The organism is Clavibacter phaseoli, assembly GCF_021922925.1.
Taxonomy (GTDB): Bacteria; Actinomycetota; Actinomycetes; order Actinomycetales; family Microbacteriaceae; genus Clavibacter; species Clavibacter phaseoli.
The window spans coordinates 2,487,768-2,709,352 of record NZ_CP040786.1 but is presented as its reverse complement, the minus strand read 5'-3'; the positions used below and the strand labels follow the sequence as shown (position 1 = coordinate 2,709,352).

Annotated in this window: 221 protein-coding genes (2 of these 221 cut by a window edge); 118 read left to right on the top strand and 103 right to left on the bottom strand. The window is 73.5% G+C overall.

The features are described from left to right. Positions 1-741 carry the 3' portion of an iron-siderophore ABC transporter substrate-binding protein gene (locus FGI33_RS12760; protein WP_119435135.1) on the top strand. Its footprint begins 249 nt before the window's first position, so only the last 741 of its 990 coding nucleotides appear in the window; the start codon falls outside the window, past its left edge; it ends in the stop codon at positions 739-741. A gap of 14 nt (positions 742-755) precedes the next feature. Then, positions 756-2,918 carry an iron ABC transporter permease gene (locus FGI33_RS12755; protein WP_237581980.1) on the top strand — a complete coding sequence of 721 codons (2,163 nt, stop codon included), beginning with the start codon at positions 756-758 and terminating at the stop codon, positions 2,916-2,918. 55 nt (positions 2,919-2,973) lie between these two features. Here the strand turns inward: FGI33_RS12755 and FGI33_RS12750 are convergent, their stop codons facing one another. The 4 genes from FGI33_RS12750 to rhaI all read right to left on the bottom strand — a co-directional run bounded on the left by FGI33_RS12750 (position 2,974) and on the right by rhaI (position 9,024). Further along, positions 2,974-4,212, bottom strand: coding sequence for an alpha-hydroxy acid oxidase (locus FGI33_RS12750; protein ID WP_119433884.1), 1,239 nt, complete (start codon positions 4,210-4,212; stop codon positions 2,974-2,976). Positions 4,213-4,263: 51 nt separating this feature from the next. Next, the gene (locus FGI33_RS12745; protein ID WP_119433885.1) at positions 4,264-5,724 is read right to left on the bottom strand and encodes a rhamnulokinase; all 1,461 of its coding nucleotides are present in this window, start codon (positions 5,722-5,724) and stop codon (positions 4,264-4,266) included. Positions 5,725-5,752: 28 nt separating this feature from the next. Beyond that, entirely contained in the window at positions 5,753-7,789 is a 2,037-nt protein-coding gene (locus FGI33_RS12740; protein ID WP_119433886.1) for a bifunctional aldolase/short-chain dehydrogenase, read from the bottom strand. Between the two features lie 65 nt (positions 7,790-7,854). Then, positions 7,855-9,024 carry an L-rhamnose isomerase gene (rhaI, locus tag FGI33_RS12735; protein WP_119433887.1) on the bottom strand — a complete coding sequence of 390 codons (1,170 nt, stop codon included), beginning with the start codon at positions 9,022-9,024 and terminating at the stop codon, positions 7,855-7,857. Positions 9,025-9,240: 216 nt separating this feature from the next. Between rhaI and FGI33_RS12730 the strand changes: the two genes are divergently transcribed. Further along, positions 9,241-10,227, top strand: a complete 987-nt coding sequence (locus FGI33_RS12730) for a LacI family DNA-binding transcriptional regulator (protein WP_119433888.1) — start codon at positions 9,241-9,243, stop codon at positions 10,225-10,227. A gap of 43 nt (positions 10,228-10,270) precedes the next feature. On the opposite strand, the gene FGI33_RS12725 is transcribed toward FGI33_RS12730, so the two are convergent. After that, positions 10,271-11,308, bottom strand: a complete 1,038-nt coding sequence (locus tag FGI33_RS12725) for a LacI family DNA-binding transcriptional regulator (protein ID WP_119433889.1) — start codon at positions 11,306-11,308, stop codon at positions 10,271-10,273. Positions 11,309-11,483: 175 nt separating this feature from the next. Here FGI33_RS12725 and FGI33_RS12720 point away from each other — a divergent pair, with 175 nt between their 5' ends. The 12 genes from FGI33_RS12720 to FGI33_RS12665 all read left to right on the top strand — a co-directional run bounded on the left by FGI33_RS12720 (position 11,484) and on the right by FGI33_RS12665 (position 23,992). Further along, entirely contained in the window at positions 11,484-12,704 is a 1,221-nt protein-coding gene (locus tag FGI33_RS12720) for an ABC transporter substrate-binding protein (RefSeq protein WP_237581979.1), read from the top strand. Positions 12,705-12,776: 72 nt separating this feature from the next. Beyond that, positions 12,777-13,661, top strand: coding sequence for a carbohydrate ABC transporter permease (locus tag FGI33_RS12715; RefSeq protein WP_119433891.1), 885 nt, complete (start codon positions 12,777-12,779; stop codon positions 13,659-13,661). 69 nt (positions 13,662-13,730) lie between these two features. After that, positions 13,731-14,567 (top strand): carbohydrate ABC transporter permease, encoded by an 837-nt coding sequence (locus FGI33_RS12710; RefSeq protein ID WP_237581978.1) that lies wholly within the window; start codon positions 13,731-13,733, stop codon positions 14,565-14,567. Between the two features lie 3 nt (positions 14,568-14,570). Further along, positions 14,571-17,162: a glycoside hydrolase family 78 protein gene (locus FGI33_RS12705; RefSeq protein WP_119433893.1), complete on the top strand. Its 2,592-nt coding sequence runs from the start codon at positions 14,571-14,573 to the stop codon at positions 17,160-17,162. A gap of 125 nt (positions 17,163-17,287) precedes the next feature. Further along, positions 17,288-18,817: a sensor histidine kinase gene (locus FGI33_RS12700; protein ID WP_119433894.1), complete on the top strand. Its 1,530-nt coding sequence runs from the start codon at positions 17,288-17,290 to the stop codon at positions 18,815-18,817. Between the two features lie 26 nt (positions 18,818-18,843). Further along, entirely contained in the window at positions 18,844-19,506 is a 663-nt protein-coding gene (locus FGI33_RS12695) for a response regulator transcription factor (protein WP_119433895.1), read from the top strand. A 199-nt stretch (positions 19,507-19,705) separates the two neighbouring features. Further along, complete coding sequence (locus FGI33_RS12690) at positions 19,706-20,260, top strand: DUF2231 domain-containing protein (RefSeq protein WP_119434850.1); 555 nt, start codon at positions 19,706-19,708, stop codon at positions 20,258-20,260. Further along, complete coding sequence (locus FGI33_RS12685; protein WP_119434849.1) at positions 20,257-20,988, top strand: VIT1/CCC1 transporter family protein; 732 nt, start codon at positions 20,257-20,259, stop codon at positions 20,986-20,988. The genes FGI33_RS12690 and FGI33_RS12685 overlap by 4 nt, the downstream gene beginning before the upstream one ends. Before the next feature lie 29 nt (positions 20,989-21,017). After that, positions 21,018-21,422, top strand: coding sequence for a tautomerase family protein (locus FGI33_RS12680; RefSeq protein WP_119434848.1), 405 nt, complete (start codon positions 21,018-21,020; stop codon positions 21,420-21,422). Positions 21,423-21,464: 42 nt separating this feature from the next. Beyond that, positions 21,465-21,836: an ArsR/SmtB family transcription factor gene (locus FGI33_RS12675; RefSeq protein ID WP_119434847.1), complete on the top strand. Its 372-nt coding sequence runs from the start codon at positions 21,465-21,467 to the stop codon at positions 21,834-21,836. Beyond that, on the top strand, positions 21,817-22,860 hold the full coding sequence (locus tag FGI33_RS12670) for a DMT family transporter (protein ID WP_237581977.1): 1,044 nt from the start codon (positions 21,817-21,819) through the stop codon (positions 22,858-22,860). Before FGI33_RS12675 ends, FGI33_RS12670 begins: the two co-directional genes overlap by 20 nt. Positions 22,861-23,176: 316 nt before the next feature. Beyond that, complete coding sequence (locus tag FGI33_RS12665) at positions 23,177-23,992, top strand: COG4705 family protein (RefSeq protein WP_119434845.1); 816 nt, start codon at positions 23,177-23,179, stop codon at positions 23,990-23,992. Here FGI33_RS12665 and FGI33_RS12660 read toward each other — a convergent pair. Genes FGI33_RS12660 through FGI33_RS12650 form a run of 3 tightly spaced genes read right to left on the bottom strand, consistent with a single transcriptional unit; the run spans position 23,949 to position 26,409 of the window. Continuing rightward, positions 23,949-24,575 (bottom strand): DedA family protein, encoded by a 627-nt coding sequence (locus FGI33_RS12660; RefSeq protein WP_119434844.1) that lies wholly within the window; start codon positions 24,573-24,575, stop codon positions 23,949-23,951. The genes FGI33_RS12665 and FGI33_RS12660 overlap by 44 nt on opposite strands. Then, a complete protein-coding gene (locus FGI33_RS12655; RefSeq protein ID WP_237581976.1) occupies positions 24,572-25,732 on the bottom strand; it encodes a sensor histidine kinase in 1,161 nt (386 codons plus the stop codon). Before FGI33_RS12655 ends, FGI33_RS12660 begins: the two co-directional genes overlap by 4 nt. Continuing rightward, positions 25,729-26,409, bottom strand: coding sequence for a response regulator transcription factor (locus tag FGI33_RS12650; protein WP_119434328.1), 681 nt, complete (start codon positions 26,407-26,409; stop codon positions 25,729-25,731). Before FGI33_RS12650 ends, FGI33_RS12655 begins: the two co-directional genes overlap by 4 nt. 224 nt (positions 26,410-26,633) lie before the next feature. On the opposite strand from FGI33_RS12650, the gene FGI33_RS12645 reads away from it, so the two are divergent. Next, on the top strand, positions 26,634-27,275 hold the full coding sequence (locus FGI33_RS12645) for a uracil-DNA glycosylase (protein WP_119434329.1): 642 nt from the start codon (positions 26,634-26,636) through the stop codon (positions 27,273-27,275). Then, positions 27,272-27,496, top strand: a complete 225-nt coding sequence (locus FGI33_RS12640; RefSeq protein ID WP_119434330.1) for a hypothetical protein — start codon at positions 27,272-27,274, stop codon at positions 27,494-27,496. Before FGI33_RS12645 ends, FGI33_RS12640 begins: the two co-directional genes overlap by 4 nt. A 130-nt stretch (positions 27,497-27,626) precedes the next feature. Here the strand turns inward: FGI33_RS12640 and FGI33_RS12635 are convergent, their stop codons facing one another. Continuing rightward, the gene (locus FGI33_RS12635; RefSeq protein ID WP_119402038.1) at positions 27,627-29,321 is read right to left on the bottom strand and encodes a ribonuclease J; all 1,695 of its coding nucleotides are present in this window, start codon (positions 29,319-29,321) and stop codon (positions 27,627-27,629) included. A 497-nt stretch (positions 29,322-29,818) separates the two neighbouring features. On the opposite strand from FGI33_RS12635, the gene FGI33_RS12630 reads away from it, so the two are divergent. The 3 genes from FGI33_RS12630 (at position 29,819) to FGI33_RS12620 (ending at position 33,228) form a co-directional block, all read left to right on the top strand. Next, the gene (locus tag FGI33_RS12630; protein WP_119434331.1) at positions 29,819-31,354 is read left to right on the top strand and encodes a SulP family inorganic anion transporter; all 1,536 of its coding nucleotides are present in this window, start codon (positions 29,819-29,821) and stop codon (positions 31,352-31,354) included. Positions 31,355-31,432: 78 nt separating this feature from the next. Next, positions 31,433-32,812, top strand: coding sequence for an NAD-dependent succinate-semialdehyde dehydrogenase (locus tag FGI33_RS12625; protein WP_119434332.1), 1,380 nt, complete (start codon positions 31,433-31,435; stop codon positions 32,810-32,812). A 59-nt stretch (positions 32,813-32,871) separates the two neighbouring features. Continuing rightward, the gene (locus FGI33_RS12620; RefSeq protein WP_119434333.1) at positions 32,872-33,228 is read left to right on the top strand and encodes a hypothetical protein; all 357 of its coding nucleotides are present in this window, start codon (positions 32,872-32,874) and stop codon (positions 33,226-33,228) included. On the opposite strand, the gene FGI33_RS12615 is transcribed toward FGI33_RS12620, so the two are convergent. Continuing rightward, entirely contained in the window at positions 33,225-34,580 is a 1,356-nt protein-coding gene (locus tag FGI33_RS12615) for a nucleotide disphospho-sugar-binding domain-containing protein (protein ID WP_237581975.1), read from the bottom strand. The genes FGI33_RS12620 and FGI33_RS12615 overlap by 4 nt on opposite strands. Positions 34,581-35,023: 443 nt before the next feature. On the opposite strand from FGI33_RS12615, the gene FGI33_RS12610 reads away from it, so the two are divergent. The 5 genes from FGI33_RS12610 (at position 35,024) to FGI33_RS12590 (ending at position 40,592) form a co-directional block, all read left to right on the top strand. Further along, positions 35,024-35,353: a DHCW motif cupin fold protein gene (locus FGI33_RS12610; RefSeq protein WP_119435564.1), complete on the top strand. Its 330-nt coding sequence runs from the start codon at positions 35,024-35,026 to the stop codon at positions 35,351-35,353. Between the two features lie 79 nt (positions 35,354-35,432). Beyond that, positions 35,433-36,734 carry a MalY/PatB family protein gene (locus tag FGI33_RS12605; RefSeq protein WP_237581974.1) on the top strand — a complete coding sequence of 434 codons (1,302 nt, stop codon included), beginning with the start codon at positions 35,433-35,435 and terminating at the stop codon, positions 36,732-36,734. Further along, positions 36,731-37,918 carry a cobalamin-independent methionine synthase II family protein gene (locus FGI33_RS12600; protein WP_237581973.1) on the top strand — a complete coding sequence of 396 codons (1,188 nt, stop codon included), beginning with the start codon at positions 36,731-36,733 and terminating at the stop codon, positions 37,916-37,918. The genes FGI33_RS12605 and FGI33_RS12600 overlap by 4 nt, the downstream gene beginning before the upstream one ends. 2 nt (positions 37,919-37,920) lie before the next feature. Further along, complete coding sequence (locus tag FGI33_RS12595; protein WP_119435153.1) at positions 37,921-39,282, top strand: O-acetylhomoserine aminocarboxypropyltransferase/cysteine synthase family protein; 1,362 nt, start codon at positions 37,921-37,923, stop codon at positions 39,280-39,282. A 2-nt stretch (positions 39,283-39,284) separates the two neighbouring features. After that, a complete protein-coding gene (locus FGI33_RS12590) occupies positions 39,285-40,592 on the top strand; it encodes an LLM class flavin-dependent oxidoreductase (RefSeq protein ID WP_119435152.1) in 1,308 nt (435 codons plus the stop codon). A 37-nt stretch (positions 40,593-40,629) separates the two neighbouring features. Here the strand turns inward: FGI33_RS12590 and FGI33_RS12585 are convergent, their stop codons facing one another. Continuing rightward, positions 40,630-41,286: a TetR/AcrR family transcriptional regulator gene (locus FGI33_RS12585; RefSeq protein WP_237581972.1), complete on the bottom strand. Its 657-nt coding sequence runs from the start codon at positions 41,284-41,286 to the stop codon at positions 40,630-40,632. A gap of 143 nt (positions 41,287-41,429) precedes the next feature. Between FGI33_RS12585 and FGI33_RS12580 the strand changes: the two genes are divergently transcribed. The 3 genes from FGI33_RS12580 to FGI33_RS12570 all read left to right on the top strand — a co-directional run bounded on the left by FGI33_RS12580 (position 41,430) and on the right by FGI33_RS12570 (position 44,488). After that, complete coding sequence (locus tag FGI33_RS12580) at positions 41,430-42,971, top strand: DHA2 family efflux MFS transporter permease subunit (RefSeq protein WP_182623288.1); 1,542 nt, start codon at positions 41,430-41,432, stop codon at positions 42,969-42,971. A gap of 91 nt (positions 42,972-43,062) precedes the next feature. Then, entirely contained in the window at positions 43,063-43,917 is an 855-nt protein-coding gene (locus FGI33_RS12575) for an alpha/beta fold hydrolase (protein WP_119434460.1), read from the top strand. Then, positions 43,910-44,488, top strand: a complete 579-nt coding sequence (locus tag FGI33_RS12570) for a TetR/AcrR family transcriptional regulator (RefSeq protein ID WP_119434459.1) — start codon at positions 43,910-43,912, stop codon at positions 44,486-44,488. The genes FGI33_RS12575 and FGI33_RS12570 overlap by 8 nt, the downstream gene beginning before the upstream one ends. 36 nt (positions 44,489-44,524) lie before the next feature. Here the strand turns inward: FGI33_RS12570 and FGI33_RS12565 are convergent, their stop codons facing one another. Beyond that, positions 44,525-45,223 carry a TetR/AcrR family transcriptional regulator gene (locus FGI33_RS12565; protein WP_237581971.1) on the bottom strand — a complete coding sequence of 233 codons (699 nt, stop codon included), beginning with the start codon at positions 45,221-45,223 and terminating at the stop codon, positions 44,525-44,527. A gap of 162 nt (positions 45,224-45,385) precedes the next feature. On the opposite strand from FGI33_RS12565, the gene FGI33_RS12560 reads away from it, so the two are divergent. From FGI33_RS12560 to FGI33_RS12540, 5 genes are read left to right on the top strand one after another with little or no spacing between them, the layout of a single operon-like run. Then, positions 45,386-46,486, top strand: a complete 1,101-nt coding sequence (locus FGI33_RS12560) for a Gfo/Idh/MocA family protein (RefSeq protein ID WP_119434457.1) — start codon at positions 45,386-45,388, stop codon at positions 46,484-46,486. Beyond that, a complete protein-coding gene (locus FGI33_RS12555) occupies positions 46,483-47,295 on the top strand; it encodes a hypothetical protein (protein WP_119434456.1) in 813 nt (270 codons plus the stop codon). The genes FGI33_RS12560 and FGI33_RS12555 overlap by 4 nt, the downstream gene beginning before the upstream one ends. Before the next feature lie 54 nt (positions 47,296-47,349). Beyond that, on the top strand, positions 47,350-48,672 hold the full coding sequence (locus FGI33_RS12550) for an ABC transporter substrate-binding protein (protein ID WP_119401262.1): 1,323 nt from the start codon (positions 47,350-47,352) through the stop codon (positions 48,670-48,672). 42 nt (positions 48,673-48,714) lie between these two features. Then, on the top strand, positions 48,715-49,710 hold the full coding sequence (locus FGI33_RS12545) for a carbohydrate ABC transporter permease (RefSeq protein WP_237581970.1): 996 nt from the start codon (positions 48,715-48,717) through the stop codon (positions 49,708-49,710). Then, on the top strand, positions 49,707-50,588 hold the full coding sequence (locus FGI33_RS12540; RefSeq protein ID WP_119434238.1) for a carbohydrate ABC transporter permease: 882 nt from the start codon (positions 49,707-49,709) through the stop codon (positions 50,586-50,588). The genes FGI33_RS12545 and FGI33_RS12540 overlap by 4 nt, the downstream gene beginning before the upstream one ends. 101 nt (positions 50,589-50,689) lie before the next feature. Here the strand turns inward: FGI33_RS12540 and FGI33_RS12535 are convergent, their stop codons facing one another. From FGI33_RS12535 to FGI33_RS12510, 6 genes are all read right to left on the bottom strand, one after another. Then, a complete protein-coding gene (locus FGI33_RS12535; RefSeq protein WP_119434237.1) occupies positions 50,690-52,537 on the bottom strand; it encodes a glycoside hydrolase family 2 protein in 1,848 nt (615 codons plus the stop codon). A gap of 72 nt (positions 52,538-52,609) precedes the next feature. Continuing rightward, a complete protein-coding gene (locus FGI33_RS12530; RefSeq protein ID WP_119434236.1) occupies positions 52,610-53,431 on the bottom strand; it encodes a ThuA domain-containing protein in 822 nt (273 codons plus the stop codon). After that, positions 53,428-54,606, bottom strand: coding sequence for a Gfo/Idh/MocA family protein (locus FGI33_RS12525; RefSeq protein WP_119434239.1), 1,179 nt, complete (start codon positions 54,604-54,606; stop codon positions 53,428-53,430). The genes FGI33_RS12530 and FGI33_RS12525 overlap by 4 nt, the downstream gene beginning before the upstream one ends. 5 nt (positions 54,607-54,611) lie before the next feature. Beyond that, entirely contained in the window at positions 54,612-55,493 is an 882-nt protein-coding gene (locus tag FGI33_RS12520) for a carbohydrate ABC transporter permease (protein ID WP_119434235.1), read from the bottom strand. A 1-nt stretch (position 55,494) separates the two neighbouring features. Next, complete coding sequence (locus tag FGI33_RS12515; RefSeq protein ID WP_204587721.1) at positions 55,495-56,439, bottom strand: carbohydrate ABC transporter permease; 945 nt, start codon at positions 56,437-56,439, stop codon at positions 55,495-55,497. Next, complete coding sequence (locus tag FGI33_RS12510) at positions 56,436-57,779, bottom strand: ABC transporter substrate-binding protein (protein WP_119401267.1); 1,344 nt, start codon at positions 57,777-57,779, stop codon at positions 56,436-56,438. Before FGI33_RS12510 ends, FGI33_RS12515 begins: the two co-directional genes overlap by 4 nt. Before the next feature lie 229 nt (positions 57,780-58,008). Between FGI33_RS12510 and FGI33_RS12505 the strand changes: the two genes are divergently transcribed. Continuing rightward, positions 58,009-59,220, top strand: coding sequence for an ROK family transcriptional regulator (locus FGI33_RS12505; protein WP_119434234.1), 1,212 nt, complete (start codon positions 58,009-58,011; stop codon positions 59,218-59,220). A gap of 30 nt (positions 59,221-59,250) precedes the next feature. Here the strand turns inward: FGI33_RS12505 and FGI33_RS12500 are convergent, their stop codons facing one another. Then, the gene (locus FGI33_RS12500; protein ID WP_237581969.1) at positions 59,251-61,875 is read right to left on the bottom strand and encodes an MMPL family transporter; all 2,625 of its coding nucleotides are present in this window, start codon (positions 61,873-61,875) and stop codon (positions 59,251-59,253) included. 67 nt (positions 61,876-61,942) lie between these two features. Here FGI33_RS12500 and FGI33_RS12495 point away from each other — a divergent pair, with 67 nt between their 5' ends. Next, entirely contained in the window at positions 61,943-62,521 is a 579-nt protein-coding gene (locus tag FGI33_RS12495; protein ID WP_237581968.1) for a TetR/AcrR family transcriptional regulator, read from the top strand. Here the strand turns inward: FGI33_RS12495 and FGI33_RS12490 are convergent. From FGI33_RS12490 to FGI33_RS12480, 3 genes are all read right to left on the bottom strand, one after another. Continuing rightward, positions 62,518-63,156, bottom strand: coding sequence for a LysE family translocator (locus FGI33_RS12490; protein ID WP_119434375.1), 639 nt, complete (start codon positions 63,154-63,156; stop codon positions 62,518-62,520). The genes FGI33_RS12495 and FGI33_RS12490 overlap by 4 nt on opposite strands. A 96-nt stretch (positions 63,157-63,252) precedes the next feature. After that, positions 63,253-64,110, bottom strand: a complete 858-nt coding sequence (locus tag FGI33_RS12485; protein WP_119434376.1) for a 3-hydroxyacyl-CoA dehydrogenase — start codon at positions 64,108-64,110, stop codon at positions 63,253-63,255. A gap of 152 nt (positions 64,111-64,262) precedes the next feature. Beyond that, entirely contained in the window at positions 64,263-64,874 is a 612-nt protein-coding gene (locus FGI33_RS12480) for a flavodoxin family protein (protein WP_086506752.1), read from the bottom strand. A 161-nt stretch (positions 64,875-65,035) separates the two neighbouring features. Here FGI33_RS12480 and FGI33_RS12475 point away from each other — a divergent pair, with 161 nt between their 5' ends. Next, positions 65,036-65,893: a phosphatase PAP2 family protein gene (locus FGI33_RS12475; RefSeq protein ID WP_119434377.1), complete on the top strand. Its 858-nt coding sequence runs from the start codon at positions 65,036-65,038 to the stop codon at positions 65,891-65,893. A 55-nt stretch (positions 65,894-65,948) separates the two neighbouring features. Then, on the top strand, positions 65,949-66,371 hold the full coding sequence (gene arfB / locus FGI33_RS12470) for an alternative ribosome rescue aminoacyl-tRNA hydrolase ArfB (RefSeq protein ID WP_119434378.1): 423 nt from the start codon (positions 65,949-65,951) through the stop codon (positions 66,369-66,371). Between the two features lie 15 nt (positions 66,372-66,386). Here the strand turns inward: arfB and FGI33_RS12465 are convergent, their stop codons facing one another. Continuing rightward, positions 66,387-67,436 (bottom strand): LLM class flavin-dependent oxidoreductase, encoded by a 1,050-nt coding sequence (locus FGI33_RS12465; RefSeq protein WP_119434379.1) that lies wholly within the window; start codon positions 67,434-67,436, stop codon positions 66,387-66,389. 126 nt (positions 67,437-67,562) lie between these two features. Here FGI33_RS12465 and FGI33_RS12460 point away from each other — a divergent pair, with 126 nt between their 5' ends. Continuing rightward, a complete protein-coding gene (locus tag FGI33_RS12460; RefSeq protein WP_119434380.1) occupies positions 67,563-67,907 on the top strand; it encodes a DUF2200 domain-containing protein in 345 nt (114 codons plus the stop codon). Here the strand turns inward: FGI33_RS12460 and FGI33_RS12455 are convergent. Beyond that, positions 67,904-68,131 (bottom strand): DUF2283 domain-containing protein, encoded by a 228-nt coding sequence (locus FGI33_RS12455; protein WP_119434382.1) that lies wholly within the window; start codon positions 68,129-68,131, stop codon positions 67,904-67,906. The two genes, FGI33_RS12460 and FGI33_RS12455, sit on opposite strands and share 4 nt — an antisense overlap. Continuing rightward, positions 68,131-68,706 (bottom strand): TetR family transcriptional regulator, encoded by a 576-nt coding sequence (locus tag FGI33_RS12450; RefSeq protein ID WP_119434381.1) that lies wholly within the window; start codon positions 68,704-68,706, stop codon positions 68,131-68,133. The genes FGI33_RS12455 and FGI33_RS12450 overlap by 1 nt, the downstream gene beginning before the upstream one ends. A 95-nt stretch (positions 68,707-68,801) precedes the next feature. Here FGI33_RS12450 and FGI33_RS12445 point away from each other — a divergent pair, with 95 nt between their 5' ends. The 3 genes from FGI33_RS12445 to FGI33_RS12435 are packed head-to-tail and all read left to right on the top strand — an operon-like array spanning position 68,802 to position 70,900. Continuing rightward, on the top strand, positions 68,802-69,929 hold the full coding sequence (locus tag FGI33_RS12445) for a zinc-binding alcohol dehydrogenase family protein (protein ID WP_119434383.1): 1,128 nt from the start codon (positions 68,802-68,804) through the stop codon (positions 69,927-69,929). A 46-nt stretch (positions 69,930-69,975) separates the two neighbouring features. Then, positions 69,976-70,275 (top strand): rhodanese-like domain-containing protein, encoded by a 300-nt coding sequence (locus tag FGI33_RS12440; RefSeq protein ID WP_043674394.1) that lies wholly within the window; start codon positions 69,976-69,978, stop codon positions 70,273-70,275. A gap of 40 nt (positions 70,276-70,315) precedes the next feature. Next, the gene (locus tag FGI33_RS12435) at positions 70,316-70,900 is read left to right on the top strand and encodes a YdeI/OmpD-associated family protein (RefSeq protein WP_119435673.1); all 585 of its coding nucleotides are present in this window, start codon (positions 70,316-70,318) and stop codon (positions 70,898-70,900) included. Positions 70,901-70,913: 13 nt separating this feature from the next. Here the strand turns inward: FGI33_RS12435 and FGI33_RS12430 are convergent, their stop codons facing one another. From FGI33_RS12430 to FGI33_RS12420, 3 genes are all read right to left on the bottom strand, one after another. Next, positions 70,914-71,501 carry a GNAT family N-acetyltransferase gene (locus FGI33_RS12430; RefSeq protein WP_119435674.1) on the bottom strand — a complete coding sequence of 196 codons (588 nt, stop codon included), beginning with the start codon at positions 71,499-71,501 and terminating at the stop codon, positions 70,914-70,916. 50 nt (positions 71,502-71,551) lie between these two features. Beyond that, the gene (locus FGI33_RS12425; RefSeq protein WP_237581967.1) at positions 71,552-72,730 is read right to left on the bottom strand and encodes a hypothetical protein; all 1,179 of its coding nucleotides are present in this window, start codon (positions 72,728-72,730) and stop codon (positions 71,552-71,554) included. 69 nt (positions 72,731-72,799) lie between these two features. Continuing rightward, on the bottom strand, positions 72,800-73,429 hold the full coding sequence (locus FGI33_RS12420) for a helix-turn-helix domain-containing protein (protein WP_119402567.1): 630 nt from the start codon (positions 73,427-73,429) through the stop codon (positions 72,800-72,802). A gap of 158 nt (positions 73,430-73,587) precedes the next feature. On the opposite strand from FGI33_RS12420, the gene FGI33_RS12415 reads away from it, so the two are divergent. After that, positions 73,588-75,012, top strand: coding sequence for a uracil-xanthine permease family protein (locus FGI33_RS12415; protein ID WP_119434970.1), 1,425 nt, complete (start codon positions 73,588-73,590; stop codon positions 75,010-75,012). Then, positions 75,009-75,707, top strand: coding sequence for a cysteine hydrolase family protein (locus FGI33_RS12410; protein WP_119434969.1), 699 nt, complete (start codon positions 75,009-75,011; stop codon positions 75,705-75,707). Before FGI33_RS12415 ends, FGI33_RS12410 begins: the two co-directional genes overlap by 4 nt. A 33-nt stretch (positions 75,708-75,740) precedes the next feature. Here FGI33_RS12410 and FGI33_RS12405 read toward each other — a convergent pair whose 3' ends face one another. The 3 genes from FGI33_RS12405 to FGI33_RS12395 form a co-directional block, all read right to left on the bottom strand. Further along, the gene (locus FGI33_RS12405; protein ID WP_119434968.1) at positions 75,741-76,055 is read right to left on the bottom strand and encodes a DMT family transporter; all 315 of its coding nucleotides are present in this window, start codon (positions 76,053-76,055) and stop codon (positions 75,741-75,743) included. Then, a complete protein-coding gene (locus FGI33_RS12400; protein WP_119434967.1) occupies positions 76,055-76,456 on the bottom strand; it encodes a DMT family transporter in 402 nt (133 codons plus the stop codon). The genes FGI33_RS12405 and FGI33_RS12400 overlap by 1 nt, the downstream gene beginning before the upstream one ends. Positions 76,457-76,600: 144 nt before the next feature. After that, entirely contained in the window at positions 76,601-77,260 is a 660-nt protein-coding gene (locus tag FGI33_RS12395) for an HAD-IA family hydrolase (protein ID WP_237581966.1), read from the bottom strand. Between the two features lie 166 nt (positions 77,261-77,426). Between FGI33_RS12395 and FGI33_RS12390 the strand changes: the two genes are divergently transcribed. After that, positions 77,427-77,621, top strand: coding sequence for a hypothetical protein (locus tag FGI33_RS12390; protein ID WP_119435559.1), 195 nt, complete (start codon positions 77,427-77,429; stop codon positions 77,619-77,621). A gap of 113 nt (positions 77,622-77,734) precedes the next feature. After that, positions 77,735-78,877, top strand: coding sequence for an FAD-dependent oxidoreductase (locus tag FGI33_RS12385; protein WP_119435560.1), 1,143 nt, complete (start codon positions 77,735-77,737; stop codon positions 78,875-78,877). 15 nt (positions 78,878-78,892) lie between these two features. Here FGI33_RS12385 and FGI33_RS12380 read toward each other — a convergent pair whose 3' ends face one another. From FGI33_RS12380 to FGI33_RS12335, 10 genes are all read right to left on the bottom strand, one after another. Next, positions 78,893-79,570 (bottom strand): hypothetical protein, encoded by a 678-nt coding sequence (locus tag FGI33_RS12380; RefSeq protein WP_237581965.1) that lies wholly within the window; start codon positions 79,568-79,570, stop codon positions 78,893-78,895. Between the two features lie 122 nt (positions 79,571-79,692). Beyond that, the gene (locus tag FGI33_RS12375) at positions 79,693-80,652 is read right to left on the bottom strand and encodes an acetylxylan esterase (RefSeq protein WP_119435275.1); all 960 of its coding nucleotides are present in this window, start codon (positions 80,650-80,652) and stop codon (positions 79,693-79,695) included. Positions 80,653-80,803: 151 nt separating this feature from the next. Beyond that, positions 80,804-81,463 carry a TetR/AcrR family transcriptional regulator gene (locus FGI33_RS12370; protein WP_237581964.1) on the bottom strand — a complete coding sequence of 220 codons (660 nt, stop codon included), beginning with the start codon at positions 81,461-81,463 and terminating at the stop codon, positions 80,804-80,806. Further along, complete coding sequence (locus tag FGI33_RS12365) at positions 81,460-83,460, bottom strand: CocE/NonD family hydrolase (protein ID WP_237581963.1); 2,001 nt, start codon at positions 83,458-83,460, stop codon at positions 81,460-81,462. Before FGI33_RS12365 ends, FGI33_RS12370 begins: the two co-directional genes overlap by 4 nt. 62 nt (positions 83,461-83,522) lie before the next feature. Beyond that, the gene (locus FGI33_RS12360) at positions 83,523-85,271 is read right to left on the bottom strand and encodes a dipeptide ABC transporter ATP-binding protein (protein ID WP_119434607.1); all 1,749 of its coding nucleotides are present in this window, start codon (positions 85,269-85,271) and stop codon (positions 83,523-83,525) included. After that, complete coding sequence (locus FGI33_RS12355) at positions 85,268-86,149, bottom strand: ABC transporter permease (protein ID WP_119434608.1); 882 nt, start codon at positions 86,147-86,149, stop codon at positions 85,268-85,270. The genes FGI33_RS12360 and FGI33_RS12355 overlap by 4 nt, the downstream gene beginning before the upstream one ends. Further along, complete coding sequence (locus tag FGI33_RS12350) at positions 86,146-87,171, bottom strand: ABC transporter permease (RefSeq protein WP_119434609.1); 1,026 nt, start codon at positions 87,169-87,171, stop codon at positions 86,146-86,148. The genes FGI33_RS12355 and FGI33_RS12350 overlap by 4 nt, the downstream gene beginning before the upstream one ends. Beyond that, positions 87,168-88,823, bottom strand: a complete 1,656-nt coding sequence (locus tag FGI33_RS12345; protein WP_237581962.1) for an ABC transporter substrate-binding protein — start codon at positions 88,821-88,823, stop codon at positions 87,168-87,170. The genes FGI33_RS12350 and FGI33_RS12345 overlap by 4 nt, the downstream gene beginning before the upstream one ends. 107 nt (positions 88,824-88,930) lie before the next feature. Next, positions 88,931-90,919, bottom strand: coding sequence for an APC family permease (locus FGI33_RS12340; RefSeq protein WP_119435502.1), 1,989 nt, complete (start codon positions 90,917-90,919; stop codon positions 88,931-88,933). A gap of 292 nt (positions 90,920-91,211) precedes the next feature. Continuing rightward, positions 91,212-92,447 carry a multidrug effflux MFS transporter gene (locus FGI33_RS12335; protein ID WP_119434190.1) on the bottom strand — a complete coding sequence of 412 codons (1,236 nt, stop codon included), beginning with the start codon at positions 92,445-92,447 and terminating at the stop codon, positions 91,212-91,214. A 95-nt stretch (positions 92,448-92,542) separates the two neighbouring features. Here FGI33_RS12335 and FGI33_RS12330 point away from each other — a divergent pair, with 95 nt between their 5' ends. From FGI33_RS12330 to FGI33_RS12315, 4 genes are all read left to right on the top strand, one after another. Next, positions 92,543-94,003, top strand: coding sequence for a type I restriction-modification system subunit M (locus FGI33_RS12330; protein WP_119434191.1), 1,461 nt, complete (start codon positions 92,543-92,545; stop codon positions 94,001-94,003). Next, positions 94,000-95,142, top strand: coding sequence for a restriction endonuclease subunit S (locus tag FGI33_RS12325; protein WP_147359328.1), 1,143 nt, complete (start codon positions 94,000-94,002; stop codon positions 95,140-95,142). The genes FGI33_RS12330 and FGI33_RS12325 overlap by 4 nt, the downstream gene beginning before the upstream one ends. 116 nt (positions 95,143-95,258) lie before the next feature. After that, positions 95,259-98,519, top strand: coding sequence for a DEAD/DEAH box helicase family protein (locus FGI33_RS12320; protein ID WP_237581961.1), 3,261 nt, complete (start codon positions 95,259-95,261; stop codon positions 98,517-98,519). Positions 98,520-98,718: 199 nt separating this feature from the next. Continuing rightward, a complete protein-coding gene (locus FGI33_RS12315) occupies positions 98,719-99,549 on the top strand; it encodes an oxidoreductase (protein WP_119434194.1) in 831 nt (276 codons plus the stop codon). A 19-nt stretch (positions 99,550-99,568) separates the two neighbouring features. On the opposite strand, the gene FGI33_RS12310 is transcribed toward FGI33_RS12315, so the two are convergent. The 5 genes from FGI33_RS12310 to FGI33_RS12290 all read right to left on the bottom strand — a co-directional run bounded on the left by FGI33_RS12310 (position 99,569) and on the right by FGI33_RS12290 (position 101,783). Further along, positions 99,569-100,012, bottom strand: coding sequence for a VOC family protein (locus tag FGI33_RS12310; RefSeq protein ID WP_119434195.1), 444 nt, complete (start codon positions 100,010-100,012; stop codon positions 99,569-99,571). Between the two features lie 8 nt (positions 100,013-100,020). Further along, positions 100,021-100,278: a hypothetical protein gene (locus FGI33_RS12305; RefSeq protein ID WP_119434196.1), complete on the bottom strand. Its 258-nt coding sequence runs from the start codon at positions 100,276-100,278 to the stop codon at positions 100,021-100,023. A 69-nt stretch (positions 100,279-100,347) separates the two neighbouring features. Next, on the bottom strand, positions 100,348-100,563 hold the full coding sequence (locus tag FGI33_RS12300; RefSeq protein ID WP_119434197.1) for a hypothetical protein: 216 nt from the start codon (positions 100,561-100,563) through the stop codon (positions 100,348-100,350). Between the two features lie 57 nt (positions 100,564-100,620). After that, positions 100,621-101,247 carry a methylated-DNA--[protein]-cysteine S-methyltransferase gene (locus FGI33_RS12295; protein ID WP_119434198.1) on the bottom strand — a complete coding sequence of 209 codons (627 nt, stop codon included), beginning with the start codon at positions 101,245-101,247 and terminating at the stop codon, positions 100,621-100,623. Further along, complete coding sequence (locus tag FGI33_RS12290; RefSeq protein WP_237582475.1) at positions 101,244-101,783, bottom strand: RNA polymerase sigma factor; 540 nt, start codon at positions 101,781-101,783, stop codon at positions 101,244-101,246. The genes FGI33_RS12295 and FGI33_RS12290 overlap by 4 nt, the downstream gene beginning before the upstream one ends. A 314-nt stretch (positions 101,784-102,097) precedes the next feature. On the opposite strand from FGI33_RS12290, the gene FGI33_RS12285 reads away from it, so the two are divergent. Both FGI33_RS12285 and FGI33_RS12280 read left to right on the top strand, forming a co-directional pair. Continuing rightward, a complete protein-coding gene (locus FGI33_RS12285) occupies positions 102,098-102,832 on the top strand; it encodes a response regulator transcription factor (protein WP_204587655.1) in 735 nt (244 codons plus the stop codon). A gap of 268 nt (positions 102,833-103,100) precedes the next feature. Next, positions 103,101-104,369, top strand: coding sequence for an LPXTG cell wall anchor domain-containing protein (locus FGI33_RS12280; protein ID WP_237581960.1), 1,269 nt, complete (start codon positions 103,101-103,103; stop codon positions 104,367-104,369). Between the two features lie 87 nt (positions 104,370-104,456). Here FGI33_RS12280 and FGI33_RS12275 read toward each other — a convergent pair whose 3' ends face one another. Then, on the bottom strand, positions 104,457-105,386 hold the full coding sequence (locus FGI33_RS12275; RefSeq protein WP_119435245.1) for an NADP-dependent oxidoreductase: 930 nt from the start codon (positions 105,384-105,386) through the stop codon (positions 104,457-104,459). A gap of 90 nt (positions 105,387-105,476) precedes the next feature. Between FGI33_RS12275 and FGI33_RS12270 the strand changes: the two genes are divergently transcribed. The 5 genes from FGI33_RS12270 (at position 105,477) to FGI33_RS12250 (ending at position 110,428) form a co-directional block, all read left to right on the top strand. Beyond that, a complete protein-coding gene (locus FGI33_RS12270; protein ID WP_119435243.1) occupies positions 105,477-105,971 on the top strand; it encodes a MarR family winged helix-turn-helix transcriptional regulator in 495 nt (164 codons plus the stop codon). Between the two features lie 105 nt (positions 105,972-106,076). Continuing rightward, on the top strand, positions 106,077-107,291 hold the full coding sequence (locus FGI33_RS12265) for a Gfo/Idh/MocA family protein (protein WP_182623343.1): 1,215 nt from the start codon (positions 106,077-106,079) through the stop codon (positions 107,289-107,291). Between the two features lie 50 nt (positions 107,292-107,341). Then, positions 107,342-108,046 (top strand): hypothetical protein, encoded by a 705-nt coding sequence (locus FGI33_RS12260; RefSeq protein ID WP_237581959.1) that lies wholly within the window; start codon positions 107,342-107,344, stop codon positions 108,044-108,046. Positions 108,047-108,221: 175 nt separating this feature from the next. After that, positions 108,222-108,959 (top strand): YcnI family protein, encoded by a 738-nt coding sequence (locus FGI33_RS12255; RefSeq protein WP_237581958.1) that lies wholly within the window; start codon positions 108,222-108,224, stop codon positions 108,957-108,959. Continuing rightward, positions 108,956-110,428, top strand: coding sequence for a PepSY-associated TM helix domain-containing protein (locus FGI33_RS12250; RefSeq protein WP_237581957.1), 1,473 nt, complete (start codon positions 108,956-108,958; stop codon positions 110,426-110,428). The genes FGI33_RS12255 and FGI33_RS12250 overlap by 4 nt, the downstream gene beginning before the upstream one ends. Positions 110,429-110,455: 27 nt before the next feature. Here FGI33_RS12250 and FGI33_RS12245 read toward each other — a convergent pair whose 3' ends face one another. From FGI33_RS12245 to FGI33_RS12225, 5 genes are all read right to left on the bottom strand, one after another. Beyond that, positions 110,456-111,469 (bottom strand): LacI family DNA-binding transcriptional regulator, encoded by a 1,014-nt coding sequence (locus tag FGI33_RS12245; protein WP_237581956.1) that lies wholly within the window; start codon positions 111,467-111,469, stop codon positions 110,456-110,458. Between the two features lie 61 nt (positions 111,470-111,530). Next, positions 111,531-112,238, bottom strand: coding sequence for a Pr6Pr family membrane protein (locus FGI33_RS12240; RefSeq protein WP_237581955.1), 708 nt, complete (start codon positions 112,236-112,238; stop codon positions 111,531-111,533). Positions 112,239-112,326: 88 nt separating this feature from the next. Further along, complete coding sequence (locus FGI33_RS12235; RefSeq protein WP_119435018.1) at positions 112,327-112,824, bottom strand: VanZ family protein; 498 nt, start codon at positions 112,822-112,824, stop codon at positions 112,327-112,329. 59 nt (positions 112,825-112,883) lie between these two features. After that, on the bottom strand, positions 112,884-113,492 hold the full coding sequence (locus tag FGI33_RS12230) for a YdcF family protein (RefSeq protein WP_182623324.1): 609 nt from the start codon (positions 113,490-113,492) through the stop codon (positions 112,884-112,886). Between the two features lie 60 nt (positions 113,493-113,552). Further along, positions 113,553-113,804 (bottom strand): DUF4287 domain-containing protein, encoded by a 252-nt coding sequence (locus tag FGI33_RS12225; protein ID WP_119435020.1) that lies wholly within the window; start codon positions 113,802-113,804, stop codon positions 113,553-113,555. 188 nt (positions 113,805-113,992) lie between these two features. Here FGI33_RS12225 and FGI33_RS12220 point away from each other — a divergent pair, with 188 nt between their 5' ends. The 4 genes from FGI33_RS12220 to FGI33_RS12205 are packed head-to-tail and all read left to right on the top strand — an operon-like array spanning position 113,993 to position 115,978. Continuing rightward, positions 113,993-114,532 carry a fluoride efflux transporter FluC gene (locus FGI33_RS12220; protein ID WP_119435017.1) on the top strand — a complete coding sequence of 180 codons (540 nt, stop codon included), beginning with the start codon at positions 113,993-113,995 and terminating at the stop codon, positions 114,530-114,532. Then, positions 114,529-114,909 carry a fluoride efflux transporter FluC gene (locus tag FGI33_RS12215; RefSeq protein ID WP_119435016.1) on the top strand — a complete coding sequence of 127 codons (381 nt, stop codon included), beginning with the start codon at positions 114,529-114,531 and terminating at the stop codon, positions 114,907-114,909. Before FGI33_RS12220 ends, FGI33_RS12215 begins: the two co-directional genes overlap by 4 nt. Beyond that, complete coding sequence (locus tag FGI33_RS12210; protein WP_237581954.1) at positions 114,906-115,394, top strand: GNAT family N-acetyltransferase; 489 nt, start codon at positions 114,906-114,908, stop codon at positions 115,392-115,394. The genes FGI33_RS12215 and FGI33_RS12210 overlap by 4 nt, the downstream gene beginning before the upstream one ends. Then, positions 115,391-115,978: an NUDIX hydrolase gene (locus FGI33_RS12205; RefSeq protein ID WP_147359661.1), complete on the top strand. Its 588-nt coding sequence runs from the start codon at positions 115,391-115,393 to the stop codon at positions 115,976-115,978. Before FGI33_RS12210 ends, FGI33_RS12205 begins: the two co-directional genes overlap by 4 nt. A gap of 9 nt (positions 115,979-115,987) precedes the next feature. On the opposite strand, the gene FGI33_RS12200 is transcribed toward FGI33_RS12205, so the two are convergent. Both FGI33_RS12200 and FGI33_RS12195 read right to left on the bottom strand, forming a co-directional pair. Next, positions 115,988-116,995 carry a D-alanine--D-alanine ligase family protein gene (locus tag FGI33_RS12200; protein ID WP_237581953.1) on the bottom strand — a complete coding sequence of 336 codons (1,008 nt, stop codon included), beginning with the start codon at positions 116,993-116,995 and terminating at the stop codon, positions 115,988-115,990. 52 nt (positions 116,996-117,047) lie between these two features. Then, positions 117,048-117,632, bottom strand: coding sequence for a dihydrofolate reductase family protein (locus FGI33_RS12195; RefSeq protein ID WP_119402886.1), 585 nt, complete (start codon positions 117,630-117,632; stop codon positions 117,048-117,050). A 218-nt stretch (positions 117,633-117,850) separates the two neighbouring features. Between FGI33_RS12195 and FGI33_RS12190 the strand changes: the two genes are divergently transcribed. From FGI33_RS12190 to FGI33_RS12135, 12 genes are all read left to right on the top strand, one after another. Next, positions 117,851-119,194: a DUF3100 domain-containing protein gene (locus tag FGI33_RS12190; protein WP_119435293.1), complete on the top strand. Its 1,344-nt coding sequence runs from the start codon at positions 117,851-117,853 to the stop codon at positions 119,192-119,194. Beyond that, a complete protein-coding gene (locus tag FGI33_RS12185) occupies positions 119,191-120,048 on the top strand; it encodes a MurR/RpiR family transcriptional regulator (RefSeq protein WP_119435292.1) in 858 nt (285 codons plus the stop codon). Before FGI33_RS12190 ends, FGI33_RS12185 begins: the two co-directional genes overlap by 4 nt. Before the next feature lie 53 nt (positions 120,049-120,101). Further along, the gene (locus tag FGI33_RS12180) at positions 120,102-121,046 is read left to right on the top strand and encodes an NAD(P)-dependent oxidoreductase (RefSeq protein WP_237581952.1); all 945 of its coding nucleotides are present in this window, start codon (positions 120,102-120,104) and stop codon (positions 121,044-121,046) included. Beyond that, positions 121,043-122,623 (top strand): aldehyde dehydrogenase family protein, encoded by a 1,581-nt coding sequence (locus tag FGI33_RS12175; protein WP_182623293.1) that lies wholly within the window; start codon positions 121,043-121,045, stop codon positions 122,621-122,623. Before FGI33_RS12180 ends, FGI33_RS12175 begins: the two co-directional genes overlap by 4 nt. A 216-nt stretch (positions 122,624-122,839) precedes the next feature. Beyond that, positions 122,840-124,081 (top strand): sugar ABC transporter substrate-binding protein, encoded by a 1,242-nt coding sequence (locus tag FGI33_RS12170; RefSeq protein WP_119434486.1) that lies wholly within the window; start codon positions 122,840-122,842, stop codon positions 124,079-124,081. Continuing rightward, a complete protein-coding gene (locus tag FGI33_RS12165) occupies positions 124,081-125,070 on the top strand; it encodes a carbohydrate ABC transporter permease (RefSeq protein WP_119434487.1) in 990 nt (329 codons plus the stop codon). The genes FGI33_RS12170 and FGI33_RS12165 overlap by 1 nt, the downstream gene beginning before the upstream one ends. Continuing rightward, a complete protein-coding gene (locus FGI33_RS12160) occupies positions 125,063-125,944 on the top strand; it encodes a carbohydrate ABC transporter permease (RefSeq protein ID WP_119434488.1) in 882 nt (293 codons plus the stop codon). Before FGI33_RS12165 ends, FGI33_RS12160 begins: the two co-directional genes overlap by 8 nt. A gap of 82 nt (positions 125,945-126,026) precedes the next feature. Next, positions 126,027-126,797: a ThuA domain-containing protein gene (locus FGI33_RS12155; protein ID WP_119434489.1), complete on the top strand. Its 771-nt coding sequence runs from the start codon at positions 126,027-126,029 to the stop codon at positions 126,795-126,797. Beyond that, positions 126,794-128,014 (top strand): Gfo/Idh/MocA family protein, encoded by a 1,221-nt coding sequence (locus FGI33_RS12150; RefSeq protein WP_237581951.1) that lies wholly within the window; start codon positions 126,794-126,796, stop codon positions 128,012-128,014. The genes FGI33_RS12155 and FGI33_RS12150 overlap by 4 nt, the downstream gene beginning before the upstream one ends. A gap of 20 nt (positions 128,015-128,034) precedes the next feature. Then, positions 128,035-129,444, top strand: coding sequence for an ROK family transcriptional regulator (locus FGI33_RS12145; protein WP_237581950.1), 1,410 nt, complete (start codon positions 128,035-128,037; stop codon positions 129,442-129,444). Further along, a complete protein-coding gene (locus FGI33_RS12140; RefSeq protein ID WP_119435436.1) occupies positions 129,441-130,097 on the top strand; it encodes an HAD family hydrolase in 657 nt (218 codons plus the stop codon). The genes FGI33_RS12145 and FGI33_RS12140 overlap by 4 nt, the downstream gene beginning before the upstream one ends. 103 nt (positions 130,098-130,200) lie before the next feature. After that, positions 130,201-130,593 carry a hypothetical protein gene (locus FGI33_RS12135; protein WP_147359493.1) on the top strand — a complete coding sequence of 131 codons (393 nt, stop codon included), beginning with the start codon at positions 130,201-130,203 and terminating at the stop codon, positions 130,591-130,593. Between the two features lie 78 nt (positions 130,594-130,671). Here FGI33_RS12135 and FGI33_RS12130 read toward each other — a convergent pair whose 3' ends face one another. Next, positions 130,672-131,670 (bottom strand): hypothetical protein, encoded by a 999-nt coding sequence (locus FGI33_RS12130; protein WP_237581949.1) that lies wholly within the window; start codon positions 131,668-131,670, stop codon positions 130,672-130,674. Positions 131,671-131,844: 174 nt separating this feature from the next. Between FGI33_RS12130 and aroQ the strand changes: the two genes are divergently transcribed. After that, the gene (gene aroQ, locus FGI33_RS12125; RefSeq protein WP_204587608.1) at positions 131,845-132,435 is read left to right on the top strand and encodes a gamma subclass chorismate mutase AroQ; all 591 of its coding nucleotides are present in this window, start codon (positions 131,845-131,847) and stop codon (positions 132,433-132,435) included. Between the two features lie 110 nt (positions 132,436-132,545). Here aroQ and FGI33_RS12120 read toward each other — a convergent pair whose 3' ends face one another. The 4 genes from FGI33_RS12120 to FGI33_RS12105 form a co-directional block, all read right to left on the bottom strand. Beyond that, the gene (locus FGI33_RS12120) at positions 132,546-132,884 is read right to left on the bottom strand and encodes a YnfA family protein (protein ID WP_119434896.1); all 339 of its coding nucleotides are present in this window, start codon (positions 132,882-132,884) and stop codon (positions 132,546-132,548) included. 65 nt (positions 132,885-132,949) lie between these two features. Next, complete coding sequence (locus FGI33_RS12115; protein WP_119434895.1) at positions 132,950-133,441, bottom strand: FBP domain-containing protein; 492 nt, start codon at positions 133,439-133,441, stop codon at positions 132,950-132,952. A gap of 236 nt (positions 133,442-133,677) precedes the next feature. After that, entirely contained in the window at positions 133,678-134,127 is a 450-nt protein-coding gene (locus tag FGI33_RS12110) for an MSMEG_6728 family protein (protein ID WP_119434894.1), read from the bottom strand. A gap of 49 nt (positions 134,128-134,176) precedes the next feature. Beyond that, positions 134,177-134,992 (bottom strand): GNAT family protein, encoded by an 816-nt coding sequence (locus FGI33_RS12105; protein WP_119434893.1) that lies wholly within the window; start codon positions 134,990-134,992, stop codon positions 134,177-134,179. 80 nt (positions 134,993-135,072) lie between these two features. Between FGI33_RS12105 and FGI33_RS12100 the strand changes: the two genes are divergently transcribed. Next, positions 135,073-135,663 carry a P-loop NTPase family protein gene (locus tag FGI33_RS12100; RefSeq protein WP_119434892.1) on the top strand — a complete coding sequence of 197 codons (591 nt, stop codon included), beginning with the start codon at positions 135,073-135,075 and terminating at the stop codon, positions 135,661-135,663. On the opposite strand, the gene FGI33_RS12095 is transcribed toward FGI33_RS12100, so the two are convergent. Together FGI33_RS12095 and FGI33_RS12090 are read right to left on the bottom strand one after the other, a co-directional pair. Continuing rightward, a complete protein-coding gene (locus FGI33_RS12095; protein WP_119434891.1) occupies positions 135,630-136,220 on the bottom strand; it encodes a hypothetical protein in 591 nt (196 codons plus the stop codon). The genes FGI33_RS12100 and FGI33_RS12095 overlap by 34 nt on opposite strands. 17 nt (positions 136,221-136,237) lie before the next feature. After that, positions 136,238-137,227, bottom strand: a complete 990-nt coding sequence (locus FGI33_RS12090; RefSeq protein WP_237581948.1) for a DMT family transporter — start codon at positions 137,225-137,227, stop codon at positions 136,238-136,240. A gap of 33 nt (positions 137,228-137,260) precedes the next feature. On the opposite strand from FGI33_RS12090, the gene FGI33_RS12085 reads away from it, so the two are divergent. Beyond that, positions 137,261-137,875 (top strand): TetR/AcrR family transcriptional regulator, encoded by a 615-nt coding sequence (locus tag FGI33_RS12085; RefSeq protein ID WP_119435523.1) that lies wholly within the window; start codon positions 137,261-137,263, stop codon positions 137,873-137,875. A gap of 9 nt (positions 137,876-137,884) precedes the next feature. On the opposite strand, the gene FGI33_RS12080 is transcribed toward FGI33_RS12085, so the two are convergent. After that, complete coding sequence (locus FGI33_RS12080; RefSeq protein WP_237581947.1) at positions 137,885-138,361, bottom strand: hypothetical protein; 477 nt, start codon at positions 138,359-138,361, stop codon at positions 137,885-137,887. Between the two features lie 165 nt (positions 138,362-138,526). On the opposite strand from FGI33_RS12080, the gene FGI33_RS12075 reads away from it, so the two are divergent. Continuing rightward, positions 138,527-139,195, top strand: a complete 669-nt coding sequence (locus FGI33_RS12075) for an SDR family NAD(P)-dependent oxidoreductase (RefSeq protein ID WP_119435461.1) — start codon at positions 138,527-138,529, stop codon at positions 139,193-139,195. A gap of 83 nt (positions 139,196-139,278) precedes the next feature. Here FGI33_RS12075 and FGI33_RS12070 read toward each other — a convergent pair whose 3' ends face one another. After that, positions 139,279-139,971, bottom strand: coding sequence for a YceI family protein (locus tag FGI33_RS12070; protein ID WP_119403018.1), 693 nt, complete (start codon positions 139,969-139,971; stop codon positions 139,279-139,281). Between the two features lie 190 nt (positions 139,972-140,161). On the opposite strand from FGI33_RS12070, the gene FGI33_RS12065 reads away from it, so the two are divergent. The 3 genes from FGI33_RS12065 (at position 140,162) to FGI33_RS12055 (ending at position 142,906) form a co-directional block, all read left to right on the top strand. Next, positions 140,162-140,668 (top strand): sigma-70 family RNA polymerase sigma factor, encoded by a 507-nt coding sequence (locus FGI33_RS12065; protein ID WP_011931510.1) that lies wholly within the window; start codon positions 140,162-140,164, stop codon positions 140,666-140,668. Further along, positions 140,665-141,450: an anti-sigma factor family protein gene (locus tag FGI33_RS12060; protein ID WP_237581946.1), complete on the top strand. Its 786-nt coding sequence runs from the start codon at positions 140,665-140,667 to the stop codon at positions 141,448-141,450. Before FGI33_RS12065 ends, FGI33_RS12060 begins: the two co-directional genes overlap by 4 nt. Before the next feature lie 88 nt (positions 141,451-141,538). Beyond that, positions 141,539-142,906: an MFS transporter gene (locus FGI33_RS12055; protein WP_119435566.1), complete on the top strand. Its 1,368-nt coding sequence runs from the start codon at positions 141,539-141,541 to the stop codon at positions 142,904-142,906. On the opposite strand, the gene FGI33_RS12050 is transcribed toward FGI33_RS12055, so the two are convergent. Further along, positions 142,903-143,406, bottom strand: coding sequence for a tetratricopeptide repeat protein (locus FGI33_RS12050; protein WP_237581945.1), 504 nt, complete (start codon positions 143,404-143,406; stop codon positions 142,903-142,905). The genes FGI33_RS12055 and FGI33_RS12050 overlap by 4 nt on opposite strands. A 25-nt stretch (positions 143,407-143,431) precedes the next feature. Next, complete coding sequence (locus FGI33_RS12045; protein WP_119402054.1) at positions 143,432-144,442, bottom strand: LacI family DNA-binding transcriptional regulator; 1,011 nt, start codon at positions 144,440-144,442, stop codon at positions 143,432-143,434. A 225-nt stretch (positions 144,443-144,667) separates the two neighbouring features. Here FGI33_RS12045 and FGI33_RS12040 point away from each other — a divergent pair, with 225 nt between their 5' ends. The 4 genes from FGI33_RS12040 to FGI33_RS12025 are packed head-to-tail and all read left to right on the top strand — an operon-like array spanning position 144,668 to position 150,252. Next, a complete protein-coding gene (locus FGI33_RS12040; protein WP_119434385.1) occupies positions 144,668-145,957 on the top strand; it encodes an extracellular solute-binding protein in 1,290 nt (429 codons plus the stop codon). A gap of 10 nt (positions 145,958-145,967) precedes the next feature. Then, on the top strand, positions 145,968-146,993 hold the full coding sequence (locus FGI33_RS12035) for a carbohydrate ABC transporter permease (RefSeq protein ID WP_119434386.1): 1,026 nt from the start codon (positions 145,968-145,970) through the stop codon (positions 146,991-146,993). Continuing rightward, positions 146,990-147,895, top strand: a complete 906-nt coding sequence (locus FGI33_RS12030) for a carbohydrate ABC transporter permease (protein ID WP_119434387.1) — start codon at positions 146,990-146,992, stop codon at positions 147,893-147,895. Before FGI33_RS12035 ends, FGI33_RS12030 begins: the two co-directional genes overlap by 4 nt. Continuing rightward, positions 147,892-150,252: a beta-xylosidase/alpha-l-arabinosidase gene (locus FGI33_RS12025; RefSeq protein ID WP_119434388.1), complete on the top strand. Its 2,361-nt coding sequence runs from the start codon at positions 147,892-147,894 to the stop codon at positions 150,250-150,252. Before FGI33_RS12030 ends, FGI33_RS12025 begins: the two co-directional genes overlap by 4 nt. Before the next feature lie 80 nt (positions 150,253-150,332). On the opposite strand, the gene FGI33_RS12020 is transcribed toward FGI33_RS12025, so the two are convergent. Further along, positions 150,333-151,181 carry an SDR family oxidoreductase gene (locus FGI33_RS12020; protein WP_119434389.1) on the bottom strand — a complete coding sequence of 283 codons (849 nt, stop codon included), beginning with the start codon at positions 151,179-151,181 and terminating at the stop codon, positions 150,333-150,335. Between the two features lie 86 nt (positions 151,182-151,267). Here FGI33_RS12020 and FGI33_RS12015 point away from each other — a divergent pair, with 86 nt between their 5' ends. After that, entirely contained in the window at positions 151,268-152,005 is a 738-nt protein-coding gene (locus tag FGI33_RS12015; protein WP_237581944.1) for a TetR/AcrR family transcriptional regulator, read from the top strand. Between the two features lie 24 nt (positions 152,006-152,029). Here FGI33_RS12015 and FGI33_RS12010 read toward each other — a convergent pair whose 3' ends face one another. Beyond that, entirely contained in the window at positions 152,030-152,887 is an 858-nt protein-coding gene (locus tag FGI33_RS12010; RefSeq protein WP_119435582.1) for a helix-turn-helix transcriptional regulator, read from the bottom strand. A gap of 101 nt (positions 152,888-152,988) precedes the next feature. On the opposite strand from FGI33_RS12010, the gene FGI33_RS12005 reads away from it, so the two are divergent. Further along, entirely contained in the window at positions 152,989-153,669 is a 681-nt protein-coding gene (locus FGI33_RS12005; protein WP_119435581.1) for an SDR family NAD(P)-dependent oxidoreductase, read from the top strand. Positions 153,670-153,686: 17 nt separating this feature from the next. On the opposite strand, the gene FGI33_RS12000 is transcribed toward FGI33_RS12005, so the two are convergent. From FGI33_RS12000 to FGI33_RS11990, 3 genes are read right to left on the bottom strand one after another with little or no spacing between them, the layout of a single operon-like run. After that, positions 153,687-155,105 (bottom strand): MSMEG_0567/sll0787 family protein, encoded by a 1,419-nt coding sequence (locus FGI33_RS12000; RefSeq protein WP_237581943.1) that lies wholly within the window; start codon positions 155,103-155,105, stop codon positions 153,687-153,689. 3 nt (positions 155,106-155,108) lie between these two features. Then, a complete protein-coding gene (locus FGI33_RS11995; protein WP_119434998.1) occupies positions 155,109-156,230 on the bottom strand; it encodes an MSMEG_0568 family radical SAM protein in 1,122 nt (373 codons plus the stop codon). 11 nt (positions 156,231-156,241) lie between these two features. Next, a complete protein-coding gene (locus FGI33_RS11990) occupies positions 156,242-156,772 on the bottom strand; it encodes an MSMEG_0572/Sll0783 family nitrogen starvation response protein (protein ID WP_116053568.1) in 531 nt (176 codons plus the stop codon). Between the two features lie 277 nt (positions 156,773-157,049). On the opposite strand from FGI33_RS11990, the gene FGI33_RS11985 reads away from it, so the two are divergent. Genes FGI33_RS11985 through FGI33_RS11960 form a run of 6 tightly spaced genes read left to right on the top strand, consistent with a single transcriptional unit; the run spans position 157,050 to position 163,087 of the window. Beyond that, on the top strand, positions 157,050-157,967 hold the full coding sequence (locus tag FGI33_RS11985) for a carbon-nitrogen hydrolase family protein (protein WP_119434999.1): 918 nt from the start codon (positions 157,050-157,052) through the stop codon (positions 157,965-157,967). Between the two features lies 1 nt (position 157,968). Next, positions 157,969-158,295 (top strand): MSMEG_0570 family nitrogen starvation response protein, encoded by a 327-nt coding sequence (locus tag FGI33_RS11980; RefSeq protein ID WP_237582474.1) that lies wholly within the window; start codon positions 157,969-157,971, stop codon positions 158,293-158,295. After that, positions 158,292-159,584 carry an MSMEG_0569 family flavin-dependent oxidoreductase gene (locus tag FGI33_RS11975; protein WP_119435426.1) on the top strand — a complete coding sequence of 431 codons (1,293 nt, stop codon included), beginning with the start codon at positions 158,292-158,294 and terminating at the stop codon, positions 159,582-159,584. The genes FGI33_RS11980 and FGI33_RS11975 overlap by 4 nt, the downstream gene beginning before the upstream one ends. A 9-nt stretch (positions 159,585-159,593) precedes the next feature. Further along, positions 159,594-160,454: a carbon-nitrogen hydrolase family protein gene (locus FGI33_RS11970; protein WP_119435425.1), complete on the top strand. Its 861-nt coding sequence runs from the start codon at positions 159,594-159,596 to the stop codon at positions 160,452-160,454. 55 nt (positions 160,455-160,509) lie between these two features. After that, positions 160,510-161,676, top strand: a complete 1,167-nt coding sequence (locus FGI33_RS11965; RefSeq protein ID WP_237581942.1) for an MSMEG_0565 family glycosyltransferase — start codon at positions 160,510-160,512, stop codon at positions 161,674-161,676. Beyond that, positions 161,633-163,087: an AMP-binding protein gene (locus tag FGI33_RS11960; protein WP_237581941.1), complete on the top strand. Its 1,455-nt coding sequence runs from the start codon at positions 161,633-161,635 to the stop codon at positions 163,085-163,087. The genes FGI33_RS11965 and FGI33_RS11960 overlap by 44 nt, the downstream gene beginning before the upstream one ends. Positions 163,088-163,096: 9 nt before the next feature. On the opposite strand, the gene FGI33_RS11955 is transcribed toward FGI33_RS11960, so the two are convergent. Next, the gene (locus FGI33_RS11955) at positions 163,097-163,507 is read right to left on the bottom strand and encodes a RidA family protein (protein WP_220453060.1); all 411 of its coding nucleotides are present in this window, start codon (positions 163,505-163,507) and stop codon (positions 163,097-163,099) included. A gap of 92 nt (positions 163,508-163,599) precedes the next feature. Here FGI33_RS11955 and FGI33_RS11950 point away from each other — a divergent pair, with 92 nt between their 5' ends. Beyond that, positions 163,600-164,007 (top strand): winged helix-turn-helix transcriptional regulator, encoded by a 408-nt coding sequence (locus tag FGI33_RS11950; RefSeq protein ID WP_086515024.1) that lies wholly within the window; start codon positions 163,600-163,602, stop codon positions 164,005-164,007. Positions 164,008-164,090: 83 nt separating this feature from the next. After that, positions 164,091-164,489 (top strand): SRPBCC family protein, encoded by a 399-nt coding sequence (locus tag FGI33_RS11945; RefSeq protein WP_119434261.1) that lies wholly within the window; start codon positions 164,091-164,093, stop codon positions 164,487-164,489. A 2-nt stretch (positions 164,490-164,491) separates the two neighbouring features. Here the strand turns inward: FGI33_RS11945 and FGI33_RS11940 are convergent, their stop codons facing one another. Further along, positions 164,492-164,761, bottom strand: a complete 270-nt coding sequence (locus FGI33_RS11940) for a hypothetical protein (protein ID WP_119434260.1) — start codon at positions 164,759-164,761, stop codon at positions 164,492-164,494. An 86-nt stretch (positions 164,762-164,847) separates the two neighbouring features. Here FGI33_RS11940 and FGI33_RS11935 point away from each other — a divergent pair, with 86 nt between their 5' ends. Then, positions 164,848-165,753 (top strand): serine hydrolase domain-containing protein, encoded by a 906-nt coding sequence (locus FGI33_RS11935; protein ID WP_119434259.1) that lies wholly within the window; start codon positions 164,848-164,850, stop codon positions 165,751-165,753. A gap of 9 nt (positions 165,754-165,762) precedes the next feature. On the opposite strand, the gene FGI33_RS11930 is transcribed toward FGI33_RS11935, so the two are convergent. Further along, positions 165,763-166,191, bottom strand: coding sequence for a rhodanese-like domain-containing protein (locus tag FGI33_RS11930; protein ID WP_119434258.1), 429 nt, complete (start codon positions 166,189-166,191; stop codon positions 165,763-165,765). 86 nt (positions 166,192-166,277) lie between these two features. Here FGI33_RS11930 and FGI33_RS11925 point away from each other — a divergent pair, with 86 nt between their 5' ends. Both FGI33_RS11925 and FGI33_RS11920 read left to right on the top strand, forming a co-directional pair. Next, on the top strand, positions 166,278-166,736 hold the full coding sequence (locus FGI33_RS11925) for an Lrp/AsnC family transcriptional regulator (RefSeq protein WP_053773426.1): 459 nt from the start codon (positions 166,278-166,280) through the stop codon (positions 166,734-166,736). 1,548 nt (positions 166,737-168,284) lie between these two features. Then, positions 168,285-169,331 carry a helix-turn-helix transcriptional regulator gene (locus FGI33_RS11920; protein WP_147359334.1) on the top strand — a complete coding sequence of 349 codons (1,047 nt, stop codon included), beginning with the start codon at positions 168,285-168,287 and terminating at the stop codon, positions 169,329-169,331. A 7-nt stretch (positions 169,332-169,338) separates the two neighbouring features. On the opposite strand, the gene FGI33_RS11915 is transcribed toward FGI33_RS11920, so the two are convergent. From FGI33_RS11915 to FGI33_RS11905, 3 genes are all read right to left on the bottom strand, one after another. After that, positions 169,339-169,776, bottom strand: coding sequence for a MarR family winged helix-turn-helix transcriptional regulator (locus FGI33_RS11915; RefSeq protein WP_119434255.1), 438 nt, complete (start codon positions 169,774-169,776; stop codon positions 169,339-169,341). A gap of 101 nt (positions 169,777-169,877) precedes the next feature. Continuing rightward, on the bottom strand, positions 169,878-170,477 hold the full coding sequence (locus tag FGI33_RS11910) for a TetR/AcrR family transcriptional regulator (protein ID WP_119434254.1): 600 nt from the start codon (positions 170,475-170,477) through the stop codon (positions 169,878-169,880). Beyond that, on the bottom strand, positions 170,474-171,067 hold the full coding sequence (locus FGI33_RS11905) for a sugar O-acetyltransferase (RefSeq protein ID WP_119434253.1): 594 nt from the start codon (positions 171,065-171,067) through the stop codon (positions 170,474-170,476). Before FGI33_RS11905 ends, FGI33_RS11910 begins: the two co-directional genes overlap by 4 nt. Before the next feature lie 24 nt (positions 171,068-171,091). Here FGI33_RS11905 and FGI33_RS11900 point away from each other — a divergent pair, with 24 nt between their 5' ends. Further along, the gene (locus tag FGI33_RS11900; protein ID WP_119434252.1) at positions 171,092-171,679 is read left to right on the top strand and encodes a DUF1349 domain-containing protein; all 588 of its coding nucleotides are present in this window, start codon (positions 171,092-171,094) and stop codon (positions 171,677-171,679) included. 146 nt (positions 171,680-171,825) lie between these two features. Here the strand turns inward: FGI33_RS11900 and FGI33_RS11895 are convergent, their stop codons facing one another. Further along, entirely contained in the window at positions 171,826-172,395 is a 570-nt protein-coding gene (locus tag FGI33_RS11895; protein ID WP_119434251.1) for a TetR/AcrR family transcriptional regulator, read from the bottom strand. A gap of 118 nt (positions 172,396-172,513) precedes the next feature. Between FGI33_RS11895 and FGI33_RS11890 the strand changes: the two genes are divergently transcribed. Continuing rightward, positions 172,514-173,179, top strand: coding sequence for an SDR family NAD(P)-dependent oxidoreductase (locus FGI33_RS11890; RefSeq protein WP_119434250.1), 666 nt, complete (start codon positions 172,514-172,516; stop codon positions 173,177-173,179). 87 nt (positions 173,180-173,266) lie between these two features. Here the strand turns inward: FGI33_RS11890 and FGI33_RS11885 are convergent, their stop codons facing one another. After that, positions 173,267-173,911: a TetR/AcrR family transcriptional regulator gene (locus FGI33_RS11885; RefSeq protein WP_237581940.1), complete on the bottom strand. Its 645-nt coding sequence runs from the start codon at positions 173,909-173,911 to the stop codon at positions 173,267-173,269. A 51-nt stretch (positions 173,912-173,962) separates the two neighbouring features. Here FGI33_RS11885 and FGI33_RS11880 point away from each other — a divergent pair, with 51 nt between their 5' ends. Both FGI33_RS11880 and FGI33_RS11875 read left to right on the top strand, forming a co-directional pair. Further along, on the top strand, positions 173,963-175,153 hold the full coding sequence (locus tag FGI33_RS11880; protein ID WP_147359338.1) for an ABC-2 transporter permease: 1,191 nt from the start codon (positions 173,963-173,965) through the stop codon (positions 175,151-175,153). Between the two features lie 108 nt (positions 175,154-175,261). After that, entirely contained in the window at positions 175,262-176,311 is a 1,050-nt protein-coding gene (locus tag FGI33_RS11875; RefSeq protein WP_119434311.1) for an amidohydrolase family protein, read from the top strand. A 238-nt stretch (positions 176,312-176,549) separates the two neighbouring features. Here the strand turns inward: FGI33_RS11875 and FGI33_RS11870 are convergent, their stop codons facing one another. After that, positions 176,550-176,777 carry a hypothetical protein gene (locus tag FGI33_RS11870; RefSeq protein ID WP_119434312.1) on the bottom strand — a complete coding sequence of 76 codons (228 nt, stop codon included), beginning with the start codon at positions 176,775-176,777 and terminating at the stop codon, positions 176,550-176,552. Positions 176,778-177,325: 548 nt separating this feature from the next. Between FGI33_RS11870 and FGI33_RS11865 the strand changes: the two genes are divergently transcribed. After that, positions 177,326-178,357: a DUF4062 domain-containing protein gene (locus tag FGI33_RS11865; RefSeq protein WP_237581939.1), complete on the top strand. Its 1,032-nt coding sequence runs from the start codon at positions 177,326-177,328 to the stop codon at positions 178,355-178,357. A gap of 320 nt (positions 178,358-178,677) precedes the next feature. Continuing rightward, positions 178,678-179,919, top strand: a complete 1,242-nt coding sequence (locus FGI33_RS11860; RefSeq protein ID WP_119434314.1) for an AAA family ATPase — start codon at positions 178,678-178,680, stop codon at positions 179,917-179,919. A 24-nt stretch (positions 179,920-179,943) separates the two neighbouring features. Here FGI33_RS11860 and FGI33_RS11855 read toward each other — a convergent pair whose 3' ends face one another. Both FGI33_RS11855 and FGI33_RS11850 read right to left on the bottom strand, forming a co-directional pair. After that, entirely contained in the window at positions 179,944-180,471 is a 528-nt protein-coding gene (locus FGI33_RS11855; protein WP_119434315.1) for a nucleoside/nucleotide kinase family protein, read from the bottom strand. After that, on the bottom strand, positions 180,471-181,460 hold the full coding sequence (locus FGI33_RS11850; protein WP_237581938.1) for a LacI family DNA-binding transcriptional regulator: 990 nt from the start codon (positions 181,458-181,460) through the stop codon (positions 180,471-180,473). Before FGI33_RS11850 ends, FGI33_RS11855 begins: the two co-directional genes overlap by 1 nt. Positions 181,461-181,657: 197 nt before the next feature. Here FGI33_RS11850 and FGI33_RS11845 point away from each other — a divergent pair, with 197 nt between their 5' ends. From FGI33_RS11845 to arfA, 5 genes are all read left to right on the top strand, one after another. Further along, a complete protein-coding gene (locus tag FGI33_RS11845; protein WP_119434316.1) occupies positions 181,658-182,914 on the top strand; it encodes a sugar ABC transporter substrate-binding protein in 1,257 nt (418 codons plus the stop codon). Positions 182,915-182,919: 5 nt separating this feature from the next. After that, positions 182,920-183,918, top strand: coding sequence for a carbohydrate ABC transporter permease (locus FGI33_RS11840; RefSeq protein ID WP_237581937.1), 999 nt, complete (start codon positions 182,920-182,922; stop codon positions 183,916-183,918). Positions 183,919-184,082: 164 nt separating this feature from the next. After that, positions 184,083-184,844, top strand: coding sequence for a carbohydrate ABC transporter permease (locus FGI33_RS11835; protein WP_228504007.1), 762 nt, complete (start codon positions 184,083-184,085; stop codon positions 184,842-184,844). Between the two features lie 62 nt (positions 184,845-184,906). Continuing rightward, positions 184,907-186,898, top strand: coding sequence for a glycoside hydrolase family 127 protein (locus FGI33_RS11830; protein WP_237581936.1), 1,992 nt, complete (start codon positions 184,907-184,909; stop codon positions 186,896-186,898). 198 nt (positions 186,899-187,096) lie between these two features. After that, positions 187,097-188,620 carry an arabinosylfuranosidase ArfA gene (gene arfA, locus FGI33_RS11825; RefSeq protein WP_119434604.1) on the top strand — a complete coding sequence of 508 codons (1,524 nt, stop codon included), beginning with the start codon at positions 187,097-187,099 and terminating at the stop codon, positions 188,618-188,620. Positions 188,621-188,686: 66 nt separating this feature from the next. Here the strand turns inward: arfA and FGI33_RS11820 are convergent, their stop codons facing one another. Together FGI33_RS11820 and FGI33_RS11815 are read right to left on the bottom strand one after the other, a co-directional pair. Next, positions 188,687-189,277, bottom strand: a complete 591-nt coding sequence (locus tag FGI33_RS11820; RefSeq protein ID WP_119434605.1) for a GNAT family N-acetyltransferase — start codon at positions 189,275-189,277, stop codon at positions 188,687-188,689. Between the two features lie 52 nt (positions 189,278-189,329). Then, the gene (locus FGI33_RS11815; RefSeq protein ID WP_237581935.1) at positions 189,330-189,665 is read right to left on the bottom strand and encodes an Lsr2 dimerization domain-containing protein; all 336 of its coding nucleotides are present in this window, start codon (positions 189,663-189,665) and stop codon (positions 189,330-189,332) included. 249 nt (positions 189,666-189,914) lie between these two features. On the opposite strand from FGI33_RS11815, the gene FGI33_RS11810 reads away from it, so the two are divergent. After that, positions 189,915-190,910, top strand: a complete 996-nt coding sequence (locus FGI33_RS11810; protein ID WP_119434282.1) for an NAD(P)/FAD-dependent oxidoreductase — start codon at positions 189,915-189,917, stop codon at positions 190,908-190,910. A 10-nt stretch (positions 190,911-190,920) separates the two neighbouring features. Here the strand turns inward: FGI33_RS11810 and FGI33_RS11805 are convergent, their stop codons facing one another. Next, positions 190,921-191,529: a TetR/AcrR family transcriptional regulator gene (locus FGI33_RS11805; protein WP_119434281.1), complete on the bottom strand. Its 609-nt coding sequence runs from the start codon at positions 191,527-191,529 to the stop codon at positions 190,921-190,923. A gap of 123 nt (positions 191,530-191,652) precedes the next feature. Here FGI33_RS11805 and FGI33_RS11800 point away from each other — a divergent pair, with 123 nt between their 5' ends. Together FGI33_RS11800 and FGI33_RS11795 are read left to right on the top strand one after the other, a co-directional pair. After that, positions 191,653-192,312 (top strand): NAD(P)-dependent oxidoreductase, encoded by a 660-nt coding sequence (locus tag FGI33_RS11800; RefSeq protein WP_220453061.1) that lies wholly within the window; start codon positions 191,653-191,655, stop codon positions 192,310-192,312. Positions 192,313-192,401: 89 nt separating this feature from the next. Continuing rightward, the gene (locus FGI33_RS11795) at positions 192,402-194,594 is read left to right on the top strand and encodes an ATP-dependent Clp protease ATP-binding subunit (RefSeq protein WP_119434279.1); all 2,193 of its coding nucleotides are present in this window, start codon (positions 192,402-192,404) and stop codon (positions 194,592-194,594) included. A 66-nt stretch (positions 194,595-194,660) separates the two neighbouring features. Here FGI33_RS11795 and FGI33_RS11790 read toward each other — a convergent pair whose 3' ends face one another. Then, positions 194,661-196,844, bottom strand: a complete 2,184-nt coding sequence (locus FGI33_RS11790; RefSeq protein WP_119434278.1) for an alpha-galactosidase — start codon at positions 196,842-196,844, stop codon at positions 194,661-194,663. An 81-nt stretch (positions 196,845-196,925) separates the two neighbouring features. Next, positions 196,926-197,294, bottom strand: a complete 369-nt coding sequence (locus tag FGI33_RS11785; protein WP_119434277.1) for a hypothetical protein — start codon at positions 197,292-197,294, stop codon at positions 196,926-196,928. A gap of 96 nt (positions 197,295-197,390) precedes the next feature. Here FGI33_RS11785 and FGI33_RS11780 point away from each other — a divergent pair, with 96 nt between their 5' ends. The 3 genes from FGI33_RS11780 to FGI33_RS11770 are packed head-to-tail and all read left to right on the top strand — an operon-like array spanning position 197,391 to position 200,441. Continuing rightward, entirely contained in the window at positions 197,391-198,395 is a 1,005-nt protein-coding gene (locus tag FGI33_RS11780) for an aldo/keto reductase (RefSeq protein WP_119434276.1), read from the top strand. A 7-nt stretch (positions 198,396-198,402) separates the two neighbouring features. Continuing rightward, positions 198,403-199,611: a dipeptidase gene (locus FGI33_RS11775; protein ID WP_237581934.1), complete on the top strand. Its 1,209-nt coding sequence runs from the start codon at positions 198,403-198,405 to the stop codon at positions 199,609-199,611. Further along, complete coding sequence (locus FGI33_RS11770) at positions 199,608-200,441, top strand: GNAT family N-acetyltransferase (protein WP_237581933.1); 834 nt, start codon at positions 199,608-199,610, stop codon at positions 200,439-200,441. Before FGI33_RS11775 ends, FGI33_RS11770 begins: the two co-directional genes overlap by 4 nt. A gap of 24 nt (positions 200,442-200,465) precedes the next feature. On the opposite strand, the gene FGI33_RS11765 is transcribed toward FGI33_RS11770, so the two are convergent. From FGI33_RS11765 to FGI33_RS11710, 12 genes are all read right to left on the bottom strand, one after another. Beyond that, positions 200,466-202,295, bottom strand: a complete 1,830-nt coding sequence (locus tag FGI33_RS11765) for a DUF2207 domain-containing protein (protein ID WP_237581932.1) — start codon at positions 202,293-202,295, stop codon at positions 200,466-200,468. Continuing rightward, complete coding sequence (locus FGI33_RS11760; RefSeq protein WP_237581931.1) at positions 202,288-202,665, bottom strand: hypothetical protein; 378 nt, start codon at positions 202,663-202,665, stop codon at positions 202,288-202,290. The genes FGI33_RS11765 and FGI33_RS11760 overlap by 8 nt, the downstream gene beginning before the upstream one ends. A 36-nt stretch (positions 202,666-202,701) precedes the next feature. Beyond that, a complete protein-coding gene (locus FGI33_RS11755; RefSeq protein ID WP_119435339.1) occupies positions 202,702-204,120 on the bottom strand; it encodes a serine hydrolase in 1,419 nt (472 codons plus the stop codon). A gap of 93 nt (positions 204,121-204,213) precedes the next feature. Further along, on the bottom strand, positions 204,214-205,458 hold the full coding sequence (locus FGI33_RS11750; protein WP_119435340.1) for a glycoside hydrolase domain-containing protein: 1,245 nt from the start codon (positions 205,456-205,458) through the stop codon (positions 204,214-204,216). A 223-nt stretch (positions 205,459-205,681) separates the two neighbouring features. Then, positions 205,682-206,143, bottom strand: coding sequence for a phage holin family protein (locus tag FGI33_RS11745; RefSeq protein ID WP_237581930.1), 462 nt, complete (start codon positions 206,141-206,143; stop codon positions 205,682-205,684). A gap of 90 nt (positions 206,144-206,233) precedes the next feature. Continuing rightward, positions 206,234-206,839 (bottom strand): hypothetical protein, encoded by a 606-nt coding sequence (locus tag FGI33_RS11740; protein WP_119434876.1) that lies wholly within the window; start codon positions 206,837-206,839, stop codon positions 206,234-206,236. Further along, positions 206,836-207,414, bottom strand: a complete 579-nt coding sequence (locus FGI33_RS11735) for a hypothetical protein (protein ID WP_119434877.1) — start codon at positions 207,412-207,414, stop codon at positions 206,836-206,838. The genes FGI33_RS11740 and FGI33_RS11735 overlap by 4 nt, the downstream gene beginning before the upstream one ends. Then, positions 207,411-207,785: a hypothetical protein gene (locus tag FGI33_RS11730; protein ID WP_119403052.1), complete on the bottom strand. Its 375-nt coding sequence runs from the start codon at positions 207,783-207,785 to the stop codon at positions 207,411-207,413. The genes FGI33_RS11735 and FGI33_RS11730 overlap by 4 nt, the downstream gene beginning before the upstream one ends. Continuing rightward, complete coding sequence (locus FGI33_RS11725) at positions 207,782-207,970, bottom strand: DUF2273 domain-containing protein (RefSeq protein ID WP_119434878.1); 189 nt, start codon at positions 207,968-207,970, stop codon at positions 207,782-207,784. The genes FGI33_RS11730 and FGI33_RS11725 overlap by 4 nt, the downstream gene beginning before the upstream one ends. Continuing rightward, positions 207,967-208,404, bottom strand: coding sequence for an Asp23/Gls24 family envelope stress response protein (locus FGI33_RS11720; RefSeq protein WP_011931563.1), 438 nt, complete (start codon positions 208,402-208,404; stop codon positions 207,967-207,969). The genes FGI33_RS11725 and FGI33_RS11720 overlap by 4 nt, the downstream gene beginning before the upstream one ends. A 205-nt stretch (positions 208,405-208,609) precedes the next feature. Beyond that, positions 208,610-209,791, bottom strand: a complete 1,182-nt coding sequence (locus tag FGI33_RS11715) for a helix-turn-helix transcriptional regulator (RefSeq protein ID WP_119434879.1) — start codon at positions 209,789-209,791, stop codon at positions 208,610-208,612. 163 nt (positions 209,792-209,954) lie between these two features. Then, positions 209,955-210,896 (bottom strand): ferritin-like domain-containing protein, encoded by a 942-nt coding sequence (locus tag FGI33_RS11710; protein WP_119456758.1) that lies wholly within the window; start codon positions 210,894-210,896, stop codon positions 209,955-209,957. Between the two features lie 205 nt (positions 210,897-211,101). Here FGI33_RS11710 and FGI33_RS11705 point away from each other — a divergent pair, with 205 nt between their 5' ends. Beyond that, entirely contained in the window at positions 211,102-212,196 is a 1,095-nt protein-coding gene (locus FGI33_RS11705) for a spore photoproduct lyase family protein (protein ID WP_182623374.1), read from the top strand. A gap of 18 nt (positions 212,197-212,214) precedes the next feature. Here the strand turns inward: FGI33_RS11705 and FGI33_RS11700 are convergent, their stop codons facing one another. Beyond that, a complete protein-coding gene (locus FGI33_RS11700) occupies positions 212,215-212,769 on the bottom strand; it encodes a TetR/AcrR family transcriptional regulator (protein WP_194674900.1) in 555 nt (184 codons plus the stop codon). 60 nt (positions 212,770-212,829) lie between these two features. On the opposite strand from FGI33_RS11700, the gene FGI33_RS11695 reads away from it, so the two are divergent. Continuing rightward, on the top strand, positions 212,830-213,558 hold the full coding sequence (locus FGI33_RS11695; RefSeq protein ID WP_119435180.1) for an SDR family oxidoreductase: 729 nt from the start codon (positions 212,830-212,832) through the stop codon (positions 213,556-213,558). A 59-nt stretch (positions 213,559-213,617) separates the two neighbouring features. Here FGI33_RS11695 and FGI33_RS11690 read toward each other — a convergent pair whose 3' ends face one another. Beyond that, positions 213,618-214,160: a hypothetical protein gene (locus FGI33_RS11690; protein WP_119435181.1), complete on the bottom strand. Its 543-nt coding sequence runs from the start codon at positions 214,158-214,160 to the stop codon at positions 213,618-213,620. A 249-nt stretch (positions 214,161-214,409) separates the two neighbouring features. On the opposite strand from FGI33_RS11690, the gene FGI33_RS11685 reads away from it, so the two are divergent. Continuing rightward, entirely contained in the window at positions 214,410-214,802 is a 393-nt protein-coding gene (locus tag FGI33_RS11685) for a hypothetical protein (protein ID WP_119435182.1), read from the top strand. 75 nt (positions 214,803-214,877) lie between these two features. Here the strand turns inward: FGI33_RS11685 and FGI33_RS11680 are convergent, their stop codons facing one another. From FGI33_RS11680 to FGI33_RS11670, 3 genes are all read right to left on the bottom strand, one after another. Continuing rightward, positions 214,878-218,078, bottom strand: a complete 3,201-nt coding sequence (locus tag FGI33_RS11680) for an alpha-mannosidase (protein ID WP_237581929.1) — start codon at positions 218,076-218,078, stop codon at positions 214,878-214,880. A gap of 63 nt (positions 218,079-218,141) precedes the next feature. Further along, complete coding sequence (locus tag FGI33_RS11675; protein WP_119434869.1) at positions 218,142-219,485, bottom strand: 6-phospho-beta-glucosidase; 1,344 nt, start codon at positions 219,483-219,485, stop codon at positions 218,142-218,144. Next, positions 219,482-220,228, bottom strand: a complete 747-nt coding sequence (locus tag FGI33_RS11670; RefSeq protein WP_237581928.1) for a DeoR/GlpR family DNA-binding transcription regulator — start codon at positions 220,226-220,228, stop codon at positions 219,482-219,484. Before FGI33_RS11670 ends, FGI33_RS11675 begins: the two co-directional genes overlap by 4 nt. Positions 220,229-220,431: 203 nt before the next feature. On the opposite strand from FGI33_RS11670, the gene FGI33_RS11665 reads away from it, so the two are divergent. After that, the gene (locus FGI33_RS11665; RefSeq protein ID WP_237581927.1) at positions 220,432-221,439 is read left to right on the top strand and encodes a carbohydrate kinase family protein; all 1,008 of its coding nucleotides are present in this window, start codon (positions 220,432-220,434) and stop codon (positions 221,437-221,439) included. 82 nt (positions 221,440-221,521) lie between these two features. Next, a protein-coding gene (locus FGI33_RS11660; protein ID WP_119435173.1) for an extracellular solute-binding protein crosses the window boundary here: on the top strand, positions 221,522-221,585 show its 5' portion. The gene runs 1,223 nt beyond the window's last position; the window shows 64 of its 1,287 coding nt (coding positions 1-64); it begins with the start codon at positions 221,522-221,524; the stop codon falls past the right edge of the window.

Here is a 221,585-nt window from a genome sequence, read left to right as displayed (position 1 = left end):
GCGGACGTCGCGGGCTACGGCGCGTGGTCCGCGGCCGTCCCGCTCGTGAACGAGCCCGCCGACATCGGCACGCGCGGCGAGCCGAGCGTGGAGACCATCGCGTCGCTCGCGCCCGACCTCATCGTCGCGACCACCGACCTGCCCGTGGACGCCATCGAGCAGCTGAAGGCGATCGCGCCCGTGCTGCAGGTCGAGTCGGCCGACGGCAGCAAGCAGATCCAGCAGAGCGAGGACAACCTCGAGCTCATCGCGAAGGCGACGGGCACCGAGGACCAGGCGACGAAGGTCATCGACGCCTACGACCAGGCCGTCACCGACGCGAAGGCGAAGCTCGACGCCGCCGGGCTCGCGGGATCCAAGTTCCTGTTCGCGGACGCGTACGTGGACGCCGGCGCCGTCACCATCCGTCCGTTCGGCACGGGCTCGCTCATCGGCGACGTCACCACCGAGCTCGGCCTCGAGAACGCGTGGACGGGCGAGGTCGACCCCGCCTACGGCCTCGGATCCACCGACGTCGAGGGCCTCACGACGGTCGGCGACGTGCAGTTCCTCTACAACTCCAACGCCACGCAGGGCGACGACCCGTTCGCCTCCACGCTCGCGGGCAATGCCGTCTGGCAGTCGCTCCCGTTCGTGACGGCGGGCGACGTGCACCGCATGCCCGACGGCATCTGGGCGTTCGGCGGCCCGGCGTCGATGACGGCGTACGCGACGGCCGTGTCCGACCTGCTGGCCGGCTGACCCGCACCCCTCCGATGACCGCTCCCGTCCGCACCGCGCCCCCGTCGACCGACGCCTCCCCGGCGTCCGCGTCCGTCGGCCCGGCGTCGATCCCGGATCCCGCCCCCGCGCTCGCCGCCGTCGCGCGCGCCGACGGGGCCGGCCGGATCCCGGTGCGGGCGGTCGCGGTCGTCGCCCTCCTCGCGCTCGTCGTGGCGGTGCTCGCGGTGATCGACGTCACCCAGGGCACCGCCGCGGTCGGCCCACGCGAGGTGTGGGAGGCGCTCACCGGGCGCGCGACCCCGGGCGACGCGTCCGTCGTGGTGGCGTCGCGGCTGCCGCGCATGGCGGCCGGGATCCTCGTCGGCCTCGCCCTCGGCGCGGCCGGCGCGGCCCTCCAGGCCGTGAGCCGCAACGTGCTCGCCTCGCCCGACACCCTCGCCGTGAACGCCGGCGCCTACGCGGCCCTCGCGGTCGCGGCGGTCACCGGGCTCACGCTGCCGGTGCTCGCCGGCGCGGGCGTCGCGTTCGTCGGCGGCCTCGTCGCGGCGGCGGTCGTGCTCGCGGTCTCGGGCCTCGGATCCGGCACGGTGCGCCTCGTGCTCGCGGGCAGCGCGCTCGCGCTCGGCCTCGGATCCGTCACCAGCGCGCTCCTCCTCCTCTTCCCGCAGCAGACCAGTGGCCTCTACCGCTGGGGCCAGGGCGGCATCGGCCAGAACGGGTTCGACGCGGTCGCGCAGATGGCGCCCGTCGTGGTGGTCGCGCTCGGGATCCTGCTCCTCATCACCCGCCGGCTCGACGCGCTCGGGCTCGGCGACGACGCCGCCCGCAGCCTCGGCGTCGACGTGCGCGCGACCCGCGTGATCGCCGTGCTCGCCTCGGTGCTGCTCGCCGCCGCGGCCGTGACGGTCGCCGGCCCCATCGGTTTCGTCGGCCTGTACGCGCCCGCGTTCGTGCGGCCGCTGCGGCGGCTCGTGCCGGGCGTCCGCCGCTCGTGGGTCTTCATCCCCGTCGCCGGGCTCATGGGCGCGGCGGTCGTGCTGCTCGCCGACGTGCTGCTGCGCGCGGTCGTCGGCGCCGAGGCATCGGTCGCGGTGCCGACCGGGCTCGTCACCTCCCTCATCGGCGCGGTCGTGCTCGTGGTGCTGGCCGTGCGCACGCGCGACAGCGCGACGCCCGCGCCCACCGAGCGGCACGGCGTGATCACCCGCCGTCGCGCCGCGCTCGTGGTCGGCGCGCTAGTCGCGGTGCTCGTCGGGCTGCTCGTCGCGTCCGTGCTCCTCGGCGACGCGAAGCTGCTCCTCGGCGACGTCGTCAACGGGATCCGCGGCACGGCCGGTCCCGTCGTCAGCTACGTGCTCGACACCCGCGTGCCGCGCGTGCTCGCCGCCGTGCTCGCGGGCGCGGCGCTCGCGCTGGCGGGCGTGCTCGTGCAGGCCGTGACCCGCAACCCGCTCGCGGATCCCGCGATCCTCGGCGTCTCCGGCGGCGCGGGCCTCGGCGCCGTGCTGTTCGTGACCAGCGCGCCCCTCGCGTCCGGCTGGGGCATCGCGGGCGCGGCCGGACTCGGGGCGCTCGCCGCGGCGGCCGTCGTCTTCGGCCTCGCCGCGCGCGGCGGCTTCCCGCAGAACCGGCTGGTGCTCATCGGCGTCGGCGTCTCGGCGGGCACGGCCGCGGCCATCAGCATGATCATCGTGCTCACCGACCCGTTCAACGGGGCGAAGGCGCTCACCTGGCTCTCCGGATCCACCTACGGCCGCGGCTTCGACGACGCCCTGCCGGTGCTGGTCGCCCTCGTGCTCGCCGTGGCCGTGGCGGCCCCGCGGCACCGGATGCTGGATCTCGTCGCCCTCGACGACGACACCCCGCGCCTCCTCGGCGTCGGGCTCGGCCGCGCGCGCCTGCTCGCGCTCTCCATCGCGGTGGTGCTCACGGCGACGGCGGTCGCCGCGGTCGGCGTGATCGGCTTCGTCGGCCTGGTCGCGCCGCACGCGGCCCGCGCGCTCGTCGGATCGCGCCACGCGCGCGTCGTGCCCGTCGCGATCCTGCTGGGCGCCGCCCTCGTGACCCTCGCCGACCTGCTCGGCCGTACCGTGATCGCCCCGGGCCAGCTCGGCGCCGGCCTCGTGACCGCGCTCGTCGGCACGCCGTACTTCGTGTGGCTGCTGTGGCGCGGGCGGACGGCCCGGGGGCGCTGAACCCGCGGGACGACGGTCGGCGCCGCCCGCGGCGCGGCACCCGCGCCCGCCGGCGTCACGGACGCGCGCGCGGCTGCAGCCTCTCGAGCTGGGTGACGTGCTGCGGGGTCAGCTCCTCGAGCGAATGCGCGCCGAGGAGCTTCATGGTGCGGACGATCTGGTCCGACAGGATCGCGATGGTGCGGTCCACGCCCTGACGCCCGCCGGCCATCAGGCCGTAGAGGTAGGCGCGGCCGATGAGCGTGAACCTCGCCCCGAGGGCGACGGACGCGACGATGTCGGCGCCGTTCATGATGCCCGTGTCGACCATCACCTCACTGTCGGACCCGATCTCGCGCACCACCTCGGGCAGCAGGTGGAAGGGGATCGGGGCGCGGTCGAGCTGGCGGCCGCCGTGGTTGGAGAGCACGATGCCGTCGACGCCCGCTTCGACGAACCTCCTCGCGTCCTCGAGGCTCTGCACGCCCTTCACCACGAGCTTCCCGGGCCACATCCCGCGGATGATCCGCAGGTCGTCGAAGCTGATCGTGGGATCCATGGCGAGGTCGAGGAGGTCTCCCACGGTGCCGCCCGTCGAGCTGAGGGACGCGAACTCGAGCTTCTTCGTGGTGAGGAAGTCGTACCACCACCACGGGCGGGGGAGCGCATCCAGGACAGTGCCGACCGTGAGCTGCGGCGGGATCGAGAAGCCGTTGCGCTTGTCCCGGAGGCGCGCGCCGGCGACAGGCGTGTCGACCGTGAAGAAGAGCGTCTCGAACCCGGCGGCGGCAGCCCGCTCGACGAGCCCGTAGGAGATGTCGCGGTCGCGCATCACGTACAGCTGGAACCAGTTCCGGCCGTCCGGGTTCACCTCCTTCACGTCCTCGATGGAGGTGGTGCCGAGGGTCGACAGGGTGAAGGGGATGCCCGCGGCCGCCGCCGCCCCCGCCCCCGCGGTCTCGCCCTCGGTCTGCATCAACCGGGTGAAGCCGGTCGGCGCGATGCCGAAGGGCAGGGCCGACGGAGCCCCCAGGACCGTCGCCGTGGTGTCGACCGCCGCGACGTCCCGCAGCACCTGCGGGTGGAACTCGACGTCCTCGAACGCCTGGCGGGCGCGGGCGATGGAGATCTCGCCCTCCGCGGATCCGTCGGTGTAGTCGAACGCGGCCTTCGGCGTGCGGCGCTTCGCGATCGTCCGCAGGTCCTCGATGGTGAGCGCCGCGTCGAGCCGGCGCTTCCGGCCGTCGAGCTCGGGCCTCTTGAAGCTCAGGTACTCGAGGAGCTCGACGGGCTTGGGGAACTGACGTTGCACCATGTGCGCGCCGCCCTTTCTGTGGAATCGGATGCGGGGGAGTGGTCGTTACGCTCAGCGGGCGCGGGTCCTTGGTCGGTACCGGACCGGCGGGTACGACTGTAGGACGAGGGAGCGAAGCGACTCCAGGGAGCCGCTCGCAAGACCCTGGGATCGGGCTTGCACGAGGATGTTGCCGATTGCCGTCGCCTCCACCGGTCCTGCGAGCACGGGGAGCCCCGTGCGGTCAGCGGTGAGCTGGCACAGGAGGGCGTTCTGGGATCCGCCGCCGACGACGTGGACCTCCCGGACGGTGCGGCCGGAGATGCGTTCCGCATCCCGGAGGGTCGCCGCGTAGGTCTCGGCGAGCGATTCCAGGATGCTGCGGACGAGCGCAGCACGCGTGGCGGGCACTGGCACGTCGTGTTCTTCGAACCAGGCGGCGATGCGCGTCGGCATGTTGCCGGGCGGGGTGAAGCGCGGGTCCTGGATGTCGAACGTCGGCACGAGTCCCGGGACGCTCGCGGCTTCGTCGAGGAGGGTGGCGAGGTCGCTGCTGCGCTCGGAATCTGTGGATCCCGCGCCGTCCCATGCCCGCATCGACTCGCTGAGGAGCCACAGCCCGGACACGTTGCGGAGGAGGCGCGTGGTGCCGTCGACGCCGCCTTCGTTGGTGAACCCGGCCAGACGGGCGTCCTCAGTGAGCAGCGGGCGGTGGAGCTCGAGACCGACGAGCGACCACGTCCCGCTGGAGATGTACGCGGCGCTGTCTCCGATCATGGGCACGGCGACCACGGCGGATGCGGTGTCGTGCGACCCCACCGCGGTCACGCTGACCGCATCGCCTGCTCCGATGGCGCCTCTGATCGACGGCAGCAGCGACCCCAGCGTCGCTCCGGGCTCGATGAAGGGCGCGAACATATCGCGCGGGATGCTGAGGAGGTCCAGGAGCGTGAGGTCGAGGGTGCCGGTGATAGGCGACACGAGGCCAGTCGTCGACGCGTTGGTGACCTCCGTCGCCTGCACGCCGGTGAGCCACCAGGCAAGCAGGTCCGGCATGAGCAGGGCCCGGTCGGCGAGCGGCAACGTGCCGCTGAGCCGGTCGGCGGTCAATTGGAACACCGTGTTGAAGGGTAGGTGCTGCAATCCGGTGCGGGCGAAGAGGTCCTCAGCGGAGATGCGCCTGTGCGCGGCCGCCACTCCCGCCGCGGTTCGCGCGTCGCGGTAGTGGTAGGGCGTACCGAGCATCCTCCCGCCGCGCAGGAGCGCGTAGTCCACCGCCCACGAGTCCACGCCGATGGAGACCAGCTCATCGGCGTCGCGGACGGCAGCGCCGAGGCCGTCGAGGACGGACCGCCAGAGCCCGGTCGTGTCCCAGTGCAGGCCGGACGCGTCGGGCGCGCTCTCGTGCAGGGGGACGGGGCGGTTGGCGAACCGCGCGATGTGGCGGAGTCGGATGCCGCCGACGTCGACGCTGCCGAGGATCACGCGGCCGCTGCTCGCGCCGAGATCGACGGCCGCTACCTGCTTCACCATCCGCGTGCCCTCGCGGCGCCGACATGCGTCATCGGAGGAACGCGGCCGCGACGCCCGCATCGACGGGCACGTGCAGACCGGTCGTGTGCGAGAAGTCTGAGGTGCAGAGCGCGAACACGGCGTTCGCCACGTTCTCGGGGACGACCTCCCGCTTGAGGATGGTGCGCTTCGCGTAGAACGCGCCCAGGTCCTCCTCCTCGATCCCGTAGGTCTTGGCGCGGTTGGCGCCCCACCCGGAGGCGAAGATCCCGGAGCCGCGGACGACGCCGTCGGGGTTGATGCCGTTCACCTTGATGCCGTGCTCGCCGAGCTCCGCAGCGAGGAGGCGCACCTGGTGGGCCTGGTCGGCCTTCGTGGCGGAGTAGGCGATGTTGTTCGGGCCCGCGAAGACGGAGTTCTTCGAGGAGATGTAGATGATGTCGCCCCCGAGCCCCTGGTCGACGAGCACGCGTGCCGCGGCCTGGGAGACGAGGAACGAGCCCTTGGCCATCACGTCGTGCTGCAGGTCCCAGTCGGCCTCGGTCGTGTCGAACAGCGACTTCGACAGCGAGAGCCCGGCGTTGTTGACGACGAGGTCGAGCCCGCCGAACGCGAGGACCGTCGCGTCGACGGCGGCCTTCACCGCTGCGGCGTCGGACACGTTCGCCGCGACACCGACCGCGACGTCCGCGGGTCCCAGCTCGGCGGCAGCGGCCTGGGCCTTGGCGAGGTCGAGGTCCGCGATGACGACACATGCGCCCTCCGCGGCGAGGCGGGTGGCGATGGCCTTGCCGATGCCCGACGCGGCGCCGGTCACGAGCGCGATGCGGGACGCGAGGGGCTTCGGCTTTGGCATCCGCTGCAGCTTCGCCTCCTCGAGCGCCCAGTACTCGATGCGGAACTTCTCCGCCTCGTCGATGGGCGCGTAGGTCGAGATCGCCTCGGCGCCGCGCATGACGTTGATCGCGTTGACGTAGAACTCGCCCGCCACGCGCGCGGTCTGCTTGTTCGCGCCGTACGAGAACATGCCGACGCCGGGGATCAGGACGATCAGCGGATCGGCCCCGCGGATCGCCGGGCTCTCGGGCGTCGCGTGCGCGTCGTAGTAGGCCTGGTAGTCGGCCCGGTAGGCGTCGTGCAGCGCGGGGAGGCGCTGGAGGATCTCCTCGACGGGCGCCGTCGCCGGCAGATCGACGACGAGGGGCTTCACCTTGGTGCGGAGGAAGTGGTCCGGGCAGGAGGTGCCGAGCGCGGCGAGGCGCGGGTGCTCCGTGCTGGCGAGGAAGTCGAGGACCTCCGCCGAGTCGGTGAAGTGGCCGACCTGGGGGCGGTCCTGGGAAGCGATCGCCCGCAGGTGCGGGGCGAGTGCGGCGGCCTTGGCGCGGCGCTCCTCCTCGGGCAGGGCGGCGTGGCCGTCGAGCGCGGGACCGAACGGCTCCGGGGTGCCGTGCTCCGCGATGTAGGCGGATGCGGTCTCGATGATGCGGAGGGAGTTCGCCTCCGCCTCCTCGCTCGTGTCGCCCCATGCGGTGATCCCGTGGCCGCCGAGGATCGCGCCGATCACGCCGGGGTTCGCCGCCTTGATCGCGGCGATGTCGAGCCCGAGCTGGAATCCGGGTCGACGCCACGGTACCCAGGCGACGGTTCCGCCGAACGCCTCGGCGGTGAGTCGCTCGCCGTCGGCGGCGGTCGCGAAGGCGATGCCGGAGTCAGGGTGCAGGTGGTCGACGTGCGCGGCGTCGACGAGACCGTGCATCGCGGTGTCGATGGACGGCGCGGCACCGCCCTTGCCGTGCAGCGTGTAGTCGAAGGCGGCGACCATCTCGTCCTCGCGCTCGACGCCCGGGTACACGTTCGCCAGCGCGCGGAGGCGGTCGAGCCGCAGGACCGCGAGGCCCGACTCGGTCAGCGTGCCGAGGTCCCCACCCGACCCCTTCACCCAGAGCAGCTCGACAGGCTCCCCGGTGACGGGATCCGTGGCCGTGCCCTTCGCGGAGGTGTTGCCTCCCGCGTAGTTCGTGTTCCTGGGGTCGGCACCCAGGCGGTTCGATCGGGCGATGAGCTCAGCGGCGGTGTCGTTCGTCATGGGGTTCGGAGGTTCCTGTCCTGAGGGGGGAGCGAGAGGTTGGAGGTGAGGGAGGCGGCGACGCGTCAGGCGCCCCAGCCGGCCTGCGTGCCGCCGACCCGCTCCTCGGCGAGCCGCTCCGCGCGTCCGGACGCGGCGTAGGCCTGCATGGGGTCGGCGGGGAGACCCCGGCTCTCCCGCCACGCGGCCAGCGACGGGCGCACGTCGGAGTAGAACGCGTCCATGAGGATCCCGTTCGCGCCCAGCACGTCGCCGGCGAGCTGCGCCTGCTCGAGCGCCGCGCGGTCGACCATGAGCGCGCGCGCCGTCATCTCCTGCACGTTGAGCACGGAGCGGATCTGACCGGGGATCTTGTCCTCGACGTTGTGGCACTGGTCGAGCATGAACGCGACGGGGGAGTCGGGCCCGTAGCCGCCGCCGCGGACGACCTCGTAGAGGATCCGGAACAGCTGGAACGGGTCGGCCGCGCCGACGATGAGGTCGTCGTCGGCGTAGAAGCGCGAGTTGAAGTCGAACGAGCCGAGCTTCCCGAGGCGCAGCAGCTGGGCGACGATGAACTCGATGTTGGTGCCCGGCGCGTGGTGACCGGTATCCAGGCACACGAGCGCCCGGTCCCCGAGGGCGGCCACGTGCGCGTAGCTGGTGCCCCAGTCCGGGACGTCCATGTGGTAGAACGCCGGCTCGAAGAACTTGTACTCGAGCACCATCCGCTGGTCCGTTCCGAGGCGTGCGTAGATCTCCGCGAGGGAGTCGGCGAGGCGGTCCTGGCGGCCGCGGATGTCCTGCTGGCCCGGGTAGTTCGACCCGTCGGCGAGCCAGATCTTGAGGTCGCGGGATCCGGTCGCGTCCATGATGTCGATGCAGGCGAGGTGGTGGTCGATCGCCTTCTGCCGGATGACCGGATCCGAGTGCGTGAGCGACCCGAACTTGTAGTCGTCGTCCTGGAACGTGTTCGAGTTGATCGTGCCGAGCCGCACGCCCTTCGACGCGGCGAAGTCGCCGAGAGCCGCGTAGTCGTCCACCCGGTCCCAGGGGATGTGCAGCGCGACCGTCGGGGAGAGCCCGGTGAGCTCGTGCACCGTCGCGGCGTCGGAGATCTTCTCCTTGATGGTGCGCGGCGTGCCCGGCGTCGTGAAGACCTTGAAGCGCGTGCCGGCGTTGCCGAACGCCCAGGAGGGCAGCTCGATGGCCTGCTGCTCGAGCTGGCGGAGGATGTCGGGGCCGAGGTCGGTCACGGGGGAGTCCTTGTCTGCGACGATGGAGGAAGGCAGCCGATGAATCGTTTCATCAGTTCGTCTGCGACAGTAGTCCGCCGCTCCACAGACTGTCAACGAGGTGGGCGCCGACCGCCCCGCGCTGCCTCGGCCGCGAGACCGCCATGGCATAGCCTCGGGACCCGAGGCCGTGGCATCCCCCGTCCTCCATCCCCGATCCCGTGGCGAGGAGCCGACGTGTCCGTGAGCATCCGCGACGTCGCCGCGCGGGCCGGCGTCTCGGTCGGGACGGTGTCCAACGTCCTCAACCGGCCGGAGCGGGTCAACCCCGACGCCGTGCGGAAGGTGCAGTCCGCCATCGCCGAGCTCGGCTTCGTCCGCAACGACGCCGCACGGCAGCTGCGCGCGGGCCGGAGCCGGAGCATCGGCCTCGTCGTCCTCGACTCCGGGAACCCGTTCTTCGCCGAGCTCGCCCGCGGTGCCCAGGCCCGTGCCGCGGACGCGGGCCTCGCCGTGCTGCTCGGCAGCACCGACGGGGACGCCGGGAGGGAGGACGCCTACATCGACCTGTTCGAGGAGCAGCGGGTCACGGGCGTCCTCATCTCCCCGCAGGGCGAGGGCTCGGCCCGCATCGCGCGGCTCCGCGCGCACGGGATCCCCTGCGTCCTGGTCGACCGCGAGGCCGACGATCCCGAGCACTCGTCAGTCGCCGTCGACGACGCGGCCGGCGGCCGCCTCGCGGTGGGGCACCTCCTGCAGCTCGGCCGCCGTCGCATCGCCGTCCTCGGAGGGCCGACGTCCATCCGACAGGTGTCTGACCGCGTATCGGGGGCGCGCGCCGCGGTCGCCGCCGTCCCCGGAGCCACCCTCGAGGAGATCCCCACCGCGGGGCTCTCGGTCCTGGCCGGACGGGAGGCGGGGCGCGCGATCGCCGACCGCGATCCAGGGGAGCGCCCCGACGCGATCTTCGCCGCGAACGACCTCGTCGCCGTCGGCGTCCTCCAGGCGTTGGCGCTGCTGGGCGACATCCGCGTACCCGAGGACATCGCCCTCATCGGCTACGACGACATCGCCTTCGCGAGTGCGACCGTCGTGCCCCTGTCGAGCATCCGCCAGCCCAGCGCGCTCATCGGCGCCACCGCGGTCGACCTCCTGCTCGGCGACGTGCCGCGGCAGGTGCTCTTCCAGCCCGAGCTCGTCGTCCGGGCTTCCACCGCGGGATGAGGCACCACCGAAGGCCCCTGCGCTCTATGCCGCGTCGTCGGTGTCAGGCGGAGGCGCTGCTGGCGCGGACGATGAGACGCGGCGAGAGCGTCACCGTCTCGTGGACGTGCTCCGTCGGCGCGGTGATCTCCTCGGCCAGCAGGCGCATGGCCCGGTGTCCCATCTCGACGCCCGGCTGCCCCACGGTGGAGAGCGGGAGCAGCGTGCTGTCCGCGAAGTGGTTGTCGTCGTAGCCGACGATCGCCACGTCCTCGGGGACGCGGACGCCCTCGACGACCATGGACTGCACGATCCCGGCGGCCAGGGCGTCCGACGCGGAGACGATCCCGTCGGGGCGCGCGGACGGCGGCCGCGCCGCGAGCTCCCGGCCGATGGCGATCCCCGGCGGCACGGTGAGCTTGGTCGTGGTGATGAGCTCCAGGGTCACGCCGGCGGCTGCGCGGACCGCACGCGACGCCCCCTCGAACCGGTCCCGCACGGCGGTGAGGCTGAAGGGGCCGCCGATGAAGGCCAGCCGGGTCCGGCCCTGGTCGATCAGGTGCTGCGCGGAGAGCTCGCCCCCCAGGACCTCGTCGACGACGACGCCGCAGCTCTCCCCGTCGACGCCGGGCCAGTTGACGAAGACGACCCTGGTCCCCCGGCGCCGCAGCGTGCGGACCTCGTCCAGGGGGCCGTCGAACGGGGCCAGGACGATGCCCGCGGCGCGCGCCTGCTCGAACAGCTCGAGGTGCGCCGTCTGCTTGCCGAGATCCACGTCCGAGTTGGCGAGCAGCACGCGCCGCCCGAGCGCGTCGGCCTCCTGCTCGATGCCGCGGGAGATGTCGAGGAAGTAGGAGTTCCCGAGGTCGACCGCGATGAAGCCGATCGCGGTCCCGCGCCCCACCGCGAGGCTGCGCGCGGTGCTGTTCGGGACGAAGCCGAGGGTCGAGATCGCGTCGAGGACCCTCTCCCGGGTGCTCGCGCGGACGGCCGTCGGGCTGTTCAGCACGTTGGAGACCGTCCCGATGGAGACTCCCGCGAGCTTCGCCACATCCGACATCAGCGGCGCACGGCGCGGGGGAGTCGTCGGGGAAGCCGTCATGGTGCGACCGAGCGTACCGTCCCGTGATCGGATCGCGACTTGACACGACGGTGGCACCGTGGCTTACTTTGAAGCGCTTCAACTTCTGGAGCGTCCAGCCATTCAAGGAGGAATGTTGCTCAAGTCAGCTCGTCGGGCTGCTGCGGTCACCGCAGCGGGCGTGACCATCTTGGCCTTGTCCGCGTGCGCCGGCGGCGGAGGGGGCGCTGCCCCCACGGAGTTCACCGTCCTCGGCAACGTCGAGAACGAGGTCGTACCTAAAACCCTTCAAACGCTCGCCGAGGGTGCGTGCAAGACCGAGCAGGCGGCCATGCCGCTCAAGGTCGACACCGTGCCGCAGACGAACCTCAACCAGCAGGTCCAGCTCCTCGCCGGTCAGGGCGGCCTCCCCGTCATGTACGCCGTCGACACCAGCGAGCTCACCCTGCAGCTGAAGGAAGCCGGCAGCGGCGCCGACTTCAGCACCCTGTTCGACGAGCTCGGCGTCTCCGACAAGATCGAGCCCGCGGCGCGCTCCACCGTCGAGTCGCTCTACGACGGCGACTTCGTGGTCCTCCCCACCGAGTACAACATCGAGGGCGTCTGGTACAACAAGGCGCAGTTCCAGGAGAAGGGCGTCGCGGTCCCGGAGACCTGGGACGACCTGAAGGCAGCCGCGGCCGCCTTCGAGGCCGCCGGCGTCGTGCCGTTCTCGGCCAGCGGCGAACAGGGCTGGCCCCTCACCCGCCTCATCGGCAACTACATCGAGCGCGACCTCGGTCCCGATGCGCTGCAGAAGGTCAAGGACGGCGACGCGAAGCTGACCGACCCCGAGTACGTCGCCGCCGCTCAGGAGGTCGCGGACCTCGGCGCCGCCGGCTACTTCGGCGAGGGAGTCGGATCCATCGACTACGACACCTCGCTCAACCAGTTCCTCAACGGCAGCTCGCCCATGATCTACATGGGCAGCTGGTTGCTGAGCAACATCGCGGATCCGGAGGCCAACAAGATCGGCGAGGACAACGTCGGGTTCATGCCGTTCCCCGACGTCGACGGCGGCTCCGGCGACAGCAGCCAGCTCGTCGCCAACGTGGGTCTGCCCTTCACCATCAACGAGTCCGCGCTGAACGACGACAGCAAGGCCTGGGTGAAGTGCATCACCGAGAACTACGGCACGGTCGCTCTGCAGGACAGCAGCCGCATCTCCGGCTTCACCGTCGAGGGCGACGTCGAGACGTCGCCGCTCACCACCGAGGTGCGCGACCTCATCTCCTCCACGGACACCACCGTCCCGTGGTTCGAGGCGTACTTCTCCGCTCAGGCGACCACCACGTCGCAGCAGAACGCCGCCCAGCTCGTGACGGGTGCCATCACCGCTGAGCAGTTCATGACCCTCGTCCAGGGCGACCTGGACTGATCGACCCGGGCGCGGCTCACGGCACCGCCGTGAGCCGCGCCTCCACGCGCCCATCCGCACAGAAGGCAGCCCATGAACCCCCTCCTCGGAGACCGGCGATCGACCCTGATCCTCGTCGGACCCGCCCTGCTGATCTACAGCGTGGTGATGCTCGTCCCGATCATCGTCTCGATCGGGTACACCTTCACCTCCGGCAACGCCATCATCGGCTTCCAGTTCTCCGGCATCGAGAACTACGCCGAGCTCCTCTCCGACACCCGGGTCAGGGACGCCCTCCTGCTGACCATCCGCTACGCGATCGTGATGACCGTGCTCCAGGTCGGCTTCGGGTACCTCCTCGCGCTCACCTACGTCTTCATCCTCCGCAAGTGGTCGAGCTCGGTGCGCACGCTCGTGTTCTTCCCCGTCGTCCTGCCCACCGTCGCCGTCGCCCTGCTCTTCCAGCAGATGTTCGCCATCGCCCCGCAGAACGGCCTCGTCAACACGTTCCTCGAGGCCATCGGCCTGTCCTCCACCGACTGGTTCGGCGACGGCGGCACCGCGTTCCTCGTCATCATCGTCATGGACGTGTGGCGATCGATGGGCTTCTACGGAGTGCTCCTCTACGCCGGCCTCCTCGACATCCCCGACGAGATCTTCGAGTCCGCGCGCCTCGACGGCGCCTCCGGCTTCGGCCTCGTCCGGCGCATCGTCCTGCCGCTCTCGCTGCCCGTGCTGATCTCCTCGCTGATCTTCTCCATCAACGGGACGCTGAAGGTCTTCGACAGCATCCTCGCGCTGACCAACGGCGGCCCCGGCACCTCGACCAGCCCGCTGACGATCTACATGTTCGACACCGCCTTCCGCTACGGGCAGTACGGCTACGGATCCACGGTCGCCTTCCTCCTCACGATCGTCTCGCTCGCCGTGACGGTCGTCATCTTCCGCGCCAACCGACGCGACGCCACGAAGGGCTGACCGATGACCACCACCGCACAGCCGCGAATCGACGCACCCCGTCGCACCACTCGCCCCACGCGGCGACCCATGTCCCCACGACGACTGGTCGGCCGCATCGTCAGCGGCGCCCTCGTCGCCTTCCTGCTCGTCATCGTCGTCGGACCGCTGATCTGGATGGTCCTCGGCTCCTTCAAGACCCAGACCGAGTTCCTCGAGAACCCCGTCTGGATGCTGCCGCAGCAATGGAACCTCGACAACTACGTCTTCGCCTGGACGACGGGCAACTTCGCGCAGTACGCGTTCAACTCCGTCGTCACCGTGATCCCGTCGCTGTTCCTCGTCCTGCTCCTCGGCTCGATGGCCGGGTTCGCCCTCGAGGTCCTCGTCTGGAAGGGCCGCGGCGCCATCCTGCTCACGTTCCTCGCCGGCATCATGGTCCCCACGCAGATGATCCTGCTGCCGCTGTTCGCGGCGTACTTCCGCACCGGGCTCACGGGCACGCTCTGGCCGCTGATCATCACCTACACGGCGACGAGCCTGCCGCTCACGGTGTTCCTCATGGCGACCTTCTTCCGCGCCGTGCCGCGCGAGGTGTTCGAGGCCGCGACCCTCGACGGCGCCAGCATCATCCGCTCGTTCTTCCTGGTCGGCCTGCCCATGGTGCGGAACGCGCTCTTCACGGTCGGCCTCGTGCAGTTCTTCATGCTCTGGAACGACCTCCTCATCGCCCTCACCTTCACCAACTCCGGCTCCCTGCGCACCCTGCAGGTCGGTCTCCTCAACTTCACCGGCCAGTTCGGCTCGGTGCAGTACGGCCCGCTCTTCGCGGCCATCTGCCTCAACGTGATCGGAATCCTCGTGATCTACCTCTTCCTGAACAAGCAGGTCCAGAAGGGCCTGACGGCCGGCGCGGTCAAGGGCTGAGGCATGGCGCACATCGACGGCCCCATCCGCATCGAGCACCTCCGCGATCCGCTCGGCATCGGCACCGCCGCACCCCGGCTGAGCTGGCGCACCGCCGCGTCCGACGACTGGCGACAGACCGCGTACGAGGTCGAGCTCCGCCGCGGCTCCGACGAGCCCCTCACCGCGCTCGTCCGCTCGGTCGACCAGGTCCTCGTACCCTGGCCCTTCCCGCCGCTCGCCAGCCGTGATCGGGTCGCGCTCCGGATCCGCCTCCACGGCGAGGACGGCACGACGGGGGAGTGGAGCGCGCCGACCGCCCTCGAGACCGGGCTCCTGCAGCCCTCCGACTGGTCCGCCGCTCCCGTCGGCGGCAGCTGGCCCGAGGAGGCCGGCACCGATCGCCGCCCGTCGCGCGTGCGACGGCGCTTCCGCGCCGACGCCCCCATCGCCTCCGCCCGCCTCCACGCGACCGCCCACGGCGTCTTCGAGGCGGAGATCAACGGCGCGCGCGTCGGCGACGACGTCCTCGCGCCCGGCTGGACCTCCTACGCATCACGTCTGCGCTACCGCACCTACGACGTCACCGCCCTCCTGACCGAGGGCGACAACGTCATCGGCGCCTGGCTCGGCGACGGCTGGTACCGAGGACGGCTCGGCTTCAACGGCGGCTACCACGACCTCTACGGCACCGACCTCTCCTTCATCGGACAGCTCGAGATCACCCTCACCGACGGCACCGTCCAGCGCATCGCGACCGACGCCTCCTGGGAGGCCAGCCCGAGCCCCATCACCTTCAGCGGCCTCTACGACGGGGAGCGCTACGACCAGCGCCTCGACGACCCCGCGTGGACGACGCCCGCATCGGATGGCGGGGAGTGGACGCCCGTCGCCGTCGGCGCGCGCGACCCCGGGACGCTCGTCGCCACGGAGCAGCCGCCGGTGCGGCGCACCGAGGAGCTCACCCCCGTCGACATCCGCCGCACCGGATCCGGCGCGCTGCTCCTCGACTTCGGCCAGAACCTCGTCGGGCGCCTCCGCATCACGGTCGACGGCCCCGCCGGGCACGTCGTCACCCTCCGTCACGCGGAGGTCATCCAGGACGGCGAGCTCTACCGACGCACGCTGCGGATCGCCGCCGCCGAGGACACCATCACCCTCGCCGGCACCGGACCGGTCACCTGGGAACCGCGGTTCACGATCCACGGCTTCCGCTACGCGGAGATCACCGGGGCGCCGGACGGGTTCGACGCCTCCACCGTGACCGCGCTCGTCTGCCACACCGACATGGAACGCACCGGCTGGTTCGCGTCCTCCGACGCGGACCTCGACCGGCTGCACGACAACGTCCTCTGGAGCACGCGCGGCAACTTCGTCGACATCCCCACCGACTGCCCCCAGCGCGACGAGCGCCTCGGCTGGACCGGCGACATCCAGGTCTTCGCCCCCACCGCCTCCTTCCTCTACGACTGCTCCGGCATGCTCGGATCCTGGCTGCAGGACCTCGCCATCGAGCAGCTCCCCGATGGCACGGTGCCGTGGTTCATCCCGCGCATCCCCGGCGGCCCGTCCTGGGAGCCCATCGAGCCGGGCGCGGTCTGGGGCGACGCCGCCGTCCTCACCCCGTGGGTCCTCTACGAGCGCTTCGGCGACGCCGGCGTCCTCGCGAAGCAGTACCCATCCGCGAAGGCGTGGGTGGACCTCATCGTCTCCCTCGCCGGCCCCGACCGGCTGTGGGACGAGGGCTTCCAGCTCGGCGACTGGCTGGATCCGGCCGCACCGCCCGAGGACCCCGCCGACGCCTCCACGGACCGGTACCTCGTCGCCACCGCCTACCTCGCCCAGTCGACGCTGCACCTCGCCCGGACCGCCGAGGTCCTCGGGCTCGACGACGACGCGGCGCACTACGCGCGCGTCGCCGGGGAGGTGCGCGAGGCCTTCCGTCGCGCCTACGTCCTGCCCGACGGGGAGATGACGAGCGACGCGCAGACCGCGTACTCGCTCGCCATCGAGTTCGGCCTGGTCACGGGAGATGACGCGGAGCGTGCAGGCGATCGACTCGCCGAGCTCGTCCGCGACGCCGGCAACCGCATCGCCACCGGCTTCGCCGGCACGCCCCTCGTGACCGGCGCCCTCACCTCGACGGGCCACACGGACACCGCGTACGACCTGCTGCTCGAGCGCTCGTGCCCGTCGTGGCTGTACACGGTCGGCATGGGAGGCACCACGATCTGGGAGCGATGGGACAGCATGCTGCCCGACGGCACCGTGAACCCCGGCGAGATGACGAGCTTCAACCACTACGCCCTCGGCGCCGTCGCCGACTGGATGCACGGCACCATCGCCGGGCTCGCCCCGGCCGAACCGGGGTGGCGGCGCGTCCGCTTCGCCCCGCGACCCGGCGGCGGGCTCACCCACGCGAGCGCGCGACACCTCTCGCCCTACGGATCGACGTCGTCCTCCTGGCGGATCGTGGGCACCACCATGCACCTCACCGTGACGCTGCCCGTCGGCACCAGCGGGGACGTGCTGCTGCCCGATGGATCGACGTACGTCGTGGGGCAGGGGGAGCACGCGTTCACCGCGGCCGTGGCGGAGGTGCTCGTCACCGCGTGACACGCGCCGGTGCCGACGGGCGTCCGCGAGGGCGTCCACGGCCGGCCGGGGGTGGGGCTGACCCCACCCCCGATCCGGGAGCGGGCAGGATGGGGCCCGTGCCCGTCGCTCGCGAGGCTGGGATCATGAACGAGACATCGCCCACCACCGAGGCCGAATCGACGCCCGTGCCCCCCGAATCCCATCCCGCCGCACCCGCGGACGCGGACGCCGACGCCCGATCCGACGCGGACGCGGACGCGGACGACGCCACGCCTCCGACCTCGCGCCGCCGCTCCTTCTACGGCGACGCCTGGCGCCACCTCCCGCGCGACATCGGGTACCTCGCGCTCACCGCCCTGCTGCTCGCCACCGTCTACATCGCGCTCCCCTCGGCCGTCTACAGCCTCTTCGACTCTCTCCTGTGGTCCGCGTCCGGCCTGTTCGCGGCCGTCGCGCTCCTCGCCGCGCTGTTCGCGGCGCGCGGCCTCGGCGCCGTCGAGCGGGTGCGGATCGGGTGGGCCGAGCCCCGGCCGTTCCGCCCCGTCGACTGGACGCCGAGGTGGCAGCAGAACCGCGTCACGCGGATCCTCTCGGCCGTCGCGAGCCCGCACTACTGGCTGCACCTGCTGCACGCGGTCGTGGTCTACCCGCTGGTCTCCTTCGTGACGCTCGGCGCGGGCGCCCTGCTGGTCGCCGGGTTCCTCGGCCCGATCGGCGGCGGGATCGCCATCCTCGGCTACGGCTGGCGCTTCGAGCAGGCCCTCGTCGACCACGGCTACGACGCGCCCCGCACCTTCGCCCTCGCCGGCGTCCTCGGCGTGACGGCCATGATCCTGTCGGTCGTGCTGCTCCCGCTCTGGGCGCGCGGCGCCGTGCTCGCCCACTACTGGACCGACCACGCGCTCCTCGGCGGGTTCAAGTCCGACGTCCTCGAGCGCCGCGTGCAGGGCCTCGAGCAGTCCCGCGCCGGCGCCGTCACGGCCGAGGGCCAGACGCTCCGCCAGATCGAGCGCGACCTGCACGACGGACCGCAGCAGCGGCTCGTGCGCCTCCGCATGGACCTCGCGGCCGCCGAGCGCGCGCTGGACGCGGATCCGGAGCGGGCCCGCACGCTCATCGCCGAGGCCTCCGCGCACGCGCACGACACCCTCGAGGAGCTGCGCGCGCTGTCCCGCGGGTTCGCCCCGCCGATCCTCCTCGACCGCGGGCTGGTGGCGGCCCTCGAGGCGCTCGCCTCCCGCGCGACCGTCCCCGTGGCGCTCCACGTCCACCTGCCCGAGTCCCTGGTGCTCCCGACCGAGGTCGAGCGCAACGTCTACTTCACCGTCAGCGAGCTCCTCACCAACGTCGCGAAGCACTCCGGCGCGACCCGGGCGGACGTCACCCTGATGCTGATGCGCGACTTCGACGACACCCGGGTGCTCGCCGCGCGGGTGACGGACGACGGCCAGGGCGGGGCGTCCGTGCAGGAGGGCCACGGCCTCGAGGGGCTCCTCGGACGCATCGGCGCGCTCGACGGCGACGTGAGCATCTCCAGCCCGCTCGGAGGGCCCACGCGGATCACGGCGCGCGTGCCGCTCGTCACGCTCACGGGCGTGCCGACCGACGGATCCGCCGCACGCGGCGCCGACGGCACCGGCCCGGTCGCCGCATCGCCCGACCCCGCCGCGTGAGCATCCCGCTCGCTACGCTCGGGACCATGGACGACGGCCCGGATGCAGCGCGCATCCGGGCCGTCGTGGTCGACGACGCCGTGCTCCTCCGCGAGGGGCTCGCGCGCGTGCTCGTCGAGGCCGGCATCGACGTCGTCGCGCAGCACGCGGACGCGCAGGGCTTCCTCGCCGCGCTGGCCGACGACGCCCCCGACGTCGTCGTGATGGACGTCCGCATGCCGCCGACCTTCTCCGACGAGGGGATCCGCGCCACGGTCGAGGCGCGCCGCCGCGTGCCGGGGATCGGCGTGCTGCTGCTCTCCCAGTACGTCGAGGCCGCCTACGCCGAGGAGGTCTTCCGCAGCGGGACGGCCGGCATCGGCTACCTCCTCAAGGACCGGGTGACCCGGCTCGAGGAGATCGACGACGCCGTGCGCCGCATCGCGTCCGGCGGCACCGTGCTCGACCCGGAGGTGGTGACGCAGCTCATGGCCCGACGCCGCGACCCCCTCAGCGCGCTGACGCCGCGCGAGCGCGAGGTGCTCGCGCTCATGGCCGAGGGCCGCACCAACGCGGCGATCGCGCGGGCCCTCGTGATCGGCACGGGCGCGATCGAGAAGCACGTGACGAGCATCTTCTCCAAGCTCGGCCTGGAGGACACGGGCGAGGACCACCGCCGGGTCCTCGCCGTGCTCGCCTACCTGGGCTGACGCCCGGGCGATCCTGGCCGCCGCGGAGCGCGACCTCGCCCGGCGACCGCTGGGGAACGGCCGGCGCACGCTGTGATTGCTCTCAGCGAGCGCCCGAGCCCGCGGCCCCGGGCCACGATGGGCAGCGACCGGCTCGGGCGCGTCGGGCCGCGCCGCGCGCGCCGCGCCGATCCGGGGATCACGCGAAGGAGACCACCGCATGACATGGCAGATCAACGGGTTGCCGCTGCACCCCCTCATCGTCCACTTCGTGGTCGTCGCGTTCCCCACGGCAGCCCTCCTCATCCTCGTGTCGGCGATCTGGCCCGCCTTCGCGCGACGGCTCGGGATCATCACCCCGCTCGTGGCCCTCGCCTCCCTGATCGCGGTGCCGCTCGCGACCTCGTCGGGCGAGGACCTCGAGGAGAAGGTGCGCGGGAGCGCCGTCCTGGAGGCGCACACCGAGCTCGGCGACACGCTCCTGCCCTGGGCGGTGGCGGTCTTCGTCGTCGCGGTGGCGCAGTGGCTGTGGATCCGCCGCGTCGCCGCCCACGGATCCGGCCGCGCCGGGCGCCACATCCCGCGCTCCCGCCGCGTCGCGATCACGGCCGTGCTGGCCGTCGCCGTGGCCGTGTCCTCGGTCGGCGCCATCATCACGACGGTGCGGATCGGCGAGTCGGGCGCCCGCGCGGTCTGGTCGGACTCCGGCGCCGGCAGCGGCGGCGGCGACACCGGCGGTAGCGGCGACACCGGCGGGGACGGCGACGACGGGTGAGCCCCGACGCGACCCCGCTCCCCACCCACCCCGACGAGCCCCACGTCGGCGGCATCGCCGGCCGCCTGAACTGGCTGCGCGCCGGTGTGCTCGGCGCGAACGACGGCATCGTCTCCGTCGCGGCGATCGTGGTCGGCGTGGCCGGCGCGACGTCGTCGACCGGCGCGATCGCCACCGCGGGCATCGCGGGCCTCGTCGGCGGCGCGATCTCCATGGCGCTCGGCGAGTACGTCTCCGTCAGCAGCCAGAGCGACAGCCAGCGCGCGCTCATCGCGAAGGAGCGCGCCGAGCTGGCCGCGGATCCCGGGGCCGAGCTCGCGGAGCTGGCCGCCCTGTGGCGGGCGCAGGGCCTGTCCGACGCGACCGCGGCGCGCGTGGCCGAGGAGCTGACCGCCCGCGACGCCCTCGCCGCCCACCTCTCCGCCGAGCTGCACATCGACGAGGACGAGGTCGCGAGCCCCTGGCAGGCGGCGCTGTCCTCCGCGGTCGCGTTCCTCGCGGGCGCGATCCTGCCGCTCGTCGCGATCCTCCTGCCGCCCGCCGGGATCCGGGTGCCCGTCACGTTCGCGGTCGTGCTCGTCGCGCTGGCCCTCACAGGTGCGCTGGGCGCCCGGCTCGGCGGCGGCCCGGTCGGCCGCGCGACCGTCCGCGTGGTCGTCGGCGGTGCCGTCGCGCTCGCCGCCACCTTCGCCATCGGCAGCCTCCTCGGCACCGGCGGCATAGCCTGATCACCCTCCCTCGACCGAACGGAACCCCCATGCCCCTCATCCGCATCGACCTCGTCGAAGGCCGACCCGACGAGCAGATCACCGCGATCGGCGACGTCCTCATGCGCACGCTCGTGGACGTCTACGGCCTGCCGGAGCGCGACCGCTTCCAGATCGTCACCGAGCACGCGCCGGGTCGGCTCACGGCCCTCGACGTCGGCCTCGGCATCGACCGCTCGGAGCAGGTCGTGATCATCCAGATCTTCACGCAGGCGGGCCGCAGCACCGAGGAGAAGCAGGAGTTCCTCCGCACCCTCGCCGCCTCCCTCGCCGAGGTCGGCGTCGCCGGCGACGACCTCGTCATCGGCTTCGTGGAGAACACCCCCGCCGACTGGTCCTTCGGCTTCGGCCGAGCCCAGTACGTTACCGGGGAGCTGCAGAAGCCCGGCAGCTGATCCCGCCGGACGCCTGGCGCCCGCATATGAAAGAATCTGCGCATGGATGCGGATAGGAGATGCGGGCGCCACGTCGACAGCCCGTACGTCGAGCTGGCCGTCGAGGTCTTCGCGATGCTCGCGGACGCGACGCGGGTGCGGATCGTGCTGGCGCTCACGGACGGCGAGCTCGCCGTGAACGACCTCGCGGAGCGCGTGGGCAAGTCTCCCGCCGCCGTCTCGCAGCACCTCGCGAAGCTGCGCCTCGCGCGCGTCGTCGCGACCCGGCAGGAGGGCACGCGCGTGTTCTACCGCCTGACGGACGAGCACGCGCGGCAGCTCGTCGCGGACGCGATCTTCCAGGCCGAGCACCAGCTCGCCGGCACCCCTGCCCACCACCACGATGGCGCCAGCCGTGCTGACCGCCCTGCGTGACCGCGGGATCCAGGCGGCGCTCCTCTCCGCGGTCCTGTTCGGCGCCGGCACGCCCGCCGCGAAGCTCCTCCTCGACTCCGTCAGCCCGTGGCTCCTCGCCGGGCTCCTCTACACGGGCTCCGGGATCGGGCTCGGTCTCATCCGGCTGATCCGCCGGTCCCCGCGCGTGCGCCTCGCGAAGGACGAGCGCCTGCCGCTGGCGGGCGCGATCGTGTCCGGCGGGATCCTCGGCCCCCTCCTGCTGCTCGTCGGCCTCGCGGGCATGCCCGCGTCGGGCGCGTCGCTGCTGCTGAACGCGGAGGGCGTCGCGACGGCCCTGCTCGCCTGGTTCGTGTTCCGCGAGGCCTTCGACCGCCGCATCGCGCTCGGCATGGCCGCGATCGTCGCGGGCGCCGTGGTGCTCACCGTCCCGCAGGGGATCGAGCTCGGCAGCGCGTGGCCCGCCCTCGCGATCGTCGGCGCGTGCGCGTGCTGGGGCATCGACAACAACCTCACCCGGAGGGTCGCGCTGAACGACGCGACGTGGCTCGCCGCGATCAAGGGCGGCGTCGCCGGACCGGTGAACCTCGTGCTCGCGTTCCTCCTCGGCGCCGAGCTGCCCGCGCCCGGGAACGTCGCCGCCGCTATGGCGGTCGGGTTCCTCGCCTACGGGGTCAGCCTCGTGCTGTTCATCGTCGCGCTGCGCCACGTCGGCACCGCCCGCGCGGGGGCCTACTACTCGGTCGCCCCGTTCTTCGGCGCGGTGCTCGCCCTCGTGCTCGGGGAGCCGGTCACCTGGCCGCTGGTGGTCGCGGGGATCCTCATGGGCATCGGCGTCTGGCTGCACCTCACCGAGCGCCACGAGCACGAGCACACCCACGAGGCGATCACGCACGACCACTGGCACGTGCACGACGAGCACCACCGGCACGCGCACGACGTCCCCGTGCCGGCGGGTACCCGGCACCGGCACGTGCACACGCACGAGCCGATCACCCACACGCACGAGCACTACCCGGACAGCCACCACCGGCACGAGCACTGAGGCCCGCTGTCCGGCGGGTCAGCTGGCGGGCGCCGCGGAGATCAGCGGCCGGATCCGGTGGAATGGCGGTCACGGTCGTGTCTCTCGTCGGTGGTCCGGTGCGCCGCAGGCATCTCATCGGCGCGGGATCACGGTCGCGGCTGCGTCTTGGAGCCGCCTATGGATGGACGCCCCTCTGGCCGTGATCCGCTGCGTCCCGGCTTCGAGGATCCACAGGTCCGGATGCGGCCGCCCTGACGCGGAGGATGTGCGGACCCTCAACCACCCGCACGTCGGACCCAGCCGCCGACGCGTCGCGCTGCCGGACCATCGGAGGATGACGACCCCCGACCTCGCCCGCACCCCGCGCTCGACCCCCGCGCACCGGTCGCCCCGCCGCTACGCCGCCTCGACCGTGCCCGCGGCCACCGGCCTGTTCTGGATCCTCAAGGTGCTCACGACCGGGATGGGCGAGACCGCGTCGGACTTCCTCGCGACGTCGTTCGACCCGGTGCTCGTGGTCGGCCTCGCGGGGCTCGCGTTCCTCGCCGCCCTCGCGCTGCAGTTCCGCGTGCGCCGCTTCATCCCGGCCGTGTACTGGCTCGCCGTGCTGATGGTGAGCGTCTTCGGGACGATGGTGGCCGACGTGCTGCACGTCGTGGTCGGGGTGCCGTACGTCCTCTCGACGGCGGCGTTCGCGCTCGCCCTGGCCGCGGTCTTCGCCGTCTGGTGGCGGGTGGAGGGCACGCTGTCGATCCACGCGATCACGACGCCCCGGCGCGCCCTCTTCTACTGGCTGGCCGTCTCGGGCACCTTCGCGCTCGGCACGGCGGCGGGCGATCTCACCGCCTCCACTCTCGGGCTCGGCTACCTGCCGTCCGCCGCGCTGTTCGCCGTCCTCATCGCCGTCCCCGCCGTGGCGTTCCGACGCGGGCGGATGGGCGCGGTCGCGGCGTTCTGGGCGGCCTACGTGATCACGCGCCCGCTCGGCGCCTCGATCTGCGACTGGCTCGCCGATCCCGTCGCCGCGCGCGGCCTCGGGCTCGGCACGGGGCCCGTGACGCTGGTCGCGCTGGCGCTGTTCCTCGGCCTGGTGGCGGTCGCCGCGGTCAGGCGTCGCGGGCCGCGCGCCGCCGCTGTCGCCAGTACGTGAGGGCGATGCCGCCCACGCTGATCACCACGATCCCGATGAGCACCACGTCGATGTACTTGCCCACGAAGTCGGCGACGCCCGGGATCCGGCCGAGGAAGAAGCCGAGCAGGATGATCGCCGTCGACCAGACGGCCGCGCCGAGCGCGTTGAACCCGACGAAGTGCGCGTAGCGCATCTTCCCGACGCCCGCGGCGACGGGCGCGAACGTGCGGACGACGGGCACGAACCGGGCGATGGTGACGGCCCAGCCGCCGAACCGGTCGAAGAACCCCTGCGTGCGGGCCACGCTGGCACGGCTGAAGATCCCGCTGTCCTTCCGCTCGAAGATCCGCGGCCCGGTGCTGCGGCCGATGACGAAGCCGAGCTGGTCGCCGAGGAACGCCGAGGCGGCCACGAGGAGGATCACCACCGGAACGGGCAGCCCGATGACGCCGGTGGCGACGAACACGCCCACGAAGAACAGGAGCGTGTCGCCGGGCAGGAAGAAGCCGATGAGCAGGCCGGTCTCCACGAACGCGATGAGGCAGACGAGGGCGACGGCCCAGGGTCCGGCGCCGTCGAGCAGCGCCTGGGGGTCGATCATGGGTGGTCCTCACGGTGTGCGGTCGGGGGCAGGTGGATCTCCGCGGCGAGGCCGTGGGGGCGGACGTCGCGCAGCAGCAGGGTGCCGCCGGCGGCGCGGGTGAGGCCGTCGACGATCGCGAGGCCGAGGCCGGCGCCGCTGCCGCGGCCGCTGCGCGCGGCGTCCGGGCGGGTGAACCGGTCGGTGGCCACCGCGAGGAACGACTCCGGCATGCCCGGTCCGTCGTCGGTGACGGTGACCCGCAGGCCGTCGGGATCCTCCCGGAGCGTCGCGACGATCGCCCCGCCGTCGGGGGTCGCCCGCACGGCGTTGCCGAGGAGGTTGTCGAGGATCCGGCCGAGGTCGGCGGGCGAGACGGCGTAGCGGGCCGGGGTCGCGCCGGGGGCCGGGGGAGAGGCGGATGGGACCTGGAACTCGATGGCGAGGTCGCGCGCCCGCGCGAGCATGCGCGCCCGGTCGACCGCGTCGGCGAGCTCCGCGCGGAGGGCGGCGGCGTCCGCGCTGCCGGTCGACGCGCCCGCGTCGATGCGGGAGAGGAGCAGGAGGCCGTCGGTGAGCTCCTGGAGCCGGTCGACGGAGCGGCGCGCGTCCACGATGTCGGCGTGCAGCGCGTCCGGGTCGCCGCGCACCCGCTCGCTGAGCTCGAGCCGGGTGCGCAGCGCCGCGAGCGGCGTCCGGAGCTCGTGGCTGGCATCCGCGACGAGCTGGCGCTCGCGCTCGGCCGACTCGCGCAGGTCCGCGATGAGGTCGTTGAGCGTGGAGGCGAGCGCGGACAGCTCGTCGCGCGCCGGGCTCACGGGGAGGAGCTCGGCGGTGCGTCCGCGGCGCAGCAGGTCGGCCGTGGCGCGCATCCGCCCGACGGGTCGCAGCGCGAATCCCACGAGGACCCAGGAGGACAGCGCGAAGCCGACGATCAGGACGACCATGGCCACGACGAGCGTCGCGCTGATGCCGTGGACCACCGCCTCCTCCGTGGACCGGCTCTCCTCGATGGCGGCCGTCGACGCCCCGCGGCGGACGAGGTCCAGCGTGGAGGCGTCGAGGACGTGGTCGAGCTGCTCGCGCACCACGACCGCCACGACGGCGAAGAACGCGACCGCGATGGCGAGGCTGCCGAGGGTGATCCGGACGCGGACCCCGAGCCGCCGCCAGCTCACGTCGTCGGCCCCAGCCGGTAGCCCACGCCGCGGCGGGTGACGATCTCCACCGACGCGCCGCTCGCGAGGAGCTTCCGGCGCACGTAGCTCACGTACTGCTCGGCGATGTTGTGCGCGACGAAGTCCGTCGAGCCCCAGACCTCCTCGAGGATCCCGTCCCGCGACACGAACCGGCCGGCGCTCGCCGCGAGCACCCGCAGCACCCCGAACTCCTTCGGGCTGAGCGGCAGCGTCGTCGTGCCGACGGTGGCCGTGCGCGCCGGGACGTCGACCCGCAGGTCGCCCACGAGGATCGGCGCGCGCTGGGCGGCGCGCTCGCGGCGCACCATCGCCCGCAGCCGCGCCGACAGCTCCTCGAAGTGGAACGGCTTCGCGAGGTAGTCGTCGGCCCCGGCGTCGAGGCCGAAGACGCGGTCCTCGAGGGCGTCGCGCGCCGTGAGCATGATCACGGGGAGCGAGAGCCCCGCGGCGCGGAGGTGGCGGCAGAGCTCGAAGCCGCTCATGCCGGGCAGCATGACGTCGAGGATCGCGGCCGAGTGCTTGCGCTCGCGGGACGCGGTCAGCGCGTCGAGGCCGTTCGTGTAGAGGTCGACGTCGTAGCCGTCGCCCGTGAGGCCGCGCACGAGGAGCGCGCCCATCTCGGCGTCGTCCTCGACGACCATCACCGACTCGCGCATGGGACCTCCTCCGCCATGGTGGCACCGGCGTCCGCCCGGGCGGCGATCCGGTGGCGCCGATGTGCGGGATCTCAGCGTCGTGGGATGGATCCGGAGGCCGTGTTCGGGTGCGCGCCCGCCGACGCCCCGCGCGCGGCGGCAGCCGGCAGGTACGCGGCACGGCCGACGGCCCGCACGGACCGACTGCCCTGTGCGCGGGAGCAGCGCTCCCGTACGGTCGACGGATGACCCGACGCATGGCCGACGCCGCCTTCCGCACCGCTCAGGAGGGCGAGGCCGCCACCGCTGTGCACATGGCCCCGATCGCCGCGTTCGTCGCGGGCATCCGCGATCGCGACGGCCGCGGTTGGGCCCCGGGCATCGCCCCACACCACGGTGGCGTCGACGCGCGCGTCCTCAGCGTCCTCCGCGATCCGGGGCCGGCGACGCAGGTCGGCGTCGGGTCCGGCTTCCTCAGCGTCGAGAACGACGATCCGACGGCCGAGCGCCAGGCGGTCCTGTTCGCCGAGCACGGGATCCGTGACCGCGACGTCCTGCCGTTGAACGCCTACCCCTGGTACATCAACGCGGCCCCGAACGCGGAGCAGGGCCGGGCGGGCGCGCAGGTGCTCGTCGAGCTGATCCGCCTGCTCCCGCATCTCGAGGTCGTGCTGCGCCAGGGCCGCGACGCCGAGCGGATCTGGGACCGCGCGCTCGTGCTCGATCCGGCGCTCCCGGGACCTGGCGTCGAGGTCGTGCGCACCATCCACCCCGGGCGCCAGGCGCTCTTCCATCGGGATCCCGCAGTGCGGGCCGAGCGGCAGGCGCACCAGGTCGCCGCCTTCGCGCGCGTCGGCGCGATCCTCGCCGCGCAGCCCACCACGTGACGGACCCCGTCGACCCCGCGCGCGTCCGCACGATCCGCCGGGTCCTCGTCGTCGTCTTCGCCCTCCTCGCGGTCAGTCAGGCGGTGGTCGGCGTCCTGGCCTTCACCGTGACGGACGGCTCCGACTCCACCGGGCCCCTGGGCGTCGTGATGCTCGTCAGCGCGGGCCTCTCCGCGACCCTGTCGATCCTGTTCGCGGTCGTCCTGCGGCGCTCGCGGTAGTCGCGCGCGTCCGCTCAGCCCAGCTCGCGCTCGGCGGCGAGCCGGATCCGGGTGGGCACCGCAGCATCGTACGAGGGGCGCGTGCGGGGCTGAGCCCCGCACGCGCCCCGTCGCGTCTCCGCTGGTGGCGCTAGTCGGCGTCCACCACGATGACCGTGACCACCGGCGTGCGGCGGTGGCGGCGCTGGAGCCAGCGCTGCAGGCCGTCGCTCATGGCGCGCTCGGCGGCGACGCCGTCGAGGTGGCGCTTGGCGGCCGCGTTCTTGAGCGCGGTGCTGATGGCGGCCTCGGCCTCGGGGATCCAGCCGTCGTGCTCCACGAAGCCGCGCGTGATGAGCTCGGCCGGGTGGATGAGCTTCTGCTCCTTCTCGTCGAAGATGCCGAGCACGGTGATCTGCCCCTCGGCGGCGAGCGTGCGGCGCTCCTCGAGGGCCTCCTCGGTCGCGACGCCGATGGTCATGCCGTCGACGAAGACGTAGGGCGCGGGCACGCGGCCGGAGATCGAGGCGCGGCCGTTGACGAGGTCGACGCTCACGCCGTCCTCGATGACGAGCGCGTTCTTGACGCCCGTGCTCTCGGCCAGGGCGGCGTTGGCGACGAGGTGGCGCCACTCGCCGTGCACGGGCAGCACGTTGCGGGGCTTGACGAGGTTGTAGCAGTAGACGAGCTCGCCGGCGCTGGCGTGACCGGAGACGTGCACCTTCGCGTTGCCCTTGTGCACGACGTCGGCGCCCCAGCGGATCAGGCCGTTGATCACGCCGTAGATGGCGTTCTCGTTGCCGGGGATGAGGGAGCTGGCGAGGAGGATCGTGTCGCCCTCGCCCACCTCGATGATGTGCTCACGGCGCGCCATGCGGCTGAGCGCCGCCATCGGCTCGCCCTGCGAACCCGTGCAGATGAGCGTGACCTTGTCGTCCGGCAGCTTGTTCAGCGCCTTGAGGTCGATGACGAGGCCCTTGGGGATGCGCAGGTAGCCGAGGTCGGACGCGATCTTCATGTTGCGGACCATCGAGCGGCCCACGAACGAGACCTTGCGGCCGTACTGCTCGGCGGAGTCGAGCACCTGCTGGATCCGGTGCACGTGGCTCGCGAAGCTGGAGACGACGATGCGCTTGGGCGCCGTGCGGAACACCTTCTCGATGGCGGGCGTGAGGTCCTTCTCCGCGGTCGTGAAGCCGGGGACCTCCGCGTTGGTCGAGTCGGTGAGGAAGAGGTCCACGCCCTCCTCGCCGAGGCGGGCGAACGCGCCGAGGTCGGTGAGGCGGCGGTCCATCGGGAACTGGTCCATCTTGAAGTCGCCCGTGTGCAGGACCATGCCGGCGCCCGTGCGGATCGCGACGGCGAGGCCGTCGGGGATGGAGTGGTTCACGGCGACGAACTCGAGGTCGAACTTGCCGGCGGCGATCCGGTCGCCCTCCTTCACCTGGCGGGTGACGGGCTTGATCTTGTGCTCCTCGAGCTTGGCGCTGATGAACGCGAGCGTGAGGCGGGATCCGATGACGGGGATGTCGGGCCGCTCCTGCAGGAGGTAGGGGACGCCGCCGATGTGGTCCTCGTGGCCGTGCGTGAGGACGATGCCCGTGATCTTGTCGAGGCGCCCGCGCAGGGTGCTGAAGTCGGGGAGGATCACGTTGATGCCGGGCTGGCTCTCCTCGGGGAAGAGCACGCCGCAGTCGACGATGAGCAGCTCGCCCTCGTACTCGAACAGCGTCATGTTGCGGCCGACGTCGCCGAGGCCGCCGAGGGGCGTGACGCGCAGGCCGCCGCGGGGCAGGCGCCCGGGCTTGGCGATGTCGAGGGCGTGGGCGTGGGAGGTGGGAGGCATGGTGCCTTTCTGGTCCGGTCGTGCGGGTGATGCCGAGGTGCGCGGATCGTGCTCGCGCGGTTCGTGCGTGGAGACGGTGCCTCCGGTGATGTCAGGGGGCCGTCCGCGAGGACGGGTGGTGCGGCGCCGGGTCGCGGGCGACGGGGGCGGGAGCGATGCGCGCCGTGCGGATGCCGTCGCGCTCCCGGTCGGATCGGGGACCAGCCGGTGTCGGCGGGGTCCGGTGTCACGGTGGTGAGCGGCGGCGCGCGATGCGCGGTCACCGACGAGTCTCCCATGCCCGCGCCGCGGAGTCCGCCGGGCGCCCCGCGCGCCCGCCAGCCGACCCGACGTGACGGCAACCCTCCCCTTGCGTTAGGGTCGGGTCCAGGAGCCCCGCTCCGATCCCCTTCCCCCTCACGTCCGGCGGCCCACCCGGCCGCCCGTCACCCGCGCACCGACGCGCCCCCGACCTCATCCGAGCGGGCATGACGCCCGCCACAGAACGGAGCCCATCCATGGCCTCATCCGCATCCATCACGACCGCCGTCCCGGCCGCGACCGTGCGCCCGCCCAGCCCGACCGTCCTCCAGGCGCTCAGGAGCCACCGCCTCCTCAGCCGCGAGGTGCTCGCCGGCCTGGTCGTCGCGCTCGCGCTCATCCCCGAGGCGATCTCGTTCTCGATCATCGCCGGGGTCGACCCGCGCGTCGGCCTGTTCTCGTCGTTCGTGATGGCCGTCTCGATCGCGTTCCTCGGCGGCCGGCCCGCCATGATCACCGCGGCCACGGGCGCCATCGCGCTCGTCGTGGCGCCGGTCGTCCGCGACCACGGCCTCGACTACCTCATCGCCACGGTGATCCTCGGCGGCCTGCTGCAGATCGTGCTCGGCCTCCTCGGGGTGGCGAAGCTCATGCGCTTCATCCCGCGCAGCGTCATGGTCGGGTTCGTCAACGCGCTCGCCATCCTCATCTTCTCCGCGCAGATCCCGAACCTCGTCGGCGTGCCGTGGCTCGTCTACCCGCTGGTCGCGGTGGGCATCGCGATCATCGTGGTGATGCCGCGGATCACGAAGGTCATCCCGGCGCCGCTCGTCGCGATCGTCGTGGTCACCGTCGCGGTGGTCGTCACCGCGCTCGCCGTGCCGACCGTGGGCGACCAGGGCGCGCTGCCCGACAGCCTGCCGAGCCTGTTCATCCCGGACGTGCCGCTCACGTTTGACACGCTGCGGATCATCGCGCCGTACGCGCTCGCGCTGGCGCTCGTCGGGATCCTCGAGTCGCTCATGACCGCCAAGCTCGTCGACGACATCACCGACACCCCCTCGCGCAAGACCCGCGAGACGCTCGGCCAGGGCGGCGCCAACATCCTCTCGGGCCTCTTCGGCGGCATGGGCGGCTGCGCGATGATCGGCCAGACGATGATCAACGTGAAGGCCTCCGGCGCCCGCACCCGCATCTCCACGTTCCTCGCCGGCGTCTTCCTGCTGATCCTCGTGGTCGGCCTCGGCGACGTCGTCGCGATCATCCCGATGGCCGCGCTCGTGGCCGTGATGATCATGGTCTCGGTCGGCACGTTCGACTGGCACAGCATCCGGCCGTCGACGCTCAAGCGCATGCCGGTCGGCGAGACGCTCGTCATGGTGCTCACGGTGATCGTCGTGGTGCTCACCGACAACCTCGCGATCGGCGTCATCATCGGCGTGATCGCCGCGATGATCGTGTTCGCCCGCCGCGTCGCGCACTTCGCGACCGTCGAGCGCACCGTGCGGGCGGACGCCGACGGCGTCGAGACCGCGCACTACCGGGTGATCGGCGAGCTGTTCTTCGCCTCCAGCAACGACCTCACCACGCAGTTCGACTACGCGGGCGACCCCGAGCGCGTCGTCATCGACATGACCGGATCCCACGTGTGGGACGCCTCGACCGTCGCAGCCCTCGACGCCATCACGTACAAGTACGAGCGCCACGGCAAGCGGGCCGTCATCAGCGGGATGAACGACTCGTCCGCCGCGATGCACGGCCGTCTCGCGGGGGAGCTCGGCGCCGGGCACTGACCCGGGCCGCCCAGCCGGGCCCGCTCGATATCGTGGGCCCACCCGCGTGACCCGCGCGGCGTTCGAGGAGGAGCCCCCATGAGCAGCTACGCCGTCACCGATCCGACCACCGGCGAGACCGTCGCCGAGCATCCCGAGATCACCGACGCGGAGCTGCAGGCGGCGATCGGCGCGGCCGAGGGCGCGTACCGCGGCTGGTCGCGCCGCACCACGATCGCCGAGCGGGCCGCCCTCGTCGCCCGCGTCGCCGAGCTCCACGTGGAGCGCCGGGACGAGCTGGCGCGGATCATCGTGCGCGAGATGGGCAAGCCGCTCGACCAGGCGCTCGGCGAGGTCGACTTCGCCGCCGACATCCAGGCGTACTACGCCCGGAACGCCGAGGAGTTCCTCGCCGACGAGGCGATCGAGCTGGCCGACGGCACCGGATCCGCGTTCGTGCGCCGCTCGGGCGTCGGCGTGCTGCTCGGGATCATGCCGTGGAACTTCCCCTACTACCAGGTGGCCCGGTTCGCGGCGCCGACCATCGTCACGGGCAACGCGATCCTGCTCAAGCACGCGCCGCAGTGCCCCGAGTCGGCCGCGGCGATCCAGCGCATGTACCGCGACGCGGCCGCCGAGCTCGGCGCCGACCCGGGCGTGTACGTGAGCGTGCTCGCGACGAACGCGCAGATCGAGGGCGTGATCGCCGACCCGCGCGTGCAGGGCGTCTCCGTGACGGGATCCGAGCGGGCGGGCGCCGCGGTCGCGGAGATCGCGGGCCGGCACCTGAAGAAGGTCGTGCTCGAGCTCGGCGGATCCGACCCCTTCCTCCTCCTGTCGACCGACGACCTCGACGCCGCGGTGGCGGACGCGGTGGCCGCCCGCCTCGACAACAACGGCCAGTCCTGCAACGGCGCCAAGCGCTTCCTCGTCATCGACCACCTCTACGACGACTTCGCCGCGCGCTTCACCGCGCAGCTGACGGCCGCGCAGCCCGGGGACCCGATGGCCGATGGCACCCTGCTCGGCCCGCTCTCCTCGCGCGCGGCGACCGAGCGGCTCGCCGAGCAGCTGGCCCGCGCGGTGGAGCAGGGCGCGACCGTGCTCGCGAGCGGCGAGCCGGTCGGCAACATGTTCCCGCCGGCGGTGCTCGCCGACGTGACGCCCGAGATGGACGCCTATCGCGAGGAGTTCTTCGGACCCGTCGCCGCGCTCTACCGCGTGCATTCGGAGGAGGAGGCGGTCGCGCTCGCGAACGACACCCCGTTCGGCCTGGGCTCGTACGTCTACACGACGGATCCGGAGCAGGCCATGCGGGTCGCCGACGGCATCGACGCGGGCATGGTCTGGGTCAACCTCGTGCTCGGCGACGCGGCCGAGCTGCCCTTCGGCGGCGTGAAGCGCTCGGGCTCGGGCCGCGAGCTCGGCCGCCACGCGGTCGACGAGTTCGCGAACCGGAAGCTGATCCGGATCGCGTGAGCGGCGGCGGGGACGGCGGCGCGGCCGTCCCCGAGCCGGCCGTCCCATACCCTCCACCTATGAGGGATCCCCGCGCGTCGACCCTGCGCCCACGCTCGCGCGCCTGGCTGCTGGGCTGGCTGAGCCTCCTCGGCCCGGTGGGCGTGGTCGCCTCCATCGCGCTCGGGCAGCTGCTCCGCGAGCCGCAGCTCTACGTCGGGGCGTTCCTGTCGTCGGTGCTGTCGATCGTGACCTGCATCCTCGGCATCGTCACCGTCCGGCGCGGGATCCGCGACGCCCGGCAGCACCCGGCGGAGCGCCCGCGCCTCATCGGAGGCGGCATCGCGATCGGGCTCATCGGCAGCGTCGCATCCGGCCTGGTGGTCCTCGTGATCGGCTTCTTCCTCCTCGCGCTCTCCCAGTACCGCTGGGCCTAGCGGCCGGACAGGGCCTGCGCTGGCCCGTCCGTCGGAGCCGTGCGCTCCGCCACCGCGGCGGCCAGCCCGGCGGCGATGACGTCGACCGGATCCGGAAGGGCGGAGATCACGGTGGCGAGCTCACGGCTCCGCGCGCGGTAGGACGACGTGCTCAGCACCTCGCGCACGGCACGCCGGATGGCCGACGGCCGTGGCGTCCCCGTGCGCAGGTCGCGGCCGCAGCCCGCCCAGGCGACGCGCGCCGCGACCTCGGGCTTGTCCTCCGTGGATCCGGCGACCACCAGCGGGAGGCCGTGCGCGAGCGCCCGCTGCACGCCGCCGAAGCCGCCGTTGGTGACGACCGCGCCGCAGAGCGGCAGGAGCAGGTCGTAGGGGAGGAACTCGGCCACGCGCGCGTTCGCGGGCAGGGGCGCGCCGAGCGCGCGCTCGACCTCCGCGACCGGGCGGCCGCCCGTGGACGCGACGACGAGCACGTCCTCGTCGGCGAGGGCACGGATCGTCGGGGCGATGAGCCGGCCGGGATCCGCGTTGTCGATGGTGCCCTGCGTGACGTGCACGACCGGGCGGCCGCTCCGCAGATCCGGCCACCAGCCCGGCAGCGTCGCGTCGTCGGCCGGGCAGCCGTGATCCCGCAGCGGGCCGACGAAGCGCACCGTGCCGGGCAGCTCGCGGCGCGGGTACTCGAGGTCGGCGACGCTCAGCTGGAAGAGGCCGTCGAGGCAGCGGTAGGCGAAGTCGAAGGTGTCCGTCCGCGAGGGCGGCGCGCCGATCCCGGCCAGCACGGCGTCCACCTCGCGCCGGAGCGGACGCGTGAGCCCCGGGCGGATCGCCGCCGCCAGCGCCCGGTCCCGGACGCGGCCGAGCGGCCCGCGACCGGGCGGGAGGGCAGCGCCGAACGGGGCGGCGTCGACGGTCGCAAGCGTGACGGGCGTGGTCGCGATGCCGAGGACGGGGAGGCGCTCGGCCCGCGGGAGGGCGACGTACGGCGCGAGGCCGGTGAAGGCCGACTCGCCGAGCACCGCGTCGAACCGGCCCTCCTCCAGGAGCGCGCGCAGGGCGCGGTGCTGCCCGGGGATCACGCGGACGAACACCGCGAGCATGCCCTCGCGGATCGCCGCGACGCCCCGCGCGGCCGACGCCTCGGCGAGGAGGCCCTGGAGGTCGGCGTCGTCGAGGTCGACGTCCGCCGGCAGGGGCGCGAAGCGGAGGCCGGCGCCCGTGACCAGGTCGCGGTGCTTCGTGCCCGTGAGCAGCGTGACCTCGGCCCCGCGCGCGACGAGGCCGCGGCCGACCGTCACGAGCGGCGCGAGGTGGCCGTAGATCGGCGGGGCGCAGAGCAGGTAGGAGGGCATGGCGGGGCTTCCGTTCGTGGTGCGGGCGCGTCTCGGCGACGCGTCGCCGGGCGGGGTCGGGTGCCGGCGGCGGTGGTCGCGGCGGCGGGTGCGGCGGCGGCGGGCGCGGGTGGCGATGCGGGTGCGCCGGGGTGCTCGGAGCCGACCGGATCCGCGTGCAGCAGCCGCTGCACCCCCACGGTGCCCGCCACGAGCGACGCGACGACGGCGAGCCCGGCCGCGCACGCGGATCCCACCACGAGCACGCCGCACAGGAGCGGCAGGCGGGGCGGCAGCGGGCGACGCACGGACGGGACTCCTCGGTCATGAGCGCGGGGAGCCCGCGGCAGGCGGTGCACCGTATCGACCGGCTCCGGGAGGTCGGCTGATCCGTCCACACGGAGCGGAGCCGGGGCGGGGCCGGGGCTGTCCCGCGGCGATGCGCGCGCCCGTGGGCTCCGACGATGGACCTCGTCGCGCACCCCTTCTCGACCATCGACTGGGACGGCGTGCCGTCGACGGTGCACCCAGGCGAGACGGGCGAGGCGGTGTGGCGCACCGTCGAGATCGGCGCGACGCGCCTCCGCCGGGTCGACTACGCCCCCGGCTACCTCGCCGACCACTGGTGCTCCCGCGGCCACGTGCTCCTCGTGCTCGAGGGCGAGCTGCGCACCGAGCTCGACGACGGGCGCGTGTCCGTGCTCACCGCCGGGCAGAGCTACCAGGTGGGATCCGGCATGGAGGCCCACCGGTCGAGCACGACCACGGGCGCGCGGCTCTTCGTCGTCGACTGACGCGCGCGCCGGGGCCGCCCGTGTCGCCGTGTGACGCGCGCGTTCGCGGGGACGGCCCCGCGGGCGGCATCGTGTCCGCATGGTGGAGGTCACGACGGCGCCGATCGAGGAGATCCGCGGCCAGCGCACGAGCATCAAGTGGACGCGGTTCCCCGCGGACGTGCTGCCCCTGTTCGTGGCCGAGATGGACTACGCGATCGCCGAGCCCGTCGTCGAGGAGCTGGCGCGGCGCGTCCGCGCGTCCGACGTCGGCTACCTCGACGGACCCGGCCCGCTCGCGCCCGCGTTCGCCCGGTTCGCGCGCGACCGATGGGGCTGGATCGTCGACGAGCGCCGCGTGCGCATCGCCACCGACGTGAGCGTCGGCATCGTCGAGACGCTGCGGCTCGCGGTGCCGCGCGGCGGACGCGTCGTCGTCACGCCGCCCGTGTACCCGCCGTTCTTCGAGCTGGTGGAGGAGGCCGGCGCGCGCGTCGAGGAGGTGCCGCTCCTGGTGGCCGACGGCCGCGCCTCCCTCGACCTCGCGGGGCTCGAGCGCGCCTTCGCGTCCGGGGTCGACGCGTTCCTCCTCTGCAACCCGCACAACCCGATGGGGCTCGTGCACGACGCCGCGACCCTCGCCGCCGTCGCCCGGCTGGCCGCCCGCCACGACGTGCTCGTGATCAGCGACGAGGTGCACGCGCCGCTCACGCTGCCGGGCGCGACCTTCACGCCGTTCGCGCCGCTGGCCGAGTCGCTCGGCGCCAGCTCCGTGTGCGTCACGTCGGCGAGCAAGGGCTGGAACCTCGCGGGCGCCAAGTGCTCGCTCGTCATCGCGGGGGATCCGCGCACCCACGAGCTCCTCGACGGCTTCGTCGAGGAGGTGGCCTGTCGCACGAGCATCCTCGGGCTGCACGCGAACGTCGTCGCGTTCTCCTGTACCGACTGGCTCGACGATGCCATCGCCCGAATCGTCGCGAACGACCGCCTCCTCGCCTCCCTCCTCGCCGAGCACCTGCCCGGCGTCGTCCACCACCGCCCCGCCGCCGGCTACCTCGCCTGGCTCGACCTCCGCCCGCTCGGCCTCGGCGCCGATCCCGCCGCGGTGCTGCTCGAGCGGGCTCGAGTCGCCCTCAACGCCGGCCACTGCTACGGCACCGGGGGCGCCGGCCACGCCCGCCTCAACCTCGCCTGCGATCCCGACGTGCTGCGGGAGGCCGTGCGGCGGATCGCGGCGGTCGTCGGATCCGGCCGCGCCGCCGATCCCGGCCCCGCGCCTGCTGGCGCCGCGCCGCCTGCCGCTGCCGCGCCCGCGCCGGCCGCCCCGCCCGACCCCCTGTGCGCATCCGCCCCCGCCCGCATCCCCGCCCACGTCGCCACCCACCGAGGAGCCCCCGCATGACCGACCGCATCCTGACCACGCACGCCGGCAGCCTCCCGCGCACGCCCGAGCTGACCCGGCTGCTCGTCGCCCGCGACCAGCGGCGCGCGTTCGACGCGGACGAGCTGGCGGAGGTCACCGCGTCCGCCGTCGCCGACACCGTGCGCCGGCAGCTCGAGACCGGCCTCGACATCGTCAACGACGGCGAGGTGCCGCGCGTCGGCTTCTCGACCTACGTGCTCGAGCGCATCGACGGGTTCGGCGGCGCCGGGCACCGGAAGCCCACGCTCGACTCGATCAAGTTCCCCGAGTACGCCGCGTTCCAGGCGAAGCAGATCGTGGAGGGCGCCGACGTCGCGCGGGTCTGGGATCCGCCGGTCGCCCAGGGGCTGCTCGAGTACGACCCCGCGCTCGCCGGGATCACGGAGGACCTCGACGGCTTCGACCGCGAGCTCGCCGTGCAGGCCGGTCGCAGCCTCGCGCCCGCCGGCACGTTCTTCTCGGCGGCGACCCCGGGGATCGTCTCGACGACCCTGCTGCTCGACGCCGCGAACCCGCACTACGGCGACGACCGCGCCTACGTCTTCGCGCTCGCCGACCAGCTCAAGCTCGAGTACGACGCCATCGTCGCGCGCGGCCACACGCTGCAGCTCGACGCGCCCGACCTCGCGATGGAGCGGGTGATCCAGTTCGGCGACGCCACGCTCGAGGAGTTCCTCGCCGCGGTCGACCTGCACGTCGACGCGCTCAACCACGCGATCCGCGACATCCCGCGCGAGAGGGTGCGCCTGCACGTGTGCTGGGGCAACTGGCAGGGCCCGCACCAGGACGACGTGCCCGTCGACGTGCTGCTCCCGCACCTGTACCGGGCGAACGTCGGCGCGTTCAGCATCCCGCTCGGCAACCCCGCGCACCAGCACGAGGCGCCGTCGTTCCGCGCGCACCCGCTGCCCGAGGGCGCGGTGCTCATCCCGGGCGTCGTGGACGTGACCACCAACTACCTGGAGCACCCGCAGGTGATCGCCAACCGGATCCTCGAGGTCGTCGACGCCGTGGGCGACCCGACCCGCGTGATCGCCGGCACCGACTGCGGCCTCTCGACCTTCGCGAGCTACGAGTTCGTCGCCACCGACGTGGCGTGGGCGAAGCTCGGCGCGCTCGTCGAGGGCGCGGCCATCGCCTCGCGTCGGGCGTTCGGCGCGTGAGCGTGCTCGACGGGATCCGCGCCGCCGCGCCGACCGAGGACGCCGACGCCCCGGCCGCTTCCGCCCCCGCGACCGCCGGCTTCACCACGCGCCAGGTCCACGCCGGGTCCGCGATCGACGGCGACCACGGCGCCCGCGTCTCGCCCGTGCACCTCAGCGCCGGCTTCGTCTTCGACAGCTTCGCCGAGGCGCGCGACCGCTTCGCCGGGGTCGACGAGGGCTACCTCTACACGCGCAACGGCAACCCGACCACCGACGAGGTCGAGAAGCGCCTCGCCGAGCTCGAGGGCGGCACGGAGGCGATCCTCCTCGCGAGCGGCCAGGCGGCGACCACCACGGCGCTGCTCGCGATCCTGCAGGCCGGCGACCGGATCCTCTCCTCGAGCAGCATCTACGAGGGCAACCGCGGCCTCTTCCGCCAGAACCTCGGCCGGCTCGGCATCGGCGTCGACTTCGTGGACGACCACCGCGACCTCGACGAGTGGGCCAGCCGGATCACCCCGGAGACGCGTGTGCTGTTCGGCGAGCCCATCCCGAACCCCAAGAACGACCTGCTCGACCTCGCGGGCATCGCCGACGTCGCGCACCGCCACGGCCTGCCGTTCGTGGTCGACGACACGCTCGCGACCCCGTACCTGCTGCGGCCGATCGAGCACGGCGCCGACGTCGTCGTGCACTCCACGAGCAAGTTCCTCGCGGGCCACGGCTCCGTGCTCGGCGGCGTGGTGGTGGACGGCGGGACCTTCGACTGGGCCGCCCGGCCCGACCTCTTCCCGCACCTCACCCAGCCGGAGCGCTCCTTCGGCGGCGCGAGCTGGGCCGACCGGTTCGGCCGCGGCGCGCTCGTCGCGTACGCCCGCGAGGTCGTGGCCTCCCGCTTCGGCCCGACGCCCGCGCCGTTCAGCTCGTTCCTGCTGCGGCAGGGGATCGAGACGCTGTCGCTGCGCGTCGAGCGACACTCGGCCAACGCGCTCGCGGTGGCGCGCTTCCTCGAGCGGCGGCCCGAGGTGTCGTCGGTCGACTACGCGGGGCTCGAGTCGAGCCCGTCGCACGACCTGGCGCTCAAGTACCTGCCCGACGGCCAGGGATCCGTGTTCTCGTTCACGCTCGCGGGCGGCGAGCCCGCGGCCGAGGCGTTCACCGACGCGGTGCGGCTGTTCAGCCGCATGACCCACCTCGGCGACGTGCGCTCGCTCGTGCTGCACCCGGCGTCCACCACGCACGCGGGCCGCACGTCCGAGGAGCGCGACGCCGCGGGGATCTGGCCGGGGCTGCTGCGCGTGTCCATCGGCATCGAGGACATCGCCGACATCCTCCTGGACCTCGAGCGCGGCCTCGACGCCGCGCGCGCGATCGGATCCTGACGGTGGCCCGCCGCCAGCACCTCGGCTGGTTCCTGTCCCGCGGCTTCGGCCCGCAGGGCTGGGGCCACCCGTACCGCGAGTGGAACCACGACTGGACCCGGCCCGACCTCTACCAGCAGTCCGCGCGCGAGCTGGAGCAGGCCGGGTTCGAGCTCATCGTGATGGAGGACGCCGTCTCCCTCGGCTCGCCCGAGACGCTCGACCTCCGCGTCCGCGGCGCGTACGGCGGCCCCAAGCACGACCCGCTGCTGCTCGCGCCGTGGCTCTTCGCCGCCACCTCCCGGATCGGGCTGGTGCCCACGGTCAACGCCGGGATCACCCCGCCGTACCTCGCGGCCCGGCAGGCGCAGACGCTGCAGCACCTGAGCGCCGGGCGGTTCGGGATCAACCTCGTCACCGACGTCGGCAGCGCCCGGCACGTGGGCCTCGCGCCGCTGTCGCACGACGGCGCGTACGACCGCGCCGACGAGTGGATGGAGGTGGTCCGCCGCCTCTGGCACAGCTGGGACGGCGGCGCGCTCGTCCAGGATCCCGCCACCGACCGCTTCGCCGACGGATCCCTGCTCGACGCGTTCCAGCACCGCGGCGCGCACTTCTCCGTCGACGGGCCGCTCAACGCCGTGCCCTCCGCGTTCGGCGACCCCGTGATCGTGTCGCCCGGTGGATCCCCGCGCGGCCTGTCCTTCGCCGGCACGCAGTCCGACGTGCAGCTCGGCCTCGCGCCGCTCGAGCCCGCGAAGCTGCTGGCGTACCGCGCGAAGGTGCTCGACGCCGCGGCCGCCCACGGCCGCGGACCGGGCGACATCCGGATCCTGTTCGTCGTGAAGCCCGAGATCGTCGCGAGCGAGGAGGAGGCCCGCCGCGTCGTCGACGCGTCGCGGCACCCGACCGACGCGCAGCTGCGGGCGATCGCGCTCGGCTGGTCGAGCGACCTGGAGACCGACCTCACGGGCCTCGACCTCGATCGCCCGGTGGACCGCGGCGTCTTCGGCGAGCACGTCTCGCACGGCACCATCGCGGGCCTCTACGGCGGCACCGAGGAGGCGCCGCTCCGCGAGCTGCTCACCCGCAAGGCGCGCAAGGGCCTCGTGTCCGCCCGCGCCGGGTTCGTCGGCACGGCCGACGCGTTCGCCGACTTCGTCGAGGAGCTGGGCGACGACGCCGACAACGACGGCCTGCTCCTCTCGGGCGACCTGCACCCGGTCACGCTGCACCGCATGCTCGACGACCTCGTGCCCGTGCTCCGCCGCCGCGGGATCCTCCGCGACGAGCTGGCGCCGGGCGGCCTGCGGGCGAACCTGTTCGGCTGAGGCGCGCCCGGGCGCCCGCGCCCCAGGCGCCCGCGCGTCAGGCCGCGCCGGTGCCCGCGATGTCGCGCAGCCGGCGGCGCACCGCGGCATGGGACGCGACGAGCGTGGCGTCGAGGCCGGCCGTGCGCGCATCCGCCCACTCGTCGAAGGCCGCGCGCACCGCGACGCCCGCGAACTCCGTCACGAGCCGGGCCTCCTGCGCGGTGATGCGGCCGCCGAACGCCGTCGTCATCCGCTCGGCCAGCTCCCACGACCGCGTCGCGTCGAGGGAGACCGCCGTCGAGCGCAGCTGCGGCTCGTCGGCCATGAGCCGGCGCACGCGCAGCTGCTGGTGGGCGATGGCGGAGAGGTCGCCGTCGAGGCTCGCGAGCACGCGCTCGTACACGGCCTCGAGCTGGGGGAGGGGCGCGGATCCGCGGTCGACGTCGGCGAGCCACGCGTCGAGCGGCGCGTCGAACACGGGGTGGAGCGTGAGGACCGACTCCTCCTTGCTGGGGAAGTAGCGGAAGCACGTCCGGTCGGAGACGCCCGCGGCCTGCGCGATGTCGTGGATGGTGGTGGCCGCCATGCCGCGCTGCTCGAAGAGCGCGAGCGCTGCCTCGCTGATCTCGGTGGTCGTCGCCATGCGCCGCCGCTCGCGGAGTCCGGTCGCGCCGGTCCCGGCCGCGTCCGCCGGGTCGCTCGCTGCGCTCATGTCGTCCTCCGCCTCTCGCGGATCCGACCTGCCGGATCCACCGTTCGTGTCATAGACTGCCACATGGTCCGAGTCTGACATCCGGATCCCCACGGCCCCGCACCGTCGCGCGCGCCCCGCCTTCCACTCCCCGGAGAACCCCCATGAGCACGCCGCCCTCCGCCGACACCCGGCGCGACGCCACCCCGCCCGCCGAGGCGACCATCCCCACCGCGAGCCGCGCCGCGTCCGACCGCGCCGCCGCCCCCGAGGACGAGCGCCTGCCCCACGGCGCCCCGCTCGTCATCGGCCTGCTGGTCGTCGCGGCGTTCGTCGTCATCCTCAACGAGACGATCATGAGCGTGGCGCTGCCGAGCCTCATGGCCGACCTCGACATCACCACCGCCACCGCGCAGTGGCTCACCACCGGCTTCATGCTGACGATGGCCGTCGTGATCCCCGCGACCGGCTTCATCCTGCAGCGCTTCTCCACGCGCCAGGTGTTCGGCGCCGCCATGACGCTGTTCTCGCTCGGCACGCTCATCGCCGCGATCGCGCCCGGCTTCGGCGTGCTGCTCATCGGCCGCATCGTGCAGGCGAGCGGCACGGCGATCATGATGCCGCTGCTGTTCACGACCGTCCTCAACCTCGTGCCCGCCGCGCGCCGCGGCCGCCTCATGGGCGTCATCTCCATCGTCATCGCGGTCGCCCCGGCGATCGGCCCGACGGTCTCCGGCCTCATCCTCAGCTCGCTGTCGTGGCGCTGGATGTTCTGGATCGTGCTGCCCATCGCGCTCGTCGCGCTCGCGCTCGGCCTCTGGAAGATCACGAACCTCACGACCCCGCGCAAGCTCCCGTTCGACATCCTCTCCGTCGTGCTCTCCACGCTCGCGTTCGGCGGCCTGATCTTCGGCCTCTCGAGCCTGGGCGAGTCCGCCGAGGGCGAGACGCCCGTGCCGCTGTGGATCCCGATCACGGTCGGCGTGCTCGCGCTCGCCGCGTTCATCACCCGCCAGATCGCGCTGCAGCGTCAGGACCGGGCCCTCATGGACCTGCGCACCTTCCGCAGCCGCCCGTTCGTGGTCGCGATCATCATGGTGAGCGTCAGCATGATGGCGCTGTTCGGCAGCCTCATCGTCCTGCCGCTCTACCTGCAGAACGTGCTGGAGCTCGGCACGCTCGAGACCGGCCTGCTGCTGCTCCCCGGCGGCGCGCTCATGGCGATCCTGTCGCCCATCGTCGGCCGCCTGTTCGACCGCGTCGGGCCGCGCCCGCTCGTGATCCCCGGCGCCATCGTCGTGAGCATCGCCCTCTGGGGCATGACCACGATGCTGCACGAGGGCACGTCGATCGGCTGGGTCATCGCGGTGCACCTGGTGCTCAACGCCGGGCTCGCGTTCATGTTCACGCCGCTGCTCACGTCGGCTCTCGGATCCCTGCCGCCGCGCCTCTACTCGCACGGCAGCGCAACGGTCTCCACGATGCAGCAGCTCGCGGGCGCCGCGGGCACCGCGCTGTTCGTCACGGTGCTCACGACCACGACGGTCGCCGGCCTCGCCGACGGGCAGTCGGAGGTCACGGCCACCGCCGCCGGCGTGCAGGCGGCCTTCATGATCGGCGGGTTCATCTCGCTCGCCGCCATCGTCGCGTCGTTCTTCGTGCGTCGCCCGGCGGAGCCGCTGCCCGAGGGCGTCGCGGCGCACTAGGCCGCGTCGCGCCGCTCCGGCCGCGATCTTCCCATGGGCGGCTAATCGTGTTAGCTTTTAGCTACACCGATTAGCTGCCCGGGAGGACACGATGAGCGACACCCTTTCCATCGGCGCGGAGACCCTCGCCTACGACCTCGTCGGCGACGGCCCGCTCGTCGTGCTCGCGCATGGCATGGGCGACAGCCGCCGCTCGTACCGCTTCCTCGTGCCCGGGCTCGTGGCCGCCGGCTACCGGGTGGCGAACGTCGACGTCCGCGGCTGCGGCGAGTCCAGCACCGGCTGGACCGGCTACAGCCGCACCGACATCGCGGGCGACCTCGTCGCGCTCGTGCGGCACCTCGGCGGCCCGGCCGTCGTCGTCGGCCAGTCGATCAGCGGCGGCGCGGCCACCATCGCGGCGGCCGACGCCCCCGACGTCATCACCGGCGTCGTCGAGCTCGCGCCGTTCACCCGCGCGCAGTCGGCGGACATCGGCGGCCTCCTCCGCGCGAAGGCCCACCGGGCGGCGACCGTCCAGCTCGCCCGCGTCCTGCTCGCCGGCAGCCTCGCCGGCTGGATGCGGTACCTCGACCTCGCCTTCCCCACGAAGCCCGCCGACTGGGCCGCCGAGAGCGCCCGCATCCGCACGAGCCTGGGCCGACCGGAGCGCATGGCGGTGCTGCGGGCGATGGCGAAGACGACCCCGGCGGACGCGGGCGCGCGGCTCGCCGACGTGCGGTGCCCGGTGCTCGTGATCGAGGGCGGCGCGGATCCCGACTGGTCCGACCCGCGGGTCGAGGGCGAGCGGATCCTCGCCGACCTCCCCGCCGGCCTCGGCGAGCTCGCGGTCATCGACGGCGCCGGGCACTACCCGCACACCGAGACGCCGGACGAGGTGCGGGCGCTGATGCTGCCGTTCCTCGGTCGCACGCTCCCCGCGACGACCCCGGGGACCCGTGCCTAGGGCCGGGCTCGACGCCGCGACGGTCACCGAGGCGGGCGCCGCGCTCGCCGACGAGATCGGCCTCGCGGGCCTCAGCATGGGCGCGGTCGCCGAGCGGCTCGGCGTCAAGACGCCGTCGCTCTACAAGCACGTCGCGTCGCTCGCCGACCTCCAGCACCGGATCGCCGTGCTCGCCACCACCGAGGCGGGCGACGCGATGCGCGACGCCACGCAGGGCCGCGCGGGCCAGGAGGCGCTGACCGGCGCCGCGCACGCGCTGCGCGACTACGTGACGTCGCATCCGGGCCGCTACGCCGCGACGGTCGGCGCGCGGTCGACGGGCGACGGGGATCCGCTCGACCCGGCGCGCGAGCGCGCCCTCGCGGCCCTCTCCGCCGTGCTGCACGGGTACCGGCTGGGCGAGGCCGACCGGATCCACGCCCTGCGCATGCTGCGGAGCGTGCTGCACGGCTTCGCGACCCTGGAGGTGGCCGACGACTTCCAGATGGCCACCGACATCGACGTGAGCTTCGGCTGGATCGTCGCGTTCCTCGACGGCGGCCTGCGGGCCGCGGCCGGCGGCGGGCACTGACGCGGCGTCGCCAGCCCGGGACGCTCGGCGCCCGCCTCAGTCCCAGCTCGCCGAGCCGGGTGCGAGCGCCGCCCGCGCACCCCCGCGCCAGCGCGCGATCGACTGCTCCACGTACTCGCCCACGAGGGCGGGCAGGTCGAGCGCCGGGTTGTGGATCCACTGGATCTCGAGGCCGTCGAGGATCGCGAGGAAGCACGCGGCCTCGTAGTCGAGGGTCGCGTCGTCCATCGGCGGCACCTGGCCGAGGGCGACAGCCTCGCCGATGCGGCGGCGGATCTGCGCGATCGTGCGCGCGTACCGGCCGCGCATGTACTCGTGGGCCGGATGCGTGGCGTCGCTGGTCTCGGTCGCGAACGTCAGGTACAGCTCGAGGAAGCCGCGGTGCTCCACGTGGTACCGCATCAGGTCGACGAAGGCGCGGATCGCGGGCAGGCCCGGGGCGGCCTCGGAGACGAACGGCTGCTGCCGGTCCCACTGCCGGAGCACCTCCGTCAGCAGCTCCTCCTTGCGGAAGTAGCGGAGCACGGCCGCGGGCGAGACGCCCACCTCGTCGGCGATCTCCTTGATGGTCGCGGCGCCGTAGCCGCGAACGCCGAACACGCGTACAGCTGCCGCGACGATCTCCGCGCGCCGCCGGACGCCCGTCGAGTAGAGGCCGCGGGACGCCGAGCCCGTGGTCGCGCCGGCGTCGGGAGACGCCTCCGGATCCCCGTCGGCACGCGGAAAGTTTGCCACCGAAGCCGCGGATGCGCGTCGCTTCGGGGCCGCGCTCCTCGACTCGGTCACGATGCCGATTCTCCCTCTTGTGCCTCCATGGACCCGGACGTACAGTGACTCAACCGTAAACGAAGCGTCAGTCTTCGTGCCACGGTGATCATTGCTAGGGACGAGGGCGTCGTGGGCGAAGAGGTGTTCGGTGTGGGCCTCGTAGGGGCCGGACCGGTCGGGCAGGCCATCCACCTGCCGACCCTGGCGCGCATGGCGGACCGCTTCCGCGTCGTCCACGTGATGGACGTCGACGCGGAGGTCGCCGAGCGCGTGGCCGCCCGCGCGGGAGCCCGGCACGCGACCGACGCGGACGCGCTCATCGCGGATCCCGACGTCGACGTCGTCGTCATCGGCAGCCCGAACCGCTTCCACGCCGAGCAGGTCATCGCCGCGTGCCGGGCCGGCAAGCGCGCGGTCCTCTGCGAGAAGCCGCTCGCCGTCTCCGCCGAGGAGGGCCGGGCCATCGCCCGCGCGTCCGTCGAGCACAGCGTGCCCGTCATCGTCGGCACGATGCACGCGTTCGACCCCGCGTGGATCGCCGCGATCGACACCTGGGACGCGTCCGGCCGCGCGCCGCACACCGTCCGCATCTCGGCCGTCATCCCGCCGAACCCCGACTCCGAGGACTCCGCGACCGAGATCGTCGGCCGCCCCGCACCCCGCGTCGCGGGCGAGCCGGACGTCGAGGCGCAGGCGCTCGCGGTCACCGGCGGCGTGCTCGGCCTCGCGATCCACGACCTCCCGCTCGCGCGCCGCCTCCTGCCCGACGCCCGCCCGCGCGTGATCAGCGCGCGCGCCCTCCGGCCGTGGGGCTACGAGGTCGTCGCGATGGTGGGCGAGAGCGTCCTCGAGGTGCACGGCATCGGCGGGGCGTCGTGGGATCCCGAGTGGACGCTCGACGCCGTGGCCCGTGACCGCACCCTCCACCTCGACTTCTCGCTCTCCTACGTGCACGCCGGATCCAGCACCGCCACGCTCACGGACGCCCGCGGCACCATGGGCTGGGGTCCGTACGCGGACAACGGCTACGTCGGCGAGTGGGAGCACGTGCACGACGTGATCACGGGCCGGGTCGCCCCGGTGGCCATGGAGGCGCAGCTCGCCGACCTCGACCTCGCGACCGACATCGCCGAGCAGAGCGCGGCGATCGTCCGCGCGGGCGGCGTCGTCCCCGCTGAGGCCGAGACCGGATCCGACGCGGCCGCCGCCCGGACGGAGGTCGCGGCATGAGCGCCCTCACCCTCCGCATCGACCCCGCGGCCTCGACGACCCACGCGCACGCGGCCGTCGCGACCCTCGCCTCCCTGCCCGAGTCCTTCCGCCGCACCGACGACGCGGGCGATGTGGTCGTGGTCGCCGGCGGCGACGGCTGGGCGGCCCGCGCGAGGGACGCCGCGGCATCCGGCGCCCGCGCCCTCCTCGTGCTCGACCCCGGACCCGCCGCCGACGCCGACCTCGCCGCGCTCGCGGACGCCCGCGTCCCCGTGGTGCTCGACGTGCCGTGGCGGCACGACGAGGCCGTCCGCCGGGTCGCCCCGCGGATCCACCGCCTCGCCGCCCCCGGCGCCCTGTTCGAGGCGCGCGCCACCGTCGAGTCGACCGACGACCTCGACGGCGCGGCCCGCGCGCTCGCGCTCACCGCGCAGACGCTCCTCGGCTCGCCGCTGACGGAGCTGTCGCCGCTCGCCCGGACGCCGGACCACCTGATGCTCACGGGCGCGACCGCCTCGGGCGTCCACGTGATCGTGAGCGCGGTCGTCACGGCCCACGCCCACGCGTGCGCCACCTTCCGGCTCGTCGTCGGCGACCGCGCCGCGCACGTCACCCTCCCCGCGCCGGGCACGGCCGCACCCGGACGCGCGAGCGTCACGGACGCCGCCGGCCGCGAGGACCTCCCCGTCGTCTTCGAGTCCGGCCACCGCACCGCGATGCGCCTGGCCCGCGACGCCGCCCACGGCCGATGCGTCCCCGACGACGTCGCCGACCTCCGCTCCCTCCTCGCCGCCGCGCCCGCGCTGGCGGCCGAGGCGCGCCCCTAGACCCAGCCCCTTCCCTTCCACCACACACAGCACCACCGGACAACGGAGTCAGAAATGCCACAGCAGTCATCCAGCGCCTTCGGCAACGGCCTCACCCGACGTTCCCTCCTGAGCGCGGGCGTCGGCGCCGCCGCCGTCGGCCTCCTCGCCGCCTGCAGCGGCGGCGGAGGCGGCGCATCGGGCGCCGCCGCGCCCCTCAAGTTCTGGAACATGCCCTGGGGCGCGCCCGCCTTCCTCACCGAGGACAAGGCGATCTCCGCGGCCTACAAGCCCGCCAGCGGCATGGGCGGCGTGAGCTACCAGCAGGTCCAGTGGGCCAACTTCACGCAGACCTTCTCGACCGCGGTCGCCGCCAACAACGGCCCGGCCGTGAGCTCGGGCGGCGGGACGACGGCGTTCCTCTTCGAGTCGCAGGGCAAGATCGCGTACGCGGACGACCTCATCGAGACGTGGAAGGGCAACGGGATCTACGACGACTTCCTCCCGGGCCTCGTCGACACCCTGAAGACGGCCAACGGCTACGCGGCCGTCCCGTACAACCTCGACATGCGCATGTACTGGTACCGCAAGGACCTCCTCGAGAAGGCCGGCGCCGACGTCCCGACCGACTGGGACTCCTACGAGGCCGCGTGCGCCGCGCTCAAGAAGATCGGCGTCTACGGCTACGGCACCCGCTCGGGCGCCGGCGCCTTCACCGGCTTCCACCAGATCGTCGCCCACATGATCAACAACGGCGGTGGCCTCTTCGACGGCGACCAGAACCCGGACGTGGTCACCGACGCCAACATCCAGGCGGTCGAGTGGGTGCTCGGCATGGTGAAGAACGGCTACGTGGACCCCCGCAGCGCCACCTACACCTCCGACAACGCGTACCAGCAGATGGACGCCGGCACCTTCGGCATGTTCTGGGACGGCGCGGGGGCCACGGCCAACGTGACGCCCGAGACCGCGGCGCAGATGGTGGTGGGCGACCCGCTCGTGGGCCCCGGCGGCGAGAAGGGCGCGCTCTACTTCCCGAACAACATCATGATGTACAAGTCGACGCCCAGCCAGGAGAACAGCGAGGCGTTCCTCACGTACTACTACCAGAACATGAAGTCGCTCTGGACGAAGCAGACCGGCATCGGCCTGCCGCCGCTGAAGTCCATCGCCGACGAGGCGTACGCGGACGACCCGAACACCACGAAGATCCTCAACGACTGGCAGCCCATCTCGAAGACCTGGGGCGCCCCCGGCTCGAACACGGTGTTCCAGAACGTGACCAAGGTCGACGGCACGCAGCCGACGATCTCGTTCGCGCAGGCGGTCCTCGGGGGCACGGTCACGGCCAAGGCCGCCCTCGAGACGCTGCAGAAGGAGCTGGAGGCCGGCGCGTGACCCGCGTCGCACCGGAGGCCCTGACGTGGACGGGGTGATCTGATGGCCGTCGACACCCGCGACACCCGCGTCGCCGACAAGATCGGGCTGGCCCGCCGCGGCGTCGGCGTGGCCGGCCCCGGTCGGCCGCCGAGCGCGCCGCGGAAGGGCCGGGGGAAGACGCCGCTCGGGCGGGCGGGGAAGACGCTGGCGCTGTTCGCGCTGCCGTCCCTCCTGCTGCTCATCCTGCTCAACGTCTACCCCGTCGTGTACTCGTTCCTGCAGTCCCTCCAGCAGGGGACGCCATCGACGCTGCCCTGGCAGACGCCGTTCGTCGGGTTCGAGAACTACGCGAACGTGCTCACCTCCGACTCGTTCCGCAACGCGACCACCTTCACGATCGTGTTCACGGTCGTGGGCGTGTTCGGGTCGTGGCTCGTGGGGCTGGCGCTCGCGCTGCTGCTGCGCACGCGGATCCCGGCCAACGGGCTCTTCAAGGTGCTGCTGCTCCTGCCGTGGATCGTCCCGGTGGTCGTCTCGTCGACCTCGTGGAACTGGCTGGTGGCGACGCCGCAGAGCCCGGTGCCGATCATCCTGGAGAGGCTCGGGTTCCCCGACGCGAACTTCCTCGGCGACCCGGTGCTGGCGCAGGTCGTGGTCTGCGTCTTCAAGGTCTGGATCAGCTTCCCGTTCATGCTGATGATGATGTCCTCGGCGCTCGCGTCGGTGGACACCAACGTCTACGAGGCGGCGAAGATGGACGGCGCGAACGCCTGGCAGGCGTTCCGCGGCGTGACCCTCCCGATCATCTCCCGCACCACGTACATCAGCTGGGTGCTGATGACGATCTTCTGCGTCAACGACTTCCCGACGATCTTCCTGCTCACGCAGGGCGGTCCCGTGAACGCGACGACGTCGCTGATCGTGCTGGCGTACCAGCAGGCGTTCCAGAACCTGCAGACCGGTCCGGCCACGGCCGTGGCGTTCATGATGACGGCCGTGCTCGTCATCGTGTCGACGCTGCTGTACCGGCAGATCAAGAAGGCGGACATCGAATGAGCCAGGCACTCGCCGTCGGCGGCGCCACCTCGGCGACCGTCGGCGACATCAAGCGCACGTCGGCGAAGGAGCGGGAGCAGAAGGGCCAGTGGTGGCGCTTCCTGTTCATCGCGATCATCACGCTCGTGGTGATCACGCCCATCCTCGCGGTGCTGTTCCTCTCCACCCAGCCCGGGCAGAACTCGACGGCGACCGGGTTCACGCTGGAGAACTTCCAGCGCGTGCTCGGCGGCACCGACGTGATGATCTGGCTCGGCAACAGCCTGCTCGTCGCGCTCGTCACCGTCGTGGTCTCGGTCGTCATCGCGGCGCCGGCCGGGTACGTGCTCAGCCGCTCGCGGTCGAAGCTCGTCTCCGGGTACTCGCTCATCCTGTTCGTGGTGCAGGCCCTGCCGGTGGTGACGGCGGCGATCCCGCTGTTCATCACGTTCTCGGCCATGGGTCTCATCAACACGCTCCAGGGCGTGGCGATCATCTACATCGGCTCGACCATGTCGGTCGCGATCTGGATGATGGCGGCGTACATCGACTCCATCCCGATCACGCTCGAGGAGGCGGCCTGGATGGACGGCGCGAGCGTGTTCAGCGGCTTCATCCACGTCGTGATGCGCAACAGCCTGCCGGGCATCCTCTCGACCGCGATCTTCTCGTTCCTGCTGGCCTGGAACGACTACCTCATCGCGCTCCTGTTCCTGCAGGACTTCACGAAGTACACCCTCCCCATCGGCCTCAACACGTTCTTCCAGCAGAACGCGGCGGACTGGGGATCGGTCATGGCGGTCGCGGTCATCATGATGCTGCCGCCCGTGCTGATCTTCGCCTTCCTGAACAAGTACTTCAGCGTCGGCGGGATCGGCGGGTCGCTCGCCGGGAGGTGACGCGGCCGGGGCGCGGGTGAGGCCGCGCCCCGCACGAGAGCCCGCCCCCGTGATCCGGATGGATCGCGGGGGCGGGCTCTCGTCGTGCGGTGAGCGTGCGGCTAGGACGCGTCGTCCCGCGCCTCGTACGCCGCCCGCTGCTCCTGCACCTCGCGGATCCGCGCGATGTCGAACTTGGGCCGGCGGTGGAAGTCGTAGATGCCGTTCTCCTCCTGGAACGTGTCGGTGAGCTGCGTGAAGCAGTAGCCGAACATGAGCGGATCCTCGAGCAGCACCTCGGTGAGGCCGCGGAAGCGCGCGTACCACTCCTCCATCGAGGCGACCCGCTCGCCGTAGCCCCACGAGACGGCGCGCGCCGGGTCGCCGGAGTCGTCCTGCGGGCGGTCGATCTGCTCCGGGTTCCACCAGATGCCGCCGTACTCCGAGAGGAAGAACGGCTGGCCGGCGTACGGCACGGAGATCGCGCGGCCGTCGAGGTCGTTGACGAACGGGCGGCCGTCGGCGAGGCCCGCCTGCTCGCGGCGGAAGGCCTCCGGGTCCTGCTCGTAGGAGTGCGAGTCGTAGACGTCGGAGGAGCGGACGCGGTGCGAGTAGCCGGACGCGTCGAGGACGGGACGGCTCGGATCCGCGGCCTTGGTGGCGAGGTACATGCCGGCGGTCACGTCGTCGAGCTGCGTGATGCGGTCGTGGATCGCCTGGTACGTCTCGTTCAGCGGGCACCAGCCGACGATCGACGGGTGCGAGCGGTCGCGCGTGACCGCCTCGATCCACTGGGTGATGAACGACGCCGTCGGCTTCTGCGCGTCCCTGTCCATGCCGCCGCCCGCGCCCCAGTCGCCGAACTCGCCCCAGACGAGGTAGCCGAGCCGGTCGGCGTGGAAGAGGAAGCGCTCCTCGAACACCTTCTGGTGCAGGCGCGCGCCGTTGAAGCCCGCGGCCATCGACAGCTCGATGTCGCGGACGAGCGCCGCGTCGTCGGGGGAGGTCATGAGGGTGTCCGGCCAGTAGCCCTGGTCGAGCACGAGCCGCTGGAAGACGCGGCGGCCGTTCAGGAGCACGTCGCGGCCGTCGATCGCGATGGAGCGGAGGCCCCCGTAGGAGGCGACCTCGTCGACCACGGCGTCGTCGGCGTCGACGAGGCGCAGCGTGATGTCGTAGAGGTACGGGTCCTCGGGCGACCAGAGCCGCACGCGATCCTCGGGGATGCGCAGCGTGACGCGCGCGCCCAGGTCGCCCGCGCCGATCCGCGACCGCGTGATCTCGCCGTCGGCGTCCGCGAGGACAGCCTCGAACGCCAGGCCGGCCGTGCGGTGCGAGAGCTCGGGCGTCACGGTGAAGGAGGAGTCCGCGCGCTGCGGCTCGATGTGCGCCGAGCGGATGTGGGCCTCGGGCACGGGCTCCAGCCACACCGTCTGCCAGATCCCGGTGGTGCGCGTGTAGAAGCAGGCCGTGTTCTCGAACCAGGTCGCCTGCTTGCCGCGGGCCTGCGGCTCGTCGCGGGTGTCGCGGGCGCGGACCACGATGGTCAGCTCCTCCTCGTCGGCCCGCATGCCGAGGTCGGCCGTGAACGACGTGAAGCCGCCGCGGTGCCGGGCGACCTCCTCGCCGCCCACCCACACGGTCGCGTCGTGGTCGACGGCGCCGAAGTGGAGGAGGACGCGGCGGCCGCTCCAGCCCGCGGGGATCCGCACGGTGCGGCGGTACCAGACCGCCGTGAGGAAGTCGACGTCGCCGATGCCCGACGCGGTGGACTCCGGCGCGAACGGCACGAGGATCTCCTCCGCGAGCTCCCGCTCGAGGAGCCCGCGCTCGAGCCCGCTGTCGCCGCGGTCGCGCTCGAAGCCCCACGGGCCGTTGAGGTTCAGCCAGTCGGGGCGCGTGGACTGCGGACGCGGGTGCTCGGGCTTGGGGATGGAAGGGGTGGGGGTGGTCGAGGTGCTGTCGGTCACGATCGGGGGGCCTCCTGGTCGGGGGTCGGGCGGTCGGTCGGGGTGCGTGGCGCGGGAGTCGTGCGGCGGGGATCAGCCCTCGTCGAGGTGCACGGGCTCGCCCGTGTGGTAGTCGACGAGCGCGCCGGGCCGCCCCAGGACGGGCTGATGGAACCGGCCCGTGAGGTACATCGGCGTGACCAGGTACGACTCGCGCGCCCGCTCCGGCCGCGCCCAGCGCACGCCGTTCGCGATCACGCGCTGCACGTCGGGGTGGTGGTAGACGGGGTAGACCTCGTCGCCGGGGCTGAAGTAGAAGACCCGCCCGTAACCGCGCTTGTACGTGATGCCGCTGCGGAACACCTCGCCGCCGGAGAAGCTGCTGATGAAGACCAGCTCGTCGGGCTCGGGGATGTCGAAGAACTCGCCGTACATCTCCTGCCCCGGGATCTGGATGGGCTGCGACACGCCCTCGGTGATGGGGTGCCGCGGCGCCACCGTCCACACGAGCTCGCTGTCGCCGTCGTTGCGCCAGCGCAGGCTGCAGGTGGTGCCCATCAGCCGGCGGAAGATCTTCGAGTGGTGCCCGGAGTGCAGCACGATGATGCCCATCCCCTCGAGCACGTGGCGCTGGATCCGGTCGACGACCTCGTCCGCCACCTCCTCGTGCGCGGTGTGGCCCCACCAGAGCAGGACGTCGGTCCGGGCGAGGAGCTCCTCTGTCATGCCGTGCTCGGGGTCGTCGAGCACGCGCGTCGTGACGTCGGCGTCGGCGCCGAGGAGGGCGCGGATCCCGTCGGCGATCGTGCTGTGCATGCCGTCCGGGTAGATGCCGGCGACGACGGGGTTGATCCTCTCGTGCCGGTGCTCGCCCCAGACGACGACGCGGATGGGGGTGGTGGTCGTGTCGGTCACGGGGTCCCTCCCGGGGTGGTGGTGGCGGCAGGGGCGGATCCCCAGGCCGGGGTGCGGATGCCGTCGGCCGCGCTCGTCCACGAGCGGAGCAGGTCGGCGACGTCGGCGCTGCGCTCGTCGGCGATCGCCTGGGCGAGCGCGTCCTCGAGCAGGTCGGCGATGACGACGCGCTCGCCGCCCCGCTCGCTGCTGCGGATCGCGCCCTCGACCATCGCGAGGCTGAGCACGTTGTGCCGCACCTCGCTCTGCGGGGTGGTGCCGGCGCGGAGGGATCCGACGAACTCCTCGAGCGACGCGGCGATGCCCTCGGGGTGCTCGGGCACCTGGAACCGGCCGTCCGGGACGTCGAGGCCGACGACGTCGTCACCGTCCCAGTGCGCGGCGCCGCGCTCGCCGTAGGCGCGCCAGTCGGCGTTCCACGACGTGGGCATGCCGGGCGTGCAGCGGCTGCCGACGTACGCGAAGCGCGCGCCGGACGCGAGCTCGAAGTCCGCGGTCGCGGCCGCGTCGCCCGTGAACCAGCTCCACGGCGGGTTCCACGAGCTGCAGCGCACGGCCACGGGCTCCTCGCCGGTCGCGTAGCGCAGCTGGTCGAAGTGGTGGATGGACATGTCGACGAGCAGCGGGTGCGCCATCTGCTCGCGGAAGCCGGGCTCGTGGTCCTCGTGCAGGAACTGCGCGTGCACCACCGCGAGCGGGCCGACCTGCGCGACCGCCTCGCGGAACGCCGTGAGGTGCGTGAAGTAGCGGCGCGACTGGCTGACCATGAGGAGGCCGCCCGTGATGTCCGCGAGCGCGACCTGGCGGAGCGCCTCCGCGACGGTGGGCGCGAGCGGCTTCTCGCACAGCACGGGGAGGCCCGCGCGGAGCGCCTGCTCGTTGACGACGCGGTGCGCCTGCGGCACGGTCACGTTCACCACGGCGCGGGCGCCGGAGCGCGCCGCGACCTCGGCGACGGAGGCCCCGACGGCGACGCCGTCGAGCCCGGCGTCGCGCACGGCGGACTCGGCGAGCGGCACGTCGAGGTCGACCACTCCGACGGGCGCGGCGTGCGGGGAGTCGGCGAGCATGCGGATCCACGCGCCGCCCATGGCGCCTGCCCCCACCACCACGACGGGCAGGCGCGCGTCGTCGGAGCCGGACGGGGAGGCCGGGTCCTCTCGGACATCGGTCATGGTGGTCATCCCTTCAGCGCTCCGCCCAGGCTGGACTTGAGGAGGTGCTTGCGAGCGACGACGTACAGCACGGCGGGCGGGAGGACGTAGACGACCGCGCTCGCGGCCAGGAGCCCCCAGTCGACCACGTTCCGTTCGCTGAAGGCTCGGAACAGGCCGATGGCGAGCGGGTAGAGCTCCTGATCCTGCAGCAGCACGAGCGGCGTGAGGAAGTCGCCCCACGAGCCCATGAACATGAGCATCGCGGCGGCGCCGAGCCCGGGCCCGATGAGGGGCAGCACGATGCGGCGCGCGCCCTGGAGCCGCGTGTTGCCGTCCGTCCACGCGGCCTCCTCGAGCTCGATGGGGACGGCGTCGACCGTCCCCTTCATCAGCCAGAGGGTGACCGGGAGGCCGCTGACGGCCTGCACGATGATCAGGCCGTGCAGCGTGTTGGCCAGGTGCAGGTTCACCATGATCAGGTACAGCGCGACGATGGTCGCGGGCGCCGGGATCACGCGGATGAGCAGGATCGCGAACATGAAGAACCGGCGCCCGGGGAAGGCGAAGCGCGAGAGCGCGTAGCCGCCGGCGATCCCGAGCGCGAGGTTGAGCGCCGTCGACGAGATGGCGATCACGAGGCTGTTCACCAGGAGCATCGGCGTGCCGGGCGCGGTGAAGAACCGGGCGAAGTTGTCGAGCGAGAAGGCGGGGAGCTGCACGGTGGCGCCGGCGTCCGCGTCGAAGGCGCTGAAGGCGACCCACGCGAACGGGACGAGGCAGAACAGCCCCAGCGCGATGATCAGCGCGTAGCCGACGCCGCGCTGGGCGACGGCGCCGGGCGTGAGCGGGCGGCGTCGCGGCCGGCCGGGCAGGGTCGCGGGGGTGCGTTCCGGGAAGGCGGTCATGTCACACCTCCACCTTCGCCAGGCGGATGTAGACCGCGCCGAGCACGAGGACGATCACGAGCAGGATGATCGACGCGGCGCTGCCGATCCCGATCTGCGAGAACTGGAGCGCGCGCTCGTAGATGTAGATGGCGGCGAGGCGCGTCTGCCCGCCGGGGCCTCCCCGGGTGAGGAAGTACACGAGCCCGAACACGCCGACGGTGCTGATGGTCGTGAGCAGGAGGTAGAGGAACACCGGCCCGCGGATCAGCGGCAGGGTGACATGGCGGAAGATCTGCGCGGCCTTCGCGCCATCCATGCGCGCCGCCTCGATCAGCTCGACCGGGACGTCCTCGAGGGCGGCCTGGAACATGATCATCGCGAAGGCCACGCCCCGCCAGATGTTGACCAGGATGATCGCGAGCATCGGCGCCGTCTGCAGCCACGCGGTCGGCTCCTCGCCGAACACCGCGGTCAGCCGGTTGAGCGTGCCCTCCGGGCTGGTCGCGAGCACGCTCGCCCAGGTGAGGGCGGCGACGACCTCGGGGACCACCATCGGCATGAGCACGGCCGCGCCGAAGAAGCCCTTGCCACGGATCCACGGCCGGCTGAGGACGATCGCGGCGACCATGCCGAGCACGGTCTGGCCGATGAGGGCCGAGAACAGCAGGAACGTGCCGGTCTGCCCGAGCGATCCGAGGAAGTCGGCGTTCGTGAGGAGGTAGACGTAGTTGTCGAGGCCGACGAACTTCGGGTCGCGGGCCGCGAAGCCCGTGAGCTGCGTGTTGGTCAGGCTGAGCCAGACGCTGTAGACCGCGGGCAGGACGATGAAGAGCGCGATGAGCAGCGCCGAGGGTCCGAGCAGGAGCGCGACGAGGGGCAGGTTCGAGCGCCGGCGCCTCCGCGCCGGTGCGGGCGGCGTGACCGCCGCCCGCACCGGGATCGCCGCGTCGATGACCGACGTCACTCCTTCACCAGGGTCGGCCCGAGCAGGTCCGTCGCGTTCTTCACGAACGCGTCGTACGCCTCCTGGCCGTCGGCCTTGCCGCTGAGGATCAGCTCCGTCGCGGAGGCGACCGCCTGGCCGATCTGGTCCGTGCCGTCGCCCGTCACCACGAACACGCTGTCGGCGAGGTCCTCGCCGGCCTGCAGCAGGTGCGGCTCCTCGGAGTAGGGCGCCACGTCGTCGAGGTCGTCGCGGGCGGAGGCGGCACCCGAGGCCGTCAGCTGCTCCGCGAGGGGCTCGCCGGTGGAGAGGTACTTGATGAACTCCATCGCGGCGTCCTTGTTCTCGGACTGCTCGGAGATCGCGTAGCCGCCGCCGGTGCTGCTCCACCCGTACGGCTGGTCGCCCGAGCGCAGGCCCGGGAACTGCCAGGTGGTCACCTTCTCGTCGAGCCCGTCGATGGGCGTCGCGCCCTCGGGGCCCCAGTCGAACTTCCAGCCCCACGTGCCCTGCGCGGCGACCTGGATCTCGCCCTCGGGGAACTTCTCGTACTTCGTGGGCTCCCAGGGGTTCGGGTTCTGCAGGTCCTCGACGGGCATGAGGCCCTTGTCGACCAGCTCGGCGTAGAGGTCGAACACCGCGAGCCAGCCGGGGCTCTGGAGGTCCCACGTGTCGGTCTCGGTGTCGTAGTAGCCGGTGTCGGTGCCGCCGAGCAGGGGCTGGAAGCCCTCGCCCCAGGTGCCTCCGCCCCACGCGGTGCCCGCGGGGATGACGATCGGGGTGCCGCCGGTCTTCTCCTTCACCTGCACGAGCCGGTCGATCAGCTCGTCCCAGGTCTCGGGCTGGGTGGTGTCGACGCCGACCTCGGTCAGCACGTCCTGGCGGATGAAGAGGTTGAGGACGCCCGCGCCGGAGGGGAGGCTGTAGACGCTCCCGTCCTGGCGGGTCATCGCCTCCTTCACGGCGGGGTAGTAGTGCGAGTAGCCGTCCCAGTCGGCGAGGTAGTCGTCGAGCGGCGCGAGGTAGCCGGCGGAGGACCACGCGATCGCCATGTTCTCGCCGATGTCCAGCACGTCCGGCGCCTGGCCGGCGATGAGCTGCTGGGTCATCTTGGTCATGAACTGCTCGTCGGTCAGCTGGTCGGCGATGAGGTCGACCTTGACGTCCTTGCCCTGCTCCTTCATCGCGGCCTCGAAGCCGGGGATGACCTTCCCGATGGCGTCGATGTTGGTCTGCTTGGTCTCCATGATGGTGATGGTCACGGGTCCGTCGTCGGCCGATCCGCCGCCGCTGGAGCAGGCGCTGAGCCCGACCGCGACGGTTCCGGTGACGAGGGCCGCGATCACGCGGGAACGCTTCATTGCGATGCCTCTCTCCGCGCCGCATCCGTCGGCCACTTTGCCACTTCGATGGGATAAAGCGCTGGGAGCGATGTTAGGACATGAGGTCATGGGCGTCAACGGGGGCGACCACCGGGATCGCCAGTCCGCTCGCCGCGGCCGCCTCGGCGGAACCCTCCGGCTGCGGTAGCTTCGACGGACGCCGGGGGACGTCCGTCCGCGGGCGCCGGCCGGACCCCGAGGAGGCGACGTGCCCCGAGGCAGCAACCTCCCGCGGCTGGCGGACTACAACCAGGCGGTCGTGCTCGACCTGGTGCGGCGGGATCCGGGGCGCAGCCGGGCCGACCTGCAGCGCGTCTCCGGGCTCGCCTCGCAGACCATCTCGAACATCACCCGGCGGCTCATCGACACGGGCATGATCCGCGAGAGCGCGCCCGCCGACACGAGCCGCGGCCGGCCGAGCATCCCGCTCTCGGTGGATCCCGACGGCGCGTGCGCGGTCGGCGTGCACGTGGACCCGGCCCGCCTCACCGTGCTCCTGCTCGACATCGCGGGCGGGATCCGTGACCGCCGCGAGCTCCGCACCCCGCAGTCGCCCGACCCCGACGACACGACCGCACTCATCGCCGCGAGCGTCGACGAGATGATCCGGGCGTCCGGCGTCGACCGCGCGCGCGTCCTCGGCCTGGGCGTCGCGGTGCCGGGTCCGCTCGACGTCCGGACCGGCGTCATGATCGCGCCGCCCCAGCTCCCGCGCTGGCGGCACGTGCGCCTGCGCGCCGACCTGCACGATGCGACCGGCCTCCCGGTGCTGCTCGACAAGGACGTGACGGCCGCCGCGACCGCGGAACTGCGCGCCTCCGCCGACGCCGACTTCCTGTTCCTGTACCTCGGATCCGGCGTGGGCGCCTCGGTCGTCGCCGAGGGCCGGGTGCTGCGCGGGGTGAGCAACAACATCGGCGAGATCGGCGACATCCTCGTGGATCCCGCCGCGGAGGACCTCGGCTGGGGCGGCCGCCGCGGCGGGCTGGCGGCGGCGTGCGTGCCGGAGGCGCTCGTGATCCAGGCGGTGCAGGCGGGCCTCATGCCGCTGCCCGACCTCGCCGACTACCTCGCGCTCGACGACGCGCTGACGCGCCTGTCGGAGCTGGCGAGTGCCGGCGACCCGGCGGCCGTCGCGCTGCTGGCCCGCGCCGCCCGTCGGGTGGCGTCGGGCATCGCGGTGCTCGTCAACCTCCTCGACGTGCCGCGCGCGGTGCTCGGCGGACCCGCGTGGAACCGGCTCCGTGACGCGTTCCTCCCCGTGCTCGAGGACGCGGTGCGGCGCGAGCTCGTCGTGCCGCGCCCCGACTTCCGGGTGGTGGGCAGCGCGGTGGGCGAGCAGATCGCCGCGCAGGGCGCCGCCGAGCTCGTGCTCGACAGCTTCCTGGCGCCGCATACCGGCGTCCTCGTCATGGGGTGAGGACGCCGGCGCTGCGCGGTGCGCCGCGGGTCAGTCGCGCGGCGCGGCCGCCGTCTCGGCCTGAATCGTGGACGTCGTGGGCGCGGCCGCGTGGGCGCCGTGCCCGCCGTCCGCCGGGAGGCCCGCGGGGAGGTCGACGGCCGGAGCCGACGCGTGCGGGTGCGTGCGCTCGAGCGCGGCGCCCTCGATGTCGACGTCCGGCAGGATCCGGTCGAGCCACCGCGGCAGCCACCAGGCCGAGCGGCCCAGCAGGTGCATGAGCGCGGGCATCAGCAGCATCCGCACCACGAACGCGTCGAGGAGCACGCCGAACGCGAGGCCGAAGCCGATGGACCGGATGATGGTCGACTCGGAGAAGATGAACCCGCCGAACACCGACACCATGATGAGGGCCGCCGCCGTGACGACCGCGCGCCCGGCCCGGAAGCCCTGCACCACCGCGAGCCGCGCCTCGGCGCCGTGCACGTACGCCTCCCGCATGCCGCTCGCGAGGAACAGCTGGTAGTCCATCGCGAGCCCGAACAGGATCCCGACGAGGATCACCGGCAGGAAGCTCAGGATCGGCCCCGGGCTCTCCAGCCCGATGAGCCCCGCGCCCCAGCCGAACTGGAACACCGCGACGATGAGGCCGTAGGTCGCGAAGAGCGACAGCACGAACCCGCCGGTCGCGATCAGGGGCAGCAGGATCGAGCGGAACACGACGATCAGGATCAGCAGCGACAAGCCGACCACCACGAGCAGGTAGAGCGGCAGCACCGCGGCCAGCGCCTCGGAGATGTCGATGTTGGTGGCGGCCTGCCCGGCGACGCCGAGCGTGATCCCGCCGTCGAGCTCGGGCAGCGCGCGGATGTCCTGCACGAGCTCCTCGGTCGACGCGCTGTTGGGGCCCTCCTCGGGGAGCACCTGGAACGCGAGGACCGTGTTGTCGTCGGTGTTCGCGACGGGGGCGACCGCCACCACGTCGTCGAGGTCGTGCAGCGCCTGCGCGACCTCGACCTGCGTGGCGAGGAGGTCGTCGTCGGCGAGGCCGGCGGGCACGTCGGCGACCACGAGCAGCGGGCCGTTGGCGCCCTCGCCGAACTCGTCGGCGACCGTCGTGAAGGCGCGCTCGCTGGTGGATCCGGCCGGCTCGCTGGATCCGTCGGGCAGGCCGAGCCGCATCGACAGGCTCGGGATCGCGATCACGAGCAGGGCGACCACCGTGCCGAGCACCGTCAGCACGGCGCGCGCGTTCGACATGGGCTTCAGGGTCTTCGAAGCCTCCTGCGGGTGGGCCGCGGATCCGGCCTCGGCCGCCGCCGCGCGGTCGCGCTTCCGCAGCACGCGCGTCCCGGCGAGGCCGAGCACCGCGGGCGTGAGCGTGATGGCGACGAGCACCGCGACGAGCACGCAGACGGCGCCGACCGTGCCCATCAGGCCGAGGAACGGTACGCCCGTAATGTTGAGGGCGAGGAGGGCGACGATCACCGTGGATCCCGCGAACACGACCGCCGTGCCCGACGTGCCGTTCGCCAGCCCGATCGACTCGCGCACGCCGGTGCCCGCGAGCATCTGCTTCCGGTGCCGGTTGACGATGAAGAGGGAGTAGTCGATGCCGACCGCGAGGCCGAGCATCACGCCCAGCACCGGGGTCACCGACGCCATGTCGACGACGCCGGAGAACGCGAGCGAGGCGGTGACGCCGACGCCCACGCCGACCACCGCGGTGACGATGGGGAGCGACGCGGCGATGAGCGTGCCGAGCATCACGATGAGCACGATGGCCGCGAACACGAGGCCGACGACCTCGCCGATGCCGAAGATCTCGGGGACGCCCTGCGCGAGGTCGGTCGCGAAGTCGACGCTCGTGCCGGCGACGGGGGAGTCCTGGAAGTGCGCGATGGCCTCCTCCTTGGTCTCCTCGGAGAGCTCGAGGCGCGGATCCGTGAAGGAGACGTTGACGATGGCCGTCGAGCCGTCCTCCGAGACCACGCCGATGCCGTCCGTGAGGCCGAGGAGCGTGCGGCCGAGCTCGGCCTGCTCGGCGCCGGACTCGAGCTGCGCGCGCGAGGAGTCGACGGTCGCCTGCTGCTGCTGGAGGGCCTGCGTCTGCTGGTCGAGCTGGGCCTGCTGCGCGTCGAGCGCGGCGATCTGCGCGGCGGGCGCGCCCGCGGCCTCGGCCTGCTGGCGCGCGGCGGTGAGCTGCTGCTGGCCCGCGTCGAGCTGCGCCTTGCCGGCGTCGAGCTGCTGCTGCGCCTGGTCGAGCTGCGTGCGGCCCGCGGTGATCTGGTCGTCGCCGCTGGAGAGCTGCGCGGCCTGGTCGGCGCGCTGCTGGGTGACGGCGAACGGATCCACCACGCGCGCGACGCCCGGCAGGTCGCCCGCGCTGGTGGCGAGGGCGGAGATGTCCTGCTTCTGCTGGTCAGTGAAGGCCGAGCCGTCGGCGGTGCGGTAGACGACCGTGCCGGTGCCGCCCGCGGTGTCGGGGAGCGTCTGCGCGAGCTCGTCGGTGACGGCGCCGGACGCCGTGCCGGGGATGTCGAAGCTGTTGCCGAGGGTGCCCGCGAACGCGAGGAACGAGCCCACGCCGATCCCGAGGATCACCACCCACGAGACGATCACGAGCCACGCGCGACGCGCGGCCATCGAACCGAGCCGGTACAGCACTGACGCCATGTCATCTCCCTCAGACGCTTCGACGATACGCTACGTCTCGTCTAGTTTCTGGAGCTACCCTGTGCAGGTGAACGAGCACCGAACCGGACGGGTCCGCAGCGAAGCGGCCCGGGAGGCGATCCTCGGCGCGACCGTGCGCCTCATCCACGCCGTCGGCTACGACCACCTCACGATCGAGGGCGTCGCCAAGGAGGCCGGCGTCGGCAAGCAGACGATCTATCGGTGGTGGCCGTCGCGCGGTGCCCTCATCGCCGAGTGCATGACCGAGGGGCGGCTGATCCCGGTGGAGTTCGCCGTGCCCGACACGGGCGACCTCCTCGCCGACATCGAGCGCTGGCTCACGGGCGTGCTCGCCGTGCTGGATGCGCCCACCGGAGGCCCGCTCGTCCGCTCGCTCGTCGCGGCCGCCGCCGAGGACGCGGCCGTGGGCGACAGCCTGAGCGCGAGCCTCGGCGTCGACCGCGACCTGTCCGAGCGCCTGGCCTCGGGGATCCGCGCGGGCCAGCTCCCCGCCGACGCGCCCGTCGACGAGCTCGGCCAGGCGATCCTCGGCGTCATCGTGCTGCGCGTGCTCGGCCGGAAGGGCGACCACTCGGAGAGCGTGACGCGGCTGGTGCGGTTCGTGCTGGGATCCGGCCGGGCCTAGGCCGGCGCCGGCGCCTCGATGGCGAGCTTCACGCCGACGGCACCGAGCAGGCCGCCGGTGGCCCAGCGCTGCCAGCGCATCCACCGGGGTCGACCGCGCAGGAAGACGGCGATCGAGCCGGCCGCGAGGACGATCCCCGCGTTGACAGCGAGGCTCACCAGGATCTGCACCGCCCCGAGCTGGAAGCCCTGCGCGACGACGTCGCCCGCGGCCCGGTCGACGAACTGCGGGATGAGCGCGAGGTACATGATCGCGGCCTTCGGGTTGAGCAGGTTCGTGACGAGGCCCATGCGGAACAGCTTCGCGGTGGAGTCGCGGGGCAGGTCGCGCGTGTCGAAGACGGAGGCGCCGCCGGGGCGCAGCGTCGAGTACGCGAGCCACAGCAGGTACGCCGCGCCGGCGACCTTGAGCGCCGTGTAGAGCCACGGGACCACGACGAAGACGGCGGCGAGGCCGACGTTGGCCATGGTCATGTAGACGACGAAGCCCACGCCGGTGCCGGCCAGCGAGACGAGTCCCGCGCGACGGCCCTGGCTGATGCTGCGCGAGACGAGGTACATCATGTTCGGGCCCGGCGTGAGGACCATCCCGAGGGCGACGAGCGCCATGGCGGATGCAGCGGCCAGGGTGATCATGCGGGTGCCTCCTCACGGGTCGGCGGCGGGTGGTCCGCGGCCGGGAGCACCAGCTTGGCGCACGCGCGGGGCGGGGCCCGTCGTGGCCCCGCGGCCTCACCGGTACGTGTAGAACCCCTCGCCCGACTCCACGCCGAGCTTGCCCTGGTCGAGGTACTCGCTCTTGAGGTGCGCCGCCCACGCCTGCGCGCCCGGCTCGTCGCTCGCCGCGGAGATCGCGTAGGCCGTGCGGAGGCCGACGACGTCGTAGATCTGGAACGGGCCGAGGGGCGCGCCCGTGGCGATGCGCCAGGTGGTGTCGACCGTCTTCGGATCCGCGACGCCCGTCAGCACGAGGCCCGCCGCCGCCTCGAGCAGCGGCACGAGCAGCGAGTTGAGCACGTAGCCCGGCTGCTCCTTCTTCAGCGGGATCGGGACCATGCCGATCTCCTCGGCGAACGCGACGACCCGGTCGAACACCTCGGGCGACGTCGCTGGCGTACCCATGATCTCGGCCGTGTTCTGCCGCCAGACGTGGTTCGCGAAGTGCAGGGCGAGGAATCGGTCGGGGCGGCCGGTGGCGTCGGCGATCGCGCTGGGCAGGAGCGTCGACGAGTTGGTGGCGAAGACCGTGCGCTCGGGGGCGGCCTCGGCGATGCGGCGGTAGACGTCCTGCTTGAGCTCGAGGGACTCGGGGACCGCCTCGATCACGAGGCCGGCGTCGGCGACGGCGGCCGCGAGATCGCTCGTCAGCGTGATCCCCGCGGCGGCGGCTGTCGCGGACTCCCTGCTGTCCTCGCCGGTCTCGCCGACGTACTGCGCGACGATCGCGTCGAGCCGTCCGCGCGCGGCCTCGAGCGCCGCGTCGTCCACGTCGTACGCGGTCACGGTCTTCCCGTGGTTCGCGGCCTGGAACGCGATCTGCGCGCCGAGCACGCCGGCTCCGAGCACGGTGACGTTCGCGAATGCGGGCATGGGGGACTCCTTCGTCGGCGGTTCGCGGCGGCGGGTGGATCCCCGGCGCCGGCCCTCCCAGCGAAGCACCGGTCGACGGGGCCCGACCGGCGCGTGCGGCCAGCGGACAGCCGCGTCCCCCTGCCCCGGTGCGGAGCAGGGGGACGCGAGGATCACTCGGCGGGCGCCGCCGGGTAGTCGTGCTGCGAGAGGAACGCGGCGAGGTGCGCCGCGTTGCGGGCGGCCGTCGCGGTGACGGACGCGACGCGCTCGGGCACCTCGTCGAGGTCGTTGTAGTCGACGCTGTTCATCGCCTCGCCGTTCCAGTACACGCCGCCCTGCGCGGGGACGGAGAAGCCGACGTCGTTGAGGCCCTGGAGGAAGTCGGCCGTGATCTTGTGGGCGCCGTCCTCGTTGCCGACGACGACCGCGAGCGCGACCTTGCCGAACAGGATCGGGTTGCCGTCCTCGCGGGTCTCGGACAGCTCGGCGTCGAGGCGCTCGAGCACGCGGGAGGCGACGGACGACATGTGGCCCATCCAGGTGGGCGTGGCGAGGATCAGGATGTCGGCGGCGAGCACGGCCTCGCGGACGGTGGGCCAGGCGTCGCCGTCGCCCATGTCCTTCTCCACGCCGGGCTTGATGTCGTGGTCGACGAGGCGGATCTCGCGGCCGGTCACGCCGTGCGTGGCCAGCTCGGCGAGCACCTCGCCGGCGAGCTTGCTGGTGCTCGAGGGAGCGGGGGAGGGCTTGAGGGTGCAGTTGAGGACGATGGCGGTGGTCATGGTGTTCCCTTCGGTGGATCCCCTGGAACGTAGGCCGGTCGGGGCGATGGCTGTCGAGGAGCTGCGCGGATCGGCCACGGCTCGGAGGCGGCGGTCATCTCCCGGCTCGCCGTCGGTAGGTTCGACGGGCGGGACTCCCCGCCGGACGTGGAGGATCCCCGATGAGCGACACCCCCGGGCACAGGCCCCTCGCCCCGCTCGACCCCGCCGACCAGGGCGTCGAGGGCGAGCTCCGCCGCGACCGCTTCCTCGGCGACCGCGACCTCACGCGCTGGGTGACGCCGGTCGGCCGGGTCCTCGCCCGCGTCGTGGAGCGGATCATGCGGGCGCTCGGCCCGTACGCCGCCCTCGTGATCACGCTGCTGGTGGGCCTCGCGCTCGCCGTGGGGCTGTCCGCGATCGCCGCGCAGGTCTACGACAACGTGACCGACGCCGACGGGGTCGCCGGCCTCGACAAGCCGATGCTCGCCTTCATGATCGGCATCCGCACGCCGTGGCTGAACGACGCCGCGACCGCGTACACGGACGTCGCGGGCGTCGTGGTCATGCCGGTCATCGCGGTCGTGACGATGCTGTTCCTGGCCATCCGGCGGCGCTCGTGGACGCCCGTCATCCTGGTCGTCGCGGCCGGCGGCGGATCGCTCCTGCTCACCATCGCGGGCAAGGAGATCATCGGCCGCGCCCGCCCCGACCTCGCCGACGCGGTGCCGCCGTACGAGACGTCGCCGTCGTTCCCGAGCGGTCACACGCTCAACGCGGTCGCGATCGCCGGGATTCTCGCCTACCTGCTCCTCCTCCGCCAGCACCGCCGCGTGACGCGCGTGCTCTCGATCGCGGTCGCCGTGGTCTTCGCCGTCACCATCGGCATCTCCCGCGTGTACCTCGGCCACCACTGGTTCACGGACGTGCTCGCGGCCTTCTTCCTCAGCGGCGCGTGGCTGGCGCTGGTGATCACGGCGCATCGGCTGTACCTGACGGCGCGGCGGCCGGGGGCGGTGGAGGCGGGGGCGGAGCGCTGACCTTCGGGGGCGACAGCTCGCACGAGCACGTCCCGCTCCGTGCGACCCTTGCCGCATGGATCTCGAGGTCGGCCCCGCGCTGACCATCCCCGCGGCCGAGCTGCGGTGGCGGTTCTCGCGGTCGTCCGGGCCCGGCGGGCAGCACGTCAACACGTCGGACAGCCGGGTGCAGCTCACGTGGAGCCCGGTGGAGTCGCTGGTGCTGACGGATCAGCAGCGGGCGCGGATCCTCGAGCGGCTCGGCCGGCGCCTGGTCGGCGGCGCGGTCACGGTGACGGTGTCCGAGCAGCGGTCGCAGCTGAGGAACCGGGTGGCCGCGCTCGACGCTCTCCGCGAGATCGTGGCCGAGGCGCTCGCACCCGACGCCGCCCCGCGACGAGCCACGCGTCCCACGAAGGGCTCGCAGCGCCGTCGTCTCGCGGCCAAGACGCAGCGCTCGGCGACGAAGCAGCAGCGCAAGCGCCCGACCGGCGACTGACGGCGGATCAGCGGATCAGGCGGATGCCCCGACGGACGCGTCCGTCCGGTCCCACCCCAGCGCCTCGCCGATCTGCTTGATCGCGGCGAGCGACCGGAGGTTGAAGTCCACGCCGAGCTGGTTGGGGATCGTGACGAGGAGGGTGTCGGCCGCGGCGATCGCCTGGTCCTTGCCGAGCTCGTCGATGAGGCGCTCCGGGGTGCCGATGTAGGAGCGGCCGAAGCGCCACTTCTCGCCGCCGACCTGGCCGACCTGGTCCTGGCCCTCGATCTGCGAGCGGACGCCGAAGTACATCTCCGATTCGTCGTCGACGATGGGGATGATGCTGCGGCTGACGCTCACGCGCGGCTCCCACGCGTGCCCGGCGGCGGCCCAGCCGTCGCGGAACAGCTGGATCTGCTCGGCCTGGAGCACGTCGAGCGGCACGCCGGTGTCCTCGGAGAGGAGCGTCGACGACATGAGGTTCATGCCCTGCTCGGCCGCCCACTGGCCGGTCGCGCGCGTGCCGGCGCCCCACCAGATGCGCTCGCGGAGGCCCGGCGACTGCGGGGTGATCGCGACGCCGCCCGCGATGATGCCGCGCTGCGGGGCCGCGGTCGCGAGCTCCTCGCCCTCGAGCGCGCGGAGGAAGAGGCCGGTGTGGCGGCGGGCCATGTCGGCGTCGGTCTCGCCGTCCTGGGGCACGTAGCCGAAGGACTCGTAGCCGGCCTCGACCTGCTCGGGCGATCCGCGGCTGATGCCGAGCTGCACCCGGCGGTTGGAGATGAGGTCGGTCATGGCCGCCTCCTCCGCCATGTAGAGGGGGTTCTCGTAGCGCATGTCGACGACGCCGGTGCCGATCTCGATCCGGCTGGTGCGGCTCGCGATGGCGGCCAGCAGCGGGAACGGCGACGCCTGCTGCGGCGCGAAGTGGTGCACGCGGAAGTACGCGCCGTCGATGCCGATCTCCTCGGCCGCGACCGCGAGGTCGATCGACTGCAGGAGCGAGTCCTGGGCGGTGCGGACGCGGGATCCGCGCACGTCCTGCCAGTGGTTGAACGACAGGAAGCCGATCTTAGTGGCCATGGGGCGCTCCTCGTGCTCGACGGCGGCGGCATCCGGGTGGATGCGTCTGCATGGAGTCGAACCGCGGCGGGGCGCCCGCCTATTCCCGGCCTCGACCGCGCGGCCTCCCCGGCCTACGCTCCGGACATGCACCGCATCTTCACGACGCCGTTCGCCACGGTCCACGCGCTCTACGTGAAGAAGGTCGAGCGGAAGGGCCACACGCGGGCGGAGGTCGACCAGGTGATCACCTGGCTCACCGGCTTCGACGCCGCGGAGCTCCAGCGCCACCTGGACGCCGAGACCACGTTCGAGGACTTCTTCGCCGCCGCCCGCATCACCCCGCTGGCGGACGAGGTCCGCGGCGTGATCTGCGGCGTCCGCATCGAGGAGATCGAGGACCCGCTCATGAAGCAGATCCGGATCCTCGACAAGCTCGTCGACGAGGTCGCCCGCGGTCGCGCGATGGCGAAGGTGCTGCGCGGCAGCTAGCCGATCCGCACGGCACCCGCCAGCGCCGCCGCGGGCAGCACCGCGCTCGCGTGCAGCACCTCGATGCCGATGAGGCGACCGTCGGCGTCGAAGTCGAGCGCGACCTCGCCGCGGGCGCCGGGCGTCGCGATCGAGTGGATCGTCGTGGCCGCCTCGCCGTCGCCGACCGGCCCGGCCAGCTCGACGTACGCGGCGTCCGCGGCCGGGTCGTAGGTCACGCGCATCACGCGCCCGCCCCCATCAGCGCACGGAACGCGTCGAGCGTCTCGCGCAGCACCTCGGCGAGGTCCGTCTCGGCGCCGCCGTCGGAGAGCCAGCGGCCGATGGAGACGCCGAATACGGTCGCGGTGGCGTGGGCGACGAGCACGGCGGTGAGCGGATCCGACCCGCGCTCCACGAAGCCCGCGCGAACGGCCTCCTGCATCGCCTGGACCTTGCGCATCTCGCGCTCCTGCAAGCCGGGGTCGTCGCCGATGATCCGCTTGCGGGCGAGCAGGGTGTCGCGCCCCTCCGCGAACTGCGACGCGACGACCTCGGGGAAGCCGTCCTCGACGACCTGGAGCGGGGCGCGGTCGGCGGGCGCCTCGCGGATGATGCGCGTCACGAGCGCGGGCAGCTCGTCCTCCTCGGCGAAGAGCACCTCGCGCTTGTCGGCGAAGTGACGGAAGAAGGTGCGGGTCGTGAGGCCGGCGCGGGCGGTGATCTCGGGGACGGTCGTCTCCGCGAAGCCCCGCTCGCGGAACAGCTCGAGGGCGGCGGCGGCCAGGCGCTCGCGCGTGTCCGGCTGCCATCTGCTCATGCGTCGATCCTAGTGATGACATTCCGTGTCATCGATGTGTATGGTGATGACACGCGATGTCATCGGGCAGCGCGATCCGCAGATCGGAGAACCGCATGCCCACCGAATCCGCCGCCTGGCTCGCCTCGTCCGCCGCTGACCTCACCGTCGGACCCGCGCCGCGGACCGCTCCCCGGGAGGGCGAGGTCGCGATCCGCGTCCGCGCCGTCGCGATCAACCCGCTCGACACCATGAAGCAGCACATGGGCGACCTCATGTACCGCTGGCTGCCGCACCCGGCGGTGCTCGGCGAGGACGTCGCGGGCGTCGTCGAGGAGATCGGCCCCGGCGTCACGCGCTTCGCCGTCGGCGACCGGGTCGTCGCGTACGCGGTCGGCATGGAGAAGGGGCGGCGACACGCGCCGGAGGGCGGATTCCAGTCGCGCGCGATCGTGCGCGTCGACCTCGCGTCGCCGATCCCGGACGCCCTGCGCTTCGAGGAGGCCGCCGTGCTCCCGCTCGGGATCTCCACGGCCGCGTCCGGCCTGTTCGGCGCGGGCCAGCTCGGGCTGCGCACGCCCGACGCGACCACCCCGGCGACGGGCGAGACCGTCGTGGTCTGGGGTGGATCCACGAGCGTCGGCATGAACGCGATCCAGCTCGCGGTCGCCGCCGGGTACGACGTGGTCACGACCGCGTCGCCGCGCAACCACGAGCTCGTGACCGGCCTCGGCGCGAGCCGCGCCTTCGACTACCGGAGCCCGACCGCGGTGCGGGACATCACGCACCACCTGGCGGACCGCCGCGTCGCGGGCGTGCTGGCCATCGGCACCGGATCCGGCGACCCGGCCGTGCGCATCGCCGCCGCCACGGGCGCGACCCGCGTCAGCATGGCGAGCCCGCCCGTCTCCTTCGAGACGCTGCCGCGCGGTGGTCGGATCGGGCTGCCGCTCGTGCGCCTCGGGATCCGCATGGGCACCGCGACCCCGGCCCTGATGATCCGCGCGCGCGTCCGCGGGATCCGCGCGAGCTTCATCTGGGGCAGCGCCCTCATGCACGACGGCGTCGGCGCGATGCTCTGGGAGCGCTTCCTGCCGGCCGCGCTCGCCGAGGGCCGCTACGTCGCGGCGCCCGCGGCCGAGGTCGTCGGCGCCGGGCTCGACGCGATCCAGCCGGCGATGGACCGCCTGCGCGCGGGCGTCTCGGCGCGGAAGCTCGTGGTCGCGCTGGACGACCGGGCGTGACCCGCGCGGCTAGCGTGGGGAGCACCGAGACCCGAGGAGCACCCGCATGAGCCGCATCACCGTCGACCAGCTCGCCGCCCTGGACTCGCCCGTCCTCATCGACGTGCGCGAGCCCGACGAGTACGCCGCGGGCCACGCGCCCGGCGCCGTCAACCTGCCCATGTCGCAGCTCGACGCACGCGTCGACGAGGTGCCGACCGACGCGCCCGTGCACGTGATCTGCCAGTCCGGCGGGCGCAGCGCGCGGGCGACCGAGGCGCTCGCGGCCCGGGGCGTCGACGCGGTCGACGTCGAGGGCGGCACGAGCGCCTGGATCTCCGCCGGCCACCCCGTCGACCGCGCCTGACCGGGGCCGCGTCGTCGGCGGCGCTCCGTAGCATCGGGGCATGCCCGCCGCCGCGCACGAGCTCCTGACCGTCCCCGACCGCGACGCGTGGCGCGCCTGGCTCGACGCGCACGAGGAGTCGTCCGACGGCGTGTGGCTGGTGCTCGCGAAGAAGGGCACCACGGATCCGACCTCGCTCACCTACGCCGAGGCGCTCGACGAGGCGCTGTGCAGCGGCTGGATCGACGGGCAGACCGCGAGCATCGACGAGCGGATCTTCCGTCGCCGGTTCACCCCGCGGCGGAAGGCGTCGCTGTGGTCGGAGCGCAACATCGGGCTGGTGGCGTCGCTCACGGCGGAGGGCCGGATGCGTCCGGCCGGGATCCGCGAGGTGGAGCGCGCGCAGGCCGACGGCCGGTGGGAGCGCGCCTACGCGGGCCAGGCATCGGCGTCCGAGCCGGAGGACCTGCTGGCCGCGCTCGCCGCGTCGCCCGCCGCCGCGGACACCTTCGCGCCGCTGTCCAAGGTCAACCGCTACGCCGTGATCCACCGGGTGTCGACGGCGCCGAACGCGACCGTCCGCGCGAACCGGCTCGCGAAGCTCGTGGCGATGCTCGAGCGCGGGGAGGCGCCGCACCCGCGGTGAGCGGGGCCGCGGATCAGGAGCGGGCGGCGAGCCATTCGCGCGCCAGCACCGACATGACGACCTCGTCGTGGAACGCGCCGTCGTGGAAGACCGCCTCGCGGAGCACGCCCTCCTCGACGAAGCCGACCTTCCGGTAGGTCGCGCGGGCCCGGGCGTTGAACGCGAACACGTGCAGCTGGATCCGGTTTAGCCCCAGCTCGCGGAAGCCGTACTCGACGAGCGTGCGCACGGCGTCGGTGCCGTAGCCGGAGCCGGTGTGCTCGGATCCGATCATCACGGTGAGCGTCGCGGAGCGCGTCAGGAGCAGGGCGCCGTAGAGGGTGACGTGGCCGACGAGGCGGCCGGAGATCCGGTCGGTCACCGAGAAGCCGACGTCGCCGCCCGCGCCCGCGTTGGCGCTCCACTTCCGGAACTGCTCGGCGATGTCGCCCTCGGGTCGAGGTCGCACCGACAGCTGCTGCAGGATCGCCCACTCGGGCTCGCGCCACCAGCGGACGAGGTCGGGGAGGTCGGCGTCCTCGAGCGCGCGCAGCCGGATCCGCTCGCCCTGGAGGATGCCCGCGCCGTACCGCTGCGGGTCGCCCGCGTCCGTCCATGCCATGCGGCCATCGTGCCAGGGCCGGGAGCGGGACGCGCCGGACGGGACCGCGGTCAGGCCGCGCGCGGCGCCGTGCGCCAGAGCACGAGGGCACCCGCCCCCATCGCGACCGCGAAGAGCGCCGCGGCCGCGGCCGCGGGAAGCGCGCCGAGGAGCATGCCGATCCCGACGACCGGCACGGCCAGCCCGGCGTAGGCGGCGGCGAACACGAAGGTCGACGCGCGAGGGCGGGCGGCGGGCGCGGCATCCGCGAGCGCGGCGCGCAGGGACGCGGAGAACACGATCCCCGCCCCGGCACCGCTGACCAGCCCGCCCGCGACGAACAGCCCCAGGACGCCGGCAGCCGTGGCCACCGCGACCAGCGCGACGCCGCCGACGAGGATCACGGCGCCACCGCGGATCCCGACGGCGCCCGCGGGGACGACCTGCGGCGCGAGGGCGCCCGCGAGGAACACCGACGCGACGACGGCCGCGCTGATCCGCATGCTCACGTCGCCGCCGAGGGCGCCGAGGAGCGTCGGGGCGAGCGCCCCGAAGAGCCCCGTGACGGAGAAGGCGAGGAACGCGCCGACGAGGGCCCATCCGCGGGGGCGGGCGAGGGCGTCGCGGGTCGCCGCCGGCGCGGATCCGGCGGGCCGACTACTGCCGCCCGCCGGCAGCCGCGGGATCACGAGGGGTGCCGCGACGGCCCCCGCGGCGAGCACGGCGGCGAAGGCGAGGTAGAGGGCGGCGCGGCCCGCGGGGCCGTCGGGCGCCGCCGCGCCGGCGACGAGCGGCCCGAGCGCGAGGCCCGTCATGCTGAGGGCGGGGGCGACGCGCACGGCGGCCGTCCCCGCGCGGGACGGCGGGCCGGCGGTCGCGATGCGGCTGATGACGACGACGATCGTGGAGGCGAGGACGCCCACGCCGACGCCGGTCAGCACGCGGCTCACGGCGAACCCGCCGAACGAGGGCAGCAGCGCGAGCGCCGCGGCGGCGACGGCCTCGATGCCGGCCGCGAGCGCCACGACCACGCGGAGGTCCACGCCGCGCAGCACACGGAGCGACGCGAGCAGGGACGCGATGGCGCCGACCGCGAATCCCGCGAAGAGCAGCGTCACGCCCGACGGCCCGATGCCGAAGCGCGCCTCGTACGCCGGGTAGAGCGGGGTCGGCGCCGTCGACAGCGCCATCCCCGCGAGGAAGCAGGTGACGACGAGCGCCAGGGACGAGATCATGCGCGTCCGGCTCACGACGCCTCCTTCACTCGGGGTGCAGGATGTTCACCCTAGGTGAAGTCGCGGCGGCATGCGCGCGGCGGTTCAGAGGCGGCGGAGGTTGATCCACACCGTCCGCGCCGGTCGGTCCGACGTGTTGCGGATCAGGTGCGCGTGCTTCGCGGGGAACTGCGCGGCGTCGCCCTCGCTCGCCGCGTAGATCTCGCCGTCGAGCTGGATCTCGAGGTCGCCGTCGATCACGATGCCGAACTCGTGCCCCGGGTGCTGCGACGGCCGGCGGGCGTGGCTCGTGCCCGGGTCGTACTCGTCCACGTAGATCTCGATGTCGAGGTCGGAGCGGTAGACGGCCGAGCGTCGTCGCGCGCCGCCCGGCGTCACGTCCCGGATCTGCGACTCGAGCGGGATGATCGGCGAGTCGTCGTGTCCGGTCTTCGCGAAGAGCGTCGTGATCTCCACGCCCAGCCCGTGCGCGATCGCGTGCAGCGTGCCGATGGACGCCGTGGTCTTGCCGCGCTCGACGGTGCTGAGCATGGAGAGGCTGAGCCCGGTGCGCTCGGCGAGGTCCTGCAGCGTGAGCTCGTTCCGCAGCCGCAGCGTCTTGATCCGCTCGCCCACGCCCTGCACCACGTCGTCGAGGGACTCGCGCGGGGCCGGCGCGGGCGCGGCGTGCGGCTCGGCGGATCCGCGGGCCCTGCTGCGCGTCGTCTCGCTCATGCGCCCATCGTCCCAGGTGCGCGGGCCGATGCGGGGTCGCGGACGCGCCGGGTGCCGAGACGGTCGCACGACGGAAACACACCCGCAACACCCGGAATGTAACTTCTACGACCAGAGCGAAGTCCGACCTTCGCCCCCACCCGACCGGAGGTCCCCCGATGCACGTCTCTCCGCCTTCCCCGACGGACGCCCCCGCGCCCGTGCTCAGCGTCGGCTTCGACGAGAAGCTCCCGCCCGCCCGCACCGCCCTCTTCGGCGTCCAGCACCTGCTCGCGCTCACCGGCGTCTGGGTGTTCCCGAGCATCATCGGATCCTCGCTCCAGCTCTCCAGCCAGGAGGTCGCGTGGATGATCCAGGCCTGCTTCCTGCTGACCGGGCTGGTGACGATCCTCCAGTCGTCGCGCGTACTCCGCCTTCCCATCGTGCAGGGGCCGACCGCCGCGTTCATGGTCGCGATCATCAGCTCGGGCGCGACCTTCGGCCTCGGCACGGCCTTCGGGTCGATGGCCGTCGCCGGGCTGATCTTCATGGCCCTCACGATCCCGCTCAAGCGCTTCGGCCTGTTCGGCCACGTGTCGGCCTTCGTGTCCTCGCCGATCGTGCTCGGGACGCTCTTCGTGATCATCGGCGCGCAGCTCGCGAGCATCGGCGCGGGCGGCTGGTTCGGCGCCGCGGGGACGCCCGCCTACGGGACCCTGTCGCTCGTCGTCACGGTCGCGACGGCGGTCATCGTGCTGGCGTGCCTGCTCGTCGGCCGCGGGCTCGTGAAGCGCGGCGCGATCTTCTGGGGCATCGTCGGCGGCAGCGTCGTGGCGCTCGCCGTGGGCGCGTGGACGCTGCCCGACCTGACGTCGGCGTCGCTGGTCGGGGCGCCGCACCTGCTGCCGTGGGGCTTCGGGGTGGAGGGATCCGTCGTGGCCCTCATGCTCGTCGCCTTCCTCCAGGCCGGCACCGAGTCCATGGGCATGTACACGATGATCGCGAGCTGGGGCGGGCAGCGCATCGACACCCAGCGCGTCAACCGGGGTCTCTTCTCCGAGTTCGGCGGCACGGTCGTCGGCGCGCTCTTCGGCGGGATCGGCACCACCTCCTACCCGGAGAACGCGGGCATCGTGCGCGTCTCCGGCATCGGCAGCCGGTTCGTCACGCTGACCGCGGGCGGCATCGCCGTGGCGCTCGCGTTCCTGCCGCCGGTGAGCCTGTTCCTCGCGGGCATCTCCGGACCGGTGCTCTCCGCGGCCTCGACCATCCTGTTCGGGATCATCGCCGTCAGCGGGATCCAGATGCTCGCCCGGGTGCGGTGGGACGACCTCAACCTCGCGGTCGGCGCGACGTCCTTCATCGTCGCGCTCGGCACCCAGTTCATCCCGCCCGCGATCTCCGGGTCGCTGCCGCCGTCGATCGCGAGCATCGTCACCAGCCCGATGATGACCGGCATGTTCCTGCTGCTCGGGCTGCACGGGCTCGTGAACCACGGGCTGCGTCCTGTGCTGGAGCGGCGGGAGGCGCGCGGGGACCGGCCGTCCGCGGATCCGGCGCCCGTGCCGTCCGCCGCCGCGTCGGACGAGAGGAGCGCGGCATGACCGCCGTCGACGTGCACGGCGCCGCCCTCGAGATCGCGCCCGACGGGGAGTTCGGCGCGTGGCTGGATCCGGCGACCACGGCCGTGATCTCCATCGACATGCACCAGGGCCACCTCTCCGAGGACCCCGAGTGCCCGTGCCCTGCTCCGCGCGGACGGCAGGTCATCGCGCCCATCGACGCCTTCCACCGGGACGCGCGGGCGCTCGGCGTGCCGATCATCCACGTGCGCTCGGAGCTGCGAGCGTCCGGGGTCGACGACCTGGGCGGGACCTCGCCGAGCGCGTGGCGGCGCACCTTCCCGCAGCACGTGGGCGAGATCCCCGGGGCGTCGGACCACGCGCTCGCCGGCAGCCGCTGGACGGAGTTCGCGACCGACGTGCAGCCGGAGGACGAGGTCGTCACCGGCAAGAAGCGCCTCTCGGCCTTCTACCCGACGGATCTCGACTTCCTGCTGCGCCAGATGGGCGTGCGCGCGGTGGTGCTCGACGGGATCATGGCCGACTGCTGCGTGCTCAACACCGCGTTCGACGCGTCCAACCTCGGCTACCGCGTGACGGTGCTCTCGGATCTCGTCCGCGGCACGGACGAGGGGCTCGAGCGGGCGGCGCTCGGGATGGTGTCGCTGCACCTCGGGCTCGTGACGACCGCGGACGAGCTGCTGGCGACGTGGCGGGCGGCGCGGCTCGCCATCTAGGTGCGGCGGGTGGCTCGTCCTGCCGGGCCGGCGTCAGTGCCCGAGCTCGATGAGCAGCACGCCGCAGATGATGAGCGCGATGCCGGCCAGCATCGTGCGCGTCAGCGGGTCCCGGAAGAGGACGCGGCCGAGGATCGCGGTGAGGGCCACGCCCGTCGCCGCCCAGATTCCGTAGGCGACGCCGATCGGCAGGCCGAGCGAGAGCGCGCCGGCGAGCATCGAGAACGCGGTCACGTAGCCGACCGCGACCACCGCATACCAGCGCCGGCGGCCGTCGGTCGCGAGCTTGAGCGAGATGGTCGCGGCGACCTCGGTGACGATGGCGATCGCGAGCAGCAGCCAGGCCATCAGCTTGGCTCGCCGGTCGGGGTGATGCGGGCGGAGGCTGCGGGCGCGGCCCCGGAGGATCCGGCGGCGGCTCGGGCCGCGTGCGCGCGCTGCGAGCCGAGCTCGACCAGCAGGACGCCCGCGACGATGAGCACGAGGCCGAGGATCATGAGGCCGGTCAGCGGCTGCCCGAACAGGACCGTCGCGCCGACCGCGGTGAGCGCGACGCCGGACGCGCCCCAGATCCCGTAGGCGACGCCGACGGCCATGCCGGCCTTCAGCACGCGGGTGAGGAAGCCGAAGGCGGCGAGGTAGCCCGCGACGACGAGCGCGTACCAGCCGGGGGCGTCGACGGCGGCCTGGAGGGCGAGGGCGGCGGTCACCTCGGTGAGGATGGCGCCGCCGAGGAGGAGCCACCTCATGAGGCGGCCGTCCGGGCGGCCCGGCGCGACAGGATGCGGGAGCGGGAGGTCATGCGGAGAACCTATCGCGGGATTCGGCCAGGTGGCCAATTTGCATCGCGCGCGCAGGTCCCTCCGAGCCGATGCGCAGGCGCGCGCCCGGCGTCACGCGCCGGGGAGGGTGAGGGTGAGGATCCCGTCGCGGACCTCGACCGTCGTGCCGCGGTGGTCGCGCACGCGGGGGAGGCCGGCGGTGGCGTCGCTCCGGTGGTCGCCCACGACGACGACGCGCATGCCGGCGGCGAGGCCCGCCTGGATCCCGGCCTCGGCGTCCTCGTAGACGATCGCGTCCGCGGGATCCACGCCCAGGCGCGAGGCTGCGAGCAGGTAGCCGTCCGGGTGCGGCTTGCCGTCCGCCACGTCCTCGGCGGTGACGAGCAGGTCGGGCACGCGGACGCCGGCGCCGGCCAGGCGGGCGCGCGCGAGCTCGCGGCCGGCGCTCGTGACGAGGGCGTGGGATCCGGCGGGCAACGCGGCCACGAGGTCGCGGGCGCCGGGGATCTCGACGGTCGCGGGGCTGCCGTCGAGCTCGAGCCGGTCGAGCTCGGCGAGGAGGGCGGGCACGTCGCTGCCGGCGGGCGCGAACCGGGCGATGCTGTCGGCGGCGCGCACGCCGTGGATCCGCCGCAGGAGGTCCGCCGGTTCGTGGCCGAAGCGGACGGCGAGCGTCGTCCAGATCTCCTCCACGAGCGCGGTCGAGTCGACGAGCGTCCCGTCCATGTCGAGGAGGAGCGCGCGGGCGGTGAGCGTGACGGGGGAGGACATGGGTCCAGTCTCCCGGACGGGTGGGCGGCCGTGGCGGCCCGGGGCGGCCACGATGGAGGGGACGCCGCGCGCGGGTGCGGCACGAGCGGAGACGGCATGGGCGCGGCGGACCCGGACGAGGTCGTGGGCGGGAAGGTGCGCGCGATGCGGTCGCGGCAGCGATCCCGTGGGTGACGTGCTCGAGAAGGTCATGCTGGTGGTCATGGTCGTCTGCCTGATCGGGATGGCCATCACCTCCTTCCGGACGCTGAACCACACGTCGCGGACGAATGAGCCGGCACCCCGGTCGATGCGCCTCGCCGGTCTGCCATTCGTCGTGGTCGGGCTCGCAGCCGCGGTCGCACTGCTCGTCTGGGGCTGACACCGCCCGCATGCCGCCGCCGGGCATCCCCGCCGCTGTCCCCGCCGCATCCGCACCGGTTACGGCTCCCGCCGGGCCCGGACGTCCGCGGCACGCCCCCGTAGCCTGGGGGCATGGCGGGATCCACCGGGCGCGGGCGCGCATCGCACCATGTCGTCATCGGCGCGGGGCTCGCGGGGGCGGCCACCGCGTGGCAGCTCGCGAGCCGCGGGCACGAGGTCACGGTGCTGGAGCGCGACCGGCCGGCGAGCATGCTCGGCAGCTCGCACGGCTCCGCCCGCATCCTCCGCTACGCCTACGACGACCCCTTCTACGTGCGCCTCGTGCGCGACGCCCGTGTGCTCTGGGACCGGCTCGAGCGCACCACGGGCGCGCGGCTCGTGACCCCGACCGGATCCGTCGACTCGGGCCTCGTGCGCCGACCCGTCGAGCTCGCGCGCGTGCTGGAGCGCGTCGGCATCGAGCACGAGCTGATGGGCGCGCGCGAGGCCGAGGACCGCTGGCCGGAGATGGCCTTCGACTCCGACGTGCTGTTCCATCCGGCCGCGGGCGTGGTCGACGCCGAGACCGCGGTGCGCACGATGCTCGACCTCGCCGTCGGGCACGGCGCCGTCGTGCACGAGGGCTGGGAGGCCGTGTCCGTCGAGCGGGTCGGCGCGGGCTTCGCCGTGACCTCCCACGACGGCCGCCGCGTCGAGGGCGACAGCGTCGTGGTGGGCGCCGGCGCCTGGCTGCCCGACCTCCTCGGCGCGCTGCCGCTGCCGCGCGCGGCCCTCGACCGCATCCCGCCGCTGCGCGTGCGCCAGGAGCAGGTGTTCCACTTCGCGTACATGGACGGTCCGCCCGCGCGGTCGGTGCCGACCTCCATCCACATGGACGAGCGCATGCAGGTCTACGCGCTGCCCGGCGGCCGCGACGTGGAGGGCCGCGGCCACAAGGTCGCCGAGTTCGACGGCGGGCGCGTGATCCCGTCGGCCGCGCACCAGGACGGCGTCGTGGATCCGGCCAACCGCGCCCGCGTGGTCGACTGGGTGCGCCGCAACCTGCCGGGCGTCGAGCCCGTACCGTACGCGGAGGCGACGTGCCTGTTCACGAGCACGCCCACCGAGGACTTCGTGATCGACCGGGTCGACGGGATCACGATCGTCTCGCCCTGCTCCGGCCACGGGGCCAAGTTCGCGCCGCTCATCGGGAGCCTCGCGGCGGACGCGGCGACCGGCGAGCGCGTCGAGCCGCGGTTCGCGCTCGCGCCCTAGCGCCCCCGCGGGCCGTCAGGCCGTCTGCGCGCGCCCGCGGCCACCGGTGCGGACGCGGGCGCGGCCCGGATCCCGCGCCTCGGCCCGCTCGGCCGCCCGCTCCCGGTCCGCGGCCAGCCGCGCCAGCTCGTCGCGCAGCTCGCCGACCCGGTCGTCGCGCCCCTCCACGGGGAACGCGCCGGGCAGCAGCTGCGGGGCGAGCCGCGCGCGCACGATCTGCTCGAGCGCGGAGTCGCGCGCGATCACGAGCACCTCGCGCAGCGCCTCCGGGTCGCGCGAGAGGGCGCCCAGCCGCTCCACCATCTCCTCCGCGATCTCGGCGCGCAGCCGGAGGCCGGGCACGTCGCCCTCGCGGTAGTCGTCGGGCCGGCGCCCCTTGCCCTCGCGCAGCGCCGCGCGGTCGCGGGACATGCGCAGCCGCTCGGCCTCGCCGCGCTTCTCGCCGATGAGCTCGGCCAGCTCGCCGCGGAGCGCCTCGATGAGCGACTCCTCGTCGTACGGGCGGCGCTCCCGCAGCGTGCGCAGGATGATCAGGTTCTCCATCTGGAGCCGCAGCGCGACGCCGACGAGCAGCAGCGCCTCCTCGACGAGCACCTCCTTCTGCGCCGGATCCGCGGCCACGCGGGCGGCCACGGAGGGCGGCGGGGCGCCGGGCTTGGAGGGCTTCGCGGGACGGATGCGGGGCCGGGGCATGATGTCCTCCCGGTCCGCCCGCTCCACCGGCGAGGTGCTCCCAGGTTACGCGGAACCACCGACCTCGGGGAGGGTCGCGCCCCCGATCAGGGAGCGGATCCGCGTGTCGCCCGGGTCCGCCGTCAGCCCATCCGCCGCCGCAGGAACGCGATCGTGCCGAGCTCGTCGTCGATGCCGCCGCCGTCGTGCCCGTTGTACTCCCACTCGACGATCTCCTTCTCGCCCCCGTACGCGTTGAACGCGCCGTAGACGGTGGAGGGCGGGCAGGTCGCGTCCATCAGCCCCACCGAGAAGCGGGCGGGCGCGGTCGCGCGGCGCGAGAACGCGACGCCGTCGAAGTGGCGCAGCACGGCGTGCACGTCCTCGCCGCGGCCCCGGTGCGTCTTCAGGTAGTCGACGACCTCGTGGTACGGGTACGCGTCGGTGATGTGGGTGGCGCGCTCGATGTCGCAGAGGAACGGCACGTACGCGGAGACCGCCGCGATGTCGTCCCGGAGGCCGGCGACCGCGAGCGCCATGCCGCCGCCCTGGCTGCCGCCCTGCACGGCGATGCGTGACGGATCCACGACGTCGAGCGACCTCGCCACGTCGACCGCACGCACGGCGTCGGTGAAGAGGCGGCGGTAGTAGTAGGTCTCGCGGGAGGCGATGCCGCGGGTCATGAAGCCGGGGATCGCGGGTCCGGCCTCGCCGTGGTCGGCGGTGTCGCCGGCGCTCCAGTACGAGCCCTGGCCGCGCGTGTCCATCTGCAGGTGCGCGAAGCCGGCGGCCGCGTAGATCAGGGTCTCCTCGGCGCGTCCGCGGCCGCCGCCGTAGCCGACGTACGAGACGACCGTGGGCAGCGGGCCGGTCGCGCCCGCGGGGGTGCGGAGCCAGGCGCGGACGTCGGTGCCGCCGGATCCCGCGAAGGTCACGTCCTGCACGTCGACCAGCGCGAGGTCGGTCTCGACCGGCGCGAGCCGGACGTCGAGGTCGTGCTGCGCGGTCTCGGCGAGGGTGTCGGCCCAGAACGCGTCGAAGTCCTCGGGGTCGACGTGGCTGCTGACATGCGCGCGGGCGGCGTCGACGGGTTCGATGAGCATGGATCCTCCGGGCGTTCGGCGGTGGGCGGGCGGTCGGCGTCCCGCGTGCCCTCGGGCCGCGTCGCCTCGCTCATCATGCCCGCCTCCGCGGCCGGCGGCACGGTGGCGCGGCGCGGCTGCGGCGCGGTCGCGGCGTCGGCTCGGCGCCGCCTCAGCGGAAGAGCGGCGTCCCGTCGGCGAGCTCGGCGTCGAGGAAGGTCCAGATCCACGCGAGCGCCCGCGTGTTGTCGAGGCCGGGCGCCTTCTGGGACAGCTGCGTCGCGATCCCGTCGCTGTAGGCCGCGAGCTTGAGCGCGACCTCGGGCGCGTCCACCGTCCGGAACGCGCCGCCCTCGACGCCGCGGCGGATCGTGCGGACGAGGCACGCCTCCCAGACGCGGATGCGCTCCAGGCGGTCGGCGGAGAGGCCGGGCTGGCGGGCGACCGCGGTCCAGTAGTCCGACCACAGGCGCCAGTGCGCCTCGGCCTCGGCGGTGCCCGTGAAGAGCGGCTCGACCAGCAGGCGGATGCCGTGCACGGGATCCGGGTCGGCGTCGACCTCCTCGACGATCGACGCGTAGAACCGGTCGGTCTCGAGCACGACGACCTCGTCGAGGATCTCCGCGACGCTCGCGAAGTGGTACGTCACGGTGCCGACCGAGACGCCGCCCTCGGCCGCGATGTCGCGGAGGCCGGTGGCGGTGAGGCCCTGGCGGAGGATCACCGCGCGCGCCGACTCGACGATCATCGCGCGCCGCACCTCGGGCTTCTCGCGCTTGCCGCCGCGGCGGGCGGCGGGCGTGGCCGTGCCCGCGCCGGTGCCCGCGCTCACGCGGAGGTCCGCGGCACGAGGTCGTCGAAGACGCGGTCGGCGACGAGCACCTCGGGTGCGTCGGGGCCGCCGTCGCGCGCCCAGGCCCGAAGGGTGTTCACGACGCGGAACGCGCCAGCGTCCGCCGTCACGCGCGAGGTCGTCTCGAGGCGCGCGCGCCAGCCGGGCTTCTCGAGGCCGATGGCCCAGCGCGACTCGGCGACGGCCGACGTCGGGTCGCCCTCGGTGATCCGGTACGTCTCGCGGCTCGACTCGGTGAAGACGAGGCCGTCGGGGTAGATCCGGGATCCGCCGTAGCCGGGGTCGACGTCGAGCGTCCACTCGCCCGTCGCCACGTCGTGGGTGACGCTGCGCTCGGGTAGGCCGGAGTCGTCGGGGATCCGCTCGATCGCGATCGGCGTGGACCGCTCGGGCTCCTCGAAGCGCACGCCGTCGTCCTCCGTGCGCGTCCAGACGGGCAGGGTCACGGCGCTGCGGGAGGGCGCGACGACGAGGGTCGCCTCGCGCGCGTGGGGCCAGATCCACGGCCAGTACGCCGACGACACCGCGATCCGCAGCCGGTGCCCCGCCGGGAACGCGTGGCCCGTGGCGACGAGCTGCACGCGCACGACCTCCTCGGATCCCGGGACCATGGGGTCGTTCCGGGCGCGGTCGATCCGCGAGTTCAGGTTGAGCGCGCCGCGCGTCACGAGGGTGGACGCGCCGTCGGGCGCCACGTCGCAGAGCCGCACCACGAGGTTCGCGTCGGGCAGGTCGCTCGTGACCGCGAGGTCGACGAGCACGTTGCCGAGCACGTCCAGCGGCTCGTCGAGCAGCAGGTCGAAGCAGACGGAGAGGCCGTCCTCGGCGCGCTGGTCCGGCGGCAGGTCGGTCGCGTTGCCGAACGGGAAGAAGCGGCCCGCGTCGAGGCCCGTGCGCTGCGGCGAGCGGACCACGACGGCGTCGCCCGCGGCGGCCGGACCCTGGAACGCGGCGAGCGGCAGCACGGGCTGGGCCGCGACGGACGCGGGCGGCGGCCACGACTCCGCGGCGACCCAGCGGCCGGTGCGCTCGGGGTAGCTGGTGGCGGGCGGCTCGGAGTCGCTGACGAAGGCGCGGAGCGCGGGATCCGCCTCCACGCCGGTGTCGACGCCCTTCAGCCAGCGGTCCCACCAGCGCAGCGTCTCCTGCAGGAAGCCGATCGACGGGCCGGGTGCCAGGCCGCGGTCCGGGTACTGGTGCGACCACGGGCCGATGATGCCCTTCGCGGGCGAGGACAGGTTCTCCACGAGGCGCAGGACGGCGTCGCGGTACGGATCCGCCCACCCGCCGACCGCGAGCACCGCCGCGTCGATGGCGTCGTAGTCCTCGCACACGCTGCCGTGCCGCCAGTAGTCGTCGCGCTCCTGGTGCGCGAGCCAGGTGGGCGTCATCGGCCGGTTCGCCTCGAGGCGCTCGCGCCAACGCTCCACCCAGCCGTCGCCCACGACCTCGGGCCGCGGCGGCCGGGAGTTGAACGCGAACATGGTCGCGCCCCACGCGGCCATGTCGATGCCGAGCACCGCGCCGCCCATGTAGTGCACGTCGTCGTCGAACCGGTCGTCGGTGGAGCACACGGTGACGACGGCCTTCAGGGCCTCCGGCGCGCGGGCCGCGAGCTGCAGGCCGTTGAAGCCGCCCCACGAGATCCCGAAGGCGCCGACGGCGCCCGTGCACCAGTCCTGCGCGGCGATCCACTCGATCACCGCGACGCCGTCGTCGAGCTCCTGCGCGGAGTATTCGTCGACGAACAGGCCGTCGGAAGATCCCGTGCCACGGATGTCGACGCGGATGGACGCGTAGCCGTGGGCCGCGTACCAGGGGTGCCGCTCGCTGTCGCGCGGGGCGGTCCAGTCGTCGAGCCGGTAGGGCAGGTACTCGAGGAGCGCCGGGAGGGGCTCGTCGGTCGCGGGCGCCCAGACGCGGGCGTGGAGGCGGGCGCCGTCGGGCATCGGGATCCAGACGTCGCGCTGTGCCACTCCGTCAGCCTCTCCGGTCGCGGCTCCGACCCCGGTCGGCCTCGTCCCTCGTGCGTCGTCGGTCATCGTGCGTCCTCCCAGTCCCGGATCCGGTGCCCGTCGCCGAGCTCCCTCCACCCTCCGCCCGCGGCGTCGCGCCAGGTGGCGGTCACGTCCTCCACCGCCGGCAGCTCGGTCGCGCCGGGCTCGAGCGTCGCCGCGAGCAGCTGCCGCGTGTACGGGTGGTTCGGCCCGCGGAACACGCGCTCGGTCGGGCCGATCTCCACGATGCGGCCTCCGGTCATCACGGCCACGCGGTCCGCGACGCCGCGCACCACCGCGAGGTCGTGGCTGATGAAGAGGCAGCTGAGGCCCTTGTCGCGCTGCAGGGTCGCGAGGAGATCGAGGATCTCGGCCTGCACGCGCACGTCGAGCGCGGTCGTGATCTCGTCCGCGATCACGAGCTGCGGCCCCGCGGCCAGCGCCCGGGCGATCCCGACGCGCTGCCGCTGGCCGCCCGAGAGCTGGCTCGGGAGCCGCGCCGCGAAGTCCGGCGACAGCCCCACCTCGGTGAGGATCTCGCCCACGCGCTCCGCGGACGCGCGGCCCGTGAAGAGCTTGAGCGGCCGGGCGATCGCGGCGCCGACGGTCCGCCGCGGGTTGAGCGACGTGTCGGCGTTCTGGAACACGAGCTGCACCGCGCGCCGCAGCTCGGGCGCGCGGCCGGCGACCGCGGAGGTCAGGTCGCCCGTCACGCCGTCGCCCTGGAAGCGGAAGGTGCCCGACTCGGTGGGCACCAGCCCCGCGAGGGCGGTCGCGAGCGTGGTCTTGCCGCTGCCGGACTCGCCGACGACCGCGAGGGTCTCGCGCGGCGCGATCGTGAACGACACGTCGGACACCGCGGCGGGCAGGCCGCGGCCGTAGCGGACCACCAGGCCGTCGGCGACGACCATCGGGGTCATCGCGTCGGGAGCGGTCGGCGGGGCGTCCGGGCCGGCGCCGCCCGGGGCGATGCTCCCCGGGATCGCCGCCAGCAGCTCGCGCGTGTACGCGTGCTCGGGCGACGCGAACAGGTCCGCCGTCGGCCGGTGCTCCACGATGACGCCGTCGCGCATCACGGCGATCTCGTCGACCATCGTCGAGACGACGCCGAGGTCGTGGCTGACGAGCAGCACCGCCATGCCGAGCTCGCGGGCGAGGTCGCGGATCAGGGTCAGCACGGCCGCCTGCGTCACGACGTCGAGCGCGGTCGTCGGCTCGTCGAGCACGAGCACCCGGGGGCGCGCGGCCACGGCCATGGCGATCGCGATCCGCTGCTGCTGCCCGCCGGAGAGCTGGTGCGGGTAGCGCCGCACGATGGTCGCGGGATCGGGCAGGCGCACGAGCCGGATCAGCTCCGCGACCCGCTCGTCGTCGCTCGGCAGCCCGTGGCTCTCGAGGGCCTCGCGGAGCTGGCGGCCGACGCGCATCGACGGCGTGAGCGCCTGGCCGGCGTTCTGCGCGACGACCGCGGCGGTGCCGCCGCGCAGCTCGCGCGTCGCGGCGGGCGAGAGGGCGAACACGTCGTCGCCGGCGACCTCGACGGATCCGCCCACGACGCGGGATCCGCGGCGCAGGTGCGCGAGCAGGGTCCGGGCGACCGTGGACTTGCCGCTGCCGGACTCCCCGACGAGCCCGAGCGCGCGTCCGGCGCGGATCTCGAAGCTCACGCCGCGCACGACGGGCACGTCGGTGCGCCCGGCCGCGTAGGAGATGGCGAGGTCGGCGACGCGCACGACGGTGCCGAGCCGCACCTGGCCGGTGAGGGTGTCCTCGACGTTGCCGGGCATCATGCGATCCCCCTCTGGGCGCGGTCCACGCCGAGCGACTTGCTGAGCCCGTCGGCGCTGAGGTTGAGGCCGACCACGAGGGTCGCGAGCGCCACGATCGGCGCGAGCGTGCCGAGCGGCACGACCGTGAGGGCGGTGCGGTTCTCCTGCACCATCAGCCCCCAGTCGGGCGTCGGCGGGTTGGCGCCGAAGCCGAGGAAGGAGAGCGTGGAGATCAGCAGCACGATCCACGAGGCCCGCATCGCGTACTCCACGAGCACGACGTCGAGCACGTTCGGCAGGATCTCGCGGAACACGATGCTCAGCGGCCCCTCGCCCCGGGCGCGCGCCGCCGTGACGTAGTCCTGCGTGATCACGGTCCGCGCGGCGCCGCGCACCACCCGCGTGACGGCGGGCGCGTAGACGACGGTCACCGCGAGCACGATCACCCCGAGGCCGGATCCGAAGACCGTCACCACCACGAGCAGCGCGAGGATCGACGGCACGCTCAGCAGCGCGTCCACGATCCGCATCACGACCTCGTCGAGCCAGCCCTCCGCGTACGCCGTGACGCAGCCGACGACCGTGCCGACCGCGACCGCGATGGTGGTCGCGAGGAAGGTCACGACGAGCGCGTACCGGCCGCCGTTGAGGACGCGCGAGAGCACGTCGCGGCCGTACTGGTCGGTGCCGAGCCAGTGCGCCCACGACGTGCCGGAGAGCACGTCCGTCGAGTCGGTCGCGACGGGGTCGTGCCCGGCGATCCACGGCGCGAGCACCGCGAGCACGACGTGGATCGCGATGATCGCGAGCCCGACGGACAGCGCCGTCGACGCCCGGAGCGGGGTCGTCCACCCGCGCAGGCGGCCTCCGGGGCGGGTGGGCAGGGGCGTCGCGGTCATGCGCGGGCCTTCCGTCGGGTGGCGGGTCGGGCGGGTCGGGTGGATCGCGCGGGCCGGGTGCGGCGGGCGCTCCGGCGGGTGCGGAGCCGTGGATCCAGCGCGAGCGCCACGAGGTCGGCCGCGAGGTTGCAGACCACGTACACGGCGGCGCTCAGCAGCGCGATGGCCTGGATGGTCGGCAGGTCGCGCGTGAAGACCGACTCGAGCATGAGCTTGCCCATGCCCGGGTAGTTGAAGACGTTCTCGACCACGACGACCCCGCCGAGCAGCCACGCGACGTTGAGCGCGACCACGTTGAGCGTCGGCAGCAGCGCGCTCGGCACCGCGTGCCGCCACACCACCTGCCGGGTCGTGAGGCCCTTGAGCTCGGCCGTCGTGACGAACTCGGACGCCATCACGTCGATGGTCGAGGAGCGCATGGTGCGCACGATGTAGGCGGCCATGGCGAGCGTCAGCACGATCACCGGAAGCCACACCGAGGGCAGCAGCTCGGCGACCGTGGCGTCGCTCCCGCGGAGGACCACGGCGGGGAAGACGGGGATCGTGATGGCGAACAGCAGCACGAGCACGGTGGCGACCATGAACTCGGGGACGCTCATCACCACGAGGCTCACGATGCTGATCACCGAGTCGCTCGCGCGGCCGCGACGCACGCCCGCGACGACGCCGAGCGCGAGCGACAGCGTCACGCCGACGAGCATCGCCGGCACCGCGATGAGCATGCTGTTGCGGAACGCGACGAGGAGGGTCGGCGCGACCGGGTCCCCGCTCACGAGCGACGTTCCGAAGTCGCCGCGCGCGGCGCCGAGCAGCCAGTCGCCGTAGCGCAGCCACACGTTCCGGTCGAGCCCGAGCGACTCGCGCAGCGTCGCGACGGCCTCGGGGGTCGCGTCCTGCCCGAGGAGCTGCTGCGCCACGTCGCCGGGCAGCAGCTGGATCGCGAGGAACACGAAGAGCGACGCGAGCACGATCGTGAGGATCGCGGTGCCGAGACGGCGGAGGACGTGCACGGAGACGTTCATCGGCGGAATCCGATCGCGAGGTGGTCGAACTCGAAGCCGTATTCGCGGTAGTTGACGACGTCGCGGGAGATGCCCACGAGCCGGTCGCCGAACATGGGCGTCATGTCGGCGCTGTCCTCCACCACGATCCGCTGGGCGTCCTGGTAGAGCGTCCGGCGCCGGTCGTCGTCCATCGTGGCGCGGGCGTCGTCGAGGAGCGCGTCGAAGGTCGGGTTCGACCACGCGCTCTCGTTGTAGGAGGAGTCGGTGCGGAAGATCTGGTTGAGCAGCTGGTCGATGGGCCGGCCGGTGAACCAGTAGCTCACCATGAGCGGCTTCTGCATCCAGATCTCCGTGTAGTACGAGTCGGAGGAGGCGTTCGTGACCGTGAGGTCGATGCCCGCGGCCTTCACCTGGTCGCGGTAGGCGACCGCCATGGGCGTGAACACCGACTCGTAGCTGGAGGTGTGGATCGTGGTCCGCAGCCCCGGCACGCCCGCCTTCGCGAGCAGCGCCTTGGCCTGGTCGGGGTCGTACGCGCGGTCGACGTCGACGAACGCCGCGAGCGACGGCGGCACGGGGTTGTCCCAGCCGGCGGTGCCGGTGCCCTGCAGCGCGGTGGCGACGATCTGCTCGGGGTCGTACGCGAGCTTCATGGCCTGGCGCACGAGCGGATCCTGGAACTCGGCGCTCGTGGCGAGCATCGGGATCGTGTACCACTGCGCGTCCACCACGCGGGCGACCGTGGCGCGGCTCGACGCGGAGACGACCCGCGCGGTGGCGAAGTCGAGGTTGGTCTGCGAGATCAGGTCGATCTGCCCGGCGAGCAGGGCGTTCACCCGCGCGGTCGTGTCCTGGATGGAGGAGAAGTCGATGCCGTCGAGCACCGGTCGGCCGGCGAAGTGGTCCTCGAAGGCCTCGACGCTGCCGGATCCCGCCGGGTGGAACGACGAGAGGCGGAACGGCCCCGTGCCGATGCCCGTGCTGCTGATGGTCGCGATCGCGTCCGCCGGCACGATGTAGCACTGGTACGCCGTGAGGAGCGACGGGAACTCCGCGTTGGGGGTCTTCAGCTGGAAGACGACGGTGTGCGGATCCGGCGCCGACATGCTGCCCGGGTCGAGCATGTCGCCGAGCACGCCGCCCTGCGGGGAGGCCGTCGCGGGATCGAGGATGTGCTGGATGGAGGCGATCGCGTCGTCGGCCGTGAACCGCGAGCCGTCGTGGAAGCGGACGCCGCGGCGGAGCCGGAAGGTCCAGGTGACGCCGTCGGCGCTCGCCGTCCACTCCTCCGCGAGGTCGGGGATCGTCTCGCCCTTCTCGTCGAGCTTGACGAGCCGGTTGTAGAGGGCGCCGAGGTACTCGTACGCGGACAGCGAGCTCGCGGCGTCGAGGGTCTCGGCGGCGGATGCGGCCGGGCGCGCGACGCGGAGGCGGCCGCCCTGCACGGGCGTGCCGGTCGCGGCGGCCTCGGGGATGGTCGTGCTGCTCGCGCCGGTGCTGCACCCGGTGAGGGCGAGCAGGCCGAGGCCCGCGATCCCGGCGGTGCCCGCGAGGACGGCGCGGCGGCTGGGCGCGCTCGGCCGGTCGGGGCGCGCGGCGCGGTCGACGACGCGGATGAAGCGCGAGCTCGCGTCCGCGAATGCGGTGCGGGTGGTGACGATCGATGGCATCGGGACGGGCCCTCCTCATTATCGTTCAGGTGAACGATAGGGGAGATGTCCACCGCTGGCGAATGCGGGGGCGCGCGGGCATCGGCCTCGGGAGCCGGGGAGCTCCCTCAGCTCACGTGCACGTCCGGCCGCCGGGACCGCACCGGCTCCGCCCGCCGCAGCACCTCGCGCGTGACCGGGGCGACCTCGCCCGTGCCCGTCACGAGGAAGCGGAGGAGGTTCCCGACGGGCGACCCTTCCGTCCACTCGAAGTACACGCCGGGCTTCACGCCCGTGAGGTCGCGCACGGCGAGGAGCACCGCGGCGATCGTGTTGGGGACGTTGCCGCTCGTGACCTGGAGCACGCGGAAGCCGCAGCGCACGATGCCGCGCACCACGAGGTCCTCCTCGAACTCCGAGGAGTCGCCCGGGGTCACCTCGAGGAAGATCACGGGCGCGCGCGCCGGGATCCCGCTGTCGCGGCGCTCGTCGCTCGCCTTGCGGCGGTACTCGGCGATGCGCTCCTCCTCCGTCAGCGCCTCGTCGGGCTCGTCCGGCTCGTGGGCGATGATGCTCACCGCGCCGTAGTCCTCGGCGTCCTCGGTGACGAAGGCGCGCGCCCGCTCGTCCATCGTGAGCGAGGTCGCGCGCAGCTGGAACGAGCGCTGGATCCGGCTGACGATCGACACCGCGAGGATCCCGAGGATGAACAGCGCCGCGATGCGCACGCCGTCCGGCCGCTCGATGACGTTGACGACGGTCGTGTACGCGAACACCGCCGCGATGACCGCGAAGCCGACGGTGCGCTTGCGCTGCCCCGCCTTCCTCGCCGACAGCGTCACGGCGACCGAGGCCGAGGTGATGAGCACGAGCACGCCCGTCGCGTAGGCGCCGGCCTGCTGGTCGACGTCCGCCTGGAACACGAGCGTCACGATCACGGCGATGGCCGTGAAGACCAGCACGAGCGGGCGGACGGCCGCGGCCCAGTGCGGCGCCATGCCGTAGCGCGGCAGGTAGCGCGGCACGATGTTGAGGAGCCCGGCCATCGCGGAGGCGCCTGCGAACCAGAGGATGCAGATCGTGCTGATGTCGTAGAGCGTGCCGAAGCCGTCGCCGAGGAACTGGTGCGCGAGGTAGGCGAGCGCGCGGCCGCTGGCCTTGCCACCGTCCTGGAACTCGGCCTGCGGGATCAGCAGGGTCGTCACGAAGCTCGACGTGATGAGGAACGCGCTCATGATGAGCGCCGCCGTCGCGAGCAGCCGCTTCGTGCCGTGGATCCGGGCCCGCGGCACCCCGTCGGCGTCGTCCTCGCCGCGCACCTGCGGCATCACCGCGACGCCCGTCTCGAAGCCGGAGAGGCCGAGCGCGAGCTTCGGGAAGACGATGAGCGCGATGCCCACCATCACGAGCGGGTTGCCGTGCTGCGCCGTCAAGGCGAGCCACCAGTCGTCGATGACCTGGAGGTTCCCGGCGACGTGGAAGAGGGAGACGACGATCACGATCGCGTTGAGCAGGAGGAACGCGCCCACGAGCACGACCGCGATGGAGATCGCCTCCTTGAAGCCGCGCAGGAACACGAACGCGAGCGCGGCCAGCAGCACGAGGGTCAGCAGCACCTCGTTGCCCTGGAACCAGTCCGGCGCGAACGGGTTCTCGACGGCGTGCGCGGTCGCGTCCGCGGCCGACAGCGTGATGGTGATGAGGAAGTCCGTCGCCGCGAACCCGAGCAGCACGAGCACGAAGAGCTTGCCGCCCCACCAGGGGAGGAGGCGCTCGAGCATGGCGATGGATCCCTCGCCGCGGGGGCTCTCGCGCGCCACCCGCCGGTAGACGGGGAGGGCGCCGAGCAGCGTCAGGAGGATGAGGACGAGCGTCGCGAGCGGCGACAGCAGGCCCGCGGCGACCGCCGCGATGGCGGGCTGGTAGCCGAGCGTGGAGAAGTAGTCGACGCCCGTGAGGCACATGACGCGCCACCACGAGTGCGTCTTCTCGACGGTCTCGGCGTGCGGGCCGGGGTGCGCGCCGGACGCGCCGGGCAGCCCGTCGAGGAGCCACGCGGTGATGCCGGCGCGGGGGCGCCGCTGCTCGGGCGCGCGCAGCAGCTCGGGCGCGCTCACGAGCGGTCCGCCGAGGTGGCGGAGCGGAGCGGGGACGTCATCTGACCGTGATCCGGGCAGTGCACGGGGGATCCTCCTGAGGCGGCGCCGGGACCCCGTCTCGCGGATGCGACGGTCGGGCCCGGCAACATCGTCGGCCCATCGTGCCACTTCCGGGCGGGAGCGGGGTGGGCGCGCAGGGTGCGGTCATGCGGGGGGACGCTCCGCGGATGGCGCCGAGGCGGTCAGGAGCGCGGCGGCATTGGGTCGAACCGGCCGTCGACGAGCACGAGCGCGTCCATCCTGACCGTGCTCAGCCGCCCCTCCGCGCTCGGGACGCCCAGAGCTGCGCGGCGAGGCCGACCACGATGAAGCCGGACATCAGCGCCCCCATGGCGGTGGCGGTGCCGCCGAGACCGCCCGTCAGCGGCGTCGCCATCCCGCCGAGGCCGAACTGCAGGCCGCCGACGAGCGCCGAGGCCGTGCCGGGGTGCCGGTGGCCGATCGCCTGCGTGAGGGTGATCGAGCCCGGGATCACCCACCCCCAGCCCGCCGTGACGAGGGCGAGGGCCGGCCAGACCAGCGCGGGGCCCGTGCCCGCTACCGCACCGACGAGCACGAGGATCGAGCCGATCGCGCAGGTGGCGAGTCCGATGGTGAAGAGGCGGTCCTCGTCGAAGCGCCCGATGAGCCGTCGGAAGACGAGGGTCGACGCGATCATGCAGGAGGCGTTCGAGGCGAACACCAGCGTGTAGAGGCCCTCGCCGAAGCCGTACTGCTCCTGGAACACGAAGGAGGAGGCGGCGATGTACGAGAAGAAGCCGATGGTCGCGGCGCAGCCGGTGACCAGGTACCAGCGGAAGCGGGCGATGCGCAGCAGCTCCGCCATGCGGCCGAGGACCGCGCGCGGGGAGGTGCCGCCCGCGCCGGCGCGGACGAGCGTCTCCGGCAGCAGGCGCGCCGCGGCGAGGGTGAGGGCCAGGCCGAGCGCGGCCAGCACGACGAAGGCGGCGCGCCAGGACGAGAAGGTCAGCACGAGGCCGCCGACGAGCGGGGCGACGACGGGTCCGACCGAGTTGACGACGGCGAGCGTCGCGAAGAGGCGGCTGCGGAGGGTGCCGGTGGAGGCGTCGCCGACCATGGCGCGGGCCGAGACCGCAGCCGCGGCGCCGCCCAGGCCCTGCACGACGCGGGCGAGGATCAGGATCGTCACGTCCGGCGAGATCGCGCAGACGACGCTGGCGAGGGTGAAGAGGGCGGTCCCGGCGAGCAGGATGCGCCGGCGACCCGCGCCGTCGCTGATCGGCCCGATCACCAGCTGGCCGACGGCGAACGCGACGAGGAAGGCGGTCAGGGTCAGCTGCACGGAGGCCGTCGAGGCGTCGAGGTCGGCGGCGATGGCCGGGAGGCCCGGGATGTAGAGGTCGGTCGCGAAGGGCGAGATGCCGACGATGAGGGCGACGGTGAGGAGGGGGCCGCGGCGCGCGGTCCACGATGTCCGCGGGTCGGGGTCGGGGTCGGGATGCGGGTGCGGGGCGTCGTCGCTCATCCGTCCCGACAGTAGACCGGTCGCCGTCGGGAGGCGTCAGCTGCAGCAGCGTGCGGCACCACGTCCAGCGGCCACGGTGCGGATATCGTCAATGCGTGATCACTGGAGAGCTCAAGAGCAAGATCGACCGGGTCTGGGACGCGTTCTGGTCAGGAGGCATCTCGAACCCGCTCGAGGTGATCGAGCAGATCACCTATCTGCTGTTCGTGCGGCGGCTCGATGACCTGCAGACGCTCGCTGAGAGGAAGGCACGCGCCACCGGCGTCGCGCTCGAGAAGCCGATCTACCCGCCGCGGCAGAGGGAGCTGCGCTGGAGCCGCTTCAAGAACATCGACGCCGAGGTCATGTTCGAAGTCGTGCGCGACGAGGTGTTCCCCTTCCTACAGGACCTCGGCGGCGACGGGTCGACGTACGGCGAGCACATGCGCGACGCCCGCTTCACGATTCCGACGCCCGCGTTGCTGTCGCGGGTCGTCGACATGCTCGATGACATCCCCATGGCCGAGCGCGACACCAACGGCGACCTGTACGAGTACCTGCTGTCGAAGATCGCCTCGGCCGGCGTCAACGGGCAGTTCCGCACGCCCCGGCACATCATCGAGCTGATGGTCGCGATGACGGCGCCGCAGCCGGAGGACGAGATCTGCGACCCCGCGTGCGGCACGGCCGGATTCCTCGTCGCCGCATCGGAGTACGTGCGGCGCGAGCATCCCGGAGTGATGACGAACGCAGCGCAGCGCTCGCACTTCCACTCGAGCATGTTCCACGGGTTCGACTTCGACTCGACGATGCTGCGCATCGGCAGCATGAACATGCTGCTCCACGGCGTCGAAGCGCCCGACATCCGCTATCGCGACTCGCTCTCCGAGGGTGTGAGCGCCGACTCGGAGCGCTATTCGCTGATCCTGGCGAACCCGCCGTTCGCCGGTTCGCTCGACTACGAGTCGACGTCGAAGGACCTGCAGCGCGTCGTGAAGACGAAGAAGACCGAGCTGCTCTTCATGGCGCTGTTCCTGAAGCTGCTCAAGCCCGGCGGGCGCGCGGCCGTGATCGTGCCCGACGGCGTGCTGTTCGGCTCGTCGACGGCGCACAAGGCGCTGCGTCGCATGGTCGTGGAGGACCAGAAGCTCGACGCGGTCGTGAAGCTGCCCTCCGGTGTCTTCCGCCCGTACGCGGGTGTCTCGACCGCGATCCTGTTCTTCACGAAGACGGACTCCGGCGGAACCGACGACGTCTGGTTCTACGACGTGCGCGCCGACGGCTTCTCGCTCGACGATAAGCGCAACCCGATCGAGGCCAACGACCTGCCGGATGCGCTCGCTCGCTGGGCGGACCGTCGGACCACGGAGCGCGACAGGGCTCGCACCGACCAATCGTTCACCGTGCCCAAGGCGGACATCGTCGCGCAGGGCTTTGACCTCTCCCTGAACCGCTATAAGGAGGTCGTCCACGACGAGGTCGAGCATAGGGCGCCGCTGGAGATCATCGCGGACATCGAGGCCCTCGAAGCGGAGATCGCGGATGGGCTCGCTGAGCTGAAGGAGATCCTCCTATGAGGCTGGGCGAAGCCCTGATGGAGTTCAAGGAACGTCCGCCTCGAGGGGCCGATTATTCGGTCCTCACGTTGACCGAGAAGAACGGCTTCGTCTTCCAGTCGGATCGATTTAAGAAGCGTCTTGCACTCGAGGACACGAGTGGCTATAAGATCGTCAGGCGTGATGACATCGCCTTCAATCCCTACCTCCTATGGGCAGGAGCTGTGGCGCAGAATACAATCTGCGAAATTGGAGTGATCAGTCCTCTATATCCGACATTTCGTCCGAGGCCGGGCTTTGACGCATCGTACATGGCAAGGCTCCTGCTTTCACCGCAAATGGTTTCTACGTATGATCGCATAGCCTTCGGGTCGGTGCCGCGAAGGCGACGGTCGTCAACTGCTGATTTCTTAAACCTTGAGATTGATCCGCCTCCGGCTCTCGCGGACCAGCAGCGCATCGCCGCGATCCTCGACCGCGCCGATGCGCTGCGAGCCAAGCGGAAGCAAGTGCTCGTCCATCTGGACTCGCTTGCGCCGCGGGTATTCGACCACGTTTTTGCCGGCCGATCTGAACCACGAGTCCCTATGGGGGAGTTAATTGCCGGGCAACAAATTGGCTTAGACCGTCGCTCCTCTGAGCAGGGAGGCGATCGGGCGCATGGTTACATGAAAATGGACGCCATCACTCGGGATGGGCGATTAGACCTCACGCGAATCACTCGCGTCGACGCATCAGCTGAAGAGGTGAGGAAGTATGCGGTTCGCGATGGTGACCTACTATTGAATACAAGGAATTCAAGGGAATTGGTGGGCAAGTCGGCGGTCTTCTATGGATCACCGCACCTGTACAACAATAATGTCAGCCGCCTTCGATTCTGCGAGCGGGTGACCCCCCAATATATTCACGCATTTCTATGGTCCCGAGATGGACGCGAGCAGCTTGAGTCTCGGAAGTCGGGAACTACGAACGTCTATGCTATGTACTCGAAGGATTTCTCGACCATCTCAGTTCCAGTGCCCCCGCTCGACGAACAAAAGTCTTTTGATGGTGCGGTAAGCTATATCGCACAGCAGCAGGATGACGTGCGGCGCTTGCTACAATTCGACGACGGCTTGTTCGCGTCGCTCCAGCACCAAGCGTTCGTGGGCAAGCTGTGACCGCCAACTTCGCCTTCGCCCGCGCCGCATGGCCGGATGTCTTCGAGGACGCATCCCGCGCAGAGGCCTACCTCTCCAGCGACCCGCGGTCGGCGTGCTTCTACAGCCGCCGCGCCGTGGAGCAGCTCGTGGGTCACCTCTACGACGTGCTCGACCTGCCCGTCCCGTACCAGGACGACCTCGCCGCGCGCATCAACGACGCCGGCTTCGCCCGGGTCGCGGGTGTGGGCATCGGGCAGAAGCTGAACCTGATCCGCAAGCTCGGCAACCAGGCGGTGCACGCGCAGCATCCGATCCGGCCCGACATCGCGCTCGCGGCGCTGCGCGAACTGCACCACGTGCTGGTGTGGGCGACGTTCCGGCACTCGGCCCACCCGGAGGCCGTGCCGACTGGTGTGCAGTTCGATCCGCAGCTCGCCGCGCGCGCGGCACCGCTGACCCGTGACGACGTGCAGCGGCTGGCGGCCAGGTTCGCCGCGCAGGACCAAGCCCACGCCAGGGCTCTCGCCGACCGCGACGAGTTGGCGGCCGAGCAGGCCGCGGAGATCGAGCACCTGCGCGAGCAGATCGCTGCGGCTCAGGCGACGAACCACGGTCCCGACGACCACGACTACTCCGAGGCCGAGACCCGGGACCTCTTCATCGACGTGCTGCTGGCCGAAGCGGGCTGGCCGCTCACCGACCCGCGCGATCGCGAGTTCCGGGTCGCCGGCATGCCCAACGGGCCCGGAGTCGGATTCGTCGACTACGTGCTGTGGGGGACCGACGGACTGCCGCTCGCCGTCGTCGAGGCGAAGCGCACGACGGCTAGCGCGCAGGTCGGGCAGCAGCAGGCGAAGCTCTACGCCGACAGCCTGGAGGCGGCCTACGGGCGGCGCCCTGTCGTGTTCTTCACGAACGGGTACGAGCACTGGCTGTGGGACGACGAGGCGGGGTATCCGCCGCGGCAGGTCGCCGGGTTCTACACGCGCAGCGAGCTCGAGCTGATGATCCAGCGCCGTTCGACCCGGCTGCCGCTGTCCGGCGCGGCAGTCGACGCGGCCATCGCGGGCCGGCACTACCAGGCGCAGGCGATCCGAGCGGTGGGGGACGCGTTCGATCGCAAGCAGCGGCAGGCGCTGCTGGTCATGGCGACCGGTTCCGGCAAGACGCGGACGGTCATCGCGCTGACCGATCAGCTCACGAAGGCCAATTGGGCGAAGCGCATCCTGTTCCTCGCGGATCGCACCGCGCTGGTGAAGCAGGCTGCGAACGCGTTCAAGGCCCATCTGCCGGGAGCCACGACGGTGAACCTGGTGACCGACAGGAACGCCGAAGGGCGCGTCTACGTGTCGACGTATCCCACGATGATGAACCTGATCGATGAGACCTCGGACGGCGAGAGCGGTTCGATGCGGCGATTCGGGCCCGGGTTCTTCGACCTGATCGTGATCGACGAGGCGCACCGGTCGATCTATCAGAAGTACGGGGCGATCTTCGACTGGTTCGACGCCCTGCTCGTCGGGCTGACGGCCACGCCGAAGGACGAGGTCGACCACAACACCTACCGGCGATTCCACCTCGAGGATGGCGTGCCGACGGACTCCTACGGCCTCGATGAAGCGGTCGAGGAACGATTCCTCGTACCGCCGCGCGGGGTGTCTGTCGGCACCCGATTCCTGCGTCAGGGCATCCGGTACGACGAGCTCAGCCCGGCGGAGAAGGAGGACTGGGACGCACTCGACTGGGGTGAAGACGGCACCCCGACCTCGGTCGAGGCGGACGAGCTGAACCGGTTCCTCTTCAACGAGGACACCGTCGACAAGGCGCTGGCCACCCTCATGACGCGCGGGTACAAGGTCGCGGGCGGCGACCGACTCGGCAAGACCATCGTGTTCGCGAAGAACCAGGCGCACGCCGAGTTCATCCAGCGTCGCTTCGACGAGCAGTACCCCGAGCACGCGGGGCACTTCGCGCGGACCATCACGCACAGCACGCCGTACGCGCAGAGCTTGATCGACGACTTCTCGATACCCGACCAAGCTCCCCACATCGCGATCTCCGTCGACATGCTCGACACGGGCATCGACGTGCCGGAGATCGTCAACCTCGTGTTCTTCAAGCCGGTGCGATCGAAGTCGAAGTTCTGGCAGATGATCGGCCGCGGCACGCGACTGCGCCCGGACCTGTTCGGCGAGGGCCAGCACAAGAAGGACTTCCTGGTCTTCGACTTCTGCGGCAACCTCGAGTTCTTCAGCCAGGACCTGCCCGGCAGCGAGGGCTCCATCCAGAAGTCCCTCACCCAGCGGCTGTTCGAGGCCCGCCTCGGACTGATCACCGGGCTCGACCGGGTGCAGCTGGATCGGGAGCTGCGTTCTTCGACCGCCGACACCCTCCATCGGATCGTGGCGGGCATGAACCTCGACAACTTCCTCGTACGCCCGAAGAGGCGTTGGGTCGAGCGGTTCGCCGACTCGGCTGCGTGGGATGAGCTGACGCTCGAGGACGCGGCCGAGGTGCTCACGCATCTGGCGGGCCTGCCGTCGCGCGTAACCGACGACGACGTCGACGCCAAGCGCTTCGACCTGCTGATCCTGCGGCGGCAGCTCGCGCAGCTCGACGGCGACCTGGTGGCTGCCGAGCGCATCCGCGAGCAGGTCCAGGCGATTGCGACGGCGCTGCTGTCGAAGTCGGCGATCCCGTCGGTCGCGGAACAGCTCGTGCTGCTGGAGGAGATCGCCGGCGACGACTGGTGGGTCGACGTGACGCTCGGCATGCTCGAGATTGTCCGGCTCCGCATCCGTGCACTCGTGCGCTTCGTGCCGAACGTCACCCGACCGCGCGTCTACACCGACTTCATCGATGAGCTCGGCGACGTCACCGAGATCCAGCTCCGCCAGACCACGCCGGGCACCGACCTCGAACGGTTCCGGGCGAAGGCGACCGTGTACCTGCGACAGCACGAGGACCACCTCGCGCTTCAGCGGCTACGGCGCAACCGACAGCTGACGCCGGACGACCTCAGCGCGCTCGAGACGATGCTGCTCGCCAGCGGAGCGGGCTCGAAGGCCGACATCGAGCTGGCGGCCGCACAGGCGCAGGGGCTCGGGCCGTTCATCCGCTCGCTCGTCGGCCTGGATCGCGAGGCGGCGCTCGAGTCCTTCGCTCGCTTCCTCGACGGGTCGCGCTTCTCGGTCGATCAGATCCGCTTCATCCACCTGATCGCCGACGAGCTCACGGCGAACGGCGTGATGGACGCAGGGCGCCTCTACGAATCGCCCTATACCGACCGGGCCCCGAGCGGCATCGACTACCTCTTCGACGAGACCGACGTGACCGCCATCGTGAAGATCCTTGACGACGTCAAGGCGCACGTCCGGCCCGAGGACGTGGCCTGAGCTCACCGAATGCTGATGAGGTCACTCGCTACCTCGCGGACGGAGGGCTCGCGCATGTTCGAGATCCGCAATCCGACCACCCGCATCGGATGAGCGGGCACGCCGTCCGCCCGGCCACCGCCCGCCGATGCGCCTAGCCTCGACGGGGGCGCGCCGTACCGGCCGCGCCCACCCGCATCCACGAGGAAGAGGAACGCGCATGACGACCTGGCTGATCACGGGATGCTCCACGGGGCTCGGGCGCGCCTTCGCCGAGGAGGCGCTGTCGCGCGGGAACGACGTCGTCGTCACCGCGCGCGACGCCGCGAACGTGCAGGACCTCGCCGACCGATACCCCGAGCACGCCCTCGCGCTCGACCTCGACGTGACCGACCAGGCGCAGGTGTCGCTCGCCGTGGACGAGGCGACGGCCCGCTTCGGCGGCGTCGACGTGCTCGTCAACAACGCGGGCTACGGCTACCGCGCGGCCGTCGAGGAGGGCGACGACGAGGACGTCGCGCGCCTGTTCGACACCCAGTTCCACGGCAGCGTCCGCATGATCAAGGCGGTGCTGCCCGGCATGCGCGAGCGTCGCAGCGGCACGATCGTGAACCTCTCGTCCATCGGCGCCGCGCGCACGGGCGCCGGATCCGGCTACTACGGCGCCGTGAAGGCCGCGATCGAGCAGATGACCATGGCGCTGCGCACCGAGCTCGAGCCGCTCGGGATCGTCGCGACGGTCGTGGCGCCAGGATCCTTCCGCACCGACTTCTCCGGTCGCTCGCTCACGCAGTCGTCCACCGTGATCGACGACTACGCCGAGACCGCCGGCAAGCGCCGCAAGGAGAACGACACCACCGACGGCACGCAGCCCAACGACCCCGCGCTCGGCGCGAAGGTGCTCGTGGACGCGGTCGAGGAGGGCGCTCCCTTCTACCTGCTGCTCGGCGGCGACGCGGTCGAGATCGTCACGGGCGCGCTCGACGATCTGCGCGCCGACGTCGATGCGTGGGCGGAGCGCAGCCGGTCGACGGCGTACGACGCGAGCTGATCCTCAGGCGCGGCGCCGCTCAGGCCGGCGCCGAGCCCGAGGGCTCCGGCGCGACGAAGACGCAGAACGGGTGGCCGGCGGGATCCCGCAGCACGTAGAGGGGCTCGTCCTCGTCCGCCGTCCGGTCGAGCAGCACCTCGGCGCCGAGCGCGACGGCCCGCGAGCGCTGGCGCTCGAGGTCGGCGACGGACCCGACGGTGAGGTCGAGGTGCAGCATCTGCGGCGGCGAACCCTCGGGCCAGCGGGGCGCGGGCATGTCGGGCGCGAGCTGGAAGGCGAGGCGGCGGGTTCCGTCGTCGCCGAGGAGGACCAGCCAGTCCGCATCCGGCCCCGCCTGGTCGGGCTCGTCGCCCGGGCGGTAGCGGAAGCCGAGGAGCTCGCGGTAGAACTCGGCGAGGCGGCGCGGATCCGGCGCGTCGAGCACGGTCTGCAGCAGGCGCGGGTGGTCGGACGAGGTGGTCATGACCCTGTCTACGCCGGCGGGGGCGGGGTGTCGTCCGCCGCGGGGCCGTCGCGCTTCGCCTTCTTCGGGCGCACGCTCATCACGAAGAAGGTGATGCCGAGGATCACGAACGGCAGCCCGGCGACGCGGGTGTCGTCGAGGGTCAGCATGAGCATGAGGCCGAGCATCCCGAAGACGATGCCGAGCGACGCGTTCGTGCTCGAGGAGTCGTCGTCGTCCTCCGCGGGCGGATCCGCGGGGCCGCCGGGTGTCGTCGGGTCGCTCATTCCCGCACGCTAGGGATCCGGGTCGGGCGCCCGCGTCCTCCTCGTGGGGGACGCGATCGCGAGCGACGGTCAGCGCCGCGCGCCCGGGCGACGCCATCGGACGACCGTGGCCGCCAGGAACACGACGGCGCTGACGACCATCAGCAGCAGGCCGAGCGGGCGCAGGTCGTCGCGGGCGAGCACCATCGCGACGCCGATCGCGAAGAGGATCCCGAGGGCCGCATCCCGGGGGCGCGTGATGCCGCCGGTCGTCGCGCGGTCGCCGGGTGCCGTCGGATCGTCCATGCCCTCACGCTAGGCGCGGGCCCGCGCCCGCCGCGTCCGCCGGACGGGGGAGCCCGGTCAGATCCGCCCCTCCAGCTCCAGGAGCGTGGTCTTGGCAGCGAGCCCGCCGATGTAGCCGCCGAGCGTGCCGTCGGAGCGGAGGACGCGGTGGCAGGGGATCACGACGGGCAGCGGGTTCGTCGAGCACGCCGTGCCGACCGCGCGCGTGGCGGCCGGGCTGCCCGCGGTCTCGGCGACCTCGCGGTAGGTGCGCGTGGATCCGTACGGGATGTCCGGGAGCAGCCGCTGCACCCGGTCGCGGAACCCGGTGGACAGGCGGCGGTCGAGCGGCAGGTCGAAGGAGCGGCGGCGGCCGGCGAAGTACTCGTCGAGCTCGCGGGCGGCCTGGTCGAGGCGCTTCGGCGCGCGGAGGATCCGCGGGCCGAGCCGCTGGGCGAGGTCGCCGAGCACGGTGTCGTGGTCCTCGCGGGAGTAGGCGACGCGGATCAGCCCGCGCTCGGTGGCGGCGAGCAGCAGCGGGCCGACGGGGGAGTCGATCGTGGTGAAGCCGACGTCGAGGGCGCCGTCGACCTCGGCCCGATCGGCGAGCCGGAGGCGGAGGGCGTCGAGGGCGGGCGCGGTCGGGTCGGCGGCCTCGAGCGCGGCGGCGTCGAGGAAGGGGACGGTGTCGTCGAGGTCGGTCACGGTCGTCCTCCAGGGGTGGTGGTGGTGGTGGCGGGTGCGGGCACGCGAACGCCACCCGGCGGATCCGCCCCCATGGACCGCCGGAGGCTCGCGACCCCGTCCGCCGCCGCGCGCCGCACGGCCTCGGGCGTCCCGCCGACGATCGCCGCGACCTCCGCGTGCGGCAGCCCGCCGAGGTAGCGGTACGCGACCGCGAGCCGCTGCCGCTCGGGCAGGGCCGCGACCGCGCGCCAGAGGTCGGGGTCGGGGTCGTCGGATCCGGGCACGCCGAGGTCGGAGACCCGCTCGGGCACCTCGTCGACGGGGATGGCGCGGCGGCCGCGGGCGCGGATCGCGTCGAGGGCCTTGCGGTGCGCGATGGTGACGAGCCAGGCCCGCACGTCGGCGCGCGGTCCGAGCCGCGGGTACGCGAGCAGCGCCGACAGGAACGTCTCCGACCACGCGTCCTCCGCGTCCGCGTGCCCGCCGAGCACCGCCCGGCACACGCGGAGCACCACGGCGCCGTGCTCGGTCACGACCCTGTCGAACGGCTGCATCATCTCCACACCGGGTAGACGCCGGGGCGGGGTGATCCGTGAGGTCGGCGTGCGGATCAGTCTCGCGGATCCCGCCCCCGGGTGTCAGGGTGCCGTCCGCCTGCGGACGCGCCGTGCGCCTCCTCGCGGTCTCCGGTGCTCCGCCCGTGCGCGCCGTAGGGACTACCCGTGACGGTCCCCGCGGATGACGCCCCGGCGCTCCCCGGTCGCGAGGATGGATGCGCGGCCCACCCCCGGCCGCGCGCTCCGCGAGGAGCATCCGCCGCCGGCCCGTCCCCCCGGGTCGGCGGCGCACCCGACGGAAGAGGATCCGCATGACCGGCACCATGAGCCCCGCCGCCCGCGACGACGAGCAGGCCCTGCCCGGCGCACCCCGCGCGCTCCGCGTGTTCGTGGTCGACGAGGAGGCGCCCATCACGCAGCTGCTGTCGCTCGCGCTGCGGATGGAGGGCTGGGACGTGCGCGTCTTCGCGACCGGCCGCGGCGCGATCGGCGCCGCCGTCGAGGACGCGCCCGACGCGATCCTGCTCGACATGACGCTGCCCGACGTCTCGGGCGTCGAGGTGGTCGGCGAGCTGCGGCGCGCCGGCGTCGCGACGCCCGTGCTGTTCCTCACCGGGCGCGACTCGCTCGAGGACCGGCTCGCGGCGTTCGGCGCGGGCGCCGACGACTACGTCACCAAGCCGTTCGGCCTCGAGGAGGTCGTCGAGACGCTGCGCGTGCTCTTCCGCCGGCGAGGCCTCGCCCCGGCCATGATCACCGCGGGCGACCTCGTGCTCGACCCGGCCACGGGCGAGGCCTGGCTCGCGGGCGTGCCGCTGGAGCTCGATCCGATGGACCTCGTCGTCGTGCAGGCGCTCGCCGAGGAGCCGACGCGCCGGCTGTCCCGCCGCGAGCTCGTGCACCGCCTGACGGACGCCGGCTGGGACCTCGTCGCCCCGCGCGCCCTCCTCGACCTGCCGTCGGTCACGGGCCGCCGGGCGGGCCGCGACCAGGTCGCGCTGATCGCCGTGGCCGGCGACGACCTGGTGCTCGCGCCCGCCGTCTGACGCCCCGGCGGGCCGATCGGCCGGACCGCGCCCACCCCAATCCGGGGGCCGACGCGGCGAGTCACCCCCGCAACTCCGGGGATCACGAGTCACACGCGTCACACTGCGCCAAGAATTTCCCCAGGTGGGTAGCTGGAATCCCTACAGTCGGCGGTGGGGAGACGATCCTCCCCGCCGCATCCCCGAGACCCCGGAGCGCGGCCCCTTCCACCGCACGGGCGCGGCACAGCAATGGCGCGGACGGGCGGTCCCGCACCTCGGAGATGCCATGTCCCGTCCCACCCCCGCCGCCGGTCGCGGCAGGTCGTTCCGCCGCGCGGCCGCCGGCGCCTGCCTCTCGGCCTCGCTCGTGATCCTGCCCCTGGCGATGGCGCCGGCGGCTCACGCCGAGACCGTCCCCGTCGACTCCGCGCCCGTCTCCGTCGAGACGCCGGCCGTCGAGGCGCCCGTCGCCACGCCGACGTCCGCCGCCGAGGCCCCGGTCGCCGACGCGACGCCGACGCCCGCGCCCACCGAGACCGCCGACGAGACGGCCCCCGTCGCCGACGCCCCCGTCGAGACCACGCCGACCCCGGCCGTCCCGACGCCCGCGCCCTCGACCGGCCTGCCGACGCTCGAGCCGACCGTCCCCGTCGTCGAGCTCCCCTTCACCTGGACCACGCCCGACCGCGGCGTCGCCCTCCCGATCAACGAGGCGGTGCCGTTCGCCGGCACCGGCACCGCGGGCAGCATCGTCACCGCCAGCTACTTCAACGCCGTGGGCGTGAAGTCCATCGCGGGCATCGGCATCGTCGGCGCGGACGGCACGTACGCGTTCCCCGCGAGCTTCACCGAGCTGCTGCAGGACTCCAAGACCGCGAGCGTCACGCTCACGCAGGTCGGCCTCGACCTCACCGTCAAGGGCGAGATCCGCGGCCTGGTGCGCTTCGCCGAGGCGCCCGTCGGCCCGTTCGTGCGCGCCGAGGCGTCGTTCTCGACCATCTCCCCGATCTCCGTCACCGAGGCGACCAGCATCCTCGGCGGCCTCAAGGTCTCCGCGACCGGCTACCTCCGCTACGAGGCCGTCGAGGTCACGGTCACCGCGCCCGACGGCCGCGTGATCCAGCTCAGCGACGAGAACGGCGGCGTCGGCGTCGGCACCCGCTCGCTGAAGGACCTCGTGCGCGCCGACGTGGACGGCACCTTCGCGCAGCCGATCATCCTGTTCGGCGACATCCAGCCGGGCACCTACCAGGTGTCCGTCGCGGGCCTCGAGTCGGGCCTCACGCAGGGCGGCACCGTCGAGCTGACCGGCGAGGACGCAGGCGGACCGGTCATCCCGGGCCTCCCCACCCCGACGCCGACCACGCCGTCGATCGACCCCGCGGGCACCGCCCCGAAGCCGATCGCGAAGCCGGCCGCGCACCACGACGACACCCTGCCCGTCACGGGCACGGACGGCGCCGCGGCCCTCGGCCTCGGCGGCCTCGGCGCGCTGATGGCCCTGGCCGGCGCGGGCACGCTCGTCGCCCGCCGCCGCATGCGCTCCGCGGAGTAGCGGCACCGCACCACACTCACCACGCGCGTCGACGGCCGGATCCCCTCGGGGATCCGGCCGTCGTCGCGTCCGGGCGCCGACGCGGGATCAGGGGAGGACGATCACCTTCCCGGCGACGCGTCCCGCCTCGGCCTCCGCGTGCAGCGCGGGGAGCTCCGCCAGCGGGATCCGCCGGGTCACCTCCACCGTGAGCGCGCCCGCGTCGACGAGCGCCACCAGCTCCGCGAGGCGATCGCGGTCCGGCCGCACGAACACCGTGGCGGCGCGCACGCCGCGCCCCTCGTCGCCGGGGGTGGCCATGAAGGCGGTGGTGCTGACGACCGCGCCGCCGTCGCGCACCGCGGCCATGTAGGCGGCGAACGCCTCCGGCTCGATCGGCGCGAGGTTGAGGAGCACATCCACCTGCCCGTCGAGCGCGCCCAGCAGGTCGGTCGTGGTGCGGTCGACGATCTCGTCCGCCCCGGCGGCGCGCACGGCGTCGAGGCTGCGCGGGCTCGCCGTCGCGATGACGTGCACGCCGGCCCGCGTCGCGAGCTGGATCGCGTACTTGCCCACCACGCCGCCGGCGCCGACGATCAGCACCCGCTGGCCGCGCTCGAGGCGGCCGTCGTCGAACAGCGCCTGCCACGCGGTGAGCGCGACGGACGGCAGGGCGGCGGCGTCCGCCAGGGGGATGCTCGTCGGCGCCGCCACCACGGATCCGGCCGGCGCGATGACCTGCTCGGCCGCCCCGCCGTCGCTCTCCATCGGCAGGAACGCGATCACCTCGTCGCCGACCGCGACGCCCGTCACCTCGGCGCCGACCGCGTCCACGGTCCCGGACACGTCGTAGCCGGGGACGTGCGGCAGCCGGATGGGGATCGGCAGGAACCCGCCCCGCATGCCCCCGTCCGCCGCGTTGTACGCGGACGCGGCCACGCGGATCCGCACCTGCCCGGCGCCCGGCTCGGGCACCTCGATGTCCACGACCTCCAGGACCTCGGGTCCGCCGATCTCCCGGAACCGCACTGCCTCCATGATCTTCCCCTTCGTCAAGTGCTTCGAATCCGAAGCAATGGCACGACGCTAACACTGCTTCGAATGCGAAGCAACACCTAGGATGGATCCATGACGGAGACGCCCCGATCCCTGACCCCGACCCAGCTCGACGCCTACCTCGCCTTCACCGAGGTCGGCAGCCTGCTGCGCCCCGCGGTCGAGGCGCAGCTCCGCGATGCTGGCGGCCTGAGCTACGTGCAGTTCCAGCTCCTGGCGCGGCTCGGCGGCACCCCGGACGGCCACCTGTGCATGACCGACCTCGCCGACGGCGTCGTCTACAGCCGCAGCGGCCTCACCTACCAGGCGCAGCTCCTCGAGCAGCGGGGCCTGATCACCCGCTCGCCGTCCCCGGACGACGAGCGCAGCACCGTGGTCGCCCTCACCGACGCGGGCCGCGAGGTGCTCGCGGCCGTCTTCCCCGGGCACATCCAGACCGTGCACGGGCTCCTGTTCGCGCCGCTGTCGGACGCGGACGCCGGCCACCTCGCGCGGATCCTCGGGAGCGTGACCACGCACCTCCGCGCCGCGCCGCCGCGCTCCGCGGCCCGGCGCCGGAAGGCCTGAGCTCCCGCCGCCTTGTCACGCCCCGCGGCGCCCCCGTAGATTTGACGGGACCCGCAACGAATCACCCGCGCGCGGATCCGCACCCGTATGAGACGAAGGAGTCCCATGTCCGACACGCAGCCCGCAGTTCCCGCCACGGAGACCGGAGGCGCCCTCGGCGTCGCGATGATCGGCCACGGCTTCATGGGCGCCGCCCACTCGCAGGCCTGGCGCGTCGCCCCTGCGTTCTTCGACCTGCCGCTCGCGCCGCGCATGGTCTCCGTCGTCGGCCGCGACCAGGCGCGCACGCAGGAGTCCGCGGACCGCTGGGGCTGGGATCGCGCCGAGACCGACTGGCGCGCCGCCATCGAGCGCGACGACATCGACGTCGTCGACATCTGCTCGCCCGGCAGCACGCACGTCGAGATCGCCGTGGCCGCGCTCGAGGCGGGCAAGCACGTGCTGTGCGAGAAGCCGCTCGCGAACACGGTCGAGGAGGCCGAGGTCATGGCGGCCGCCGCCGAGAGGGCCGCCGCGAAGGGGATCCGCGCGATGGTCGGCTTCAGCTACCGCCGCGTGCCCGCCATCACGTTCGCCCGCGACCTCGTCGCCCAGGGTGCGATCGGCGAGCTCCGCCAGGTGCGCGCGCTGTACCTGCAGGACTGGCTGACCGACGCCGAGGGCCCGATGACGTGGCGCCTCGACAAGGAGGCGGCGGGATCCGGCGCGCTCGGCGACATCGGCGCGCACATCGTCGACGCGGTGCAGTTCATCACGGGCGAGCAGCTCGACGCGGTCAGCGGCCTGCTCCGCACGTTCGTCGAGGAGCGCCCGCTGCTCGCCGAGACGCGCGGCCTCGGCGGCGTCGCCTCCAGCGAGCGCGGCCAGGTCACGGTCGACGACGCGGCCTACTTCACCGGGAAGCTCGCCGGCGGCGCGCTCGCCAGCTTCGAGGCGACCCGCATGGCCACCGGCCGCAAGAACGCGCTGCGCCTGGAGTTCAGCGGATCCGACGGCGCCATCTCCTTCGACCTCGAACGCCTCAACGAGATCGAGCTGTACGACGCGACCGCGCCCGCCGACCGGCTGGGCTTCCGGCGGATCCTCGTCACCGAGCCCGAGCACCCCTACACGGCCGCGTGGTGGCCCACCGGCCACGGCCTCGGCTACGAGCACGCGTTCACGCACCAGGTGCGCGACCTCGTGCACGACATCGCCGCGGGCCAGGAGCCGCAGCCGTCGTTCGCCGACGGCCTCCGCGTGCAGCGCGTGCTCGACGCCGTGGAGCGCAGCTCGGCCGACGGCAGCGCGTGGAAGACGGTGGATCCCGCCGCGAGCTGAGGCCCGCGGGCGCTCCCGTACGCTGGACGTGAAGACCGGGAGGCGGACGGGTGCAGGCACGGCAGGAGCGGACGCTGCGCGCCGCGCTGTCCGCCGTCGTCTGCACGCTCGTCACGGCGACGCTGCACGCGGCGGCCGGCGGCGGGATCCCGCACCCGCTCGTCCTGGCGCTCGCCCTCGTGCTCGGCGTCGCGCTCTGCTTCGGGCTCGGCGGACGCCGGGTGACGCTCGCGCACCTCGTGCTCGCGATCGGCGCGACGCAGGGCGTGCTGCACGCGGCCTTCACGTTCGGGGGATCCGCGATCGGGGCCTCCGGCATGGCGATGCCGTCCGGCGGCGCGTCGGGAGCGGGCTCCGCCGGATCCACCGGGCACGCCCACGGCCACGCGGCCGCCGACGCCGCGCGCGCCCTCGCCGACCCCGCCGCGATGGCCATGCCCGCGGGGCACGACGGCGACATGCTGCTCGCGCACGTGGTCGCCGGCCTCGTCAGCGTCTGCTCGCTCCGGGTCGGCGCCGACGCCGTGCGCCGCGTCGCGCGATCCCTGGCCCTCCGCGTCGGCGGCGCGATCTCCGGTGCCGTCGGCGCGCTCGTGGCGGCCGCGATCGCCGTCGCCGCTGCGCTCGCCGAGCCCCTCGTCGCGCCGCGGCCCCGCCGGCTCCGCGCGGATGCCCGACCGCGCCGCCTCGTCGCGCTCCTCGCCGCGCGCATCCGGGGCCGCCGCGGCCCGCCGCTCGGGGCGCTCGCCGCCTGATCCGCGCCCGCCGCGTCCTCCGAGGACCCGGGCGCGGTCCCGCGCGTCCGCGCCGACCCGTCCGTCCCGCCTCCCGCGCGCTCCGTGGGATCCGGGCGGTCGTCGTCGCGCCGCCGCGCGCCTCCCGCACACCCGGATCCGCACGGCCACGCCGTGCACCCACCGAAGGACAGCCATGCCCTCCCGCACCATCCACCCCGCCCCTCGACCCGGCCGTCGCACCGGCGCCCGCCGGATCCCCGTCGCCCTCGGCGCCGCGGCCGGCCTCGCGCTCGCCCTGTCGGCGCCGCTCGCCGCCTCCGCGCACATCGAGCTCGACGCGTCCGCCACCGCGCCCGCCTCGCCCAGCGTCCTGACCTTCGCGGTCGGGCACGGCTGCGAGGGATCCGCCACCACGGCCCTCGCGATCCGCTTCCCGACGGACGTGCAGGCCGTGAAGCCCACGCTCGCGCCCGGCTGGTCGGTCGCCGAGCAGGAGGCGGCCGACGGCACGACCGTCACCTACACGGCCGACGCCCCGCTGCCCGACGCCCTCCGCGCGACCGTCCAGGTCGAGGCGCTGCTGCCCGTCGACGGCGCGGCCGGGGACGTCGTGGCGTTCCCGACGCTGCAGACCTGCGTCGAGGGATCCACCGACTGGGCCGAGACGCCCGCCGCGGGCACCGAGCCCGACCTCCCGGCGCCGGCCATCACGCTGACCGACGCCGCGACCGGCAGCGGCGCGGCCGCGGCCGGCACGGGTTCGGCGACGGGCGCGGAGGTGGGCTCGGAGGCCGCGGCCACCGCGACCGCCGTCGCGCCGGTCGACCCCGTCGCCCGCCTCCTGGGCCTCGGCGCCCTCGTCGTGGGCGTCGTCGCCGTCATGCTCCTCACCATCGGCATGCGCCGCCCGCAGCAGGGCGGCCGCCGGTGACCGCCGTGGACGACCGCGCGGACGCCGCCGGTCCCGCCTCAGCGCCCGAGTCCGCCCCGCCCGTCGCGACCCCCGCGATCACGCGCCCCCAGCGCGGCTGGTTCCTGCCCCTGCTGCTGCGCCTGCACTTCCTCGCGGGGATCCTCGTGGGCCCGTTCATCCTCGTCGCGGCGCTCAGCGGCGCGGCCTACGCGCTCGCGCCGACCGCCGAGCAGGTCGTCTACGACCGCGAGCTGCACGCGCCCGCGACGGGATCCACCGTGCCGCTCGCCCAGCAGGTCGAGGCGGCGGAGGCCGTGGTCGGCGGAACCGGCACGCTCGTCGCGGTCCGCCCGGCCCCCGCGCCCGGCGACACGACGCGCGTGATGTTCACGGGCGACGGCCTCATCCCGAGCCAGACGCGGGCGATCTTCGTCGACCCGGCCGACGCGTCCATCCGCGGCGACCTGCCCGTCTACGGCACGAGCGGCGCCCTCCCGCTGCGCACGGCGATCAGCCACTTCCACCGCACGCTCGGGCTCGGCGACCCCGGCCGGCTCTACAGCGAGCTCGCCGCCAGCTGGCTCGGCATCGTGACCGTCGCGGGCCTCGGCCTGTGGGTCGCGCGCTGGCGCCGGTCGCCGCGGAAGCGCGACCTCGTGCGGCCGGACGCGCGGGCGACCGGCTACCGGCGGATCCTCTCCTGGCACGCCTCGACGGGCGTCTGGCTCGTCGCGGGCGCGCTGTTCCTATCGGCGACGGGCATCACGTGGTCGCAGTTCGGCGGGCAGAACGTGACCGACCTGCGGGCGGCGCTCAGCTGGCAGGCGCCGACGCTCACGACCGCGCTGCCGGGCGCCGGCGCGGGGTCGGCCTCTGCTGCGGATCCGCACGCGGGCCACCACGCGTCCGCCGCGCCCAGCTCGACGGGACGCGCGGATCCCGCGACCTTCGACGAGGTCCTCCGGGTCGCGCGGGGCGTCAACGTCGACACGGGGCTCGTGGAGATCAAGCCCGCCGCGGATGCCGGCCAGGCGTGGACCGTGAGCGAGATCCAGCGCAGCTTCCCGACCGAGGTCGACCAGGTGGCCGTCGACGGCAGCACCCTCCAGGTGGTGGGCCGCACCGACTTCGCGGACCACCCGTTCCCCGCGAAGCTCGCGCGCTGGGGGATCGACACGCACCAGGGATCGATGTTCGGGCTGCCGAACCAGCTGCTCCTCGCGGTGACCGCGCTCGGCATCGCCGCGATGGTCGTGTTCGGGTACCTGATGTGGTGGAGGCGCCGGCCGGGCGTCGCGCGCCCCGGCCGTCCGGCCCCCGCGGGCGCGCTCGCGCGGGCGCCGTGGTGGGGGATCGCCGCGGTGGTCGCGGTGGGCGTCGGCGTGGGGTTGTTCCTGCCGCTCGTCGGGATCCCGCTGGTCGGCTTCGTGCTGCTCGACGCGCTGATCACCGCGGCGCGCGTGCACCGGGCGGGCGCCAGCGCCTGATCGAACCCCGTGCCGGTCGCCCGCGGCTCAGCGGACGGCCGGCGCCGGCCCGGTCGACGCGGCCACGTGCAGCCGGCACGGCAGGAGCGCGTGCGGCAGCTCCGTCGCCGTGCCGTCGAGCCGCGCGAGGAGCATCTCGACGGCGAGCCGACCGAGCTCGGGACCCGGCGCGTCCATGGTGCTGAGGGCGGGCTCGACGAGCGCGCCCACCTCGGTCGACGACGCGAGCGACAGGATCGAGACGTCCTCCGGCACCCGCCGCCCGGCCGCGTCGAACCCCGAGATGAGGCCGCGCGCCGCCTGGTCGTTGAGGAGCATGACCGCCGTGATCCCCGGATCCGCCGCCAGCAGCTCGCCCGCCGCCGCGCGTCCGCCCACGGGCGTCGGCGCGCATCGGGCCACCGCGCCGCCGAGGCCGCGCGCCGCCGTCTCCTGGAGGAACGCGCGCTCGGTGCGCGTCGTCGGGCCGTACCCGCGCAGCGGCCCTCGCTCGAGGTCCTCCACCATGAGCCCGAACCGGCGGTGGCCGAGGGCCTGCAGGTGGTCGATCCCGTCGGCGACCGTGCGCTCGAAGTCCATGTCGACGAACGGCAGGTCGCGCGTCTCCGCCGTGCGCCCGATGGAGACGAACGGCACGTCGAGCGCGGCGAGCTCGCGGATGCGCGAGTCGTCCATGCGCACCTCCATCACGATCACGCCGTCGACGAGGCGGCCGCTCACGAGGTCGGACACGTCGTCCGGCGACGTGCCGGTGGGCCAGAGCACGAGGTGATAGCCGAGCTCGGACGCGCGCGTGGCGGCGCTCATGAAGATCTCGAGGGCGATGCGGCTGAGCCGCTGCACGTCGGCGGGGAACAGCAGCGCGACGATCCGGGTGCGCTTGCTGGCGAGCGCGCGGGCCACGACGTTGTTGCGGTAGCCGAGCTCCTGCATCGCCTCGGTGACGGCCCGCCGCGTGGGCTCGGAGACGGCCTTCGTGCCGTTGACGACGAAGGAGACCGTGGCGATCGAGACCCCCGCGCGCGCGGCGACCTCTCGCATGGTCGGGATGGCAGCTCCTCGGGGTCGGGCGGCGTCGGGCGGGCGTCCGCCGGGCGCGTGCTCAGCGTATAGCGGGCGTCGCGGCGCGGTGCGGGTCGGCCGGGGCGCGGAACCGCGAGATCGCGATGAGCGCGGCCGTGATCGTGCAGACGGCGATCGTGAGCCCGACGACGTACTCGGCGACGGTGACGTACCCGGCGGGCGACGATCCCGGGTCGAGGAACCCGTACGGGTAGTAGGTGGCGGATCCGTCCACCTGGTTCCCCGTGGACGGACCGCGCAGGAGCGTGACGAGGATCCAGGCGAGCGGGAACGCGATGACGCGGCCGATGGCGCCCGCGCGGAGCGGCCGGCGGTCGGGCGCGATGATCCAGTCGAGCAGCACGATCAGCGGCACGGCGACGTGCACGATCTGGTCGGCCCAGTCGAGCTGCAGGGGCGCGGGCTGCGGGAGGCCGCGGAGCAGCGCGTTCCACACGAGGCCGGTGATGACGAGGTACACCGTGGACGCGAGGCGCAGCGTGACCCAGCCGACCCCCGGATCCGCCGTGCGGCCCCGCGCGAGCCGCACGCCGCCGACGACCAGCACGACCGCGCCGAGCACGTTCGCGTCGACGGTGAAGAACAGGGCGAAGTCGAGCGACTTGCCGGCGATGCCGGTGACGCCGAGCCCCTGCCAGTAGGCGAGGTTCACGTGGTACTGGGCGATGACGCCGACGACGGCGGCGACCGCGGTGGCGATGCGGACGACGGAGAGGAGGATGCGCACGGGAGAGGGTCCCACGATCGCGGGCCCTCCGGCGCCGGCTGTCCCCGGCCGCTCGCGAGGACCGGGTGCGCGACCAGATCGCGGACGGTCAGCGGGTGGTCGTCCGTCGACCTCGGCGGCGGGCGATCCCCAGGGCAGCCATAGCGAGGATCCCGCCCAGGAGCGCGCCGACCGAGTTCGTGACGAGGTCGCTCGTGTCGCACGCGCGGCCGATGGCCGGCACGAGCGCCTGGGTCGCCTCGACGAGCGCAGACAGGCCGCACCCGGCGATGGCCATGCGGACGGGGCGCCTAGTCAGGACCCCCGCGAGCAGCGCGGGCGGCACGAACAGGAGCACGTTGGCGACCGTCTCGACCGCCGTCGGGCTCCAGCGCGGGAGCGTCGCGGCGCAACGGACGGCGGTCCCGGGGGCGCCGTCGGGGTACATGGTCGCCGCGGCGACGGCGAGGAGCGCGACCGCCAGCAGGATCCCGAGCGCACGGCGGTGCCGGGCGAGGAGCGCGCCCGCGACGGGCCCGACGACCACGACGCCGAGGAGCGCGAGGGCGGCGAGCCAGGGCACCGCGACGAGCAGCGTGGAGAGCATCCGACCAGGCTATGCGGGCGGTCGGGTCGTGCCGCACGGCCGGGCGCCCCCCTGCCGCGTCAGGCCGGTCGCGCCCGCCGCAGCAGCGCGACGGCGATGGCGAGCGGCTTCATCCACGTCATCTCGCCGAAGCGGTAGTCGTCGGCGCGCGCCAGCCGGTCGGCGAGGTCGGGGCGCGCGGCGCGCAGGTAGCCGCGCGCCTCCTCCGCGTGCACGGGGTCGGAGACGATGCGGATCGTGTCGGCGTCCTCGACGAGCGGGATCGCGTTCGCCACGTTCTCGCGCGTGCTCCGGCTCGCCTCCTCGAGCACGACGGGGCCGGCGTAGCCGAGCTCGCGGGCGTACCGGGCGAGGATCCGGGCCTCGGAGTCGTCGCCCATGACGGATCCGCCGCACAGCACGAGCGCGGTCGCGTCCGCCTGCGGGTCGATCGAGCGGAGGGCGGCGCGGACGCGGAACCGGTTGATCCGGTTGGCGCGCGGTCCCGCGTTGCCGAAGCCGAGCACGACGACGGCCTCGCGGCCCACGGCGCCGTCGGGCTGGCCGGGGGAGGCGCCGAGCCCGCGCGTGCTCGCGAGCCGGTGGATCCCCTCGCTCGCGAGGAGCACGCCGCCGACCGACGCGAGGAGCGCGACCCCGGCGACGGCGAGGGTCCGGCGGATGCGCATGCGCCCAGGCTACGGGCGTGCGATGCGGGACGGGTCGGTCGGGCCGGGCCTCGCCGGGCCTCAGGCGGAGCGCGCCGCCTTGACGAACGCGACGACGGCGTTGGCGTGCCCGTGCCCGAGGCCGTGCTCGGACTTCAGCCAGGCGACGGCCTGCATGTGCGGCTCGACGTCGAGGCGGGCGTCGGCCAGGTCGATCCAGTGCTGCACCGGCTGCCCGTAGGTCGACTCGATGCTCGGGAAGTAGGAGGCCGGCCCCTTGGCCTTCTGCCCCTCGGGCGGCGGGGGCGGGGCGACGATGCCGTGCGCGTTCATGCTGCGACGGTACCGGCGGCGCACGGCCGTGGCGAGGCCCGGCCGTGGTTCAATGGTCCGGCCTCCTGCGGGAGGGGCCTCCTCCGGGAGGCACGGCGGTGGGGCTCGCCGTACCCGAACCTCGACATCCTCGTCGACGACAGTCCCTGTCTCACGGCACCGCCATGCCATCCGAGATGGGAGACCCCATGACCGACCACCGACAGCCCGACGACGGCGCGCCCCTCGACGCCGCGCCCCGCGACGGCGCGGCCCTCGACGGCGACGTCGAGGTGCAGGACGACCCGGGCCGCCCGGTCCACCTCCGCTGGTCGTCCCTCGGCCTCGTGGCGCTCGGCGGCACGGTGGGCACGGGGATCCGCGAGGCGCTCGCGCTCACCTGGCCCGCGCCCGCCGGGGGCATCCCGGTGACCATCCTCCTGATCAACGTGGTCGGCGCCTTCGTCCTCGGCGCCCTGCTCGAGGGGCTCGCCCGCCGGGGGCCCGACGAGGGACGCCGCCGCGCGATCCGCCTGCTGGTCGGCACGGGCGTCCTCGGCGGCTTCACGACCTACAGCGCGCTCGCCGTCGACACGGCGTCGCTCACCGGATCCGCGCTCGGCCTCGCGCTCGCCTACGCCGCGCTCTCGCTGGTGGTGGGCGCCGCGGCGTCGGTCGCCGGGATCGCCACGGGTGCCGCGATCCACCGCCGCACGGCGGCCGGACGCGCGACGGGAGCGGCATCGTGACCGGGCCCCTCGTGTTCGCGCTGATCTGCGTGGCCGGCGGCGTCGGATCCGCCCTCCGCCTGCTCCTCGACGGCGTCATCCGCGGACGCCTCGGCGCCGCCTACCCGTGGGGCACGACCGTCATCAACGTCACCGGATCGCTCGGCCTCGGCCTCCTCACGGGAGCGGCCGCGCAAGCGGGGCTCCCGCACGACCTCCTCCTGATCCTCGGCGGCGGCCTCATGGGCGGCTACACGACCTTCAGCACCGCGAGCCTCGAGACCGTGCGGCTCGCGCAGGCCGGCCGGGTGGGTGCCGCGCTCGCGAACGGCGTCGGCATGCTCGTGGTCTGCGTCGCGGCGGCCGGGCTCGGGATCGTGGTGGGTCAGGCGCTGTGAGCGGGCTCTCGCCGATGGGCGCCGCGGACGTCACGGCGCTGCACGCGTTCCTCGCGGCGGCCGACCTCACGGTCACCGGGCTCGACGATCCGGGCGTGCGGCTCTGGATCCGCCGCGACGCCGACAGCCGCATCACCGGCAGCACGGGGTTCGAGCTCAGCGCGGACGGGCGGCACGCGCTGATCCGCAGCGTCGCGGTGGATCCCGCCCTCCGGTCCGCCGGCCTCGGGTCGACGCTCGCCCGGCACGCGCTCGCCGAGGCGACCGCCGCCGGCGCCCGGCGCGCGTGGCTGTTCTCGCGGCGGTCGGGTCCCTTCTGGCACGGCCTCGGCTTCGCGGAGGCCGACCGCGACGCGCTCGCCGCCGCCCTGCCCGACGCCCGCCAGGTCGTCGCCTTCCGCGCGAGCGGCCAGCTGGCGCGCGAGGTCGCGTGGTCGCGGGCGCTGGGGGCGGCGGGGGACGACGCGCCTGGGCTCGCGGGATGAGCGGCGCGGAGATGCAGCCCGACCCCGAGCTCGTGTGGTCGACGACCGGCCGCCGGGACCTCCACCGCGGCCGCGTCGTGCTCGTCGAGCACGACGTGCTGCTGCCCGACGGGTCCGCGTCGCGCTACGAGGTCGACGAGAGCGTGCCGTTCGCGGTCGCGACCCTCGTGATCGACGGCGACCACGTGCTGCTGTCGCGCCAGTACCGGCACCCCCTCGGGCGGTGGATCCTCGACCTCCCCGGCGGCGCGGGCGACGCCTCCGAGCAGCCCGCCGACGCCGCCCGTCGCGAGCTCGAGGAGGAGCTCGGCCTCGTCGCGCCCGAGATCCGCCCCCTGCGCACCTACGCCGTGAACCCCGGCCGGGCCTCCTGGCTCGTGCACGTCTTCGCCTGCACGGCCCCGACCGCCGAGGGCACGGCCGACCGCTCCGACCCGTCCGAGCAGGTGCACCTGGTCCGCATGCCCGTCGCGGAGCTCGACGCGCTCATCGCCGCGGGCGGCGTCGAGGACCCGACCCTGCTGATCGCCCGCGCGGCCGCCGCCGAGCAGGGGCTGCTGCCGCCGGTCGGGCCGCGGCGGTAGCGCGACGCGTCAGCCCGCGCGCCCGCGCAGCGCGACCCGCGCGATCCGCTCGCACAGCTCCTGGTACCCGATGCCGACGGCCGCCGCCGACTGCGGGAGCAGGCTCGTCGCGGTGAGGCCGGGCAGGCTGTTGGCCTCGATGATCCAGAGGACGCCCGCGTCGTCGAGGCGGAAGTCGGAGCGGCTGTACCCGGCGAGCCGGAGGATCCGGTGCGCCGCCAGCGCCGCGGCCCGCGCCTCGTCCGCCACCTCGTCGGGGAGGTCGGCCGGGAACGTCTCCGCGATCGCGCCGGCCTGGTACTTCGCGGCGTAGGTGAACGCCTCGTCCACGGGCACGCCGATCTCGCCGACCGCGAGCGCCTCCCCGTCGAGCACGCCGACCGTCAGCTCGCGGCCGCGCACGAACCGCTCGACCATCACGGTGCCGTGCCGCCGGGCGAGCTCGAGCGCGGCGGGCAGGTCCTCGGCGGCGCGCACCACGGAGAGCCCGACGGTGGATCCCTGCCCGGTCGGCTTCACGACCACCGGGAACCCGAGGGCGGGCTCCACCGCGTCGGGCTCCGGGTCGATGAGCCAGTCGGGCGTCCGCACGCCGCCGGCGCGCAGCAGGGTCTTGGCGACGTCCTTGTCCATCGCGAGCGCGCTGCCGAGCGAGCCGGATCCCGTGAACGGGATGCCCGCGAGCTCGAGGAGCGCCTGCAGTCGGCCGTCCTCGCCGGATCCGCCGTGCAGCGCGAGGAACACCAGGTCGCTGTCGCGGAGGTCCGCCGGCAGGCGCAGCACCGCGGCGGACCCGCCCGCGCCCGCCGTCGCGAGCTCCGCGGAGGTCGGCGGGCGCACGCCGACGTCGGGGGTGAGGATCCGCGCCTCGCCCGCGGCGTCGAGCGCGCCGCGCGCGGTGTCGACGGCGACCACCTCGTGCCCGAGGGCCCGGAGGGCCGGCACGACCTGCGCGGCGCTCGCGATGGAGACGTCGCGCTCCTCGCTCTCGCCGCCGAAGAGCACAGAGATCCGCATGCCGCGACCCTATCGGCGCTCCGCGCGGCGGAGCGTCGCGACCGCGAGGGGATCAGCCGCCGTCGCGCCGGGCGTACGTGAGCACCGCGTTGCCCGCGCTCGTGATCTCGGAGCGGCGCAGCTCCAGCCGCGTGGTCGGGTCGTCGGGCTCGAACAGGCGGCGGCCGGCGCCCGCGACGACCGGGTGGATCATCAGGGTCAGCTCGTCGAGCAGCCCCGCGAACAGCAGCGCGCGCGTGAGCGAGATGCTCGACAGCACGGCGATCTCGCCGCCCTCCGTCTCCTTCAGTCGGGCGATCGCCGCGAGCGCGTCGCCCTCGATGCGCGTGGCGTTCCAGCCCAGGTCGCCCGTGAGGGTGCGCGTGGCGACGAGCTTCTCCAGCGGGTTGACGAACGCGGCGAACGGGTCGTCGGCGGGCGCGGCCGGCCAGTGCGCCGACCAGTCCTCGTAGCCGCGGCGGCCCATAACGGCGGTCGTGACCGACGAGATCATGCGGCCGAGGCCCGCGCCGAGCTCGGGGTCGAACGAGTCGAACTGGAACAGGTGCGGCGACTCCACGACGCCGTCGACGGACGTGAACAGGCCTGCGGTGAGTCGTCGCACGCGCTCCTCCTCGAGCTCGGGTGTGGACGCCATGATCCGCGCCGCACGGCCGCGCGTCCAGACCCGACCAGCGCCCGGCCGCCTGCGGGTCGCGTTCACACGGCGGCAACACGCGCGCATCGCCGCGGAAACGCGGGCTCCCTAGTGTCGTTTGCAACAGGCATTGCAGGATCCGTCCCCCGCGACGAGGATTGCAGGCACCGCTCCGCACCGCTCGACCATCCGCTCAGCACCTCGCGAAGGGACCGCCCATGACCACGACCGTCGGAGAGAGGACGAGGTCCGTCGTCGGCCTCCGGGGGGTCGCGCCCGTGGCGGCGGCGGCCCTCGTGATCGCGCTCGTCGCGCAGGTCATCGGCTCGCGCACCCTGCCGATCGGATCCGCCTCCATCGTGTTCTTCCCGATGGTGTGGGGCCTCCTCATCGCCGCCGCGCTGTCGTTCCAACGCATTCGACCGGTCGGCCTCGACTTCCAGCGGATCGCCAACGCGTTCGTGGGCGTCGCCGTGCTGTTCCTCGTCGCGCGGCTCGCCTTCAACATCGGGCCGAACATCCCGACGCTGCTGAAGGCCGGACCCGCGCTGCTGCTGCAGGAGATCGGGCACCTGCTCGGCACGGTCGCGCTCGCGCTGCCGCTCGCCGTGCTGCTGCGGATGGGCAAGGCCACGATCGGCGCGACCTTCTCGCTCGACCGCGAGCCCGCCTTCGCGATGGTGAGCGAGAAGTACGGGCCGGACTCCGACCAGTACCGCGGCGTGCTCGCGATGTACGTGTTCGGCACGCTCTTCGGCGCCGTCTACATCACCCTGCTGACCTCGCTCGTGGCATCGGCCGACGTCTTCGACCCGCTGGCGCTCGCGATGGGCGCGGGCGTCGGATCCGGGTCGATGATGGCCGCGTCGACCGCCAGCATCATCGCCGCGTACCCGGGCCAGGAGGACGCGATCCTCGGCATCGCCGCGGTCTCGAACCTCATCACCACGGTCCTCGGCGTGTACGTCGGCATCTACGTGGCGCTGCCGCTCGCCGACCGGTTCTACCGGTTCCTCACGCGGAAGCAGGCGGCCGCGGAGGCCGCGTCCGGTCCCGCCCCGGTCTCCGCCGCGACCGAGGAGTCGAACCGCGTCTTCCGCGAGCGCGTCGCGGAGGCGGCGGCGCCCGTGGACATCCGGCCGTGGGTCGCGATCGCGGTCCTCGCGGTCGTCGGCATCGGCACCGCGTCGATCTTCGCGGGCGGCGTGAGCTGGTCCATCGTCGGCGGCTACGCGATCCTCATCGCGCTCCTCCTGGTGAGCCAGCTGCTCGCCCGGATCACGCGCAAGGTCTCCGCGATCGTCTTCGTCACCACGATCGGGGCGCTCGCCTCGAGCCCGTACTCGCCGATCGGGACCGAGCTGACCGCCGTCGTCACCTCCATCGACTTCCTCTCGATCGCGTGCGCCACCCTCACGTTCGCGGGCCTCAGCCTCGGCAAGGACGCGGCGCTGCTCAAGACGGTCGGCTGGCGCATCGTGCCGGTCGGGCTCGTCGCCATCACGGCGTCGTTCCTGCTCTCGGCCGTCATCGCGGAGTTCGCGCTCGGGTTCTGGTCGTGAGCGTCGCGGATCCGCTCGCGGACTGGCTCGACGAGCTCGAGCCGACGAAGGGGCACACGCCCTCGCACCGCCGCGTCGCCCGCGTGCTCCTCGAGCACCAGCAGCTCGCGTCGTACTCGGAGATCGCCGAGATCGCGCAGCGCGCCGAGGTGAACGCCAGCACCGTGGTGCGGTTCGCGCAGGCGCTCGGGTTCCGCGGCTGGCCGGAGCTGCAGCAGGAGCTGCGGATGCGGTACCTCGCGACGCTCACGTCCGAGGAGACCCTGCGCGAGCACCCGGCCCCTGCGTCGGGCGCGGTGCACTCGTCCATCCAGCGCGACGTCGCGAACCTCGGCCGGGCGCTCGAGTCCATCGACCCGTCCGACGGCGACGCGGCCATCGCGGCGCTCGCGTCGGCCGGGCGGATCCTCGTGGTCGGCATGGGCTCGTTCGGCGCGCCGGCGTCGATCCTGGCGCACCTCGGATCCGTGATGGGGTACCCGATCTCCTTCGAGGGCCGCGGCGGCGCCCACCTCGCGGCCGCGATGACCACGCTCGGCGCGGACGACGTGCTCGTCGTCGTGAGCCTGTGGCGGCCGATGCGCGACGTGCTCGCGGCGGCGGCCGCGGCCCACGCGGCGGGCACGACCGTCGTCGCCATCACCGACATGCGCCGGGGCCGCCTCGCCGCCAGCGCCGACCACGTGCTCGTCGTGCCCAGCGAGGGCGTCTCGTTCCTGCAGTCCACGACCGCGACCACGTCGGTCGTCTACGGCCTGCTCAGCGGGATGGAGGCCGCGCACCCCGAGCGCAGCCGCGCCGCGCTCCGCCGCACGCAGGAGCTGTGGCAGCAGCTCGGCACCTTCAGCGGCTGACGCCCGCCCTCCCCGACCTCGACCCGCCGCCCCGCGCGGCACCGGAAGGACCCATGACCTCCACCGACCCGCTCGACCCCACCACCCCGCGGCGCATCGGCGTCGTCGGGCTCGGATCCATGGGCGGCGCCATGGCGGCGTCCCTCGCCGGCCGCGGCTGGGACGTCGTCGGCTGCGACCCGTCCGCGGCGGCCCGCGAGGCGGCCGAGGCGCGTGGCCTCCGGGCGGTCGCCGACGTGTCGGCGCTCGCCGGGATCCCGTACGTCGTGCTGTCGCTGCCCTCCGCGCGCGTCGTCGAGGCGACCGTCCCCGCGCTCCTCGCCGTGCCCGGCACCGTGGCCGTCGTCGACACGACCACCTCCGAGCCCGGCACGAGCGCCGCGATGGCCGAGCTCGCCGCCGCGCACGGCACCGCCTTCGTCGACGCCCCGGTCTCCGGCGGCAACACGGGCGCGGCCGCGGGCACGCTCGCGTCCTTCGTCGGCGGATCCGCGGGGGCCGTCGACGCCGCCCGTCCCGTCCTCGAGGCCCTCACCTCCGGCGGCTGGCGCCACGTCGGCCCCGCCGGATCCGGGAACGTCGTGAAGCTCCTCAACAACATGCTCGTCTCGGTCAACCTGCTCGCGGTCGCCGAGGCGATGGACGTCGCGGCGGCCCACGGGATCGACCTCGACACCGCGGTCGCGGCGCTCAACACCGCCACGGGCGCGAGCACCGTCAGCCAGCGGATGTTCCCCGACCAGATCCTCAGCGGGCGATTCGGCTCCGGCTTCGCGCTCGGCCTCATGGCCCGGGACGTGGCGCTCGCGCACGATGTGGCCCGCGCCACCGGCGCGACCCCGGGGCTCTTCGCCGAGACCGACGAGCGCTGGCAGCGCGCGCTCGCGGCCCTCGGCCCGCGGGCCGACTTCGTCGCCGCCACCTCCACCTTCACCACGGCGACCACCGCCCTGGATCCCGCGCAGCTCCCCGCCCGGAAGGACGACACCGCATCATGACGACCACCGCCCCGACCTCCCGCACCCCGCTCCTCGCCGCGGTCGACCGCACGGCGCACCCCGCCGAGCGCGCCCGCGCCCTCATCGCCCACGCGTTCCCCGACGGCATCGGCACGTGGGCCGACGGCCGCGTGCACCCGGGATCCGGGCCCGCGATCGACCTCGTCGACGCCGCGACCGGCGAGCTCGTCACGAGCTACGCGGATCCCGGCGCCGCGGGTGCCGACACCGCCCTCGCCGCCGCCGTCCGCGGGGCGCGCACGTGGGGCGCGATGGATCCCTACGACCGCGCCGCGATCCTCCGCGAGGTCTCCCGCGTCATCGGCGAGCACCAGGAGGAGCTCGCCGTGCTCGAGACGGTGACCACCGGCAAGCCGCTCCGCGACGCCCGCGTGGAGGCCGGCCGCGTGGCGCAGATGTTCGGCTACTACGCGGGCTGGGCCGACAAGGTGACCGGGCAGACGATCCCCGTCCCCGGCGACTGGCTCACGTACACGACGCGCGTGCCGTGGGGCGTGGTGGTGGCGGTCACGCCGTGGAACTCGCCGCTGTTCACGGCCGGCTGGAACTCGTCCGCGCCGCTCGCCGCCGGCAACGCCGTGGTCCTCAAGCCCAGCGAGTTCACCCCGCTGAGCACGATCCGCCTGGCGCAGCTCGCGGAGGAGGCGGGCCTGCCCGCGGGCGTGCTGTCGGTCGCGGTCGGAGCGGGCACCACGGTCGGCGCCGCGCTCAGCGCGGACCGGCGCGTGGGGAAGCTGAGCTTCATCGGATCCGTGCCCGTCGGCCGCACGGTCGCGCAGGCGGCGGCCCGCGCCGGGATCCCCGTCGTGCTCGAGCTCGGCGGCAAGAGCGCCAACATCGTGTTCGCCGACGCGGACCTCGACCAGGCCGCGCGCGGCGCCGTGAGCGCCGTCTTCTCGGGCGCCGGCCAGTCGTGCGTCGCCGGATCCCGCCTGCTCGTCGAGCGGGGCGTGCACGACGAGCTCGTGGCGCGCATCGTCGCCCACGTCGACGCGCTCCGGCTCGGCGACCCGCTGGATCCCGCCACCGAGATCGGCCCGATCATCTCCCGCCGCCAGGTCGCGACGATCCGCGCGCTCATCCAGGCGGGGCAGGAGGACGGCGCGCGCCGCCTCTCCGGCGCGACCCGCCCGGCCGCGCTCGCCGACGGGGCGCTCGCCGACGGCAGCTGGATCATGCCGACGATCCTCGACGGCGTCGAGCCCGGCCACCGCCTCGAGACCACCGAGGTGTTCGGCCCCGTCCTCGGGGTCTCCGTCTTCGACAGCGAGGAGGAGGTGGTCGCGCGCGCCAACGCCACGGGCTTCGGCCTCGCGGGCGCCGTCTGGACCTCGGACGTCTCCCGCGCGCACCGCGTGGCCGCGGCCGTCGACGCCGGCACCTTCTGGATCAACGCGTACAAGACGATCCACGTCGCCGTGCCGTTCGGCGGCTTCGGCGAGTCCGGCCACGGCCGCTCGTCCGGCCCGGGAGCGCTCGACGAGTACACGCAGCAGAAGGCCGTGTGGGTGCCGACCACGCCGCCGCCCGCGCCGTTCCCGTCGATGCTCGGCTAGCGCGGGGTCGCGCGCGATCCCGCGCAGCCTGCCCGAGGGGACAGGCGGCGCGGGATGCGAAACCTTTCTGGTTAACCGCTTTACACGACCCCCGATCCGGTGTTAGCGTCGCCGCCATCGGGTGCGCGACGACGCCTCCCGGATCGCCGCGGAGCCGGCGGATCACGGTGTCGTCGCGGCCCGGACCGACCGCCACCTCAAGGAAGAGACCCCGCGATGTCCCCTCGATCCACCGCCCGCCGCCGCCGACTCATCGGCGCCGCCGCCTTCGCGGCCACCGTCCCGCTCGTGCTCGCCGGCTGCTCCGGCGGCGGGGGAGGCGGATCCTCGTCCGGCGGGGATCCGAAGACGATCACCGTCACCGACTACTACAACGAGGGCAACGACGACACGGTCATCGGCGACACCCTGACCAAGTGCGGCGAGTCCCTCGGCGTCACCATCGAGCGCACGTCGATCCCGGGCTCGAGCCTCATCCAGAAGGTGCTGCAGCAGGCGTCGTCGAGGACGCTGCCCGACGTGCTCATGCTCGACAACCCCGACCTGCAGCAGATCGCCGCGACCGGCGCGCTCGCCCCGCTCGAGGACTTCGGCATCTCCACCGACGGCTACGCGAAGGGCGTGGTCGACGCGGGCACCTACGAGGGCAAGACCTACGGCCTCGCGCCCACCGTGAACACGATCGCGCTGTTCTACAACAAGGCCATGCTCGCCGACGCCGGGATCCAGCCGCCCACCACGTGGGACGAGCTGAAGACCGCGGCCGCCGCGCTCAAGGACGGCGACCGCTACGGCATCGCGATGGACGCCAACGCCACCTACGAGGGCACCTGGCAGTTCCTGCCCTTCATGTGGTCGAACGGCGGCGACGAGAAGGACATCGCCACCCCCGAGACCGCGGAGGCGCTGCAGCTCTGGACCGACCTCGTGAAGGACGGCTCGGCATCGCAGAGCGTCGTCAACTGGACCCAGTCCGACGTCAACGACCAGTTCATGGCCGGCAAGACGGCGATGATGATCAACGGCCCGTGGCAGATCCCCGCGCTCACCGAGTCGGGCGTCGACTACGGCATCGCGAAGCTCCCCGCGCCCGAGGCCGGCGGCACCGCCGTGGCCCCGCTCGGCGGCGAGGTCTGGACCGTGCCGCAGACGGGCGACAAGGAGAAGCAGCAGACGGCCGCGAAGGTCGTCGAGTGCCTCAACTCCGACGAGAACCAGCTCGACATGGCCACCAAGCGCTTCACGATCCCGTCGAAGACCGCCGTCGCCACCGAGTTCGGCCAGCAGGTGCCCGCCGAGCAGGTGTTCGTCGACCTCGTCGCCGACGCCCGCGCCCGCACCGGCGAGCTCGGGGCCGACTGGCCGAAGGCCGCCACGAAGATCTACACGGCCGTCCAGTCGGCGCTCACCGGCCAGTCCTCGCCGGAGGACGCGCTGAAGAACGCCGAGCAGGGCTGATGGCGACGACCGCCGTCCCCGCCCGCCCGACCGCGCAGGCGGCCGGGCGGGCCCGGGGTGCCGGGGACGCCGCCGTCGCGCGGGGTCCCGTGCGCCGCCGTCCCCGCTTCCGGTGGGAGCGCTTCTTCCAGGTGATGTTCCTGGTGCCGGCGGTCGTGTACCTCGTGCTCTTCTTCGGCTATCCCGTGGTGAAGAACATCGTCATGAGCTTCCAGGAGTACACGACGACCACCTTCTACACGGGCGAGGCGCCGTGGGTCGGCTTCGCGAACTACGCCTCGGTGCTCTCGTCGGGGATCTTCTCGACGGCGCTCCTCAACACGTTCCTGTTCACGATCGGGTCGATCCTCGGCCAGTTCGTCATCGGGCTCGCGCTGGCGCTGTTCTTCCGCCGGTCCTTCCCGCTCAACGGCCTGCTGCGGGCGCTGCTGCTCCTGCCGTGGCTGCTGCCGCTCATCGTCTCGAGCGCGGTGTGGAAGTGGATCCTCGACCAGGACTCCGGCGTGCTCAACCAGTTCCTGCTCGGCTCAGGCGTGGTGCAGGATCCGGTGCCGTGGCTCACGAGCCCGGCGTTCGCGCTCATCACGGTGATCGCCGTGAACGTGTGGATCGGCATCCCGTTCAACACGACGATCCTCTACGGCGGCCTGCAGGACATCCCGCCGGAGCTGTACGAGGCCGGATCCCTCGACGGGGCCACCGGCTGGCGCGGCTTCCGGCACATCACGTGGCCGCTGCTGCGACCCGTGGTGGGCGTCGTGCTCGTGCTCGGCGTCGTCTACACGATCAAGGTGCTCGACATCATCCTCGGCCTCACGAACGGCGGGCCCGCGAACTCGACGCAGACCATCGCGACGCAGTCGTACACGCTCTCGTTCCAGCAGTTCGACTTCGGGTCGGGCGCCGCCCTCAGCAACATCCTCATCGCCATCTCGGCGGTGTTCGCGGTGGTCTACCTCCGCGCGAACAGGAAGGCCGTCGATGACTGACACCGCCGAGCGCCTCGCGCCATCCGCGCCGCGCCGTCTGCCGCACCCGGTCGGATCCCGGCGCCCGCGCGCCGACCGCAGCTGGATCGGCACGGTCGTCGGGATCGCGATCCTCGCCGTGATGCTGTTCCCCGTCTACTGGATGGTCAACATCTCGCTGCAGCCCGCGGGTCCGGCCATCGAGGCGGCGTGGTTCCCGTTCGAGGCGCAGTTCCAGGGCTACGCGACCGCGCTCGGCGAGCAGGGGCAGGCGCTCGGCACGAGCCTCGTGATCGCGCTCGGCAGCGTCGTGCTCAGCCTCGCCATCGCGACCCCGGCGGCGTACGCGCTCGCGCAGTTCAGGTTCCGGTGGATCAACCTGGTGCTGTTCGGGATCCTCATCTCGCAGATGATCCCGGGCATCGTCGTCGCGAACGCGCTCTACGCCGCGTACAACGACGTGGGGCTGCTCAACTCGATCCCGGGCCTGATCCTCGCGGACTCCACGGCCGGCATCCCGTTCGCGATCCTCATCATGCGGGCGTTCATGGCGGGCATCCCGCCGTCGATCATCGAGGCCGCGAAGGTGGACGGCGCGGGGAACTTCCGCGCCTTCCGGTCGATCGTCCTGCCCGTGAGCCTCAACGCCGTGATCACGGCCGGGCTCTTCACGTTCCTCTTCACCTGGAGCGACTTCCTGTTCGCGCTGACGCTCACGACGACCGACGACGTGCGCCCCATCACGCTCGGGATCTACCAGTACATCGGCACGTACACCGCCGACTGGAGCACGGTGATGGCGACGGCCGTGCTGGCGTCGCTGCCGGCGATCGTGCTGCTCCTCGCGGCGCAGCGCTTCATCGCGGCGGGCGCGACGGGCGGCGCGGTCAAGTGATCCGGCCCCCGCGCGCCCGCGCCCCGGACGCCGCCCGCGTCCCCTCCGACATCCCGCACGACCCCTCCGAGAGAGAGACACCATGACCGACACCGCATCCCCGCTCCGCGTCACCGTCTGGGGCGAGAACCGCCACGAGCAGATCGAGCAGCACGTCCGCGACCGCTACCCGACCGGGATGCACGGCGCCGTCGCCGAGGGCGTGCAGGAGAACCTGCCCGAGGCGCACGTCGAGGTCGCGACCATGGACCAGCCCGAGCACGGCCTCACCGAGGAGCTGCTCGCCCGCACCGACGTCCTCACCTGGTGGGGCCACGCGGCCCACGCCGAGGTGGACGACGCGATCGTCGAGCGCGTGCACCGCCACGTGCTCGACGGGATGGGCCTCATCGTGCTGCACTCCGGGCACTGGTCGAAGATCTTCACGAAGCTGATGGGCACCACGTGCACCCTCCGCTGGCGCAGCGAGCACGACCGCGAGCTGGTGTGGACCGTGAACCCGCAGCACCCCATCACCCGCGGCGTGCCGAACCCGATCGTCATCGACGAGCAGGAGATGTACGGCGAGTACTTCGACGTGCCCACGCCCGACGAGCTCGTCTTCATCTCGGGCTTCACGGGCGGCGAGGTGTTCCGCAGCGGCATGACCTACCGCCGCGGCTTCGGCCGGATCTTCTTCTTCTCGCCCGGCGACCAGGACTTCCCCGTGTACCACCACCGCGACGTCCGCCGCGTGATCGCGAACGCCTGCGAGTGGGCGCGGCCCGACCGCCGCGAGACGCCGACGCTGCTGCGCTACGAGCTCGGCGAGTACTACGACGGCACGGACTACGCCGGGGCGCTCGAGCGATGACGGACGTCGAGGAGCGCACGGGCGCCGCCCACCGGATCGTCGCGCCCGCCGACGGCGCGCCGCTGCGCGTCGTGCAGGTGGGCGCGGGCGGCATGGGCCAGGCGTGGCTCCGGACCATCGCGGAGGATCCCGACGTCGAGCTCGTGGGCGTCGTCGACCTCGACGAGGAGGCGGCGCGGGCGGGCGCGTCCGCGCACGGGGCGACGGCGGAGGCGTCCACCGACCTCGGCGAGCTGATCGCGCGCGTGCGGCCGGACGCCGTGATCGACGTCACGATCCCGCGCGCGCACCACCCCGTCACCACGCAGGCGCTTTTCGCGGGGATCCCGGTGCTCGGCGAGAAGCCCGTCGCGCTCACGGTCGCCGAGGGGCTGTCGCTCGCGGCGGCCGCGGAGATCACGGGTGAGCTGTTCATGGTCAGCCAGTCGCGCCGCTACAACGACCACCTCGTCGCGCTCAAGCGGCGGGCGGCCGACCTCGGCGGCGTCGGCATCGTCACCACCGAGTTCTTCAAGGCCCCGCACTTCGGCGGGTTCCGCGAGGAGATGGACGACGTGCTGCTGCTCGACATGGCCGTGCACCAGTTCGACGCCGTGCGGTACCTGCTCGACGCGGATCCCGTGAGCGTCTACTGCGAGTCGTACAACCCCGCGTGGAGCTGGTACCGCGGCGACGCGGGCGCCACCGCGGTCTTCGCGTTCGAGGGCGGCGTGCGGTACGTCTACACGGGCAGCTGGTGCAGCCCGGGCGCGGAGACGTCGTGGAACGGGTCTTGGCGGGTGAGCGGCGCGCACGGCACCGCGCTCTGGGACGGCGACCACGATCCGACGAGCGACATCACGGACGCGCCCGACGGCCCGCCCGCGGAGCCCGCGGCCGCCGAGTCGGTGGGCGTCGAGATCGCCGGATCCCTGCGCGCGTTCGTCCAGGCGCTCCGCACGGGCGAGCGGCCGCACGGCGAGGTGCACGGCAACGTGATGAGCCTCGCGATGGTCGAGGCCGCGATCGAGTCGAAGGGCACGGGCCGTCGGCTCGCGATCGACGACGTGCTCGAGCGCGCCTACGCGACCGCGCTCTCCGACGAGCGGCGCGACGACGTGCGCGCGCGGCTCGAGGCGTGGCGCGAGCGGGGCGTGCGGGAGGCGCTCCAGGGATCGCCGGCGTCCGAGGGTCGCGCGGGCGCCGCGGCCGTCGCCCGCCCGGCCGCCGCCGGGTAGCCTCGTCGGGTGGGGATCCAGTGACCGGGCACGAGACGGGCGACGCCGCGCGCGCGCCCGAGCCGTCCTCGTCGGTCGCGGATCCCGCCCGGCCGGCGCCCGCCGACGCGGATGCTGCCGCCGCTGCTGTCCCCGCCGACGCCCGCCCCGCGCGCGCCGTGCCGCTCGCGCCGGATCCGCGCTCCCGCGAGATCCCGCCCGCCGGCGACGCCCGCTCCCGCGGCACCACCCCCGACCACGTCCGCCGCTCCAACCTCGCGACCGTCCTCCAGATCGTGCACGAGACCGGACCGGCCTCGCGCTCCGAGCTGACGCGCGAGACCGGCCTCAACCGCTCCACCATCGCCGCGCTCGTGGGCGAGCTGCAGGAGCTCGGGCTCGTCGTGGAGTCGGAGCCGCCCGGCACCAACCGCGTCGGCCGGCCGAGCCCCATCGTCTCGGCCGACCCGCGAGTGGTCGTCTTCGCGGTCAACCCCGAGATCGACGCCGTGACCGTCGGGCTCGTCGGCCTCGACGGCGTGGTGCAGGAGCGCATCCGCCGCGACACCGACGGGATCCCCACGGCCGCCCAGGCCGCCGACCTCGCCGGCGCGATCATCGCCGAGCTGCGCGCCGACCTCCGCGCGAGCCGCCCCGACGCGCGCGTGCTCGGCATCGGCGTCGCGGTCCCCGGCCTCGTCCGGTTCGACGGCGGCCTCGTGCGCCTCGCGCCGCACCTCGGCTGGGTCGACGAGCCGTTCGCGGCGCTCCTCGCCGAGGCCACCGGCCTGCCGGCGCTCGCGGCCAACGACGCGAGCCTGGCGGCCGTCGCCGAGGGGCGCTTCGGATCCGGTCGCGACGTCGACGACCTCGTGTACCTCAACGGCGGCGCGTCGGGCGTCGGCGGCGGCGTGCTCATCGGCCGGCGCCCGTTCGGCGGCGCGGAGGGCTACGGCGGCGAGCTCGGCCACACGCTCGTCGACTCCGGCGGCGAGCTCTGCCACTGCGGCGCGGTCGGCTGCCTCGAGACCACGGTCGGCCAGGACGCGCTGCTCGAGGTCACGGGCCTGCCGCGCGCCCGCGCCGACGAGCTGGGGGACGTGCTCGCGGCGGCGCTCGAGGCGGGCGATCCGGCGGTCACGGCGGAGGTGGAGCGGCAGATCGACAACCTCGCGGTCGCGCTGCGCAACGTCGTCAACATCTTCAACCCGTCGCTCGTGGTGCTCGGCGGGTTCCTCGGGTCGCTGCACGCGGCGGATCCCGACCGGATCCTCGCCCGCGCCACCGCCCAGGCGCTCCCCGGCGCGCGCGAGGCCCTGCGGATCCGCCGCGCGGCCCTCGGCCCCGACCGCCTCATGATCGGCGCGGCCGAGCTGGCCTTCGCCCGCGTCCTCGTGGATCCGTCGGGCGTGGCCCGCGAGGCCGTCGCCGCGGAGCGCACCACGGCGTGACCGCGCCCGTCGATCTCGTCATCCTCGACTGCGACGGCGTTCTCGTCGACAGCGAGGTGCTCGCCGTCGAGGTCGACCGGCGCGTGCTCGCCGAGCTCGGCTGGCACCTCACGACGGAGGAGATCGTCGAGCGCTTCGTCGGGAAGTCGCACGCGACCTTCACCGAGGAGGTCGCCGCGCACCTCGGCCGCGACCTCGACGAGGACTGGGACGCGCCCTACGCGCACTGGTACGCGGACGCCTTCGCGGCGCACCTGCGGCCGGTCGACGGGATCGCGGAGGCGCTCGACGCCATCGCCCTGCCGACGTGCGTGGCGTCCAGCGGCGGGCACCCGAAGATCCGCGCGAACCTCGCGCGCACGGGCCTGCTCCGGCGCTTCGACGGCCGGATCTCGAGCGCGACCGAGGTCGAGCACGGCAAGCCCGCGCCCGACCTCTTCCTCCTCGCGGCGTCGCGCATGGGCGTGGATCCCGCGCGCTGCGTGGTCGTGGAGGACAGCCCGTACGGCGTGCGGGGCGCGCGAGCCGCGGGCATGCGCGCGCTGGGCTACGCGGGTGGGCTGACGCCGGCCGCCCGCCTGCGCGACGCGGGCGCCACCGTCTTCGACGACATGCGCGACCTGCCGCGGTTGCTGCGCGACGTCACGGCGTGAGCCCCTACACCCTGCTTCCCGTTGACTTCAAGCGGGGAGCAGGACGTACCGTCGAGGCACGGAAACACGATGCGGAACGAAGGAGTTCACGATGATGCGAACGATGCTCTCCAAGATCATGGTCACCGCGGTGGCGGCGTTCGGGCTGACGCTCGGCGCAGCCGGAGCCGCGCAGGCCGACCCGGCCGGTCAGTACGTGTACGTCTGCGTCGGCACCGACGGCTCGTCGTACACGATGGCGTCGGGTGCCGAGCTCGGCAGCTGCAAGGGCTCGTACCTGCAGAAGTACATCAACGGCGCGCAGGTCGACACCATCGCCCTGACGACGAGCGGTGCCATCGCCGACCCGGACGCCCTGTCCCTGGACTGCCTGGTCGCCATCGTCGGCACCGGCGCCTCGGCCTACGGGATCGTCCAGACGGCCGGGACCGGAGCCGGCGTCGCGTACGTCGGGCTGGCCGCGTCGGTCTACGGCCTCAAGGCCTGCGTGGCGTAGCGGTTCGGTGACGTCGGCCCTCGCGGATCCCGCGGGGGCCGCCGTGCGTCCGGGGGCCGGACCGCGCGGCTCCGGACGTCAGGCCGCGGGCGCGCGCCGCCTCCGCCGCCGCACCACCACCGCGCCGACGACCGCCACCACGGCGAGCACCGCCAGCTGCGGGAGCACGAACGCGGGATGCCCGAGGGCCGCGACGAACACGGCGCGCGCGAAGTCGGCCAGCTCGAGCGGGTAGCGGAGGAGGGAGCGGGATCCGAGCGCCGACGAGATCGCGGTCACGGCCGCGGTGCCGACCCAGAGCAGGCCGGTCGCGATGACCGCGCCGACGATCCGGCCGGCGCCGCGCAGGCCGGTCGCCGCGATCGCGAGGCCCAGGGACACGGCCGGCAGCCAGCGCGCGACCGCGAGGGGGGCCGGGGCGACGGGCTGCGTCCACCCCGTCCCGCCCGCGAAGGGAGCGGCGCCCGTGAGCCACGTGCCGAGGAGCACCGCGGGGAACGCGGCCGCGATGACCGCGATCCCGGCCGGCGCGAGCGCCAGCACGAGCGCGACGATCGCGGAGAGCGCGATCGCGGCGATCGTGCCCGCGACGACGGCCACGAGGTACACCTGCGACTCGCTGATGGCGGCGCCCGTGCGGTCGACGCCGGCGGGCTGCGGGTCGTCCATGCCGAGCCCGGCGGCCATCGCGGTCGAGGCCTGCACGAGCGCGGCCGCCTGCGCGAGCACCGAGCCGGCGACCACGAGCCACGCGGCGCCGCGGGGCAGGCGCGGGCGGAGGATCCGCGCGGCCAGCCCCGCCGCGCCGCCGCCCACCACGATCACCGCGGCGAGCAGCGACGCCGTGTACGGGTGGATCGGCAGGAGCGCGACCGGCATGTCCGCGGGGGAGGCGACCTCCTCCGCCCACATGGCCTGCAGCGGCAGGCGGGCGCCCGCGATGATCCACGGCAGCAGCCCGAGCACCGCGGCCGCGACGCCCACGGCCAGGGCGACGAGCGCGCCGCGGATCCCGGGGATCGCGCGGACCGCCCGCGGGTCGGAGATGGCGGCGGGGGCGGTGTCGGGCGTCGTCATCCGCCCACGCTAGCGACGGGCCCGCCGCGGGCGCCCGCCCCCGATCGGGCCGGCCTGTGGACTCCGGCGGTCGCCCGGGCGCGTCGTCTGCCTATGCTCGCCGCACCCGACCCGACCCGACCCGACCACCCGAGCCCGACCCCCTCTCCGCCCGCCGCCCAGAACGGATCCGCCATGCCCCGCCGTGCCCTGCTCGCCACGTCCGCGTTCGCCGTCACCCTCGCCGCCGTCCTCGGCGCCGCCGCGCCCGCCCAGGCGTGCCCGCGCGACCCGGCGGAGCAGCAGGCGGTCACCGCCGTCGCCTCCGCCGCGCTCGACCGCCTCGAGATCGCCGACGACGTCGCCGCCTCGAAGTGGCTCTCGGGCAAGGCCGTGGCGGATCCCGCGCGCGAGCAGGCCGTCGTCGACGCCACCATCGCCGCGGCGAAGGCCGACGGGGTCGATCCGGTCGCTGCCGAGCGCATCATCCGCGCGCAGATCACGGCGAGCAAGCAGGTGCAGCACGCGCTCATCGCGCGCTGGCACGCGCACCCCGACGAGGCGCCCACCACCGCGCCCGACCTCACCACGAGCGTCCGCCCGCGCATCAACGCGGTCGACGCCCGGCTCGTCCCGGCCATCGGCGCCGCGTCCGCCGCGCTCGACGACCAGCAGTGCGGCCACCTCGTGAAGGACGCGCGCGGCGAGCTCGGCCAGGGCCTCGACGACGCGCACCGCAAGGCCTTCCGCACGGCCCTCGCGACCGTCTGCACGCCGGATTCCTGAGCCGCCCCCCGACCCGGTCGGGTCAGCTGCCCCGATGCGCTGGCCCGGCCGACCCACCGCGCGCGCGTCCGTCCTCAGGGACGGGCGCGCGCCGCTGTGCGGGATCCGCGTCAGGCGCCCTGCCCGCGCGGCCCGGCCATGATCACGGCGACGCCGAGCAGGCAGATCACCGCGCCGATCACGTCCCACCGGTCGGGTCGGTAGCCGTCCACGAGGGCGCCCCACGCGAGGGATCCCGCGACGAACACGCCGCCGTACGCCGCGAGGATCCGCCCGAACGACGCGTCCGGCTGCAGCGAGGCGATGAAGCCGTACGCGCCGAGCGCCATGACCCCGAGCCCGGCCCACCACCACGGCCTGCCCTCGCGCACCGCCTGCCAGACGAGCCACGCGCCGCCGATCTCGGCGACCGCGGCGAGGGCGAACAGGATCACGGTGCGCAGCAGCATGCTCCGAGCATGGCGGACGCGGAGGCGGCCGTCCGGGTCAGCGCGTCAGCCCGCCGTGCCCCGCCTCACGCCGTCGACGCGATGTCCGCCGCGAACGACGCCACCCGGGTCCGCAGGTCGTCGATGAGCTGGGCGGTCGCCGCCGCGGGGTCGAAGCCGAGGTAGGGGATCGGCCGTGGCTTCCGCACGTTCGCGTTGCACTCGAAGTCGGTGCAGACGAGCGTGCCGACGGTGTTGCCGTTGCGGCCGGCCGCGCCCGCCCGCCGTGCGCCGTAGAACACGACGGGGTTCGGCAGGCGCACGTCCTGGCACCACGTGCACTGGGCGCGGGACCGCGGTGCCGTGGAGGACTGCTGCAGCAGCACGCCGATCAGCTCGTCGCCCACGGGGGTGACGACGATGCCGCGCTGCGGGGCCTTCGGGTCGCGCCAGCCGAGGAAGTCGAGGCGGTCCCAGGCGAGGTCGGCGAAGCCCTCGGGGAGGTGGAGGTCGCGGGCCTCGCGCTGCGAGGCGTTGACGAGGGAGGCGCGGATGGCGGATTCGGTCAGGGGGAGCATGTGGTGCCCTTCGTGCGGGGTCGCGGCGGTGCCGCGGGGACGGGTGTCGGGACGGCGGCCGGATCCTCGGGGATCGACGGAGCGCCGGTGGTGGCCGGACCTCGCGGGGCACGGCGACGGATCCGGTGACTACCTGGTGCCGACGGACGTGCCGCCGACGACCTCCCCACGCCCCGAGGGCGCCGTGCTGCTCGTGATGCTCACGCGGCCACAGTACCCCCGCGTGAGGGAATCGATCACGCGCCGGCACCCGGCCACACGTAGTCGAGGTCGTCGGGATCCCCCGGGAACGACGTCCGGTACAGCTCCGGCGCCTTCGCCAGCAGCTTCGAGCGGTGCGAGAGGTGCAGCTCCGCGCGGCCCCACCACGGCGGGAGCTCGATGCGGCCCTCGGTGTAGGCGGCGAGGTCCTCGGGCACCTCGGCGATGATCGCGAGCGTCTTCTCGAAGCACGTGTCCGCGAAGCCGCGGCGGGTCCACTCGGCGCACGTCGCCTCCTGGTACTCCATGAGCGCCGGCCGGTAGCCGCGCCACATGCGCGTGACGGGGTGGCTCTGCCAGCCGTAGCCGGCGACGGTCACGGCCTTCATCACCTGGAGCGTCTCGACGCGCTGCTTCCCGAGCCGCTTGTCGTCGAGCACGGCCATGCTCTCCGCGAGGTCCGGGTAGGGGAGGAACGTCTGCATCCGGCCAGTCAACTCCGGCGGGAGCGGGGCGGTCCGGGCCGCGAGGGCGTCAGCGCGACCAGGCGTACGGCGTCGTGGTCGAGCAGGCGACGAGGCCGGAGCGCTCGAGGATCGGGCGGGAGAGGTCGGTCGAGTCGCTGTGGATGAGGGTGCGGCCGGCGGCGAGGGCCGAGCGCGCGCGGGCCGCGGTGAGGGCGCGGTAGATGCCGCGGCCGCGCCACTCCGGCACGGTCGAGCCGCCCCAGAGGCCGGCGAAGTCGGATCCCGCGACGGGCTCGAGCCGGCCCGCGGAGACGATCCGGCCCTCGGCCCCGGCGACCCACAGCTCCATGCCGTCGTCGAGGCGGAGGCGGTGGAGGATCGCGTCGGCGTGATCCGCGGACACCGCGTCGCCGAAGACCTCGTCCTGCATGGCGCTCATCGCCCGCACGTCGGCCTCCGCGGTGATGCGCCGCAGGGTGACGCCCGCGGGCAGCGGCACGTCGACCGCGAGCGCCCGGGCCTCGCCCAGCATGATCGACTCGCGCTCCTCGGGCACGAAGCCGTTCGCGCGGAGGATCCCGTCGAGCCCGGGCGCGTGGTCGTGTCCACGGGTCTTCCACTCCACGGTCGCGATCACGGGGTCGTCGCGGAAGCGGGCCAGCGCCGCGGGGACGAGTTCGCGGAGGCCGGCCTCGTCGAGGCCGCCGAGGTCGGCGTACGTGATGAAGCCGCGCGCGCCGGGGAGGACGACGAGCCGCAGCGGGCCGAGCACCCGCACGTCGAGCGCGCTCGGCGTCTCGGCGTCGGTGCGGAGCTGGGCGTCGTAGGCGGCGAGGAGGCGGGCGGATCCAGGGGAGGGGGTCACGAGGCGAGCCTGCCGCATGCGGGCCGGCCCGGGCGAGCGGACGCAGGACCGGGGGCGCGACCCCGACGCGGTCGCGGCTGCCGCCCTAGGCTCGCGGGATGCTCGGACCCGTCGACCGCCTCGATCCACCTGCCCGGCGCATCCTCATCGGCGCGCCGTCGGGCGCCGGGAAGACCACGCTGGCGCGGCGCATCCAGGAGCGCACGGGCCTGCCCCACACCGAGGTGGACGCCCTCTTCCACGGCCCCGCCTGGAGCGAGCTGCCCACCTTCCGCGACGACGTCGAGGCCCTCTCCTCGCGCGACGCCTGGGTCACCGAGTGGCAGTACACGACCCAGCTCGGGGATCTGCTGCCGTCGCGCGCCGACACCCTCGTCTGGCTCGACCTGCCCGTGGCGGTGCAGATGGGTCGCCTGATCCGCCGCACGGTCGTCCGCCGCTGGCGCCGCGAGCCGCTCTGGCACGGCAACGTCGAGCCGCCGATGCGGACGATCCTCACCGACCCGGACCACATCGTCCGCTGGGGCTGGCGGGGTCGCGCGAAGGTGCGGACGCGCATGGCGCGCGCGGCCGTCGCGCACCCGCACCTCCGGATCGTGCGGCTGCGGTCGACCCGCGAGGTGGACGTGTGGCTGCGCGGGCTGCCGGCCGCGGGTCAGCCGCCGGTGCCGCCGGCCCACGCAGGGTAGAGGTCGCTGCACCACATGCCGGCCGGGCCCGGGCCGTCCATCGACAGCTGCGGGAACGAGCCGAGCTGCGGCGCGTCGGACACCATGTCGGCGCCGTTCACCGCCGACCACAGCGTGCCCGCGAAGTCCTCGCGCGTCGGATCCTGGTCCGTGGCCCACAGCGCCACCCGATCGTCGGACGCCGGCTCGGCCTCGGGGTCGTCGCCCACGGGTCCGATCGTCCCGGCGAGGGTCCAGACCCGCTGCTCGTCATCCCACCGGGTCTCGAGCCCGTCGAGCTGCAACCCGGGGAAGGGCCCGTCGTGCGCGGCGATGCTGGCGTTCACGGCCGCGAGCGCGGCGGGGGAGGCGTCGTCGCACTCGGCGTAGCCGCCCACGGCCGTGTCGTCGGTCGTGGGGGTGGGCGTCGGAGCCGCGTCGGCCGTCGGCAGGACGACGGGCGGATCCTCCGCCGCGAGCCCGCCGGCCTCCTCGCCGGACGCCGCGCACCCGCTCAGCGTGAGGATGGCGGCGGCGCACAGGCCGGCCCAGGGGACGGGCATCCGCGGAGCGCTCATGTCGGGACCCTAGGGCGTCACGCGGCCCGGGTGGCCGGCGCGCGGGGATCCGCACCCGGACTGGGGTGGTCCTCGGCGGTCGCCGCGTCACGGCCGGGTACCGAGGCCGCACGCCGCGCCTCGGTCGCCAGCACCACCGCCACGCCCGCGCCGCACAGCACGAACCCGGCGAGCGTCACCGCCGTGATCCGCTCCCCGAGCAGGAGCGCGCCCGCCGCCGCGGTGGTCGGCGCGACGAGGAACAGCAGGGCGTTGAGCGCCGTGATCCCCACCCGCTCGAGCAGCCACCAGTACAGCCCGTAGGCCGCGAGGGTCGGCACGAGGGCGGCGACCACCGTGGTGATCCAGAACGCAGGATCCGCGGGCGGCGCCAGCATCCCGCTCGCGACCGCGGCGACCACGAGCGCCACCGTCGTGACGACGACGTGCACGGTCAGCGTCACGAGCACCGGCGGCCGGCCGGACGACCGGCGCTCGAGGAACGTCCCCGCGACCAGGCACGCCATCGCCGCCGCGGGCAGCAGGTAGGCGACCGGATCCGCGTCCGCCGCCCCCGCCTGCGACCGCACCACGAGCACCACGCCGACGGCGCCGAACGCGAGCCCGGCCCACTGCGCGCCGCGCACGCGCAGCCCGAGAAGCGGACCGACGAGCGTCGCGACGACGAGCGGCTGCACCGCGTCGATGAGCGCGGTCGTCCCGGTCGCGATGCCGGCGCCGATCGACGCGTACACGAACGCGCAGTAGCCGAGCTGCGCGAACGCGCCGATGAGCGCCTGCCGCGCGAGCGTCCGCGGCGCGATCCCGCGGGCCGCGCCGGTCACGACGACCAGCGCCACGAGCGCCACGGCGAGCGGCGCGAACCGCCAGACGAGCAGCGTCGTCGCCGGCACCTCGACCGTGCCGACGGCCGCGATGAGGAAGCCCGAGCTCCAGGCGAGCACGAAGCCGGCGGCGGCGGCGATGGTCACCAGCGGTCGAGGTACACCGATCTGTCTACTCGTCATGGGCTCGACTATACAGACCGGTATATTGGATGCATGCCCACCGCCGTGCCCGACCTCGCCCCGCTCACCCCCGGGGCCCGCCGCGTGCTCGACGCGGCGTCCGAGCTCTTCTACGCGCGGGGGATCCACGTGGTCGGCGTCGACGCGATCGCCGCGGCCGCCGGCGTCACCAAGAAGACGATCTACGACCGCTTCGGCTCCAAGGAGCAGCTCGTGGTGGCGTACCTGCAGCACCGCGACGCGCGCTGGCGCGAGCACCTCGCGGCGCGGCTCGCGCGCACGCCCGAGCCCGGGATCGACCGGGTGCTGGCCGTGTTCGACGCGGCCGTCTCGTGGGCCGACGTCAACACGCCCAAGGGCTGCAGCGCGATCAACGCGCGCGCGGAGCTCGGCGCCGGCGACCTGGGCGCCGACGACGACGGCCACGACGTCCTCCCCGAGGTCATGCGGCAGAAGGCGTGGCTGCACGAGCTGATCCGGGACCTGTGCCACGAGGCGGGGGTGCCCGACGCGGCGGCCACCGCCCGCACGCTGATGCTGATCTACGAGGGCGGCCTCGTGACGATCGGCATGGGCACCTTCGGCCGTCCGCTGCAGGTCGCGCGCGACGCGGCCCGGGCGCTGCTCGCGGCGGCCGCGCGGCCCTGACCCCGCGGCCTACGCGTCGTAGAGCAGCCAGCCCGCGGGCGCGCCGCTCTCGTGCGGAGTCGGCGGGCGGTGCAGGAACACCTCGCGGCCGCCGTGCGGGAGCACGTCGACGGCGTCGCGCGGATCCACCCCCGGCGGCCAGTCGGGGAAGTCGGCGCTCCCGCCGGTGACGAACGGCAGGACGGATCCGTCGCGCATCCGCACCAGGAACCGCAGGTACCCCATGCCGGACTCGCCGGCCGCGTGGATCCGCTCGGCCAGCTCCGCCGCCAGTCGCAACGGGCTGTCCTCGATGCGCGCGACGTCCTCCACCTCGAAGGCGGGCCCCGGCCGGATCCCGGCCCGCGCGAGCTCCGAGCGCTCGGCCACGCGCACCCGATCGCGCACGTGCCCCGATCGCAGCGTGATCCGGCACGGCGCCAGCAGCCCGCCGTGCGTCCGCGGCACCCGCGCGAGCTGCGCGGCGAGCTCGGGCGTCAGCTGCATCCCGCCACGCTAGCGGCCGGCGCGCGCCCGGGTCCGTGTCCGCTGGTCGACGGGCCGCCGCCGTGACCCGGACGCCGCTGCCCGACGGGCCTAGCGTCGAACCCGCGAGCCGCGCGCGCACCCGACGCCCGGCCGCCCATCCGTCCGATCCGCAGGAGGAGAACCATGACCACCATCGCCATCGTGGGGGCCGGCGCCGGCCTCGGCGCCGCCGTCGCCCGCCGCTTCGGAGCCGAGGGCCTCGCCGTCGCGCTCGTCTCGCGCAGCCAGGAGCACGTCGACGAGCTCGCGCGCACCCTCGCCGACGAGGGGATCACCGCCCGCGGGTACGCCGCGAACGTCCGCGACCACGTGGCGCTCGCCGCCGCGCTCGACCGGGCGGCGCAGGACCTCGGGCCCGTCGAGGTCCTCCAGTACAGCCCGCTGCCGCAGAAGGAGTTCCTGCGGCCGGTCCTCGAGACCACGCCCGGCGACCTCGTCGGCGCGTTCGAGTTCTCCATCCAGGCGCCCGTCGCCGCCGTGCACCAGGTGCTGCAGGGCATGCGCGTGCTCGGACGCGGGACGGTCCTGTTCATCAACGGCGGCACCGCCGTGCAGCCGCTGCCGAAGTACGCCGGCACCTCCATCGCATTCGCGGGCGAGAGCGCCTACGGGCAGATGATCCACGAGGCGCTCGCGGGCGACGGGATCCACGTGGGCCAGCTGATCATCCCCGGCGCCATCACGCCGGGCCACCCGACGAAGGACCCGAAGGCCCTCGCGGACACCCTCTGGGCGATGCACGAGGAGCGCGGCGACTTCCGCCGCTTCGCCGCCGACATGGACGACGAGTAGGAGCGCACGACGAAGGGGAGGGGGAGCGACCCGGATGCGCTCCTCCTCCCCTCGTCCTCGCGGCCCCGAAGGGCGGGTCGGGACTAGTTCGTCGGCGTGGCCGACACCAGGAACTCGACCGTGCCCTGGTCCTCGACGCTGACGAAGCCGAGGCTCGGGGCCTGGACGCCGTAGTCGGAGAACGTGACGGGGATGGATCCGCTCACCTGCACGCCGTCGCCCGAGAGCGCGGCCTGCAGCGGCACCGTGACGGTCTGCGTCACGCCGTGCATGGTGAGCTCGCCGGTCGCCTGGACGGTCGCGACCTGGCCGTCGGCAGGCACGGCCGCGTCGACCGGCTGCGTGAGCGTGAACGTCGCGTCGGGGTACTGGTCGACCTGCATGGCCTGGGTGCGGAAGTACTCGTCGCGGGGCGCCGCGTCGGTGGCGATGCTCGCGACGTCGACCGTCACGGTCGCGGCCGAGAGGGTGGATCCGTCGACCGTGATGCTGCCGGTCACGTCCTCGGTCTTGCCGACGACGGTCACGTCGGTGCCGTTGAGCACCTCGTCGACGCGGTACCCGGCCGTGCTGCCGGTGCCGATCTGCCACTCGCCGGACAGGTCGCTCGTGTCGAGCGTGGAGTCGGCGGGCGCGGCCGAGACGGACGGGGCGGCCTCGGGGGCGCCGACGATCACGTCGCGGTAGAAGGCGGGGCCGAACGCGGCGGCGCTGACACCGAGCACGACGACCACGGCCGCGCTCGTGCCGAGGATGATCTTGGTCTTCTTCTGCATGGAGGTCTCCTGATCCGGATGGTGCTCGTCCGCCGGCGCTGGATGCTGCGCCGACATCAGGGACGACGGGCCAGCGCGGAGGAACGTTCACGCGTTCAGGGTGCTGCCAGGTTCAGGATCCGCCTGCGATGATTCCCCGGAGCGGTGAACCTTCCGGCCGTCCATCTCGTCGTGGAGGGAGGAGGCACGGATGACCACGGAGAGCACGGCCCGCATGCGGGCGCTGCACGATGCGCACGCACCCGCGCTCCAGCGGTACGCGCTGCGGCTCACGGGGGATCCCGCGCTCGCCGAGGACGTCGTGCAGGAGGCGCTGCTGCGGGCCTGGCGCTCGCCCGCGATCCTCGCCGAGGACGACGAGTCGGCCCGCCGCTGGCTCTTCACCGTGGTGCGGAACCTCGTGATCGACGACCGGCGCAGCGCCTGGCGCGGCCGCGAGACGCCGACCGACGTGCTGCCGGAGGATCCGGTCGCCGACGCCTCCGACGCGATCATCGACCGCCTGCTCGTCGCCGAGGCGCTCGCGTCGCTGTCCGCCGAGCACCGCCGCGCCGTCGTCAGCTGCTACCACCTGGGCCGGACGGTCGTGGAGACGGCCGAACGCGAGGGCGTCCCGCCCGGCACCATCAAGTCCCGCCTCCACTACGCGCTCAAGGCGCTCCGGCTCGCCCTGCAGGAACGAGGAGTCACCCGATGAACGACCGCGCCGACGACATCCACGAGTGGGATGCCGCGTACGTGCTCGGCAGCCTGAGCGCCACCGACCGCGCGCTCTTCGAGGCCCACCTCGAGGGGTGCGACGCGTGCGTGCGCTCCCTCGCCGAGCTCTCCGGGCTGCCCGGCGTGCTGCGGATGCTGCCCGTCGAGGAGGCGATCGCGCTCATGGACGAGCCCGAGGCCCCCGCCGTGCCGCAGCCCGCCGCGCCCGCGCCGGACGCGTCCGCCCACCGGGTGCCGCGCCGCCGCCGTCGCCCCGCCGCGGGTGCCGCCCGGCCGCCGCTGACCCGCCGCACCGGCCGGTGGATCCTCGCGGCCGCCGCCGTCGCGCTCCTCGCGGGCGGCGCCGCCCTCGGCTCGGCGCTGCGGGCCGGCGTGAGCGCGCCCGTCGCCGATCCGACCCCCGCCGTCTCGTCGCCCGCCGCGGATCCGACCCTCGGCGAGGGCCTGCCCGCCGACGCCGTCAGCATGCGCTCCGAGCTCGACGACGCCGTCACCGCCCAGCTCGCCGTGACCGCCAAGCCGTGGGGCACGCGCTTCGACTGGAGCTGCGCCTACGCGGGCGGCGGCGCGGGCAAGGGCGCCTACGACCTCGTCGCGATCGCCGACGACGGCACCCGCACGATCGTCGCCACGTGGGGCGCGGGCCAGGCCGAGGCGACCCAGCTCGCGGCCACCTCGAGCCTCCCGATCGAGAGCATCCGCACGGTGCAGATCACGCCATCCGACTCCGACGTGGTGCTGGCCAGCCGGGATCTCTGATCAACGTCGCCCCACCCTGGCGCGCCGCCCCCGCCGCGCCGTAGCCTGGCGTCCCACACCCGAGGAAACGCGAGCAGGCGAGGACCCGATGAGCGACCCGGCAGCCCCTGCCGACGTGCCCGAGATGAGCGCGGCCGACCAGGCCGTCGTCGCCGCCCGCTGGAAGCGCAACGCGACCCTCTTCCTCAGCGGCCAGACCGTCTCGCTGTTCGGCTCGATGCTCGTCCAGTACGCGGTCATGTGGTACGTCACGTTCGAGACCCGGTCGGGCCTCGCGGTCGCGCTCTACGCGGTCGCCGCGTTCCTGCCGCAGGGCATCGTCTCGATCTTCGGCGGCACCCTCGCCGACCGCATGAACCGCCGCGTGCTCGTCATCGTGTCCGACAGCAGCATCGCGATCGTCACCCTCGCGCTCGCCCTGCTCATGATGAACGGGGTCACCGACCTCTGGATCATCCTGCTCGCGGTCGCCGTGCGCTCCGTCGGCGCCGGGTTCCAGACGCCCGCGGTGCAGGCGATGATCCCGCAGATCGTGCCGCCCGAGCAGCTGCTGCGGATCAACGGGATCTTCGGCACCATCCAGTCGGCCATGGCCCTGCTCGCGCCGGCCGCCGCGGGCGCCATCTTCGCGGCCTACGGCCTCGTGCCCCTGTTCTTCGTCGACGCGATCACGGCCGCGATCGGCATCGCGTTCCTCGTCTCGGTCGCCGTGCCGACGCTCGCATCCATCGCCGACAAGACCTCGACGTACCGGGAGGACCTCGTCGAGGGGATCCGCTACATCGGCGGCAACCCCGTCGTGCGCTGGCTGCTCGTGGTCTTCGCGATCATCTTCCTGCTCACGGTGGCGCCGTCGTTCATCACGCCGCTGCTGGTGGCCCGCACCTACGGCACCGAGGTGTGGATGGTGACCGTGCTCGAGATCGCCTTCAGCGTCGGGATGCTCGGCGGCGGCGCCCTCGTGTCGACGCTGTTCGCGAAGTCCGACCGCATGACGCTGATCCTCGTCAGCTGCTTCGGCTTCGCGGTCTTCACCGCGGGCCTCGGCCTGAGCCCGAACCTCTGGGTCTTCTACGGGTTCATGTTCGCGATCGGCCTGTTCGTGCCGCTGTTCTCGGCGCCGTTCATGACGCTCGTGCAGGAGACGGTCGCGCCCGAGATGCACGGCCGCGTCTTCAGCTACGTCGGGATCGTCATGGCGCTCGCGACCCCGATCGGCGCGGTCGCGTTCGGGCCGCTCGCCGACGTGTTCAGCGTGCAGGCGCTGCTGGTGGCGGCGGGGATCATCACGGTCGTCGTGATCACGGTCGCCATCTCCCTGCCCTCGGGCCGCGCCGCGATCCGCATCGCCCGCGCGAAGAAGGCGGAGGCGGACGCGGCGGACGCGGATCCCGGGCACGACGCCGGATCCGACCCGACGACCGCGGACGCGGCCCGCGCGACGCCCGGCTCCTAGCCCGCGGCGGGATCCGTCCGGCCGCGCTCGGACAGCTCCTCCGCGTACGCGGCGACGGCCCGGCCGTACTCCGGCAGGGCGGGCGCGAGCTGGCGCAGCGCGAGGGCCAGCGCCTCCGTCGGGCGGCCGGCGTCGTGCAGGGCGAGCGCGAGGAACGCATCGCGGCCGGGTGCGTGCGCGTCGTCCGGCATCGCCTCCAGGAGCGCGACCGCCTGCTCGGGCTCACCGACGTTGCGCAGGGAGCTCGCGAGCTGGATCACCGCGAGCGGCTCGTGCTCCGGACCCAGCCCGCCCGCGAGGGCCGCCCGGTAGAGCGGCACGGCCTCCGCCTCGCGGCCCACGAAGTCGTGCGCGCAGGCCAGCTCGAAGAGCGCCCGCGGATCGTCGGCCAGCCGCTCGGCGACCAGCGCCCGCATCGCGGCGACGGTCTCGTCCGCCCGCTCGTCGTCGGCGCGCGCCCAGAAGGCGGCGACCCGGTCGTCCCAGTCGTCGTGATCCATGCGCCCAGCCTGTCAGGCGCGCCGGTCAGCGGCGGCGTGCCGGCGGCGGCCCCGTCGTCGCGCGGCGCACGAGCCGGGTCGGCAGCTGCACGCGCATCGCCTCCGGCTGCCCGCCGTCCATGAGCGACATGAGGAGGTCCACCGCGGTCGTCCCGAGGCGCTGCATGGGCTGGCGGATCGTGGTGAGCGGCGGCGTCATCTGCGAGGCCTCCGGGATGTCGTCGAAGCCGATGACGGATAGGTCCTCGGGCACGCGGATCCCGAGCTCGGCCGCCACCTGCAGGATGGCGATGCCCGACAGGTCGTTGGCGGCGAAGATCGCGGTCGGCCGGTCCGGCATCGAGAGCAGAGCGCGCGCCGGCTCCCGCGCGGCCGCGGTGAGGAACAGGCCCGCGCGCACGAGCGCCGGGTCGAACGCGATGCCGGCGTCCTGCAGCGCGCGCCGGTAGCCGGCCTCGCGCAGGCTCGCGGAGCGGAGGTCCGGGCGGCCGGCCAGGAACCCGATGCGCCGGTGCCCGAGCTCGAGGAGGTGCCGCGTCGCCTGGAGCGCGCCGCCGAGGCTGTCGGACTCGACGCTCGGCAGGTCGGCGGGACCCGTGTGCGGGTCGATGGAGACGACGGGGATCTCCGTCTGGGCGGTCACGACCGTGGGCGTCACCATGATCGCGCCGTCGATGAGGGTGCCGCTCAGGCGGCTGAGCGACCGGCGCTCCCATCCCGTGTTGTCCACCTGGCGGGAGCCGCTGTAGGCCAGGAGGTCGTAGCGGGAGTTGCGGAGCGCGGCGCCGACGCCCTTGAGGATCTCGGCGCTGAACGGCTCGAAGCCCGCCACGAGCACGCCGATCACGCCGGTGCGGTGGGAGCGCATGCTGCTCGCGACGAGGCTCGACTCGTAGCCCAGGCGCTCGACGACCTCCATCACGCGGCTCGACGTCTCGGCCGAGATCCCGTACCGCCCGTTCACGGCCTTGGACACGGTGGACACCGAGACGCCGGCGGCAGCGGCGACGTCGTGGATGGTCGGACGGCGGGACATGGACCGCACCCTACGCCCGGGGAAAAGGATTTCGAAAACGTTTGACGAAGATTCGAGCGCGACCGAGACTGGCCCGACCGGCCCCCGTCACGACGAAGCGACGACGCGACGACGCGACACGGGACCGGTTCGAGCCGCACCCCCACAGCACCAGGACCGCGGCTTGTGCACGTCCACCCCCGACACCCGCCAGGGTGCGCTCAACGAAGAGACAGGTAGTACGACATGAAGGCACGGAAGATCCTCACGGGATCCGCGGCCCTGATCGTGGGGGCGCTCGCCCTCACCGGTTGCAGCGGCGGCGGCTCGGACAGCGGAGACGGCGGCCCCGTCGAGATGACGCTGTGGCACAACTCCACCACCGGCCCGGGCAAGGCGTTCTGGGACAAGACCACGGCCGACTTCAACGCCGCCCACCCCGGCGTCACGGTCACGCCCACGTCGGTCCAGAACGAGGACCTCGACGGCAAGCTCCAGACGGCCCTCAACTCGGGCGACGCGCCCGACATCTTCCTGCAGCGCGGTGGCGGCAAGCTCGCCGCCACGGTCGCCGCGGGACAGGTCATGGACATCACGGACGGCATCTCCGCCGACGCGAAGGCCGGCATCGCGCAGAGCGCGTTCGACGCGAACTCGATCGACGGCAAGGCCTACGCCATGCCCGTCGCCGTGCTCCCCAGCGGCATCTTCTACAGCCAGGACCTCTTCACGGCGGCCGGCATCACGGAGACGCCGAAGACCATGGACGAGCTGAACGCCGACGTCGAGAAGCTCAAGGCCACGGGCGTCGCCCCCATCGCGCTCGGCGCGAAGGACGCGTGGCCCGCCGCGCACTGGTACTTCAACTTCGCGCTCCGCGAGTGCGGCTCCGACACCCTCGAGCAGGCCGCCAAGGACAAGGACTTCAGCGACGACTGCTGGATCAAGGCGGGCCAGGACGTCGAGGACCTCGTCGGCACCAACCCCTTCAACGACGGCTTCCTCACCACCGCCGCGCAGCAGGGCGCGGGCAGCTCCGCCGGCCTCATCGCCAACCACCAGGCGGGCATGGAGCTCATGGGCGCCTGGGACCCGGGAGTCATCGCGGGCCTGACCCCGGACACGAAGCCGCTGGCCGACCTGTCCTGGTTCCCCTTCCCGGAGATCTCCGGCGGCAAGGGCGAGCCCGGCTCCATCATGGGCGGCATCGACGGGTACTCCTGCTCCGCGCAGGCCCCGAAGGAGTGCGTCGACTTCCTCAACTACATCGGCACCGCCGACGTGCAGAAGGAGTACTACGCGGCCTTCAACGCCCCGCCCGTGAACACCGAGGCGCAGACCGCGGTCACCGAGCCGTACCTGCAGGAGATCATCAAGGCGTACAACGACGCGCCCTACGTCTCCCAGTGGCTCGACACGGTCTACGGCCTGAACGTCGGCAACGCGATGAACGTCGGCGTGGTCGACCTCATGGCGGGCGACGGCAGCCCGGAGAAGCTCATCCAGACCGTCTCCGACGCGGCCAAGAAGGCCTAGGCGCACCGACATGGCTATCCGCGAGAGCTCGCTCGACGAGCAGCGTCCCGCGGCTGATCCTGCACACCCCGAGGGCGGCGTCGCGACGACGCCGCCCTCGGCGGTTCGTGCGCGACGCCGCGGCCTCGGCTGGTCCGGTCGCCTCGAGGTCCTGATCCTCGTCGGCCCGGCCCTCCTCTTCTTCCTGGGCTTCGTCATCTACCCCGTGGTGATGGCGGCCTACTACGGCTTCTTCAGCTGGCAGGGCTTCGGCCCGCCCACGGTGTTCGTGGGCTTCCGGAACTACATCACGATCCTCCAGGACCCCACGTTCCACGAGGCGCTGATGCACAACGCCGTGATCGTGATCCTGTCGCTCGTGCTCCAGGGCCCGGTCGCGATCCTCGTGGCGCTCCTGCTCAACCGGAAGCTGCGCGGCCAGTCGATCATCCGCGTGCTGATCTTCGTGCCGTACGTGATCTCCGAGGTCGTCGTCGGCACCGGCTGGAGCCTCATGCTCCAGGGCTCCGGCGCGCTGAACGGCTTCCTCGAGAACGTCGGCCTGGGAGACCTCCGCCAGGACTGGCTCGCCAACCCCGACATCGCGATCTGGTCGCTCATGACGATCATCACGTGGAAGTACATCGGCTTCGCGGTGATCCTCTTCCTCGCCGGGCTCCAGGGCATCCCCGAGGAGCTGTCCGAGGCGGCCGCCATCGACGGCGCGTCGTACTGGCAGATCCAGCGGCGCATCACGCTGCCGCTGCTCGCGCCGACGCTGCGCATCTGGGCGTTCCTGTCGATCATCGGCTCGCTGCAGCTGTTCGACCTCGTCTACATCATCTGGGGCCAGTACATCTCCGCCACCGCGGGCACCTCGACCATGGCCACGTACCTCGTGGCCAACGGGCGCGGATCCGGCAACTACGGGTACGGCAACGCCGTCGCCGTCGTGCTGTTCCTCATCTCCCTGGTCGTCGCGCTCGTCTACCAGCGGTTCGTGCTCAACCGCGACACCGCCGGCGCCCTCACAGGCGCGGGAAGGAAGAAGAAGTGACCGCCGTCACCGCGGCTCCGCGCAACGCGGACCTGGATCCCACCTACTCGGCGAAGGCGCCGAGGCCCAAGCGGGCGAAGACCCCCGGCCAGGGCAACAACCCCATCCCGTACCTCGTCGCGGTCGTGCTGATCGCCCTGATGCTGACGCCCGTGGCGTACATCATCCTGGGCGGGTTCCGCACGAACGCGCAGATCACGACCGACCCGGCCGGCTTCCCGTCGCCGTTCCAGATCCAGAACTACCTCGACGTGCTCGGCGGCTCGATGTTCTGGCGGCAGGTGGGCAACTCGCTCATCGCGGCCATCGGCACCACGGTCGGCGCGGTCGTGCTCGGCCTCATGGCGAGCTACGTGCTGGCGCGCTACACGTTCTTCGGCCGGGGAGCGCTCTACGCGCTGTTCGCGTCGGGGCTCATGTTCCCCATCACGGTGGCCATCACGCCGCTGTACATCGTGATCCGCTCGCTCGGGCTCACGAACTCGCTGCCGGGGATCATCCTCCCGCAGATCGCGTTCGCGCTCCCGACGACGATCATCATCCTGGTGCCGTTCCTCCGGGCCATCCCGGACGAGATCCAGGAGGCCGCGTTCATCGACGGGTGCAGCCGCATCGGGTTCTTCTTCCGCATGGTCGTGCGGCTGTCGATGCCGGGCGTCATCACGGTCGGCATCCTCGCGTTCATCGGCAGCTGGAACAGCTACCTCCTGCCGCTGTTCCTCCTGAGCGACGCGTCGATCTACACGCTTCCGCTCGGCGTGCAGTCGTTCTCGTCGCAGTACTCGGTGGACACGGCCAAGGTGCTCGCGTTCACGTCGCTGTCGATGATCCCGGCACTGATCTTCTTCTCGATCTTCGAGCGCCGGATCGTCGGCGGTCTCACCGGCGCGGTGAAGGGGTGACCGGGGCGGAGACGACCCCGGCGCCCGGCGCGGTCGTGCTCCCCGAGGTGTCGGAGCGCGTGCGCGAGCTGCACGCGCGCATGACCCTCGAGGAGAAGCTCGCGCAGATCGTCGGCTACTGGGTCGACCAGGGCGGCGAGGTCGTCGCGCCCATGCAGGGCGAGATGGCCACGACCGGCAGGTACGAGGAGGCGACCGAGCACGGCCTCGGGCACCTCACCCGCGTGTACGGCACGCGACCCGTGGATCCGGTCGAGCGCGCGTCCTGGCTGTGGGCCGAGCAGAGGCGGCTCCAGACGGAGACGCGGCTCGGGATCCCCGCGCTCGTGCACGAGGAGTGCCTCACCGGCCTCGCCGCGTGGCAGGCCGCGACCTTCCCCACGCCGCTCGCGTGGGGCGCGTCCTTCGACCCGGGCCTCGTGGAGGAGATGGCCGCGCTCATCGGCGGATCGATGCGGGAGCTCGGCGTGCACCAGGGCCTCGCTCCCGTGCTCGATGTGATCCGCGACGCCCGCTGGGGCCGCGTCGACGAGTGCATCGCCGAGGACCCGTACGTCGTCGGCACCATCGGCACCGCGTACGTGAAGGGCCTGCAGTCGGCCGGGATCCACGCCACGCTCAAGCACTTCGTCGGCTACTCGGTCTCGCAGTCCGGTCGCAACCACGCGCCCGCGCACGTGGGCCCGCGCTTCGTGGAGGACGTGCTGCTGCCGCCCTTCGAGATGGCGGTGCTCGACGGCGGCGTGCGCTCGGTCATGAACTCGTACGCGGAGATCGACGGCGCGCCCGTCGGCGCGACGCCCGAGTACCTCACCGACGTGCTCCGCGGGCGCTGGGGCTTCGACGGCGTCGTGGTCTCCGACTACTTCTCCGTCGCCTTCCTCCAGGTGATGCACGCCGTCGCGGGCGACCGCGGCGAGGCGGCCGAGCTCGCGCTCGCCGCCGGTATCGACGTGGAGCTGCCCACCGGCGACGCGTACCTCGCGCCGCTGGCGGAGCGGATCCGCGCCGGGCTTACCGACGAGTCGCTCGTCGACCGCGCGGTGCTCCGCGTGCTCGACGAGAAGGAGGAGCTGGGGCTCCTCGACGCGACCTTCGACGCGCCGCCCACCGAGATCGACCTCGACACCCCGGCCCACCGGGACGTCGCGCGCCGGCTCGCGGAGGAGTCCGTGGTGCTGCTCGCCAACGACGGCACGCTGCCGCTCGCGGGCGGCGGACGAACGGCTCCCGGACGCATCGCGCTCATCGGCCCCAACGCCGACAGCGCCGAGGCGCTCATGGGCTGCTACTCGTTCGCGAACCACGTGCTCGCGCACCACCCGGGCACGCCGCTCGGGTTCGCGATCCCGACCGTCGCCGAGGCGCTCCGCGTGGAGCTGCCCGACGCGGAGGTCGTGCTCGCGCACGGCGCCGACGTCGAGGGCGACGACCGCTCGGGCTTCGACGCCGCGGTGGAGGCCGCGCGCGGATCCGACCTCGCGGTCGTGGTCGTCGGCGACCGGGCGGGCCTGTTCGGCCGCGGCACGGTCGGCGAGGGCAACGACGTCGAGAGCCTCGAGCTGCCCGGCGTGCAGCGCGAGCTGGTCGAGGCCGTGCGCGCCACCGGGACCCCCGTGGTCGTGGTGCTGCTCACCGGCCGGCCGTACGCGGTGGCGTGGGCCCTGGAGGGCGCGTCCGCTCCGGCGGCCGTGCTCCAGGCGTTCTTCCCGGGCGAGGAGGGCGGATCCGCGATCGCGGGCGTCCTCTCCGGCCGGGTGTCGCCGTCGGGCCGCCTGCCGGTGTCGCTCCCGCGGTCCGCGGGCGCGCAGCCGTTCTCGTACCTGCACCCGATCCTCGGGGGCCCCTCGGAGGTGACGAGCGCGGATCCCACGCCCGTCCTCCCGTTCGGGCACGGCCTCGCGTACACGACCTTCGCGCGCACCGACCTCCGGGTCGAGACGGACGAGGTCCAGGCGGGGGAGGCGTTCACCGCGACCGTCGAGGTCCGCAACACGGGCGACCGCGACGGCACCGACGTCGTGCAGCTCTACGCGCGCGACGTGCAGGGCAGCGTCACCCGGCCCGTCGCCCAGCTGCTCGGCTACCTGCGGCTGGACCTCGCTGCCGGCGAGTCCGCGCGCGTCACGTTCCGGGTGCCCACCACCCGCCTCGCCCTCACGGACCTGCGGTACCGCCGCGTGGTCGAGCCGGGCGCGGTCGAGCTGTGGGTCGGGCCGTCGAGCGCCGTGAAGGAGACGGAGGCCGCGATCGCGATCACCGGATCCGCGCACCACGTCACCATCGCGGACGAGCGGTACGTCGGCACGTCCGTCGAGCGCGTCGGCGTCGCCGAGCGGGTGCTCGAGCCGAGCTGATCCCGACCGCACGACGGAGCCCCGGCGCCGCGTCCTCGAGACGCGGTGGCCGGGGCTCCGTCGTGGGCAGCACCCGCGGGTCAGGCGCGCGCGAGGTGGTCGCGCACGGTCTCCGGCTCGCGGCCGAGCAGCTCGGCGAGCAGCGGATCCGTGCCCGCGAAGAAGCCGCCGGCCGCCGCCAGCGGCAGGGTGATCAGGAAGCGCGCGACGGCCTCGGGCGTGCCCGCCGCGACGAGCCCGGCGATCCAGTCCTCGGGGTCCACGAGCTCGAGGCGCACCTCGCGGCCCAGGACCTCCGATGCCTGCTCCGCGACCTCGGCCATGGTCGGCGCCGCGCTCGCCGTGAGGGTCACGGGTCCGTCGAGCGGCGCGTCGCCGAGGAGGATGCGGGCGGCGCCCTCGGCCGCGTCGGCGCGCGAGGTCCAGGAGACCGGGCCGTCGGCGGGCACGCGGATCACGCCGGTCTCGCGCCACGCCCCGAGCAGCAGGTCGACGCTGTGCAGGTAGAAGCCGTTGCGGAGCGCGGTCCACGGGACGCCGGAGTCCGCGAGGATCCGCTCGGTCGCGATGTGGTCCCGCGCGGGGCCGAAGGGCGAGTCCTCGGCGGCGCCCTGGTGGCTCGTGTAGAGGATCCGGCCGACGCCGGCCGCGGACGCCGCCTCGACGGCGGTGCGGTGCAGCGCCACGGCGTCGGCGTGCGGGTCGTTGGAGGACACCAGCAGGAGCTGGTCGGCGCCCGCGAAGGCGGCGGGCAGCGAGGCGGGGTCGGCGTAGTCGCCGCGGCGAACCTCGACGCCGCGGTCGGCGAAGGAGCGCGCCCCCGCGGGATCCCGGGTGACGACGACGAGCTCCGTGGCGGGGATGCGCGCGAGCAGGTGCTCGGCGGTGGCGCCGTTGAGCGCGCCGGTGGCTCCGGTGATGGTGATCATGGATCTGCCTCTCGTGGTAGCGGTGATAACAGATGCACGGTAGCACGGGAAGCAGCGCGCTAACACGCGTGCGTTATCGTCGTTCCATGACCGTCGAGACCTCCGCCCCGGCCGACGCGCGCGCCGGGACCCGCGATCGCATCGTCGGCGTCGCCGCCGACCTGCTGCGCGCCGAGGGCCGCGCCGCCGTCACGACGCGCGCGGTCGCCGAGGCCGCCGGCGTGCAGGCGCCCACGATCTACCGGCTCTTCGGCGACAAGGAGGGCCTCCTCGACGCCGTCGCCGAGACCGAGATGACGCGGTTCGCCGCGACCAAGGCCGTCGTGATCTGCGCGGCCGCCGAGGGCGCCGTCGACGCGGTCGACGACCTCCGCGCGGGCTGGGACGCGACCATCGCCTTCGCGCTCGACAACCCCGAGCTGTACGCGCTCATGAGCGACCCCGCCCGCGGGGAGGGCTCGCCCGCCGTGCGCGCCGGCGTCGCGCTGCTGGAGGAGCGCGTGCACCGCGTCGCCCTCGCCGGGCGCCTGCGCGTCGCCGAGCCGCTCGCGGTCGAGCTGATCCACGCGGCCGCCACGGGCGCGCTCCTCTCCACGATCCGCCGCCCGGCCGCGCAGCGCGACCGCGGGCTCGTCGACGCCATGCGCGACGCGGTGCTCGACAGGATCCTCACGCCCCTGGAGCGCACCCGCGCCCGGCGCGAGCCCGGCCTCGTCGAGCGCGCCGTCGCCCTCCGTGCGCACGTGGCCGACGCGGACCGTCTCAGCGCCGGCGAGCGGGCGCTCCTCGCGGAGTGGCTCGACCGGATCGCCGCGGCGCGCTGACCCGGATCCGTCCGGCCGGCGCCGTCAGGCCCCCGCCACCTCCACGGGCGCCGTCGTCAGCGTCTGCAGGCCGGTGACGCGGAGGAGGTCCAGCCGCGCCTCGTCGGTGCTGCCGGGCTCGGCCGTGTAGACGACGATGCGGAGGTCACTGCCCGGCACCGAAAGGGTGTCGCAGTCGATCGTGATGGGGCCGACCGCGGTGCGCGTGACGGTCTTGCGGCTCGACCGGTGCTCGGCGACGCGCGCCTCGCTCCAGCGGCGCGCGAACTCCGGGACCTCGGCACGAAGGCGGGCCACGAGGCGGGCGAGCGCGTGGTCGTCGGGGTAGCGGCCGACGGCGGCGCGGAGGTCGGCCGTGAGGTCGCGCGCGAACTCCTCCTCGTGCACGGGGTCGAAGTCGGTGCCCGTGTGCCCCTGCGTGAAGTAGGTCCAGACGAGGTTGCGGTCCCAGCCGGTGCGCGTCGACGGATCCCCGTTGAGCGCCGCCCACAGCGGGTTCCAGAGCAGCATGTCGTGCGTCGCCGTGAACACCGCGATCGGGACGTCGCCGAGCCGGTCGACGATCCGGTGCACGCCCGGGGTGATGTGCCGCGGCACCTCGCCGCGGCCGGGCGGGGCGACGCCCGCGACCCGGTGCAGGTGGTCGCGCTCGTCCTCGGTGAGCCGGAGCGCGCGGGCGAGCGCGCCGAGCATCTGCGGCGACGGGTTCACCGACCGGCCCTGCTCGAGCCGCACGACGTAGTCGACGCTCACTCCGGCCAGCGCGGCGAGCTCCTCGCGGCGGAGGCCCGCGGTGCGGCGGTGGGATCCCGCGGGCAGGCCCACGTCGGCCGGCTGCACGCGCTCGCGCCAGGAGCGGAGGACGCTCGCGAATTCGGTCATGCCCCCATCCTCCGCGCTGGCGGGCGCATCAGCCTGGTACCGCCGGTCCTCCCGTCGACCGGTGCCTGGGCGACGCGGCGGGCGGGGCGCAGGCTCGATGCATGACCACCACACTGATCACCGGATCCAACCGCAGCCTCGGCCTCGAGACCGCCCGCCGCCTCATCGAGGCCGGCCACACCGTCTACGCCGGCATGCGCGACACCGCCGACGGCGACGCCGCCCGCGCCCTCGGCGCCCACCCCGTGCAGCTCGACGTCGACGACCAGGCGAGCGTCGACCGCGCGATGTCCGAGCTGCCCGAGCTCGACGTGCTCGTCAACAACGCCGGCATCCTCGGGACGTCGTTCGGCGTCGACGACCTCAGCCCGGAGGCGATGTCCGCGGTGCTGCAGACCAACGTCGTCGGCATCGTCCGGGTGACGCAGGCGGCGCTGCCGCTGCTGCGCGCCTCCGCCGCGCCCGTCATCGTGAACGTCTCCTCGGGCGTCGGCTGGCCGCGCGCCCTCCGCGGCGAGGGCACGGACGAGAGCCACGTGCTCGCGATCCCGTACGCGGCGTCGAAGGCCGCCGTGGTCACCGCCACCGTCCAGTACGCGAAGAACCTGCCGGGCTTCCGGGTCAACGCCACCGACCCCGGATACACGGCGACCGACTTCAACGGCAACAGCGGGCACCAGACCGTGACCGAGGGCACCGACGCGACCGTCGCGATGGCGCTCGTCGGGCCCGATGGGCCGACCGGCGAGTTCCACAGCCGGCACGGGCGCATCGAGTACTGACGCCCGCCGCCCCCGGTTCAGGCCGCGCCGAGGCCCGTGACGCCCGCGGCGACCGCGGGCGTCACGACGCCGTCCGGCCAGCGGAGGCCCACCCCGGGCTCGGCGGTCAGCCAGCCGATGCGCGCGGTCGTCGCGTGCGGCGACGCCATGCGCGAGGCGCCCGGGGCGTCCGCGGTCAGCATCCCGAAGCCGGGGAAGCAGGTGAGCCAGTCGCCCATCGCGACGTCGGCGGATCCGGGTACGGGCACGTCCGCGACGTCGACCACCGCGCCCGTGCCGCTGGCCTCCGCGAGCATGCCGGCGGTGCCGACGATCCCGGCCATGCTCACGTCCTTCGCGGCGGCCGGGCGGGCGCGCGCGACGGTCGCGGCGAGGTCGCGGAGCTCCGCGGGGGAGCGCCCCTCGGTCGAGTTCCACTGCGCTCCGCGGTGGCCGGACCGCCAGGATCCGGACACGTCGACCGTGAGGCTCAGGGCCTGGCCGGCGGAGCCACCGCCCCCGGGGACCGGATCGGCGGTCCTGCCGAGGGCGGTGACGCTGAGGGCGGCGGGCACGCCGAGCTGCGTGTGCCCGCCGAGGATCGGGACGCCCCAGGCCGCGGCGCCGCGGCGGACGCCGGCCATCACGCGGCGGACGGACGCGGCGTCGCGTCCCGCCACGGAGTCGAGGAGGCCCACGGGGGTCGCGCCCATCGCGCTGAGGTCGTTGACGTTGACGAGCACGCCGCACCAGCCGGCCCACTCCGGATCCCGCTCCACCATGGAGGGGAGGATCGCGTCGCAGGCGGCGATCACGTCGGTGCCGGGCACGGGGGCGCCGTCGTCGCCCACCCAGCCGGGCCCGCCGAGCGCGGCGCCGAGGGCGTCGGGGTCGCCGGGCGCACCGGGCTCGAGCACCGCGGCGAGGTGCGTCTTGGTCTGGTCGACGAGCCGCTGGATCCGGCCGATGGGCCAGCGCATGGTCACGTGCTCGACGCCGCCGACGACCGCGGTGCCGGTGGGGATCCAGCCCAGCCGCCGGAAGAGCACCGCGCTGCGCGCCTGCACGGTCGCGTCGAAGCGCAGCACGCCGGCCTGCTCCGCGTGCACCGCGGCGGCCCGCACGAGCGCCGAGCCGACGCCGCGGATCTCGCGCGCGCCCGGCGCCACGACCAGCCGCGACCCCGTCCACCAGCCGATGTCCCGCGCGCCGACGGGCGCGAGCCGCACGCCGCCGACGACCTCGCCCGCGGTGCGCGCCACCAGCACGACCGTGCGCGGGTCCTCGTCGAGCGCGTCGAGGTCGGTGCCCGCGAAGATCCCCTGCTCCTCGACGAACGCGTCGTGCCGGAGGCGCCGGTACGCGTCGAGGTCGCGCCCCTCGGCCTCGGACACGAGGAACGCCGGCGCCGACCGGACGACCGGCGGGCCCATGAGGGCGGGGACGTCGAGGAGCACGGATCAGCCTCCGGCGGTCTGCAGGGCGGAGCAGGCGCCGCAGGCCGCGCAGCCCGCCTTCTGGTCGGCGCCGCGCATCCCGGCGGCCTGGAGCGCGCGCGAGACGCGGAACGTCACGTCGCGGAGCACGGATCCCTCGGGCGCGGGGACGTGGTCGACGTCCGTCGCGAGCGTCCCGCGCAGCGGCCGGAACGGCACGATGAAGGGGTAGACGCCCATCTCGATGAGCTCCTGGGCCCCGGCGACCATCTCGTCCGGATCCTCGCCGAGCCCCACCAGCAGGTAGGTGGAGACCTGGTTGCGGCCGAAGACGCGCACCGCCTCGCGCCACGCGGCGCGGTACTCGTCCATCGAGACGCGGGACTTGCCCGGCATCCAGCGGCGGCGCACGTCGTCGTCCATCGACTCCACGTGGATCCCGATGGAGCGCGCGCCGGCCTCGTACAGGTCGGTGATGGTCGACAGCTGCGCGGGCGGCTCGCACTGCACCTGGATCATGAGGTCGGGCACGGCCTCCTTGATCGCCCGGACGCAGCGCGCGAGGTGGGTGGCCCCGCGGTCGCGACCGTTGCTCGTGCCCGTGGTCATGACCATCTGCTCGACGCCGTCGAGCCGCCAGGCCGCCTCCGCGACCTCCGCGAGCATGGCCGGCGTCTTGACCGCGATGGTGCTGCCGGAGGCGAGGCTCTCCTCGATGGAGCAGAACCGGCAGCGCTCCGACTCGTCGTACCGCACGCAGGTCTGCACCACCGTGGTGGCCAGCACCTTGGCGCCGTGCAGGCGCGCGATCTTCTCGTAGGAGACGCCGTCCGCGGTCTCGAGGTCGTAGAACCGGGGCCGGTCGACCGCGTCGACCTCGTAGCCCGTGTCCTCGCCGTCGAGCAGCAGCTTGCCGTCGTCGACGAGGTAGGGGCTGTCCGGGTTCGCCGGCACCGCGGACTGCAGCCCGCGGAACATCACGTGCCCGTCGTCGCTCGGCCCGGCGCCACCCTCACGGTGAACGGGCGCGGCGACGCGGATCCCGCGGATGGCGATGTCGACGCGCGTGGTGAGCGCGGCGGCGTCCGCATCCGCGTCTGCCTGCCGGGCGCGGCTCGGCGTCGCGGTCCCTCTCGTGATGGTCATGGGCGCACCGGTCAGACCATGTACGTGCTGTTGATGATGGCTCCCTTGCGGGCGTAGTGGATCACCGCGTCCTGCACGTCGAGCGGGTGGCACGGGATCACGCCCGCGATGAGGTCCTCCTCGCGCGCGCCGTGCAGCGCGAGGCCGAAGCGGCAGCAGAAGACGGTGCCGCCCTCGGCGATGAACGTCTCGAGCGCGTTGTTGATGTTGTTCTCGCCGGGGAACCCGTCGGCGCCCGTCGTGGGGAAGCCGCGGTTGGCGATGGCGTTCAGGGATCCGGGTCCGTAGAAGTACAGGACGCTCGTGAATCCCTTGCGCAGCGCCCGGGTGGCCTGCAGCACGGCGACGAAGCTCACCGACGACTCGTGCGCGATGCCGTGCACGAGCTGGAAGTAGTAGTCGTCCTTGGTGGCGGTGTAGTCGGGGAAGATCTTCGTCGACCCGTAGATGCTGCTGCCCTTCGGCAGCGAGGGGTGCGCGATCTCCTCGCGCGACCTCTCGATGTTGTCGAGGATCTGCTGGTCGATGTCGGCGTCGCTCATGGTGCTCTCCTTGGCGGTCGATGGAGCGGAGGTCGGGGTCTGGCTCGAGTCTTCGGTCGTGCTGTTGCGGGCGGATTACAGCGAGAATTCGATCTGCTACCCCATGTCGGCGGTCGGAGCGGGAATGCCCGGTCGTCTGTGGATTCGGGTCCTACGGATGGCGCGCGCGAAACGAGATCTTGTTCCGAGCGAAACCAAGCGGAAACACACCGTGGCCTTGACTGGGCCCCACGCGCAGGATCCTGCGCCGACCGGATCGACCCCCTCAGGAGGCACGATGTCGACGACCGTCGCCGCCGTCTCGGCGAACTTCACCCGGGATCTCGAGCAGAACTACGCGCTCATCGCGAGCCTGATCGCCGAGGCCCGGGAGAGCGGCGTGGAGCTCATCGCGTTCCCGGAGGCCGCGATCGGCGGCTACCTCTCCTCGCTCGGCAACCACGGCGACACCCTCAAGACCACGAGTCGTTCGCTCCCTCCGGCGATCCGCCTCGACGGCCCGGAGATCCGGCGCGTGCAGGAGATGGCGGGCGACATGGTCGTGTGCATCGGCTTCTGCGAGCTCGACGACGACGGCGAGACGCGGTACAACGCGGCCGTCTGCCTCGACGGATCCCGCATCCACGGCTCGTACCGCAAGGTGCACCAGCCGCTCGGCGAGGCCATGTCGTACTCCGCGGGCGACGTCTTTGCGGCGTTCGGCACCCCGGTCGGCCGCGTCGGGATGCAGATCTGCTACGACAAGGCGTTCCCCGAGGCGGCCCGCTCGCTGGCGATGGACGGCGCCGAGATCATCGTGAGCATGTCGGCCTGGCCGGTCGCGCGCACGGCGACCGCCGAGGACCTGCAGCAGGATCGGTGGACCTACCGGTTCAACCTCTTCGACTCCGCGCGGGCGCTCGACAACCAGGTGTTCTGGATCGCCTCGAACCAGGCCGGGTCGTTCGGCTCGCTGCGCTACGTCGGCAACGCCAAGGTCGTGGATCCCGGCGGCAACGTGCTCGCGACGACGCTGCTCGACGCGGGGCTGGCCATCGCCGAGATCGACGTGGAGGGCACGTTCCGGGCGATGCGCGGCGGCATGTTCCACCTGCGCGACCGCCGGCCCGACGCGTACCGGACCGGCGAGGGCGTCCCCGCCGCCGGCCTCCCCGCCGCCGGCCTCCCCGCGGAAGAGGCGCTGGCCCGTGCCTGAGATGACCTTCCGCGTGCGCTGGCCCGACGGATCCGAGGCCGACTGCTACTCGCCGAGCCTCGTGATGCACGACCACCTCGCCGCCGGATCCGAGTACCCGCTCGACGACTTCGTGCGCCGGTCCACCGCGGCGCTGCGCGTCGCGAGCGAGCGGGTGCGGGCGAGGTACGGATTCGCGTGCACGTCCGCGATGCAGCAGGAGGAGGAGATCCTCCGGGCGGCCGCGGGCTTCGACGGCGGGACCGTGGCGGTGCTGCGCATGGAGCCGCCGCTGCCGGCCGATGCGACCGCGACCGCGAGCGCGACCGCGACGGGGGCCGGCGCGTGAGCCGCGCGACCCGCGTCGTCGACGGCGCGCGCGTGCCCGTCGCCGTGGTGGGCGGCGGCCAGGCCGGGCTCTCGATCAGCTGGCACCTCACGCGCCGCGGCGTCGACCACGTGGTGCTCGAGCGCGACCGCGTCGGCCACGACTGGGCGGACCGCCGCTGGGACGCCTTCACGCTCGTCACGCCGAACTGGCAGTGCCGGCTCCCCGGGTACCCGTACGCGGGGGACGACCCCGACGGCTTCATGACGCGCGACGAGGTGCTCGCGTGGATCCGCGGCTACGCCGACTCCTTCGACGCGCCCGTGGTCGAGGGCGTGCTGGTCACCCGGCTGCGCGAGGCGGCCGCGGGCGGCTTCGAGGTCGTCACCGACCAGGGCACGATCGTCGCGGAGCAGGTCGTCATCGCGACGGGCGGCTACCACCGGCCCGTGCTCCCGGCGGCGGCCGCGCGGATCCCCGACGGCATCCGGCAGGTGCACTCCGCCGACTACCGCTCGCCCGAGGCGCTCCCCGAGGGGGCCGTGCTCGTGGTGGGATCCGGCCAGTCCGGCGCGCAGATCGCCGAGGACCTCCACCTCGCGGGCCGCCAGGTGCACCTCGCCCTCGGATCCGCGCCCCGCTGCGCCCGCCGGTACCGCGGCCGCGACTGCATCGCCTGGCTCGAGGACATGGGCGTGTACGACATCCCCGTCACCGCGCACGTCGGCGGCCTCACCAAGCGCGAGTCGACCAACCACTACATGACCGGGCGCGGCGGCGGCCGCGACATCGACCTGCGCGCCTTCGCCCGGGACGGCATGCGCCTGCACGGGCGCCTCGCCGGCGCGGAGGGCACGCGGCTCGCCTTCACGCCCACCGTCGAGGCGTCGCTCGACCACGCCGACTCGGTGATGGAGTCGATCAAGGACGACATCGACCGGCACATCGCGCGCTCCGGCATCGACGCGCCGACCGAGCCGCGGTACGTGCCCGTCTGGCGGCCGGAGCGCGAGGAGACCGGGCTCGACCTGGCCGAGGCCGGGATCACGAGCATCGTGTGGGCGGCCGGCTACCGGTCCGACTACTCGTGGGTGCAGGTGGGCGCGTTCGACGGATCCGGGCACCCGATGCACCAGCGCGGATCCAGCGCCGTGGCCGGCCTGCACTTCCTCGGCCTGCCGTGGCTGCACACGTGGGGATCGGGGCGCTTCGCCGCGATCGCGCGCGACGCCGAGCACCTCGCGGACCGGATCGAGGAGGGCGCGGCGGACCGGACGCCCGCCGGGGTGGGGGCGGCCTGGTCCGGCTAGCCTGTCGCCATGGCCGAGATCACGATGGGGGCGGTCGCGGCGCACTTCGGGCGCGACGTCGAGCGGACGCTCGCCAAGCTCCCCGGCATGATCGACCAGGCCCGCGAGCGCGGCGTCGATCTGCTGGTGCTCCCGGACGCGACCATCGGCGGCTACCTGCTCGACATGGAGCACCCGGGGCCGGATGCGCTCCCGCCCGCCGTGGAGCTGGACGGCCCGGAGGTGCGGGCCGTGACCGAGATGGCCGGCGACATGACGGTGTGCTTCGGGGTCGCGGAGCGCGCGCTCGAGGGCGGCGAGGAGATCCGGTACAACAGCGCCGTCTGCGTGCAGGGCGGTCGGGTCCTCGGCACGCACCGCAAGGTGCACCTGCCGCTCGGGGAGTCGGAGGCGTACAGGGCCGGATCCGCGTTCGCGGCGTTCGACACCCCCGTGGGGCGCGTCGGCATGATGATCGACTTCGACAAGACCTTCCCGGAGTCGGCGCGCACGCTCGCGCTCGACGGTGCCGAGATCCTCGCGTGCCTGAGCGCGTGGCCGGCCAGCGTCACCGACCGCTCCGACCGGCTCCGCAACGACCGGCAGGCGCACCTCTTCGACCTCTACGACTGCTCGCGCGCGGCCGAGAACCAGCTCTACCTCGTGTCGTCGAACCAGACCGGCGTGCTCGGGGGCCTGCGGTTCCTGGGGCAGGCGAAGGTCGTGGATCCCGCCGGCGAGATCGTCGCGAAGACGTGGGCGAAGGGCGGCCTGGCCGTCACGACCGCGGACGCGTCGTCGGACATCGCCCGCGCCCGGCGCACGATGCACCACCTGCGCGACCGGGTGCCGGCGGCCTACGCGCCGACGCCCGCGCCCGCCGCCGGCTGACCCGCCGATCCCCGACCCCGACCCGCCGCCCGCCGACCCACCCGAGGAGCGCCCCGTGCGGATCGCCCTGCTGACCTACTCCACCAAGCCGCGCGGCGGGGTGGTGCACACGCTCGCCCTCGCGGAGGCGCTCGCCCGGCGCGGGCACGACGTCGTCGTCTGGACGCTGGGGCGCGGCGGCGACCGCGCATTCTTCCGCGAGGTCGACCCGGCCGTGCGGATCCGCGTGGTGCCGTTCGCCGCGCGCGACGACGAGACGGTGGGCGAGCGCATCGTCCGCTCGATCGCGACCATGCGCGCGGCCTTCGCCGCCGCGCGCCAGGCCGAGGCCTACGACGTCGTGCACGCGCAGGACTGCATCTCGGCGAACGCGGCCGGGCCCTGCATCCGCACGATCCACCACCTCGACGAGTTCACGACGCCGGAGCTCGTGCGCTGCCACGACGCCGCCGTGCGGGAGCCGATCGCGCGGCTGTGCGTGTCCGCCGCCGTCGCCGCGGAGGTCGAGGCGGGCTGGGGCCTGGTGCCCACGGTGATCCCGAACGGCGTCGACGGCGCGCGCTTCCGGGCGGCGGCGGGTCCCGCGGGCGCCGAGGACCGCGACCGGATGCGCGCCGCGCTGCGCGAGCACGGCGTGGATGGCGACTACGTGCTCGCGCTCGGCGGCATCGAGCCGCGGAAGGGCAGCGTCGACCTGCTCGAGGCGTTCGCGCTGCTCCGTGCGTCGCGGCCCGGCCTCCGGCTCGTGTTCGGCGGCGGCGAGACGCTGTTCGACTACCGGGCGTACCGCGAGGCGTTCGACGCGCGCGCCGCCGAGCTGGGGATCCGGCCGGTGATCCTCGGGGTCGTCGACGACCCCGACGTCCCGCCGCTCGTCGCCGCGGCCGGCGCGCTCGCGTTCCTCTCGACCAAGGAGGGCTTCGGCCTCGCCGCGATGGAGGCGCTCGCCGCGGGGGTGCCCGTGGTCGCGCGCGACCTGCCCGTGCTGCGCGAGGTGTTCGGGTCGTCCGTGCTGTTCGCGACGGATCCGGCGGGCGCGGCCGACGCCCTCGCCGCGGCGCTCGACGGGCGCGCGCCCGACCCGGCGGGGGGCCGCGCGCTCGCCGCGTCCCACGACTGGGACGACGTGGCCCGCCAGCACGAGGCGTTCTACCGGGCGACGGGGACGGAGGGCGACGGTGGCCAGGCAGTCGATCTCGCGGATCATCTCGGGTCTCGCTGACGCGGATCCCGACCGCGTCGTCGTGCGCGACGACGCCGGGGCGCTCACCGCGCGCGAGCTCGACCGGGCGTCGAACCGGCTGGCGCGTGCCTACGCGGACCTCGGCGTGGGCCAGGACGACCGGGTCGCGATCGCGCTGCCGAACACCCGCGAGATGGTCGTGGTGTGCGCGGCCGTGTGGAAGGCCGGCGCGACGCCGCAGCCGATGTCGACCGGGCTCTCCGCCGAGGAGCGCGCGCACGTCGAGGACCTCGCCCGGCCCGCGCTCGTGGTCGGCGCCGAGTCCACCCGGAATGGCGTCCCGTCCGTGCCCGCCGGCTGGGTGCCGCCGGCCGGGCTCGACGACGGACCGCTGCCCGACGCCTGGGCGCGCAGCTGGAAGGCGCCGACCTCGTCGGGATCCACCGGCCGCCCCAAGGTCGTCGCGACCACCGCTCCCGCGCTGCTGGATCCGACGCTCCCCGTGGCGCCGTACCTCCCGCTCGACCAGGTGCAGCTGGTCACGGCGCCGCTCACCCACTCGGCCGCGTTCACCTACGCGTTCCGCGGCCTCATGACGGGCCACGCGCTCGTGCTCCTGCCGCGCTTCGACGAGCGACGGGTGCTGGCCGCGATCGCCGAGCATCGGATCACGTGGACGCTGCTCGTGCCGACGATGCTGCATCGCCTGCTCCGCCTCCCCGACGACGAGCGGCGCGCGGCCGACCTGTCGAGCCTCCGCACCGTGCTGCACCTGGGCGCCCCGTGCCCGCCCGGCGTGAAGCGCGCGACCATGGACTGGATCGGGCCCGAGCGGCTCGTCGAGGTCTACGCGGGGAGCGAGTCGAACGGGATCCTCACCATCCGCGGCGACGAGTGGCTACGGCACCCGGGCAGCGTCGGGCGGCCCGGGGCGGGCACGGCCGTGTCGATCCGCTCGGCCGAGGGTCGCGAGCTGCCCGCGGGCGAGGTCGGCCGGATCTGGATGCGCCGCGACGGCGGGCCGGCCTACGCGTACCTCGGCGCCGGATCCGCCCGCACCCCCGACGGCTGGGACACGCTCGGCGACCTCGGGCGCGTGGACGCCGAGGGGTACGTGTTCGTGCTCGACCGCGCCGACGACGTGATCCTGCGGGGCGGCGTCAACGTGCACCCCGCCGAGGTCGAGCGCGTGCTCGAGCAGCACCCGGCTGTGCGCGGCGCGGTCGCGTTCGGCGTGCCGGACGACGACCTCGGCCAGCGCGTCGAGGCCGTGGTCGACGTCGCGGACGCGGAGGTCGACGCCGCCGAGCTGCTCTCCTGGGCCCGCGCCCGGCTCGACGCGGAGCGCCGCCCGGCCGCCGTGCGCCTCACCCGGACGCCCGTGCGGGACGACGCCGGCAAGGCGCGGCGGCGGGCGTACGCGCGGGCGGCGGTCGACGCGCGCGACTGAGATCCCGCGTCAGTCGAGCACCGCGGTCGCCTCCACCTCCACGAGCACGTCCGGCTCGAACAGGATCTCCACGCCGATGAGCGACGCGGGCGGCATCGGGCTCGGGAGCCCCAGCTCCTCCGCGACCGACTCGACGCCCGCGAGGAACGCGCCCATCCGATCGGGCGTCCAGCGCGTGACGTAGAAGGTGAGCCGCACGACGTCGCCGAACCCCGCGCCCGCGCTCGCGAGGCCGGCGTGCGCGTTGCGGAGGGCCTGCGCGACCTGGCCCGCGAGGTCGTCGGGCGACACGGCGGATCCGTCGGCCGTGCGCGCGATCTGCCCGGCCACGTGCACCTGGCGGCCGCCGGTCGCGACGGCGACGTGGTGGTACGTGACCGGCTGCATGAGGCCGGCGGGTGAGGAGAGGACGACGGGCACGGGGCTCCTTCGGGTGTCTGCGCGGCCGCGGATCGGACCGGCATCTCCTGGATACCCGGTGACGGGCGGTCGCTTCCACGAGACTGGGTGTCGTGACGGATACCGCGACGCACGCCGCCCACCCGCCCCACGACCCCGCCGACCGGCTCGCGATCAGCGCGCCGCACCGCGAGCTGCTCGACCAGGTGCTCGACCGGTGGTCGCTCGCCGTGCTCGACCGGCTGTGCGAACGGCCGACCCGCTTCGCCGAGCTGCGCCGGGTGATCCCCGCGGTGACGCAGAAGTCCCTCACGACGACGCTCCGCCGGCTCGAGCGGAACGGCATCGTCGAGCGGGTCGTGCTCGGCACCCGGCCGCTGGCGGTCGAGTACCGCATCACGCCGCTCGGCAAGACGATGCGCGCGCCCGTCGACGTGCTCCTCGCCTGGGCGTCCCAGCACATGCCCGCGATCGAGGCGGCCCGCGACCGCTTCGACGACGCGACCGACGGGCCCGTGTAGGTGGGCGACGCGGTGCTGCGGCCGTGGGCGCCCGCGGCGGATCCGCCTCCCGCGGTCGTACCGCCGGCCGGTAGCGTCGGATCGTGACCTGGCCCGCGCTGCACATCACCCGTTCCGTCGACGCCGACGTGGCGTCCGTGGTGGCCGTCGCGGGGGATCCGGCGCGGCTGCCCGAGTGGGCGGCGGGCGTCAGCTCGGGGATCCGGCTCGAGGGCGGGCGCTGGCTGTCGGACTCGCCGATGGGCGCCGTCGAGATCGCGTTCACGGGCCCGCGCGAGCTCGGGATCCTCGACCACGACGTGACGCTCCCCGACGGCACCGTGGTCCGCAACCCACTTCGCGTCCTCCCCAACGAAGCCGGCAGCGAGGTCGTCTTCACCCTCTTCCGCCGACCGGGCACGACAGACGTCGCCTTCGCTGAGGACGCGGCGCTCGTCGCGGAGGACCTCGATCGCCTCGCGGCGCTGGTCGCCCGCGGCTGAGGTCAGGCGCCCTCGGCGCCCTGCTCGCGACGTCGCCCGCGCCACGCCCCGACCTCCGCCACGGCGATCCGCGTGCCCGCTAGCAGCACCAGCGCGACCGCCGTCAGCACGACGAGCGGGGGCAGGGCGAAGCCGAGGCCGACGACCCAGTGGTCCATGCCGAGCCCGGGCCAGCCCATGTCCTCCGACCGGTCGGCGATCACCAGCAGCACCGCGAGGGCGACGAGCTCGGCCGCCAGGATCCCGATGGTGATGCGCGTCGCGAGCCGCATGCCGTCCCCCTGCCGTGTGCCGAGCCGCCACCCTCGCACGGTTCCCCCGCCTGCGGAAGCCCCTGGCCCCGCGCCACACTGGATCCATGAGCACCGCCGCCGACGCCCTCGCCCGCCTCGTCGAGGGCATCGACCGCGAGCGGCTGGGCGCGTACGGCGCGGTCGTGCGGATCGGCGACGACGAGGCCGCGCACCGCTGGCGCAGCGACGACCGCGAGAACCTCTACTCGGTGTCCAAGGGCGTGGTCGCGCTCGCCGTCGGCATCGCCGTGGACGAGGGGATCCTCTCGCTCGGCACCCGCGTCCCCGAGCTGCTGCCCGACCTCGACCTCGGCCCGGGCGTCGAGGAGGTCACCGTCGAGCACCTCCTCACCATGACCAGCGGCATCGACCTCGCGTGGTTCGGTGACGAGCCCGTGCCCGGCCCCGACCTCGCGCAGGCGATGCTCGGGCGCCCGAGCCGCGGCCGCGCCTTCCGGTACAGCGACGCGAGCCCCTACGTCGCCATGCGGATGCTCGCCGCCGCGGTCGGCGACGTGCGCGACTGGCTCCTCCCGCGCCTGTTCACCCCGCTCGGCATCGACGACCCGCAGTGGCACCGCTGCCCGCTCGGCTTCGTCGTGGGCGGCAGCGGCCTGGAGCTGCGCACCGGCGAGCTCGCGCGCATCGGTCGGCTGCTCCGCGACCGGGGCGCGTGGGAGGGCCGGCAGCTCGTGAGCGCGGAGTGGGTCGACCGGATGCACGGATCCTGGGTCGCGACCGGCGACGACGATCCGCACGCGCCCTTCGCCCGCTACGGCCTCGCCACCTGGGACGGACCCGGCGACGCCTGGCGCCTCGACGGCCGCTACGGCCAGTACGTGCTGGTCGACGGATCCCGTGACGCGGTCATGACCATCACGGCCCACGAGGAGGAGCGCGACCATCGGCTCGCGGAGCTGGCGGTCGAGGCCGTGGCGGCCGTCGCGGACGCGGCGCCCGTCGCCGGCTGACCCCCCGCGTCAGCCGACCGGCGCCGTCAGCGGATCCGGCTCGCGGCGCGTCCGCCCGGCGTCCGCGACCACCGCGAACCCCTCGCGCGCCCAGTACTCGAACCCGCCGATCAGCTCCTGCACGCGCGTGTAGCCGAGCGTCGCGAGCGCGAGGGCCGCACGCGTGCTGCCATTGCAGCCGGGGCCCCAGCAGTAGACGACGATCCGGGCGTCACGGTCGGGCAGCTCGGCGGCCGCGCGTGCCGCGAGCTCCGCGCCGGGGATGTGGACGGCTCCCGGGATCCGCCCCTGCGCCCAGGACGCATCGGAGCGGACGTCGACCACGAGCGGCGCGGCGCCGTGCGCGCGGTCCGCGGCGAGGTCGGCGGGGTCGGTCTCGAAGGTCAGCTTGGCGGCGAAGAAGTCGGTCGCGGAGAGGCTCGTCTGCATGCGCTCCATCGAAGCGGCCCGGGCCCGGGACGAGGAAGGGACGTCCCGCGGCATCGGGGCCGTCGCGCCGCGGATCGCCCGGTAGGTTCGGCCGCATGCCGACGAATCCGCCGCTGACCCTCGACGCCACCGACCACGCGATCATCGCCGAGCTGCAGGGCGACGGCCGCATGAGCGTCGCGCAGCTCGGACGGGCCGTCTCGCTCTCGGCCAGCGCGACCGCCGAGCGGGTGCGTCGCCTCACGGAGGGCGGCATCATCACCGGCTACTCCATCACGGTGGATCCCGAGGCCCTCGGCTGGGCCGTCACCGCCTTCGTGCGCCTCGCGTACCCGTCGGGCGACTACCGGCCGTTCCACGCGCTGGTCGCCGAGCTGCCGGAGATCGTCGAGGCCCACCACGTCACGGGCGCCGACTGCTTCATCATCAAGGTCCACGCCCGCTCGATGCGCGACCTCGAGCGCATCACGGGCCGCCTCGCCGCCCTCGGCGGGATCACGACCCACGTCGTGTACTCGAGCCCGGTCCCGGGGCGGCACGTCGGGCCGGCCTAGGTGCGAGAGTCGCAGGGAGCGCCGTCGTGGCGCGGCCTGCCGAGGATCTCCCCGCCGGTTCCCCTGGATGAACGGTTTTTCCCGCGAACTTCTCTCACGTGCGCGCCTTCACTGCGGCGTGGCCCGACCGGAGCCGAACAGTCCAGCAGGCTGCTGGACGACTTCCGTGGGGCGCACCATGGTGCTCGTCGACAAGCTCGACAGCGCCGAGACCCGGGACTGGTACGCCCAGCAGGCTGAGCGGGGCGGGCGCCGTCCGCGCGATGAGGCGTGACCCGGCTGACTTCTACCGAACGCGCTTCGCGTGCTTCTTACCGGCCCGCGATCTAGCGCGCCGGGCGTCGAGCTCCGCCCAGACTGGATCGTTCGCTTCTGGGTCGATCGACCACACCACGTCGACGAGACGAGTCAGCTCGTCGATGAGCCCATTCTCGGGTGGCTCGCCTTGGTGCCTGCCGTCCCTCGTCATGGGGGTGTTCACGTCCCTTCCTCGAGTGAGGAAACCTTCGTAAAGTCGAAGGGCGGTCGAGCACTTCGGGTGTGCTCGACGCGCACCGGCTGGAGACCTCGGGGGAGTGTCTCGCCGGTCGCCCGGCCCTTGTCGCAAGGGTCGGGCTCTCGCGCGCGCACGTGAACCCCCTGGTCGAGCACGGCCCTGACCGCACTTCGAGCAGGGTGGAGTCAATCGGGGCGGCAGTACAGTGATCGAACGCCTCGGGACCATGACGGGTCCTGGGCGTGTCGCATGGTCTGATGTAGCCGGCCCGGACCCCGCTGGTGACGGGCTCGACATTTCCCCGGTAGCGAGCCCGTCGTCCTCTGATGGTCGGCTCTCGCGGCCCGCTCATACGATGTCATTACGTGGATCTGGGAGTTGGGGGAGTGCTCCTTGGTGGTTCGTTTGTGCCCTCATAACTTCGTAGGGGTCCGGCTCAACGACGGCCGGCGGAGGTGGCGCCTCCGAACCAAGGCCATGACCCCGGCTGCGGCTCCGTTCGTGCCGTCTGGTGCGACGGGAGACACCCCGAGGGTTCCCCGACGCGCGCGTGTGCCTGATGAAGCCGGCCCAGACCCCGCTGGTGGCGGGCTCCGCGTCCCCCCGGACGCGAGCCCGCCGGCCTCACCCTCGCCCCTGTCCGCTCAGCGACCATGCCACGCGCTTGTCCGCATTTTGGGGGACCAGGCGTTACGTTCGTGGCTGCACACGGTCTGCCCGGGCCGGTGTGCGCACTGCCGACGCACCCCCGTCTCCACTGGCCGGTATCGCAGCGATGGTGCTGATCCATGTGAGTGTCGACCCGAAAGCGACCCTCAGGCTCGAGCCCGCCGTCCCCACGGCGGGCTCGCTTCACGTTTAGCCCGACGATGTGCCCACGGACCCTGTTCTGGGGGTCGGCCGCGCGCAGGCCACTGGACGAAGGATCACGAACTACTGACGTCCGCTTCATGACCTCGCGGAGCCGTCGCCCGTCTCCTTAGGGTTACCCCCTCCGCGCGGTCACGATGACGGGCGTCGTACTGGGGGCAGGACACGAGAGAAGTACGAGCATGTACAGCACCGACCCGGCCCAGACCCCGCCAGGACCCACAACCACCGGCCCGTCGCTCTTCACGAGCAGCACTGGCACCTCGATGCCCGCCGGCACGAGCCGCACCGAGCATCGCACCGAGCACGCCGGCGCGTGTACCGGCGAGGCGGACGATGTCTACCGTGCCGCGTACGGCGGCGACCTCGCCACGAGCGCGGGGGACTCCCCGTTCTCCTACCGGTACGCCAGCGTCGGCAACGACCGGGTGTCGCTGCGCACCTCGGAGCTGTCGGGGCGGATCCGGGGCGAGGTGCCCAACCTCACCGACTACGTCGTGGGCTGGTTCCGCACCGGCAGCGGCTGCCTGCACCTGCGCGACCACCAGCGCGCCGGGACCGTCGAGGCACCCTTCCTCCTGCCGACCGAGCGGGCCTTCCGGCTGGACTTCCGCGCGCACCGACAGCACCTCATCCACCTCGGGCCGGCGTTCCTGGAGGACATCGCGACCGAACGGCACGACGGGCCTGCCCGGCACGTGTCCTTCGACCACCGCGCCGACGCGAACCCGTGGGCGTTGGCGGCATGGCGGGACGCGGTGTCGGTGATGACGCGCGCGGTCGTGCGGGTGAGCGTGACGCCGCTGATGCGGTTCGCGGCGGAGATGTCCCTCGCTCGGGTGCTGCTCCGCCTGTTCCCCTGGAAGGCGTGGGCCGTCCCGGCGGAGCTGCGCCTGCCGCAGGCGGCACGGGTACGTGAGGCGCTGGACTACCTGCACCACCACGCGCACGAGCCCATCACCCCCGCCGACGCTGCCCGCGCGGCCGGCATGCACACCCGTAGCCTCCAGCTCGCGACCGCACGGCATCTCGGCATGACGCCGTCCGCGTACCTGCGAGACATCCGGCTGCAACGCGTCCACGACCAGCTCCGCGCCGCAGCACCACGCTCGATCACCGTGAAGGACGCCGCCCGGACCTGGGGCTTCGGGAACCTCGGTCGATTCGCGGCGGAGTACGCCGCGCACTTCGACGAGAAACCCAGCGACACCCTCCGCCGCGCCCCCTGAGGTCGCGTCAGACCGCCGTGGGGGCGACCGGGATGGAGGCGACGAACTCCTGAAGCAGCTGCTGGTCGACGCTGTTCAAGCCGATGACCTGCTTCACGCGCGCGTGGATCTGCTGCAGCTCAGGGATGAGCGCGATGCCGGCGTTAGTCAAGGCCACGGAGAGTCGGCGCTCGTTGGCGGCGTCGCGCGAGCGGCTGATGAAGCCCAGGAGCTCGAGACGCTTCAACATCGGCGTCATCGTCCCCGGACTCAGCGCCAGGAGCTGCCCGATCTCCACGACCGAGCGGGGCGGACCCAGCCCTAGGACCAGGAGCACGAGGAACTGCGGATGCGTCAGCCGCAACGGCGTCAAGTGAGGCCGGTACACGCCCGCCGTTGCGCGAGCCGCCGCGGGCAGGAGCGCGCCGGTGGGCGACCAAAGGATGTCTTGGGACCTGAGACTCATGGGGTCTGCTTCTTCGCGTCGACTCGACGCCACGGTGGCCCCTGTTCGCTTGACGCTACGCCGCTCAACGGTCCGCGACTTGGTGTCCGGGTAACCATCCCCTATCGGGACGACCGATCCCGTGCCGTCGGATCGCGAGGAATGGGCAGGATGCGCTTCACGGCTTCGCGGATGAAGGACTGGTCCGGTGGCTCGGGGTCGAGTGCGCGGTGGATGCTGAGGCCTTCGATGAGCGCGTCGAGCATGCGTGCGGTGGTCGGATCGACGTGCTGTTCCAGGGTGGTGCGGCTGCGGGCCATCCAGGCTTGCGTGATCGCCCGGTACTCGGGTCGGCGGGCGGCGAGCGTATAGAGCTCGTGAGTGAGTACGAGGTCGCGCTGCGTGCCCATGAGATCGTGCACGATGACGTCGACCACGGCAGATCCGGTCTCCTCAATGGTGTTGGCGTCGCTCATGCGGCGCCGCATCTGCTCGGCGACGCGGTCGGCGAAGAGCGTGAAGGCCTCGTGGAGCAGGTCGTCCATGCCGTCGAAGTGGTACGTCATCGAGCCAAGCGGTACGTCGGCCGCGGCGGCGACCCGACGATGCGTCGTCCCATCGACTCCGAAGTCGGCGATGACGTCGAGGCACGCCTCGACGATCCGGTCCCGACGGCTGGGATCCGATCGCCGGGGTGAACGGGCGCGAGCCGGCTCCGTCATGCCCGGGGCTCGATCTCGCGGATGACGCGGGCGGGGTTCCCGACGGCGACCACGCCGGCGGGGATGTCGCGGTTTACGACCGATCCGGCGCCGATGACGCTGTCATCGCCGATGCTGACGCCGGGGCAGACGATCACGCCGCCGCCGAGCCAGACGTTGTCGCCGATGGTGATCGGGCGCGCCGCTTCGAGCTTGTCGCGCCGAGGGCCCGGGTCGACGGGGTGCGTGGGCGTGAGGAGCTGCACGTTCGGCCCGATCTGACAGTCCTCGCCGATGGTGATCGCGGCGACGTCCAGAGCGGTGAGGTTGTAGTTGACGAAGGTCCGGGCGCCGATGCGGATGTTCTCCCCGTAGTCGACATACAGCGGCGGCTTGACGAACGCATCCGAACCGAGCGACCCGAGGAGCTCCTCCAGCAGCGGACGCGCGGCGGCCTCGTCTTCGACAGCGGCACGGTGGTAGGCGTCGGCGAGCCGGACGGCGCGCTGGGCGATGCGAGCGCTCTCGGGATCGTCGGCGATGTACAGGTCGCCGGCGAGCATCCGCTCGCGGTTGCTGCGGTCGTCTCCAGCGAAGTGGTCAGTTGCCATGTGTACGAGCGTACACTCGGCCCCGTGATCGACATCGACTGGACCTCTGGCACCTGGACCACCGCGCCCGCGCACGTGGAGATCGCCGACGACGGGCTCCGCGTCACGGCCGTCGAGGGGAGCGACGCTTGGCGCACCACCTCCTACGGCTTCGTGCATGACACGGAGCACGCCCTCCTCACACCGCTCGAGCAGGGCGCGGCGATGGAGGTGTCGTTCCTGCTCGACTTCTCCGCCCAGTTCGACCAGGCCGGGATCTTCGTCAAGGTCGACGACAGCACATGGACCAAAGCCGGCGTCGAGCGCAGCGACGGCGAGGACGGCCTCGGCGCAGTCGTCACCCGTGGGATGTCCGACTGGTCGCTGGCACCGGTGCCTGCCTGGCACGGCCGTCTTGTGACGATCCGCGCGAGTCGCTCCGGTGACGCGCTGACGGTCCGGGCGCGCGTGGACGACGAGCCGTGGCAGCTGGTGCGCGTCGCGCCCCTGGATGCCGACGCCGCCGTGACCGCGGGCCCGATGTGCTGCGCTCCGACGCGGGAGGGCCTCACCGTTCGCTTCACCGCGTGGCGGACTGGACCGGCGGACGCGAGCCTGCACCCGGACGACTAGACGGTCAGGTGAGGGAGTGTGGTCACGTCTCTCGGGGCCTGCCGGGTCGCTTGAGGTGCTGGCTGCTGTCCGTGGAGTGCCGGGAGGGCGGGCGTGTCGAGGATCTACTCGAGGTCGGCGCGCTCGATGTTGAGAGCGACCCGGCGTCAGCCCCCGGCGAGCCAGGCCGCGGCGACGCTGCGGTCGACGACGCGACGCCACCCGTCCGGGGCAGTGGGGTCGTGGCTGGCCATCCCGGCCATCCAGAGCACGCTCATGAGGTCATCCGGTGTGAAATCCGGCGAGAGCACGCCGGCGGCATGGGCGTTCCCGACGAGCTCCGCCCCGAGCGCCATGGATCGTTCGCACGCGTTGATGAGGAGCACCGCGTCGGGATATCGGCGGAGCATCGCGTCGTTCATGGCCGGGTCGCTGCGTTGCAGATCGATCATCTCGGCGATGAAGGTCTCCAGCTGCGCACGCGGGGAGCCCTCGGCCAAGGTCCGGTCCCGGAGCGACGCGAGCTTCGCGCCGGCGATGTCCGGCACGACGGCGTCGATGAGCTGGTCCCGCGAACCGATGCGGTTGTAGAGCGTCCCGATGCTCACGCCGGCTTCTCGGGCGATGTCCTCCAGGGGAGCGGACAGCCCTCGCGCGGTGAACACCGCCACGGCGGCAGCGCGCAGCTTCTCGACGTTCGCCTGAGCGTCTCGGCGCAGGCCGGGTGCAGGACTCATGGTGGCTCCACTTGATCTTGAGGGCATCCTCAACATAGGCTCGAGCGCACTTGAGGACCTACTCAACTTACTGCACCAGGACGCGTGGCTCGGTAGCGCGCCACGGGAAGGACGCATCATGCCCCTCATCACCATCATCGGAGCGGGACCCGGACTGGGCCTCGAGATCGCGCGCGCATTCGGGCGGAAGGGCTTCGACGTCGCCCTCGTCGCCCGAGACCGCTCGAAGCTGGATGGCCTGGCGCGCACGCTGGCCGCCGAGGGGATCCGCGCTCGGGGCTTCACGGCCGACGTCAACGAGCCCGACACGATCAGGGACGCGCTCCGCTCGATCCGCGACGAGCTCGGTCCGATCGACGTGCTCGAGTTCTCCCCGGCGGACCGGACCCTGGAGTCGGTCGACGCGGTGGACGTGACGATGGAGAACCTGCAGCCGCAGATCGACTTCTACCTGGGCGGTGCCGTGGCCGCCATCGGCGCCGTCCTGCCGGACATGATCGCTGCCGGCTCCGGGACGGTCCTCGTGACCACGGGCGGGGGCTCGCTCGCGCCGACGCCGGCCCGCGGGAACATCAACATCGCCGCGGCGGGACTGCGGAACTGGACGCTGAACCTGCACGCCGCCCTCGCGGAGCGCGGGGTCTACGTGGCGTTCGTCGCCATCACCGCGCTGATCGGCGGCGGCCGCCCGGATGCCGAGCCCGACGTCATCGCGCAGGCGTACGTCACGCTCCACGACGAGCGACAGGACGCCGAGCTGCACTACGTCGCCTACGACGCCTGACGCACATCCCGCCCGGGCTCCGTGGCCCGGGCGGGGCGGCGGCACCGCCCGCGGCTGTCCGGCCCGCGGCTGCAGGAACTCCGCCGTTCAGCCGGCGGTGGCCGCCGCGGCGGCCGCGGCGAACGCGCGGAGCGCCGCGACCTGCTGGGCCGTGCTCGGTGGCGCATCGGCCATCTGCCACGTCGAGACGAGCGCCACCATCCCTCCGATCGTGAAGGTCCGGGCGTCATCGCTGAGCGCGATCCCCGGCCGAGCGTCATCGCGATCCGACTCCATCAACCAGGTGGTCACCACCGCCGCGATGACCTCGGCGACCCGCTCCCCTCGCGGTATGGCCCGGAGCTTGTCGAAGAACTCGCGATCCGCTCGCCCGGCGGCCAGCAGCGGTTCGATCCCACGCTCCCGGACCGCGTCGGTGAGCGCCTGCGCGAGGTTCGCCGCGCCGTCGGCGGGAGACAGGCAGTCCTCGAGGAGCCGGCTGATCCAGGCATCCGTCGCGAGGTCGCCGACGTTGTCGTAGTGGTTGTGCAGCGCCTGCCGGCTGAAGCCCGCCCGCTGCGCCACCGCGCTCATCGAGATCGCCTCGCCCTTCGGCGCCTCGGACACCAGGGCCGTAAGCGCCTGGATCAGGGCGGAGCGGGTGCGGGTGACCCGCGGGTCCACACGGGACGGCCCGGCCGCCGGTGCGCTCGTCCCTTGCGTCATCCACCCATCTTGCCAGAGCCCGAGCACTTATGTACAGTCGGCATCTACTGGACAATTGTAAAGGACATGATGACCCACGTGACCGAGACGGCACCTCACCGCGGAGACTCCCCGCAGCACCCCGACTTCGAGGCGGCGGTCGCGGGGGGCGCGCTGACGTCGGAAGGGCCGGGCTCCATCCATCGCTACCGGAACCTGATCCTCGGCGGGGTCGCGATCCTGCTCCTCGCCATGGCGATGCTGGTCAGCTACTCGACCGCGTTCGGCGACCCGACTCCCAACAACATCCACCTCGCGGTCACCGGCGATGCCGACACGATCGTCGCGCTCGAGCAGCAGGGGTCGCTGGAGCTCACCGTGGTGTCCTCAGCAGAGGAGGCCCAGGCCGCCGTGCTCGACCGTGACGTGGACGGCGCTGTCGTCCTGCCCGCACCGGGTACCGGCGGCCAGGTCGCCACCTACATCGCCAGCGGCGGCGGCCGCGGTGTCGCCCAGGCGGTCTCCGGCATCGCCGCCTCGATCGCGGCGAAGACGCAGACCACGAACCAGACCACCGATCTCGCCCCTCTGCCGGAGAACGACCCGGTCGGATCGATCGAGTTCTACGCCATCCTCTTCGCGGGGTTGGGCGCGGCTCTCGGCGCGACGGTGTTCGGGCGCATCCTCGGCACGGTCGACACGGCGGCGAAGTTCGTCGAGCGCAGCGTCGTCCTCGTCGTCTACGCCGGCCTGCTCGCCGCCTTGATCACCCTCTGGATCGATTCTGCGCTGGATGCCGTGACCGTCGGCCCGTGGGCCGTGTTCGGGGTCCTCTGGCTGACGGGAGTCGCCATCGGAGGAGCGGTGACGGGAGTCGCCGCCCTCGGCGGCACCATCGCCGCGCTGGCCATGACGCTCGCCCTGGTGATCCTGGGGAACACGTCCTCCGGTGGGCCGCTCGGCATCCACGTCCTCAACGACTTCTTCCAGGCCCTCTACTACGTCTTCCCCCAAGGCGACGCACTCGATCTCCTGCGGTCGGTGCAGTACTTCGACGGCGCGGCCGTGACCGCTCCGATCATCCGGCTGGGGATCTGGGCGGTCGCGGGCATCCTGCTGACCCTGGCGGCCATGCTCATCCGCAACCGTCGGGAAGCCGCGGACCGCGCGATGGAGGCACGGCGTCGCCAGGCGGGGACCCACGCGGCGGCCGCGCCATCGCCCGCCCACGTCCAGCACGCCGCCGTCAGCACCGGCTCGGAATTCCTTCCACTCACTCCCTCAGCCTGACCGCGATGCGATCGGCAGCACGGATCCGCCGGACCGGGGGCCATCACGACGATGACCCGCTTCACATGCACGTGACGTTGACGAACACAGAACAGAGAGGTTGTCGACATGCCAGGGAAGATCGATGTCCACCAGCACCTGCTCCCGCCCATCTACTTCGAGGCGCTGAAGGCGGCAGGAGAACGGGCGATGGGGAGCGGGGCCGGGTCAGTGGGGGAGATCCCTGCCGTGTCAGGCGGATCCGCGCAGTGGAATCCGTGGGCGCCGAACGGCGACACCGGACCGCGACAGGGTCCGCGCACGATAGGCGGCTGGCAGATGCCGGAATGGGACCCCGAAGCGGCCATCGCGATGATGGACGAGGCCGGCATCGAGACCGGGATCCTGTCCATCAGCGCACCCGGCGTCCACATCGGTGACGATGCCGCGGCCCGCGCCCTCGCGCGCGAGCTGAACGACTACCAGGCCGAGCTGGTCCGGTCACGGCCGGACCGCTTCGGGCACTTCGCCGTGCTGCCGCTGCCGGACTTCGACGGCGCGGTCGCCGAGGCCGTTCGGGCACTCGACGAGCTCCACGCCGACGGTGTGCTCCTGCTGTCGAACGCGAACGGGCGCTACCTCGGCGATCCCGCCTACGAGCCGCTGTGGGCGGAGCTCGCTGCACGCTCGGCCGTGGTCTTCGTGCACCCCACGTCGCCCCCGCTCGCCCAGCTGCCGGGGATGCCGACGGCGCTGCTGGACTTCCCGTTCGACACCACGCGCACCGCCGTGGACCTCGTCGCCCACGGCGTGTTCGACCGGCACCCGGACCTGCGCGTGATCCTCTCGCACGCGGGCGGGTTCCTGCCCTACGCCGCCAGCCGCTTCAGCGCCGCCGCCATGTTCAACCCCGGCACCACCCCGGAGAGCATCCAGGCGGGACTGCGCAAGTTCTACTTCGATACCGCGTTGTCCGCGTCGCCCACGTCCCTGCCGTCGCTCCTCGCGTTCGCGGAGCCGGGTCACATCCTCTACGGAAGCGACTTCCCGTACGCCGACCCGGAATGGAGCGCGCGCTTCGACCACGAGCTGGACGCCTATGACGGCCCTGGGGCGGAGCGGCTGGGCGAGGTGGACCGCTCCGCCGCCGAGGCGCTGTTCCCCCGCCTGGCGAGGTAGGGCGGAAGCGCCCGCTCCGAGTCGCCGGCGCAGCGATGATCGCGCGATAGGTGGCACGAGCCCACGGGACGGTCGGATGAGCCCCTGACGCGCACCTCAGTCGGACCGGCTGCGTCGCGGGATCCGCCGCGCGGGACGTGACGCGGGTCCGACCCGCTGGTCTCCGCGAACGGCGCATCCATCGCCGCTGTGCTACGGCGCCGCCTCCATGTAGGTGAAGACGGCGCCATGAGGGTGCCTAGTCGTCGGATCCGCAGTGGACCTGCGGCGGCAGGTTAATGGTGTGCGGGATCCCCGAGTAGCACGGGTCGGCACGGACTTGGCGCTGGTGGTAGCGAAGGCTGGTGTTCTCCGGCCCCGGCGTCGAGGCCTGAGCGGACATGGGGGTGAGGATCATGGCGGCGCTCATCGCGCCGAGGAGGAGGAGAGCTCGCGTCGTCATGACGAGGGAGGTGCGGTTCGTCATGGTCGTCCCGTTCTGTTCTGTGCGCTGAATGCTCTGAGGCGAGTCGCGCGGTCCTCACCGAGAGCGCCGGAGCCGGCGCCGCACACGGTAGGACCAAGCGCAAAGGACACGAGTGGGCTGTCCACACCATCGGTAGTCGGCGCTCGTTCGACGCCGGACGACTCTGCGAGCCCACGGCACTCGCAATGGAGCAGCCCTCACGCGTACCGACCCGTCCGGGGAGGGATCATCTGTTGAGACGAGGCATGGGGACGCCCTGGTGACGTACCCGGGCGCGCGACCCTTCCGGCTCACCTGCTCAGGAGGCGCGTCGTCCATCGGGCCAGCGCGCGCACGGCGGTCCGGGATCGGATCGTCGGCGCCAGCGGATGCCAGCGGTCTCGCAGGCGACACTTCGGGTAGTCACGTGGTGAGCTCAGATCATGTCACCACCACCACCACCATCGCTTCTCATCGATCAACGATCCGCGGCCGTCACGTTGAGTGCCGAAGCAGTCGTGGAGTGGGGGCGAGATCAGCAGGTCTTCGTATCAAGCCTGATCACCGACATGCCCGACGAGCGCCAGGCGGTCCGTGAGGCGATCGAGGAATGCGGTGCGGTACCGGTGATGTTCGAGGACCTGGGTGGCCAGGACGTCTCGGCTGATCGGGCATACCTTGCCGGCGTGCGGCGCTCGACGATCTACGTGGGTCTGTTCGGGAACCGGTACGGGGTGCGGATGCCGGACGGGTACTCCGCGACCCATGCCGAGTTTCGCGAGGCCGAGAAGGAGGGGCTGCGGCTATGCGTGTTCGTGAACGGCGAGGGCGGGTCGGACATGGACGGGTCGCAACGTGATCTGATCGCCGGAACGCGCAACCTCTACACGACGAGTTCGTGGTCGTCCATCGAGGACCTCAAGATGCGCGTGAAGCGCCGCCTGATGGATCTCGCGGCGGAGGAGATCTCGCCATGGGTGCGGGTGGGGCGCGTCATCCTCCGCGCTCGTGAGGTGCTCAACAACGGCGAGACGGTGACGGTCTCGGCCGACGTGCGCAGTGCCGTCGTCCATGCCGAGCTGGTGAGGCTGAGGGACGGGCGGCAAGGTGACATCGAGTGGGCATCTCCTAGTGATGCTCGTCCGATGGAGTTCGGCACGCTTTCGAGCACATCGACCACGACCACGCTCCACGCCGAACGCTTCACGCTGCATGATCGCGGCCGTGGACAGAGCGGCGGGGCGATGCAGTACTCCATGGGCGGTCTCTCGTGGGAGGAGATATCGAAGCGCGCGTTGGCAGACGGCCTGTTCGGCACCTCTGAGCTCGGTGATCTCCAGTTCGGTGTCTCTGCCCACGACCCGCTGGCGCCCATACGCGATCTTGACCTCGACGACACGATCGTCCGACCCCTCAGCCGCTTGCTGATCACCGAGTACCTGTTGCGCTCGGGCATCGCCGTCGGGGTGGATCAATTCCGGCTCGGACCGCGACACGGCGGCGGTCGCCAACTATGGCTCACTTGGAGGCCGAAGGGCTATTACGGGAGCGCAGTTGACTCTGAGCCCCTCACCGTCGAGGGATTGGTGACGGACCTCTAGGCGCGTGTAGCGGCACTGTCTTCTTGGCGAGCGCATGCCTCCTTCGGTCGATCCCAAGAGGGCGGGCGGGACGCTTTCTGGAGTGGCCTCCAAGCGGCGCCAGAGCCGTAACCGGACATAAGGTCCATTTTCGGCATTTCACGAATCGCCGAAGGCGCGGAGTCGGCTCAGAAGTACGACCCTGACGCGCACGTCTGCGAAGAGTGAGTGATCGAACCCGGTGGGATCACGACCCGGGTCAGGTTTCCATGACGCAGGGCCGCACGCGTAGGGGTCCGGTAACATTACCAAACCCGACCGGACTTGGTAACGTTACCAACATGCGCGACGCGATCGACAACCCCTTCAGCCCCGGCTCGGACACCGTCCCGGAGATCTGGGCGGGCCGCACCGAGCAGCTGAGCGACTGGCGCGACGTGGTCCGCCCCCGTCTCCTCCGGGGCCTCCCCGAGCGCGGGCGCACCGTGCTCGGCGAGCCCGGGCTCGGCAAGTCCTCTCTCGTGCGGCGCATCGCGCAGGCGGCCGCCCGGGAGGGGGACTGGGTCACGCCGCAGCTCCGGATCCCCCTCGGTGCCGATCCGCTGAAGCCCGTCGCGGCCGCCGTGCTGGAGCTCGCGCGCGCCGCGGGCCTGCCCTCCCTGCGCGAGAAGCGCATCAGGGAGGCCATCGGCCGGGTGGAGACGGTCGCGGCGGCCGGGCTGTCGCTCACCATGCGCGAGGGATCCGAGCAGAGCGGCCCCGAGCCGTACACCGCGCTGACGGCGCTGCTCGTCGAGGTCGGCCGCGCGGCGATGCGGCACGACCGGGTCGCCCTCGTCCACGTCGACGAGGTGCAGAACATCACGGACGAGCGGACGCTCTCGCAGCTGCTGATCGCCCTCGGCGACGCCATCACGCACGAGGAGGAGGTCGCGATCCCCGGGGGTGCCCACGTGCGCCGGTCCCTGCCCATCGCGGTGTACCTCACGGGTCTGCCGGACTTCGAGGATCGGGCGGGCGCGCACAAGGGGGCGACCTTCGCGCGGCGCTTCCGCACCACCGTCCTGACCGCGATCGACGACGAGGACATCCGCGCCGCGCTGCAGGACTTCGTCGTGCCGGGCTGGGAGGTGGCGGACGGCTCGGGCCGCACCCGTCGTGTCCGCATGGACCAGGACGCCGCCGCCGCGATCGTCGACCTGTGCCGCGGGGAGCCGTTCCTCTTCCAGCTGGCGGGGGAGCGCGCCTGGTACGCAGGATCGGGGGCGACGATCACGCGCGACGAGGTCCACGCGGGCTGGCGGGGCGCGGAGCGCGAGGCGGCCGCGCACGTGGAGCGGATCCTCGAGCGGCTGCCCCCGCGGGAGCGCGCCTTCGTCGAGGCGATGGCGGCGCTGCCGTCGGACGAGCGCACGCTCACCCGCATCGCGAAGGAGATGGGCCGGTCGAGGGCCGCGGAGGTCGGCACCACGGCGCAGCGCCTGGACACCGTGCGCGGGATCATCGACCGGGGCACGTCCTACGGCTTCCGGCACCGCGCCATCGAGGCGCACTTGACGAGCGACTGGCCGCGCATCGGGTGAGAGGTCGGTCGAGGGCGCGCGTCGTCAGCCGGGGATCCATCCGCTGAGTCCCGCCACCTCCGCCGCGATCTCCGCGACCGCCCGGCCGTCGGTCGCCACGCGGTGCACGGAGCTGTCCGCACCTGCTTCGAGCTGCGGCGCCGCCGTCGCGCTCCGCTCGATCGCCTCCGCCAGTCCCGATCCGATCTCGCGCCCAGCCAGCCGCGCTGCCGCCGTGGCGTCGTCGGCGGTGAGCAGCACGCCGACCGCGTCCACCTCGCCGCCGAGCGCCGACGTGAGGGCCGGCAGCTCGAGCACGCTGACGGTGTTCGTGAAGATCACGCGCGTCCAGCCCGCCTCGCGGTAGTTGCGCCACAACGCCGCCAGGTTCCGCTCCGCCAGCGGGATGCCGTGCCGCCAGGGCTCGGGGTGCGCCTGGTCGAGCGCGTCGCCCTCGATGAGCGCGTGGGCGACGTCGGCCGTCGCGAGGATCCGCGACACCTCCGCCGCGACCGTGCTCTTGCCGACGCCCGAGCGCCCGCCGAGGAAGAGCGCCTGCGTGGAGGACGCCATCAGGCGCCCGTCGACGCCCGCGCCACGACTCGCACCGGCTCGCGGGAGATGCCGGCGGTGCGCTCGCCGTCGATCATGTCGACCAGCCGCTGCGCCGCCACGCGACCGAGGTGCTCGAGCTCCATGGCCACGCTCGACAGCGGCGGGCGGGCCTCGCGCACCAGCAGGTCCCAGTCGTCGAACCCGATGACGGCCACGTCGCCCGGTACGTCGCGGCCCTCGTCGCGGAGGGTGTCGAGCACGCCGCGGGCGATGTGGTCGCTGCCGCCGATGATGCCGTCCACGGGATCCCCGCCCCGCACCAGCAGGCGCGCGCAGTCCCTGCCCCATGCCTCGCCCCACTGCCCGTAGAGCGCGGATCCGCCGACCGGCTCGAGCCCGTGGTCGGCGAGCGCCGCCATCACGCCCTCGGCCCGGTCGCGCGCCGCCGAGTACGACGACTCCCCGTTGACCAGCGCGATGCGGGTGCGTCCCTGGGCGATGAGGTGCTCGGCCGCAAGGCGCCCGGCCATCACGTTGTCGGGCGTGAACGAGACGTCGCCCTCGCCGGTGGACGGCGCGTACACGTAGACGACGGGCACCCCGGACATGACGGGCGCCGGCGGCCGGGGGTTGGTCGTGCGTCCCACGACGAGGAGGCCGTCGACCCGGCGGGTGAGCAGCGACTGCAGGTGCATCTGCTCGCGGAGCGCGTCGTCCCGGGCGTCGGCGAGGAGCACCGAGAGCGATCCCTTGCCGAACGCGTCCTCGGCGCCCAGCAGGATCGGCAGCACGAAGCGGTTGTCGAGGTCGCTCGTGACCATCCCGATGGTCCCTGTGCGCGAGGAGTTGAGCGCCTGCGCGAAGAAGTTCGGCGTGAAGGACAGCGCGGCAGCCGCCTCCTCGACCCGGCGACGCGTCGTGTCACGCACCTGCGCCCGGCCGTTCAGCGCCTTCGAGGCGGTGGCGACGCTGACCCCCGCCGCGCGGGCGACGTCCGCGAGGGTCACCGGACCGGCTCCGTGCTTCGGCCCGTCGATGGTCACGCTGACGAAATTAGTTCATCCCGGTGTTGACAAGCAAACCGGACGGACATAGCTTCCTACCCGAAACCGGTTTCGGTTTGCAGTCCTCACCGAGGAGGCGGCCGCGCGACGAGCGCGGGCTCTCCGGAGGCCTGCCGTGCAGCATCCCGAGAGGACAACCCGTGAACTCCTTCACCCGCACCACGCGCCCCGTCGCCGTCGCCGGCGCGCTCGTCGTCGGTCTCGCCCTGGCCGGCTGCTCCACCGGAGGCGGCGCCGCCTCGGATGGATCCGCCGCCAGCGGCACCTACACGTTCTGGGACCCGTACCCCCAGTTCGACGCCTCCTCCGACTGGACGAAGCTCGTCGAGCAGTGCGGCACCGAGGCCGGCGTGACCGTCGAGCGCACCGGCTACGACACCTCCGACCTCACGAGCAAGGCGCTCCTCGCCGGCCAGCAGGGCAACTCGCCCGACCTCCTGCTCGTCGACAACCCCGTCGTCTCGACGCTCGCCGAGGGCGGCCTGCTCACGACGACCGAGGAGACCGGCGCCGACGTGTCCGGCTTCGAGGAGAACATCCTCGCGGCCGGCCAGCTCGGCAGCGACACCTTCGGCGTCCCCATCGGCGCCAACACCCTGGCGCTCTACTACAACAAGACGGTGCTGGCGAAGGCGGGGGTGGATCCCGCCACCATCACCGACTGGGCGTCGCTCACCGCGGCGCTCGAGGAGGTCACGGCGTCCGGCGGCAAGGGCATCACGTTCTCGGCCATCGGCACGGAGGAGGGCAGCTTCCAGTTCCTCCCGTTCTTCTGGGGATCCGGCGCCGACCTGACCGACCTCTCCTCCGACGAGGCCGTGCAGGCGCTCACCCTCTGGACCGACTGGGTGAAGCAGGGCCTCGCGCCGAACAGCGTGATCGGCAACACGCAGACGACCTCGTGGCAGGAGTTCCTGACGGGCGAGTACGCGTTCGGGGAGAACGGCACCTGGCAGCTCCAAGGCGTGAAGGACTCCGGGATCGACTACGGGATCCTCTCCATCCCCGCGAGCGACGGCGGCTCGGCCCCCGCGCCCACCGGCGGAGAGTTCCTCACGGTGCCCGTGCAGCGGGACCAGGCGCGCTACGACGTCTCGAAGGAGATCCAGGCCTGCCTCACCAGCACCGACAACCTCGTCGCCACCGACACCACGCTCTCCTACGTGGCGCCGACGGCCGACGCGCAGCAGGCCCAGGTCGCTGCGGACCCCGACCTCGAGCCGTGGGTGACCGCGGTCGGCGAGGCCAAGGGCCGCACGAGCGACGACCTCGGCACGAAGTACCCGCGCATCTCGGAGCAGCTCTGGAAGGCCGTGCAGAACAGCCTCAGCGGAGCGGCCAGCCCCGAGGACGCGCTCGACGAGGCCCAGAAGGCCGCCGAGTCGGCGAACGGCTGACCCGGATGAGCGCCCACACCATCGACCGCCGCGAGGCGGGCGCCGCGGAGCGGGGCCGCGACACCGCGGTCCCGCCCGGGCGGGACCGCGGGCCGCGTCGACCCGACGGCCGCCGGCCCCGCCGCGTCGGGCCGCGGCAGCTCACGGCGTGGGCGTTCCTCGTCCCCGTCGTCGTCTACCTCGCCGTCTTCTACGCCTACCCGCTCATCCGCAACGTCGACCTGTCGGTGCGCGACTACACCGTGCGCTCGTTCATCGACGGGTCGGCGCCGTTCATCGGGTTCGACAACTTCGCCCGGATCGTCCAGAGCCCGACCTTCGGGCCCGCGCTCGCGAACACGCTCACGTTCACGCTCGTGTCGATCGCGTTCCAGTTCACGATCGGCATGGCGCTCGCCGTCTTCTTCTTCCAGCGGTTCCGCCTCTCGGCCACCCTCCGGGCGCTGTTCCTGGTGCCGTGGCTGCTGCCGCTCATCGTCAGCGCGTCGACCTGGTCGTGGATGCTCAACAGCGAGAGCGGGATCGTCAACGCGACCATCCGCGCGCTCGGCGGCGGCCAGGTCAACTGGCTGACGTCGCCGCAGTGGGCGCTCACGTCGGTCATCGTCGCGAACATCTGGATCGGGATCCCGTTCAACCTCGTGATCCTGTACAGCGGCCTGCAGAACATCCCCGGCGACCTCTACGAGGCGGCGTCGCTCGACGGCGCGACGTCGTGGCAGCGCTTCCGCCGGATCACGTTCCCGCTGCTCGCGCCGGTCTCCGCGATCACGATCCTGCTGGGCCTCGTCTACACGCTGAAGGTGTTCGACATCATCTGGATCATGACCCGCGGCGGTCCGGGGGACACCTCCACGACCTTCGCGATCTGGTCCTACCAGCTCGGATTCGGCTCGACGCTGCCCACCTTCGGGCCGGCCGCCGCGGTCGGCAACCTCCTCATCGTCATGGCCCTCGTCTGCGGCCTCGTCTACCTGCGCGTGCAGAGGAAGCAGGAGAGCTGATGTCCACCGCCACTCCCGCCCGAACGTCCGGATCCGTGGGCTCCACCGCCCCGGCCGGCCGCCGCGGCTCGTCGGAGCGCTCGCCCGAGCGGGCCGCGCAGATCCGCCGGAAGGGCCGCCGCAGCACCGCGACGACCGTGATCGGCGTGCTGCTGACCGCGGTGATGCTCTTCCCCGTGTACTGGATGGTGAACGTCTCGCTGACGCCCACGGACCAGATGCGGCAGAGCCCGCCGCAGCTGTTCCCCCTCGCGCCGACCCTCGACGGCTACGCGGCCGTCGTGCGCGACCAGCTGCCCTACCTCGGCACGAGCCTCGTGGTCGGCCTCGGGACGGTGATCGTCACGATCGCCCTGTCGGCGCCCGCGGCCTACTCGCTCGCCAAGCTCCGTCCCGTGGGCGGCGGGGCGCTGGGCTTCGTCATGATCGTGGCGCAGATGATCCCGCAGGTGATCATGGCGATGGGCTTCTACGCGATCTACCTCAACGCCGGGATCCTGAATCGGTGGTGGGGCCTCATCATCGCCGACAGCACGCTGGCCGTGCCGTTCGGGGTGCTGATCTTCACCGCGTTCATGCGCGGGATCCCCGACGAGCTCCTGTCCGCCGCGGAGCTCGACGGCGCCGGCACCTGGCGCACCTTCGTCTCGATCGTGCTGCCCGTGAGCCGCAACTCGGTCGTGACGGTGGGCCTCTTCGCCTTCCTCTGGGCGTGGTCGGACTTCGTGTTCTCGTCGACGCTCAACAGCGGCGGCGACGCGCAGACCATCACGCTCGGCATCTACCGCTACATAGGCAACAACAATCAGGAGTGGAACTCGATCATGGCGACCGCCGTGGTGGCCTCCATCCCCGCGACCGTGCTGCTGATCGTCGCCCAGCGCTACGTCGCCGCCGGCGTCACCGCCGGCGCCGTGAAGGACTGACGCATGACCGCCGACCGGCTCCGCCCGCCCCGCATCCCCATCACCCTCCGAGGAGACCTCCCGTGACCCTGCCCACCTCCCTCGACACGTCCGCCGCCGCCTCGCGGGACGGGCGCCATGCCCGCCCCGGCGGACCCGTCTCGCCGACGCGCTCCCGGCTCACCCCGCTCGACGCGGCCGAGATCCGGCTCGTCGACGGCTTCTGGAGCGAGAGGCAGCGGCTGAACGCCGACGTGATCCTCCGCCACTGCGAGGAGTGGATGGAGCGGATCGGCTGGACCTCGAACCTCGACCGCGCTGCCTCCGGCGAGGAGGGCTGGGAGCACGCGGGCATCGAGTTCGTGGACTCCGAGATCCACAAGCTGCTCGAGGGCATGGCGTGGGAGCTCGGCCGGCCCGTGGACGCGGACGACCCGGCGGCCGTCGCCGCGCACGTCGACCTGGCCGACCGCTTCGCCCGGCTCGTCTCGCGCGTGGCCGCGGCGCAGGATCCCGACGGCTACCTCCACACGTCGTTCGGCCGCCCGTGGCAGCGCCCGCGCTACTCCGACCTGGAATGGGGCCACGAGCTGTACTCGATGGGGCACCTCATCCAGGCCGGCGTCGCCGCGCACCGGACCGGGACCTCGGACGAGCTCGTCGGCGTGGTGACCCGCGTCGCCGACCACCTCTGGGAGGCCTTCGGACCCGACGGGCGGGTCGCCGTGTGCGGCCACCCCGAGGTGGAGGTCGCCCTCGTCGAGCTCGGCCGCGCGCTGGAGGAGCCGCGGTACGTGGAGCTCGCGCGCCTGTTCGTGGAGCGGCGGGGACACGGGCTGCTCGGGCAGATCGAGTACGGCGCCGAGTACTTCCAGGACGACGTGCCCGTGCGCGACGCGGACGTGCTCCGCGGCCACGCGGTGCGCGCGCTGTACCTCGCGGCCGGGGCCCTCGACGTCGCCGTGGAGACCGGCGACGCGGAGCTCGCGGACGCCGTGCGCCGTCAGTGGGAGGAGACCGTGCGGGCCCGCACGTACGTGACCGGCGGCATGGGATCCCACCACCAGGACGAGGCGTTCGGCGCCGACTTCGAGCTGCCGCCGGACCGCGCCTACGCGGAGACCTGCGCGGGCATCGCGTCGAACATGCTGTCGTGGCGCCTGCTCCTCCAGCACGACGACCCGCGCTACGCCGACCTCATCGAGCGCACCCTGCTCAACACCGTGCTCGCCTCCCCGCGGGAGGACGGCCGCGCCTTCTTCTACACGAACACGCTGCACCAGCGGACCCCCGGCACGGCGCCCGACGAGGACGAGGTGAACGCGCGGGCGCTCGCGAGCCTCCGGGCGCCGTGGTTCGAGGTGTCGTGCTGCCCCACCAACGTCGCCCGCACGCTCGCGAGCATGGAGCTGACGTTCGCGACGCGGTCGCCCGACGGGGTGCAGATCCACCAGCTGGGCTCGTACGACGTGGACACCGTGCTCGAGGACGGCACCCCCGTCGCGCTGTCCGTGCGCAGCGGCTACCCGTACGCGGGCGACGTGTCGGTCGCGTTCCGCGAGGACACGGGGCGGGAGGTGGAGCTGGCCGTGCGGATCCCCGCGTGGGCGCGCACCGCGACCCTCACCGAGCCCGGCGGATCGCCGCTCGAGGTCCGCGGGCGCCGGGCGCTCGTGCACCGCCGCTTCCGCGCGGGCGACGAGGTGCGGCTCGACCTGCCCATGGCCGCGCGCTTCGTGATCCCGGATTTCCGCATCGACGCCGTGCGCGGGCAGGTCGCGGTCGAGCGCGGCCCGCTCGTGCTGGCCCTCGAGTCGACCGACGTGCCCTCGGGCCAGGTCGGCGACGTCGCGGTCGACACGAGATCCGCCCCCGCGCTCACTGAGCGCGGGGCGCGCGTGCGGCTGTCCCGCACGGTGGCCGACGTCGCCGACTGGCCCTACGGCCACGGCGTCGACCGCGTCGACCGCGTCGAGCCGCTGGGCGAGGTGGACCTCGTGCCCTACGCCTCCTGGGCGAACCGCGGCCCGTCCACCATGCGGGTCTGGATCCCCGTGGCGGCCGGCCGCAGCTGAAGAGCCGCGCCCGTCTCGTCCCGCCCCGCACCCCGCCCGTCTCCGCGGCGCGCGGGGCGGCCCGCGTCGCGTTGACACCGCCCCGACGCCCCCGCGACAATGGAGGGACGTTGCGCTTACAACGTTGTAACGGCTCGGATCCACCCGGCTCGCCCGGCGTCGATCGGCCCCGCTCCCGATGAAGTGAAGGACCACTCCATGACCGACGCCCGCCCCGCGGCCGACGCCCGCATCGCCATCGACCGCACCGCGGTCGTCGCCCCCGTCAACCGCCGCACCTTCGGCTCGTTCGTCGAGCACCTCGGTCGCTGCGTCTACGACGGGATCTACGAGCCCGGCCACCCCACCGCGAACGCGGACGGCTTCCGCCTCGACGTGGTCGACCTCGTCAAGGAGCTCGGCTCGAGCACCATCCGCTACCCCGGCGGCAACTTCGTCTCCGGCTACCGCTGGGAGGACGGCGTCGGCCCCCGCGCCGAGCGCCCGAAGCGCCTCGACCTCGCCTGGCACTCGCTCGAGACCAACGAGGTCGGCCTCGACGAGTTCGCGCGCTGGTGCGAGCTCACCGGCAGCGAGCTGATGATGGCCGTCAACCTCGGCACGCGCGGCGTGCTCGAGGCCCTCGACATCCTCGAGTACTCGAACCACCCGGGCGGCACCGCCCTCTCCGACCAGCGCATCGCCAACGGATCCCCCGAGCCCCACGGCGTGAAGATGTGGTGCCTCGGCAACGAGATGGACGGCCCGTGGCAGGTCGGCCACATGACCGCGGACGACTACGGCAAGCTCGCGAACCGCACCGCCGGCGCCATGAAGATGGTGGATCCCACGCTCGAGCTCGTCGCGTGCGGCAGCAGCGGATCCGGCATGCCGACCTTCGGCGAGTGGGAGCGCACCGTGCTCGAGCACGCCTACGACAACGTCGACTTCATCTCGGCCCACGCCTACTACCAGGAGCGCAAGGGCGACCTCGGCAGCTTCCTCGCCTCGTCGCTCGACATGGAGTACTTCATCCGCACGGTCGTCGCATCGGCCGACCAGGTCAAGTACCGCCGCAAGAGCGACAAGACGATCAACATCTCGTTCGACGAGTGGAACGTCTGGTACCTCGACGAGCACCAGGAGTCCGGCGTCATCACTGAGGGCTGGCCCTACGCGCCGCACCTGCTCGAGGACGTCTACTCGGTCGCCGACGCGGTCGTGCTCGGCAACCTCATGATCACGCTGCTCAAGCACAGCGACCGCGTCACGTCGGCCAGCCTCGCGCAGCTCGTGAACGTGATCGCGCCGATCATGACGGAGACGGGCGGCGGCGCCTGGCGCCAGACCACGTTCTTCCCGTTCTCGGTCACGAGCCGGCTCGCGCAGGGCGAGGTGCTCAAGCCGCGCATCGACGTGGGCACGTACGAGACCGAGGTGCACGGCACCGCGCCGCTCGTCGACTCCGTCGCGACCTTCGACGAGGCCACCGGCCGCGCCGCGGTCTTCCTCGTGAACCGCAGCCTGTCGGACGCGCTCACGATCGAGGTCGACGTCACCGGCCTCGCCGTCTCCGAGGTGCTCGAGGCCGTCGGGATCCACGACGAGGACGTCTACGCGAAGAACACCTTCGAGGACCGCGAGCGCGTGGGCCTGACCGAGAACGCCTCGGCGACGCTCGCCGACGGCACCCTCACGATCACGCTGCCGCCCGTGTCGTGGACGGCCGTGTCGCTCGGCTAGCCGCCCCCGCTCGACCACGCGCCCGTCGCGCCGCATCCGCGGCCGGCGGGCGTCGTGCGTGGGGCCTCAGCCCCGCGGATCCGACCGCAGCAGCGCCATCACGATCACGTCGACCGGCTCGCCGTCGAAGCGGAAGGCGGCGCGGAGGCGGCCCTCCTCGACGAAGCCCGCGCGCTCGTAGACGCGGCGGGCGCGGGGGTTGAAGGCCATGACCTCGAGGGAGACGCGCTCGAGGTCGGTCGCGGCGAACGCGTGGTCGACCAGCATCCGGACGGCCTCGGAGCCGAGACCGCGGTCGCGGCCGGCGGGGCCGATGAGGATGCGGAGGTTCGCGCTCCGGTCCTCGGGGCTCCACTCGTTGATCACGGCCTCGCCCACGCAGGCGTCCGTCGCGCGGTCGACCAGGGCGAGGTCGAGGCGGTCGGGCTGATCGGCGCGCGTCGCGTACCAGGTGCGCGTGCGGTCGTCGAGCGTCGTCCGCGCGGCCATCTCGGCGACCTCGGCGGTCGTGTGCGCGGATCCGGTGAGGCGGATCACGTCCGGGTCGGCGAGCACGGGACCCATGGCGTCGACGTCGGCGGGGGAGAAGGGGCGCAGGATCACGCGCTCGCCCTCGAGGCGCGGGACGGCGGGGAACAGGCGGGGCTCGGCGCTCATGGATCCATCGTGCCGTGCCGTGGAGGCCGCCGGCGCCGGCGCCGCGCGCGGGTCAGCGCCCGTCGCGGCCCCGGTACAGCGTCATGAGGGTCGCCGAGATGCGACCGCCCGGGCCGAGCTTGTGGCCGTTCGCCTCGAGCCACTCGCGGGCCGCGGCGCGCTCGCCGGTCGGGGCGGCGCCCGCGGGGCGAGCGGGCTCGTCGCGGATGGGCGTGATCGTCACGGTCGTGCGCCGCCCGGCCGCGACGTACGGCGCGAGCGCGGCGCGGAGGGCGCGTGCGCCCGCGGGGTCGAGGTCGATCTCGTGCACGATGCCGTCGAGGCCGAAGCGCACCGCCTCGGTGGTGCTGTCCGTCGTGTCGTCGCGCGGATCCACGTCGTCGGTCATGCCGTCTCCTCGAGCTCTCGATCCCCCTCCGGCAGCCTAGGTCGCTGCGGGGACATCGCCCGCGGCGCGATGGCCGTCCTGCTCGTCTCCGCGATCGCCGGGGGTCACGGTGGTCGCGCTCCAGCCGGGCACGTATCCGCTCCCCGTCTAGGGCGCCGAGCACCGGCACCGACGCGCGAGCGGCGACGCGCCCTTGCCGTTCTAGCAATGGGCCGTGCGCCTGGCGCTCGGACGCGTGAGGCTCGTCCCATGGAGATCACACAGGGAATCGACGGACGGCACGACTGGGACGCGGTCGTCATCGGCGGCGGCGTGGCGGGATCGAGCGCGGCGCTCATGCTCGCGCGGGCCCGCCGGAGCGTGCTCGTCGTGGACGCGGGCCAGCCCCGCAACGCCGTCGCCGCGCACATGCACGGCGTGCTCGGCCACGACGGGAAGCCACCGCGTCAGCTCATCGCAGAGGGCCGGCGCGAGATCGAGGGCTACGGCGGCGTCGTGGTCGACGGGCGGGTCGAGGGGGTCGAGGCGCTCGACGATCCCGCGGGTCCGCGCTTCCGCGTGAGCCTCGACGGCGGCGGCGAGGTCACGGCCCGCCGCGTGATCCTCGCGACCGGCCTCGCCGACGTCCTGCCCGACGTGCCCGGCCTCGCGGCGCACTGGGGCGCGGGCGTCGTCGTCTGCCCCTACTGCGACGGCTACGAGGTGCGCGACCGCCGCATCGGCGTGCTCGCGACCGGGCCCGGCAGCCTGCACCACGTGCAGATGCTGCGGCAGTGGTCGGCCGACGTCACGTTCCTCGTGGCGGGCGGGACGGCAGACGGCGCGCCGCTCGCGATCGACGACGCGACCCGCGCCGGGATCGACGCCCGCGGGATCCGCGTCGAGGAGGCCGCGGTCGTGCGCGTGGTCGGCGAGCGCGGTGCGCTCGAGGGCGTGGAGCTCGCCGACGGCCGGATCCTGCCGCTCGACTCGCTCTTCGCCATGCCGGGCGTCGCACCCCGCGACGGGGTCGCCCGCGCGCTCGACGCCGCGACCGAGGACACCCCGTGGGGCCCGTTCGTCGCGGCGGATCCGATGGGCCAGACGAGCGTCCCGGGCCTCCTCATCGCGGGCAACGCGTCGAGCGGATCCGCGAACGTGCCGGTGGCCATGGCCGCGGGCACCATGGCAGGAGCGATGGCGAACGCGGGCTTGGTGACGGAGGACGTCGCCATCGCGGTGGCGGGCGTCCCCGCGCTGGCGTAGCCCGGGCGGATCAGCGCCGGGTGATCGCCCGCGCGCCCAGGCGCGACTCCAGCATCGCGTCCATCGCCTCGCGCACGAGGACGTCGCCCTGCTCGCGGCTGATGCGCCGGGCGGCGACGAGCGCGGCGATGCCCTGCATCGTGGCGGCGAAGAGGAGCTTGAAGCGCTCGCGGGCGTCGCCGTCGGGATCCGCGTCATCGCCGTCCGGGTCGCCCATCGCCTCGTCGAGCACCTGGAACAGGCGCAGCGACGCGTCGCGCACGGGCCCGGCGGCGGCACCCGTCTTCGCCTGGAACATGAGCTCCATGAGCGCCGCGTCCTCGACCGCGAAGTCGACGTAGGCCCGGGCGACGCGCACGAAGCGCGCGTGCAGGGATCCGCGGGTGGCGAGCGCGGAGCGCACGTCCTCGGTGAGCCGCGTGAAGCCGCGCTCGGCGAGGGCGTCGAGCAGGGCCTGCCGGTCGATGAAGTGGCTGCGCGGGGCGCCGTGGCTCACGCCGGCCTGCCGCGCGAGCTCGCGCAGGGACAGGCCGTCGGTCCCGTCCGTGCGGAGCATCGCCTCCGCCTGCTCGAGCAGCACGGCGCGGAGGTTCCCGTGGTGGAAGGGCCGCGTCGTCATTCACGGATCCTACCCGAGGAGTAGGCATTGACTATTTTCTAGGCAACGCCTACTTTGAGGCCGGGGCGCCACCGCGTCTCCATGACGCGTCCTCCGGGGCGCACTCGACGACAGGATCCCCTCGTGGAACGACAGACCACCCTCCTGGTGCTCGGCGGCACCGGCCGGACCGGCCAGCACCTCATCCGCCTCGCCCTCGAGCAGGGCCACCGGGTGCGCGCCCTCGCGCGGACGCCCGCCAAGCTCACCGCCACCCATCCTGACCTCGAGGTGATCCGCGGATCCATCACCGAGGACCTCGACCTGGACGCGCTCGTGGCCGGCACCGACCACGTGGTCTCGCTGCTCGGCGACGCCGCGGCGCAGCGCGTCCGTCCCGTCAACACCGAGTTCGTGCGCCGGCTCGTGCCGGCCATGCGCCGCAACGGGGTCGGCCGCTTCCTCTACCAGGCGGGCGGGCTCAGCGCCGCCCCTGGCCGGCCGCTCCCGCCGGCCCTGCGACTCATCCGCGCCACGATCGCCCGCGGGTTCACCGGGCAGCACGAGGACAACGAGGCCGTCATGCGGTACCTGGTCGACGAGGCCGGCGACGTCGAGTGGATGGTCCACCGCGCGGGAATCGGCGGCGATGGGCCGTCGAAGGGCGTGCTGCGGCGGTCCGAGAAGGCGTTCAGCATCGGGACCTTCGCGGACTGCGCGGCCTACGACCTGCGCCTGGTCATGGATCCGACGGCCGTGCGCACGTGCGACCTCAGCTCCTACCGCACGGGCGCCGCGGCCTGAGCCGGGGAGGCGGCGAGCGGTGGCGCTGAGTCGACTCCCGCAGTAAAGTTGAGCCACGACGACTCAACTAGGACCGAGAGAGGAACCCAGTGGCCAACATGCAGGGCGCACCCGCCACCGACGAGAACGCGAAGACCGCGCTCGAGCAGTACGGGGTGAACCTGACCGAGATCGCGAAGAGCGGCAAGCTCGACCCGGTCATCGGGCGCGACGCGGAGATCCGGCGCATCAGCCAGGTGCTCACGCGGCGCACCAAGAACAACCCGGTGCTCATCGGCGAGCCCGGCGTCGGCAAGACCGCCGTGGTCGAGGGCCTCGCGCAGCGCATCGTCGCCGGCGACGTGGCCGACTCGCTCAAGGGCAAGCAGCTGGTGTCGCTGGATCTGGCCGCCCTCGTCGCGGGCGCCAAGTACCGCGGCGAGTTCGAGGAGCGGCTGAAGGCCGTGCTCAAGGAGATCGACGACGCCGACGGCGAGGTCATCACGTTCGTCGACGAGCTGCACACGCTCATGGGCGCGGGCGGCGGCGAGGGATCCGTGGCCGCGTCCAACATGCTCAAGCCCATGCTCGCGCGCGGCGAGCTGCGCCTCATCGGCGCCACCACGCTCGACGAGTACCGCCAGTACATCGAGAAGGACGCCGCCCTCGAACGCCGCTTCCAGCAGGTGTACGTCGGCGAGCCGAGCGTCGAGGACACCGTCGCGATCCTCCGCGGGCTGAAGGGCCGGTACGAGGCGCACCACCAGGTGCCCATCACGGACGCGGCGCTCGTCGCGGCCGCGTCCCTCTCCAACCGCTACATCCCCGCTCGGCAGCTACCGGACAAGGCCATCGACCTCATCGACGAGGCCGCGTCGCGCCTGCGGATGGAGATCGACTCGTCGCCCGTCGAGATCGACGAGCTGCGGCGCGCGGTCGACCGCATGCGGCTCGAGGAGCTCGCGCTCAAGCGCGAGAAGGACGAGGCGTCGAAGGCGCGGCTCGCGAAGCTGCGCGAGGACGTCGCGGCGCGCGAGCAGACCCTCGGCGAGCTGCAGCGGCGCTGGGAGGCGGAGCGCGCGAGCGTCAACCGCGTCGGCAAGCTGAAGGACGAGCTCAACGAGCTGCGGATCCGCGCCGAGCGGGCGCAGCGCGAGGGGAACCTCGAGAAGGCGTCGCGGCTGCTCTACGGCGAGATCCCGGTGATCGAGCGCGAGGTCGCGCAGGCGGAGGCCGCCGAGTCGGTGCCGTCGGACGAGGACCGCATGGTCAACGAGCAGGTGACCGCCGAGGACATCGCGGCGGTCGTGGCGGCATGGACGGGGATCCCCGTCGGCCGGCTGCTCCAGGGCGAGACCGAGAAGCTGCTGCACCTCGAGCAGGAGCTCGGCAAGCGGCTCATCGGGCAGAAGCCGGCCGTCCGGGCCGTCGCGGACGCGGTGCGCCGCACGCGCGCCGGGATCTCGGATCCCGACCGGCCCACCGGCTCCTTCCTCTTCCTCGGCCCCACGGGCGTCGGCAAGACGGAGCTCGCGAAGGCGCTCGCCGAGTTCCTGTTCGACGACGAGAAGGCGATGGTGCGCATCGACATGAGCGAGTACGGCGAGAAGTTCGCCGTCTCGCGCCTGGTGGGCGCGCCTCCCGGGTACGTCGGGTACGAGCAGGGCGGCCAGCTGACCGAGGCCGTGCGCCGCCGCCCGTACTCGGTGGTGCTGCTCGACGAGGTCGAGAAGGCGCACCCCGAGGTGTTCGACGTGCTGCTGCAGGTGCTCGACGACGGCCGGCTCACCGACGGCCAGGGCCGCACGGTCGACTTCCGCAACGTGATCCTCGTGCTCACCAGCAACCTCGGCTCGCAGTTCATCAGCGACGCCACGCTGCCGCTCGACCAGCGCGAGCAGGCCGTGCAGCAGCTCGTGCGCCAGACGTTCAAGCCGGAGTTCGTGAACCGGCTCGACGACATCGTGGTGTTCCAGACGCTGTCGATGGACGACCTGGCGCAGATCGTCGAGCTCTACATCGACCGGCTCGGCGTACGGCTCTCCGACCGTCGGCTCACGCTCGGGGTCACGCCGGACGCGCGCCGCTGGCTCGCCGAGCGCGGTCACGACCCGCTGTACGGCGCCCGGCCGCTGCGCCGCCTCATGCAGCGCGAGATCGACGACCGCCTCGCGCGCGAGCTGCTCGCGGGCGACATCCGCGACGGCGACGCGGTGCGGGTCGACCTCGCGCCCGACGGCGACGGCCTCACGGTCAGCCGCGCGTGGAGCGACGAGCCGGAGGATCAGGCGCCCGGCCTCTGATCCCCGTGCGGCCCGCCGCGCGCCCCTCCCGGGTGCGCGGCGGGCCGTCGTCGTGTCCGGCCGGGATCAGACCGCGGTCACGCGCAGGATCGCGATGGACTCGGGCAGCATGCCCGGCGCGTGCAGGCCGGATGCGGCCAGCGCGCGGCCCGTCAGCTCGACGCCGCCCCACCAGGCCGGGGCCGTGAAGCCCGGATCGGGGGTGCCGACGCGCATGGGCTCCACGCGGTAGCGGCGCGCGGGATCCAGGCCCGGCAGCAGGAAGCGGCCGCGCGGCGAGACCTCGGAGCGGCCGATCGACGCGAGGAAGAACAGCGCGCGCTCGGCGTCCTCCGCGACGGCGCCGTAGACGAGCAGGGTCGGGTCGGACTCGTCCGCGCGGACGACCGTGCCCGTGTGCATCAGCGCGCGCTCCTCCTTGTAGAGGGCGATCCACGCCTCGAGGTCGGCGTTCTCCTCGTCGGTGGCCTGCGCGAGGTCCCACTCGATGCCGAGGTGGCCGTAGAGCGCCGAGCCCGCGCGGAACGCGAGGCGGTGCGCGCGGCCGGTGGTGTGGCTGACGCCCGAGGCGATGTGGGAGCCCAGCAGCTCGGGCGGGAGGAGCTGCATGGTCCAGCGCATCATCGTCTGCCGGTCGAGCGGGTCGATGCAGTCGGAGACCCAGACGCGGTCGGTGCGCTCGAGCACGCCGAGGTCGACGCGGGATCCGCCGGAGGAGCACGACTCGATCTCGAGGCCGGGGAAGCGCGCCTTCAGCTCGTCCATGAGGCGGTACGCCGCGAGCGTCTGCAGGTGCACGCCCGCCTCGCCGCGCGGGGCGATGCCGGCGTCGACGAGGTCGCGGTTGTGGTCCCACTTGATGTAGGCGATGTCGTTCTCGGTCAGGATCGCCGTCATGCGCTCGAGCACGTGGTCGTAGGCCGCGGGGATCGCGAGGTCGAGCACCTGCTGGTCGCGGGCGCGGACGGGGAGGCGGCCGCCGGTGGCCATGATCCACTCCGGGTGGGCGCGCGCGAGGTCGGAGTCCTCGTTGACCATCTCGGGCTCGAACCAGATGCCGAACTCCATGCCGAGGCCCGTGACGTGGTCGATGATCGGGCCGAGGCCGTCCGGCCAGACGTCCTCGTCGACGTACCAGTCGCCGAGGCCCGCGTGGTCGTCGCGGCGGTGGCGGAACCAGCCGTCGTCGAGCACGTAGCGCTCGACGCCGAGCGCGGCGGCGCGGTCGGCGAGGTCCGTCAGGCGCGCGAGGTCGTGGTCGAAGTAGACGGCCTCCCACACGTTGATCGTCATGGGCCGGTCGCGGCGCGGGTGCGTGTCGCGAGCGCGCAGGTGGCGGTGGAAGCGGGCGGCCTGGTCGTCGAGGCCGTGGCCGAAGGCGAAGTGGATCCACGGGCTCGCGTACGCCTCGCCCCGCGCGAGCCGCACCTCGCCGGGCAGCAGCAGCTCGCCGCCGCCGATCACCTGGCGGCCGGTGGAGAGGCGCTCCGCGTAGTGGCGGTGGTTGCCGCTGAAGGCGACGTGCACGCCGCGGACGTCGCCCTGCCGGAAGCCGAAGCCAGGGGTGCCGACCGAGAGGAGGGTCGCGGCGTCGGGACCGGTGCGGCCCTTGCGGCCCTCGCGCTCGTGGATCCCGACGACGAGCTCCCGGCGCTGCGGCGTGCGCTCGAGGCCCCAGCGTCCGGCGAAGTCGAGGATCTCGCGGGCCTCGGCCGGCAGGGGCAGCGCGAGCTGGAGGGCGCCGACGGCGTAGGTCGCGTCGCCGGTGTTCGTGACCTCGGCGCGCGTGCGGACGAGGCCGGACGCCAGCAGCTCGACGTCCATCACGAGCGCGAGGCCGGCGATCTCGTCGACCGCGTCGACGTGCACGAGGGCGGGGCCGGCGGACGCGGATCCTGGACGGCCGTCGACGCCCGCGGGGAGCGGATCGCCGTCGACGGTGGCGGACGTGACGCGGAACAGCGGCGACCAGTCGGCGCCGTCGCGGTGGCCCTCGAGGCCGGGCTTGCCCGTCCAGGACGTGTGGGCCTCGGGGAGGATCGCGAGGCGGATGGGGTCGTCGGCCACGCTGCCCGCGATGGGCTCGACGGCCGCGAGCGCCATCGTCGCGAGGTCGGCCGCGGTGGTGTCGCCGAGATCCGCGCCCCAGTGCACGACGGCCGGAAGGCGGCCCTCCGTGAGGTCGAGCACGAGCGAGACGCCGGACGCCCGGAGGTGGAGGAGGGCGGAGGGGACGGCGGTGTCGGGCATGATTCTCCTGCGTCGATGCGGGTGGGTGCTCCCATCCTCGCGGGTCGACGGGGTGCGCGCGCCGAGGCGGCGGGCGTGCCGTCAGTCCAGGTCCTCGAGCCCCGGGACGGCCGTGCCGTCCTGCCGGTCGGCGGTGACGCTCGTGCTCGACTGCGACTGGCGGGCGCGGACGGAGACCGCGCGGATCCGGTCCACGGCGTCCGGGTCGCGCAGCTCGTCGTCCGAGGGACCGGCCTCCTCCACCACGATCTGGCTCGCCGGGCCGATGAGGATCGCGACCGAGCCGACGCCGCCCTCCGGCAGCCGGATCGGCACGGTCACGGTCGCCGCCGCCGTGCCCTCGCGCGCCAGCGCCTGGGCGCACTCGACGACGGCCCGGGCGATGTCGTCGCCCGTCAGGTAGCGCCCGTCGGCGTAGTGGATGGTGTGCACGCCTCCAGTGAAGGCCATGGCACCCGCGGCGCCTAGGGGCTTGTCGGCGGCGGCCAGGGGGTGGAGGGTCCGCCGCGCGCGGGACCGGGCGGGCGCCCTCGGTACGCTCGGCGGATGACCTACGTCGCTCATCCCGATCGCTACTCGTCCATGCCCTACCGCCGCTCCGGCCGCAGCGGCCTCAAGCTCCCGGAGCTGTCGCTCGGCCTCTGGCACAACTTCGGCACCGCCCGCCCCATCGACACCCAGCGCGCCATCGTCCGTCGCGCGTTCGACCTGGGCATCACCCACTTCGACCTCGCGAACAACTACGGCCCGCCCCCCGGCAGCGCCGAGACCGCGTTCGGCCGGATCCTCGCCGAGGACCTCCGCCCGTACCGCGACGAGATCGTCATCTCCTCCAAGGCCGGCTACCTCATGTGGGACGGCCCCTACGGCGAGTGGGGATCCCGCAAGTCGATGCTCGCGTCGCTCGACCAGAGCCTCGGGCGCATGGGCCTCGAGTACGTCGACGTCTTCTACTCGCACCGGCCGGATCCCGAGACGCCCATCGAGGAGACCATGGGCGCGCTCGCGACCGCGGTGCACCAGGGCAAGGCGCTCTACGCCGGCATCAGCAACTACTCGCCCGAGCAGACCGAGCGCGCGGTGGCGGCGCTCGCCGAGCACAAGGTGCCGCTGACCATCCACCAGCCGAGCTACTCCATGTTCAACCGGCACGTCGAGGGCGGGCTGCTGCCCGTGCTCGAGGAGGCGGGATCCGGCTGCATCGTGTTCTCGCCGCTCGCGCAGGGGCTGCTCACCGACCGGTACCTGTCGGGATCCATCCCCGCCGACTCGCGCGCCGCGACCAGCGGGTTCCTCGACGAGTCCGCCGTCTCCTCCGTCTACCTCGAGCGGGCGCGCGGCCTGCAGGCCGTCGCCGAGGGGCGCGGGCAGACGCTCGCGCAGCTCGCGCTCTCGTGGGTGCTGCGGCACCCGGGGATCACGAGCGCGCTCATCGGCGCGTCGAGCGTGGAGCAGCTGGAGCAGAACGTGGCCGCGGCCGGCGCCCCGGCGCTGACGGACGACGAGCTCGCGGCCATCGAGCCGCTGGCGGTCGACGGCACCGGGCGCTGATCCGCCGATGACCGGCTCGCCCGCCCCCTCGTCCGCGCTCGCCGACCGCGTCGGGCGCCTGCTCGACGCGCAGGGGATCGTCGACGGCCACGACGACCTGGCCTGGGCGCTGCGCGAGCGCGCGGTGCGGGAGGGCGGGCCGAGCGCGTCCGTCGGCGACGACGTGCTCGCGCGCCTCGCGGTGGAGGATGCCGTGCCCGGCCTGCACACCGACCTGCCGCGCCTCGCGCGCGGCCGGGTCGCCGCCCAGCTCTGGTCGGTGTGGGTGCCGGACCTGCCGGGCGTGGATCCGGTGCGCTCGACCATCGAGCAGATCGACGTCGTGCGCCGCCTGGTCGCCGCGCACCCGGATCGGCTCGCGCTCGCCGTGACGGCCGACGACGTGGACCGGGTGGTCGCGTCCGGCCGCGTCGCGTCGCTCCTCGGCATGGAGGGCGGCCACTCGATCGGCGGATCCCTCGGCGCGCTGCGGACGATGCGCGCGCTCGGCGTCCGCTACATGACGCTCACGCACAACGCGAACGTCGCCTGGGCCGACTCGGCGACCGACGCGCCCGTGCACCACGGGCTGAGCCCGGCGGGCGAGCGCGTGGTGGCCGAGATGGAGCGGATCGGCATGCTCGTCGACCTGTCGCACGTGTCGGCCGACGTGATGCGGCACGCGCTGCGGATCGCCCGGCGGCCGGTGCTGTTCTCGCACTCGGGGGCGCGCGCGGAGTGCGACGTGCCGCGCAACGTGCCCGACGACGTGCTCGCCGCGCTGCCCGCGAACGGCGGTGTCTGCATGGCCACGTTCGTCCCGCAGTTCGTGTCGCGCGCGGTCGCGGAGTGGCACGACGAGACGCTGGCGCTCGCCGTGGCGGAGGGCGTGGATCCGCGCGACCACGAGGGCGTGCAGGCCGTCGCCGCGCGGCGCCCGGGGGAGCGGCCGCGCGCGACGCTGGCCGACGTCGTGCGGCACGTGGAGCGGATCCGCGAGGTCGCCGGCCCCCGGCACGTGGGCCTCGGCGGCGACTACGACGGCGTCGACCGCACGCCCGACGGGCTCGAGGACGTGTCGCGCTACCCGGCGCTGATCGCGGCGCTCGCCGAGCGCGGCTGGTCGGACGACGACCTCCTGGCGCTCGCGGGCGGCAATGCGCTGCGGGTGCTGCGGGCGGCCGACGCGGACGACGAGGTGTCGCGCGGGCCCGCCGACGCGGGGGCGCTGGAGTGAGCGGGGAGTCGCGCGCCGGGACCGCTGTCGCGTCCGCCGCGGCCGTCGCCGCGATGGACCCGCGCCCCGCCGCCGCCCTGCTGGACGACCTCGCCGACCGCGGCTGGCCCGCCGCCGTCCGGGAGCGGCATCGCGGCTGGATCCTCCGCGCCGCCGACGGCGTGACCAAGCGGGCCAACTCGGCGCTCCCGGTCGGCCCCGTCGACGACCCGGACGCCGCGCTCGACGCCGTCGAGGACTTCGCGCGGCGGCACGGGATCGACGCGTGCGTGCAGGTGTCGCCCGCGTCCGAGCCGGCCGACCTCCCGGCGCGGCTGGCGGCCCGCGGCTACGTCGCCGAGGCGCGCACGCTCGTCCAGGTGGCCGACGCCGGCGCGGTGGCGGGGCGCCTGGCGGACGCGGCACCCGCGGATCCCGCGCTCGAGGTCACGCTCGCCGACGCGCCCGACGACGCCTGGCTCGACGCGTGGTGGAGCGTCGACGGGCGCGGTGGATCCGCGGAGCTGGCGGTCGGGCGCCGGATCCTCGAGCGGGGCCCCGCCGTCTACGCCGCGGTCCGCGACGGCGACCGCGTCCTCGCGACCGCGCGACTCGCGCTCGTCGACGGCTGGGGTGGCCTGTTCGCGGTCTCGACCCGGCCCGAGGCCCGGCGCCGCGGGCTGTCGCGCGCGGTGATGGCGGCCGCGGTCGACGCCGGGAGCGAGCGCGGGATCACGGCGCTGTGGCTGCAGGTCGTCGAGGAGAACGCCGGCGCCCGCGCGCTCTACGCCGGCCTCGGCTTCCGGGACGCGTCGCGCTACGAGTACTGGACGCGCCCCGCCGACGCGTGACGGGCCCGGGAGCGCGCGCGGCCGTCAGACCCCGCCGCCCCCGCCTCCTCCACCGCCGCCGCCGGAGGTCGTGCCTCCCGTGGATCCGCCGCTCGCGCTCGAGCCGGAGTACGTCGCGTGCATGCTCGACGACACCGAGCCGAGGCTCGCGGCGAACGCCGCGGGCGCGAACGGCGTCTGCCCGGAGTACCACTCCGGACGGCGCCGCTCGTGCTCGTAGCGGCGGCCGAGCTCGTCGGCCCACTCCTTCTCCTGGCCCGACATCGCGGCGTACGGCAGCAGCTCCTCGGTGAGGCGCAGCGCGTCGCGGTCGTCGCGCGGGAGATCCTGCCGCTCGGCGCCCGCGGGCGACTGCAGCATGCGGATCCGGTCGGCCTCGGCCAGCCGGATGAACAGGCGGAGCCCCACCAGGTGGTCGCGGAGGGCCACGCCGCGCTCGGTCAGCGGGTGCTTCGCGACCGCGAGGATCGTCGCGCCGAGCGCGAGCACGGCCGCCACGAGGAACGCGATCACGATCGGCCCGCCGTACGCGCCCACGAGCGACAGCACGGCGAAGGCGATCGCCGCGACCATGCCGAGCGTCGCGGCGACGAGCAGCAGCACGATCGGCACCACGGGCAGCGGCTTCCGCAGGCCGTCCGCGACGAGGCGCTTCCGGACCCCGGCCATCAGCCTCTGGATCCGCGTCGCCACCTTCGCGTCGGTGCGCGCCAGCTCCTTCACGGCGCCGGCCCCCGCCCCGTCGCCGAAGACCGCGGCGACGAACCGCCGCTCGTCGGGGTCGGCGATGCGCGAGGGATCCACGAGCTCCAGCGCGAAGGTCGGCTTCCGGCCGCCGTCCCGCTCCAGGATCCGCACCGCGCCGCGCACCGCGAGGTCGAGCAGGAGCGCGGTGGTCGCGCGCGCGGCGTTCCCCGTGATCACGGACGAGACCAGGATGCCCACGCCCTCCGGCGGGTCGTACTGCGCGACGATCGTGCCGCGGCCGGGCGCGTCGGACAGGCGACGCCGTCGCAGCACGAGGGCGCCCGCGGCGGCCGCCAGCGCGAGCAGCGCGCCCGCGAGCGACAGCGCCGGCCACGGCGCCGCCAGGAACGACGAGTCCCGCGCCGTGAAGGTCCCCCGATCGAAGCCGATCGAGAGGCTGAGGTTCTCGCGCGGCCCGAGGTCGGTCGCGCTCGCGGTGAAGCCCGTGCCGGTGCGGGTGATCTCGGCGGGCCCGTCCGCGCCCGCGGGACCCGAGGCCGCGTCCGCGCCGCCCGTGAGCCGCGGGAGGAGCGCCGGCGCGATCTCGACGGTCGCCGACACGCGCCCGAACGGCTGCGCCCAGCCGAGCCCGTTGACGTCCCAGTAGAACTCGTCGGCGTCCGTGTCCGCGTAGGCGCGGGTCACGTCGTGCTGCTCGTACTCGATCACGTAGGTCTGCTCGCCGCGCACGTACCGGTCCTCGTCGGCGATGGTGAGCACGAGCGCGCCGTCGTCCGTCTCGGACTCGTACGCGCGCGGATCCCCTGCGCCGTCGGTCACGGAGAGCACGCGGAGGCCGGTCGGGTGGCCGTCGTAGCCCTGCACGAGCTCGCGGCGGATCCCGCGGTTCTGGTCCCGGTCGGGGAACTCGGCCACGAGCGTCTCGGTGGTGCGGAGGACCGAGCGGCCGTCCGCGTCCGCCGACAGCCGGTAGACCGCGTCGAAGGAGCGGAAGGAGAAGTCGTCGACGTCGGCGTGCGCCGGCGCGGCGAGGCCGAGCGGGATCGCGAGCGCGGTCAGCAGCGCGGCGACGACCGCCAGGCGGATCCGGGCGGCGCGGCCCGTGCGGCGTCCGGCATCGTGCCGGATCCGCGCGCGCTCACGCACCGGCCGCTCCCGCGCTCGTGCCGGGCCCCGCATCCGTCAGCCGCCACTCGGCGACGAACGCGCGGACGCTCCGGGTCTCGAGGTCGAGGCGCACGCGCTGGAGGAGCTGGTCGGCGTCGGCGAGGTGGCCGGCGTCGGTGCGCAGGACCTCGCGGCCGGTGTCGATCCGCCGGACCACGAGCTGCGCCTCCCGCCCGAGCTCCACCGCGTCCGCCCCGACGGCCGCCATCGCGACGGCGCCGATCGCCCGGACCGCGCGCCGCACCGGCCGTCGCGGCCCGGGTTCCAGCACCGCCTCGAGGACCTCGGCGGCGACCGTCCCCTGCTCCGGCTCTCCGTCGCCCGTGGCGGATGCGTCAGCGCTCGTCATCGTGCTCCCCTCGCGCGGCCCCCGCCGCACCCGGAGTCAACCACGGGCGCCGTCCGCCAGCAGCGACGCGGCGTCCGCGGCGAGCCCCGTGTAGGCCGACTGCCGCTCGAGGTCGGCCGTCTCGCGCGCGGCCGCCTGCACGACCACCGTCCACGCGTCGTCGCCGTCCTCGACGAGGTAGGAGAGCGCGAGCGTGCCGACCGAGCTGCCGCCCTTGAACGCCACATGGTCGAAGCGTCCCGGATCGGGCAGGCCCGGGTTCGCCGCGAGGATCCCCCGCACGGGCTCCCCGGCGGGGGTCGCCGCCAGCTCGGCGAGGCGCGCGTGGGCGCGGGCGATGTCGTCGGGGGTCGCGAACCAGTCGGCGCCGTCGGTCCACACGACGTCCGTGACCGCGCTGACGGGGACGTCGATGGTCCCGCCCGGCAGCCCGTCGAGGAGCGCCCGCCGCTCGGCCGCGTCGCCGTCGGCCCACGCGTCGCGGAGCGCGCCGTCGTCCTGCCACCCGACGCGGAACAGGTCGCGCGTGGTCATGAGCGGCACGTTGCGCGGCGGATCCGAGTGGCCGAGGTCCGCGAGCGCCGCCTCCACGCGCTCCCGCCCGACCGCCTGGATCACCATGTCGGTGGCCGTGTTGTCGCTGATCGCGATCATCTTCTCGGCGGCGTCGCGGACGCTGACGACGGTGCCGGTCGGGGCGTCCTGCAGCTCGCCGGAGGGGAGGCTTCGCACGTCGTCGGTGACGGTGAGCGGGTCGTCCCAGCCGACGCGGCCCTCCTCGACCGCCTGCACGAGCGCGCCGAGCACGTAGAGCTTCACGATGGATCCGATGGGCCGCGCGTCCGTCGACCGCACGCCGTCGGGCAGCACCTCGAGGATCCGCTCTCCGAGCTCCCCGTCCGCGACGCGCGTGACCGTGAGCGACACGTCGCCGCCGAGCGCCGCGGCCTGCTCCTCGAGCTCGGCCCAGCTGGTCGCGGGCTCTCGGTCGCCCTCCGGCTCCCCGAAGAACAGGCCCGTGATGAGCCCCGCGTCGTCGATCGCGACCTGCATGTCGAAGGCGCCGGCCTCGGCGCTGGTGATGGTCGTCACCGCCTGCGGGCCCTGCTCCTCGTGCGCGGTCGCGGTCCACGGGCGGCCGGCGCGCACCTGCTCGAGCACGCCCGCGATGTCCTCGGCCGACGCCGCGTCGAGCATCACCTGCGCCAGGCGCTCGCCGGTCTCCTGCACGGGGACGGCGTCCTCGGCGTTCACCGTGTCGAGCAGCCACTGCGCCTGCTGGCCGACGGGCGATCCCGGCAGCACCACCGGCTCGACGGCGGGCGCGGACGCGGCGGGATCCGCGGGCGACGCCGAGCACGCGGCCAGGAGCGCGGTCACGGCGGCGATCGCGAGGGCGGTCGCGGCGCGGGCGGGACGGGATGGACGGGTCGGTCGGTGCGATGACGGGGCCATGCCCCCATCCGACAGGAACGGGGCCGCCCGGGCGTCCCCCAGGAGGGGGAATCGTCCGGGCGGCCCCCTGGGTCGCGTCGTTCCGGGGTGCGATCAGCCGCGCGGCTCGACCCGGCTCTGTCCCGCGTCGCGACCGGAGACGACGACCGTGTCGATGTCGAACGCCTGGTCGCCCGTGCCGATCGTGTGCTCGAGGATCTGGTCGAACGCCCAGTTCTCGGGGATGCGGACGCCGAGGTTCGCGCCCCAGCCGGTGGACATGTCGGCCACGTAGCTCAGCTCGGTGAGGTGCGCCGCGGCGAGGGTCGCGCAGATGCGGCGGCCGGCGTAGACGCCGACGCGGTAGGCGCTGCCGCGGCGGCGGAGCTCCGCGTGGATCCCGCGGAAGTACGGCTCGAGGTACGTCTCGACCTCGTCGCGCGTGGCGTCGAAGTCGACCGCGTAGTACACGGTGGTGCCCGGCAGGAAGCCGAGGCGGCGGGCGGCGTCGTCGGCGCGGCCGGCGGCGCGCACGCCGAGGTCGTACGAGAAGTACGTGGTGTCGGTGCCGCCCTCCTGGAAGATCGGCACGACCTTGAGGCCGCCCGCGAAGATCGCGTCGAGCTCGCCCTCCTGGATGCGCTTCGCCAGCGGGTCCGGGATGTCGGAGTCGGTGAGGTACCGGCCGACGATCGCGTACCCGGCGTCCTTCAGGGTCTTCGCGCGCTCGGCGGTGATGACGGTGATCCCGTCGGCCGCGGTGCCCGGACGTGTCGGGTCGCCATCGCTGGCGAGCAGCGCGGCCCAGGTGCGGTAGTCGCCGCGGCCGGTCTCGGGGAGCCCGACCGCGCGCTGGAACTGCGCGAGGCGCACGCCCTGCTCGGCGGAGAAGGCGCCGTCGACGGGCCCGTCCCACGTGCTCATGACGACGAGGGACGCCTGGAGGAGGTGCACGAGGTAGCCGGTGGTGTCGGCGGATCCCACGGCGAGCGTCGACTGCTGCTGGAGCGTCGTGCGGGTGAGCGGCCCGAACACGCCGTTGGCGGTGGCCTCGTCGATGCCCGTCTCGAGCTGGAGCGCGTGGATGAGGGCCCTGTGCGCGTCGCCGGTCCAGACGCCGTCGGTGGTGACGGCGGGGAAGCCGGCCCGGGCGCCGTAGCGCGCGGCCAGCTGGACCTGGATGTCGCGGACGACCGGGCGGCCGTTCGACGCGAGCGGGACCTGGGGTGCGGGGGACGCGGCGGTGGCGGCCTCGTCGGCGTGCGCGGGACCCGCGGCGACGAGGGCGACGGGGACGGCGGCGAGGGCGCCGCCCAGGACGGAGCGTCGGGACAGGACGGGGCGTCGGGACAGGTTCATCGGTGTGCCTCCCATGCCGGTCCGCCGAGCGCTCCGGTCCGCAGGGCGGCACGGTCGTCGGGGGACGGCGGTCTGCGGTTGTCCTCCGGCCTGATGGCGACGCGTCGTGCCGCCGGGCCGGGCGGGCGTGAACGGTCACCGTACGCGAGGCATGCGCGCGACGGCGCCCGGCGTCCACAGGGGAGCCGGGCGGCGCGCGTCAGGGGGAGCCGGGCGGCGCGCGTCAGCCGGCGACGGGCGCGGATCCCGCGGGCCCTGTCGACCCGTCGGATCCGCCGTCGCCCGCGCCCCGGTCGCCCGGGCGCATGCGGTCGCGCGCGTGGTGCAGCGTGTCGGACGGCACGGGCGGGACCCCGCGGGAGAGCCGCGCGAGCCCGACCCGCACGACGACCGCGGTCGCGATCCCGAACAGCGCCAGCGTGATGAGCGTCGCCGCCCAGAGCGGCAGCGCGAGCAGCAGGAGCGCCACGATCACCGCGGCGAGGAGCCCCAGCGAGACGAGCGCGAGCGCGACGCCCGCGCCGAGCATGATGGCGCCCGAGCGGGCGGATCGTGCGCGCTCGCCGATCTCGCGCTTGGCCGAGTCGATCTCGGCGCGCACCGCGCGGAGCAGGGGGTCGATGGCCTTCTGGGCGAAGGATCCGCCCAGCCAGCCGCCGCGGGAGGAGCTGTCGTCGTCGGTCATGGTGCGTCTCTTCTCTCGTGCGGTGGGGGCGGGCAGACGACCGCCCCGGCCGGATCTCCAGGATCCGGACCGGGGCGGTCGCGGGGTGGATCAGGCCAGGCGGGTCTCGCTCGTCATGCTGGAGCGGAGGCCGCCGGTGATCTGGATGACGACCGGCACCTCGGTGCCGAGCACGGCGTCGAGCCGTCCCACGGCCTCGTCGATCGTGCGGCGGACCGCGACGGGCGAGACGCCGCGACGGGCGACCGCGGTGACCCGCAGCGTGGTGGCGTGCGCCACCTCGAACGCCGTGACGTCGACGGACACGATCGCGGAGTCGTCCCGCAGCGCGTCCCCGAGGAGCTGCTCGGCGACCTTCGCGTCGATGACGACGGATCCGCCCGTGGGGGTGGAGGCGTCGCGACCGCCCTCGAGGCGCACGAGCGTCCCCGTGCGGCCGTGCCCCTGGCGGAGCGCGAACCAGGCGAGGACCACGATGAGCACGAGCGCCACGAGGGCGACGACCCAGAGGATCCACGGCTGCCCGCCGGAGAGCGCGTCCCCGACCGGCTGCTTCGCGTCGGACGCCGCGCCGGAGACCGAGGACTGCACGTCGGGCAGGAGGCTGCCTGCGCCGAGCGCGACGCCCGCGGCGATCAGGACGAGCCCGACGACGATGACGAGGAGGCGGTTCAGCGCCCTGTTCGTGCTGGTCATGAGCCCACCTTCCCGTCCTTCGCGAGCGTCACCTTGGCGGTGAGCTTCGGCGTGTAGTCGTAGCCGTCGAGCTCGGCCCGGACGGCCTGCTCGATGGTGGCCTTGTCCGGCGTGTATCCCGTGGAGGGGGTGAGCCGGACGAGCACCTGGCGCTTGGAGACGGAGACGTCGACCTGGTCGGGCGACACCTCGCCCGCGTAGCTGGCGGTGAGGGCGATGGAGCGGGCGATGACGCGGTCGTCGACGACGGCCGCGGTGCGTCCCACGCTGCCGCCGCGGCGGCCGCGGCTGCCGGGCTTGATGCCCACGATCACCAGGATGATGCCGACGATCGCGACCACGACGCCGATGGCGATGAGCGCCCCGGCCGGGGCCGACGCGGCGTCGAGCGTCGCCGACGCGAGGTCGGCGGGCGCGAGGAGCAGCGGCGCGGTGCCCACGGCCGCGAGGACCGACTCGGTGCCGAGCCAGGCGAGCACGAGGATCAGCAGCACGGCGAGCGTGATGGCGATGCCGGCGCGCGACGAGTGCGTCTCCCGCCGCACGAGGCGGCGGTAGGTGCTGTCGGTGCTCATGAGACCCTCCTGCGTTCCTGGATGCGGGCGCCCGTGATCCGGAGGTCGACCCGGCCCACGGTGGATCCCGTGAGGCCGAGCACGCGCTCGCGGACCTGGGTCTGCGCCTGCGTGAGGCGCTCCACCAGCGACCCCTCGCGGACCGGGCGGTCCGAGAGGGCGGGGACGCGGATGGGGGTGCGCGCCTCGACGGTGAGCTTGCCGCCGGCGTCCGTCAGCGTGACGCTGACGTCCGACGCGGGCACCTCGAGGGCGTCCGCGGTGACGGCGGAGACCACGCGGCGCACGGCGCGCGACGTGATCGTGGTGCGGCCGCGGGTCGCCTGCGACGCGGTGCCGGGCGTCCCGGGGGCCGCGATCGCGGAGCTCACGACGACCGGCGCCCGCGGAGGGCGTCGGCGAGGCCGCGGACGTCCAGCTTGCCCTCGAGGACGCGTCCGACGCCGAAGCCGACGGCCATGAAGATCAGGACGAGGAGGAAGCCGCCGAAGCCGAAGGTGAGTCCGGAGAGCGCGAGGACCGCCCCGACGAGGAGGCCCGTGACGGTGGGGGTCACTGGACGCGCTTCTCGGCCGCGTCGTCGTCGGACGACTTGTCGGACGGGAGGTTCACGTCGGTGATCGTGACGTTGACCTCGGTGACCTCCATCCCGACGACCTGGTCGATGGCGTCGGTGATGGCGGAGCGCACGTCGTCGGCGACCTGCTGCAGGTCGACCGGGTACTCGGCGATGAGCGTGACGTCGACGGCGACCTGGGTCTCGCCGACCTCGACGGAGATGCCCTGGCCGCGGTCCTGCTGGCCGATGACGTTGCGGATCGCGCCGACGGCACGGGCCGCGCCGTTGCCGAGGTCGTGGACGCCGGCCACCTGGCGGGCCGCGATGCCCGCGACCTTCTCGATCACGCCGTCGGCGATGGTGTTCTTGCCGCCGGTGGTGCCGGTGCCGGTGACTCCGGTGGACGCGGACGTGGGGGTGATGCTCGACATGGTGTCTCTCTCTCGTGGTGGTCGGACGGTGATGGTGGTGCAGCTGCGTGGCGCGGATCGGAGGGTGCCTCGCGATGCCGCCTCGTCATTCAGACGCATGGACCGGGTGGTTCGGCACGCGGTTCAGGCGACTCCCAGGGAAGGTGGACGCCGCTTCGCCTGCCGGACACGGCCGGGGGCGGGAGCGGATAGCGCCCGACGCCCGTCAGCCGCGGAGCGTCGCGCTCGGCAGCTCGCCGAAGCGCTCCGCGTAGGAGGCGGCGAACCGGCCGAGGTGGCCGAAGCCCCACTGCTCGGCGACCGCCCGGACGGTGGTCGTGGTGGGCGACGCGTCGCGCAGCTCGGCGCGCACGCGGTCGAGCCGGATCCCTCGGAGCAGCGCGCTCGGGGTCGTGTCCTCGTGGCGCCGCACGGCGAGCTGGAGCACGCGCGTGCTGATCCCCGCTGCCCGGGCCGCGTCGGCCGGCGTGATGGGTCGGTCGGCGTGGTGGTGCAGGTACTCGATGGCGGCCCGGACGGCGCTCATGCGCGGCGCCCGCATCTCCGCGCTGAACGGCACGTCGTGCCACGGGAACAGCTGGAGCGTGGCGCGGGCGACCAGGAGGCCGGCCTGCATCCGCAGCAGCGGGCTCGACGCGGCGTCCTGCAGCACGGGGCTCGCCTCGCCGACGGCGTGCCGCCACGCGGAGGTCTGCTCGGCCGACGGCGCGCGCGCGTGGTCGAAGACGAGGGGGCGCGAGCGGCCCTCGTGCAGCTCCGCGGCGGTCTCCTCGAGGAAGGTCGCGTCGATGTGCACGAGGTTCTGCACGGCGGGCCCGGAGCGGAAGCTGAAGGACCGGCCGGAGGGCAGGAGGAAGGGGCGGGTGCCGCTCGAGCGCACCTCGTGCGAGCCGATGTCGACCGCGCCGGATCCCTCGCGCCACCAGGCGACGACGTAGTCGGGCAGCACGGGCAGCCGGCCCCAGTGCTCGGCGGGGAAGACCGAGGAGCGGAGCGTCACGTTCTCGTCGCCGACGAACGAGTACCGGTACGCGAAGTCGCCCGGCCCCCTCTCGGCGCGGAAGTCGGTGCCCGGGTAGAGGGCGGTGTAGCGCGCGACGGCCTCGTCGAGGTCGGTGCCGGCCATGTGGCCGCGGCGGAGCGCGGGGGTCGGGGACTCCGCGGCCCAGTCCGCGAGATCCGCGTCCCGCTCGTCCGGCCGCGCGCCGCCCTCGTGGGGCGCGATGGTGTCGACGGTCGCGTCGGCGTCGTGCGGTCGGGCGGCAGGCGCCGAGCGGGTGGTACCCGACAGGCCGACGCCGCCGGCCCGCTCGGGGTCGAGCGCGGGGAGCGCGTGCAGGGGAGACGACTCGCGGTGGCGCCCGTCGGGCGCGGAAGCGGTGCTCATGGATCCTCCGTCCTGCGCGACCGGGATCCGATCGCGTGTCATGGAGTGGACGTTCCCGGCGGCGGTTTCGTCACGCTCGGGCGCCCATCGCGTCCGTGCGGCCGCGACGCCGCCGGACGGCGGGCCGGGACACCTGCTCGGCGTCCCGGCCCGCACGGTGCCGCTAGTTGGCGGCGCTGGTGTTCACCGATCCGTTGACGCCGTTCGGGTAGAAGCCGCCGCTGGTGACGGCCTTGTTGTTCAGGTACACGATGTTGAGGACCTGGCCGGGCGTGCGGCTGAAGGCGATGGCGTTGGCGTCCGTGGGCACGAGGTTCGCGCCGCCGGAGACCGTGACGCCCTGGTCGAGGTCCGTGGGGCCGTCGAGCGAGTCGCGCGCGTTCGAGATCGCGTTGGCGGGCTCGGCGAGGCCGCGGGCGAACAGGTTCGTGCGGATGATGCCCGCGTGGTACGCCTCGACCGCGAGGATGCCGGCGGCCGCCTCGAGGTACGTCTTGTTGGTGATGAGGGGCGCGGCGCCCTTGTACGCCGTGACTCCCACGTCCTCGAAGATGAACGCGGCCAGCAGGAAGTTCTCCTGGTTGGCGAACGCGTCGAACGTGCCGCCGGGCTGGATCAGGCCGGCCGCCGTGGCCGCCGCCGTGAAGGCCGCGTCGAGGTCGATCGCGGGACGCGCGACCTTCGCCGATCCGAGCGCGGCGCGGAGGAACTTGACGTGCGCCTTCTCGTCCTGGGCGATCTCGTACGCGTACTGGCGGATCGCGTAGTCCTTGAACTGGACCGCGCGGCCGCCCTTGACGTTGCCGGGCGTCCCGACGCCCGAGATGTCGTTCGGGACGAGTCCGTTGCCGGTGACGGCGCGGAGGTAGAACTCGGCCTCGAGGTACTCGAGGTTGAGGGCGAAGTTGAGGACGGCGGCGTCGGTGACGGCGCCCGCGTCGGCCTCGGCCTGCGCGTCGGCGGCCTGGGCGCCCGTCGCGGGGATGAGCGCGGCGGCGCCGACACCGAGGCCGGCGACGCCGGCCGCGCTGAAGAAGCGGCGACGGTCGAGCGGCGACTGCGCGCTCCTGTCGATGGCCTGGGTGATGAACTTCCTGTCGAACATGTGACGCTCCGGAGGTCTCGGCGGTGGGCATGGCTCATCCATGAGCATCCGCTTCGCCCACGATCCACTCGCGTACCCACGGACACAAGGGCAGCGCCCCCGCTGCGGTGCGGGGATTCGCAGACGGGCTACGGGGATGCGGCCCCGGCCCCGCGTCCGGGGGTCGCCGGGCGGGGATGTCGGCGGTGGCCGATAGGAAGGATCCGTGACCGCACCCGACACCGTCGCCGATCCGCGGCCGCGACGCGCCCTGCTCGACATCACGCGCATCTACGCGGAGCCGGCGGCCCTGGAGCTGCCGCGCGGCCAGGAGATCGTGGGCGCCTGGCCCGACGCGACCATCGTCGAGGTGGCCTCGCACTGGGCCATCCCGGAGGTCCACGGCGACGAGGCGAATGTCGCGCGCTGGGTGCGCATCAAGACGGAGGCGCTCGTCGTGGGCGTCAAGAAGTCGCTCGTCACGCGGCCCAACGGGCGCTCGGCCGACTTCATCGCGCCGTCCACCGCGAACGGCTGCGCCATGGCGTGCGCGTACTGCTACGTGCCGCGGCGCAAGGGGTACAGCAACCCCATCACCGTGTTCGCGAACATCGAGCAGATCCAGCGCCACGTCGCTCGGCACATCGCCAAGCAGGGGCCCAAGGCCGAGCCGAACCAGTGCGACCCGGAGGCGTGGGTCTACGACATCGGCGAGAACAGCGACTGCTCCGCCGACGCGCGCGTGAGCCCGAACGTACGCGACCTGGTCGACCTGTTCCGCATGTCGCCCACGGCCAAGGCGTCGTTCGCCACCAAGCACGTCAACCGCGACATGCTCGAGTGGGATCCGATGGGCCGCACGCGCGTGCGCTTCTCGCTCATGCCGGAGGCCATCGCGCGCGTCACCGACATCCGCACGTCGCCCATCCCGGAGCGCATCGCCGCCATCGACGACTTCGTCGAGGCCGGCTACGAGGTGCACCTCAACTTCTCGCCCGTCATCCTCACGCCGGGCTGGCGCGCGGAGTGGGAGCAGCTGCTGCGCACGCTGGACGACACCCTGGCGCCCGCCACGAAGGCGCAGCTCGCCGCCGAGGTCATCATGCTCACGCACAACGAGCAGCTGCACGAGATCAACATGGGCTGGCACCCGAAGGCCGAGGAGCTCATCTGGCGGCCGGGCATGCAGGAGCGCAAGGTCTCCGAGAACGGCGCGATCAACGTCCGCTACCGCCGGGGCCTCAAGGGCGACGCGGTGGCCGAGTTCACGGCGCTGGTCCGCCGCGTCATGCCGTACTGCCGCATCCGCTACGCCTTCTGAGGGCCGCGGCCCACGGGATCAGCGGCGCGGCAGGCCCGCGACGTAGGCGCCGAGCACGCGCGGCGCGTCGAGCGGCGCCGCGTCGGCCGCACGGTAAAGCAGGAGGGCGTCGACGAGGCCCACGAGGTCCACGCCGTGCGCCCCGGGATCGTCGACGCCGATCGCCGTCAGGATCCCCGTCGCCGTGTCGACCAGCGCCGCGCGCACGGGCGCGGCGGAGGTGAGCGGGGCGCGGAGGTCCGGATCGTCGCGCAGCTCGGACAGGAGCGCGAGCCGCACCGCCTGCGCGTCGGCCCGCGCGGCCAGCCGGTCGAGCATCGCGAGCGCCACGGCCACCGCGGCGGCGTCGTCGAGGACTGCGGGCACGGCGAGGTCGCGCAGGTCCTCCTCGAGCTGCTCCGTGATCCGCGCCACGACGAGCGCGGTGAGCTCGCGGCGGCCGCGCGCGTAGTAGGTCGTGGATCCCGCGGGCACGCCGGCCTCGACGTCCACCGCGCGGTGGGTGAGGGAGCGGATGCCGCTCCGCGCGACCAGCCGGACGCCCGCGTCGGCGAGATCCTCGCGTCGTCCCATGTCGCCATCGCCTCCCCGACGAGCGTAGTGTCCTCTACATACGTAGAGGATGGAGCGGGCATGCGGGTGGCAGTGGTCGGCGGCGGGATCTCGGGGGCGGCGATCGCCCGAGCGGTGGAGGAGCGGGGCGGCGAGGCGCGGCTGCTCTCGCGCGCGACGGGGTTCGACGTGCTCCGCGACGATCCGCGCCAGGCGCTCGTCGGCGTCGACGCGGTCGTCGAGGCCACGGGCCTCTTCACGACGAGCGCGCGTCGCGCGACGCGGTTCTTCGAGGGTTCGACCCGGGCCGTCGGCGGCGCCGCGCGGCAGTCGGGCGCCCGGCACGTGCTGCTCTCGATCGTCGGCTGCACGCTCCCCGAGGTGCAGGGCTACGGCTACTTCGCCGGGAAGACGGCGCAGGAGGCGGCGGCGCGGGCGACGGGCGCGGACCTCGCGATCGTCCGCTCGACGCAGTGGCACGAGTTCGCGCGGCAGAACCTCGCGCGCATGCGGTTCGGGCCGGTGGCGCTGGTGCCCGGCATGCGGATCCAGCCGGTCGCGCTCGACGCGGTGGCCGGGGTCGTGGCCGACGTCGCGCTGGGCGCGCGGCCGGGGCCGGTCGTGGAGGTGGCGGGGCCCGAGGTCACGACGCTGTGGGAGATGACGCGCGCGCTCGAGGATCCCGGCGCGCGACCGGTGCCGCTGCCGATCCCCGGGCGGCTCGGCCGCGCCTTCGCCGGGGGCGCTCTGCTCCCCGAACCCGGCGTCGAGGTGATCGGGCCGCGCTTCGCCGACCGCGGCGGGCGCTGACGCCGGACACCACGACGGCGGGGCGCCCGGAGGCACCCCGCCGTCGTGACGCGTCTCGACTAGCTCTTGAAGCGGTCGATCCAGCCCGCGACCGGGCGCTGCTGCTCGCCCTGCTGGGCGGCGAGGATCACGAGCACCGCGGTGAGCGCGGGGATCGCCCACTGCAGCGCCTTCTGCTGCTTCTGGGCGCTGGCCAGCTCGTCCGAGCTGCCGGCGCCGGGCTCGGTGGTGCCCGCGGCGCCCTCGTCGGCGTGCTTCGCCATGCGCGTGCCGACGAGCGCGGAGTAGAGCGTGGTGCCGGCGGCGACGATGGTCAGCACGGCCTTCACGTTCGTGTTGGTGCGGGCCTCGCCCTGGGCCGCGAGGCGTCCCTTGTTCGCGTAGATCAGGCCGAGGCCGCCGATGGCGTGCGCGCCGAGGGCGGCGAGTTGCACGGGCGCCCAGCGAGCCCAGCCGATGGACGACAGGCGCAGGCGCTCCTGCGGCTGCTTCGCCTTCGCCGCCGCGCCGTTGAGGCCGACGGCGCCCATGAGGGATCCGCCGAACCAGGCCGCGAGGCCGAGGTCGTGCATGCTCCTGATGACGGTGTTGCGTTCTGACATGGTGCTTCTCCCGGGTCGTCCGAGACCGCCCGCGGGCGATCGCTGTCTGTGAGCTGGACGCTACGCCCGGGATCGAGCAGTGTGTCGGCCGCTGGCGGATGCCCAGGATCGCGACATCGCCTCCCGCCGGCGGGCTCCGTCGAGGATCCTGGGAGTCGCGCCGCGCGCCCTTGGCGTCCCTCCCGCGGTCCGGTTGGCTGGTCGCGGTGCCCGTCGTCCGACGGGCCCGACGACGAGGGGACGGTTGCCGTGGGCAAGGCGTGGATGGTCATGGTCGCGGCGGTGCTCGGCGGCCACGGGTTCGTGGGGCTCTTCATCGAGGGGTCGCACATGCTCGGCGTCCTCAACGTCGACTTCCCCGTCGACGTCCTCTGCCTGCTGAGCGCGATCGCGCTGCTCGTCGCCGGCACCCGGCAGCTCGGCCCCGGCGCGATCCGCGTCACGCTCGCGGCGTCCGGCGGGCTGTACCTGCTCCTGGGCGCGCTGAGCGTCCTGGATCCCCGGCTCGGCGGCATCGCGCCCACCGGCTTCACGATCGTCGACGACTTCCTCTTCTTCGGCATCGGCATCACGGGCCTCGTCCTCGCGCTCGTCCGCAGCTCGGCCGAGCCGCTGACGACGGGCGGCAAGCCCCTCAACTAGCGGCGCCGCCACGACGACGAGGGCGCGACCCGGCACCGGCCGGGTCGCGCCCTCGTCGTCGTGCGCCGTTCGGGGTCAGGCCCGGTGGATCCGCAGCGTGATCACCTGGAACGCCCGCAGCACGAGCCGCACGCCGCGGCCGTCGGCCTCGGGCTCGAACGCGATCGACCGCGGGAAGCCCTCCCCGAGCGGGCGCTCGAGCACGTCCACCTCGGTGAAGCGGTCGGCGGCGAGGTGCGCCTCGAGCCGGGTCGCGGCGCGCGCGCCCGTGGACTCGTAGAGCCGCACGATCACGTCGCCCGAGCCGTCGTCGGCGAGCTTGAGCGCCTCGATCCGCACGGTGCCGCCGTGCACCGAGACGAGGCCCGCCGCGGTGGGCAGCGAGGACGGGACGGCCGCGTCGGACGCGGGCGCGGATCCCACGGCGGACGGCGCCGCGACCGCGGCCGACGCGTCCGTCGCCGTGCCCGGCCGCACGACGCGCACGGGGAGGTTCTGCTCGAGCCCCGCGTCCACCGCGCCCTCGATGCCCACGCCCGGGACGAGCGCGTACTCGAAGCGGTGGTGGCCGATGTCCTGCACGGGGTCGGGGGAGCGCGCCGCCCGGACCAGGCTGATCCGCAGCTCGGTCTCGACCTCGCCCGTCGCGCCGACCGAGCGCGTGATGTCGTGGCCGTAGCTCTGCGCGTTGGTGAGGGCCACGCCGTAGCCGGGCTCCTCCACGTGCACGAAGCGGTGCGCCATGACCTCGAAGCGCGCCTCGTCCCACGACGTGTTCGTGTGCGTGGGGCGGCGGACGTGCCCGAACTGGATCTCCGCGCTGTGGTGCTGCGCGTGGATCGTGAGCGGGAAGGTCACCTTGAGGAGCTTCTCGTCCTCGAGCCAGTCGAGGTCGGCCGTGGCGTGGATCCGGGCGTCGTCGGCGTGCAGCGACACCCGCTGCACGATGCGCGAGCGCCCGAACTGGCGGACCACCTCGACGGTCGCTCGCAGCTCCGAGTCCTCGACGAGCTCGACCGAGGCCGCGTCGACGAGGTCGGTGCGGCTCGCGCGGTAGTGCGCGTCGACGTCCCAGGCGTCCCACGCGGTGGGGATGTCCTCGTGCAGCTGGAGCAGGTTCGCGGCGCGGCCGGCGGGCACGAGCTCGCGGTCGGCGTGACGCAGGTCGACGATCGAGGTGATCAGGCCGCGCGCGTCGAGCGTGACGCGCAGCAGGCCGTTGTCGAGGACGGTGCCCCCGTCGGCGCGCGTCGTGACGACGGGCGCGACGGGCTCCACCGCGACGAGCGGCGCGATGCCGCTGCCGGGCACCGCGACGAGCGCGAGCGCGGATCCGTCGGGCGCCTCCACGAGCGCGGTGCGCGCGTGGCCGGTCGAGTTCACCGCGAACGCGCCGGATCCGTCGCCCTCGCCGTCCGCGACCGCCTGCGCGGTGACGCGCGCGATGGCGTCGGCCACGAGCGCGTCGAGCTCGGCGAGGCTGCGCGCGTAGTCCTCCTCGTTCTCCCGGTGCACCCACGTGATGGACGAGCCGGGGAGGATGTCGTGGAACTGCTGCAGCAGCGTCTGCTTCCAGAGCCGGTCGAGCGCCTCGTACGGGTAGTCGGCACCCGTGCGGACGGCCGCGATGGTCCACCACAGCTCGGCCTCGCGGAGGCGGTGCTCGGCCTGGCGGTTGCCGCGCTTCTCGCGGGCGTGCGACGTGAACGTGCCGCGGTGCAGCTCGAGGTACAGCTCGCCGACCCACACGGGCGCGTCCGGGTACTCGGCCTCGGCCTTGCGGAAGAACTCGTCCGGGTGCTCGACGACGACCTTCGGCGACCCCTCGAGGTCGGCCGTGCGGCGCTGGCGCTCCATCATGTCGCGCGTGGGACCGCCGCCGCCGTCGCCGTAGCCGAAGGGCGCGAGCGACATGGTCGCCCTGCCCTTCTCGCGGAACTGGCGCACGGCGTGGTGCGTCTCCTCGGCCTCGAGCGTGGAGTTGTAGGTGTCGATGGGCGGGAAGTGCGTGAAGATCCGCGACCCGTCGATCCCCTCCCAGAAGAAGGTGTGGTGCGGGAACGTGTTCGTCTGGTTCCAGGACAGCTTCTGCGTGAGGAACCAGTCGAGGCCGGCGAGCTTCGCGATCTGCGGGAACGACGCCGTGTAGCCGAACGAGTCGGGCAGCCACACGCCGTGGGTCTCGACGCCGAGCTCCTCCTGGAAGAAGCGCATGCCGTGGGTGAGCTGGCGGATCATCGCCTCGCCGCCCGGCAGGTTGCCGTCGGGCTCGATCCACATGGATCCGACCGGGTACCAGGTGCCGTCCGCGATGGCCTGCTTGATGCCCTCGAACACCGTCGGGTAGTTCTCCTTCACCCAGACGTACTGCTGCGCCTGCGAGCACGCGAAGCGGAAGTCGGGGTACTGCTCGGCGAGCCGCAGCACGTTCGAGAAGGTGCGCGCGGTCTTGCGCTTCGTCTCGCGGATGGGCCAGAGCCAGGCGCTGTCGATGTGGGCGTGGCCGACGCCGCTCAGGGTGTGCGCGCTCGGCACGGCGGGGCGGGAGAGCACGTCGGCGAGCTCGGCGCGGGCGGCGGCCGCGGTGCCGACGATGTCGTCCATCGCGAGCACGTCGAGCGCGCGCTCGATCGCGCGCAGCACCTCGTGGCGGCGCGGCTCGGCCTCGGGCAGCTCCATCAGCAGCTGGTACAGCACCTCGACGTCGAAGCGCAGCGCCCACACCTCGGGCTCGAACACGGCGAGCTCGGCCTGGCGGAAGCGGTAGATGGGCTCGGCGGGCGCGGTCGCCTTGTCGCCGTACGGGGTCGGCACGAACTCGTTCACGAGGATGTCCGGGTTGCCCGCCGCCTCGACGAGGAAGCGCACCTGCTCGCCGCCCGTGGCCTCGTCGGCGAGGCGCACGTAGGTGTTGCGCGGGTGGATCCCCTTGACCGGCACGCCGTCCATGGTGTGCACGAGGCACTCGGCCTGGTTGCCGGGCCAGTCGCCGATGAAGCCCGGGTCGATGAGCAGCTCGACCGTGCGGCCGGCCCACTCCGCGGGTACCTCGCCCGCGACCTCGAACCACCACGTCGACCACGCGCGGCCCCACGGCTCGCCGAGCGCGAAGGGCGCGTACTCCTGCCGCATGGCCTCGGCGACGGGCACGGGCTCGTCGGGCGCCATCCACGCGCGGAGGGTCACGGGCGTCTTCGCGGAGTAGACGGCGGGGGTGATCCGCTCATCGAGAGCGCGGAGGATCCGCTCCTGGACGAGCTTCTGGTTCTGGTGCATGGGGGTCCTTCGGGAGGTGGGGATGCAGGCAGTCGGGTGGGCGCGGCGGGTGCGGCCGGCGCGTCAGCGGAGGTAGGAGAGCGCCGGGAACGCGTGCATCGCGTCCTCCAGCAGGGAGCGCGCGACCGTGACGGAGTCGACGAGCGGGTGGTGCGCGAGCGCGCGGACGGCAGCGGCGCGGGATCCGCCGAGGCCGGCCTCGATGGTCTGCCGCTCCACGTACTTCGCGTTGGTCACGAGGCCCACGCCGAAGTCGGGCAGCTCGGTGCCCTTGACCGGATGCGCGCCCGAGGCGTCGACGACGCACGGCACCTCGACGACGGCGTCCGCGTCGAGCGCCGCGAGCGTGCCGCGGTTCCGCACGTTGAGGATGAGCCGCGCGCTCTGGTCGTACGCGATGCCGCGCATGAGCGCGATCGCGACGTCCTCGTAGCCGCCCGAGACGAGGTCGTCCTCGTCGCGGTCGCCCATGCCGGCCGACTGCCGGTTGGTGGCCATGTAGGTGGTCTCCCGGTCCAGGCGCGTGCGCTCCCACAGCGCGAGCGCGGACACGTCGTGCCGGTGCTCGAGCTGCTCGTAGAACCGGCCCTGCTGCTCCACGAGGAAGGCGCCGCGGGTCTGCGCGGCGAGCTGGTCGGCGTGCCGGACCTCGCGCGTGAAGTAGTAGTAGTGCAGGTACTCGTTCGGCACGGCGCCGAGCTCGGTGACCCACTCGGCGCCGAAGAGCCGGCCCTCCTCGAACGTGCCGATGAGGTCGGGCCGGGCCATGAGGTCCGGCAGCACGTCGCGGCCGTCGACGCGGAGGCCGCGCAGCCAGCCGAGGTGGTTGAGCCCCGCGTAGTCGATGACGACGTCGTCGCCCACGACCCCGAGCGCGCCGAGCACGCGGCGGGCGAGGCCGATGGGGGAGTCGCAGATCCCGATGACGCGGTCGCCGAGGACGCGCGACATGGCCTCGGTCACGACGCCGGCGGGGTTCGTGAAGTTGATGACCCAGGCGTCGGGGGCCTGTACGCGGATCCGCTCGGCCAGGTCCATGACGACCGGCAGCGTGCGCAGCGCGTAGGAGATGCCGCCGTAGCCGACGGTCTCCTGGCCGATGACGCCGTGCGCCATGCCGAGCCGCTCGTCGCACGAGCGCCCGGCCATGCCGCCCACGCGGATCGCCGAGAACACGAAGGCGGCGCCCGCGAGCGCCTCGTCGAGGTCGGTGTGCAGCGTGATCACCGGGGCGTCGGCGTACGCGGCGGCCTGCTCGGCGAGCACGCGCGCGACGGCCGTCAGGCGCACCTCGTCGGTGTCGTAGAGGGCCACGTGGTCGACGCGGCCGGCCTCGTGGTCGCGCAGCAGCGCCGAGTAGACGAGCGGGACGCGGAAGCCGCCCCCGCCCAGGATCGTGAGCCTCATGCGACGGTCACCGACACTCCCTTGTCCGCGAGGCACTGCGACACCCGCTCGTGCGGGGCGGCCTCGGTGATCAGCTGCGTCAGCGACGCGGTGGGGGCGACACGGCCGGCGCCGGTGCCCGGGAACTTGGAGGAGTCGGCGAGCACCGTGACCCGGTCGCTCATCTCGGCCATCGCGCGCTTGATGGGCACCTGGGCCATCGTCGTGTCGCGCAGGTCGCCGTTGTCGGCGATGCCGCTCACGCCCACGAACGCGTGGTCGGCGTGCAGCATCCGCAGGCTCTCGGCCGTGAGCGGGCCGGACACCGAGCGGTAGACCGGATCCCAGTCGCCCGGCAGCAGGATGAGCCGCACCGCCCGGTCGTCTCGCAGCACGTCGAACGCGGCCACGTTCGCGGTGATCAACGTGACGGCCCGGCCGCGCAGCTGCTCCGCGAGGTGCAGCGTGGTCGTGCCGATGTCGAGCACGACCGACTGGCCGTCCTGGATCTGCGCCGCCGCGGCGCGGGCGATGCGCTCCTTGGCCTCGCGGTTGACCTGCTCGACCTCGGCGAAGGGCGCGTCGACCTCGACCAGCACGGCACCGCCGTGCGTGCGCCGGAGCGCGCCCTGCTCGTCGAGGCGGGCCAGGTCGCGGCGGATGGTCGCGTCGCTCGTGCCGGCGGCCTCGGCGAGCTCGGCGACCGTGGCGCTGCGGGTGGCGCGCAACCGGTCGAGGATCACGAACTCTCGGGCGTCTCTCATGATGTGAACATTAGCGCGCAGGATCAGTCAGGAACAATCTCGTAATGAACAAGCTCTTCCATCCATGTGCTCACATGGGCTAGAAACGTCACTACCGGTCGACGGCACCCGTCGACCTCGTCCCGCCGGCAGCGTCGCCGTCGGCGGACCCGCACCGCTCGCCACCCGTCGGCGCGGCGCCCACCCGAAGGAATGAGGTCCCCGTGCCCGCAGCCGCGCACCCCGAGCAGGTCCCCGCCGGGCTGCTCGTCGTGGGTCAGCTCTTCGCGGACGTCGTGTTCGGCGAGCTGCCGGGCGGACCGCGGCCGGGCCACGAGATCTGGACGTCGTCCTTCGGGCACGGCCCGGGCGGCATCGCGAACTTCGCGGTCGCCGGCGCGCGCCTCGGGGTGCCGACCGCCATCGCCGCGGCCGTGGGCACGGATCCGTTCTCCCTCCTGGTGCGCGCCGCGCTCGCCGCCGAGGGCGTGTCGCTCGACCGCCTCGTGACCCTCGACGACTGGGCGCTGCCCGTCACGGCGTCCCTCGGCTACGACGACGACCGCGCGCTCGTCACGGGCGGCGTGCCCTGCCCGCTCGGCTCCGACGCGCTCGTCCCGGGCGACGTGCCCGCGGCCGCCGCGGCGCTCGTGCACCTGGATCCGCACCGCAGCGCATGGATCGGCCGCGCGGCCGCCGCGGGCACCGACGTCTACGCGGACGTCGGCTGGGACCCGTCCGAGCGCTGGGATCCCGCGATCCTCGACCAGCTCGACGAGTGCCACGCCTTCCTCCCCAACGAGCTCGAGGCCTCCGCCTACACGGGCACGGACTCGGCCGTGCAGGCCGCCCGGGCGCTCGCCGCCCGGGTGCCGCTCAGCGTCGTGACGTCCGGATCCCGCGGCGTCGTCGCCGTCGACGCGGCCCGCGGCGAGGAGGTCGTGCGGCCGCCGCTCGCGGTGCGCGCCATCGACGCGACCGGCGCGGGCGACGTGTTCGGCGCGTCGCTCGCCGCCTCCGCCCGGGCGCCGTGGACGCTCACCCAGCGCGTCGACTTCGCCTGCCTCGTCGCGGGGATCACGGTCACGCGCCCCGGCGGCGCGTCCGGCGCCCCGCGGCTCGACGAGCTCGTCCCCTGGCTGCGCGCGCACCCCGAGGCCGCCGAGCCCGGCCGCTACGACTACCTCGCCGACGCCATCGACCATCCCGACGGCGCCCGCCTCCTCGCCTGACCCGGGCCGCGCCTCCCGCGCAGCGCCCGACCCGACCTCCCCGCTCCCGACCCGCCCGTCCTCCACCGAATCGAGAACCACCATGTCCCTCCTCCCCACCCGCCGCTCCCGCGCCCGGCGCATCGTCGTCGGCGTCGCGACCCTCG

What these genes read in the sequence shown, in the direction of transcription:
- FGI33_RS11910 (WP_119434254.1), bottom strand. Translation starts at nt 170,477, where the DNA reads ATGACGGAGCCGGCTCGCGCCCGTTCACCCCGGCGATCGGATCCCAGC.
- FGI33_RS12050 (WP_237581945.1), bottom strand. Translation starts at nt 143,406, where the DNA reads ATGGATCACGACGACTGGGACGACCGGGTCGCCGCCTTCTGGGCGCGC.
- FGI33_RS11740 (WP_119434876.1), bottom strand. Translation starts at nt 206,839, where the DNA reads ATGACCAGCACGAACAGGGCGCTGAACCGCCTCCTCGTCATCGTCGTC.
- FGI33_RS12310 (WP_119434195.1), bottom strand. Translation starts at nt 100,012, where the DNA reads ATGACCACCTCGTCCGACCACCCGCGCCTGCTGCAGACCGTGCTCGAC.
- FGI33_RS11805 (WP_119434281.1), bottom strand. Translation starts at nt 191,529, where the DNA reads ATGACGACGCGGCCCTTCCACCACGGGAACCTCCGCGCCGTGCTGCTC.
- FGI33_RS11755 (WP_119435339.1), bottom strand. Translation starts at nt 204,120, where the DNA reads ATGGCCCCGTCATCGCACCGACCGACCCGTCCATCCCGTCCCGCCCGC.
- FGI33_RS11735 (WP_119434877.1), bottom strand. Translation starts at nt 207,414, where the DNA reads ATGAGCACCGACAGCACCTACCGCCGCCTCGTGCGGCGGGAGACGCAC.
- FGI33_RS12630 (WP_119434331.1), top strand. Translation starts at nt 29,819, where the DNA reads ATGGCCTCATCCGCATCCATCACGACCGCCGTCCCGGCCGCGACCGTG.
- FGI33_RS11745 (WP_237581930.1), bottom strand. Translation starts at nt 206,143, where the DNA reads ATGACCGACGACGACAGCTCCTCCCGCGGCGGCTGGCTGGGCGGATCC.
- FGI33_RS11695 (WP_119435180.1), top strand. Translation starts at nt 212,830, where the DNA reads ATGCGGGTGGCAGTGGTCGGCGGCGGGATCTCGGGGGCGGCGATCGCC.
- FGI33_RS11690 (WP_119435181.1), bottom strand. Translation starts at nt 214,160, where the DNA reads ATGTCAGAACGCAACACCGTCATCAGGAGCATGCACGACCTCGGCCTC.
- FGI33_RS11940 (WP_119434260.1), bottom strand. Translation starts at nt 164,761, where the DNA reads ATGCGGCTCGCGACGCGCATCACCATCGGGATCCTGGCGGCCGAGCTC.
- FGI33_RS12075 (WP_119435461.1), top strand. Translation starts at nt 138,527, where the DNA reads ATGACCACCATCGCCATCGTGGGGGCCGGCGCCGGCCTCGGCGCCGCC.
- FGI33_RS11860 (WP_119434314.1), top strand. Translation starts at nt 178,678, where the DNA reads ATGCGCGACGCGATCGACAACCCCTTCAGCCCCGGCTCGGACACCGTC.
- FGI33_RS12490 (WP_119434375.1), bottom strand. Translation starts at nt 63,156, where the DNA reads ATGATCACCCTGGCCGCTGCATCCGCCATGGCGCTCGTCGCCCTCGGG.
- FGI33_RS11935 (WP_119434259.1), top strand. Translation starts at nt 164,848, where the DNA reads ATGAGCACCGCCGCCGACGCCCTCGCCCGCCTCGTCGAGGGCATCGAC.
- FGI33_RS11715 (WP_119434879.1), bottom strand. Translation starts at nt 209,791, where the DNA reads ATGAGCACCGCTTCCGCGCCCGACGGGCGCCACCGCGAGTCGTCTCCC.
- FGI33_RS12005 (WP_119435581.1), top strand. Translation starts at nt 152,989, where the DNA reads ATGACCACCACACTGATCACCGGATCCAACCGCAGCCTCGGCCTCGAG.
- FGI33_RS12195 (WP_119402886.1), bottom strand. Translation starts at nt 117,632, where the DNA reads ATGGCGTCCACACCCGAGCTCGAGGAGGAGCGCGTGCGACGACTCACC.
- FGI33_RS12165 (WP_119434487.1), top strand. Translation starts at nt 124,081, where the DNA reads ATGGCGACGACCGCCGTCCCCGCCCGCCCGACCGCGCAGGCGGCCGGG.
- FGI33_RS12385 (WP_119435560.1), top strand. Translation starts at nt 77,735, where the DNA reads ATGGCGGGATCCACCGGGCGCGGGCGCGCATCGCACCATGTCGTCATC.
- FGI33_RS12415 (WP_119434970.1), top strand. Translation starts at nt 73,588, where the DNA reads ATGCACGTCTCTCCGCCTTCCCCGACGGACGCCCCCGCGCCCGTGCTC.
- FGI33_RS12180 (WP_237581952.1), top strand. Translation starts at nt 120,102, where the DNA reads ATGACCTCCACCGACCCGCTCGACCCCACCACCCCGCGGCGCATCGGC.
- FGI33_RS12680 (WP_119434848.1), top strand. Translation starts at nt 21,018, where the DNA reads ATGCCCCTCATCCGCATCGACCTCGTCGAAGGCCGACCCGACGAGCAG.
- FGI33_RS12040 (WP_119434385.1), top strand. Translation starts at nt 144,668, where the DNA reads ATGAAGGCACGGAAGATCCTCACGGGATCCGCGGCCCTGATCGTGGGG.
- FGI33_RS12660 (WP_119434844.1), bottom strand. Translation starts at nt 24,575, where the DNA reads ATGATCGACCCCCAGGCGCTGCTCGACGGCGCCGGACCCTGGGCCGTC.
- FGI33_RS11895 (WP_119434251.1), bottom strand. Translation starts at nt 172,395, where the DNA reads ATGAGTCCTGCACCCGGCCTGCGCCGAGACGCTCAGGCGAACGTCGAG.
- FGI33_RS11815 (WP_237581935.1), bottom strand. Translation starts at nt 189,665, where the DNA reads ATGACCGACGACGTGGATCCGCGCGACGACACGACGGACAGCACCACC.
- FGI33_RS12410 (WP_119434969.1), top strand. Translation starts at nt 75,009, where the DNA reads ATGACCGCCGTCGACGTGCACGGCGCCGCCCTCGAGATCGCGCCCGAC.
- FGI33_RS12015 (WP_237581944.1), top strand. Translation starts at nt 151,268, where the DNA reads ATGACCGTCGAGACCTCCGCCCCGGCCGACGCGCGCGCCGGGACCCGC.
- FGI33_RS11915 (WP_119434255.1), bottom strand. Translation starts at nt 169,776, where the DNA reads ATGAGTCTCAGGTCCCAAGACATCCTTTGGTCGCCCACCGGCGCGCTC.
- FGI33_RS12695 (WP_119433895.1), top strand. Translation starts at nt 18,844, where the DNA reads ATGGACGACGGCCCGGATGCAGCGCGCATCCGGGCCGTCGTGGTCGAC.
- FGI33_RS12275 (WP_119435245.1), bottom strand. Translation starts at nt 105,386, where the DNA reads ATGGAGGCAGTGCGGTTCCGGGAGATCGGCGGACCCGAGGTCCTGGAG.
- FGI33_RS12450 (WP_119434381.1), bottom strand. Translation starts at nt 68,706, where the DNA reads ATGAGCAGATGGCAGCCGGACACGCGCGAGCGCCTGGCCGCCGCCGCC.
- FGI33_RS12710 (WP_237581978.1), top strand. Translation starts at nt 13,731, where the DNA reads ATGTCCCCACGACGACTGGTCGGCCGCATCGTCAGCGGCGCCCTCGTC.
- FGI33_RS12705 (WP_119433893.1), top strand. Translation starts at nt 14,571, where the DNA reads ATGGCGCACATCGACGGCCCCATCCGCATCGAGCACCTCCGCGATCCG.
- FGI33_RS12745 (WP_119433885.1), bottom strand. Translation starts at nt 5,724, where the DNA reads ATGGTGAAGCAGGTAGCGGCCGTCGATCTCGGCGCGAGCAGCGGCCGC.
- FGI33_RS12675 (WP_119434847.1), top strand. Translation starts at nt 21,465, where the DNA reads ATGGATGCGGATAGGAGATGCGGGCGCCACGTCGACAGCCCGTACGTC.
- FGI33_RS12750 (WP_119433884.1), bottom strand. Translation starts at nt 4,212, where the DNA reads ATGGTGCAACGTCAGTTCCCCAAGCCCGTCGAGCTCCTCGAGTACCTG.
- arfB (WP_119434378.1), top strand. Translation starts at nt 65,949, where the DNA reads ATGGATCTCGAGGTCGGCCCCGCGCTGACCATCCCCGCGGCCGAGCTG.
- FGI33_RS12620 (WP_119434333.1), top strand. Translation starts at nt 32,872, where the DNA reads ATGAGGGATCCCCGCGCGTCGACCCTGCGCCCACGCTCGCGCGCCTGG.
- FGI33_RS12405 (WP_119434968.1), bottom strand. Translation starts at nt 76,055, where the DNA reads ATGGCCTGGCTGCTGCTCGCGATCGCCATCGTCACCGAGGTCGCCGCG.
- arfA (WP_119434604.1), top strand. Translation starts at nt 187,097, where the DNA reads ATGACCGACGCCCGCCCCGCGGCCGACGCCCGCATCGCCATCGACCGC.
- FGI33_RS12315 (WP_119434194.1), top strand. Translation starts at nt 98,719, where the DNA reads ATGACGACCTGGCTGATCACGGGATGCTCCACGGGGCTCGGGCGCGCC.
- FGI33_RS11970 (WP_119435425.1), top strand. Translation starts at nt 159,594, where the DNA reads ATGGCCGAGATCACGATGGGGGCGGTCGCGGCGCACTTCGGGCGCGAC.
- FGI33_RS12090 (WP_237581948.1), bottom strand. Translation starts at nt 137,227, where the DNA reads ATGACGAGTAGACAGATCGGTGTACCTCGACCGCTGGTGACCATCGCC.
- FGI33_RS11775 (WP_237581934.1), top strand. Translation starts at nt 198,403, where the DNA reads ATGACCGGCTCGCCCGCCCCCTCGTCCGCGCTCGCCGACCGCGTCGGG.
- FGI33_RS12035 (WP_119434386.1), top strand. Translation starts at nt 145,968, where the DNA reads ATGGCTATCCGCGAGAGCTCGCTCGACGAGCAGCGTCCCGCGGCTGAT.
- FGI33_RS12610 (WP_119435564.1), top strand. Translation starts at nt 35,024, where the DNA reads ATGGACCTCGTCGCGCACCCCTTCTCGACCATCGACTGGGACGGCGTG.
- aroQ (WP_204587608.1), top strand. Translation starts at nt 131,845, where the DNA reads ATGCCCCGCCGTGCCCTGCTCGCCACGTCCGCGTTCGCCGTCACCCTC.
- FGI33_RS11710 (WP_119456758.1), bottom strand. Translation starts at nt 210,896, where the DNA reads ATGTTCGACAGGAAGTTCATCACCCAGGCCATCGACAGGAGCGCGCAG.
- FGI33_RS12380 (WP_237581965.1), bottom strand. Translation starts at nt 79,570, where the DNA reads ATGCCCCGGCCCCGCATCCGTCCCGCGAAGCCCTCCAAGCCCGGCGCC.
- FGI33_RS12170 (WP_119434486.1), top strand. Translation starts at nt 122,840, where the DNA reads ATGTCCCCTCGATCCACCGCCCGCCGCCGCCGACTCATCGGCGCCGCC.
- FGI33_RS12325 (WP_147359328.1), top strand. Translation starts at nt 94,000, where the DNA reads ATGAGGCTGGGCGAAGCCCTGATGGAGTTCAAGGAACGTCCGCCTCGA.
- FGI33_RS12115 (WP_119434895.1), bottom strand. Translation starts at nt 133,441, where the DNA reads ATGCTCCCCCTGACCGAATCCGCCATCCGCGCCTCCCTCGTCAACGCC.
- FGI33_RS12665 (WP_119434845.1), top strand. Translation starts at nt 23,177, where the DNA reads ATGACGACCCCCGACCTCGCCCGCACCCCGCGCTCGACCCCCGCGCAC.
- FGI33_RS12375 (WP_119435275.1), bottom strand. Translation starts at nt 80,652, where the DNA reads ATGCTCATCGAACCCGTCGACGCCGCCCGCGCGCATGTCAGCAGCCAC.
- FGI33_RS12635 (WP_119402038.1), bottom strand. Translation starts at nt 29,321, where the DNA reads ATGCCTCCCACCTCCCACGCCCACGCCCTCGACATCGCCAAGCCCGGG.
- FGI33_RS12615 (WP_237581975.1), bottom strand. Translation starts at nt 34,580, where the DNA reads ATGCCCTCCTACCTGCTCTGCGCCCCGCCGATCTACGGCCACCTCGCG.
- FGI33_RS12555 (WP_119434456.1), top strand. Translation starts at nt 46,483, where the DNA reads ATGAGCGCCCTCACCCTCCGCATCGACCCCGCGGCCTCGACGACCCAC.
- FGI33_RS12520 (WP_119434235.1), bottom strand. Translation starts at nt 55,493, where the DNA reads ATGACCGCCTTCCCGGAACGCACCCCCGCGACCCTGCCCGGCCGGCCG.
- FGI33_RS11890 (WP_119434250.1), top strand. Translation starts at nt 172,514, where the DNA reads ATGCCCCTCATCACCATCATCGGAGCGGGACCCGGACTGGGCCTCGAG.
- FGI33_RS11985 (WP_119434999.1), top strand. Translation starts at nt 157,050, where the DNA reads ATGTCGACGACCGTCGCCGCCGTCTCGGCGAACTTCACCCGGGATCTC.
- FGI33_RS11855 (WP_119434315.1), bottom strand. Translation starts at nt 180,471, where the DNA reads ATGGCGTCCTCCACGCAGGCGCTCTTCCTCGGCGGGCGCTCGGGCGTC.
- FGI33_RS11920 (WP_147359334.1), top strand. Translation starts at nt 168,285, where the DNA reads ATGTACAGCACCGACCCGGCCCAGACCCCGCCAGGACCCACAACCACC.
- FGI33_RS12715 (WP_119433891.1), top strand. Translation starts at nt 12,777, where the DNA reads ATGAACCCCCTCCTCGGAGACCGGCGATCGACCCTGATCCTCGTCGGA.
- FGI33_RS12355 (WP_119434608.1), bottom strand. Translation starts at nt 86,149, where the DNA reads ATGACCGCGACGCCCCTGCCCACCCGCCCCGGAGGCCGCCTGCGCGGG.
- FGI33_RS12080 (WP_237581947.1), bottom strand. Translation starts at nt 138,361, where the DNA reads ATGCAGCTGACGCCCGAGCTCGCCGCGCAGCTCGCGCGGGTGCCGCGG.
- FGI33_RS12485 (WP_119434376.1), bottom strand. Translation starts at nt 64,110, where the DNA reads ATGCCCGCATTCGCGAACGTCACCGTGCTCGGAGCCGGCGTGCTCGGC.
- FGI33_RS12335 (WP_119434190.1), bottom strand. Translation starts at nt 92,447, where the DNA reads ATGAGCGACGACGCCCCGCACCCGCATCCCGACCCCGACCCCGACCCG.
- FGI33_RS12465 (WP_119434379.1), bottom strand. Translation starts at nt 67,436, where the DNA reads ATGGCCACTAAGATCGGCTTCCTGTCGTTCAACCACTGGCAGGACGTG.
- FGI33_RS11905 (WP_119434253.1), bottom strand. Translation starts at nt 171,067, where the DNA reads ATGGCAACTGACCACTTCGCTGGAGACGACCGCAGCAACCGCGAGCGG.
- FGI33_RS12175 (WP_182623293.1), top strand. Translation starts at nt 121,043, where the DNA reads ATGACGACCACCGCCCCGACCTCCCGCACCCCGCTCCTCGCCGCGGTC.
- FGI33_RS12460 (WP_119434380.1), top strand. Translation starts at nt 67,563, where the DNA reads ATGCACCGCATCTTCACGACGCCGTTCGCCACGGTCCACGCGCTCTAC.
- FGI33_RS12200 (WP_237581953.1), bottom strand. Translation starts at nt 116,995, where the DNA reads ATGCGGATCTCTGTGCTCTTCGGCGGCGAGAGCGAGGAGCGCGACGTC.
- FGI33_RS12360 (WP_119434607.1), bottom strand. Translation starts at nt 85,271, where the DNA reads ATGATGCCCGGCAACGTCGAGGACACCCTCACCGGCCAGGTGCGGCTC.
- FGI33_RS12105 (WP_119434893.1), bottom strand. Translation starts at nt 134,992, where the DNA reads ATGCGGCAGGCTCGCCTCGTGACCCCCTCCCCTGGATCCGCCCGCCTC.
- FGI33_RS12690 (WP_119434850.1), top strand. Translation starts at nt 19,706, where the DNA reads ATGACATGGCAGATCAACGGGTTGCCGCTGCACCCCCTCATCGTCCAC.
- FGI33_RS12545 (WP_237581970.1), top strand. Translation starts at nt 48,715, where the DNA reads ATGGCCGTCGACACCCGCGACACCCGCGTCGCCGACAAGATCGGGCTG.
- FGI33_RS12540 (WP_119434238.1), top strand. Translation starts at nt 49,707, where the DNA reads ATGAGCCAGGCACTCGCCGTCGGCGGCGCCACCTCGGCGACCGTCGGC.
- FGI33_RS11840 (WP_237581937.1), top strand. Translation starts at nt 182,920, where the DNA reads ATGAGCGCCCACACCATCGACCGCCGCGAGGCGGGCGCCGCGGAGCGG.
- FGI33_RS11790 (WP_119434278.1), bottom strand. Translation starts at nt 196,844, where the DNA reads ATGCCCGACACCGCCGTCCCCTCCGCCCTCCTCCACCTCCGGGCGTCC.
- FGI33_RS12020 (WP_119434389.1), bottom strand. Translation starts at nt 151,181, where the DNA reads ATGATCACCATCACCGGAGCCACCGGCGCGCTCAACGGCGCCACCGCC.
- FGI33_RS12650 (WP_119434328.1), bottom strand. Translation starts at nt 26,409, where the DNA reads ATGCGCGAGTCGGTGATGGTCGTCGAGGACGACGCCGAGATGGGCGCG.
- FGI33_RS12575 (WP_119434460.1), top strand. Translation starts at nt 43,063, where the DNA reads ATGAGCGACACCCTTTCCATCGGCGCGGAGACCCTCGCCTACGACCTC.
- FGI33_RS12110 (WP_119434894.1), bottom strand. Translation starts at nt 134,127, where the DNA reads ATGCAGACGTTCCTCCCCTACCCGGACCTCGCGGAGAGCATGGCCGTG.
- FGI33_RS12400 (WP_119434967.1), bottom strand. Translation starts at nt 76,456, where the DNA reads ATGAGGTGGCTCCTCCTCGGCGGCGCCATCCTCACCGAGGTGACCGCC.
- FGI33_RS12395 (WP_237581966.1), bottom strand. Translation starts at nt 77,260, where the DNA reads ATGTCCTCCCCCGTCACGCTCACCGCCCGCGCGCTCCTCCTCGACATG.
- FGI33_RS12155 (WP_119434489.1), top strand. Translation starts at nt 126,027, where the DNA reads ATGACCGACACCGCATCCCCGCTCCGCGTCACCGTCTGGGGCGAGAAC.
- FGI33_RS12190 (WP_119435293.1), top strand. Translation starts at nt 117,851, where the DNA reads ATGACCACGACCGTCGGAGAGAGGACGAGGTCCGTCGTCGGCCTCCGG.
- FGI33_RS12045 (WP_119402054.1), bottom strand. Translation starts at nt 144,442, where the DNA reads ATGTCCCGCCGTCCGACCATCCACGACGTCGCCGCTGCCGCCGGCGTC.
- FGI33_RS11810 (WP_119434282.1), top strand. Translation starts at nt 189,915, where the DNA reads ATGGAGATCACACAGGGAATCGACGGACGGCACGACTGGGACGCGGTC.
- FGI33_RS11720 (WP_011931563.1), bottom strand. Translation starts at nt 208,404, where the DNA reads ATGTCGAGCATCACCCCCACGTCCGCGTCCACCGGAGTCACCGGCACC.
- FGI33_RS12265 (WP_182623343.1), top strand. Translation starts at nt 106,077, where the DNA reads ATGTCCGACACGCAGCCCGCAGTTCCCGCCACGGAGACCGGAGGCGCC.
- FGI33_RS12255 (WP_237581958.1), top strand. Translation starts at nt 108,222, where the DNA reads ATGCCCTCCCGCACCATCCACCCCGCCCCTCGACCCGGCCGTCGCACC.
- FGI33_RS12225 (WP_119435020.1), bottom strand. Translation starts at nt 113,804, where the DNA reads ATGAACGCGCACGGCATCGTCGCCCCGCCCCCGCCGCCCGAGGGGCAG.
- FGI33_RS12445 (WP_119434383.1), top strand. Translation starts at nt 68,802, where the DNA reads ATGCCCACCGAATCCGCCGCCTGGCTCGCCTCGTCCGCCGCTGACCTC.
- FGI33_RS12550 (WP_119401262.1), top strand. Translation starts at nt 47,350, where the DNA reads ATGCCACAGCAGTCATCCAGCGCCTTCGGCAACGGCCTCACCCGACGT.
- FGI33_RS11990 (WP_116053568.1), bottom strand. Translation starts at nt 156,772, where the DNA reads ATGAGCGACGCCGACATCGACCAGCAGATCCTCGACAACATCGAGAGG.
- FGI33_RS12440 (WP_043674394.1), top strand. Translation starts at nt 69,976, where the DNA reads ATGAGCCGCATCACCGTCGACCAGCTCGCCGCCCTGGACTCGCCCGTC.
- FGI33_RS12205 (WP_147359661.1), top strand. Translation starts at nt 115,391, where the DNA reads ATGAGCGGCGCGGAGATGCAGCCCGACCCCGAGCTCGTGTGGTCGACG.
- FGI33_RS12235 (WP_119435018.1), bottom strand. Translation starts at nt 112,824, where the DNA reads ATGCTCTCCACGCTGCTCGTCGCGGTGCCCTGGCTCGCCGCCCTCGCG.
- FGI33_RS12600 (WP_237581973.1), top strand. Translation starts at nt 36,731, where the DNA reads ATGACCGACCGCATCCTGACCACGCACGCCGGCAGCCTCCCGCGCACG.
- FGI33_RS12430 (WP_119435674.1), bottom strand. Translation starts at nt 71,501, where the DNA reads ATGGCATGGACGGACGCGGGCGACCCGCAGCGGTACGGCGCGGGCATC.
- FGI33_RS12285 (WP_204587655.1), top strand. Translation starts at nt 102,098, where the DNA reads ATGACCGGCACCATGAGCCCCGCCGCCCGCGACGACGAGCAGGCCCTG.
- FGI33_RS11760 (WP_237581931.1), bottom strand. Translation starts at nt 202,665, where the DNA reads ATGACGAGCGCTGACGCATCCGCCACGGGCGACGGAGAGCCGGAGCAG.
- FGI33_RS11875 (WP_119434311.1), top strand. Translation starts at nt 175,262, where the DNA reads ATGCCAGGGAAGATCGATGTCCACCAGCACCTGCTCCCGCCCATCTAC.
- FGI33_RS12245 (WP_237581956.1), bottom strand. Translation starts at nt 111,469, where the DNA reads ATGCGAGAGGTCGCCGCGCGCGCGGGGGTCTCGATCGCCACGGTCTCC.
- FGI33_RS12645 (WP_119434329.1), top strand. Translation starts at nt 26,634, where the DNA reads ATGACCCGACGCATGGCCGACGCCGCCTTCCGCACCGCTCAGGAGGGC.
- FGI33_RS12135 (WP_147359493.1), top strand. Translation starts at nt 130,201, where the DNA reads ATGCTCTCCAAGATCATGGTCACCGCGGTGGCGGCGTTCGGGCTGACG.
- FGI33_RS11680 (WP_237581929.1), bottom strand. Translation starts at nt 218,078, where the DNA reads ATGCACCAGAACCAGAAGCTCGTCCAGGAGCGGATCCTCCGCGCTCTC.
- FGI33_RS11835 (WP_228504007.1), top strand. Translation starts at nt 184,083, where the DNA reads ATGCTCTTCCCCGTGTACTGGATGGTGAACGTCTCGCTGACGCCCACG.
- FGI33_RS12065 (WP_011931510.1), top strand. Translation starts at nt 140,162, where the DNA reads ATGACCACGGAGAGCACGGCCCGCATGCGGGCGCTGCACGATGCGCAC.
- FGI33_RS11870 (WP_119434312.1), bottom strand. Translation starts at nt 176,777, where the DNA reads ATGACGAACCGCACCTCCCTCGTCATGACGACGCGAGCTCTCCTCCTC.
- FGI33_RS12120 (WP_119434896.1), bottom strand. Translation starts at nt 132,884, where the DNA reads ATGCTGCTGCGCACCGTGATCCTGTTCGCCCTCGCCGCGGTCGCCGAG.
- FGI33_RS12455 (WP_119434382.1), bottom strand. Translation starts at nt 68,131, where the DNA reads ATGCGCGTGACCTACGACCCGGCCGCGGACGCCGCGTACGTCGAGCTG.
- FGI33_RS12585 (WP_237581972.1), bottom strand. Translation starts at nt 41,286, where the DNA reads ATGAGCGCAGCGAGCGACCCGGCGGACGCGGCCGGGACCGGCGCGACC.
- FGI33_RS11675 (WP_119434869.1), bottom strand. Translation starts at nt 219,485, where the DNA reads ATGAGGCTCACGATCCTGGGCGGGGGCGGCTTCCGCGTCCCGCTCGTC.
- FGI33_RS12510 (WP_119401267.1), bottom strand. Translation starts at nt 57,779, where the DNA reads ATGAAGCGTTCCCGCGTGATCGCGGCCCTCGTCACCGGAACCGTCGCG.
- FGI33_RS12070 (WP_119403018.1), bottom strand. Translation starts at nt 139,971, where the DNA reads ATGCAGAAGAAGACCAAGATCATCCTCGGCACGAGCGCGGCCGTGGTC.
- FGI33_RS12100 (WP_119434892.1), top strand. Translation starts at nt 135,073, where the DNA reads ATGCTCGGACCCGTCGACCGCCTCGATCCACCTGCCCGGCGCATCCTC.
- FGI33_RS11785 (WP_119434277.1), bottom strand. Translation starts at nt 197,294, where the DNA reads ATGGCCTTCACTGGAGGCGTGCACACCATCCACTACGCCGACGGGCGC.
- FGI33_RS11995 (WP_119434998.1), bottom strand. Translation starts at nt 156,230, where the DNA reads ATGACCATCACGAGAGGGACCGCGACGCCGAGCCGCGCCCGGCAGGCA.
- FGI33_RS12725 (WP_119433889.1), bottom strand. Translation starts at nt 11,308, where the DNA reads ATGACGGCTTCCCCGACGACTCCCCCGCGCCGTGCGCCGCTGATGTCG.
- FGI33_RS12475 (WP_119434377.1), top strand. Translation starts at nt 65,036, where the DNA reads ATGAGCGACACCCCCGGGCACAGGCCCCTCGCCCCGCTCGACCCCGCC.
- FGI33_RS12480 (WP_086506752.1), bottom strand. Translation starts at nt 64,874, where the DNA reads ATGACCACCGCCATCGTCCTCAACTGCACCCTCAAGCCCTCCCCCGCT.
- FGI33_RS12305 (WP_119434196.1), bottom strand. Translation starts at nt 100,278, where the DNA reads ATGAGCGACCCGACGACACCCGGCGGCCCCGCGGATCCGCCCGCGGAG.
- FGI33_RS11820 (WP_119434605.1), bottom strand. Translation starts at nt 189,277, where the DNA reads ATGAGCGCCGAGCCCCGCCTGTTCCCCGCCGTCCCGCGCCTCGAGGGC.
- FGI33_RS12345 (WP_237581962.1), bottom strand. Translation starts at nt 88,823, where the DNA reads ATGCCATCGATCGTCACCACCCGCACCGCATTCGCGGACGCGAGCTCG.
- FGI33_RS12625 (WP_119434332.1), top strand. Translation starts at nt 31,433, where the DNA reads ATGAGCAGCTACGCCGTCACCGATCCGACCACCGGCGAGACCGTCGCC.
- FGI33_RS12220 (WP_119435017.1), top strand. Translation starts at nt 113,993, where the DNA reads ATGACCGACCACCGACAGCCCGACGACGGCGCGCCCCTCGACGCCGCG.
- FGI33_RS12160 (WP_119434488.1), top strand. Translation starts at nt 125,063, where the DNA reads ATGACTGACACCGCCGAGCGCCTCGCGCCATCCGCGCCGCGCCGTCTG.
- FGI33_RS12500 (WP_237581969.1), bottom strand. Translation starts at nt 61,875, where the DNA reads ATGGCGTCAGTGCTGTACCGGCTCGGTTCGATGGCCGCGCGTCGCGCG.
- FGI33_RS12700 (WP_119433894.1), top strand. Translation starts at nt 17,288, where the DNA reads ATGAACGAGACATCGCCCACCACCGAGGCCGAATCGACGCCCGTGCCC.
- FGI33_RS12290 (WP_237582475.1), bottom strand. Translation starts at nt 101,783, where the DNA reads ATGCAGCCGTTCGACAGGGTCGTGACCGAGCACGGCGCCGTGGTGCTC.
- FGI33_RS12055 (WP_119435566.1), top strand. Translation starts at nt 141,539, where the DNA reads ATGAGCGACCCGGCAGCCCCTGCCGACGTGCCCGAGATGAGCGCGGCC.
- FGI33_RS12580 (WP_182623288.1), top strand. Translation starts at nt 41,430, where the DNA reads ATGAGCACGCCGCCCTCCGCCGACACCCGGCGCGACGCCACCCCGCCC.
- FGI33_RS11750 (WP_119435340.1), bottom strand. Translation starts at nt 205,458, where the DNA reads ATGAACCTGTCCCGACGCCCCGTCCTGTCCCGACGCTCCGTCCTGGGC.
- FGI33_RS12740 (WP_119433886.1), bottom strand. Translation starts at nt 7,789, where the DNA reads ATGACGAACGACACCGCCGCTGAGCTCATCGCCCGATCGAACCGCCTG.
- FGI33_RS12095 (WP_119434891.1), bottom strand. Translation starts at nt 136,220, where the DNA reads ATGAGCGCTCCGCGGATGCCCGTCCCCTGGGCCGGCCTGTGCGCCGCC.
- FGI33_RS11700 (WP_194674900.1), bottom strand. Translation starts at nt 212,769, where the DNA reads ATGGGACGACGCGAGGATCTCGCCGACGCGGGCGTCCGGCTGGTCGCG.
- FGI33_RS11780 (WP_119434276.1), top strand. Translation starts at nt 197,391, where the DNA reads ATGACCTACGTCGCTCATCCCGATCGCTACTCGTCCATGCCCTACCGC.
- FGI33_RS12525 (WP_119434239.1), bottom strand. Translation starts at nt 54,606, where the DNA reads ATGACCGATGTCCGAGAGGACCCGGCCTCCCCGTCCGGCTCCGACGAC.
- FGI33_RS12420 (WP_119402567.1), bottom strand. Translation starts at nt 73,429, where the DNA reads ATGAGCGAGACGACGCGCAGCAGGGCCCGCGGATCCGCCGAGCCGCAC.
- FGI33_RS12755 (WP_237581980.1), top strand. Translation starts at nt 756, where the DNA reads ATGACCGCTCCCGTCCGCACCGCGCCCCCGTCGACCGACGCCTCCCCG.
- FGI33_RS11930 (WP_119434258.1), bottom strand. Translation starts at nt 166,191, where the DNA reads ATGGAGCGCATGCAGACGAGCCTCTCCGCGACCGACTTCTTCGCCGCC.
- FGI33_RS12350 (WP_119434609.1), bottom strand. Translation starts at nt 87,171, where the DNA reads ATGAACGTCTCCGTGCACGTCCTCCGCCGTCTCGGCACCGCGATCCTC.
- FGI33_RS12605 (WP_237581974.1), top strand. Translation starts at nt 35,433, where the DNA reads ATGGTGGAGGTCACGACGGCGCCGATCGAGGAGATCCGCGGCCAGCGC.
- FGI33_RS11925 (WP_053773426.1), top strand. Translation starts at nt 166,278, where the DNA reads ATGCCGACGAATCCGCCGCTGACCCTCGACGCCACCGACCACGCGATC.
- FGI33_RS12060 (WP_237581946.1), top strand. Translation starts at nt 140,665, where the DNA reads ATGAACGACCGCGCCGACGACATCCACGAGTGGGATGCCGCGTACGTG.
- FGI33_RS12085 (WP_119435523.1), top strand. Translation starts at nt 137,261, where the DNA reads ATGCCCACCGCCGTGCCCGACCTCGCCCCGCTCACCCCCGGGGCCCGC.
- FGI33_RS11980 (WP_237582474.1), top strand. Translation starts at nt 157,969, where the DNA reads ATGACCTTCCGCGTGCGCTGGCCCGACGGATCCGAGGCCGACTGCTAC.
- FGI33_RS12270 (WP_119435243.1), top strand. Translation starts at nt 105,477, where the DNA reads ATGACGGAGACGCCCCGATCCCTGACCCCGACCCAGCTCGACGCCTAC.
- FGI33_RS12150 (WP_237581951.1), top strand. Translation starts at nt 126,794, where the DNA reads ATGACGGACGTCGAGGAGCGCACGGGCGCCGCCCACCGGATCGTCGCG.
- FGI33_RS12010 (WP_119435582.1), bottom strand. Translation starts at nt 152,887, where the DNA reads ATGACCGAATTCGCGAGCGTCCTCCGCTCCTGGCGCGAGCGCGTGCAG.
- FGI33_RS11865 (WP_237581939.1), top strand. Translation starts at nt 177,326, where the DNA reads ATGCCCGACGAGCGCCAGGCGGTCCGTGAGGCGATCGAGGAATGCGGT.
- FGI33_RS12280 (WP_237581960.1), top strand. Translation starts at nt 103,101, where the DNA reads ATGTCCCGTCCCACCCCCGCCGCCGGTCGCGGCAGGTCGTTCCGCCGC.
- FGI33_RS12230 (WP_182623324.1), bottom strand. Translation starts at nt 113,492, where the DNA reads ATGCGCATCCGCCGGACCCTCGCCGTCGCCGGGGTCGCGCTCCTCGCG.
- FGI33_RS12435 (WP_119435673.1), top strand. Translation starts at nt 70,316, where the DNA reads ATGCCCGCCGCCGCGCACGAGCTCCTGACCGTCCCCGACCGCGACGCG.
- FGI33_RS12300 (WP_119434197.1), bottom strand. Translation starts at nt 100,563, where the DNA reads ATGGACGATCCGACGGCACCCGGCGACCGCGCGACGACCGGCGGCATC.
- FGI33_RS11670 (WP_237581928.1), bottom strand. Translation starts at nt 220,228, where the DNA reads ATGAGAGACGCCCGAGAGTTCGTGATCCTCGACCGGTTGCGCGCCACC.
- FGI33_RS12130 (WP_237581949.1), bottom strand. Translation starts at nt 131,670, where the DNA reads ATGACGACGCCCGACACCGCCCCCGCCGCCATCTCCGACCCGCGGGCG.